At 41.9% G+C, this 172,391-nt stretch carries 157 protein-coding genes, 3 tRNA genes and 2 pseudogenes (1 of these 162 only partly in view); 67 read left to right on the top strand and 95 right to left on the bottom strand.

Features of this window, described 5'->3' with window-relative positions; translation table 11 throughout:
* Positions 1–154: 154 nt before the first annotated feature.
* On the bottom strand, positions 155–976 hold the full coding sequence (locus ACNQO6_RS12020) for a protein kinase domain-containing protein (protein ID WP_440209100.1): 822 nt from the start codon (positions 974–976) through the stop codon (positions 155–157).
* Positions 951–2,459 (bottom strand): DUF3336 domain-containing protein, encoded by a 1,509-nt coding sequence (locus tag ACNQO6_RS12015; protein WP_440209099.1) that lies wholly within the window; start codon positions 2,457–2,459, stop codon positions 951–953. The genes ACNQO6_RS12020 and ACNQO6_RS12015 overlap by 26 nt, the downstream gene beginning before the upstream one ends.
* Before the next feature lie 176 nt (positions 2,460–2,635).
* On the opposite strand from ACNQO6_RS12015, the gene ACNQO6_RS12010 reads away from it, so the two are divergent.
* The 4 genes from ACNQO6_RS12010 (at position 2,636) to ACNQO6_RS11995 (ending at position 6,396) form a co-directional block, all read left to right on the top strand.
* The gene (locus ACNQO6_RS12010) at positions 2,636–3,526 is read left to right on the top strand and encodes an ATP-binding protein (RefSeq protein ID WP_343579086.1); all 891 of its coding nucleotides are present in this window, start codon (positions 2,636–2,638) and stop codon (positions 3,524–3,526) included.
* Positions 3,527–3,627: 101 nt separating this feature from the next.
* Positions 3,628–4,728 carry a DUF6670 family protein gene (locus ACNQO6_RS12005; protein WP_440209098.1) on the top strand — a complete coding sequence of 367 codons (1,101 nt, stop codon included), beginning with the start codon at positions 3,628–3,630 and terminating at the stop codon, positions 4,726–4,728.
* A 181-nt stretch (positions 4,729–4,909) separates the two neighbouring features.
* The gene (locus tag ACNQO6_RS12000) at positions 4,910–5,488 is read left to right on the top strand and encodes a TetR/AcrR family transcriptional regulator (protein WP_440209097.1); all 579 of its coding nucleotides are present in this window, start codon (positions 4,910–4,912) and stop codon (positions 5,486–5,488) included.
* Positions 5,485–6,396 carry a DMT family transporter gene (locus ACNQO6_RS11995; protein WP_440209096.1) on the top strand — a complete coding sequence of 304 codons (912 nt, stop codon included), beginning with the start codon at positions 5,485–5,487 and terminating at the stop codon, positions 6,394–6,396. Before ACNQO6_RS12000 ends, ACNQO6_RS11995 begins: the two co-directional genes overlap by 4 nt.
* 3 nt (positions 6,397–6,399) lie before the next feature.
* Here ACNQO6_RS11995 and ACNQO6_RS11990 read toward each other — a convergent pair whose 3' ends face one another.
* The 3 genes from ACNQO6_RS11990 to tsaD form a co-directional block, all read right to left on the bottom strand.
* Positions 6,400–6,744, bottom strand: a complete 345-nt coding sequence (locus ACNQO6_RS11990) for a hypothetical protein (protein WP_343579082.1) — start codon at positions 6,742–6,744, stop codon at positions 6,400–6,402.
* A gap of 124 nt (positions 6,745–6,868) precedes the next feature.
* Positions 6,869–7,372: a hypothetical protein gene (locus tag ACNQO6_RS11985; protein ID WP_440209095.1), complete on the bottom strand. Its 504-nt coding sequence runs from the start codon at positions 7,370–7,372 to the stop codon at positions 6,869–6,871.
* A gap of 172 nt (positions 7,373–7,544) precedes the next feature.
* A complete protein-coding gene (gene tsaD, locus ACNQO6_RS11980) occupies positions 7,545–8,552 on the bottom strand; it encodes a tRNA (adenosine(37)-N6)-threonylcarbamoyltransferase complex transferase subunit TsaD (protein WP_343579080.1) in 1,008 nt (335 codons plus the stop codon).
* 144 nt (positions 8,553–8,696) lie between these two features.
* Between tsaD and rpsU the strand changes: the two genes are divergently transcribed.
* On the top strand, positions 8,697–8,912 hold the full coding sequence (gene rpsU, locus ACNQO6_RS11975) for a 30S ribosomal protein S21 (RefSeq protein WP_004652785.1): 216 nt from the start codon (positions 8,697–8,699) through the stop codon (positions 8,910–8,912).
* A gap of 27 nt (positions 8,913–8,939) precedes the next feature.
* Positions 8,940–9,386 (top strand): GatB/YqeY domain-containing protein, encoded by a 447-nt coding sequence (locus ACNQO6_RS11970; RefSeq protein WP_004652784.1) that lies wholly within the window; start codon positions 8,940–8,942, stop codon positions 9,384–9,386.
* 79 nt (positions 9,387–9,465) lie between these two features.
* Here the strand turns inward: ACNQO6_RS11970 and ACNQO6_RS11965 are convergent, their stop codons facing one another.
* From ACNQO6_RS11965 to ACNQO6_RS11940, 6 genes are all read right to left on the bottom strand, one after another.
* Positions 9,466–9,825, bottom strand: a complete 360-nt coding sequence (locus ACNQO6_RS11965; protein WP_440209094.1) for a hypothetical protein — start codon at positions 9,823–9,825, stop codon at positions 9,466–9,468.
* Positions 9,826–9,865: 40 nt separating this feature from the next.
* Complete coding sequence (locus ACNQO6_RS11960; RefSeq protein ID WP_343579079.1) at positions 9,866–10,231, bottom strand: GFA family protein; 366 nt, start codon at positions 10,229–10,231, stop codon at positions 9,866–9,868.
* Positions 10,232–10,259: 28 nt separating this feature from the next.
* Entirely contained in the window at positions 10,260–11,672 is a 1,413-nt protein-coding gene (locus ACNQO6_RS11955) for a M48 family metalloprotease (protein ID WP_440209137.1), read from the bottom strand.
* Between the two features lie 155 nt (positions 11,673–11,827).
* Complete coding sequence (locus ACNQO6_RS11950; RefSeq protein ID WP_343579077.1) at positions 11,828–12,415, bottom strand: 1-acyl-sn-glycerol-3-phosphate acyltransferase; 588 nt, start codon at positions 12,413–12,415, stop codon at positions 11,828–11,830.
* A gap of 111 nt (positions 12,416–12,526) precedes the next feature.
* The gene (locus ACNQO6_RS11945; RefSeq protein WP_440209093.1) at positions 12,527–13,492 is read right to left on the bottom strand and encodes a 2-hydroxyacid dehydrogenase; all 966 of its coding nucleotides are present in this window, start codon (positions 13,490–13,492) and stop codon (positions 12,527–12,529) included.
* 16 nt (positions 13,493–13,508) lie between these two features.
* Entirely contained in the window at positions 13,509–14,156 is a 648-nt protein-coding gene (locus tag ACNQO6_RS11940; protein ID WP_440209092.1) for a hypothetical protein, read from the bottom strand.
* A 279-nt stretch (positions 14,157–14,435) separates the two neighbouring features.
* Here ACNQO6_RS11940 and ACNQO6_RS11935 point away from each other — a divergent pair, with 279 nt between their 5' ends.
* A complete protein-coding gene (locus ACNQO6_RS11935) occupies positions 14,436–15,536 on the top strand; it encodes an MBL fold metallo-hydrolase (RefSeq protein WP_440209091.1) in 1,101 nt (366 codons plus the stop codon).
* Between the two features lie 157 nt (positions 15,537–15,693).
* Here the strand turns inward: ACNQO6_RS11935 and ACNQO6_RS11930 are convergent, their stop codons facing one another.
* Positions 15,694–16,290, bottom strand: a complete 597-nt coding sequence (locus ACNQO6_RS11930) for an NAD(P)H-dependent oxidoreductase (RefSeq protein ID WP_440209090.1) — start codon at positions 16,288–16,290, stop codon at positions 15,694–15,696.
* 99 nt (positions 16,291–16,389) lie between these two features.
* Here ACNQO6_RS11930 and ACNQO6_RS11925 point away from each other — a divergent pair, with 99 nt between their 5' ends.
* Positions 16,390–17,283 carry a LysR family transcriptional regulator gene (locus ACNQO6_RS11925; RefSeq protein ID WP_440209089.1) on the top strand — a complete coding sequence of 298 codons (894 nt, stop codon included), beginning with the start codon at positions 16,390–16,392 and terminating at the stop codon, positions 17,281–17,283.
* A gap of 60 nt (positions 17,284–17,343) precedes the next feature.
* Here ACNQO6_RS11925 and ACNQO6_RS11920 read toward each other — a convergent pair.
* From ACNQO6_RS11920 to ACNQO6_RS11910, 3 genes and pseudogenes are all read right to left on the bottom strand, one after another.
* Positions 17,344–17,457 (bottom strand): annotated as a pseudogene (locus ACNQO6_RS11920) (alpha/beta hydrolase); the annotation flags it as partial.
* 98 nt (positions 17,458–17,555) lie between these two features.
* Entirely contained in the window at positions 17,556–18,854 is a 1,299-nt protein-coding gene (locus tag ACNQO6_RS11915; RefSeq protein ID WP_440209088.1) for a Y-family DNA polymerase, read from the bottom strand.
* A 4-nt stretch (positions 18,855–18,858) separates the two neighbouring features.
* A complete protein-coding gene (locus ACNQO6_RS11910) occupies positions 18,859–19,470 on the bottom strand; it encodes a LexA family protein (protein WP_343579070.1) in 612 nt (203 codons plus the stop codon).
* 292 nt (positions 19,471–19,762) lie between these two features.
* Here ACNQO6_RS11910 and ACNQO6_RS11905 point away from each other — a divergent pair, with 292 nt between their 5' ends.
* Complete coding sequence (locus tag ACNQO6_RS11905) at positions 19,763–19,993, top strand: hypothetical protein (RefSeq protein WP_343579069.1); 231 nt, start codon at positions 19,763–19,765, stop codon at positions 19,991–19,993.
* Positions 19,994–20,224: 231 nt separating this feature from the next.
* Here the strand turns inward: ACNQO6_RS11905 and ACNQO6_RS11900 are convergent, their stop codons facing one another.
* Entirely contained in the window at positions 20,225–21,205 is a 981-nt protein-coding gene (locus ACNQO6_RS11900; protein ID WP_440209087.1) for an MBL fold metallo-hydrolase, read from the bottom strand.
* A 118-nt stretch (positions 21,206–21,323) separates the two neighbouring features.
* Here ACNQO6_RS11900 and ACNQO6_RS11895 point away from each other — a divergent pair, with 118 nt between their 5' ends.
* Positions 21,324–22,256 (top strand): LysR family transcriptional regulator, encoded by a 933-nt coding sequence (locus ACNQO6_RS11895; protein ID WP_440209086.1) that lies wholly within the window; start codon positions 21,324–21,326, stop codon positions 22,254–22,256.
* A gap of 158 nt (positions 22,257–22,414) precedes the next feature.
* Here ACNQO6_RS11895 and ACNQO6_RS11890 read toward each other — a convergent pair whose 3' ends face one another.
* The 6 genes from ACNQO6_RS11890 to ACNQO6_RS11865 form a co-directional block, all read right to left on the bottom strand.
* Entirely contained in the window at positions 22,415–22,642 is a 228-nt protein-coding gene (locus tag ACNQO6_RS11890; protein WP_343579102.1) for a hypothetical protein, read from the bottom strand.
* Positions 22,643–22,964: 322 nt separating this feature from the next.
* Positions 22,965–23,297: a hypothetical protein gene (locus ACNQO6_RS11885; RefSeq protein ID WP_440209085.1), complete on the bottom strand. Its 333-nt coding sequence runs from the start codon at positions 23,295–23,297 to the stop codon at positions 22,965–22,967.
* A gap of 315 nt (positions 23,298–23,612) precedes the next feature.
* Positions 23,613–24,065 carry a hypothetical protein gene (locus ACNQO6_RS11880; protein ID WP_440209084.1) on the bottom strand — a complete coding sequence of 151 codons (453 nt, stop codon included), beginning with the start codon at positions 24,063–24,065 and terminating at the stop codon, positions 23,613–23,615.
* A gap of 1,033 nt (positions 24,066–25,098) precedes the next feature.
* Positions 25,099–25,308 (bottom strand): hypothetical protein, encoded by a 210-nt coding sequence (locus tag ACNQO6_RS11875; protein ID WP_004770555.1) that lies wholly within the window; start codon positions 25,306–25,308, stop codon positions 25,099–25,101.
* A gap of 592 nt (positions 25,309–25,900) precedes the next feature.
* Positions 25,901–26,845 carry a DUF4424 family protein gene (locus ACNQO6_RS11870; protein ID WP_440209083.1) on the bottom strand — a complete coding sequence of 315 codons (945 nt, stop codon included), beginning with the start codon at positions 26,843–26,845 and terminating at the stop codon, positions 25,901–25,903.
* A gap of 190 nt (positions 26,846–27,035) precedes the next feature.
* Positions 27,036–27,905, bottom strand: a complete 870-nt coding sequence (locus ACNQO6_RS11865; RefSeq protein ID WP_440209082.1) for a LysR family transcriptional regulator — start codon at positions 27,903–27,905, stop codon at positions 27,036–27,038.
* Positions 27,906–28,101: 196 nt separating this feature from the next.
* Between ACNQO6_RS11865 and ACNQO6_RS11860 the strand changes: the two genes are divergently transcribed.
* A complete protein-coding gene (locus ACNQO6_RS11860; RefSeq protein ID WP_440209081.1) occupies positions 28,102–28,971 on the top strand; it encodes a DMT family transporter in 870 nt (289 codons plus the stop codon).
* 89 nt (positions 28,972–29,060) lie between these two features.
* Here ACNQO6_RS11860 and ACNQO6_RS11855 read toward each other — a convergent pair whose 3' ends face one another.
* Together ACNQO6_RS11855 and ACNQO6_RS11850 are read right to left on the bottom strand one after the other, a co-directional pair.
* Positions 29,061–30,341: an OprD family outer membrane porin gene (locus tag ACNQO6_RS11855; RefSeq protein ID WP_440209080.1), complete on the bottom strand. Its 1,281-nt coding sequence runs from the start codon at positions 30,339–30,341 to the stop codon at positions 29,061–29,063.
* Positions 30,342–30,372: 31 nt separating this feature from the next.
* On the bottom strand, positions 30,373–31,719 hold the full coding sequence (locus ACNQO6_RS11850) for an MFS transporter (protein WP_440209079.1): 1,347 nt from the start codon (positions 31,717–31,719) through the stop codon (positions 30,373–30,375).
* Between the two features lie 517 nt (positions 31,720–32,236).
* Here ACNQO6_RS11850 and ACNQO6_RS11845 point away from each other — a divergent pair.
* Together ACNQO6_RS11845 and ACNQO6_RS11840 are read left to right on the top strand one after the other, a co-directional pair.
* Positions 32,237–33,313, top strand: a complete 1,077-nt coding sequence (locus ACNQO6_RS11845) for an aromatic ring-hydroxylating dioxygenase subunit alpha (RefSeq protein ID WP_440209078.1) — start codon at positions 32,237–32,239, stop codon at positions 33,311–33,313.
* A gap of 12 nt (positions 33,314–33,325) precedes the next feature.
* Complete coding sequence (locus tag ACNQO6_RS11840) at positions 33,326–34,270, top strand: PDR/VanB family oxidoreductase (protein WP_440209077.1); 945 nt, start codon at positions 33,326–33,328, stop codon at positions 34,268–34,270.
* A 41-nt stretch (positions 34,271–34,311) separates the two neighbouring features.
* On the opposite strand, the gene ACNQO6_RS11835 is transcribed toward ACNQO6_RS11840, so the two are convergent.
* From ACNQO6_RS11835 to mhpT, 3 genes are all read right to left on the bottom strand, one after another.
* Positions 34,312–35,004, bottom strand: a complete 693-nt coding sequence (locus ACNQO6_RS11835; RefSeq protein WP_440209076.1) for a GntR family transcriptional regulator — start codon at positions 35,002–35,004, stop codon at positions 34,312–34,314.
* Between the two features lie 123 nt (positions 35,005–35,127).
* On the bottom strand, positions 35,128–35,583 hold the full coding sequence (locus ACNQO6_RS11830) for a MarR family winged helix-turn-helix transcriptional regulator (RefSeq protein WP_262754215.1): 456 nt from the start codon (positions 35,581–35,583) through the stop codon (positions 35,128–35,130).
* 70 nt (positions 35,584–35,653) lie between these two features.
* Positions 35,654–36,886 carry a 3-(3-hydroxy-phenyl)propionate transporter MhpT gene (mhpT, locus tag ACNQO6_RS11825; protein ID WP_440209075.1) on the bottom strand — a complete coding sequence of 411 codons (1,233 nt, stop codon included), beginning with the start codon at positions 36,884–36,886 and terminating at the stop codon, positions 35,654–35,656.
* A 248-nt stretch (positions 36,887–37,134) separates the two neighbouring features.
* Here mhpT and ACNQO6_RS11820 point away from each other — a divergent pair, with 248 nt between their 5' ends.
* From ACNQO6_RS11820 to ACNQO6_RS11780, 9 genes are all read left to right on the top strand, one after another.
* On the top strand, positions 37,135–37,974 hold the full coding sequence (locus ACNQO6_RS11820) for a p-hydroxycinnamoyl CoA hydratase/lyase (protein WP_440209074.1): 840 nt from the start codon (positions 37,135–37,137) through the stop codon (positions 37,972–37,974).
* 37 nt (positions 37,975–38,011) lie between these two features.
* The gene (locus ACNQO6_RS11815; protein ID WP_440209073.1) at positions 38,012–39,463 is read left to right on the top strand and encodes an aldehyde dehydrogenase; all 1,452 of its coding nucleotides are present in this window, start codon (positions 38,012–38,014) and stop codon (positions 39,461–39,463) included.
* A gap of 81 nt (positions 39,464–39,544) precedes the next feature.
* Positions 39,545–41,431: a feruloyl-CoA synthase gene (locus ACNQO6_RS11810; RefSeq protein ID WP_440209072.1), complete on the top strand. Its 1,887-nt coding sequence runs from the start codon at positions 39,545–39,547 to the stop codon at positions 41,429–41,431.
* 74 nt (positions 41,432–41,505) lie between these two features.
* Positions 41,506–42,645 carry an acyl-CoA dehydrogenase family protein gene (locus ACNQO6_RS11805; RefSeq protein WP_440209071.1) on the top strand — a complete coding sequence of 380 codons (1,140 nt, stop codon included), beginning with the start codon at positions 41,506–41,508 and terminating at the stop codon, positions 42,643–42,645.
* A gap of 82 nt (positions 42,646–42,727) precedes the next feature.
* On the top strand, positions 42,728–43,978 hold the full coding sequence (locus tag ACNQO6_RS11800; RefSeq protein ID WP_440209070.1) for an OprD family porin: 1,251 nt from the start codon (positions 42,728–42,730) through the stop codon (positions 43,976–43,978).
* A 57-nt stretch (positions 43,979–44,035) separates the two neighbouring features.
* Positions 44,036–44,572, top strand: a complete 537-nt coding sequence (locus tag ACNQO6_RS11795; RefSeq protein ID WP_440209069.1) for a DUF3237 domain-containing protein — start codon at positions 44,036–44,038, stop codon at positions 44,570–44,572.
* A gap of 40 nt (positions 44,573–44,612) precedes the next feature.
* Positions 44,613–45,002, top strand: a complete 390-nt coding sequence (locus tag ACNQO6_RS11790) for a PaaI family thioesterase (protein ID WP_100191913.1) — start codon at positions 44,613–44,615, stop codon at positions 45,000–45,002.
* A gap of 33 nt (positions 45,003–45,035) precedes the next feature.
* Positions 45,036–46,787: a tannase/feruloyl esterase family alpha/beta hydrolase gene (locus ACNQO6_RS11785; protein WP_440209068.1), complete on the top strand. Its 1,752-nt coding sequence runs from the start codon at positions 45,036–45,038 to the stop codon at positions 46,785–46,787.
* A 156-nt stretch (positions 46,788–46,943) separates the two neighbouring features.
* On the top strand, positions 46,944–47,642 hold the full coding sequence (locus ACNQO6_RS11780; RefSeq protein WP_440209136.1) for a DUF1826 domain-containing protein: 699 nt from the start codon (positions 46,944–46,946) through the stop codon (positions 47,640–47,642).
* A gap of 58 nt (positions 47,643–47,700) precedes the next feature.
* Here the strand turns inward: ACNQO6_RS11780 and cas3f are convergent, their stop codons facing one another.
* The 3 genes from cas3f to ACNQO6_RS11765 all read right to left on the bottom strand — a co-directional run bounded on the left by cas3f (position 47,701) and on the right by ACNQO6_RS11765 (position 52,546).
* Positions 47,701–50,940: a type I-F CRISPR-associated helicase Cas3f gene (gene cas3f / locus ACNQO6_RS11775; protein ID WP_440209067.1), complete on the bottom strand. Its 3,240-nt coding sequence runs from the start codon at positions 50,938–50,940 to the stop codon at positions 47,701–47,703.
* A 112-nt stretch (positions 50,941–51,052) separates the two neighbouring features.
* Positions 51,053–51,412, bottom strand: a complete 360-nt coding sequence (locus ACNQO6_RS11770) for a hypothetical protein (RefSeq protein WP_440209066.1) — start codon at positions 51,410–51,412, stop codon at positions 51,053–51,055.
* Positions 51,413–51,514: 102 nt separating this feature from the next.
* Positions 51,515–52,546, bottom strand: a complete 1,032-nt coding sequence (locus ACNQO6_RS11765; RefSeq protein WP_005287465.1) for a LysR family transcriptional regulator — start codon at positions 52,544–52,546, stop codon at positions 51,515–51,517.
* Between the two features lie 195 nt (positions 52,547–52,741).
* Here ACNQO6_RS11765 and ACNQO6_RS11760 point away from each other — a divergent pair, with 195 nt between their 5' ends.
* From ACNQO6_RS11760 to ACNQO6_RS11750, 3 genes are read left to right on the top strand one after another with little or no spacing between them, the layout of a single operon-like run.
* Entirely contained in the window at positions 52,742–53,965 is a 1,224-nt protein-coding gene (locus tag ACNQO6_RS11760) for an efflux RND transporter periplasmic adaptor subunit (protein WP_440209065.1), read from the top strand.
* Between the two features lie 5 nt (positions 53,966–53,970).
* Positions 53,971–57,150, top strand: a complete 3,180-nt coding sequence (adeG, locus tag ACNQO6_RS11755; protein WP_440209064.1) for a multidrug efflux RND transporter permease subunit AdeG — start codon at positions 53,971–53,973, stop codon at positions 57,148–57,150.
* Positions 57,151–57,160: 10 nt separating this feature from the next.
* Positions 57,161–58,633, top strand: a complete 1,473-nt coding sequence (locus ACNQO6_RS11750) for an efflux transporter outer membrane subunit (protein WP_440209063.1) — start codon at positions 57,161–57,163, stop codon at positions 58,631–58,633.
* Positions 58,634–58,708: 75 nt separating this feature from the next.
* On the opposite strand, the gene ACNQO6_RS11745 is transcribed toward ACNQO6_RS11750, so the two are convergent.
* The 21 genes from ACNQO6_RS11745 to kdpA form a co-directional block, all read right to left on the bottom strand.
* Positions 58,709–59,686, bottom strand: coding sequence for a hypothetical protein (locus ACNQO6_RS11745; RefSeq protein ID WP_440209062.1), 978 nt, complete (start codon positions 59,684–59,686; stop codon positions 58,709–58,711).
* A 74-nt stretch (positions 59,687–59,760) separates the two neighbouring features.
* Positions 59,761–60,447 carry a GAD-like domain-containing protein gene (locus tag ACNQO6_RS11740; protein ID WP_440209061.1) on the bottom strand — a complete coding sequence of 229 codons (687 nt, stop codon included), beginning with the start codon at positions 60,445–60,447 and terminating at the stop codon, positions 59,761–59,763.
* 91 nt (positions 60,448–60,538) lie between these two features.
* Positions 60,539–61,777 (bottom strand): type VI immunity family protein, encoded by a 1,239-nt coding sequence (locus tag ACNQO6_RS11735; protein WP_440209060.1) that lies wholly within the window; start codon positions 61,775–61,777, stop codon positions 60,539–60,541.
* 176 nt (positions 61,778–61,953) lie between these two features.
* Positions 61,954–62,619 carry a hypothetical protein gene (locus ACNQO6_RS11730; RefSeq protein WP_440209059.1) on the bottom strand — a complete coding sequence of 222 codons (666 nt, stop codon included), beginning with the start codon at positions 62,617–62,619 and terminating at the stop codon, positions 61,954–61,956.
* Positions 62,620–62,747: 128 nt separating this feature from the next.
* Complete coding sequence (locus ACNQO6_RS11725; RefSeq protein ID WP_440209058.1) at positions 62,748–63,623, bottom strand: type VI secretion system immunity protein, TaeI family; 876 nt, start codon at positions 63,621–63,623, stop codon at positions 62,748–62,750.
* Between the two features lie 129 nt (positions 63,624–63,752).
* Entirely contained in the window at positions 63,753–64,613 is an 861-nt protein-coding gene (locus ACNQO6_RS11720; protein ID WP_440209057.1) for a type VI secretion system immunity protein, TaeI family, read from the bottom strand.
* Between the two features lie 222 nt (positions 64,614–64,835).
* Positions 64,836–65,819 carry a PoNe immunity protein domain-containing protein gene (locus tag ACNQO6_RS11715; RefSeq protein ID WP_038342527.1) on the bottom strand — a complete coding sequence of 328 codons (984 nt, stop codon included), beginning with the start codon at positions 65,817–65,819 and terminating at the stop codon, positions 64,836–64,838.
* Between the two features lie 11 nt (positions 65,820–65,830).
* Positions 65,831–67,549, bottom strand: coding sequence for a hypothetical protein (locus tag ACNQO6_RS11710; RefSeq protein ID WP_038342526.1), 1,719 nt, complete (start codon positions 67,547–67,549; stop codon positions 65,831–65,833).
* Entirely contained in the window at positions 67,546–70,410 is a 2,865-nt protein-coding gene (locus ACNQO6_RS11705; RefSeq protein WP_440209056.1) for a type VI secretion system Vgr family protein, read from the bottom strand. The genes ACNQO6_RS11710 and ACNQO6_RS11705 overlap by 4 nt, the downstream gene beginning before the upstream one ends.
* 188 nt (positions 70,411–70,598) lie before the next feature.
* Positions 70,599–70,784: a hypothetical protein gene (locus ACNQO6_RS11700; RefSeq protein ID WP_440209055.1), complete on the bottom strand. Its 186-nt coding sequence runs from the start codon at positions 70,782–70,784 to the stop codon at positions 70,599–70,601.
* A 140-nt stretch (positions 70,785–70,924) separates the two neighbouring features.
* On the bottom strand, positions 70,925–71,629 hold the full coding sequence (gene arsH, locus ACNQO6_RS11695) for an arsenical resistance protein ArsH (protein ID WP_343579891.1): 705 nt from the start codon (positions 71,627–71,629) through the stop codon (positions 70,925–70,927).
* Positions 71,630–71,634: 5 nt separating this feature from the next.
* The gene (gene arsB / locus ACNQO6_RS11690) at positions 71,635–72,678 is read right to left on the bottom strand and encodes an ACR3 family arsenite efflux transporter (RefSeq protein WP_440209054.1); all 1,044 of its coding nucleotides are present in this window, start codon (positions 72,676–72,678) and stop codon (positions 71,635–71,637) included.
* 118 nt (positions 72,679–72,796) lie between these two features.
* Entirely contained in the window at positions 72,797–73,117 is a 321-nt protein-coding gene (locus ACNQO6_RS11685; protein WP_343579893.1) for a metalloregulator ArsR/SmtB family transcription factor, read from the bottom strand.
* A gap of 38 nt (positions 73,118–73,155) precedes the next feature.
* Positions 73,156–73,590 carry an arsenate reductase (glutaredoxin) gene (gene arsC, locus ACNQO6_RS11680; RefSeq protein WP_440209053.1) on the bottom strand — a complete coding sequence of 145 codons (435 nt, stop codon included), beginning with the start codon at positions 73,588–73,590 and terminating at the stop codon, positions 73,156–73,158.
* A 168-nt stretch (positions 73,591–73,758) separates the two neighbouring features.
* On the bottom strand, positions 73,759–75,636 hold the full coding sequence (locus tag ACNQO6_RS11675) for a potassium transporter Kup (RefSeq protein WP_440209052.1): 1,878 nt from the start codon (positions 75,634–75,636) through the stop codon (positions 73,759–73,761).
* A 91-nt stretch (positions 75,637–75,727) separates the two neighbouring features.
* Entirely contained in the window at positions 75,728–75,940 is a 213-nt protein-coding gene (locus tag ACNQO6_RS11670) for a hypothetical protein (protein ID WP_343579902.1), read from the bottom strand.
* 211 nt (positions 75,941–76,151) lie between these two features.
* Positions 76,152–76,850: a response regulator gene (locus ACNQO6_RS11665; RefSeq protein WP_440209051.1), complete on the bottom strand. Its 699-nt coding sequence runs from the start codon at positions 76,848–76,850 to the stop codon at positions 76,152–76,154.
* A gap of 11 nt (positions 76,851–76,861) precedes the next feature.
* A complete protein-coding gene (locus tag ACNQO6_RS11660) occupies positions 76,862–79,510 on the bottom strand; it encodes an ATP-binding protein (protein ID WP_440209050.1) in 2,649 nt (882 codons plus the stop codon).
* 13 nt (positions 79,511–79,523) lie between these two features.
* A complete protein-coding gene (gene kdpC / locus ACNQO6_RS11655; RefSeq protein WP_440209049.1) occupies positions 79,524–80,135 on the bottom strand; it encodes a potassium-transporting ATPase subunit KdpC in 612 nt (203 codons plus the stop codon).
* Between the two features lie 9 nt (positions 80,136–80,144).
* Positions 80,145–82,157: a potassium-transporting ATPase subunit KdpB gene (gene kdpB / locus ACNQO6_RS11650; protein ID WP_440209048.1), complete on the bottom strand. Its 2,013-nt coding sequence runs from the start codon at positions 82,155–82,157 to the stop codon at positions 80,145–80,147.
* A 16-nt stretch (positions 82,158–82,173) separates the two neighbouring features.
* Positions 82,174–83,871, bottom strand: coding sequence for a potassium-transporting ATPase subunit KdpA (kdpA, locus tag ACNQO6_RS11645; protein WP_440209047.1), 1,698 nt, complete (start codon positions 83,869–83,871; stop codon positions 82,174–82,176).
* 284 nt (positions 83,872–84,155) lie between these two features.
* Here kdpA and ACNQO6_RS11640 point away from each other — a divergent pair, with 284 nt between their 5' ends.
* The 6 genes from ACNQO6_RS11640 (at position 84,156) to tcuB (ending at position 91,245) form a co-directional block, all read left to right on the top strand.
* Positions 84,156–85,085, top strand: coding sequence for a LysR family transcriptional regulator (locus ACNQO6_RS11640; protein WP_005231507.1), 930 nt, complete (start codon positions 84,156–84,158; stop codon positions 85,083–85,085).
* 278 nt (positions 85,086–85,363) lie between these two features.
* On the top strand, positions 85,364–86,674 hold the full coding sequence (locus ACNQO6_RS11635) for an MFS transporter (RefSeq protein WP_440209046.1): 1,311 nt from the start codon (positions 85,364–85,366) through the stop codon (positions 86,672–86,674).
* 86 nt (positions 86,675–86,760) lie between these two features.
* Positions 86,761–87,555 carry a substrate-binding domain-containing protein gene (locus ACNQO6_RS11630; protein WP_440209045.1) on the top strand — a complete coding sequence of 265 codons (795 nt, stop codon included), beginning with the start codon at positions 86,761–86,763 and terminating at the stop codon, positions 87,553–87,555.
* Between the two features lie 130 nt (positions 87,556–87,685).
* Positions 87,686–88,615, top strand: a complete 930-nt coding sequence (locus ACNQO6_RS11625) for a LysR family transcriptional regulator (RefSeq protein WP_440209044.1) — start codon at positions 87,686–87,688, stop codon at positions 88,613–88,615.
* A gap of 103 nt (positions 88,616–88,718) precedes the next feature.
* The gene (gene tcuA, locus ACNQO6_RS11620) at positions 88,719–90,131 is read left to right on the top strand and encodes an FAD-dependent tricarballylate dehydrogenase TcuA (RefSeq protein WP_440209043.1); all 1,413 of its coding nucleotides are present in this window, start codon (positions 88,719–88,721) and stop codon (positions 90,129–90,131) included.
* Entirely contained in the window at positions 90,115–91,245 is a 1,131-nt protein-coding gene (tcuB, locus tag ACNQO6_RS11615; protein WP_440209042.1) for a tricarballylate utilization 4Fe-4S protein TcuB, read from the top strand. The genes tcuA and tcuB overlap by 17 nt, the downstream gene beginning before the upstream one ends.
* A 135-nt stretch (positions 91,246–91,380) precedes the next feature.
* Here the strand turns inward: tcuB and ACNQO6_RS11610 are convergent, their stop codons facing one another.
* Positions 91,381–91,998: a TetR/AcrR family transcriptional regulator gene (locus ACNQO6_RS11610; protein ID WP_440209041.1), complete on the bottom strand. Its 618-nt coding sequence runs from the start codon at positions 91,996–91,998 to the stop codon at positions 91,381–91,383.
* A 107-nt stretch (positions 91,999–92,105) separates the two neighbouring features.
* On the bottom strand, positions 92,106–93,500 hold the full coding sequence (locus ACNQO6_RS11605) for a hypothetical protein (RefSeq protein ID WP_343580220.1): 1,395 nt from the start codon (positions 93,498–93,500) through the stop codon (positions 92,106–92,108).
* Between the two features lie 621 nt (positions 93,501–94,121).
* Here ACNQO6_RS11605 and mutS point away from each other — a divergent pair.
* From mutS to ACNQO6_RS11580, 5 genes are all read left to right on the top strand, one after another.
* Positions 94,122–96,779 (top strand): DNA mismatch repair protein MutS, encoded by a 2,658-nt coding sequence (gene mutS, locus ACNQO6_RS11600; protein ID WP_440209040.1) that lies wholly within the window; start codon positions 94,122–94,124, stop codon positions 96,777–96,779.
* Positions 96,780–96,918: 139 nt separating this feature from the next.
* Positions 96,919–97,086, top strand: a complete 168-nt coding sequence (locus ACNQO6_RS11595; protein WP_032866431.1) for a hypothetical protein — start codon at positions 96,919–96,921, stop codon at positions 97,084–97,086.
* A 167-nt stretch (positions 97,087–97,253) separates the two neighbouring features.
* Positions 97,254–97,583: a ferredoxin FdxA gene (gene fdxA / locus ACNQO6_RS11590; protein ID WP_004652744.1), complete on the top strand. Its 330-nt coding sequence runs from the start codon at positions 97,254–97,256 to the stop codon at positions 97,581–97,583.
* Positions 97,584–97,709: 126 nt separating this feature from the next.
* Positions 97,710–98,423 (top strand): D-Ala-D-Ala carboxypeptidase family metallohydrolase, encoded by a 714-nt coding sequence (locus tag ACNQO6_RS11585; protein ID WP_005231517.1) that lies wholly within the window; start codon positions 97,710–97,712, stop codon positions 98,421–98,423.
* A 137-nt stretch (positions 98,424–98,560) separates the two neighbouring features.
* The gene (locus tag ACNQO6_RS11580) at positions 98,561–99,229 is read left to right on the top strand and encodes an O-methyltransferase (protein ID WP_005231518.1); all 669 of its coding nucleotides are present in this window, start codon (positions 98,561–98,563) and stop codon (positions 99,227–99,229) included.
* Positions 99,230–99,348: 119 nt separating this feature from the next.
* Here the strand turns inward: ACNQO6_RS11580 and ACNQO6_RS11575 are convergent, their stop codons facing one another.
* The 11 genes from ACNQO6_RS11575 to ACNQO6_RS11525 all read right to left on the bottom strand — a co-directional run bounded on the left by ACNQO6_RS11575 (position 99,349) and on the right by ACNQO6_RS11525 (position 110,171).
* A complete protein-coding gene (locus ACNQO6_RS11575) occupies positions 99,349–100,191 on the bottom strand; it encodes a universal stress protein (RefSeq protein WP_440209039.1) in 843 nt (280 codons plus the stop codon).
* 116 nt (positions 100,192–100,307) lie between these two features.
* The gene (locus ACNQO6_RS11570) at positions 100,308–100,922 is read right to left on the bottom strand and encodes an acyltransferase (protein WP_440209038.1); all 615 of its coding nucleotides are present in this window, start codon (positions 100,920–100,922) and stop codon (positions 100,308–100,310) included.
* A complete protein-coding gene (locus tag ACNQO6_RS11565) occupies positions 100,915–101,514 on the bottom strand; it encodes an IMPACT family protein (RefSeq protein ID WP_005231521.1) in 600 nt (199 codons plus the stop codon). The genes ACNQO6_RS11570 and ACNQO6_RS11565 overlap by 8 nt, the downstream gene beginning before the upstream one ends.
* A 94-nt stretch (positions 101,515–101,608) precedes the next feature.
* Entirely contained in the window at positions 101,609–102,799 is a 1,191-nt protein-coding gene (locus tag ACNQO6_RS11560; RefSeq protein ID WP_343580227.1) for an HlyD family type I secretion periplasmic adaptor subunit, read from the bottom strand.
* A gap of 24 nt (positions 102,800–102,823) precedes the next feature.
* Positions 102,824–104,947 (bottom strand): type I secretion system permease/ATPase, encoded by a 2,124-nt coding sequence (locus ACNQO6_RS11555; RefSeq protein WP_032874433.1) that lies wholly within the window; start codon positions 104,945–104,947, stop codon positions 102,824–102,826.
* Complete coding sequence (locus tag ACNQO6_RS11550; RefSeq protein ID WP_440209037.1) at positions 104,947–106,437, bottom strand: TolC family protein; 1,491 nt, start codon at positions 106,435–106,437, stop codon at positions 104,947–104,949. Before ACNQO6_RS11550 ends, ACNQO6_RS11555 begins: the two co-directional genes overlap by 1 nt.
* A gap of 347 nt (positions 106,438–106,784) precedes the next feature.
* On the bottom strand, positions 106,785–107,531 hold the full coding sequence (gene lptB, locus ACNQO6_RS11545; RefSeq protein WP_343580230.1) for an LPS export ABC transporter ATP-binding protein: 747 nt from the start codon (positions 107,529–107,531) through the stop codon (positions 106,785–106,787).
* On the bottom strand, positions 107,531–108,079 hold the full coding sequence (gene lptA / locus ACNQO6_RS11540; RefSeq protein WP_440209036.1) for a lipopolysaccharide transport periplasmic protein LptA: 549 nt from the start codon (positions 108,077–108,079) through the stop codon (positions 107,531–107,533). Before lptA ends, lptB begins: the two co-directional genes overlap by 1 nt.
* On the bottom strand, positions 108,063–108,611 hold the full coding sequence (gene lptC / locus ACNQO6_RS11535; RefSeq protein ID WP_005231526.1) for an LPS export ABC transporter periplasmic protein LptC: 549 nt from the start codon (positions 108,609–108,611) through the stop codon (positions 108,063–108,065). The genes lptA and lptC overlap by 17 nt, the downstream gene beginning before the upstream one ends.
* Positions 108,612–108,650: 39 nt before the next feature.
* Complete coding sequence (locus ACNQO6_RS11530; protein WP_150951864.1) at positions 108,651–109,190, bottom strand: HAD-IIIA family hydrolase; 540 nt, start codon at positions 109,188–109,190, stop codon at positions 108,651–108,653.
* Between the two features lie 3 nt (positions 109,191–109,193).
* A complete protein-coding gene (locus tag ACNQO6_RS11525) occupies positions 109,194–110,171 on the bottom strand; it encodes a KpsF/GutQ family sugar-phosphate isomerase (protein ID WP_440209035.1) in 978 nt (325 codons plus the stop codon).
* A gap of 374 nt (positions 110,172–110,545) precedes the next feature.
* On the opposite strand from ACNQO6_RS11525, the gene ACNQO6_RS11520 reads away from it, so the two are divergent.
* The 3 genes from ACNQO6_RS11520 (at position 110,546) to ACNQO6_RS11510 (ending at position 113,619) form a co-directional block, all read left to right on the top strand.
* Positions 110,546–111,952 carry a purine-cytosine permease family protein gene (locus ACNQO6_RS11520; protein WP_440209034.1) on the top strand — a complete coding sequence of 469 codons (1,407 nt, stop codon included), beginning with the start codon at positions 110,546–110,548 and terminating at the stop codon, positions 111,950–111,952.
* Between the two features lie 107 nt (positions 111,953–112,059).
* A complete protein-coding gene (gene cysS / locus ACNQO6_RS11515) occupies positions 112,060–113,481 on the top strand; it encodes a cysteine--tRNA ligase (RefSeq protein ID WP_440209033.1) in 1,422 nt (473 codons plus the stop codon).
* A 62-nt stretch (positions 113,482–113,543) separates the two neighbouring features.
* Positions 113,544–113,619: transfer RNA gene (locus ACNQO6_RS11510), tRNA-Gly, on the top strand.
* A 137-nt stretch (positions 113,620–113,756) separates the two neighbouring features.
* On the opposite strand, the gene ACNQO6_RS11505 is transcribed toward ACNQO6_RS11510, so the two are convergent.
* Positions 113,757–115,070, bottom strand: coding sequence for an MFS transporter (locus tag ACNQO6_RS11505; protein ID WP_396513755.1), 1,314 nt, complete (start codon positions 115,068–115,070; stop codon positions 113,757–113,759).
* Between the two features lie 114 nt (positions 115,071–115,184).
* Positions 115,185–116,393, bottom strand: a complete 1,209-nt coding sequence (locus tag ACNQO6_RS11500) for an alpha-hydroxy acid oxidase (RefSeq protein ID WP_440209032.1) — start codon at positions 116,391–116,393, stop codon at positions 115,185–115,187.
* 98 nt (positions 116,394–116,491) lie between these two features.
* Between ACNQO6_RS11500 and ACNQO6_RS11495 the strand changes: the two genes are divergently transcribed.
* The 3 genes from ACNQO6_RS11495 (at position 116,492) to ACNQO6_RS11485 (ending at position 118,383) form a co-directional block, all read left to right on the top strand.
* A complete protein-coding gene (locus ACNQO6_RS11495) occupies positions 116,492–117,406 on the top strand; it encodes a LysR family transcriptional regulator (protein WP_440209031.1) in 915 nt (304 codons plus the stop codon).
* A gap of 263 nt (positions 117,407–117,669) precedes the next feature.
* Complete coding sequence (gene ykgO / locus ACNQO6_RS11490; protein WP_005231541.1) at positions 117,670–117,795, top strand: type B 50S ribosomal protein L36; 126 nt, start codon at positions 117,670–117,672, stop codon at positions 117,793–117,795.
* Between the two features lie 111 nt (positions 117,796–117,906).
* Complete coding sequence (locus ACNQO6_RS11485; protein WP_440209030.1) at positions 117,907–118,383, top strand: copper resistance protein NlpE; 477 nt, start codon at positions 117,907–117,909, stop codon at positions 118,381–118,383.
* Positions 118,384–118,484: 101 nt separating this feature from the next.
* Here the strand turns inward: ACNQO6_RS11485 and tsf are convergent, their stop codons facing one another.
* A complete protein-coding gene (tsf, locus tag ACNQO6_RS11480; protein WP_005231543.1) occupies positions 118,485–119,360 on the bottom strand; it encodes a translation elongation factor Ts in 876 nt (291 codons plus the stop codon).
* 138 nt (positions 119,361–119,498) lie between these two features.
* The gene (rpsB, locus tag ACNQO6_RS11475; RefSeq protein ID WP_004652723.1) at positions 119,499–120,251 is read right to left on the bottom strand and encodes a 30S ribosomal protein S2; all 753 of its coding nucleotides are present in this window, start codon (positions 120,249–120,251) and stop codon (positions 119,499–119,501) included.
* A 213-nt stretch (positions 120,252–120,464) separates the two neighbouring features.
* Between rpsB and map the strand changes: the two genes are divergently transcribed.
* The 3 genes from map (at position 120,465) to ACNQO6_RS11460 (ending at position 123,962) form a co-directional block, all read left to right on the top strand.
* A complete protein-coding gene (gene map, locus ACNQO6_RS11470) occupies positions 120,465–121,289 on the top strand; it encodes a type I methionyl aminopeptidase (RefSeq protein ID WP_440209029.1) in 825 nt (274 codons plus the stop codon).
* A gap of 205 nt (positions 121,290–121,494) precedes the next feature.
* On the top strand, positions 121,495–122,589 hold the full coding sequence (locus ACNQO6_RS11465; protein WP_440209028.1) for an OmpW/AlkL family protein: 1,095 nt from the start codon (positions 121,495–121,497) through the stop codon (positions 122,587–122,589).
* 152 nt (positions 122,590–122,741) lie between these two features.
* Complete coding sequence (locus tag ACNQO6_RS11460; RefSeq protein WP_440209027.1) at positions 122,742–123,962, top strand: MFS transporter; 1,221 nt, start codon at positions 122,742–122,744, stop codon at positions 123,960–123,962.
* 330 nt (positions 123,963–124,292) lie between these two features.
* Here ACNQO6_RS11460 and ACNQO6_RS11455 read toward each other — a convergent pair whose 3' ends face one another.
* Entirely contained in the window at positions 124,293–125,474 is a 1,182-nt protein-coding gene (locus tag ACNQO6_RS11455; RefSeq protein ID WP_343580174.1) for a trypsin-like peptidase domain-containing protein, read from the bottom strand.
* A 188-nt stretch (positions 125,475–125,662) separates the two neighbouring features.
* On the opposite strand from ACNQO6_RS11455, the gene ACNQO6_RS11450 reads away from it, so the two are divergent.
* From ACNQO6_RS11450 to ACNQO6_RS11440, 3 genes are all read left to right on the top strand, one after another.
* Positions 125,663–126,421, top strand: a complete 759-nt coding sequence (locus ACNQO6_RS11450; RefSeq protein ID WP_440209026.1) for a Nif3-like dinuclear metal center hexameric protein — start codon at positions 125,663–125,665, stop codon at positions 126,419–126,421.
* Positions 126,422–126,754: 333 nt separating this feature from the next.
* Positions 126,755–127,378, top strand: coding sequence for a superoxide dismutase (locus tag ACNQO6_RS11445; protein ID WP_440209025.1), 624 nt, complete (start codon positions 126,755–126,757; stop codon positions 127,376–127,378).
* A 227-nt stretch (positions 127,379–127,605) separates the two neighbouring features.
* Positions 127,606–128,232: a superoxide dismutase gene (locus tag ACNQO6_RS11440; protein ID WP_004638474.1), complete on the top strand. Its 627-nt coding sequence runs from the start codon at positions 127,606–127,608 to the stop codon at positions 128,230–128,232.
* A 299-nt stretch (positions 128,233–128,531) separates the two neighbouring features.
* Here ACNQO6_RS11440 and ACNQO6_RS11435 read toward each other — a convergent pair whose 3' ends face one another.
* Positions 128,532–130,136 carry an isocitrate lyase gene (locus ACNQO6_RS11435; RefSeq protein WP_396513749.1) on the bottom strand — a complete coding sequence of 535 codons (1,605 nt, stop codon included), beginning with the start codon at positions 130,134–130,136 and terminating at the stop codon, positions 128,532–128,534.
* 530 nt (positions 130,137–130,666) lie between these two features.
* Between ACNQO6_RS11435 and ACNQO6_RS11430 the strand changes: the two genes are divergently transcribed.
* Together ACNQO6_RS11430 and ACNQO6_RS11425 are read left to right on the top strand one after the other, a co-directional pair.
* Complete coding sequence (locus ACNQO6_RS11430; protein WP_004773639.1) at positions 130,667–131,656, top strand: LysR family transcriptional regulator; 990 nt, start codon at positions 130,667–130,669, stop codon at positions 131,654–131,656.
* A 143-nt stretch (positions 131,657–131,799) separates the two neighbouring features.
* The gene (locus ACNQO6_RS11425; RefSeq protein ID WP_343578826.1) at positions 131,800–133,128 is read left to right on the top strand and encodes a hemolysin family protein; all 1,329 of its coding nucleotides are present in this window, start codon (positions 131,800–131,802) and stop codon (positions 133,126–133,128) included.
* Positions 133,129–133,166: 38 nt separating this feature from the next.
* Here ACNQO6_RS11425 and ACNQO6_RS11420 read toward each other — a convergent pair whose 3' ends face one another.
* Together ACNQO6_RS11420 and ACNQO6_RS11415 are read right to left on the bottom strand one after the other, a co-directional pair.
* Positions 133,167–133,430, bottom strand: coding sequence for a ribosomal protein L7/L12 (locus ACNQO6_RS11420; RefSeq protein ID WP_440209024.1), 264 nt, complete (start codon positions 133,428–133,430; stop codon positions 133,167–133,169).
* Positions 133,431–133,486: 56 nt separating this feature from the next.
* On the bottom strand, positions 133,487–134,002 hold the full coding sequence (locus tag ACNQO6_RS11415) for a hypothetical protein (protein WP_005231554.1): 516 nt from the start codon (positions 134,000–134,002) through the stop codon (positions 133,487–133,489).
* Positions 134,003–134,225: 223 nt separating this feature from the next.
* Here ACNQO6_RS11415 and ACNQO6_RS11410 point away from each other — a divergent pair, with 223 nt between their 5' ends.
* On the top strand, positions 134,226–134,774 hold the full coding sequence (locus tag ACNQO6_RS11410; protein WP_440209023.1) for a DUF2239 family protein: 549 nt from the start codon (positions 134,226–134,228) through the stop codon (positions 134,772–134,774).
* 47 nt (positions 134,775–134,821) lie between these two features.
* On the opposite strand, the gene ACNQO6_RS11405 is transcribed toward ACNQO6_RS11410, so the two are convergent.
* The 4 genes from ACNQO6_RS11405 to ACNQO6_RS11390 form a co-directional block, all read right to left on the bottom strand.
* Entirely contained in the window at positions 134,822–135,103 is a 282-nt protein-coding gene (locus ACNQO6_RS11405) for a hypothetical protein (RefSeq protein ID WP_440209022.1), read from the bottom strand.
* 145 nt (positions 135,104–135,248) lie between these two features.
* A complete protein-coding gene (cysN, locus tag ACNQO6_RS11400; protein ID WP_440209021.1) occupies positions 135,249–136,862 on the bottom strand; it encodes a sulfate adenylyltransferase subunit CysN in 1,614 nt (537 codons plus the stop codon).
* An 83-nt stretch (positions 136,863–136,945) separates the two neighbouring features.
* Positions 136,946–137,854 carry a sulfate adenylyltransferase subunit CysD gene (gene cysD, locus ACNQO6_RS11395; protein WP_005231558.1) on the bottom strand — a complete coding sequence of 303 codons (909 nt, stop codon included), beginning with the start codon at positions 137,852–137,854 and terminating at the stop codon, positions 136,946–136,948.
* A 324-nt stretch (positions 137,855–138,178) separates the two neighbouring features.
* Positions 138,179–139,630, bottom strand: a complete 1,452-nt coding sequence (locus ACNQO6_RS11390) for a capsule assembly Wzi family protein (RefSeq protein ID WP_440209020.1) — start codon at positions 139,628–139,630, stop codon at positions 138,179–138,181.
* A 168-nt stretch (positions 139,631–139,798) separates the two neighbouring features.
* On the opposite strand from ACNQO6_RS11390, the gene ACNQO6_RS11385 reads away from it, so the two are divergent.
* Positions 139,799–140,296, top strand: a complete 498-nt coding sequence (locus ACNQO6_RS11385; protein WP_440209019.1) for a DUF2059 domain-containing protein — start codon at positions 139,799–139,801, stop codon at positions 140,294–140,296.
* A 53-nt stretch (positions 140,297–140,349) separates the two neighbouring features.
* Here ACNQO6_RS11385 and lysS read toward each other — a convergent pair whose 3' ends face one another.
* Positions 140,350–141,876, bottom strand: coding sequence for a lysine--tRNA ligase (lysS, locus tag ACNQO6_RS11380; protein WP_202740691.1), 1,527 nt, complete (start codon positions 141,874–141,876; stop codon positions 140,350–140,352).
* A gap of 158 nt (positions 141,877–142,034) precedes the next feature.
* The gene (locus ACNQO6_RS11375; protein ID WP_440209018.1) at positions 142,035–142,472 is read right to left on the bottom strand and encodes an SRPBCC family protein; all 438 of its coding nucleotides are present in this window, start codon (positions 142,470–142,472) and stop codon (positions 142,035–142,037) included.
* 348 nt (positions 142,473–142,820) lie between these two features.
* On the opposite strand from ACNQO6_RS11375, the gene rubA reads away from it, so the two are divergent.
* The 4 genes from rubA (at position 142,821) to oxyR (ending at position 146,189) form a co-directional block, all read left to right on the top strand.
* Positions 142,821–142,985: a rubredoxin RubA gene (gene rubA / locus ACNQO6_RS11370; protein WP_004678010.1), complete on the top strand. Its 165-nt coding sequence runs from the start codon at positions 142,821–142,823 to the stop codon at positions 142,983–142,985.
* Positions 142,986–143,067: 82 nt separating this feature from the next.
* The gene (rubB, locus tag ACNQO6_RS11365; RefSeq protein ID WP_440209017.1) at positions 143,068–144,249 is read left to right on the top strand and encodes a rubredoxin reductase RubB; all 1,182 of its coding nucleotides are present in this window, start codon (positions 143,068–143,070) and stop codon (positions 144,247–144,249) included.
* An 83-nt stretch (positions 144,250–144,332) separates the two neighbouring features.
* Positions 144,333–145,277, top strand: coding sequence for an esterase EstB (gene estB / locus ACNQO6_RS11360; RefSeq protein ID WP_005231565.1), 945 nt, complete (start codon positions 144,333–144,335; stop codon positions 145,275–145,277).
* Positions 145,278–145,283: 6 nt separating this feature from the next.
* Positions 145,284–146,189, top strand: a complete 906-nt coding sequence (oxyR, locus tag ACNQO6_RS11355) for a LysR family transcriptional regulator OxyR (protein WP_004773664.1) — start codon at positions 145,284–145,286, stop codon at positions 146,187–146,189.
* A 53-nt stretch (positions 146,190–146,242) separates the two neighbouring features.
* Here oxyR and dusB read toward each other — a convergent pair whose 3' ends face one another.
* Positions 146,243–147,268: a tRNA dihydrouridine synthase DusB gene (dusB, locus tag ACNQO6_RS11350; RefSeq protein WP_440209016.1), complete on the bottom strand. Its 1,026-nt coding sequence runs from the start codon at positions 147,266–147,268 to the stop codon at positions 146,243–146,245.
* Between the two features lie 82 nt (positions 147,269–147,350).
* Here dusB and ACNQO6_RS11345 point away from each other — a divergent pair, with 82 nt between their 5' ends.
* Both ACNQO6_RS11345 and ACNQO6_RS11340 read left to right on the top strand, forming a co-directional pair.
* Entirely contained in the window at positions 147,351–148,559 is a 1,209-nt protein-coding gene (locus tag ACNQO6_RS11345; protein WP_440209015.1) for a DUF1615 family protein, read from the top strand.
* Complete coding sequence (locus ACNQO6_RS11340; RefSeq protein ID WP_440209014.1) at positions 148,526–149,200, top strand: HAD-IB family hydrolase; 675 nt, start codon at positions 148,526–148,528, stop codon at positions 149,198–149,200. The genes ACNQO6_RS11345 and ACNQO6_RS11340 overlap by 34 nt, the downstream gene beginning before the upstream one ends.
* 25 nt (positions 149,201–149,225) lie before the next feature.
* Here the strand turns inward: ACNQO6_RS11340 and proB are convergent, their stop codons facing one another.
* The 8 genes from proB to uvrB form a co-directional block, all read right to left on the bottom strand.
* On the bottom strand, positions 149,226–150,359 hold the full coding sequence (gene proB, locus ACNQO6_RS11335) for a glutamate 5-kinase (protein ID WP_440209013.1): 1,134 nt from the start codon (positions 150,357–150,359) through the stop codon (positions 149,226–149,228).
* 15 nt (positions 150,360–150,374) lie between these two features.
* Positions 150,375–151,592: an Obg family GTPase CgtA gene (cgtA, locus tag ACNQO6_RS11330; protein WP_005231635.1), complete on the bottom strand. Its 1,218-nt coding sequence runs from the start codon at positions 151,590–151,592 to the stop codon at positions 150,375–150,377.
* A gap of 194 nt (positions 151,593–151,786) precedes the next feature.
* On the bottom strand, positions 151,787–152,467 hold the full coding sequence (locus tag ACNQO6_RS11325) for a hypothetical protein (protein WP_343578814.1): 681 nt from the start codon (positions 152,465–152,467) through the stop codon (positions 151,787–151,789).
* Entirely contained in the window at positions 152,467–153,210 is a 744-nt protein-coding gene (locus ACNQO6_RS11320; RefSeq protein ID WP_440209012.1) for an MFS transporter, read from the bottom strand. Before ACNQO6_RS11320 ends, ACNQO6_RS11325 begins: the two co-directional genes overlap by 1 nt.
* 136 nt (positions 153,211–153,346) lie before the next feature.
* Positions 153,347–154,804 (bottom strand): glyceraldehyde-3-phosphate dehydrogenase, encoded by a 1,458-nt coding sequence (locus tag ACNQO6_RS11315; RefSeq protein ID WP_005231638.1) that lies wholly within the window; start codon positions 154,802–154,804, stop codon positions 153,347–153,349.
* Between the two features lie 256 nt (positions 154,805–155,060).
* On the bottom strand, positions 155,061–156,005 hold the full coding sequence (gene rarD / locus ACNQO6_RS11310; RefSeq protein ID WP_440209011.1) for an EamA family transporter RarD: 945 nt from the start codon (positions 156,003–156,005) through the stop codon (positions 155,061–155,063).
* A 101-nt stretch (positions 156,006–156,106) separates the two neighbouring features.
* The gene (locus tag ACNQO6_RS11305; RefSeq protein WP_440209010.1) at positions 156,107–156,691 is read right to left on the bottom strand and encodes a lipocalin family protein; all 585 of its coding nucleotides are present in this window, start codon (positions 156,689–156,691) and stop codon (positions 156,107–156,109) included.
* 119 nt (positions 156,692–156,810) lie between these two features.
* Entirely contained in the window at positions 156,811–158,835 is a 2,025-nt protein-coding gene (gene uvrB / locus ACNQO6_RS11300; RefSeq protein WP_440209009.1) for an excinuclease ABC subunit UvrB, read from the bottom strand.
* Between the two features lie 177 nt (positions 158,836–159,012).
* Between uvrB and ACNQO6_RS11295 the strand changes: the two genes are divergently transcribed.
* On the top strand, positions 159,013–159,807 hold the full coding sequence (locus ACNQO6_RS11295; protein ID WP_032874351.1) for an A1S_2505 family phage non-structural protein: 795 nt from the start codon (positions 159,013–159,015) through the stop codon (positions 159,805–159,807).
* Positions 159,808–159,843: 36 nt separating this feature from the next.
* Here ACNQO6_RS11295 and ACNQO6_RS11290 read toward each other — a convergent pair whose 3' ends face one another.
* On the bottom strand, positions 159,844–160,023 hold the full coding sequence (locus ACNQO6_RS11290) for a hypothetical protein (protein WP_005231643.1): 180 nt from the start codon (positions 160,021–160,023) through the stop codon (positions 159,844–159,846).
* Positions 160,024–160,236: 213 nt separating this feature from the next.
* On the opposite strand from ACNQO6_RS11290, the gene ACNQO6_RS11285 reads away from it, so the two are divergent.
* On the top strand, positions 160,237–161,472 hold the full coding sequence (locus ACNQO6_RS11285) for a pyridoxal phosphate-dependent aminotransferase (RefSeq protein ID WP_262763403.1): 1,236 nt from the start codon (positions 160,237–160,239) through the stop codon (positions 161,470–161,472).
* A 76-nt stretch (positions 161,473–161,548) separates the two neighbouring features.
* On the opposite strand, the pseudogene ACNQO6_RS11280 reads toward ACNQO6_RS11285, so the two are convergent.
* Positions 161,549–161,982: pseudogene (locus tag ACNQO6_RS11280) on the bottom strand (GFA family protein).
* A 185-nt stretch (positions 161,983–162,167) separates the two neighbouring features.
* Between ACNQO6_RS11280 and ACNQO6_RS11275 the strand changes: the two are divergent.
* A complete protein-coding gene (locus ACNQO6_RS11275; protein WP_440209008.1) occupies positions 162,168–162,605 on the top strand; it encodes a PaaI family thioesterase in 438 nt (145 codons plus the stop codon).
* A 37-nt stretch (positions 162,606–162,642) separates the two neighbouring features.
* Here the strand turns inward: ACNQO6_RS11275 and ACNQO6_RS11270 are convergent, their stop codons facing one another.
* On the bottom strand, positions 162,643–163,074 hold the full coding sequence (locus ACNQO6_RS11270; RefSeq protein ID WP_343578805.1) for a hypothetical protein: 432 nt from the start codon (positions 163,072–163,074) through the stop codon (positions 162,643–162,645).
* A 236-nt stretch (positions 163,075–163,310) separates the two neighbouring features.
* Here ACNQO6_RS11270 and ACNQO6_RS11265 point away from each other — a divergent pair.
* The 4 genes from ACNQO6_RS11265 (at position 163,311) to ACNQO6_RS11250 (ending at position 164,533) form a co-directional block, all read left to right on the top strand.
* Positions 163,311–163,386: transfer RNA gene (locus ACNQO6_RS11265), tRNA-Asn, on the top strand.
* Between the two features lie 178 nt (positions 163,387–163,564).
* Complete coding sequence (locus tag ACNQO6_RS11260; protein WP_440209007.1) at positions 163,565–163,873, top strand: hypothetical protein; 309 nt, start codon at positions 163,565–163,567, stop codon at positions 163,871–163,873.
* An 85-nt stretch (positions 163,874–163,958) separates the two neighbouring features.
* Positions 163,959–164,034, top strand: a tRNA-Asn gene (locus ACNQO6_RS11255).
* 58 nt (positions 164,035–164,092) lie between these two features.
* Entirely contained in the window at positions 164,093–164,533 is a 441-nt protein-coding gene (locus ACNQO6_RS11250; RefSeq protein ID WP_032883180.1) for a DUF2726 domain-containing protein, read from the top strand.
* A 37-nt stretch (positions 164,534–164,570) separates the two neighbouring features.
* Here the strand turns inward: ACNQO6_RS11250 and ACNQO6_RS11245 are convergent, their stop codons facing one another.
* The 5 genes from ACNQO6_RS11245 to glnA form a co-directional block, all read right to left on the bottom strand.
* Complete coding sequence (locus ACNQO6_RS11245) at positions 164,571–164,759, bottom strand: hypothetical protein (RefSeq protein WP_343578803.1); 189 nt, start codon at positions 164,757–164,759, stop codon at positions 164,571–164,573.
* A 109-nt stretch (positions 164,760–164,868) separates the two neighbouring features.
* Complete coding sequence (locus tag ACNQO6_RS11240) at positions 164,869–166,209, bottom strand: lipase family protein (protein ID WP_440209006.1); 1,341 nt, start codon at positions 166,207–166,209, stop codon at positions 164,869–164,871.
* A gap of 110 nt (positions 166,210–166,319) precedes the next feature.
* On the bottom strand, positions 166,320–167,201 hold the full coding sequence (ubiA, locus tag ACNQO6_RS11235) for a 4-hydroxybenzoate octaprenyltransferase (RefSeq protein WP_440209005.1): 882 nt from the start codon (positions 167,199–167,201) through the stop codon (positions 166,320–166,322).
* Between the two features lie 14 nt (positions 167,202–167,215).
* Positions 167,216–167,707 (bottom strand): chorismate--pyruvate lyase family protein, encoded by a 492-nt coding sequence (locus ACNQO6_RS11230; protein ID WP_202740702.1) that lies wholly within the window; start codon positions 167,705–167,707, stop codon positions 167,216–167,218.
* A gap of 127 nt (positions 167,708–167,834) precedes the next feature.
* A complete protein-coding gene (glnA, locus tag ACNQO6_RS11225) occupies positions 167,835–169,250 on the bottom strand; it encodes a type I glutamate--ammonia ligase (RefSeq protein WP_171067993.1) in 1,416 nt (471 codons plus the stop codon).
* Positions 169,251–169,984: 734 nt separating this feature from the next.
* On the opposite strand from glnA, the gene ACNQO6_RS11220 reads away from it, so the two are divergent.
* Together ACNQO6_RS11220 and ACNQO6_RS11215 are read left to right on the top strand one after the other, a co-directional pair.
* Positions 169,985–171,526 carry a peptide MFS transporter gene (locus ACNQO6_RS11220; RefSeq protein ID WP_440209004.1) on the top strand — a complete coding sequence of 514 codons (1,542 nt, stop codon included), beginning with the start codon at positions 169,985–169,987 and terminating at the stop codon, positions 171,524–171,526.
* Positions 171,523–172,391, top strand: partial view of an aminopeptidase P family protein gene (locus ACNQO6_RS11215; RefSeq protein ID WP_440209003.1) — the start only. Its footprint extends 934 nt past the window's final position; 869 of the gene's 1,803 nt are visible here — the first part of the coding sequence; the start codon lies at positions 171,523–171,525; its stop codon lies beyond the right edge, outside the window. The genes ACNQO6_RS11220 and ACNQO6_RS11215 overlap by 4 nt, the downstream gene beginning before the upstream one ends.

Below are 172,391 nucleotides of genomic sequence, written 5' to 3'. Positions count from 1 at the left end.
GGCGCTGGAACCTAAATCCAGTGCGTCTACCAATTTCGCCACGCCCCCGATGGGTATGCATATTAGAGAGAAACGTTCTTCATGACAAGTCTTTCTTTTAAAAAAACCGTTCAACCGAACATATAATATTCAAATCAAGGTGTTATGTTTACTTTTAAAGCAAATTTATAGCATTTAGACAGCTTTTTGTCGCCTGAGCAGTAGCAAATCGCTGTTCTCTATGTTTTGACAACAAGCCTTTTAACACTGACAAAAAGCACTGCAATGGTTCAGGAAGCTGAATGTGTAGTCGCTGGCAATGCAAGACAGCCCATTCATGATAGCTTTGCGCCTGTAATCTGCTTTGGGTCAACCATTCATAAACAATAATACCCAAGGCATATAAATCACTTTGAATGCTCTTACCTGCCCCCTGAAACAGTTCGGGAGCCATATAATGTGGTGTGGCATCCAGCGTCTCGATGGGCTGCCCTATTCTACATGCCTGTTCAAAGTCGATCAGCGTACAAGCTTTGCCGTGTACGCGAAAATGCTCCGCTTTTAAATCACCATGAATCCAGCCAGCTTGGTGCAGCTCATTCAATACATCTAAAGCCTTTACCATCTTTTGCCGAATCTCTTCGATATTATTCAAATCTTCAATCGGCGTAAAAAACTCTTTTGCTGCAATTGTAACGAGCCCCATTTCACGCTCAATACCATCAAATATATGCGCGAACCGGTTAAGTGCAATCACTTGATGCGGTAATAGCAAGTGTTGTACAGCCTGGCTGTGCTGATAGAAATCCAGCTCGCCTAATAAGGCCTGCTCCAAGCCGCGATGGGTATTCGAATAATGAAATTTCAGCCAGTAGTGCTGCTGATCGATATCAAAAGTATATAAGCGCCGCCCAAAGGCATGGCTTTGAGCTTTCGTGGCTAGCGTTAAGTTTTCAAGTTGAATCTTGGGATCACAAATCCACGTAGTAAAACTCATTCTGTTGCTTTTCTTCCTGCTTTCGCAATGATGTTAAACAATGCTCAATGGTTTTACCAATCCTTGCATGGGTTTCGATGGCCGAGATTTTGGGCCAGGTTGCCCGCTCACCTTCACGTTGCAATACTTTGAACAGTTTTGGCCGTGGATTTTTCAACATATAGCTGTAGTGCCGTAAACCATATTTGGCAATGATATTGACATCACCATAATAACGTTGCCCCAAAATACCATAACCATGATCCAGCGCACGACGAATCGGGAAAAAGCTTCCGGCATAATTACGGGTTAAATCCATCACTTCCAATGCAATCGCTTTTCCTTGCCGACGCACAATCCGTTCAGGCCAGCTTAATACATCCCGACGAAAGCGTTCTGAATCACTTTGCATGAAAGGCACAATATGTGGGTTGACCTGACTGGCGATGGTGTAATTAATATTATACAACCGAGCCATTTTTTCCTGCGGGAAATCACTGCGCATACTGCCATCTACCCATTTGGTGTTGGCGAGATATGGCGTATGTTGTCCATCATAACGTTTGCTGGTCAAATGCACGGGTGGAAATAAAACCGGAACCGCACAAGAGGCCAGCACTGCACTCCACACCAACACATTCGGCGCAGTTAGTGCATTCATGATACGGGGACTTTGTGCCGTGTTATATGGAGCGATCACAATATTAATATGGCGCTTAGACTGCTGATAAGCCTCAGCAAAGGTGACATCTCCGAGATTCTGCATCAGGAATTTTTTCAAATACATGACATCGGCAATACCGCCACGCCCCCGGATCAGTTCACTTATTTTCCTGAACTTGAATGCATCACTAAAAAAATGCTCGCCTTTGAGCAAGTCAGGCACCTGCTCCGATGTGGAAACACCCAACATGCCGGTCATGATGGCTCCGGCACTGGAACCAGACAACACCTGCGGCATTAAATCCTGTTCAAGTAAAGCCTTACAGACACCGGTATGAAATAATCCCAAGGTAGCACCGCCAGAAAACATTAAGGCAGGCTGTCCATAAGCGGTCTGACACTCTTCAAAAAACTGGATTTTTTCTTTCAACTGAAAGGTAATACATTCACTTGAGGCAAGATAGCGAAAGCAGTCACTCATTTCCTCAACATAACTTTCAATCAGCTTTTTTGTGCCAATATAAGTCTCCGCAAATAACATGGGATGACCAATATTGGCAAAATCATAGGACAGTCCTTCTCTTAATACATAGATCAGATCAAGTGTCCGGTGCTGGGTTCGATATTTTTTTAGTAAGTTATAGCGCTTGGATAAGATTTCTGCATCAAAATATGGCGATTCATTGTCATATTTCCATGCTTCATGTCCAGACTCTTCGTCCAGTTTTAGGGCAATGTCCTTCCATTCATCATAAGAACTTGCGTGTCGTAAGTGTTCTCTAAACACATCAACCCTATGCGACTGATATGTATTCTTTTTTTCTTGAACTCGATTGAACATTCGCGATCCTGATTTTCAGCATATTTTTTTGAATTCTTGCACCTATAACAATGCAAAAAGCGGCTGTAACAATCAAGGGTAAAATCGATTTATTTCGATATTTCTGATGATATTTTCTTTATTTTATTAAGAGCAATGTTAGTATCCCTATTCATCACTAAGTTTGGTTTTTAAGTATGGCAATCCTTGATTTACCAGAATCTATCATCCAGTCCTTATCCAATGTTTTAACTCAGCTTCAGCAAGTTCTTCCTGCGCCGAAACAACCCACAGATTTTTCTGCGATCGCGTTTCGATGGGAAAATCAACAATTGGTCGCAATACAACAACCCAAGAAAATGTATCTGGAAGATTTAAAAGGGATTGAACGCCAGAAAGATAAGATTATTCAGAATACACTACAATTCCTGAATGGTTTACCTGCCAATGATGTACTTCTCACCGGATCTCGTGGTACGGGAAAATCCTCGATTGTACGTGCCCTGCTCACTGAATATTCGGCTCAGGGTTTACGTTTGATCGAGATTGAACGTGATGATCTGTCAGACTTGCCTAAAATTCAAAAGCTAATTGAAGGTCGCCCCGAAAAATTTATTGTCTATTGTGATGATCTGGCCTTCAATGCTGAAGATGAAAACTACCGCAGCTTGAAAAGCGTCCTCGATGGCTCACTGCAATCAGGCTCAAGCAATTTTATTATTTACGCCACCAGTAACCGTCGTCATTTACTTCCTGAGTTTATGCACGAAAATACCCCTGTGCGTAAGGTTGATGTACCACAATATACGGAACTTCATCCACAGGAAGCGATTGAAGAGAAAATTTCACTTTCGGATCGGTTTGGCTTGTGGCTGTCTTTCTATCCCATGGATCAGCAACTCTATTTACAGATCGTTGAACACTATATCGTGAAAGCCAATCTGGAATATAACGATCTGGTACGCGGTGAAAGTCTAAAATGGTGTCAGGCACGCGGTCAACGCTCGGGCCGTGCGGCTTATCAGTTTTCAAAACACTGGATTGGCTCACAAAACCTGGAAAAATTATCAAATACAGCTCAGGCATAAATGTCCTGAAAAGCTGTAGCTTTGTCCTTATTTCAGCTTAGCATGGGCAATTGTTTCTCATAATCTAGCTTTCACAGCATGGATTGAGTTTAGGAAACAAGATGAAGAAACAATTGCCACCAACATCCCTGGCCAGCAAAATTTTGGGTAAAGGCTTATTACTTGCCCAAGGCACCTTAGACAAAGCCGTGGAGTATTCAACCCTTCCATTCTCCACACCTGAAATTATTCGACCACGCACACAAGAAAAATTTTATACGTGGACGCATTATGGAATTTTCTTTCCGCTTTTACCTGAACCCCATCGTTATTTAAACATCATGATTTTATTGGGTACACCTGGTGCATTGGCTTTTGACCATGACGATATTACAGTGGGTGATCCAAGAAAAAGTGCAACCTTCTTTTCAAGTACGGCTGCTGTTGATGAACATTTGTTAAAAGCCTATATCATGCCGGAAACTGCCAACATTCAGGAAGATGGTACTCTAATTGAATTAGGTGAAGAGGTTTCAATTCAAGGCACATTACCGAATATTCATCTCAAAGGGGCTTATCATGGCCTCAGCTTTGAATTTGATCTGGATGTTACCGATCAAATTTCATGGTTTATCAAAACCCCGATTTACGATCATTTTAGTTTACTGGCTCGCTTTAAAGGCCAACTTGAATATCGGGGGACCATGACCCCTGCTGAAGGCTTATGTACTTATGAATATGCCCGGGCAACAGGTGCGCATGGCGTAGTGAAAAAACTCCTGCCTGAACCCTATAAATTACCGTTGGATTTCTTTACCTATCAGATCATTAATTTAACCGAGACCACTCAATTACTGCTGACCAAAGCCGATATTCTTGGGCAACCGGCAGCCTATACATTGCATGTTCGCCATACCGACAAGCCAGCTGAAATCTATACCGATGTTGAGTTCAAGGTCACCCGCTATCAACCTGATCGTCATGTTTCACCAAGTGGAAAGAACATGCATCTGCCACAACAATTTAGCTGGTCCGTCCAGGATAATGTCGGTCAAAAGGTACTTGAGATCATTGCTGAAATTGACAGCCCATACCGTTATGGACACGGTGTGGGTTATGCCAGCGCCTACACCTATACAGGTGAATATCTAGATCAGCCAGTTCAGGGCCGTGGTTATATCGAATATGTGGATGTAGAAGACCAGAAAGTATTTCAAAAATAAGGCTACTTATAGGCCAATATAAAGATAAGCCTTTGAAAATATTAGAAGGCTTATCTACTCTCTCATTTCTTTCGCCGCTTCATCGCTGAAAAAATTGCTGTCTGTTTAAGAATTCGTACTTGCAGATAAAATAATTTTCACCTAATATTAGGTAGGTCGGTATACATAAGAAAATTTTACAATGAGTTCGAAATCAGCAAAACAAAAAATTCTGGATGCAGCATCTACTCTGTTCTATAACGATGGCATTAGCAACACAGGCATCAATAGCATTACAGAGAAAGCTAATGTGGCAAAAATGTCTTTGTATAATAACTTTGCCACCAAGTCAGATCTGATCACCTGCTATATCGAAGCACGTCATCAGGAATGGCTGGACTTATACGAAAAACGAAAAGTCCAGATTAAAACACCTTTAGACGGGATCCTGGCGGTATTTGATGCCTATCAGGATCATGCCGAATTTGCCTATGAAAAAGGGTTTCGTGGCTGCGGTCTACTTAATGCAGCAGCCGAGTTTCCCGCCCATAGTCCCGAACGTCTAGCCGTTAAACATCATAAAGATGAAATCGAAGCGATATTAGCGGGATATTTAAATCAACTCACCAGCACGCCTGAACGAGCCAAAGAACTGGCCCTGCTGCTTTCTTTTATTCTGGAAGGATCAATTGCCCGTGCTGGTTTAGAAAGCTCCAGTGACAAAGTATTTGCTGCAAAACAAATGGTTCAGAGCTTATTAGAGCAAGAGGTTTCAAAGTGAGTAGCACCTCTTTTCGCCTCAGTGCTCATTCTGGTTTTATTGCAGTCCTTATTGCCTCTATTTTATGGGGAACCACAGGCACAGCCGCTTCTTATGCTCCAAATCTAAGCCCTTTAGCGATTGGTGCATTTGCCATGGGGGGTGGTGGATTATTACAAGCCTTGCTTGCACATAAAGATATTCGCAGCCACTTACCGCACATCCGCGCTTACTATCCATTATTATTGATCGGTATGGTCTCGGTTGCGATTTATCCATTGGCGTTCTATTCGTCGATGCGTATGGCAGGGATTACCATTGGCACCGTGGTTTCAATCGGTTCAGCCCCTTTATTTACCGCATTACTGGAAAAGTTCTTTGATAAAAAAGCTCTTTCTGGCAAATGGTTTATCAGTTTCGTTTTTGGTCTAGCCGGCGTTTTACTGTTATCCATTGGCGAATCTCATTCTCAAGGATCAACCCATACCATTGCCACAGACCAGAAAAGCATTGGCATTATTCTCGGACTGATCGCCGCCCTGACCTATTCTTTATATTCTTGGGCCGCAAAAAAGATGATTGACCGCGGGGTCGACTCCAAAGCCTCTATGGGCCTGATTTTCGGTTTTGGGGCCTTAATTCTATTACCGACCCTATTTTTTACCGGGACCAACCTGTTTGATGAACCTGTGAATTTGTATGTTGTCGGTTATATGATGCTGATCCCGATGTTTCTTGGTTATCTATTGTTTGGATATGCCTTAAAGACCATTTCGGCTAGCACTGCCACCACACTGACCTTATTTGAACCACTGGTTGCAGCACTATTTGCCGTCTTGCTGGTTGGCGAACAACTGGCACCAATTGGCTGGCTGGGTATGGCTTTGATTTTTGTGTGTCTGGCAGTGTTGTCTAAAGCTGATCGTTAACAGTCAATCACCTAGAAAAATTGCTAAGCCATTAAAATCGATAAATAGTAATAAAGCGCACACAAAGCTAAAGGCGATGATTTTTCCATTAAAGAACAATGCTACTTTGGCTAGTTTTTTAATGGGTTCATCTTTTTTCAATCCAATGATCGAAAAAATGATGCCAATAAAATTACAGATCACTGAAATGATCCATACCAGCAAAAAGAATAAATGAATGGGTGGCATTTCACAGATTCGATCCGTCGTACATGGAATACTGAGAACATAAATTGAAAAAATTGCTGCAGCAGCAACTATAATGATACTTAACCATGCACAGCCATTGGCTGCTTTAATCACCCACATGATTCACTCCTTTTTATTTATATATTATTAAAAAAATACAATATAATTATTTGATAATTAAAATATTAATTATAACAGATGCAGAGCAATAGATTTCCTCTGCATCCAATTCAAGATTTAAATATCAATACTCTCTGGCTAATTTTTCCAATGTGGTGAGCATTTTTCTCACTACACTTCTTTTATGATGCAACATATTCTTAATGTTACTTGGATTAAAACCCGTCAATTTTGCGATACCACGACTGGTCATATACTCGCCTGTTTTGGCAAAGTGCTTTTCACTTAATTCAGTTTTCGCATTGGAGAAACGAACTGCAAGCTTATAATCATTAAACTCAGACCATGCACCTGTCTTATATTCATCTGCATCAAAGTTGCTTTTCTGCTGAGTCGGTTTCTCGCGCAGAATATTACTTAAGCGATTAATGACAATTTTCTCTTCACTTTGTTCAATTAATTGATAAAGTTCAGTTTCTTCAAATGGTCGTCCTAATGCGATATCTTTTCTATATTGTTCAACGACTTTTTCTTTTGATTCGACCTTTTTCTCACCTTGTTGAGTGAGGCAGAGAATCTTAAATAAAGACTCTAATCGGCCACATGTAAAAATATAAGAAATTTTCAACTTTTGTACTCCACAATGAGCTTTTGCTCATCAAAATAAAATTATATCGAATACCTTAATACAATAGCGCTGGCTTGAAGCCAGCGCCATGTATATCAATCAAGAATCTGATAAAGATAAGAATGGACTAAGCTGACCTGCAGCCTAGCAGCTAAAAGAGAGAAACTGTGTTTTAGGTCGGTTTTAACTCGGTCATCGGCCAGCGTGGTGTTGTGGTTACCGCCAAGCCATCATGCTGCCCAGCTTTTAAACGCTGATATCCGGCAAAGGCAATCATGGCACCGTTATCGGTACACAATGCAGGTTCGGCATAATACACCTGCGCTTTGATCTTTTTCAGTGAGGTCTCTAATTGCTCACGCAAACGAACATTGGCACTCACCCCACCCGCAATTACCAAACGCTTCAAACCTGTTTGCTTTAAAGCTTTCACAGATTTTTTTACCAGCGTATCAACGATCGCTTCCTGAAAAGAGGCCGCAACATCAGCATCCCGATTTTCTTCACCCAGCTTTTTCAATTGTACCGAAACTGCAGTTTTCAGACCGCTAAACGAAAAATCCAAACCTTGGTGCAACATTGGACGTGGAAATTCAAAGGCCTGTGCATCCCCCTGTAAAGCCAGTTTTGCAATATTCGGCCCTCCAGGATAAGGAAGCTTCATCATTTTTGCGACTTTATCAAAGGCCTCACCCGCTGCATCGTCAATCGACTCACCGAGCAATTCATATTGACCGATCCCATAGGCTGCCATTAATTGGCTATGCCCACCAGATACCAGTAAAGCCACAAACGGAAATTCCGGTGGAGTTTCCGAAAGTAATGGTGCCAGCATATGACCTTCCATATGGTGCACACCAATGGCTGGCTTATTCAGCGCAAAAGCCAAGGTACGACCAAACAACGCACCCGTCATAAGCGCTCCCATCAGACCTGGGCCACGTGTATATGCAACCGCATCAATCTCTTGCTTGGTGACATCACTTTGCTCAAGCAATTGATTCATCAAGGGAATCATTTTACGAACATGGTCACGCGAAGCCAGCTCTGGCACCACACCACCATATTCGGCATGTAGTTTGATCTGGCTATAGAGAACCTGTCCACGTAAGCCGAGCTCGCTATCATAGAGTGCTAACCCAGTTTCATCACACGAAGTTTCCAAGCCCAAAACAATCATTAAACTGCCTTTACAACGATCAAAAATAATATCCGAGCTATTATAGACTTGTGATCTGAGTTGTAAATGAGTAAAATACTGACCTTCACTTGCGATCTAGTGCATAGTGCGTTAGATCTTATCCATTATCTTAGAGGATTTTACATGCCACAAGTTAAGTTGAAAGAAGGCGAACCAGTAGACGTAGCTATCCGTCGTTTCAAACGTTCATGCGAAAAAGCGGGTGTTTTAGCTGACGTTCGTAAGCGCGAATTCTATGAGAAACCAACTCAAGAACGTAAGCGTAAAAAAGCTGCTGCAGTTAAGCGTTATCAAAAGAAATTGACTCGCGAATCTGTACGTACTACTCGCCTTTACTAATTAATTTGTGATTGACTGCTGAAGACTATGAATACTTTAAAAAACCAGATTACTGACGTGTTAAAAAACTCAATGCGTGCCAAAGATATGGCAACAGTAACGGTGATTCGTGGTGTACAGGCAGCAATTAAGCAAATCGAAGTCGATGAGCGCATAGAGCTTGACGATGCTCAGGTTCTTGCGGTCATTGAAAAGCAAATTAAACAACGTAAAGAATCGATCAAAGCCTTTCAAGGCGCTGGTCGTGATGATTTAGCTAGTAAAGAACAAGCCGAAGTTGAGGTTATTTCTCAATTTCTACCAGAAGCTATGACTGAGGAAGAGCTTGATTCTATCATTGAGCAAACGATTGCTGCTCAAGAAGCTACTAGCATGAAAGATATGGGTAAGGTGATGAATTCTCTACGTCCGATCATAGCCGGGCGTGCCGATCCTGCACAAGTATCTGCTAAAATTAAAGCAAAATTAAGCTAATCTGCTTAATCCCCCCTTTATATAATTTATTCAATTCAAAAATTGGATTCATTGCAACAATGAACCCAAAGCCGCTGTTTTATTTAAAATCACACTGAACATGATATTTTGCGAGCATTTGCATCTCTTTCGATTCTGCAACCTGCTTGATGAGATCGTGTCTGGTCATACTGGCATATTGTGCCGGTAATGATGAGCGATTTTGTTCGATCGCATCCGACATATCCTGAATATAACGCTGATTTATCTGGCAATATTTAGCCTGCTGTTCAGGTGTAAATTGTGACGTTTGGGGATTCAAGCTGCGTAAAAAACTACGGATATTCTGTGCATAGCTACTACGAATTTTATCGACTGCATTTACATATTGCTCAACAGAAGCTGCTGAACTCATCCCCACTGCACTTAATGCACAAATTAAAACTAAAATCTTTTTCATAAATGTTCTAAATGCTCAGCCATTGCTTACGCAGGCCATCTTATCTTAATTCAATAAAATTTGGTTTATGCTCAAGAAAAAATTCTTCCTTCGGTGCAGGGATATCACCTTCCGTCACTGTACCCAGACGTAAACGGATGACATTCGGCAAATCAATACGATAAGAATAAAGCGGACTGGCACAGTTTTGGCAAAATACACGAGCCTTGTTCGGCGTATGAAAATACTCTTTTAGTTGCTCACGTCCGGCAATCAGCTCAAATTTATTTTGCTCAAGCGGACTATTCCAGCCCGCAATAGAACCTTGAGCCTGCTGGCAATGCATGCAATAACATAAGATGCTGTTTTCAATTTCCCCATGATATTGATACTGCACCGCACCGCACAAACATTGCCCTTTAATCATTTTATTTCCTTGATTTTTTAAGTTGTTCCTAGATTTTCATACGCCGCTCATCTTGCATTTGTTTTAGGCGCGAGTCAATTTTAGCCGACATGGCCAGATTTCCTTTTGCCAAGCGCTGGGCATGCAGCATCGATTTAATCGCATTTTCCTCATATCCCGACCAATACTCGGCTTCTGCACGATAGCACAGCACATTAATCGCCTGCAGTGATGAACTCTTATCCAGATTAGTGGCACGCTGCAATAATTGCCAGCCTTCAATATCTCTTTGGTTCTTATGAATAAAACGTTGTACCAAAGCTTGTGCCTGCGCGACCTGTCCTTGACGAATCAACACTTCAGCCAGTTTATAAGACAATGCCCGGTTTTCAGGCATGGTTCTTTGTACTGAAACGATACTGTTACTGGCCTGCTCTATTTTATTTTGCCCCAAATAAATATCCGTCTGGATCAAAGGAATTAACACATGATTTTTTAATCTTGATTTGACCAAATCCAGATTTTCCTGAGCCTGCGTATAATCACCGCGCTCTAAATAGAATTTGCTGAGTGCAAGTTGTGCTGCTGTATTGTTCTGGTTAGCCAGCGCCTGCAACTGGATTTCTGTCGCTTGATTAGACACAACAGAGGTGTACAGTTTTAGGATTTCAAAATCGAGATCGTAAATTTTTGATTTAACTTTCGGCAGTTGATTCGCACGCAACCGCGCTTCGCTCATACGTTCAGTCGTTAAAGGATGAGTAAACCAAAAGTCCGGTAAAAAGCTGACCCGACTGGTCGCACGATGCATGGTTTCAAAATAGTCCGCCATACTTTGCGGATTATAGCCAGCAGCATACATAAACTGCATACCGATACGATCTGCTTCACGCTCCTGGTTACGACTATAACTCAGTTGCTTGTCCATTAATGCGGCTTGGGTTCCCAGCATGACCGCCGAACCGGCATTGCTATCCGCCTGAGATGCAATGGCTGCACCGACAAGAATCCCCGCCAATGCCAGCAAGCCCTGCCCTTTAAATGCCTCTTGTGAACGACTGTAGTGTCGCTGTGCCACATGCGCGATCTCATGCGCCATAACACCCGCAATCTCATCCAGATTTTTTGCAGATGTGATCAACCCTGTATTCAATGCAAATAAGCCACCCGGCACCGCAAAAGCATTAATTTGAGGATCTTTGATAATGACCAAGCCGATCGGCTGTCCCAACTGGGTCTGGCTTAAAATACCCGAGAAAACTTGTAAAAACTGATCTTCCAGCCATGCATCCTGTACGGTTGGCATTTGACGATGTACTTCACGATAAACCTTTTCGCCAATAAATTTTTCTTTTTGCTGGTCGAGTAAACCGATACCGCTGCCAATTTCGGGTACTTCCGTTTGCCCAGCCGTCACCGTGGGTAAAAAGACCTCAGTGTGACTCAGTTGAGTTGTGGCCAGTAAGCCACATGCAAGCAACAACGATCTCAAGGGGTTTCTCTATGATTTTAATAAAGAAATTTAATATAGCATTGAAAAAAGGAGAAATTTGCAACAATGTGTTATAAAAGGCAGAAAAATCCTGCCTTATTTTATGATTTTTGCAAGCAGCCAGATCATTCTGCTGCCATATAACGCTGGTCTACACTGAATTTTTCCGGGAATTTAGCATTAATCTTGGCATAAAAAGCCATGATTTCTGTCATATCCTTTTCATAATCCCCTGTTGGATAAACAATTTTTCCCACACCTGTCTTTTTCTTGGCGTAATCCATATAGGCCAAGGCAATCGGTACACCTGCGGTGGTCGCAACATGATAGAAGCCCGTCTTCCATTGTTCCTGTTTTGCTCGCGTTCCTTCAGGGGTCACCAACATTACCAATTTAGGATGCGTCTTAAACAGATTACTCATGAGCTGAACCATACTCGGGCGCTCCTGACCTTCCTGCTTGACACGACGGTCAATCCCGATTCCCCCCATCGCACGCACAAAAGGGCCAAAGGGTAATTTCATATAACTGTCTTTAATGGTGATACGCACATTGACACCGAGGGCTTTCAAGGCCAGACGTGCATAAAGTGCATCCCAATTACTGGTGTGCGGGGCTGCAATCATGACACATTGATCAATATTCAGATCCCAATGATTGTCTATTTCCCAGCCCATTAACCCTAAACTTTGCTCAGCTAATTTTTCAAACACCAGACACCCCAAGACGAAGTCACAAAGGGCGCAAGTGTAGCAATATCTATCAATTTAGAAAGATCGCCCAGTACAATAATCCAGCGATCAAATGAGAAGCATTGTAAGCAATTATTCGAATTTCGGATTGACCAAATAACGTGGCGTACGGCCTTCTAAGGCCTCAATCAGATTTTGATAAGCAAGATTCACCATCTTTTTACGCGTCTCTGCGGTTGCCGAGCCCAGATGCGGCACAGTCACGGCATTGGGTAAATCGAATAAAGGAGAAGTTTGCAAAGGCTCTTTGGTGTAAACATCCAGACCTGCAGCAAAGATTTTGTTTTGCTGCAAGGCCTCGATCAATGCATTTTCATCGACCACTGAACCACGGGCAATATTAACGAATACCGCATGTTTCTGCATTAAATCGAACTGTTCCGCACCAATCAAGGCTTTAGATTCGGTATTTAAATCAACCGCAACCACAATAAAATCCGACTGTTGTAACAGTTGATCGAGCTCGCGATATTGCGCATTGAAAGCTTGTGCAACTTCAATTTTTTCACGGCGATTATGGTACAGGATATTCATATTGAAGCCATAAAAACCACGACGGGCAATGGCAGCCCCAATATTTCCCAGACCAATAATACCGAGGGTTTTACCAAAAACATCGACTCCAAACTGCTCAGTTGATACAGTCCGTTTCCACTGCCCCTGTTTGGTCCATGCATCCAGATAGGGAATTTGGCGTGCTGCACTCAACAATAAAGTAAAAGCAAGGTCTGCTGTTGTTTCAGTCAATACATGCGGTGTATTCGCCAGCCAGATTTTTTTCTGATTCAGATAATCGACATCGTAGTTGTCATAACCGACCGACACCGTAGAAATCACTTTGAGCTTTTGTGCTGGCGCTAGATTACTTTCATTGAGTAAACGCCCTGCACCAATCATGGCATCGGCATCAGCCACTTCAGTTCGAATTTGTTCATTAATATCACCAAGCTTGGGATTCAGTACCACCACCTGATAATCTTGCTGTAACTGCGTGATAACATCCTGGTCAATCTGGCTAAATACAACGACTTTCTTCATTATTAAATTCCGCTCTTTATTGCATGAGCTGCCACAACCGTCTTTTGAGTAAAGGTTGAGCCAGCATTTCTTCCAAACTCGCTAAATGTAATATATTAGAATGCTGAATAAAGTCTAGTTGACCTAAGCATAATATTTTTTTACTGGTCGCGGTTGCATCCAGAAAGCCTTGAATATATGAAGACAGTCCTCTACTTTCCTGAAAAGCCGCCAGAGGAAATGGCCATTTCAACTCGGCATATTGTCCCAGTTTGGCCTTTTGTATGTTTTGCCATAACTGGCGCTGTGCATCATTGAGCTGACTGCTTTCCAATAAAATGGCACAGTTTTCCAAGACATACATTTGCAATTCAAATGCCTGAATCTGGGCGGTAATAACGATTTGTTCTTTTTCAATAACAGCTTCTTTAACAACAGGTTCTGCAACAACTTTTGTTTGTTGAGGACGTTCAATTTCTGTTATTGAAGTTGTCTGTACAGGTGGGACCGGAATATTCTGAGCAATCGGCGCAGTCTCGAATACAAGACTAGAATCGGGTTGAATATCTTCAACCACTTGATCCCGCCATAGGCTGGGTGCAGTGTTTTTTTGACATACCACTTCCTTAGGAATCCAGACATCTATTCCTAAAGTCGCCAATATGTTTCTCTGCTGCCCGATCATCTTACCTACTCAATGTTTACACTTACAGTCATTTTCGATCCTGTAACATACGATAGTCTAACATAAACCAGCCGCCTCTAAATGGCTTCCTTTTGCTCAATCACGCCGTTACTTACCTAACCCAGTGAATAAATGATGCATCTCATTATTTTAGGCAAAGATTCAATACAGATAGGCAATCTTTCATTCGTCGGCTTTTAGATCATATTTCATCATTTTGTCGCTTTGACTTTTTATTACTGTTGTATCGAATGCTCAAATGAAAGGTTGACTCCATTTATGCTTATTGTTTTTGCGATCGCCGTGATACTGCTTATTGTGAGCAGTTTCATTTATATGCAACAACCCTTATTTGGTAAAGCCCCTTCTGGTCAACGGCTACACGTAGTCGAAAATTCTCCTAATTATCGCCAAGGCCAATTTCGTAATTTAATTGAAAAATCGGGTATGAGTGAAGGTTCCAGTATGGTGGTCGAACTTTACAAGACCTTTATTAAAACCATTCCACATCGCAATCCGGTAGACCCAATCCCTTCGATTAAAACCAATTTAAAAACATTGAATCCTCAACAAGATGTCATGGTCTGGTTTGGACATTCCTCCTTATTCATGCAACTGCATGGTAAAACCTTTTTAATCGATCCTGTCATGAGCGGTAAAGCCTCTCCTTTCCCTTGGGGTACACGTGCCTATAAAGGAACCGATATCTATAGTGTTGAGGATTTACCTGAGATTGATTATTTACTGATTTCACATGATCACTATGATCATCTGGATTATGAAACGGTCCTCAAGCTCAAAGATAAGGTTAAACACGTCATTACCGGTTTAGGAGTCGGAGAACACTTTGAGTATTGGGGCTATCCCAAAGAGAAGCTCATCGAAAGAGATTGGGGTGACCGGATCGAATTTGAGGATGGCATTACGATTATCACTGAAACCACTCATCATGATTCAAGACGTGCATTTGACGGTGGTAAAAATCTCTGGGTTTCTTTCGTGATTCAATCTCCCAGCAAGAATATTTTCTATACAGGTGATGGTGGATATGATGAGCACTTTGCAAAGATTGGCCAGAAATATGGACCATTTGATTGGGCCTTGATGGAAAATGGACAATATGATGCGGCCTGGCGTTCAGTTCATTGTCATCCCGATGAAGTCGCTCAGGCGACAGAAGAACTGAATGCACGCAATATGATTCCTGTGCATCATTCCAAATTTAGCTTAGCCAAACATGCATGGAATGAACCGATTATCCGTATTTCTGAATATTCGAGAACACGCAATTATCGCCTTGCGACGCCGATGATTGGTGAACTGGTTGAACTCGATAATGAGCAGCAAATCTTTCAACAATGGTGGAAAAATATTCGTTAACTAAACCTGTTTTATCCAGCCTCAATTCGATGAGGCTTTTTCATTCAACAAATCTAGCCTTGTGTTTAACAACACCCGGCTTAAGCATAAAAAAATCGGACAATCGTTGGAGTATTGTCCGGTTCCGCCAACAACAGCAGTAAGGGGGCTCAAATATTTACACAGCAACCTGCTGTGCTTGGAGATGTGCATCTTTTAATGCATCTACTCTTAAAGCAGGAATATCCAGACCTTCAGCATATACAAAGCTTACTTCATGAATGCCCATCAAGCCTAAAACCGACTGAAGATAAGGCGTGACTGCATCCGTAACCTGCCCAAGATGAATACCGCCACGACTGCTCATGACAATGGCTTTTACATCTTCGACCAGACCTTGCGGATAAGTTTCGGTATATCTGAAAGTGTGACGGGCACGAGCAACCAGATCAAACCAGTTTTTCAATTGGGTTGGCACATTGAGGTTATACATCGGTGCGCCAATCAACAATAAGTCTGTTGCTTTCAGTTCCGCAATCAACTCATCTGATAACTGAACCACCTGCTGAACCGCTGCACTGACATTTTCGGCGCCACGTAAAGCCTGAAAAATCTCGGCATCCAATACAGGTAAATTTAATGTGGCCAAATCACGAACGATGACCTCATCCTGCACTCCTTTTTCAGCGCGTTCTTTTAAAAATGCATTGATCAAACGGCTGGTCTGTGATTGGTCGCCCATAATGCTTGATTTCAACACCAACACTTTTGCCATGTTTATTCTCCATATCTTTGATGGAGTTATCTTACTATTAGATTCAAATCACCAGTAGTGATAGTATTTCAGTTAATTGGTTCCAAAAATTCTACAATCATGCAAACTGAACTGAGTACGATTTCCATCTTTGTAACGGTGGTCGAGGCAGGAAGCTTTAGTAGCGCCGCTGAACAGCTGCACCTCACCCGTTCAGCGGTAAGCAAAAGCATTGCCCGTCTGGAAGAGCGTTTAAGTGTCTCGCTATTTAAACGCACAACCCGAACCCTGAGCTTAACGGCTGAAGGCACACTTTTTTATGAACATAGTCAGCGTGCTATTGCTGAAATTCATAGTGCAGAAAGTTTGCTAGACCAAGGTAAAATCAATGCAACTGGCTTATTAAGAATTTCTGCTCCAGTCCTGTTTGGACAACTCTATGTTGCCCCGTTAATGGTTGATTTTGCACAACAGCATGCCGATTTACAGATTGAATTGTCATTTAATGACCGAAGAGTTGATTTGGTTGAAGAGGGTTTTGATCTGGTCATCCGGATTGGAAATTTGCCCGATAGTCATCATTTGGTGGCAAGAAAACTAGGTATGCATCGAATGCTACTCTGTGCCACGCCTGAATATCTTCATAAATCAGGCCGCATAAATACGCTAGAGGATTTACAGCAACATAGCACAATCGCCTATTCCTATTCAGGACAGCTGCAAAAATGGCAATTACAGGATGAAGAGCAGCGGCAATACGCGATAAAACCCAGAGCAAAACTCATGATGAATGATATGCAATCGATCAAGGATGCGGTGTTATCCCATTATGGAATTGCCTGGTTACCAGACTGGCTCATCCATACAGAACTGCAAGAGAATAAATTGATTCAGGTCTTGGCAACCTTCTCCAGTATCAATTTCCCCATTCACGTGGTCTGGCCTGCTTTACCCTATATGCCACTTAAAACGCGTTTAGCCATTGACCAGCTTGTGACAACATTCGCTAAATAGTGATAAGCCTGAGATCAGCATAAACCAGATTCCGGTCTGTCTTTCCCGTATCACAACAAGTTAAAGCTGTTCTTGAAAAAATGGGATGACTTTTGCTAATGTCTGAGCAACAGACTGTGGTTGATCGTACAATGCGTAATGCGAGGTATTTTCTAAAACAAGCAGCTCTTTTTTGCTTTGATGCTGCGCCACAGCACTTTACTGAGTCATTAAGCAAACTTAAGCAAAGACATAAATCAGGATAGGACCATAGATTATTCTAAGTAATCCACTTATCCAACTCTTAAAATATCATCCCATCGGGTTAAATAACTTGGAGATTTATGGTTCTGAATCATCCGCCATGCGCGTCCATGTGGCGTAATTAACCGACCCAAAGTCATGGCGTCCCGACCAAATTTTTCATTGATTTCATCAAAGGCCTGTGACAGATGACGTCGGGCAATCAACTCATCGGTATCGTGAAACAGATCGACTGCATGACTACGTTGCGGAATAATATCCAGTAAAATCACTTCGGCTTTTTTATAGCGGTGTCCTGCCTGATAAATCCGCTCTAAACCTTGTTGTACTGCTTTCATAATCTCCAGTCGATCATCACTATAATCAGCCAGATACACCACCGTAAAGGGGCGATAATAATTTTCTTTATGAAAGCGATTAGTACGAATACTGACCCCGACTGCTTTACAAAGTAACTTCTGTTGTCTAAGTCGCTCTACCGCGCGCAAGGTAAATTCAGTTAAAGCGCCACTTAGGCTATTTTTATCTTCAATCGGTTGACCAAAAGAACGGCTACTCAATACTTGCTGACGATCAGCAATCACGTCTTCAATTTCCAGACATGCCATCCCCTGCAATTCTTTTACCGTATTTTCCATGACCACTGAAAAATACTTTCCCATCATTTTCGGATCCGCTTGCAGCAAATCCATGACCGAGTAGATATGCATTTTTTCCAGACGCTGACGGATCTTGCGCCCCACCCCCCATACTTCACCAGCAGGCATATTTCCCAGCAAGCTCTCAATCACACATGGATCTTCAGCCACCATATTACAGACACTATCAAAACAGGCATGCGTTTTGGCTAAGTTATTGGCAAGTTTAGCTTGGGTTTTGGAATAGCCAATGCCGATACAACATGGCAAGCCCAACCAGCTTTTGACGGTATCCAGAATCTGGTGAGCATATTCGGTTAGGTCATAACTATGCTGGTAAGCCGTCAGCTCTAAAAAGCATTCGTCTATCGAATAGATTTCCTGCTCACACGGATCAACAAAGCTTCCCAATATATTCATAAAACGGCGTGACATTTCCGCATACAGGGCATAATTGCTAGAAAAAACCTGAACTTGGTGCTGGCGAATAATGTCCTCAATCTGAAATACGGGTACCGCCATTTTAATACCCAGTTTCTTGGCCTCATAAGAACGGGAAACCACACAGCCGTCGTTATTTGACAGCACCACCACTGGACGATTTTCTAACTTTGGGTTGAACACACGCTCACAACTGACATAACAGTTATTTACATCGATCAAAGCAAAAATACGTTGTGGCAGATTCATCCGCTTATCTCATCGGTTTCAGGTTATAAGTGACAACACCCCAGATCAGGAGTTCTTGGCCTTCGCTAATGTAGATATCCTGATAATCCGGATTCTCGGCTTTTAACCAGACTTTTGGTGGATTGAAGTGGTGATCGATCATTAAACGCTTTACGGTAAAATCATTGTCAATTAACGCAATCACAATATCTCCCGATTTGGCAGACAAACTACGATCCACCACCAGCGGATCATCAATATCAATGCCTGCATCCAGCATTGAAAGCGAGTTTGCCTTAACGATAAAGGTCGAGTTTTCATTACGAATTAAAAACTGATTTAAATCCAGTGCTTGCTCAATATGATCTTGGGCAGGCGATGGAAAACCTGCTGCAACACGTTCCGTGGCAAGCGGAATATGATAAATTCGATCATTATTCGCCTGTACATTTTGTATTTTCAGTGAGGGCGTCAAATCAGAACGTGTCCCTGTTTTGACATTATTCAGTAACCAGTTCTTTATAAAATCGACCTGAGACTCAGGTACACGAATCACTTTTGTTGGCTCACTGAACTGTGCCTTCCGTCCAGCATTGGCTCTGGCACCACCATGTTCAAATTCCGTTTTTTTGGACATACTCCCCCCTTACCCAAGTCTAAAATGCGTTCAAATAATTTAACTTGAAAAAGTTACAAATTCAAGTTGACGTCCAATTAATTTTGCATAACAATAAATCCCATAGATCAGATTTTGGCTTGTTTAGCTTGAACAAGGATGTAGAACAAACCAAATTCATGTTTTAAATGAATAACTTATTGTTTTTTCAATCTATACTCAAAATATTAAGTTATTGATCTGATTCATAAATATATCTGATTTCTTCGCAGTTAGGTTTTATTCAAATATTTTTGATGTGGAGACATGAAAAATGAACAATCAACGTGATGCTATTCTAGGTTATGCAGACGAACAACATGCTTATTTTATTCGTCTGATTGAAAACAACACCGTACTTGGCAATAGCTATGGACTCTTCTGTGAAAATCCGGATAGTGAAAGTGCAGAGAGTATTATGACCACACTTTTCCTGAAGAAATCCTTCTGGTTAAATGGATCAGAATTTAATGATATCGTGAAAGGCCTTAACCCAATTACCTGATCAAGATAAACCTGAGATGATGTTTGATTGAGAAAGAGCTTGGACTCCGCATTTCAACCCGCAAGCTCTTTAAATCAACTTCCGTGCAATACCTGAAATATTGATAAAATAAAAAATAGTTGATGAAGATAGCGATAACTTTTTATGATGCGTAATTACAGAACCCACCTACTTTAAGCGTTGAAGTGGGTTTCCTTATAATAAACAAAATGAAGCTGATTCAGGTAGATCCTACCAAGTACCCCGACGGTGATTAATGACCCAACGATACATGCCCTGAATATTTGGCATTTTCATGATACTAAAACCGATCCAGTTTTGGACCTCAGGACTGAACTTAATATTACGGTAAAGCTGATCCCAAGACTGCCCTGCTCGAACCAAATCCAAAACTTGCTGATGTAAGTCAATAATATAATTACGCAGTGCAAGCTGATCTTCACGAGTTGCTGGGCTATAATGTCCGACATCAATAAAATCAACATCCTGTTGAATTACCCAATTTAGAGTATCAATCCACCCTGTATAATAAAAATCTAAAAAGTCATTGTAAGGCATACTTTTGCTTTCACATACATCGGTACATTGCAATGCTTTATATTTAGGGAAAAGAACCATCACCATACTATCTGAATGGCTTGGTGCAACATAATGCAATAAAACCTCCTCACCGCCCAAGCTAATTTTCATATCCTGGTCAAAAACGCGATCTGGCAATGCGGTTGGCAACTTCTCCCCAACAATAGGTTCAATACTACGCTGATTAGCAACAATGGTTGCACCAGCAGCTTTAAAAACTTGGCCACCACTAATATGATCAGCATGTGCATGGGTATAAACGACATATTTAACTGGCACATTAAAGCGCGTCTTGATTTCATCTTTTAGCCAGGTCGACGTACAGGTCATTGCAGGATCAATTACCAATGCCCCCTCTTTGGTAATCAATACTAAACCGCTATGTACTGCCAGACCTGCACCTGTGGTATGTCGATAAAGATTACCTTTTACCTGCGTTAAACTTCTTGGATTATCAGGACAAGATGCCGCCGTAAAATCATCTAAGACTGCACGATTTTGATAAATAGATTGATCTAGTGGAATACCATTATCTTTGGCAAAAACCGAACTCAACGATAATGACATCCAGAATGCTAAAAAAAACTTCTTCCCTAAAAAGAACCTAATCCATTGATTTTTAATTACACTCACACTTCAAAACTCTGCCGCCTTCCTCGCCATCAATCTAACAAGTTACGCACACCAACAAAACCTGCAAATCCTACAATATACTGTCCTGAAATTAGCAACAATAAAGGGTTGAGGAAGCATGGAAAAACTTGATGATCTTTTATTATTTGCTGAAGTGGTTGAGCATGCCGGCTTTTCCTCAGCAGCACGTCATCTCGGGATACAACGCTCTAAACTCAGCCGACATATTGCCGAACTTGAAAATAGAATAGGTGTTCGTTTATTCCATAGAAACACCAGAAATGTTGTGCTTACACCAGCCGGGGAAGAAGTCTATATTCATGCCAAGGCACTCAAACAATCAGCACAAAATGCCTTTGCGATTGCAACAGACCTTGCGGGCGATCCAAAAGGAACCTTGAGAATCGGGTGCTCCTCCACGTTCGCACAAGAAGCGTTAATCCCGATTCTTCATTTATTTTTGCGCGAATATCCCAAGATCAACATTATCATCAATACATCTGATCAGCATATTGATTTAATCAGTACACAAGTCGATCTTGTTTTTAGAATTTCGTCTAGACAACTGGTTGATTCCAGTTTAGTTATTCGCCCAGTCTGCACTTTACCCATGCGACTTGTTGCAAGTAAAAACTACATGAAGCATAAAGAAAAAATCAAACATCCCGATGAACTCAAGACATTACATTTTATTGCGCTTAGTGTACAACAGGGCCTATTTGCTAAAGACTTTTTTAATAAGGAAGATCATGATGCATGGACATTAAAACTGGAACCCTATATTCGCTGCGGAAATATGTCTGTACTGAAATCGGCTGTTCTACAGGATTTAGGCGTAGCAATTCTCCCACGCTATTTATGTAGCCATGAATTGGCCTCAGGCCAACTGGTAGAGGTCTTTAGTTCTGAGAGTCAATGGCTACTACACGATTCACTTGTGAATGTACTCCTTCCGACCCGACAACATTTATTATTGGCAACCCGACTTTTTTTAGACTTTGCTATCCCCTTACTACGGGAATATTTAAACCCGATACCTCAGGGGGAATAAGACGAATTAAATTTAAAAAAATATTTACAACGCAAAACTACTTCATCAACTCATTTGATAAATATTCATTCATGGCTCCTGCGAACATAAGTCGTGTCCAAATATAGATAGATGCTCAGATTAAGCTCAGCATCTATTTTAAAATCTCACTGAAATTCCTATACAAATCTTTTATCATCTACAGGCGCAACAAGTTTATAAATTTTTCCATCTGCTTCATTTTCAAACAGCCAGTCAATATTGGGATGAATAATATGCCCTTCGACCTCAATATGTTCGACACGTTTAAAAAACGGAATATCCTGATCTTCGAGATCATTTAACTGGGCCACGACAATAGACTCGTTTTCTTCTTGATCTTTTACAATGACTGTAATTTTATCAATCTTATCCATAACAGTTCTCCCAATCATCTTGTTGATAGGACTATGGGAAATTTTCTATAAATTGTCGATCAAATGGTTGTAACAAGAGTTATAAGTATTATAGTTTTATTTTTTACAACGCTAAGCCATTGAAGTTAACGCCAAAATCATAGTTCTTGTTAATATTGGGTTAACCGTCGAGTTACAATCAAAAGAACAAACGTTTCAAAATAATTCTGGGAATCTCTTGGTATTGAGAATGACCTCTGCTGGCTTTCCGGTCTCCTTCTTCACTCTTGCGTACAGTCATTGCTGATAAATTCCTTGGAGATATGCCCCTCAGCTATTTGCTTGCGACTTCCTCAGTAACATTTTTAACTTTGGCTTTTTCTATAAGGGGTTGCTGCTGACTTTGTTCCACCTCTTTTTTTAGCTCAAGATACTCGCGGGCATCGTCTCTACGGTGAATTCCGCCTAATTTTAAAGCTTGCGTGTCTACCTCATCATTGATATTGGCTTTTTTCACAGATTGCTTAAGCAGCGAATCTTTAGTTTTATCACTTGATACAGGCGTATTTGTCACAGGCTCTTGATTCGGCAATTTCGCAAAAGCATCAGCAGCTAAAGTAACTGCTGATGACATAAATATAATCCCCAAACATAACGTCTTTTTCATTCTCAAGCCCCAATGATTTTTAATTTTAGTGATGAATATTATCATGTTATGTTGTATCTATTGGCATAAAATTTAGCTTAATCTTTGCATAAATCTTACCTTCGCCTATCTTCACTCATCAGGTGTGGCAATAACAGCAAAAATAGAAGCATCTCTTTTCACTCGCCTCAGCCCAACAAAAACCCCTCCAGCTTATCAGACATATTTTTATTATTTGCTATCATGATCCAAGCCATTTATTTTTATAATATTTACAGCTAAAAACCAGATGATTCAGTTTAATCAGTTCAAGCGATCTCCTGCTTATGCAGGAAATTAGATATTCTTGATTTCCTCTGCAAAGTCATCGCTTCTAAAGTAGGAGATAATTCTTTCTCCACTATGCTCATTTCGTATATCAAGAACAGCATCCGGATCACTTTGGAACGTAAATTCTGGCGGAATATCTGCATGAAGCGGTGCAAGGCGTTTCACGCCACCTTCAGTAATTTTTTCAATAAAACCCGCCAGCCATAACACAAATTCATCTTTATGCTTGTAGCTTGGGATCAAACTGATATCCAGGGTCATGCGCCGATCCTTGACAGGTTCTTCAAAACCATCAACAAAATCAATATAGTTATAAATTAACTTTAGATCTGTATCGACAAGTTCTTTACGGATCTGTTTAATGATGAAATTTAGACAATCTTGTTTATTATCGGTAAACCTATCATTTTCCATAAATTTCCTGTAAATATTTTCAGAAATTCGCAAATATTGAGGCATTTTTATTTCCTTAACACGCCAGCTGTTAATCTTATTTTGAAATAAAAACTATTTTTTATTTGTAAGGATTGATACCTTAGATGTAATTAATGTGAGTGTTCTGCAACCTCTACATATTTTTTAACATCCTTCTCAACTTGCTCTTCGAATTACTGATTCCCGCGCATCAAGCTAAATACAATGACCATACCACAAGACCTGAGGGTGATTGAAAATAAGCGAGAAAAATTTAAATCGATAAATATAATTCAATATTTGAATTTCAAAGCCATGCCAGCAATATAAATATTTTACATATGATTATAATAAAAATTAAAATCTTGTCATTTATATTTTTTTAATACAACAAGAATTTCACATCACACCCTCCTTTACCCATTCATTTTTTATAATATCTAGTCACTTTTAAAACATCTACACTCACCAAAAATTTTATAAACCAGATACGCTGGAGCATCCAAGGGGTAAACCTGAGAATCTTTAAAATAAAAGATTAAGCCATTATCCAACACTGTCAAGATTTTATTCTTGATTTTCAATATTACACCAACTTTTATTAAGCCATGCAACTTACCCGCAACGACCTCATAGTGATAAAAGGAGACCAGCTGTCCTAATTTCAAGCTATCAGGATTAAACCTTTTATATTTTCTGCATTTCTTACAAATCCATTTAATCATAAAGTACACACTATAAAACAAGAGCCATCATTATATAAAATATGAAATTAAAAAATTAACATTAAAAACAATATCGTTTAACACTTAAGGAATTTAATAAAAATAAATAATCTCTAAAAACAAAAAATATTTTTTATTTAACACTCACTTTACAACAACTTAAAAAATAAAATTTACCAGAAATTAAAACCCAAAATCACGAAATCATCTTTTACTTAAAAAATATAACAACAACGCCATGTAAATTATGAGTCTTTTAAAACCATAAAATTGAACATACAATAAAAAAATCCATGACCTTATAATCATGGATTTTTTATATGATCGAGATGAGGAATATCTCAACAACTTAACTACAGTTCCTCTATGAATCTATAGATACGCCCATCTTTTGGATTCTCATAAAGAAGTTCCATATTGGGCAAAAGAATCTCTCCTTCAATTTCAATGTGTTCTATTCTTTTGAATAAAGGAATTTCCTGATCATTCGCCTTACGAATTAAGGCAACGGCTATGTTTTCAGCCTCGAATTGATCCTTTACTTTGATTTTTATATTGTTCATCAAATAACTCCATTTTTAAAATTGCAAAAAGCGCAATAAATTAGAAAGATGTAATTGCCTAAAAAGCTAAAGGCATTGCAAAAAGTTAAAATAAAACTAGCTGTGCTTTGCAAATTTTGTTGATCCCACCAAGTCATTTATTCGAAATCAATATAGATACAAAAACAATTCATAAAAATGCATTGCACTCATCGGTATCTAAAATATTCCTCGATAATGAAAATAATGATTCAGGATCAACGGCACTAAACATAAAAAATGACGAATCCCAACAACAGTAAATAATGCTTTATCTATTCATTGGATTGTGTGTAAGCAAAATTCTTGCACTCCTCCCTGTGAATAAAATAATACGCCAAGTAGATTCCTTTGTTAGGTTTGCAAGCGAATATCGCAAATAAATATAAAGTTTGTCGATCAAAGGGTTGTAACTAAAAATGTAGATATGTTTTTAAATATTAAAAAACAACAAGTTAAAAATTAAAAATAATAAATTAAAACCTAATGCAACCGAAAAAATATGTGATAAACATCACTATTAAAGAATAAAAAAGGTGTATATTCAAATTCTATTTCATACAATCATAAACACCTATTTCACACTCACAAAGATAATGTCCAGATCATTTTGGGGAATGAAATTATGCTTGATCATCTGGAATCGGATTGGGCTGATCTTCTCCACTTTGCCTTGCCAACAAAAAGACACCAGCTCGTTTTTATCACGTTCAATGGTCAGTTTAAAATTTTCAATCGGCCTGGCCCAGTTTGCGCCTGTGGTCAGGATATAGCTCAAGGCACTGAATGGTGAATGTTCTGCACTGGCTTTTTTCAACCCCTGCTTAAATGCTTTATCCATACAAAATTGCGGGTTATATTCCTCTGGATAGAGCGAGACAGAACCACCCACCAACGGTTTATATTCATGATAGATTTTAGTCAAACTGTTGGTTTTAAAGGTCTGCTTCCAGCTATAGATCACTTGAGATGACCACGGTATTACATCATCTTTGTTGAAGCTCGCCAGAATTTTCTGTATCTGTGGCTGCTTACATTGTCTCAATTTATCTTGATAGTATTCAACATCATCGTTATTTCTAGCCCAAGGGTTGAGCATATCGGTCTGACTAAAGCCACATTGTTGAAATGCCTCTGTGCTATCTATCAGCGGCGACTTATCATCTCTTTGAATAAAGGTACGCACATGCATTTCAGGTTTTATATTTTGACCATCAACAATAATCTTAAAACTTTTTAACAGTGCTTCGGTATGGGCAAAATCCGCTTCAAAGGAATTATCGATACGTGGTAAGGGAAATAATACGGTTTCAGTAATATCGTGCTTACTTAAATTTTTATAAACATAATTAACCTTGATCAGCTTTTTGCTAATAAACAAATCTTCACTTTGCATCGCTATCTGCGCGTTTTTAAGATACTGAATGCCGCCTGTGCCAACATAGCCCGTAGAATCATTGGCTAGACTAAAGGTCGATAATGAAGCTAAACAGACCCAAACCACTGTCATTTTTTTCATTTTAACTGCTCTCACGGAACTTGTTATTATGAGATTTTCATTTATTAGAAATCATAGCGGTTATAACGCCACAATGTGAAATTTTTATTGGGATGGGTGTAAGAAAAGTATTTATTTAGAGCGAGTAATAGCCTTCTCACCGATTAAAGTACTAAAGAAACAGGTCTATTTAAATCCCGATATCCGAATTCTAGATCGATATAGCGTGTCTAAGCGTTTTAACCAAAAGATCATTTAAGTGATCTACAGCTTTTGAGTCACGAGAAGCATGGCTTCGATAAACCGCGACCTCCATTGGCTCTAAAGGGCCCAGCCCATGTTCTGCCCCAAGAATTTCTAAATGCTGTGGAGCACTACATTGAGTAAAAACAGCAATCGCCAAGCCACTTTCAACAGCAGCAATTTGTCCAACCAGACTTGAACTACTGTAAACCACACGATAACGGCGCCCTTGCAAGGCAAGAGAGTTGATTGCACTCTTTTTAGCTGAACTGGTACTTTCATATACTGCAATAGGGACTGGATCTTCACGCCAAAGCTCAAACTGTGGAGACCCTACCCAAACCATTGGTTCATGAAATAATAAATTACCTTGACGCTTGCCATCTCTGGAAATTAAAGCCAGATCAATATCACCACTTTCTATACGAGGAATTAAGGAGGTAGATTGTTCACAAATGAGTTCAATTTCAACACCACTATAACGAGGTGCAAATCGTTTCAATACAGGGGTCAGATATTTCACAGCATAATCATCCGGAACCCCTAAACGTATACGCCCAGTTAATTCTTCCCCATGAAATGCCATCAGAGCTTCATTATGCAAATCTAATATTCGCCGTGCGTATCCTAATAGCATCTGCCCCTGAGGGGTGAGCTCTATCTGTCTATGGGTTCTGATCAATAGCTGACATTGCACAGCCTCTTCTAATTTTTTCAATTGCATGCTGATCGCGGATTGCGATCGATACAGCTCAGGAGCCGCATTTGAGAGTGAACCACTATCAATCACCGTAACAAAACACTTTAACCAGTCTATTTGTAAGTTCTTTAAATTCATGGCAAATCTTCTATTTGATTTTCGAATAGTATATTGAAGAATTATGCGCTTTTCATTATTTCATAATATGACAATACTTACCTTATTCAACAGGCCGTCACATTGATTTGAAGGCTTTTTACGATAATTTTTTATCATCATTTTTTATTTTAAAATTTAATAATTCCTTATAAATTAAATGACTAGGAGTGGTTCCATGCATCTCAATAAAAGTACACTTACTGCACAAAGTGCAACTTCAGGATTTGTTCTATTATGGGGCTGTGCTGCGATCTTTACTCGTTGGGGGCTTGATAACGCATCACCAATCGCTTTATTAATTTTACGATTTTCAACTGCTTTAATAGTCATCTTCTTACTTGCTCTCTATAGAAAAAAATTATTGCCTAGACATGGGAGTCGCAAACAAGTGTTATTCACTGGACTTCTCATTATTGCGGGCTATTCGATCTGTTATTTTCAAGCAATGGCACATGGTGTTACACCAGGTTTAATTGCGACTATTTTAGGAATTCAGCCAATTCTAACGCTATGCATCATGGAGAAAAATATACAAAAAATACGCTTGCTAGGTTTATGTATCTCTTTAGCAGGCCTGACTCTTCTGGTCTGGAAAAGCTTGTCTATGTCTTTGATTGCGCCAATTGGGATTTTATTTGCGCTGGCCGCGCTGCTCTGCATGACTTTTGGTGCCATCATGCAGAAGAAGATTCAACACGCACCTACAGAAGTATTACCCTTACAATATGCAATCAGCCTTGTCGTCTGCTTGATCTTTATTCCATTTGAACATTTTGAAATTCACTGGAACTCACAACTTGTTATCTCTGTTCTTTTTCTTGGAGTTTTGATTTCTGTTGTTGCCCAACTTTTATTGTATAAGCTACTAAGTCAGGGAAATATTGTAAATGTGACAAGCTTGTTCTACTTAGTTCCTGTCGTGACTGCATTACTCGACTTTTTAATTTTAGGCAATAAACTGCCCATAGCAGGTCTTATTGGCATGTTCTCAATTTTATTAGGCTTGTTGTTGGTGTTTAGAAAAGAATATGACATTCAACGTTAAAATGATGACACCTTTTCACCCGACATCTATTTTTATTAATTTTTAAACGGTTTCCCGATTTTTAGAAACCGTTTGAACATATTTACTGTTTAAAACTTAAAGCTATAGTCAATATTCAAGCGTGTTTCATTGGCAGCATGGAAAGTCATATTTGTGGGCATATCGTTGCGATAGTGAGAAAACCGAGCCCGTATTCCCAAGCCTTTTAACTTGCCTTCTGGAATTTTATAGCCCAAATCAAATTCCATCGACTCTTCTTTAAAACGCTGATCGGCATATTGCAATAAATCAATGTCTTCCCCTTTCGCATATCGGGTCATAAAACGTAGCCCATTTAAGGAAACATCGCCTAGTCGCACATTTTTAAAGTCATATTCATAACGTATCGAATAGACTTTTTCGTCTTTATTTGAGTAATCCGAACTCATAAAATCAAGCACGACGGGACTTTCGGTTCCCGATAAAAACGGCAAACCCGTCGAACCAAACGACTGCATGTAGCCCAAAGAAAGCGTATGATTTTGATAGTTCAAACCAAATAAGCCACTAATATGTCGGTTATCGACTTCTCCAATTTTTTTGCTTCCAGTTTCTTCGCTATTAAAAAAACGTACATCACTTAAAAAATTAAGTTGATCATTTAAAGGTTGTTTTCCGTTAAAGCCTAAAAACTGTTGCTGGTAAATATCTTTGAGTTCAGCATGATAAGCACGTAAACGGTAATCCTTTAACTGATAGCTTCCTCCCAACGTATAAAAAGAATCGGTGGTTGCCGCTTTGTCAAAACGATGGTTAATATTGTCTGTTCCAACATCGGTATAACGAATTGAATCACGCTGACGTACTTCGTCGACATAAAAGCCTTCGAGTTGAAGATTTGGAATTTCATTTGAAACAAAGCGGATACCGCGATAAGTCTGAGGGAACAAACGCGCTGGCGATGAAAATAGGGTCGGCAACTGTGGAACTAGATCCCCCACAAAAAGCTCATTTTTTCTAAATTTAGCCTTCCCTGTAATGCCTATTTTTCCATAATAATCATCACGCGAGTTATCGGTATTCACTGGGAGTAAGCCACTACGTGCATGATCATCAGCACGGTTTCCCATCAGGTTAAAACCTGCCATTGCCAATACATCGACACCAAACCCAACTGTCCCTTCGGTATAACCAGACTGTCCTTTAAAAATTAAACCCTGCGCCCAATCTCTGGCTGCTGTATAGGAATATGGGTCTTTTTTATAGTCTCGATCAAAGTAAAAATTGCGTAGTGTCAGCTCAGCTTTACTGTCTGCAATAAACTCGGCATGCACAACTTGACTCAATAACGGGCACAAGCATACCCCCACCCACAATGGTGCCTTTTTCATTTTTTATCTCAACTATTTAATTTTTAATGATTTAGGGTGATGTTTTAAGCGCGTAGTTCTGCTCTTTCTGACTTCGGTAAAAAGCACTACCCAAACTTAAAATCAGGAAAATAGCCAAAATAAACACCACACCGTAATAGGCGTACAGCGTTGCGGGTGCAATTCCTTTATCCAGAAAGATGCCTGCGACCGTTGGCGATAAAATTGCCCCAATTCGTCCAAAGCCAATTGCATAGCCCACGCCACGACTACGAATTTCGGCATCGTAAATTGTTGGAGAAATCGAATATAAACCTGCTACACAGCCATTAATGAGTGTGCCAAGTAATAACCCCACCATGAGTGCAATGCTGACTTGGGACGAGACGGCAACAAAGAGAAAAACACATGCCGAAGTTAGTCCCAAGAACAGGCTTAAGGCATAGAAAATTTTCATACGTGATGCGAGTAAACCAATAATGGCTGCCCCGAAAATCCCACCAATACTAATTAAAATACCCGTACTTACGCCTTGCTCTGGTGACATTCCCATTGAAATTAGAATTTTTGGTGTCCAGCTCATGACAAAGTAAAAGCCAAACATCACTAAAAAGAATGCAAACCACAAACAAAGTGTTTGGAATCCAAGTTGTCCAGCAAATAATTTGCCCAGCTCACTACCATTTTGCGTGCTGATTTTTTCATAACGCGGCATAACAGGTAATTCGTTTAGCCCCATACGATTTACGGTTGCATTAATTCGTTCGAGTGCCTGTTTTGGTCGTTTCGCGAGTAAGTAATCTAAAGATTCAGGTAATAACCATGCGCTGATCAGTAGCATTGCAATGGTGGTTACCCCACCTGCTAAAAAGATTGAGCGCCAACCTAAGTGCTCAATCAATGCCAGTGAGAGTACCCCACCCAGTGTCGCGCCAATTCCATAACCGGTAGACATTAAACTCACTGCCAGACTGCGCCAGCGAGCATTGGCATATTCACTTGCCAGTACATTACTGCTCGCAAGAATCCCACCGACTCCAATTCCGGTAATAAACCGAAGTGCAGCTAACATGCCGTGGCTTTGTACAAAAGCACAACCCAACATGCTCAAACCTGCAATCACAAGACAAACCAGAATGAGTAAACGGCGACCGATTTTATCGGCCAAAGGTGCGAGGAAAATGGAACCGGCAGCCATCCCGAAAAGACCTGAACTGAGCAATAAGCCAATTTGTGCGCCTGAAAGTGACCATTCTGCTGATACGGATGGTGCAGTAAATGCCATCACCATCACGTCAAAGCCATCAATAATATTGAGACAAATACAGATCAAAATGACGAACCATTGGTAGCGGCTCATGCTGTTTTGATTGATCTGATTGAGAACGTCTCTTTCCATTTGTGTATCTCCTAATGCGGATAAGAGACACATACGACATCGCCAATATGAGCAATTGTATGCTTATGCATATCCGTATCCATAGACCTAGAGGAATATTTGTTTTTTGAGCATCCTGCTCTTTTTCTATACTGAATATTTGGATCCAAAAAATCAACAATATTTTAAAAATTTAATTAACAACGGATTAAATAATTGAAAAATATAATTATAATTTATTTATAATTATGAAAACAAAAAATATGGATCCATAAAACATTGCCCATTTTACTTACCACAATTCCCAATATGAGACCCAATTCAGCTTTCAAAGCACACAAAATGGATCCAAATAAAAACCAATAAAATTTTCTCCCAAAAACTCAAAAGAAATAAAAAAAGCCTTTAACAACATTATAATACATACATAAAAACTAAACACATAGATCAATATTTTTAAAAAATATACTGTCTATCAATTGACCAATATTTTTATTTATTATAAATTGGATCCAATAAGTGATAAGGAGTCGTCACAATGTTTATTAAAAATGCTTGGTATGTTGCCTGCCGCCCAGAAGAAATCCAAGACAAACCACTAGGTCGCACCATTTGTGGTGAAAAAATCGTTTTTTATCGTGGCAAAGAAAACCAAGTTGCAGCCGTTGAAGATTTTTGCCCCCATCGTGGTGCCCCACTTTCACTGGGTTATGTCGAAGATGGTAACCTTGTGTGTGGATATCATGGCTTAGTGATGGGCTGTGATGGAAAGACCGTTTCAATGCCAGCGCAACGCGTCAATGGTTTCCCTTGCAATAAATCATATGCAGTTATTGAAAAGTTCGGTTTTATCTGGATATGGCCAGGCGAGAAAGCTTTAGCAGATGAAGCAAAACTGCCAACTTTAGAATGGGCAGATCATCCTGAATGGAGCTATGGCGGAGGCCTGTTTCATATTCAGTGTGACTATCGATTGATGGTCGACAACCTCATGGATTTAACCCATGAGACCTATGTGCACTCCAGCAGCATCGGACAAAAAGAGATTGATGAATCATTACCTGTCACTAAAGTTGACGGCGACCATGTCATTACCGAACGCTACATGGAAAATGTGATTGCTCCTCCATTCTGGCAAATGGCCCTTCGCGGCAATCATTTGGCTGATGATGTACCTGTTGACCGCTGGCAACGTTGTCACTTCTTTGCGCCAAGTAATGTCCACATTGAAGTGGGTGTCGCACACGCGGGACATGGTGGTTACCATGCACCAAGTGACAAAAAAGTTTCCTCAATTGTGGTCGATTTTATTACCCCCGAAACTGAAACATCACATTGGTATTTCTGGGGAATGGCACGCAATTTCCAGCCAGACAATGCTGAACTCACCGATCAAATTCGTGAAGGCCAAGGCAAAATCTTTACTGAAGATTTAGAAATGCTGGAGCAACAGCAGCAAAACATTTTAAACAATCCACATCGCAAGTTACTCATGCTCAACATCGACGCAGGCGGTGTCCAGTCCCGTAAGGTCATTGACCGACTACTTGCCGAAGAAAATAAAATACCTCCTGAAACGTCCACACAGAAGTTTCCAAACATTCGGATTATCTAAAGGAGTATAAACATGGACGTGATCATTGAAAAAATTCACCAGCTCACCCCGACTATTCGTGCGTTTGAATTGGTTGCAGCAAATGGCACAGCGCTACCGAATTTTGAGGCAGGTGCGCATATTGATGTGCACCTGAAAAACGGCCTCACCCGCCAATATTCACTTTCAAACTGCTGCACTGAAAAACATCGTTATGTCATTGGTGTTTTACATGATGCCAATTCACGCGGTGGCTCACGTTGCATCCACACCGAATATTGTGAAGGCGACCATTTAAAGATTGGTGAACCACGCAATTTATTTGAGATTCATCCTCAAACCAAACAGGCAGTTTTATTTGCTGGTGGTATTGGTATTACCCCGATTTTGTCGATGGCGTATCGTCTTAAGTCGGCAAATATTCCTTTCGAATTGCACTACTTTGTTCGTAGTCATGAAATGATTGCCTTCTATGGTAATTTAACCGAGCACTTTGGTGACCAAGTCCATTTTCATATTCAAGATCAGCCGGACACCGAATGTAATATGGCAAAGGTTTTAGCTCAAGCTTCACCAGATAGACACTTATATGTATGTGGACCTACAGGGTTTATGCAGTTTGTCATGAGCTCGGCCGAACAAGCTGGCTGGTACAATGAACAGTTACATCAAGAGCATTTTGTCGCGCAAAAAGTAAATACGTCCAACAATGAAGCTTTTACTATTGAAGTGAAAGGTACGGGCCGCCGAATTGAAGTATTACCAGAGCAGACTGCTACTGAAGCATTAATTGCGAATGGTTTTGATATTCCGGTTTCATGCGAACAAGGCATTTGCGGGACCTGTATTACCCGCGTGGTAGAAGGTATACCTGATCATCGGGATCTATTTATGACCGATGAGGAACATACATTGAATGACCAATTTACGCCCTGCTGTTCTCGCGCAAAAACCAAACATCTTGTGATCGAGCTTTAACTCGAAAGTTCCTTTATTCAAAAATAAAGGAACTTTTCACTTTAAGCGCGGAGAACATTTCTTAAGGTTTCACCTAAAATCACTACACTACTGTGTTCGCGCATTAAGGTTTCAGCACGCCCTGCCTGACGATTTACCAATGCATCGAAAATCGAACAATGCTGTAAATGCGCATAGTGCAAACGGCGATATTCCGATAAAGCTTGGTTCTGGTCATAGGTAATGGCTTGGGCAGATGCCATTGGTAATTGGTTGTTTTTTGCTAAGGCTTGGATGAGCGCGACGTTTTGCGCGCCTTCAATAATCGTGTCATGAAAAATGACATTAAAATGGTGATAACGTTCCAGTTCAGCATCGCCAAACTCGTCTGTTTCATTAAAGAGTTTTTCAGTTTCCTGAATGCAGTGTTGCAGTGTCTTTTTCTGTTCTTCGCTTAAGCCCTGTTCTGCCAAAGTTTTTGCAGCCAAGCCTTCCAGCACACCGCGCACTTCAAGCGCATCATGAATAAGTTGCTCTGAAATTTCACGAACCGTGTAACCACGAGTTGGATTTTTGATGAGGAGACCTTCTTGCTCAAGCAAGCGAAAGGCAATACGAACAGGCTGCCTTGAAACACCAAGTAACTCGGCAGTCGGAATTTCGGCAATTCTGGCGCCGCCTTCAAGTTCCCCTGAAATAATCATTTTTCTTAGTTTAAGTAAAACTTGTTGTCCTGAAGACATTCGCTGCCACACATCACCAAAAACGTCACTTCGATGCTAGCAAGTTCATTTGCAAAATGAAATCAATTTTCTGCTTGAATCAGTGCTTAAGCATTTTTGTAGATTTTAAAAAATTAATTTACAAACCACATTCAATTAAAGATTTTTAAGATTATTGACCATAATATCGAGATTATTACGGATTAAATAAGCCAAGTTAATATCAATGCCTTCAAGCATTTTTTCTTCGACTTTTAAAACCACTTCATTGCATTTATTTAGCTTTTCAACACCGCTTTCAGTCAGGGTAATTAAAATACGGCGACCATGGGTTGGATCCGGTTTTTTTTCAATCCAGCCATTCACCAGTAAATCTTGCAAAATTTTGTTGGCAGATTGCGGCTTTATGAAAGAACGTTCAGCAAGCTTGGCATTGGATAAATTACTTTTTGAAGCTAAAACCGAAAGTGCAGTAAATTGCGGCAAAGTAATTTCAAGTTCTTTTAAATGTTCTGTTAAATGTTTACTAATGATCCGGTCAACACGAGCGATCATGTAACTTAATTTCGGCTCATCTTCTGCTTTTTTTTGAACTAAATTTGAACGTACCATAACATTTCATTCATCATAAGAAAATCTGTAGTGAAAGTATGAGGCTCGAACCCCATACTTTCGTTAAAACTTAGCCAGCACCTGAGCTTTGTATTAAATGTACAGGCTGTTTAGGTTTTTTGACAAGAAGTAATGCAGAGATCGCTGCAATTAAAATCACTGGAATGCTTGAACCAATTACAATGGTCGAACTTTGTCCGAGCGAGAGTAAAAAACCAGCCATTAAAGGTCCTGCAAAAGAACCAATACGCCCAATTGCAACTGCTGCACCAACTCCAGTTCCACGCATTTCGGTTGGATAATACATGGCAGCCAGACCGTATAATGCCGATTGTCCGCCCACAATGAATAAGCCACAACCGACTGCCGAAAGTGCAAGTAAAGCCACGGTCGGAGAAATTGCCAAACAACAAAGCGAAAATAAAATACCGAGATAAATCAGCTTAATCACAAAACTCATGCGTAATTTATCAAGTAAGACACCCATGAGGATTGAACCTAAGATTCCGCCAACGTTGTAACCCATCTGCACATAGTTTGCCTGAAGTTTCGATAAGCCTTGCGCGCCCATCAGTAACGGCAACCAGTTCAACAAGAAATACAGTACAACGAGCGTACAGAAAAAACTGACCCAAAGCTGAATGGTCGACATAAGGCGTTCTTTGGCAAATAAAACTTCCAAGAATGGCGTGGTTTTTTGCGCTTGAACTTTACGTTGCAGATAGTCATTTGACTCAGGTAAAAAGCGCATAATCAGCGGAATCAGCAAAATAGGAGCAATTCCCCCAATATAAAAAATATGACGCCACTCTGCATCACCTGCCAACGACATGGCAACCACCGAAGTGAGTAATCCGCCAAAAGGAATGCCGCTATACATGATGCTGACAGCAGTACCTTTGTGCTGGTCAGGTACAGCTTCAGAGGCAAGTGTAATCATCATGGGAAGTGCCCCACCCATTCCCAAACCCGTACAAAAACGAATGAGTAATAGCAAACTGAAGTTAGCTGCATAAGCCGTTAGCAAAGACATAATTCCAAAAAGTAAAATACTAAAAATCAGAATTTTCTTACGCCCGACAATATCGGCAAACCGACCGCCCAATATGGCACCTGGTAACGTCCCTAAAATTGCAGCACTAAATGCCCACGCCATCTGGGCATTGTCTAACATAAACTCAGCCCGCATTCGTGGAGCGGCTACCCCCATTGATTGAAGATCAAAGCCTTCAAAAATTGCGATGGCAAAGCACAGTAGTAACGTGATTTTTGCCCTTGAAGGCTGTCCTGATATTTTTTCCATTGTGTTGTCCCTTATTGACTAGTCGTTCCATTTAGCCCTTTGTGTATTATTGTTTAAACACAGCAAAAATATCAGTTAAACTTACCAAAAAATCAACATATTTTTATATAAAATCATCAATAAAATTAATTAATATTTAAAATACAATACATTATAAAATATTTATAAAATTTGATAAAAAAGACTTGAATGTAAGTTTAACTGATATTAAATTAAATCCCAGAACAGCTAAAAATCATTCAAGGAGTATGAAGATGAGTTATGAAAACCGCTGGGAAACAGTAGATGTTAAAGTTGAAGATGGAATTGCATGGGTAACACTAAATCGCCCAGAAAAGAAAAATGCCATGAGCCCGACACTCAATCGTGAAATGATTGATGTACTTGAAGCGATAGAACTTGATCAAGATGCACGTGTGCTTGTGTTAACAGGTGCAGGTGATTCTTGGACAGCAGGCATGGACTTGAAGGAATATTTCCGTGAAGTCGATACGCAGCCGGAAATTTATCAAGAACGTATTCGCCGCGACTCATGCCGTTGGCAGTGGCAACTTCTTCGCATGTATTCAAAACCAACCATTGCGATGGTCAACGGCTGGTGCTTTGGAGGCGGTTTCTCACCCTTAGTGGCGTGTGACCTCGCAATTGCAGCAGATGAAGCAACTTTCGGTTTATCTGAAATTAACTGGGGGATCCCACCGGGCAACCTTGTAAGCAAAGCAATGGCAGACTCTGTTGGTCACCGTGCCTCTTTGTACTACATCATGACGGGTAAAACCTTTAGTGGTAAAGAAGCCGAAACTATGGGCCTTGTGAATAAAAGCGTACCCCTTGAACAGTTAAAAGCAGAAGTGACTGAGCTTGCAAACTGTCTACTTGAGAAAAATCCTGTGGTTCTTCGTACCGCTAAAAATGGCTTTAAGCGTTGTCGTGAACTGACTTGGGATCAAAACGAAGATTACTTATATGCCAAACTTGATCAATGTATCCACCGCGATACGGAAAACGGTCGCCAAGAAGGTTTGAAACAATTTTTAGATGAAAAATCAATTAAACCGGGTTTACAGAGCTATAAACGTACTGGTTAACTTTTGATTCACTAATGGCAATGTAAGGACACAACCCATGCAAAATGTACAGTTACTTATTCACGGTCAATCTGTTGATGCATCAAATCAGGCAACGTTTGAGCGTATCAGTCCTATTGATGGATCAGTGGCAACTCAAGCCGCTGCTGCAACATTGGACGATGTTGACCGTGCCATCGAATCGGCACAACAAGCTTTTAAAGTATGGTCGAAACTCTCACCTACCGAACGTCGCTTACGCTTATTAAAAGCAGCCGATTTAATGGACCAAAAAACCGAGCAATTCATTGAAACTGGAATGCAAGAAACAGGTTCAACTGCAACATGGTATGGGTTTAATGTTCACCTTGCTGCCAACATGTTACGTGAAGCCGCAGCCATGACCACACAAATTGACGGAAGCCTGATTCCGTCAGATGTGCCGGGCAATCTTGCAATGGGTGTACGGGTTCCTTGTGGTGTGATTGTAGGGATTGCACCTTGGAACGCTCCTATGATTTTGGCAACACGTGCACTTGCCATGCCTTTGGCTTGTGGTAACACGGTAGTGTTAAAAGCCTCAGAAGCCTGCCCAGCAACACATCGTCTCATTGGTGAAGTGTTACATGAAGCGGGTCTGGGTGAAGGTGTGGTGAATGTAATTACGCATGCCGCCGAAGATGCACCACAAATCGTAGAGCGCTTAGTGTCTCATCCAGCCGTGAAACGCATTAATTTTACCGGCTCAACCAAAGTCGGAAAAATTATTGCCGAGACTGCTGCCAAATATTTAAAACCAGTTTTACTCGAACTCGGTGGGAAAGCCCCTGTTGTGGTTTTAAATGAAGCTGACATTCATGAAGCCGTAAATGCTGTGGCTTTTGGAGCATTCTTTAATCAGGGGCAAATCTGTATGTCGACCGAACGTGTTTTGGTTCAAGACAAAATTGCCGACCAATTTATTGAAAAACTGATTGAAAAAACTCGCTCTATTCGAGCAGGTAATCCAACCTCAAAAGACAATGTACTCGGTGTTTTAGAAAGTCGCCGCGCTGCAAACCGTATTCAGCATTTGTTGGAAGATGCTCAAAACAAAGGTGCTGACTTACCTTTAGGCATCCATATTGAAGACACCACCATGCAACCGACGCTGGTGCTCAATATTAACCCTGACATGCTGCTTTACCGCGAAGAATCATTTGGACCTGTATGCACAGTTCAACGCTTTTCAAGCATTGAAGAAGGCGTAGCACTGGCAAATGACAGCGAGTTCGGCCTTTCTTCGGCAGTATTTAGCCAGAATATTTCGCAAGCACTGGAAGTGGCTCAACAAATTGATTCGGGTATTTGTCATATTAACGGCGCAACCGTACATGACGAAGCTCAAATGCCATTTGGTGGAACAAAATCGAGTGGATACGGACGATTTGGTAGTAAAGTCTCTGTTGCCGAATTTACCGAACTACGCTGGATCACCATTCAGACCCAATCACGTCATTACCCGATTTAGTCAGGCTAATGCGGACAACAACATATTAAATAAAAATTGCATGATGCAAAAAATAAAGCGCAGTGATGCGCTTTCCATGGAGTGAAAGAAATGCAAATGAATGCCACTCAATCACAAGACCGCGAACGGTTCGTAAAATTAGGGCAACATGATATTCATTATCACCATAAAGATGACACGCTCTATATCAGCCCAAAAGAGCAATTAAAACCGTATCCACAAAAACTGACAGATCGTTTAATTCATTTTGCACAAACCAAACCCGACCATATTTTTGCAGCAAAACGTAATGCTCAAGGTGAATGGGTCAAACTGAGTTATGCAGAAGTTTTACAACGTGCATGGCACATTGCTCAGGCTCTACATGAACGTAAGTTAAGCCAAGAAAGGCCTCTGGTTATTTTAAGTGGTAATGATCTCGAACATTTAACACTGTCTATGGCTGCCATGCTGGCAGGTGTGCCTTTTTCAGCAATTTCACCAGCCTACTCTCTGATTTCTCAAGACTTTGGCAAACTTAAACATGTGTTTGAAGTGCTTACACCGGGTATGGTCTATGCCAGCGATGGACAAGCCTTTGCCAAAGCGATTCAGGCATGTATTACGCCTGATATTGAAGTGGTGACCAATAAAGGAATTGTGGGTGATCAGATCTGCACGTCTTTTCAATCGCTATTAGATACGCCTGTTTCAGATGTTCAAGAGTTTTATCAAACCCTTGATGAAAACCAGATTGCCAAATTTCTATTTACGTCAGGTTCAACCAAACTCCCTAAAGCTGTGCCGACCACGCATTTAATGCTGTGTGTGAATCAGCAAATGTTGTTGCAGACTTTCCCTGAGTTTGAAGAAACGCCGCCTGTCCTACTCGACTGGCTATCTTGGCACCACACGTTTGGTGGTAGTCACAATGTCGGTATTGCGCTCTATAACGGCGGTACCATTTACATTGATGACGGCAAACCCGTTGCAGGAAAATTTGACGAAACCATTCGTAATCTCAAAGAAATTTCTCCAACCGTTTATTTAAATGTGCCAAAAGGTTGGGAAGAACTCACCGAAGCTTTAGAAAAAGATGAAGAATTAAGAGACCGCTTTTTTGCCAAAGTTAAAATTTTATTCTTTGCAGGTGCAGCGCTTTCAGAAGCGGGCTGGAACAGACTCGATAAAATTGCTCAGCAACATTGTGGAGAAAAAATTCGCATTATGAGCGGCTTGGGTATGACTGAAACAGCTCCCTCTTGTGCTTTTACCACTGGTCCACGCGTGATGGCTGGCTTTATTGGTTACCCTGCTCCGGGATGCGAAATCAAGCTGGTGCCATGTGGTGACAAACTAGAATTTTGTGTTCGTGGCAAACATGTCATGAAAGGCTATTGGCGTTTAAAGGCAGACCAGCAAAGCACTGTGTTTGACGATGAAGGCTTTTTCCATACGGGTGATGCTGTGCGTTTAGTCGATGTGAATGATCCAACTAAAGGTCTCATGTACGACGGACGAATTGCCGAAGACTTTAAACTCAATACAGGCACTTTTGTGAATGTGGGCACACTACGCAACAAAGTACTGATTCAAGGTAATTTACTCATCCAAGATGTTTGTATTACTGGTTCAAACCTGAATGCGGTTGGTTTTCTGATTTTTCCAAAACTAGATGCTTGTGCTCAACAAGCTGGTCTTAAGCTGGGTGAACATTCTGCAACAGAGATATTACAGCACCCTAAAGTCCAGCAATGGTTCCGCCAATTTTTAACGACCTTTAATAAAGATGCGACTGGTAGTTCAAATACAGTTTCCATGCTTTATTTAATGACCGAGCCACCTCAACTCGATGCAGGCGAAGTCACCGATAAAGGCAACCTCAATCAAGGCAATATTACCAAGCGTCGTGCTGCATTAATTGATCAGCTTTATCAAAAGCAGGCCGAAAACCCACTGATTATTCGGGTACCCACCTTAAAGCAATAAGCAATTGAAATAAAAAAGGAAGCTCAAATTTCAGTTTGGGCCTTAACCTCACTTTTGCCTAAAAAAGGTTCAACATGCCACACGATACAGAATTTGAACTATTTCGGGATAGCTATCGCAGGTTCTTAAAAGAACAGGTTGCTCCGTATTATGAACAGTGGGAACACGATGGCCTTATCCCACGTGAACTATGGCTTCGCCTTGGGGAAAATGGCTTTCTGTGCGTCGATGTGCCCGAGGAATATGGCGGTTACGGCGCTCCTGTTCATTACTCTCTCATGCTGGTTCAAGAAACTGCTCAAGCGGGCTTTGCATCTTTGGCAGTTGCCATTGGCGGGCAAAATGAGCTGGTCTCTCCTTATCTGCAAAATATTGGAACTGAAGAGCAAAAACGTTATTGGCTACCCAAAATGGTGACGGGTGAAGTCGTCACTGCAATTGCCATGACCGAAGCCAATGCAGGTTCAGATCTACAGGCCATACGCACTCAAGCCATTTTAGAAAATGACCACTATCGTGTGAATGGTTCAAAAACGTTTATTTCAAATGGTTTGCATGCCGACCTGATCGTTTTAGTGACGAAAACTGATCCGCAAGCTAAAGCAAAAGGCATTTCGATTTTTCTAGTTGATGCTACTTTAGACGGCGTTAAAAAAGGCCGTTCATTACAAAAAATCGGTCTACATGCTCAAGATACAGCCGAACTATTTTTTGATGATGTTTGTGTGCCTGCAACTCAGCGTTTGGGGGAAGAAGGACAAGGTTTCGCCTATTTAATGCAAGAGTTACCGCGTGAGCGTTTGAGTATTTCCATGATGGCTTTGGGATCGATTTTGGGGGCTATTGAAATCACCAAAGACTATGTATTGGAACGTAAAGCTTTCGGACAACCGTTAAGTCAAATGCAAAACACGCGCTTTGTACTCGCAAACGCACAAATCAAAGCAAAGGCTGCTCAAGCTTTTGTAGACCAATGTGCAGCGCTGTATCAACAACACCTGTTAAGCGTCACTCAAGTTGCCGCACTGAAATGCTTTATCACCGACACTCAATGTGAAGTGATTGATCAGTTACTTCAGCTCTTTGGCGGCTACGGTTACATGCAGGAATATCCGATTTCACACTTTTTTGTGGATGCACGGGTACAGAAAATTTATAGGGGAACCAATGAAATTATGAAAGAAATCGTCGCCCGAGAACTGCTCGGGAAATAGTTCGATTTAAAAACCAAACAAGGCTGACACAACAACTAAGTCTTGTTGAAAACAAAAAAATGTTATTTCAGGAAGAAATGCGATGTCGAAATTATGGATGTACTCTACCCTTATGCTCTCAGGTTCAGTGTGGGCTGGCAATTTTATTGACAACAGTTCAGTAGAACTCACCACACGAAATTTCTATTTTGACCGCGACTACCAAGAGCAATCCGCTTACCCCGCTGCCAAGGACTGGACGCAAGGGTTTATTCTCAAAGCCAACTCAGGTTATACCGAAGGGACGGTCGGTTTTGGTCTGGATATACTGGCAACTGCAGGCTTTAAGCTGGATGCCGATGCCCAACATGCAGGTACCGGCAATTTAATCAGAAATACGGTCACCAATGAACCTGCTGACTCTTATGGCGAAATTGGCGTCACGGCAAAAGCGAAAATGAGTCAGACCGAACTACGCATCGGTACGCTCATGCCGATGAACCCGGTGTTAGTGGCTTCACCTGCCCGTTTGCTTCCTCAAACCTATCGAGGCATTTCACTGACCAGTAAAGATATTAAGGATTTTGATTTACAGGCGGCCTACCTCGATAAAGTGAATCATCGGGATTCGACCAACTATGAAAAAATTAAAATTTCAGGGGTAAATGGACGTTTTAAAAGTGCCGAAACCGATGGGCTCTATTATTTAGGCGGGAATTATCAGCTCAATCCCGCACTCAAGCTCACCGCTTTTTATATGGATGTTGATGATCTGTATCATCAGACGCTGGTCGGTGTATTACATCAATATAAAATTAATGACAGCACCAATCTGAGTTCACAATTACGTTACTACCGCAGCCGAGATGACGGGCAAGCAAAAGCTGGCTTGGTCGATAATGACCTGTATCATGCGCATTTCGAACTCAAACATCAAAACCATAAATTTATTTTTGGGACTTTCCAACATCACGGCGACACTGCTTTTCCGTATTTGACGGGAGGTGAAACCGGACTTCTTATTGATACATGGCCGGGTGAGTTTTTAAACCCAAAAGAAAAGGCCTATAGTTTCCGCTATGAATACGACTTTAAAGATTATGTACCGGGTTTACGTTTTATGACCCGTTACACCACAGGTCACAATATTTATGCACCCAACTTAGGCGGAACCAATTTAAAAGAACGCGAAACAGACTTTGATTTAGGCTACACCGTCCAAAGTGGTTGGTTAAAAAATCTAGGGTTACGCGCGCGCTATGCCATTTATGACAACAACATGCTCGCTACAGCCAACATCAAACCTGTCAACGAAACCCGTATCAACATCGACTACACTTGGAAATTTAAATAATTCAAAACGAGAGGTTCTGTCACAGATAGAACCTCTTTTTATTTCGGGAAATTCATCATGAAGAACGTTGTAGCACTACTCTGCGGCATGAGTCTGATTACCCTGACTCATGCCGAAACACAATATAGTCCACCACCTATTCAGCTTGAGCCTTTAGCAAAATTTAGTGTGGATCTGAACGCGCCTGTTTGGGAATTGGGCACAACCAGTGACGCTGGTAAGCGCCGAATTATTCCTATTACAGGTGGGACATTTGAAGGGAAATCACTTAAGGGCCGCATTTTAAATAATGGCGCAGATTGGCAAATTGTCGACAGTAAAGGACTGGCCATTATTGATACGCGATATTTATTAGAAACCGATGACGGTGCACTCATTTACCTTCAAACCAAAGGTTACCGACATGGCTCGGCAGAAATACTAAAACAGCTTGCTCAAGGCAAAGATGTCGACCCGAAAAACTACTATTTCAAAATTACCATGCAGTTTGAAACCAGCTCACCCAAATATTCATGGCTTAACCAGACCGTTGCGGTAGGGAGTGCAATGCGCTTGGGCAAAGCGGTTATTTATGATGCCTACAGCTTGAAATAATCATTTTTATAACACTGATAAAAAGGATGGAGCCTTGATTATGGATCAAAAAACGTTAGAACACTTACCGCCCATCCATCACCATTTGGGTGGACACAATATCCATTGGAATGACAAAAACACTGAACTCACCATCCACTACACGGCGCTAGAAAGCTTTACCAATCCACGCGGTACCGTTGAAGGTGGCATGATCTGCGCCATGCTTGATGACGTGATGGGACTTTTTGCATTTCTCGCCAATGACCATAAACCCGCTACCACCATCAACTTAACCATGGATTTTTTAAGGCCCTGTGCTGTGGGTGAAGTCATTACAAAATGCCGATTCATTAAACAAGGCAAAACCGTACTGAATCTTGAAAGTGAAGCTTGGCAAAACAACAAAATGATTGCACGAAGCACAGCTAATTTTCTGGTTTTAGATTAATTGCAAACATTCATTTAATAAGGATATGAATAAATGAATTACACTAATAATAAACGAATTTTGACCCACTCCGCTTTAGTGCTTGCCATGCTTGGCGCTTTGACAGGCTGTGGAAGTGATAATGATGAGACAACGGTTCCCTCAACAACCAAACCACCGCAGTTGTCTCCTGCTGTTGGCGTAAAAATGACAGGAAGCTGTTCAGACTTACTTGAATTTCAATACAACAATACAGTCATTAGCTCAGCTACCCTTCAAGAAGCAGGCACATTGACTGTCGCCAACAAACCGATTGGCGCTCATTGTTTAGTCAAAGGTTATATGGACCAACGTGTAAGCCCTGTCGATGGACAAACTTATCAAATTGGTTTTGAAATGCGCTTACCTGTTGATTGGAATGGCCGTTTTCTCTATCAAGGCAATGGTGGAACCGATGGTAATTTAGTCCCTGCAACGGGTCAGGTTGGTAGCGGTGGTCCACTGACCAATGCCCTACATGATGGTTTTGCTATTATTTCTTCCGATGCCGGACATAACGCTTCACAAAATCCAATGTTTGGTTTAGACCCTCAAGCTAGAATTAACTACGGCTACGGTGCGATTACCAAACTTACGCCTATGGCAAAAAATCTAATTAAAACCGCCTATGGTAAATTGCCAGACCGCTCCTATGCAGGCGGCACATCGAACGGCGGGCGTCATGCCATGATTGCTGCAACCCGTTTAGGCGATCAATATGATGGAATTTTAGCAAGCACACCGGGTTTTCACCTACCTCGTGCAGCCGCGGCTCAACTCTACACAGCGCAGCAGCTTCGTCGCGTCGCAACAGATGAAAATGACCTCAGTACAGCCCTTACTCTTTCAGAACGTAAAGTATTAGCAAAAGCGATTTTAGTTCGATGCGATGCACTAGACGGTGTTGCAGATGGCTTGGTTCAAGATGTTGAAGCTTGCCGTACAGCTTTTGATATTCACCAACATGTACCCGTTTGCTCAAGCACAAGAGATGGCACATGTCTAAGCACCGAACAGATTGATGTATTAGCCAACATTTACCGCGGCCCTGTAAACTCTGCTGGACAAGCACTTTATGCAACCCAGCCTTTCGACCCCGGTTTAGTGGGAAGCAACTGGGCAAGCTGGAAATTTGAATCTTCGGTAGGCACAGCACGTGACCCCGTTGCAGTCGGCATTCTTTTTCAAGTTCCACCAGACCCAACCGTGACTCAAAACTCTAGACAATTTGCCTTTAATTTTAACTTCGATACCGACTATCCAAAACTCTCGGCAACTAATGATATCTACACCGAAAGTTCGATGTCATTCATGATGCCACCCGATGAACTCAATCTAGATAAACTCCGTAATCACGGTGGGAAAATGATTGTAGTACAAGGCACAGCAGACGGCGTTTTCTCTGTAGATGACACTCAAAATTGGTACGATCAGCTACTACAACACTATAAAAATGATACAAAAGGTACAGTACCTGAATTTGCACGTTTCTTTAGAGTTCCGGGCATGAACCATACCCGTGACGGCATCGCGACCGATCAATTTGATGCATTAACGGCTTTAGTCAACTGGGTCGAATATGGGCAAGCACCTGACGAAATCATTGCGACCGCACGCGGCGCAGGTAACCCAAGTGGTCAAGTAAATACTGAGCTTCCACAAGACTGGGCACCAGACCGCACCCGTCCACTTTGCCCTTACCCCCTGATTGCTCGTTACAATGGTCAAGGTGATAGAGAAAAAGCTGAAAACTTTAGCTGTAAATAAGTTCGTTGGAACTAAAAGAGAGCTTATTTAAGCTCTTTTTTTATTTCCAAGAATTATGTCCTTGAACAAAGGTTAACTCGCTATGAAAGAGCTAAATTAAAAATCGTCTAAAACTCAGTGTATATTACTGCGGATGGTTTCTTTTTTACTGCTGATATGAACAATACATTTTCTGATCACAAGCAAGTCGGTGTGGTGTCTACTTTCTCTGAACTGATTAACACGCATTTCCAAGGAGAAATGAATGCGCTTTGCTGGCATAGAAATCCGGTTGGAGATTTTAAAGAAATCGTGACTCAGCTTCAGTTAAAAGAAAATGTTACTGAAATTTCGGCAGAAGACCTTTTAGCACTACACCTTTCAGAACAAGGAAACCTAGCGAGAACAATGATCTTGCAGGATATACAGTTATTGACTGATCTTGGCGCCTTACCTACTCTTAATTTAATTGAAAGTTACCAGCGCGATGACGAACTGGATTTCATTTCAACAGATGTCTATTCCTATCATGTCGATCGGTCGCCCATCGCAACGGACACATTTTTATGCACCTATCATGGTGCTGCTAGCGAAATCCTGCCCAATGATCAGGTTGAGCAAAAAATTTTAATCCCGGAAATTAGAGAACAACTCAGAAAATTACATGACGGACCGGAAGCTGAATTTGAGCATTTCTTGCAAGAATACTTTTTTGATTTGCATTATCAGGCCCAGCCTGATGCTCAACCAGTCAATTTAGGAATCGGACATCTTTGGCGCTTGGCTGTAGATCACCCCACCCAACAGGTCTTGCCTTGTGTTCATCGAGCGCCAATTGAAAAAGAAGGCGAATATCGGTTGCTATTGATTTGTTAAGATAAAACTATGTGGTAGTTAATAAATCTATCCTTATGCATAAATGAAAATTTTATATTTAACTTTTTTGCATCACCCCAAAGCCATAATCATAAGACCAAGTCGGCACTTCATCTCTATTGTAAGGTGTTAAAGATATACGGCAGCCTTGCTCAATGGCAATATGGTACTCATCACAATAATCTTGCATGTGTTGTGGATCGAGAGCTAACCATGCTTGTGGTTTAGCAAGAATTTCTTCGAATTCCACTTGATTCCATACCAAACCATATTTTGGATATTTTAAAGTTTTCGTCGCTTTCTCATCTAAACCATACACTTGCTTTTTAACAACTAAGCTATCAGTCCACTCAAACCTATAGCTTTCTTGATAATTACGTTCACGTAAAGGCGTTAAATTATAAATATTCTCTGTCATGATACTGGCATCTACATCCGAACGAGAAAATAACTGCTCCCCTTGATCATTAAAGTAATTTTGGCAAAAACTTCCTATTTGTTGGTCATCATATTTTGCAAACAAACAATTTACTTGATCAAAACGTAGTCGGGCATTAATGACTAATTGAGATTGATGATCCCACGGTAAAAGTTCACTTAAATCTTGAGGTGAATATGTTGATATATCTGATGAACCATACCCTTCATAGCCAGGGTATACAAATACAGGGCGACGCTGCTTACTGTGTTGCTTACGTTTTTCAATGTCTCGTTGTTCACAATAACGATAATTCCACTGTGGAATCATAATATTGGGTTGTTGTACTTTTTCTAAGCGATGACGGTTCACTCGGCCAGCCGTTTGTACAAGGGATTGTACACTTGATGCATCAATAATTGCCCAATCAAAATCATGATCTCGCCCGACCTCTTCCACTGGTGTTGCAATCACAATAAATGGAATATTTAGAGAATTAGATTTCTGAATGAGATCAATCATTTCATCATCTTGCTCAATCTGCTCATTACCCGTTTTTCTTTTCTTACCGTCTTTATGGCGTGTTAAAAGCTGATCTAAACGTTGCTCTTTATAAAATCTTGAAATAAGCCAGTCATTTGCATGATAACAAGCGATGTTTGCCTCAGGTAAATGATCTGATAAAAATTGGGCAAGCCGAATTGCATGTTTAATATTGGCAACCCGTATAAGTCCCAAAGAAATTTTCTTTTCGGCCTTTTTAAAACTCCATGCATGCGCTTGATGAAGTTGCTTTACTGCCTCTAGTACTGACTGTTTCCACGATAAAACGGTCGTTTCAGGTAATGAAAGCAACTGAGCCAATCGATGAGTAGGCTTAGAGAGCAAGTGAACTTGTAAATTATCCAAATGCTTTTGGTAGTTTGTATTAAATTCTGATTTTTGATTTGATCGTTCTAACCAGACCTGTGGTTTAAGCTCATTATCAATAATTGCAATGATTGATTTTTTCTTATTTCCATACAGAGCCGCCCGCATCTGTCTACCTGACTCAAATGCTCGATGAATTGTTTTGGCAACGGTCAGTGATAAGGTTGCCGACGAACAAATCACGTTCCGACCATACAAAGCAGCGAGCTGAACTAAACGCAACACGGCAATGAGTGCTTTAGGTTCATAGCCATCCACTTCATCTAAAATCAGGTCACTACTCATTATTCTAAGTAATGCTTTAACGTGATGTCCTTGTCGATGTGGTTCACCCGCTGCAATCAGATAATCAATGGTTGACACCAGTAATGGTGAAGCAAGAATGGTTGTTTCCTTTTGATCTAAAGCTTTACGTCCATTTTTTTCGACCGTAAATAATGAATGCAACCATTCAGGTAATTCACAGTCCTCGCCCCAAGCATCAAACATAGGCTCAGGATGATTTTCATCTTCATCAACGAATTCAATTTTCTCTTTACTTTGATCGAATAAAGCCTGAGTAACAGTATCACCAATAATCACGGCAATTTCATCTTCCGATAGATTCATCGAGGTTTTAAGTGCATGCCCAGTCTGCAAAGTTAGAGAACGCAAATTAAGCGCAATCGCTAGTCTTGGGTCATCTGGTCGTAAGGTACAGGCGGCGCGCAAATTCATACGGGTTTTACCGCTTCCTGTCCCTGCAATATTAAATACCAGTGCCGGTGTTTCAGGGTGCTTCTGTATATGTTTTTGCAATGCATTTGCTGCGATATTTTGCCATTGGAAACGTGAGTGAGTTGTTGGCTGGCAAATGTATTCAACCGTTTGTTCAGATAGGCCAGATAAACTCAAATCAGTCATCATTTGAACTGCGATTCGTGAAGCCCGATCTCCGACTTGGTGTAAATGCCATTCTAGTGGTTGATCTTGTAATTTGGCTTTCTTGTCTGGGTCTATAGTTTTAAGCTTGGTATTGGCAAATAACGATATATTTTCAGGTTTTTGCAAAGAATATTGCTGGGCCGAGACAATATGATCGGCATGAATCAGCGCTGCTCGTGAATGTAGTGCTAAGGCTTTCCAATACAAAAGCTGGTCTGTTTTTTGTTTTGGTATTAATGCAGTTAAACGCTGCATACGTTTTTGATGGCTTTTAAAAATAGAGTCTGGTAACTCACCGGCACAGCTCATTTGCTCACGACTTGGAACTAATGTACGGACATGATTTTCATAGTGAGGTAATGCGAGTGGATCATTTTTTAAAGCTTCTTCCACGCCTAATAAGCCATGATGTGTCACAATCAAATAATCGACTGCTTCTAATTCATTTTGGATTCCCTGTTCTATTTCTTGCCGTTCACCTAAAGTAAATTTATCTAGCCCCTTATCCAAGTTCTTCCAGGCAAGCTGCCAGTCCCATCCATTTTTTCTGAGTTGTTGCAATAATTTTAGAGACAGCCATTCATGTCGAATATCATCTTTAATTTTTTGCCCTGCCATTTCTGGACTTAATTTGTTCTGAAAATGTTGTGAGGCTTTACCAATATCATGCATGTCCCCTGCTGCACCTGCCAACAAGCTACTTGCTTTGACCCATTCATTTAGCATCAATAACTTTTGTTGTTTTTTGGTCGATGCAACTGGATATGCACCGTCATGGGCAAATTTATGTTTTGCTCCCACAACCCATGCCAGCTTCATTCTTCGTACACCAAAATTAATGTAAGCGGCTACCGCAGTTTGTCGAGTGGCTACTTTTTTTAATGCACTACGAATTTCTTTTAAGCCATCCATTGTCATTGGTGCTTGCCAAGACGAATGTCCTGTACGAATAGCATAGCTATCCAAAATCGCTCTAGTTTTCTTTAAAGCTCTTTTTTCACAAGCCGAGATGAGAATGACATGCATAATTTATTGTTAAAGTTTAAATATCATAAAAATATAATCTTTTGTTTTAAAAAGAGAAAGTTTTTATCAGCTTAACACAACCTTTTAACGACAAAATACGTCGTCTTAAACATTAAATGGAGATTTCTAAATCATCTACACGATGATTTAGAAAAGTCCAGCGCTTAAACCATGCAAGCATGATCAGTTCCTCATCGCGTAGATGATTTAGAAATCTTGAGGAGCACACCACGTACGACAATGATTGTTGCTCATCGCGTAGATGATTTAGAAATGGTGTACTGAGGCAACAAAACCAGTACGGCCGTTGCTCATCGCGTAGATGATTTAGAAACTGAATGATCGCCCAGTAATAGTACTCAGCAAGTTCGTCATCGTGTAGATGATTTAGAAAAGCATGTCCAGCATACGAATTGGGGGTATCTGGTTCGTCATCGTGTAGATGATTTAGAAATGGGGAGATTCGCTCCATGAGTTTATTAATCTGTTCGTCATCGTGTAGATGATTTAGAAATAACTAGGAGCTTCAATATGTCACAAGTTCAAGTTCGTCATCGTGTAGATGATTTAAAAATCAAGTCTTTAAGGCCCTTGCTTCAGCAATATTATGCTGTTCCACCAAAGTACGAATGGTATATTCATGACTGCTTTTCTGATCACAAGCAAATTCACATTTCTGATCCAGCGGCAAAGCACTTCCGCCTAATAATGGACATCCTGCAAACAGCTCCGCCACCCAGTCAACAAAAACCCGAACCTTGTGCGATAAATGTCGACTCTGCAAATACACTACCGAAATCGGCATCGGTGCAGGTGTCCATTGGGGTAACACTTCTTTTAAAGTCCCTGCTTCAAAATGATTGGTCAGCATATAACGTGGTCCTTGAATCAGGCCAAAGCCTTGTAGCGCCAAATCGATATAGGCATCGCCATCATTGACAGACACCTGCCCATTGACACTGACACTCTGGATCAGGTCATCGACCACAAAATCCCAGTCAAAATTACGTCCAGTACGGCTGGAGAAGAAATGAATGGCTTGATGATTTTTTTGTAAATCTTCAAGTGTTTTCGGTTCACCATATTTTTCTAAATAGCAGGCCGATGCCGCTGTTGCACACTGAAACGTACCAATACGGCGGGCAATGAGACTGGAATCCTGCAATTCCCCCACCCGTATTGCACAATCTACCGCCTCACCCACCAAATCGACCGGGCGATCATTCATGCCAATGACCAGATCAATATCCGGATAACGTTGATGAAAATCTCTCAACCTTGGAATCAGAATCAAACGACCAATCGAAACGGGAACATCAATCCGTAATCGTCCCCGCGGCCCTCGCTCCTCATCATGGAAAGATGCTTCAATATCTTCTACGTCCGCCAAAATTCTCAAGCTACGGTCATAATAGACTGCCCCATCGGGGGTTAGGCTCAGTTTACGCGTGGTTCGATTCAGCAGGCGAACCTGTAAATGTTTTTCTAAAGCCTGAATCGTCGTCGTCACCGATGCACGTGGCAGCCCCAGACTATCCGCAGCCAGACTAAAGCTGTTGGTTTCAACCACTTTATTAAAGACTTTCATTGCATGAAATAGATCCATGGGCCACTCCCATTGATGCATTTTTTGGATTTTATGCATCAATTATTATAAAAATACGAATAGTGTTATCAAATTTAGTATATTTATTCGTAATTGACAAACTTTTATGCTCCTTCCATTCCATAAACCTGTTTCTCCCATACAGACCACAACAAAAAGTCTGAAAACAGGGATTCAAATAACCAGGAGCATTCCATGTCACTTTCCCGCAAGCAGCTGACGCTGTCTGCTGTCATTATTGCCGTTTTTGCAACAGGTGGCAGTTTTATTCTCTTCCAAGAAAATGCAGATGCCAAAGCCACTTCAACAGCAAACACACCGCCAGCGGCAACCGTTGATGTAGCCAATGTCGTCAGTCAGACCATTACAGACTGGCAAGAATATTCGGGACGTCTCGAAGCCATCGATCAAGTCGATGTCCGTCCCCAAGTCTCAGGCAAACTGATTGCCGTGCATTTTAAAGATGGCAGTTTAGTAAATAAAGGCGACCTGCTGTTTACCATTGATCCTCGCCCTTTTGAAGCAGAACTGAATCGTGCCAAAGCGCAACTAGCTTCTGCTGAAGCCCAAGTCACCTATACCTCAGCAAATCTAGACCGGAACCAGCGTTTAATTCAAAGTAATGCGATTGCCCATCAAGAACTTGATCAAGCGCAAAACGAAGCCCGTACAGCCAATGCCAATTTACAGGCAGCCAAAGCAGCCGTTGAAACTGCCCGCCTAAATCTCGAATATACCCGTATCACGGCCCCAGTCAGTGGACGCATTTCCCGTGCCGAAGTCACGGTGGGTAATGTGGTTTCCGCAGGTAATGGCGCACAGGTGCTCACCAGCTTGGTATCCGTTTCTCGTCTTTACGCATCTTTCGATGTCGATGAACAAACCTATCTAAAATATATCAGCAATCAACGCAATTCAGCCCAAGTCCCTGTTTATCTTGGTCTTGCCAATGAATCTGGTTTTAGCCGTGAAGGTTATATCAGTTCGATTGACAATAATTTAAATACCACATCAGGTACCATTCGTGTTCGTGCCACCTTTGATAATCCCAAAGGGGTGATGCTTCCCGGACTGTATGCCCGCATTCGTCTGGGTGGAGGACAACCCCGCGCAGCCATTCTGATTAGCCCGACTGCGATTGGTGTTGATCAGGACAAACGCTTTGTGGTCGTTGTCGATGCGAAAAACCAAACTGCTTATCGCGAAGTTAAATTGGGTGCTCAGCAAGATGGCCTACAAATCATCAATAGCGGTCTGCAAGTGGGTGATCGCATTGTCGTAAATGGTTTACAACGCATCCGTCCAGGTGATCGTGTCAAACCTCACCTCATTGCTATGCCGAATCCTCAAATCATCACCGATAACACAGCACAACAACCTCAGCCTTCAGAAAAAACCCCAATTTCGGCAAAAGGTTAACCCTTATGAATATTTCCAAGTTTTTTATTGATCGCCCGATCTTTGCCGGGGTGCTGTCCGTCTTGATTCTACTGGCAGGTCTACTCTCGCTTTTCCAACTGCCGATTTCAGAATATCCAGAGGTGGTACCTCCCTCTGTGGTGGTGCGTGCCCAATATCCGGGTGCCAACCCTAAAGTCATTGCTGAAACTGTTGCTTCTCCACTGGAAGAATCCATCAATGGTGTAGAGAACATGCTGTATATGCAGTCTCAGGCCAACAGCGATGGCAACCTGACCATTACCGTCAATTTCAAGCTCGGGATTGATCCCGACAAAGCCCAGCAACTGGTCCAGAATCGGGTGTCTCAAGCCCTCCCACGTTTACCGGAAGATGTACAACGTCTCGGTGTGACCACGTTAAAAAGTTCACCAACCTTGACCATGGTGGTGCACCTCACTTCTCCTGACAACCGCTATGACATGACTTACTTGCGTAACTATGCCGTGCTCAATGTCAAAGACCGTTTGGCACGCCTGCAAGGTGTAGGTGAAGTCGGCCTGTTTGGTTCAGGCGATTACGCCATGCGCGTGTGGTTAGATCCACAAAAGGTGGCGCAACGCAATCTCACAGCGACTGAAATCGTCAATGCCATTCGTGAACAAAATATTCAGGTTGCCGCAGGTACTATCGGTGCTGCACCAAACAATTCACCTTTACAGCTCTCGGTGAATGCACAAGGCCGTTTAAGCACCGAACAGGAATTTGCCGATATTATTTTAAAAACGGCAGCAGATGGTGCCGTGACGCGATTGGGTGATGTGGCCCGTGTAGAACTGGCCGCTTCACAATATGGTTTACGTTCATTGCTGGACAATAAACAGGCCGTGGCAATTCCGATTTTTCAGGCACCGGGTGCCAATGCCTTACAGGTCTCTGACCAAGTGCGTAGCACCATGGCGGAACTGTCCAAAGATTTTCCAGCCTCAATTAAATACGATATGGTTTACGATCCAACCCAATTTGTGCGCTCAAGTATCAAAGCGGTGATTCATACCCTGCTTGAAGCGATTGCACTGGTGGTTGTGGTGGTGATCCTGTTCTTACAAACATGGCGCGCTTCAATTATTCCGTTACTGGCCGTACCTGTTTCAATCATTGGGACCTTCGCCTTAATGCTGGCCTTTGGTTATTCGATCAATGCCCTGTCCCTATTCGGGATGGTGCTCGCCATCGGGATTGTGGTCGATGATGCCATTGTGGTGGTGGAGAATGTCGAGCGGAATATTGAAGCAGGACTCAGTCCACGAGATGCGACTTACCGTGCCATGCGTGAAGTCAGTGGGCCGATTATTGCCATCGCCTTGACCTTGGTTGCCGTGTTCGTCCCTCTCGCTTTTATGACAGGGTTAACAGGGCAATTCTATAAACAATTCGCCATGACTATTGCCATCTCCACCGTGATTTCGGCTTTCAACTCACTTACCTTGTCTCCTGCTTTGGCCGCCATGTTGCTGAAAGGTCACGATGCCAAACCAGATTTTTTAACCCGCGTGATGAACCGTGTTTTCGGACGCTTCTTTGCCCTGTTTAACCGCGTATTCTCACGTGCCTCTGATCAGTATGGTCGTGGCGTCAGTCGGGTGATTTCGCACAAAGCCTCAGCGATGGGTGTTTATGCAGTACTACTCGGCCTGACCATTGGTATTTCTTATATCGTTCCGGGTGGCTTTGTCCCTGCACAAGATAAGCAATACCTGATCAGCTTTGCCCAATTACCAAATGGCGCCTCACTGGATCGAACCGAAACCGTGATTCGTAAAATGAGTGATGCTGCGCTGAAACAACCCGGCGTAGAAAGTGCGGTGGCTTTCCCTGGCTTATCCATTAATGGTTTTACCAACAGTTCCAGCGCAGGGATTGTGTTTGTGACCTTAAAACCATTTGCTGAACGTAAAGCGGCTGATCTTTCTGCCAATGCCATTGCAGGTGCTTTGAATCAGAAATACGCTGCGATTCAGGATGCTTATATTGCGGTCTTCCCGCCACCACCGGTAATGGGTCTCGGCACCATGGGTGGCTTTAAACTCCAGCTGGAAGATCGCGGTGCTTTAGGCTATGCCGAGTTAAATAACGCAGCCCAATCCTTTATGAAAGCAGCACAATCTGCACCTGAATTGGGGCCGATGTTCTCTAGCTATCAAATCAATGTGCCACAACTGAATGTCGATCTGGATCGGGTCAAAGCCAAGCAACAAGGCGTTGCCGTGACCGATGTATTTAATACCATGCAGATTTACCTCGGATCACAATATGTGAATGACTTTAACCGCTTTGGTCGTGTCTATCAGGTGCGTGCCCAAGCGGATGCGCCATTCCGTGCCAATCCTGAAGATATTTTACAGCTTAAAACCCGTAACAATGCTGGGCAAATGGTACCGCTGTCTTCGCTAGTCAATGTGACCCAAACCTATGGTCCCGAAATGGTGGTGCGTTATAACGGTTATACCGCAGCGGATATTAACGGGGGTCCTGCACCGGGTTATTCATCCAGCCAAGCCGAAGCCGCGGTTGAGCGCATTGCTGCTGAAACCTTGCCACGAGGGGTAAAATTTGAATGGACCGATCTGACCTATCAAAAGATCTTGGCAGGTAATGCCGGATTATGGGTGTTCCCGATCAGTGTGTTATTGGTGTTCTTAGTCTTGGCGGCGCAATATGAAAGCCTGACCTTGCCATTAGCCGTGATTCTGATCGTCCCGATGGGTATCTTGGCGGCACTAACAGGGGTTTGGCTCACAGGCGGAGATAACAACATCTTTACCCAAATCGGCTTGATGGTACTGGTCGGGCTGGCCTGTAAGAATGCCATCTTGATCGTGGAATTTGCCCGAGAATTGGAAATGCAAGGCGCGACTGCATTCAATGCTGCGGTAGAAGCCAGCCGACTACGTTTACGTCCGATCCTGATGACTTCAATCGCCTTCATTATGGGTGTGGTTCCACTGGTCACTTCAACCGGTGCCGGTGCTGAAATGCGTCATGCCATGGGCGTTGCGGTGTTCTTTGGCATGATCGGAGTGACCTTCTTTGGTTTGTTCCTGACACCTGCCTTCTATGTATTGATTCGTACCCTGAACAGCAAACATAAACTGCATTCGGCAGCTGTGCATGAAGCACCACTGCACAGTTCACACGATCACTAAGGAGCAGGATATGACAGGACTAAAGCCCCACTGGATACTCTCCTCACTCATAGGAAGCCTGCTGCTTGCAGGCTGCTCATTGGCACCGGAATATCAGCCAGCCAAGGTGATTATTCCGCTGCAATTTAAAGAAGCGGATACCAGACTGGATGATCCCAACTGGAGCATTGCCCAACCCGCTGATACACAGTCTCGCGGTGAATGGTGGCGTATTTTTAATGATCCACAATTGAATGATCTGGAACATCAGGCCATTGCGGGTAACCAAAATCTAAAAGCGGCAGCAGCCAATATTCAGGCATCACGTGCCTTGAGGTCTGCTGCACAAGCTGAACGCTTACCTAGCATCGGCGCAGGTTTTGGGCCAACCCGCCAAAAACCCTCACCTGCGTCTTTAGGACTTGATTCGGATGCATCTACATCTGCACGTACCTTATGGCGGACACAAGCCAATGTCTCCTATGAACTGGACCTATTTGGACGGATTGCCAGTAGTGTCAATGCAGCGACCGCAGATGTACAGCAACAGGAAGCACTTTATCATTCAGCACTATTAGCACTGCAAGCAGATGTAGCGCAGGCTTACTTTCTGATTCGCCAATTCGATGCTGAGCAAGCCATCTATGCGCAAAACATCAAGTTACTGACTGAGAATCAAAATTTGATCCAAGCACGTTATCGCAATGGCTTGGTCAGTGATCTGGATGTTTCTCGCGCACAAACCGAACTCTCGACCGCCCAAAGCAATGCGCTCAGCATTACACGGAATCGAGCCAGTACCGAACATGCGCTGGCGGTATTACTCGGTAAAGCGCCTGCCGAATTTAGTTTAGCGCTTCAACCCTTGTCTGCTACGGTGATTCGCCTGCCTGCGGGTTTACCTTCGAGCTTGCTGGAACGTCGTCCCGATATCGCTGCTGCAGAACGCGCTATGGCCGCTGATAATGCACGCATCGGTATTGCCCGTGCTGCCTTCTTTCCCAAACTGGATCTCACCGGTGCGCTGGGTTATGAATCAGCAAGTTTAGGAGATTTGGGTAAATGGTCGAGTCGAACTTTTTTACTCGGCCCTGTTGCAGGCACAATTTTATCTTTACCGCTATTTGATGGCGGACAACGTAAGGCGGGCGTTGCTCAGGCACGTGCAGGCTATGAACAAAGTGTCGCCAATTATCGACAGACCGTGCTGAATGCGTTCCGTGAGGTTGAAAATGGTTTGTCTGATCAGCGTATTCTGGATCAGCAGATTCAGGCACAAGGGCAAGCACTTGCATCATCCCGACATGCCAATCAGCTTTCACATTTGCGTTATCGTGAAGGCAACATTAGTTATCTGGATGTGATTGATTCTGACCGGAGTATCTTGCAGCAAGAGCAATTCGCTGCTCAGCTTCATGGCAGTCGAATGATTGCCAGTGTGGATCTCATCCGTGCTTTAGGTGGTGGTTGGCATACAGGACAAGCGGAGTTGGCACGGCAATAACGTACATTTAGAATAGATTAAAGCCCCATCATATATGGGGCTTTTTTAAACTTAAAATTAAATCTTGTTCATTTATTATCTTACATCATTATCTGGATGACTGATTCTATCCCATGTTTTTCCATCAAACCGAATCAAGTGCTTATAGCTAAGTACCCACAGAATCCCATCTTTTTCCTCAACAGAAATGACACCTTGTACATCACTCAATTCAGAAACGATGGAATATTCTGAATTCTTATATCTGTATAACCCGTGTTCTGAAGCTATATATATAGCCTCTTGATAAAAAGCTGCACTATAAAAAGTCGAATTTATACTTCTATTTTTTAGACTTTTAAAACCATCATCTATATTCCCTTCCAGAAGGGTGCCATCTTGCCCAGTAATTAAAATATTTTTCCCATCTGGACATAACGCAATCCCATACAATGCAGAGGTCGCAATTCGTTTAACCTCTATCCAATTATTACCATTAAAGAAGGCCATAAACCCAGCTTCTTTTTGTGTTCCACATACGTATAAGGCATTGTTATTAAATCCATTTATATCATAAAAGCATCGATTAAAATCTAAATCATTTTCATATTCTAAAAAGGATAAATCTTGATTTTTCAATTCAATAGGGTCTTCTTCCAATCCAATTCCAATAGATTTCCATTCATTCTGGTTATTCTTATAAACTTGACTTCCCTCTCCACAAGCATAAAGATCACCATTAATTACACGGACATGATTAAATTGCCCATAAATTTTTTCCTCTAATTTATATCTAATTTCTTGATGTTCATTATTATTTTGTTGAAATATCCCAACATCCCCCTCTTGATCAAGCGATATAATGGAAGGCTCACCCTTTCTACTTTGGTAAGCAACTGAAATAACTTTCCATCCTTCCAAATCCAAACATGACCAGTTTTGCTGTTCTAAATGTTTATAAATTATTGTTTTACTAAAGCAATCCCATGTATCCAATCCATCAACATTTGCTGATAAACAGAAACTATGGGCGCTAATAGCGCTTCCTGAAGTAAATGTAATAGGATTTTTCATATATTTGATCTAATAAATATAACCATATCATTTTTTAAAAATATAAAATGACATAAAAAAAGCCCTTACGTGCTTTAATCATCTTTTCCTAAACCTTGCTCGTCCACAAACTTACCAATATCTAGCATCATTCTTGGCGTATCAAGAGAAGCTAACAATTGTAGATGTGAAATAATTGGTAGCTTGCGTACATTCTCTAGTTTAGCTTCCCCACCTAGAATCAAAGCGGGTTCAAAACCAAACACTTCATTCGGTTTTAGTACGCCATACTTTTTCACAGCCCGATCAAATAAGGGCTTATTCTTATAGTCTTTAAAATCAAATGTCTTCTTCGTCGGGGTTGAAATATAGTTACGTAGTATGAAGTCTTCCTCACCCTGTTCCATTTTTTCCATATTTGGAAAAATTTGCGAAGTGACCGAAGAAATTTTTAAACAGCGACCATGTATCGTCCCCCAGATAATAAGATCACCAAATGCACTACGACCAAAAACAAAATATTCTTCATGTGGAGGTAACTCTATATGCTCTAACCAAGCATCTAATACATCTTGATAGTCATCAGGATTAACTAACCAAAATAAGCCATTCCCCCAACCAGAAAAACCAAAAGCTTTCCAATATTCAAGCAGTTGATTTGGTAGTTTGCCTTGATACTTTTTAAGAGTTTCTTCTGGTACAGACTCTACACAAACTGGCGGTCCAAAACCTTCATCATGATAAAAAATTTCAAAATTTTCATCCATTATAAACTCACTCATTTCTTACACCTTTCCAGTTTTGCATCTATCCAATATAGATAAAGGAAAGCCCTTCTGGGCTTTCCTTTATCTTTTCTTATTTCTCGACTCATCAAAATGGATTAGGTAGTACCACAACACCACCATCATCTCGTGATACTAATTTCCAGACTGCTGGTTTACTTGAAATACGTCCACTTTTTCTTTGATGTTGACCTTCTTCAGGGAACTCTTGGCCTTGAATCAGATGCTGATCTATTCCGACAAAATCAAATGGAGTCCATACCCCACTGTAAGGAACGATCCGATCTTCATTGCCATACTCTCCTAAAATTGGTAATAAATCCTCTTTGATTCCATCAAAGTCAAAGATACCTTTAGAGAAATTTGCGTTATCCCATCTTCGAATCCAATAATAGACCTGTGACAACGAATAACGAGGCCCACGATATGCTGTATGCATAGCATCTGTTGGCATATCTGTACGTACTGCTTTACACAACTGATTAACAACAACATAGCTTAATGGCAATGGTTTACTTTTATTGCCTAAACGAGGCAACTCTCCAGCTTTAATAACCATACAGCCATTTATTTCTGTTAACTCTAGATCAGGAGCATTCTTTAAAGTAGTTTCATAGAAAGGTTGATTAATAAATTTATCTTTTAAGTTTTTTCCAATAAAAGTATACCAATTAATACTACGAGTACCTGTTTCCCAGTCTAAAGTGAAAAAACTAGGACCATCAGGTGTAACTCCCCAATATTGTCTTGTTACTCCATACTCATAAAATTGATAAGGATGGCGATCATGGGGTAATTGAATGCTTAAACCAGCATAGCCATGTAAGACCTCTAGGTTATGAATTAAGTAACTGATCCATGAATAGAACTCTGCTCTTCCATTTTCTTCATATACAAGAGAAATGGGAAAGTTAAACTCCATATATGAGCAACCATAATTATCTCTAGCCGTACCTATACTAAGTACATAGCTCCCAGATACTTGACCAGATTCTGCAGTCGTAAGATGCCATTCTAAAACATTTGTATCTAATGCTTTTTTATAAGCTGATTGATAGCTTTTATCCGTAAATTCAACAAAACCATTACTTTTAAAAGCAGCAAAATGTGACTTCAACGGGTACGTATTCTTAAATTTATCAATGATATTTAGTGCTTTTTTCTTTCCTTCATCATTACCACCATTTAAGTAGTAAAGTTGTATAGTTAAGGACAATTGAGCTAAAGCCTGATCATTCTTGTCTAACATTAACAATTCACGCTCAGCTTCTTTTATTTGTTGAATAAGCTCTTTCTCCGAAGGAAGTTGTTTTTCAACTGAATGCATAATCTTTCCTAATTCTCAATTATTAAAAGGCTGGAGCCACTTGTTTCCCAACACTAGATATAATTTTGAGGAAAATCTAGCTGCTAAAATCTACAAAGAACAATGCTTATCTAAATTAAAATCAATAACATGCCAATAGAATTAGCTCAGGAAATCAGCCCAAATTTTCTCTTAAGTTAATGATATTTACCTATGGAAAAAGCAAATTTATACTTAGAAGAAAGCTTTGCTTCATAAAAATCAACTTGGCTTTCAGTCCATATTTTTGCTAATAATCCTGCTAATTTTGGTGCTTCAGGATTATTAGCTTTCATTAAAATAAAAGCAGCACTCTCACCATTATCTATAGCAATCACATCAAATTTTTCTTTCAGAAGCACATCTATAACATTTTCATAGTATGTTTGATATATATCCTCCAGTGATAGCTCCTCACCCTCTTTTTCTTTTTTCTCAATTTCAGTAAACATGATATTTAGTCTAGGTTGAACACCTAAATTCGTACCATTCACTATGAGAAGATGATTCAATGATTTTTCTATATGCCACCCCCAATCTTTATATTCTGATCTAGCAATATACTTTGAAGAAATATCATAATCGGCTTGCCAGCTCATTAACCAGCTATCTACTGACTCATCACTATTTATTGGCGGAAAATCAGATAATTTAAGTTCTGGGAAAGCTTTAATAAATTGTGTCATTAATTCTTCTGGCGTTGGTAATGTTGTTTCAGCAATAGCCACGCGGGTGTCATTTGTATCTGTGATGGCTTTACTTTGGTTCAAGAAATATGCTGAAATCCCAATCAATAAAAAAAGACATAAGGCTATTTTTAACATAACAATTCGAGGTTCCTAAAGAGCTTATTTCACTGGATATTTTTCCAATAAATCAGCATTATCGTTCCTATCCCAAAGCTCTAATCTGGATTGATCATAAAAAAATGGCAAAGCTGCTAAGATATTTTCTATTCCCCATCCCAATACCAATACACTTCTCCCCAATCCAGCTCGGCAAGAGTTGGAAGAATCTCACCCTGCTCAAAATATTGTCGTGAATCTGGTTGAGCTGGTGTTTTCCAATAGCCAGTTTGTGGACATTGTTGTCCACCTTGCACACTAATTTTAAGCTGTTTTCTTTCCTGTTGATCAACCTGTTCAATAGCTTTACTAAATGATGCATTCTCTCCATATAACATCTTCCCTAAGTCCTCCAGATCTGTTTTATAGACTTGGTTAAACTCTTTGAGTATCGACATATGAACATGAATATCAAGTTTTTTTAGATTTTTTAATGAAGCACTACCACCAAGTATTAAGGCAGGTTCAAAGCCCAATACTTCATTACTGGCGAGAGGACCATATTTTTTTACAGCACGTTCAAATAGAGGTTTGAGATTGTCATCTTTTTTGTCAAATTCATCTACATCAGAAAAAGCAAAGAAGTTTCTAACAATTTCATTACTTGTATGTTTTTTATCATTAAAGCCAACGCTATTCTGAAATACTTGACCATTTGAAATATTTAAATCATATTTTTGCCAATTTTTTTCTCCCCATAAATAAAGCTCTCCAAATGCTGATCTAGCAATCACATGCCAAACATCCTCATCTAAAATATCAGTACTTTCTAACCAGTGATAAATGTCCTCTGCATAATCTTCTGGATTGGTAATCCAAAATAATCCTTCTTTAAAGCAACAAAAGCCAACTTCTTTCCAATATTCTAATAATTGGTCAGGAAGTTTCCCTTTATATTTCTTTAGAATATCTTCAGTTACTGCAATTGCTTGCTGAGGTTGCCCAAATTTTTCTAAAAAATATTCAAAGTCTTCATCACTCATTTTCCCTCCGAATTAGCGCAATGTTTTAACTAAAAATCTATCAAATTTTTCCATACACGCTTATAGACCTTTGCTTTACCTAACTTTTATAAATATGAGCAAAACAAAAATGCCCTTTGGGGCATTTAATTAGTTCTCACCATCCCAAGACCAATACACTTCTCCCCAATCTAATTCAGTAAGGATTGGAAAAATGTCATTTTGTTTGAAGTATTGTCGTGAATCTGGTTGTGCGGGTGTTTTCCAATAGCCAGTTCTCGGACAAATTTCCCCAGCTTTAACTGAATGATTATATTGTGACTCGGCATCTTGCCCACTTGTTAAATCTTCCACATTATACGATGTACCATATAGAGCCGCTGTAAGATCCTCAAAGCTTCTCATTCTTAGTGGAGTTACCTGCTTTAATAGTTTCATGTGGACTGGTAAATTAACTTTTGCTAAATGGCTTAACGACTCTTCACCACCTAAAGCAAGTGCAGGCTCAAATGCATACATTTCATCTGTCTTTAAAACACCAAGTTTTTTCACCGCACGATCAAATAGCTTTTTACCGTTTTTATCGGTGTAATCCATATAAGTTTTTTTAGCAAGAAAGAAAAAGTCACTGCCATAAAATTCAGCGCTTTCTAACTGTTCTCCATTGTCATGTAGAATGCCTTCCATTGTTTTAATATAATATCTACCATAATTACGCTCACCCCAAATTAACAGCTCACCAAATGCGGTACGCGCTAAAACATGATAAACATCATCATCAGGCAATAGTGTCTCTTCCAGCCAGTCATAAATTAATTCAGCGTAATCATCTGGATTGGTAATCCAGTACAAACCATTTAGATAGCCTGCAAAACCAAACAATCGCCATTGCTCTAAAATACTTTCAGGCAATTTACCCCGATATTTTTTTATTATGCTCTCTGTAGCTTCGACTTTATCAATTGGCTGACCATATTTTTCGTAAAAGTAATCAATATCTTCTTGGTTCATCTTACTACTCTCCATTACTTACAACGCTTCAATTCAACATCCATCGCATCTTTCCCCATCCCCTTAGCCTGAGCCTGAGCTGCCGCTTTATCCATACCAGCTAGACGCTCCTTTGCTGCCATTTGAAAACCAATTGAACTGTTTAACCTTTATTTAATTTTTAAAGCTTTACTAAATGTAAAAAACCATCCAAATGAGGATGGTTATTCTAGAATTATTTAATCAAATATCATTCTCTAAATACCAAATCGTCAATCCCCACGGATTGTTTTTAATCTCAGGCATTATTTCGCCTTGCTTGAAATGACGCTTTTCCATATTATTTGCTGGGCTATACCAATCGCCTGTTTTTGGACAATTTTGACCAGCTTCACATCTAAATTGATTTCCTTTTTTATTACTAACATCATTTTTTGGTGGTACAAAAGTCTTCACAAATTGAACTAAATCTTTCGGATAATATAAATATTGATAAAGACTGCTATCGTCTTCAATTTCCAATAAGTAGACTGCTGCACCTGCTTCAAAAGCCCAGTACCCGAAATATCCATCATCACTTAAATGACTATCGTGCCAAGGAGCTGCTGATAAATCTTTGTACCATTTCTTTAGAAACTCATTAATCTTATGTAATGACTTATTTTTATCGTGTGTACAGAAAGCTTTAAATAAGAGACTATAAGGCTTAACTCCTAAAATAGTATCAGTTTCATACCTTTCTAAACTATCATCATAGGCAAGCATTTCTTCAATTAAAACATCTTCTCCTGCATTTTCCTCATCTTCACCATCCACTAAACGAGCAACTCTTGGTAATAAATCCTGTCGATGCAATAAATAACATAGACTTATTAACCATATATAAGGGCAATAACCATCAAATGACCGAATCGGAAATGCCATTTCATCAGTATCACCACTACTTTGTACTAATGCCTTTAAGTAATTTTCATAAGCAACAACTACATTTTCTAAGGCATAACGTAGATTCTCAAGTGGCTCACCAGCAGTATATGACAATATAAAATTATTAAATGTGCCTTCAGCAATACCAAACCACATTGATAGATGCCATCCAACATCACTACCTTCTGGTTTACTCAAATTCTCTTTTTGTCTTTGCATTACACGTAAAGTTAAATCTCTAGTGCCATGAAAATTTACTTCAGTTAAAAACTGTTGTCTTCTTTCAGTTAAAAAACTCATAAAAAGTACCTTTATCTAGTTCTTTTATCACGTGATTTATCAAAAACTTTTGCCTTATTGTCTGCCTCTTTTGCTATGGCAGCATCACCCCATTCCCTTGTAACTTCATGTGCAATGTGTATTTCATGATTAATCTTTTCTCCTGAAGCTTTTTGTGAAAGGGCTGTTAAATGATTGGCTATTTGTGGAATTGAGAAAAATAATACACAACGACTATAAACTTTATTTGTGTCAGATAATAAATCTTCTTTGGCAAAAAGATCATTTAGCACCAGTCGAGTGGATCTTAGTCTTGTTTGAATCCAGTTATGACTCATTTGCATAACTTTACCATTATCTTTTCTACTTCGTTCTCCACCAACATCTACGCTCCCACCTTTTGAGTTTGTATTAGTGTTCTTATTTTTTTTCTTTTTTTTCTTTTTTGTTCCTTTCATTTCTTCTATGCCAGAAGTCATATCTGCGCCATTTTTATCTTTAGCATCATTTAATAGTTCACCAAGACTTTTAATAGGACTCTCACTAAGTTTTGCCTCAATAATTGCGTACGGTTTACCACTATTAGTTTTCCACACACCATCAATTCCACGACCACGAGATTTTATTTCCAGTAATTGAACCATTTTCCCGCCATCATTTAACTTATGCGAGTTAATCGCATTAGCATCATCATGCTTCGCTGTATCCTTTCCCCATCCTTTAATTTGCTGACAATGATAATCAGCCATATGTTCACCAAGAATTCCTTTTAACTTATTTGTAAAATCTCCAATTTTATCAATAGTATGTTGAGTTGCATTAACCCTATTTCCCGATCCTTTTTCAACAGTCTGACGCTCGTTACCATTGACTTTATCGTGATCAGCACGTTTCTCACCGCCTACTTTCTTTTTATCTACTTCTTGCTTTTTCGCATCAACTTTCTTGCCCGCTACTGCACTACCCGTAGCTTTATTATCTACTTTCTTACTGGCTGTAGAACCACCATTTACTTTTTTCTGAGTATTATTTCCAACTAGTTTAACTTTAGATTTCTCATGTGAACTCTTTGTTTTATTACCTGTAGAAAGTGCTATCGTTGCAGCTGCATTAACGACTTTATATCCTTCCTCCCCAATCATATCGATTACAAAGTCTTGCATCGCTTTAAAGCCCATATCAAATCCTTTTTTAATCGGATCACGGACCTGCTTCACTTTCGGACGCATTCTTCTTGCCAATAGCTCAAGGTTATCAGGTATCCACCAACGTGGAATAGACAAATATGCTAGTAATTGATCTAAAGAATTAAATGCAATGTTCAACTGCTGTAAAGCCTGAGCTTTACGTTGAGCCCAAGGAAAAGTTTTTAAATACTTGATTGAGCTACCCTTACTCATACCAAGCATACGATCAATAGAACTCCAGGTCTTTGCATCAATTTTTTTAACGACTTTACGTGATTTCCATAATGGTTTAAACACACCTTTAAATAGGCTTCCAACTTCTGGTATACACCCAATAGCCGCGAATGATAGATCTACCCAATCATCAATTGTACAATTTGCTGGTCCTTTGTTCGTAATTCGGCAAACCATGCCAGCAACATCTCGGACATCTAAAACCTGATCTGCAATTGGAATCAAACCAATAACCGCATTGGCAATAATAGACATATTTGAGGGATTCTCTTTAAAATCCCCCATAATTAAATCTTCTAAAAATTCAATTGCATCATCTACAACACTCATTCAAAACCACCGTTCTTATAGTATTCTTGTTCTAGTTTTTTCAATTCTGCCTGCATTTTCTCTTTTTCAGCATCATTCGGTTTAATATTTTCTAATGGTGGTGGAACCCACTCGATAGGGTCTTCGCCAAATTCAACCATATATTTTTTATCCATTGGTACACCCTCAACTTTGGCATAACCTTTATCATCTAGAACACCACTTAAAATAGAGCCATCTTCTAAAATGACTTTATATGCAGCCCCTTTAATCGGAGTCAAATCATCATAGTGATAATTAAGTTCTATAAATCGATTGTTATCCATAATGGGTAGAGCTGGAAATTCGGCCATTGCACTCGCCCCACCCATAAACAAATGCTGCCCCGCTTTCACCTCAAACTTGCCACCTGTGGTCGGAAAAATCCCTGAACCATTCAGCTTGAGTTGCGAACCTTGCGCAGTAAATACAATTTCTTTTGGACTGGTAATTTCAATACGGTCTTCGGTGGAAATAATCTGAATCCCTTGCTTGGCAAGCAAGTCCATGCCATCCGATTGAGCATGTACTTCAAATTTACCTTTGGCAGCGACCTGCTTGATGCCATTTTGCGCTGCAAACAGGCTAATTCTATTCTGGACATGCGCAACCAGATTCTTTTGCGTACTCAGGTTAATACTATCGCCCGCAATCTGATTGATCTGTCCATCCGCAGAAAGATGAATATCTTCATTGCTACTCAGACCAATCCCCGCAGGTGAGTTCAATAGCAATAACGCTTTTTCAAATTTGGCGATCTTGTCCTGAATCTGATCAGCAAAGTCTTTTAACTGATCAAGTGATTCAATTTCATCCGTTTGCTGGTTCTTGGCAACTTCGCTTAAGGCTTTGGCATTGCTTTGATTGCCTTCGATCTGTTGCTTGGCTGGCTGCGCATCCAGATGCTCGCCTTGCGCCTGATCCTGTTTCTGCGTACTCAGCAACAAACCTTGCCCTGCACGTACCGCACCCCACTGATCAGTCCGCAGCTCAAAACCTTCACCTCGGTCTTCACTTTCAGCCTTGTCTTTGGGATGGCTGAGCTTACCGAGGTTCAGTTGGCTGGCAGCATGGCTACTTTGTAGTTGCGCGCTGATCTGCCCCGTGGTGTCATCAAAACGCAGTTGGTTAAAGCCTTCGCCTTGATATTCTTTAGATTTAATCCCTGCCAATTTCTTGGTATCCGGCAGCTTGCCGACATTGTCAAACTTGGTCGGACTACGTTGTGCTTCATGAATCCGCCCCACCACATAAGGACGGTCAATATTACCGTCAAAGAAATCAATCACCACGATCTCACCAATTCTTGGCAAGAAACGTGCGCCGTAGCCTTCACCTGCCCACGGCGTCAGCACATCGATCCAGGCTGAATCGGTATCATTGTCATTGGCACCTGCGCCACCATCATGGCTATGGTCTTCTGCACGGGTAAACAGGAATCTGACTTTAATACGTCCCCATTCATCGACATGGATTTCCTCACCACTTGGCCCGACCACTTTGGCGCGTTGCGGATACGCTTCGGGACGATGCTGCTGAGGATTATATGCCGGCACTATCTTGATCTGACGGCGTTGTAAGGTAAGTTGATTGGCTTGGCGTTCTTGGGTATTGCCTGTATTGAACTGATTAGGTTGCCACTGACTCTGTGCCAATAACTGATCAATTTGCTGATGTAAATCTTTAGGCAGATTGTTTTGATTATAGAAATGCTTGGCTGTAATCAGGAATTCCTTGTCTGCCCCATCATGCTGATCAATTTCAGGATGGTCATGCAACTCAAACCAGTAACCCACTTGTGCGTCACGTAGAGTCGACTGGGCAATAAACTGCTTGGCCTGTGCATTATGGTAATGACTGAGATTTTGATTAAAACGTTCAACCTGTTGATTACCTGAAGGTGTTGCGCCATCTTCCTTGTTCAGGTCTTGCATCCATGCAGGCGTAAAGTGCCATGCATCTTCCAGCGCCAAGCGGGTTGCATCATGCTGTTCTGAATGTTGCTGCGTGGTAAGGACCGAACCTGTGCCTTCATCCATGTCTAAGGCATCAGGCTGCCAACGATTCACATACACCGAAGTCGGTTGTAAGGAACGGTTGCCAATAAAACTGGTAATCGAGTCAAATTGTTCCGTTGCACTGCTACGATGGTACTGCACCTTGCGGCGATCCAGCGCCTGATACTGGGCATTGTCATCAATCAGTCTTAATCGCTGCGGCTGAATGCTGCTATTTGAATTCGGTACTGTCAGTTGCGCTTCATCAATCAGCCAGTTGATCCCTTCACTACGCATCAGGCGGGTCAGAAAATCATAATCACTTTCATTCTGTGACATGATAAATGGGCGAATATCGTAGTCTTGACTCAGCCCGCTTAAATCTAATGTCAGACTGGCGGCAAAGAGCGGGCTTTTCTGTTGCCACTCCTTAAACACCACTTCAACAACGTCCCGCACACTTTTATTCATGAATACACGGGAGTTGCGGCGTTTATGCCACAGTGCGGTCGGATCTTGCAAAGTCAGCTTATAGACCGTCAGGCTACCATCCGATTGTCCTTGCAATGCTTGAGTAATAATGCCGGTGGTACGGAATAGTTGGCCTGTATCTGTGACCTGATCAACGGCAACCTGACTGCCAATAAATTGTTTGAGTGGAATGGTCGCATTGGTCGACAGACAGATGAGTTCAGCTTCAACCCCGGCATTGATTTGGTGCTGCCCATCAATACGCTGCAAAAAGACTTGCGTATTTAAATCCTGATTTGAGAATAAAATATGTAAGGCACGTTTTTGTGCAGTAAGCCCTAAGCTGTCTAAGGCTTGAAATATATTGTTCAACATCTTGTTATAGGCTTACGCTTAAATTTAGTGCATTTTACAAAGTATCGCGTTGCTCTGTCTATACGGTTCTGTCTATTTGTGACAATTTACGTCACTGAATTTATTCTGCCTGAGTCGCTCCAATCAAGATTAAACTTAAAAATAAAAAAGCCCATCATGAGATGAGCTTATTCATCCGATAAAATAAATTAACAGTTGCCCTTTTTGGCTTGTCCTGGAGGACAGAAACGCCCTTTTCCATGCCCGTCATAATAACGGCCATCATTGAGTCGCCCATCCGGATCCACCACAATACTTCCTTCACGGGTATGTACAGCACAGGCAGTCAGTCCCACGCTGCCCAACAAAGTCACGACTAATAAAAAATATTTCATAATCCCCTCCCTTTTTAATAAAAAAATAAAATTATTTTACAGGTTGTTCAATCTATATTTTGTTATCCGTTTCCGCTTAAAAACCTGATCAGAACATACCCTTCCCGTTAAGCGGGTGTGAAGCCCGTTCATTGCTTCATTTACAGATTACGTTGATTCACACGTTTTGATAATTCCTCAGCAGACTCTTTGCGCTCAGAATATCGATCGCTTAGATACTGGCTTTGTCCACGGGTAAGCAAGGTAAATTTATAAAGCTCCTCCATCACATCTACAATACGGTCATAATAAGAGGAGGCTTTCATACGACCATCCTCTTCAAATTCCAAAAATGCTTTAGGAATTGAAGATTGGTTTGGAATCGTAATCATCCGCATCCAGCGCCCCAAAATACGCATCTGATTCACGCTATTAAACGATTGCGATCCCCCACTGACTTGCATCAATGCCAACGTTTTACCTTGAGTCGCACGAATTGCCCCGCCAGCAAGCGGAATCCAGTCGATTTGCGATTTAAAGATTGAGCTCATGGAACCATGGCGTTCAGGTGAACACCACACCATGCCTTCAGACCAGGCCAACAGTTGGTGCAGTTCTTTTACTTTGACATGTTCAGTATCGGCATCCTCTGGTAGCGGAAGACCTTTGGGATGAAAGATTTTTACCTCGGCACCGAATTGCTCCAGAATGCGTCCGGCTTCCATCACTGCCAACCGGCTATATGAACGTTCGCGGTTAGAACCATACAGCAGCAAAATACGCGGTGGATGATCAAGTTGTTTAGCTTGTACTTTTTCTAAAGTAGGTTGATCCAGAAGATTCATCGCTACATTGGGGAGATTCATGGAAATTACACCTCTTCTTTAAAAAACTTTTTCCTCAGCGACAAGGACACACTGACTAATGCAATCAATACGGGCACTTCCACCAGGGGGCCAATCACGGTCGTAAATGCCACAGGTGAAGCCAGTCCAAAGGTGGCAATCGCTACAGCCAGCGCCAGCTCAAAATTATTGCCTGCCGCGGTAAACGAAATTGCAGTAGTTTTAGGATAGTCATTCCCCATCCACCTACTCATAAAAAAGCTGATAAAGAACATCAGGATAAAGTAAATTGTTAATGGAATGGCAATACGTAGCACGTCAAAAGGCAGGCTGATCACATCCCCTCCTTTAAGACTGAACATCGCTACAATCGTGAATAATAAAGCCAACAAACTCAGCGGGCTGATCTTGGGTAAGAAGACTTGTTGATACCAATCCAGACCTCTTGCTTTCACCAGAGTGAATCGCGTAACAAAGCCAAGGAAAAATGGAATGCCCAGATACACCAATACCGCATGGGTAATGGTCCAGAAATCGACATCAATTACTTGCCCTGCCACACCAAAGTATGGCGGTAAAAAAGTCAGGAACAACCATGCATAGCTACTAAAAAAAACAATCTGGAAAATACTATTGAAAGCGACCAGAGCTGCGACATATTGATTATCACCACAGGCCAATCTATTCCAGACCAAGACCATGGCAATACAGCGGGCCAACCCAATCAGAATCAGTCCTGTCATGTATTCCGGATAGCTATGCAAAAAAATGATGGCTAATGCAAACATCAGAACCGGCGCAATCACCCAGTTCTGGACTAAAGACAACGTTAAGGTTTTTTTGTCTTTAAACACGTGTGGTAATGCCGCATAGTCCACTTTGGCTAATGGTGGATACATCATCAAAATCAAACCCATCGCAATAGGAATATTGACGGAATCCACACTCATTTTATCCAAAGCGATGGAGGCTTGCGGAAAGAACACACCTATTACAATCCCCAAGGCCATGGCGATAAAAATCCATAGCGTGAGATTAAGATCTAGAAAGGATAATCTTTGCTGGGCCATAACATGCTTACTCAACAGTTGAGATGTGATGGATTGCAGCAATCCATTCAGAACGAAACAGATGCATCATATACAGTGCAGATAAAACATCTAAATGACGAAGGAAGCTCATTCCCCATTACTCACAACAACTCTTTATCCGGGAGTCGAATATACCTTTGCTCAGCAAAGACGGATCACTCACCACGATCTTCAGAATGTCATGACACCAGATCGGCAACTGCGGATTGATACTGTAATATACCCATTGGCCTTGCCGCCGGTCTTGCAGGAGACCTGAAGAGCGTAATAAGGCTAAATGTCTGGAAATCTTGGGCTGACTCAGTTGCAATTTTTCGGTCAAATCACACACACATAATTCTTTATTCAAGGCAACTAAAGTCACGATATTGAGTCGGGTGTCATCTGATAAGCATTTGAAAAAATTAACCTGCTCCATGCTTCCTCTCATTTATCTATCTGGAAAATCATATAAACTTATTTGATCCGTTGCCCATTTTCATCAATCACTTTTTCACCATCTTCTTTCGTAAATGCCCCCTGTTGCGGGAATGGTAAGATTTCCAATACAACTTCCGATGGACGGCTTAAACGGGTACCTAATTCAGTAACCACAAATGGGCGGTTGATCAGGATCGGATGCTCAAGCATAAAAGCAAGCAGTTGTTCATCACTCCAGTCAGGACGGTCAAGTGCTAAATCCCGATAAGGATCAACATTCTGGCGAATCGCTTCTCTTACTGTTAATTTTGCATCCTGAATTAATTTCACCAACTCGTCATAAGCAGGCGGTGTAATAAGATATTCAATTACCGTGGGCTCAATTCCAGCATTACGGATCAAAGCCAGCGTATTTCTGGATGTGCCACAGGCCGGGTTATGATAAATCGTTACATGTGTTGAAGATGACATCGGATCAAGCCCTGCTAATCGTTTCCAATACTTTATATATGAATATCCATATATATGCAAATCCATATATTAAAAATCTTTCACTTCGTATTGAACAAACAGTCCCTAATCGCTGACAAAAAAAACTGCACCATAAATGATGCAGTCCCATGAATCTTAAATCTTGAATTAAATTTCAATCTGGCTTCCCAACTCGACCACACGGTTGGTTGGAATCTGATAAAAGTCACTGACAGGACTGGTATTACGTTGCATCGAAATAAATAAACGCTCACGCCAAGGTGACATCCCATCCCCAACACTATGCACAATACGGTCACGTGAAATAAAGAAGCTAATTTGCATCACATCATATTCAAACTCTAATTGTGCATAGGCCTGAACCAAAGCTTGCGGGACATCCGGCTCATCTTTAAAACCATAGAAAATCTTGATGCGATAAAAATGCTCATCCAGAGTTTCAACGCTAATCCGTTGCTGTTGAGCAACGAAAGGAACATCTTCAACCACGACGGTCACAAGAATGTTGCGTTCATGCAACACTTTATTATGTTTTAGATTATGCAGCATGGAATGCGGAACCACATTGGGCGTTCCGGTCAGAAAGACCGCATCACCCGGTACACGAAGTACACTATTACCGATACTTTTCACAAATAAATCCAGTGATAAGGTATCGTGCTCAAGCTTGCTAAATGTCAGCTCCCGACCTCGCTTCCAGGTCATGAGAAGGATCATTGCGACAGCACCGATTAATAAGGGTACCCATCCTCCTGAAAATAATTTTAAAGACGCTGCAGCAACCAGTACCGACTCAAGAATGAAAAACGGGATAATCAGCAGAAATACCTTTGCTAAGTTCCATTTCCAGCCGTAGTAAATAAAGACTGCCACCAAAATGGTGTCACACAACATGGTCAGGGTTACCGCAAGACCGTAGGCGCTGGCCAGATTTGAACTGGTTTCAAAAATCAGTATCAGCACTACAATTGCCACTAAGAGCAACCAGTTGAGAAAAGGTACGTAAATCTGGCCCGCCTCCTGATCAGAAGTGTGCTTGATACTTAGCCGAGGTAAATAACCTAACTGAATTGCCTGACGTGCTAAAGAAAATACGCCGGAAATTACCGCCTGTGAAGCAATCACAGCCGCCATGGTCGCGAGTATGATCATGGGATACAAGGCCCAGCCCGGAACCAGCAAATAAAAAGGATTTTCAATTGCAGCAGGATTACGCAACAACAATGCCCCTTGTCCTGCATAGTTTAAAACCAGACATGGAAGAACCACACTAAACCATCCCATACGAATCGGTTGAGGGCCAAAGTGTCCCATATCTGCATAGAGCGCCTCGCCCCCTGTCACCGTTAAGACCACCGCCCCCATAATGAAAAAAGACTGTACCGGATGGGTAAAGATAAACTGTATCGCCCAGTGCGGACTAATCATCCCAAGGACCAAGGGCGTCTGTATGACACTGGCAATCCCGAGAATACCCAGCGAAACAAACCACAGCAGCGTAATTGGACCAAAGAACTTACCCACAAAAGCAGTGCCCTGTTTCTGCATTAAAAATAATGTAATGACAATTACGAGGGCAATCGGAACAATAAAAGGATCCAGCACATTCGTGGCAATGGATAAGCCTTCAACGGCCGAAAGTACGGAGATGGCAGGAGTAATGATCCCGTCGCCAAAAAATAAAGAGGCGCCGATAAAACCAATCGCAATCAGATAAATCTTTTTATGATCAGATATTTTGGCCTTGCGAAGGTTCAAGGCCAGCAACGCCATGATGCCACCCTCGCCATTGTTGTCAGCGCGCATCACGATGGCAATATATTTAATGCTGATAATCAGCATTAAGCACCAGAAAATAATCGAAAGGATCCCCAATACATTTCCTGGCTGAATCGCCAGACCATGCGCAGCATGAAAGGACTCTTTTAAAGCATATAAAGGACTGGTCCCAATATCACCAAAAACCACGCCTAATGCTGCTAATGCAGTGGCAGGCAATGCCGTTTTTTTTACATTACTTTGCATAATCAATGTTCTATATCAGGTTAGGGCGGGCAACATTTTTAACAATGCGTGATTTAACCAAGCTCGGTGTTGTTCTAGAGATGCTGCAACGTTAAGCTCTTTGTAACTTAAGCATCTGCTGTATTTCGATCGAGCTATAGCCTCTTTCTTTTAAAATCTGAACAATTATTTTTTGTATTTCAACGGGCTTTACCGGATATTTTTCAACCAGAACTTCAGTTCTATAACCGGTAAAAACACTTTTTTGATTTAGAAGCATGTTATGGAAATGATTACTTTGACTGTCGGTATTAAAGAAACCCATTAACCTACCCATAGGAACAATTTTCAAAATTACATTTTAGTAATCTGGAAAAATGAGCGGCGTAAATTTTGCGTAAATTTTTCACCATCTTCCCTTGTTGGAATAAGTCCAGTTCTCCCTTATACCCCTCCGCTTGCCCGATACATCTTTGTCGGGTTCATCTCTTGTTCGACCTCCAGCCCTACCTACAAGTTACACGATGCTTAAAAACTCAGCCCAAAAAACGTAAACCAACCCCTGCGATCGTGTAAATATATTTGGGACTGAGGGCAGAATCGCCAATTTTTGTTCTGAGTTTTTTCACCAAAATCCTCAGATAATGGGTGTCTTCTTCATGGCTAATGCCCCATAACTCGGTCATGATCTGTTTTTGCGTCACAATCTTGCCTTGGTGACGAATCAACAGCGCCAAGAGCTGAAATTCTTTTTTGGTCAAGGTAATTTCCTGACCTGCCAATTGCGCCGTATGCTCGGCGACATCGACCCAAAGCTGGCCATCGTTAAAGACAATATTTTGTTCTAAATGCTGCGGTTTATTGCGGAACATCACCCGGATACGGGCACACAATTCCTGAATACTAAAAGGTTTGGTCACATAATCATTGGCACCGGCATCCAGTAACCTGATTTTTTGATTTTCATCCGGCCGCGCAGATAAGACGATCACGGGAATATCCGACCATTGCCGTAATTCCATCAACACTTCTTGTCCTTCCATATCGGGTAAACCCAGATCAAGAATCAGCAGATCTGCACCGCGGGTTGCCAGACTCTCCAGTCCCTTGACCCCATTCTCAGCGACATGGACCGAATAGCCTTGCGCGCGTAAGGCAATATCCAGAAATTTTCGAATTTGCGGCTCATCATCGATGATGAGAATAGAGGCATGCTGGTTGAATGTGTGTGGCATAAAGAATGATTTTAATCCTGATGAAGTGGTAAGCGTATTCTAATTAAAGTCCCTTGCGCATGAACTCCCGCTAAAGCTTCTATGCTGCCCATATGCGCCCCGATAATCGCTTTTACAATGGCAAGCCCTAAACCTGTTCCTGTTTTACCACGATCTCCACGTTGCATGGTATAGAACATATCAAAGATTTGTTCGCGCTCTTCTTCAGGAATGCCCATCCCTTGATCCATAATATCAATCTGAAGCGCGTTTTCCTCCTGCCGAATCCGTATTTCCACTGGCACATGATCTGGTGAAAACTTGGCTGCATTTTCGAGCACATTAAAAATCGCCTGTTCAATCAAGGCAGGATGCACATACAGTTGCGGCAAGTCTTCCGGAATCTGAACATCAATACTGACATGAGGTTGGTAGCGTTTCAGTCGCTCAGTCGCTGAACCAATCAGTTCTTCCACCGCAATCCAGTCGCGACTCAAGCTTAATCCCTGATGACCGAGCCGGGTCATATCCAGCAGGTTCTGAATATAGCGGTCCAGTCGTTCCCCTTCGACATGAATGGTGTCCAGTAAACTTTCACGATCTTCTGCGGACATCTGCCCGGCATAGTATTTCAGGCTATCCGCCGAACCGATCATCGCCGCCAAGGGTGAACGTAAATCATGGGAAACCGACGACAATAATGCCGAACGCAATTTTTCAGTTTCGGCGACAATGCGGGAGTTTTCCAACTGCAAAGACAACTGCACCCGCGACGTGGTTTGGGCAATATCATCGATCATCAGTTCAGCCAGCCGCTGCTGCTCAAAACTGATGGTGTCTGTGTTTTGACTAAACCGCAGTGCAATCACACCATAACCGCCGACCAGATTCAGCGGATTAAACCACCAGTCCGATTGGGTTAAGGTATTGGTAAACCGTCCACAGGCTTTGGCATTTTTCTGGGTCCAGTTTGCTGCAATCTGGTCTTTTTCATTTAATACACTGCTATCGCCTAATTCCTGCTCTCCGATTCTGAGCCAGACCGTGGCTGTTAAACAGCTCTCCAAATGTTGCTTGGCAACATTCATCACTTGCTCAATATCAACACAGCTAGACAGTTTTCGTTCCAATTCTTGGATTTGTAAGGAAACCGAATTTGCTGCACGTAAACTCAACACCTGCGCACGTAATTGATTGGCCAAACGCCCAACCAGCAAGGCCGAAATAATGAAGATGATGATGGTCATGACCCCACGCTCGGCACTAATTCGAAGCGTAAACCGGGGTTCAATAAATAAATAGTTATATAACAAGAAGCAAATCAGTACACTCAGAATGGTGATGAACATTCTGGCGCGCATCGCCACGATCAGCACGGTGACCACAAAGATTAAAGCCAGCTCGCTATAACCGATAAAATGATCACTCACGGTTGCCGCAATCAAGCCAAGTAAAACAATCAAAATGCTTTCGATCATCTCGCGCGGATTGAAAGCCAAGCCCTGTTCAAACCAGGATGAGCGGACATGATCGCCCTGTGACCTGGCCTGATGATTTTGAGTTTTTAACGGTTGAACAAAGGTAATCTCAAAAGGATGCTGCTTTTCTAACAGTTGATCGGCAATATGGTCAGAAAACAGACGTTGCCAGAGCGACTTGCTTGGACTTTTCCCCAATAAAATATTGGATGCACCATAATCATAGGCTGCCTGTAAAATGGTCGATGCAATATGATTGCTATACAGCAAATAGGTATCGGCCCCCAGTTTTCTGGCTAAATTAAAGGCTTTAGTCACGGCAAAGGCTTGGGTATTCGCGTTTTGGCTCTTTTGGATCGAGATTACGCTCCAGCTTGCATTGCGTCGTTCTGCAATACGATGCGTGCGTCGCACCAAATCTTCGGAAAATTCTGAACCGTCAATCGCCAACATGACATGATTTTGAATCGGGATGATCTGTCCCTGCGCAACAAACTTTTCCCGATAATCAATCTCAACCTGCCCTGCAACAGTCTGAATCGCCAAATCACGTAATGCGGTTAAATGGGCAGGCTTAAAAAACCCCTGTAATGCATGGGGAGCAACATCGGCTAAATAAATCTTGCCATGGTTCATCCGCTCTAATAGCTCAGGTACCGGCAGATCGACCAGACGAATGTCTTTCAATCGCTTGAATAATGCGTCGGGAACGGTCTCAGCCACCCGAATACCCGTAATCTGGTACACCACATCATTCAGGCTTTCCAGATGCTGAATGTTTAAAGTGCTATAAACATCAATTCCTGCATCCAACAGTTCATTAACATCTTGCCACCGAAATTCATGCCGGCTGTTCGGTACATTGCGATGTGCGAGCTCATCTACCAGCACGATTTCAGGCTTTATTTTAAGGATCTGGTCAAGATCCATCTCTTCCAATAGGCGACCTTGATATTCTAGCGCCTTTCTTGGAATTACATTGAGACCTTGAATCAGGCGCTCGGTATCAGACCGACCGTGGGTTTCAACCACGCCCACCACCACCTGCTGCCCTTGTTGCATCAGTTCATGGGCGCGGGTCAGCATGGCATAGGTTTTACCTACACCTGGTGCAGCTCCCAGGAAAATGGTCAAACGTCCAGACTGTTCACGTTGACTATGCGCCAACCATGCATCTGCTTTGTTATTGCGGTCAATCTGCATAAATGTGACTCTATCAACGAGATGTAGATGACAATTGATCTAAGGCCAGATTGAGCTGTAGCACATTGACCCGCGCTTGCCCATAGACACCGAACTGGGGCGGCTGAATCTGTTGTTGCACCAAATCCCGCAATTGTTGCTCTGCCAAATGGCGTTGCCCTGCTACGCGTTTCACCTGTAACAAGGCACTTTCAGGTGAAATGTCCGGATCAATCCCGCTGCCTGATGCAGTGATCATCTCATTTGGCACCTGTTGCTCTGAAATATGATGACGATGAGCAAATTGCACTGTTCTTTCCCTAATCTGTTTTTGCAACTCTGGATTGGAAGTTGCCAAATTACTGCCTGCCATTGCATCGACATTGTAACTTACTGCACTCGGCCGGCCATGAAAATATTGTTCACTGCTAAAAGGTTGTCCAACTAAACGCGAACCTACAATTGTTCCATTTAACTCAATCAAACTGCCATTGGCCTGTTTAGGAAAAATCAGTTGCGCGATAGAAACACTGGCCGTAGTGTACAAAAGTCCAGCCATTAAAAAGCCCACCAAAACAAGCCCCATACCCGGACGTAACATTGATTGAGCTTCGGTTGATAAGGGCAGATTTTCTAATGTATTCATTTTCATCTCCTAAATCCACAATGACACAACAAGGTCAATCAACTTGATCGCAATAAACGGAAAGATCACGCCGCCTACGCCATAAATCAGCATATTACGGCGCAACAGTTGCAAGGCACTGGCAGGTTTAAACTGTACCCCTCTTAATGCCAAAGGGATCAACATCGGAATAATCAAGGCATTAAAAATCAAGGCTGAAATCACCGCACTGCTCGGACTGCCAAGTTGCAGAATATTCAGCACCGCAAGTTGTGGAATGGCTACCGCAAACAAGGCAGGCAGGATCACAAAGTACTTGGAAACATCATTGGCCAAAGAAAAGGTGGTTAAGGCACCCCGGGTAATCAATTGCTGCTTGCCAATTTCCACCACATCAAGCAGTTTGGTCGGATCGGAATCCAGATCCACCATATTGCCCGCCTCTTTCGCGGCCTGCGTGCCAGAGTTCATGGCAAGACCAATATCCGCCTGCGCCAAGGCAGGTGCGTCATTGGTCCCATCACCCACCATCGCCACCAGTTTACCCGCTGCCTGTTGTTTACGGATACATGCCAGTTTATCTTCAGGTTTGGCCTCTGCAATATAGTCATCCACGCCCGCTTCTGCTGCAATCGCCGCGGCAGTCAACGGATTATCACCTGTCACCATGATGGTTTTGATACCCATCTCACGTAACAGTGCGAAGCGTTGTTTAATCCCTGATTTAATCACATCCGAGAGCTCAATCACGCCCAGAATGCTATGATTTGAAGCCACCACAAGCGGTGTCGCCCCTTTAGAAGCCACTTGTTCGACACGGGTTTTAAGCTCGATGTTGTCTTTGATCTGTTGATGGGTAAAGTTCAGAATGGCGTCGACAGCACCCTTTCGAATCTTTTGCCCATTGGCCAAGTCCACCCCAGATAAACGCGTCGAGGCACTAAACTGGATAAATTCTGCATCTTTTGGCTCCTGAATGCTTTCACCCAGTTCTTTCCCTAGACTGATGACCGATTTGCCTTCAGGGGTGGGATCCGCAAAAGAAGTCAGCATGGCTGCTTGACGCAACTCGGTGGCTGTCACGCCCGCCAATGGATAAAAGGCGGTAGCCTGACGGTCTCCATAGGTGATCGTTCCCGTTTTATCCAGCAACAGCACATCAATATCACCCGCAACCTCAACGGCTTTCCCTGACTTGGCCAAGACATTGGCTTTTAAAGCGCGGTTCATTCCTGCAATCCCGATTGCAGGCAATAAGCCCCCAATCGTGGTTGGAATCAGACATACCAGTAATGCGATCAGCAATACCATGCTGATTTTAATCCCGACCATAGACCCAATAAAAGGTAAGGTGATGACCACCACAATAAAGGTGATGGTCATGATGTTGAGCAAGATACTCAGTGCAATCTCATTCGGTGTTTTCTGGCGATTGGCCCCTTCAACCAAGGCAATCATACGATCCAGAAAGCTATGACCAGCTTCATTGCTGATACGAATAATAATCTCATCGGACAGAACCTTGGTGCCGCCAATTACCCCTGAACGATCGGTATGGGCTTCACGCAATACCGGTGCAGACTCACCGGTAACAGCCGATTCATTGATGGTGGCAAAACCCTGAATAATCTCACCATCCGCAGGAACAATTTCACCGGCTTTCACGATAACGAGATCATCTTTTTTGAGCAGATTGGCAGCTATGGTATTCGGTACCGCATTTAAATCGAGGATACGATTTGCGGTTAAGTTTTCACGGGCTTGACGCAATGATGCTGCTTGTCCGCGGCCTTTGGCTTCTGCAACCGCTTCTGCATAATTGGCAAATAACACCGTGACCAGTAAAATCAGACTGAGGATCAAGCCAAAACCAAGGCCGGCATGACCCAGCAAAGTCGCACCAATCGTTAGAATTGTTCCTACCCAGACACAGGCCATCACCGGGTTTTTAAAAGCATATTGTGGCAACAACTTATGAAAGGTCTGTTGAATAATTTCTTTATTCAAAATATCCATTTGTTGTGTCGCATTAGAATGTTTCATTGTGCTTGCTCCACACTTAAACTTTTAGGGATAAATAATCTGCAATTGGCCCGATCACCAACACGGGCATGAATTGCAATACGGTCAGAATCAGCACGATCCCGATTAAAGTTAAAGCGAAGGTTGGGGATTCGATCTGTAAAGAACCTTTACTTTCAGCAGCTTGCACTTTAGTTGCCAAACTGACTGCTATCAGTACAGGAATAATCAGTACGCTATAACGACCTGCCAATAACGCTACACTGGCACTCAGATTCCACCACAGCGTGTTATCGCCCAAGCCTTCAAAACCTGAACCGTTATTGGCATAGGCCGAGACATATTCATAGAACACTTGGCTAATGCCGTGGAAAGCTGGATTTGAATTCCCTGTCAGGGATGGAAAGGCAATCGCGATTGCGGTCAAGCCCAGGATCACCACAGGCTGTAACAAGATCACAAAAGCCAAAAGCTTGATTTCAGTGACTTCAATCTTGCGACCAAATAATTCAGGGGTACGCCCTGTCATCAAGCCTGCGATAAATACTGCAAGAAACAGATAAATAAAGAACTGTAATAGACCACAGCCGATCCCGCCCCAAATGGCATTGATCAGCATATTGCACAGTTCTACCAGTCCGGTCAGTGGTGAAGCCGAGTCATGCATCATATTGACTGAGCCATTATTCACTTGCGTGGTCAAACTTCCCCACAATGCCGATGCTTCGGCCCCGAAACGGACTTCCTTGCCTTCCATTAAGGCAGTATCTGGAATTAAGGAAGATTTTTCAGTCCACAGCGTCAACAAGGTTGAGGCCAGCGACATCAGTAACATGCTGCCAAAAATCATCCACATTAATTTCTTACGCTGGATAAAGCGCCCAAGCATGAACACCACGGACAATGGAATCAGTAAAATCGCAATCATCTCGATCACATTGGACAACGGCGTTGGATTTTCTAATGGCGCGCTGCTGTTCGGTCCATACCATCCCCCACCATTACTGCCTAACTGCTTAATTGCCACCATTGGAGCAACGGGTCCCAGTGGAAGATGCTGGGTTTTAACGTCTGCCGTTTGTTCCAGAACCTGTGCGGTTGGACCAGCAGATAAAGTTGCTGGAACGCCCTGGAATGTCAGCAACAAAGAAAAAATCAAGCCGAGTGGAATAAAGAACCGAAATAACGGGCGGATGAGATCCATCCAGTAATTTCCTAGATTGATCGTCTGCCAGTCTTTTTTATGTGCTCCGTCCTTAAGCCCCGATTGCAGAAACAAAGCCCTCAACATGGCGACCAGTAAGGCCAGTCCCATAATGGGCGACAAATACTGCAATCCCACAATCACGGTCATTTGCGATAGGTAAGACAGTTGCGCCTGCCCTGAATAATGTTGCTGGTTAGTATTGGTCAGGAATGAAATGGTGGTATGTAAAGCCAGATCCCAATTCATATTCGGAATATGATCCGGATTTAGCGGTAACCATGCTTGAGTCATCAAGATGGCGAGACTGGCTCCTAACAGTAAAGCATTACTGAGCATAAAAGCACCCAGATATTGTCGCCAGTTCATGCCGTTACGCTTGACACCGAGCACAGCATAAATCGGCTGTTCAATCCAGTTAAACAGCGCATCACTTTTCATTGGCTTGGCCTGCATCACATCGGCAAGATAAGTCCCGAGCGGATAAGCCAGCAGTAATGAAAGGACAAATACAGAGATAAATTCCCACATAGCAGATGCCATTTAATAATAGGTCAGCTTTAGTATGGAAATTGAAGGCGTAAATTCTCTATATTGAAAAAAGCCGAACTCGTAAATTTTGCGTAAATAAAAACCTATCCTGATTGATGAAAGAGGATCATCCTGTTTGTCTTTATTCTGCTATGAGCTCAAGGCAGGTATTGCTATATACTTGTCATACAACAGCGTAAACTCATCCTATTGATAATGCCCATCATATTGATTAAATTGCTTCACTGGATAACCGGACGCCCACATATAAAAGAATATATTTCATGGAAATCAAACAAATAAAGTATTTTTTAACGGTGGTTGAGGCAGGCAGCATCGGTAAAGCTGCGCAAAAACTCGATGTCGGTGCTTCTGCAATCAGCCAGCAGATTAGTAAGCTCGAACAAGAGTTAAGCATTCGCTTATTACAGCGGAATGCTTTTGGCGTCACTCCAACCCCCGCAGGTCTGGCCTTTTTAAAACACTCGCAACTCATTTTGCGTCAAGTAAACTTTGCGGTCGATGCTGCACATTCGGCACGACTTTCAGGCCATGTCAGCCTTGGTTTTCCACCGACCATTACTGCATTAATTGGCATCCCTTTAATGAAACTGATGTCTGAACGCTATCCAGATATACGTCTAGAAATTGTGGAAACGCTGTCAGGCAACCTGATTCAGTCGATTAACTCGCGTCAGCTTGATATCGCCATTATTTTTACCAATGAAATTGATAAGCAGTGGTCGATCCAGCCCTTGGTACGCGAGCAAATGTATTTGATGGCACGTAAGGAAGTGCTCGAGAAATATGGTCTTTCCGAATGTATTAAAAGCGGAATGATTCAGTCGCAGCAAATTGGCGATATTCCTCTGGTGCTGCCGCGGCAGCGTCATAGCTTAAGAAAGCTGCTTGAACATAAGATCGGACAACTGAATGTGGTCTATGAAATTGATGGGCTACACTTACTTATGGACAGCCTGATTCATCTTGAACTTGCCAGTGTTCGCCCCGGAAGTGCCTGCTTGCAAGAATATAAACACAAAATCCAATTACTAAAACTGATTGACCCTGAAGTGGAGCGGATCAATTATCTGGTCAGCCTTGCCGAAGAAGAGCTATCACCTGCTGCACTTGCTGCAAAATCAGCAATTAAAGCCTGTGTCAAAGAGCTGATTCAAAACCAGATTTGGCCGTGTTCTGAAATTATTTTATAAATAGTCATTAATTTTATTAAATACCTCATTAATTGTGCCCTCTCACTCCCTCCCGCTGTTTGAGATTACATTTTCATCTGAATGATAAGTGAATTTCTGTTTATCGACTTATAGATGTGTAGTTTGAACTGGAAACAAGGCATCACATTTCTACCAAGGATACCTTTAAATCTCATCTCTAACCCATTTCCTATTTGGGTTTATTGAATGAGTTAATTTTAAAGGTCTCAATTGAAAATCGTGAATGTTTCCATTTTGTCAGGCCAAGGAGGTCTCCAATGGATGTCGTGAATAACCGTAGGGCTACTTTTAAAAAAATATTAAATGTAACGAGTGGCAACTTTTTAGAACAGTACGATTTTTTTCTTTTTGGTTTCTATGCCACTTATATCGCAGCAAAATTTTTCCACTCTGAAAATGAATATGTCTCTTTGATGATGACCTTTACCGTATTTGCTGCGGGTTTTCTGATGCGGCCTCTAGGCGCTATTTTCTTGGGCGCTTATGTCGACAGAGTGGGTCGACGTAAAGGTCTCATTGTGACTTTAAGCCTGATGGCCATCGGGACCATCTTAATTACTTTCGTACCAGGTTATGAAACCATTGGTATTATTGCGCCAATTCTGGTGGTGATTGGACGTCTATTACAAGGCTTCTCGGCCGGTGTGGAATCAGGCGGTGTATCAATTTATCTGGCTGAAATCGCAACCGATAAAAACCGCGGATTTATTACCAGCTGGCAATCTGGCAGCCAACAAATTGCGGTTGTTTTTGCCGCATTACTGGGCTATTGGCTTAATACCATCCTAACCACGGCTCAAGTGGGTGAATGGGGCTGGCGTATTCCGTTCTTAATTGGTTGCTTGATTATTCCGTTAATCTTCTTGTTCCGTCGTACTTTAGAGGAAACTGAAGACTTTAAAGCGCAAAAAACGCATCCATCGACCAAAGAAATTTTCAGCACGCTTGCGAGTAACTGGCGCATTGTACTGGCAGGCATGATGATGAGTGCGATGACCACAACGACTTTCTACTTTATTACGGTTTACACCACAGTGTATGCAAAACGTACTTTAGAAATGTCGGTAACCGACAGTCTTTTAGCCACCGTATTTGTGGGTTTATCCAATTTCTTCTGGTTACCAATGGGTGGCTTGCTATCAGACAAAATTGGTCGCCGTCCAGTGTTAGTTGGTATTACGACTCTTGCGATCTTTACCACGTATCCGGTTTTAAGCTGGTTGGTCAGTGACATCAGTTTCTCAAACCTACTGATTACGCTTGCTTACTTCTCGTTCTTCTTTGGTATGTACAACGGCACCATGGTCGCAACGCTTGCAGAAGTAATGCCGAAACGTGTACGTACCGTTGGCTTCTCTTTAGCGTTCAGCCTTGCAGCCGCGATTTTTGGTGGTATGACGCCAATGGCTTGTACCTTCCTTGTTGAAAATACCGGTAATGCCAGTACCCCGGCGTTCTGGCTGATGCTTGCTGCGGTTTGTAGCCTCATCTCAAGCTTGTATCTATGTCGCGGTTCTCAACAGAAAAATACTGACGCGATTGCTGAGCCTGTCAAGGCGAGCGCTTAAAACAACAACTTCACCTGAAATTTTAATGAACAGTACGGCAGATCTTAGGTCTCCGTACTGCACGCTCCTGACATTAGTGAGATCCTATGAAAACGTCCCCTCTCTTCATGACCCTTTGCCTAACTGGTGCAGGCTTAGGCTCAACGCTTGCTTACGCAGATACACTCGAAGTGATTAGTTCAGGCGGTTTTTATTCATCTATGGAAAAACTCATTCCAATATTTGAAAAGCAAACTGGTCACACGGTTCATCTTTCATCTGGTTCATCCATGGGTGCATCACCAACGGCTATTCCAAACCGCCTTGACCGTGGTGAACGTTTTGATGTGGTGGTGTTGGCGGCGCCTGAACTGAACAAGCTTGCAGAAAAGGGTTATGTAGACCCAAGTTCACAACGTGCTTTAGTCAATTCAAGTATTGGTATGGCTGTACCTAAAGGTGCACCAAAACCGGATATTAGCTCTGCGGCAAAGTTTGAAAAAGTTTTACTCAATGCCAAGCACATCGGCTATTCCGCAAGTGCGAGCGGCACGCATCTTGAAAAAGATGTTTTCCCAAGTTTCCCACCTGTCGAATACAAAGTGATTGCTGATAAAGCAGAAAAAGTAGTCGGTGACCGCGTGGCAAAACGTATTGCCGAAGGTCAGTTTGATATCGGTTTTCAGCAAATCAGTGAAATCAAACCGTTTACTGGCCAATATGGTCAAGTTGATTTAGTCGGTCCAATTCCTGCGCCATATCAAAAAGTCACTGTATTTGCAGCGGGCATTAGTAAAAACTCGGAACATGCAAAAGTCGCAAAAGAACTTATTCAATTTGTGAAATCGCCTCAAGCCACACAAATTATTGAACAACAGGGGCTTGAGCAGGTTAAACAATAAAAGCGTTAACAGGCAACATCTTGAGGTGATGTTGCCTGTTAACTTTGGACGTTTTACTGAGACGATAGAACAGAATCTATGTGACAAAGCAGTGTAGAATTTATCCATAAAGGACAATGTAGTATTTGCCGTGGAACTCAAACAACTCAAGTATTTTATTGCAGTGATCGAGACAGGAAGCTTGGGTAAAGCTGCAAAAAATCTCGATATTGGAACTTCTGCATTAAGTCAGCAAATCTCAAAATTAGAAAGTGAGCTTTCTATTCGCCTTTTACAACGTACTGCTCTGGGTACGGTTCCCACCCCTGCGGGTTTAGCTTTTTTTCAACAAGTTCAACTGGCGCTTAGGCACTTAGACCATGCCGTAGATTCTGCACACTCTTCACGTTTAAGTGGTCATGTCACCGTCGGTTTTTCGCCAAGTGTTGCGTCGGTTATTGGCACCCACTTTTTGAAACTCATGCGAAACCGTTATCCCGACATTAAAGTCCGTTTAATTGAAGGCTTATCGGGTGACCTCAAAGCCTTGGTCAATGCCAGGCAGCTCGATGTTGCGATCATCTTTAGTGACGATGTCGACCCACAGTGGGCCATACAGCCCTTAGTCAAAGAACAGATGTTTTTAATCTCACCTAAAGATGTGCTGAGCCAGTACCAGCTTGAAAGCTGTATAGACACTCAAACCATTACCCATTCACAGCTTAAACAGCTTCCCCTAATTTTACCGAGCCAACGACATGGACTGCGCTTGTTGCTCGAACAGAAAATTCATCAGCTTAAAGTGGCCTATGAAATTGATGGACTGCATTTGTTAATGGAAAGCATTAGCCAACTCGAAATGGCAACCATCCAACCTGCGGGTGCCTCATTAAACTCACGGCAAGACCTGTGTTTGCTACGCGTTGTAGAACCTGCCATTGAGCGTATTAACTATTTAATTAGCCTGTCTGAAGAAGAGCTCTCGCCTGCTACTTTAGCTACGAAAGTAGTGATTCGTGCTTGTGTGACCAACCTGATGAATGAAAAACGCTGGCCTGGTGCTGAGCTTATAAACACTTAAGCCATTAGTGTTTATTTTTACTAAACACCTATTCAAGCTTAGCCTCTCACTTCACCGTCCCTTTTAAAGCTACATTAGCCCGAGCTGAGAAAGGGAGAAATCCATGCATGATGTGATTGTAATTGGGGGTGGGAATGCCGCACTGTGTGCCGCGCTCACGGCAAAAGAAAGTGGTGCGTCTGTGATTGTCATAGAAGCAGCACCTAAAGAATGGCGTGGTGGTAACTCACAACACACGCGTAACCTTCGCTGCATGCATGATGCGCCTCAAGATGTATTAGTCGATGCCTACCCAGAAGAAGAATATTGGCAAGACCTGCTTAAAGTCACTGCGGGCAAAACCAATGAGCACTTAGCCCGTCTGGTCATTCGTAGCACGGCGACCTGTCGTGACTGGATGCGTAAACATGGCGTCAATTTTCAGCCGCCACTATCGGGTGCTTTACATGTTGCGCGTACCAATGCCTTTTTTATGGGTGGCGGTAAAGCCCTCATGAATGCGTATTACCGAAGTGCCCAAGAACTTGGTATTGAGATTTTATACAACACAAAAATTAAAGACCTCAAGTTAAACCAAGGACATTTTGAAGCTGCAATTGCGGAAGATGGTCGTGTATTTAAAGCGAAAAGCTGTGTATTAGCCGCAGGTGGTTTTGAGTCAAATCTGGAATGGTTAAGAGAAGCATGGGGACAAAATGAAAACGGTGAATGGCCTGCCGATAATTTCATTATTCGCGGAACCCGCTTTAATCAGGGCAACTTACTCAAATTTATGATCGATCAAGGTGCCGATATTATTGGTGACCCATCACAATCACATTGTGTCGCTGTAGATGCACGCGCACCGTTATATGATGGCGGCATCTGCACCCGTATTGACTGCGTTTCACTGGGAATTGTGGTCAATAACAAAGCCGAACGTTTTTACGATGAAGGCGAAGACTTCTGGCCAAAACGTTATGCGATTTGGGGCCGCCTTGTTGCCAAACAACCGCAGCAAATTGCCTATTCGATTATTGATTCAAAAGCCATTGGGCGCTTTATGCCACCTGTGTTTGCGGGTGTAAAAGCAAATAGCATTCAAGAACTGGCCGAAAAAATCGGGCTAGATACAAAAACCTTCTGTCACACCGTAGCAGAATTTAACCAAGCCTGTGTGCAAGGCAGCTTTAACCATACGGTTTTAGATGATTGCAGCACCGAAAATATTGTTCCCAACAAGACCCATTGGGCCGTTCCGCTTGATCGCCCACCCTTCTATGCCTATGCACTTAAACCCGGCATTACCTTTACCTATTTAGGCTTAAAAGTCGAAGACGATGCTGCGGTACGTTTTAAAAATAAAGCCAGCCGCAACCTGTTTGTTGCAGGTGAAATGATGGCAGGTAACGTACTCGGTCAGGGTTATACCGCAGGAGTCGGCATGTCGATCGGCACAACCTTTGGACGCATTGCCGGAAAAAATGCAGCCCACTATGCACTTTCACAAGGAGTTGAACATGAATGCTCATACTAAAGCCCTAATTCCAGTTGTTCAGCTCTCTGACCATGAGCAGGAAGTTCAAAGAGCCCTACAGATTTGTAATGCTTGTCGTTACTGTGAGTCATTTTGTGCTGTATTTGCGGCCATGACCAAGCGCCTTGAGTTTAATCACGCCGATATTCATTACCTCGCAAACCTGTGCCATAACTGTGGTGCATGTTTACATGCTTGCCAATATGCCCCGCCGCATGAGTTTGGTGTCAATATTCCAAAAGCGATGGCGCAAGTACGTTTAGAAACTTATCAAGAATTTGCGACGCCTCAACCTCTAGGCCGACTGTATAAGTCTGTGGGTATTCCTTTTGTCTCGGCGTTATCACTTATTTTCTTTTTGTGCATGTTCGCTGTTGTGTGGTACAGAGGCACTGACCTGTTTGCAGGCTATCAAGGTCATTTCTATGCGATTTTCCCGCATAACTTTTTAGCACTATTGTTTGGAGCGACCTTTACAGTTGCAATTGTTTTACTCGGCATTGGAATTAGCAAATTCTGGCGACAGACGTCTAAAGTTATTCACGGCAAAGTTGAGAAACCCGACCTAGTTCAAGCCACCCAGAATGTTTTAACGCTTAAATATTTAGATGGTGGACATGGCAAAGGCTGTAATGAGCAAGATGACCGTTATACACAAATCCGCCGCGTGTTCCATCACCTGACCTTTTATGGCTTTATGCTCTGCTTTGCAGCCACAGGCGTAGCGACTTTATATCACTATTTCCTTGACCTACATGCACCTTATGCTTTCTTTAGCTTGCCTGTTATTCTAGGTACGTTGGGTGGGTTCGGCTTAGTGATTGGGCCATCGGGCTTGCTTTATTTAAACCTTAAACGTCATCCATTACATGGTGACCATGAGCAAAAACCTGTAGATCGAGGCTTTATTTTCCTTCTACTTATCGTTAGCGCTTCAGGGCTAGCACTCATGGCATTTCGTAATACCCCTTATATGGCACTTTTACTGATTTTTCATTTAGCCACGGTCATGACGTTTTTTATTACCATGCCCTTTGGAAAGTTCGCACATGGTTTTTACCGTAGTGCAGCTTTACTCAAATTTGCCATTGAAAATAGGCTAACAAAACAATAAATCTGTATATGAATATAGGGCATGCATAACACATGTCTTATATTCAGCCATTCAGCGCCAGACCGAGAAGACTGTAGAATTGATTAGCAAGTGCTTAAATTAGCTCAAGTAAACGCAAACTGGCAGATAGACCTATCACTTATAAATTTCATTTATTTTAAAATTAATACCGCCTTCAATATAATCTTTTAAGTATTTACCCAGCAAACGATGATCCTTGACCTTAGTCGGCCAGAAATGTTCCAGACCAATATCACTGATTACATTTAGAATGATATTAAATGTAAAAAGGACTTTAAGCGAAACTGCATCGGGTTCGGCATCAGGTAAAGCCCGCTGTAATAACTGCACTGCTTTATTCGAAATCGGGACAAGCGTGTTGGCAACGATCCGTCGCCCTTCATCTCCTGCACTGATCGTTTTTGAAAAAAACTTGATGTAATGTATTCCGTTCTCCTGTAAAAGAATTTTGACCATGGGTTTCATCAAAGCATCGACAACATCAGCAACTTGTACCTGATCTGGATGAATGCTATTTAACAAGGCCAAACTTTCTGTCACATAAGGTTGCATGACATGATCCAATGCAGCTTCGACCAGCCCCCATTTCGATTTAAAGTGATAATAAAGCGCTGATTTGTTTGCAACACCTGCTGTTTCATTAATCTTCTGCACCGATAGGGTTTCAATATTATTCTGTGAAAAAAGAACTATCGCTGCTTCTATCAGTTTTTCTTTAGTTTGCTTACTCATTCAATTCTTCACGCAACCGTCCAAACCTATCCGGAGAAATATCGGGCCAGTCCAAAAATAAACCAATCTATTCCAGATTGGTTTATTGTTCCATGCTGGCTTATGCCCTAAGAACAGCCTTTAGTTTCAAAAGCTTCCTTGGAAGTATAGTTTATATCGGGTAGATAATCACCCATCACCGCCTTTTCCTCTCCCCACGCTTTTACATTCTGTACAGCCTGTTTAAATTCTGGATTCGGTAACAGATTACGCATGATGAAAATACCAAAATCAGCATGACCAAATGCCTTACCGTCTTCTGCCATATAGCCTGAACCACGTGGGCTTAATTCAAGGAAATATACTCCGCATTCTTCTCGCGCATTGGCTGGACGGTCTTCTGCCAATGAAGCAACAATGGTATAGAAACCATCTTTATCAACTTTCTGGATGTTCTCATCATATAAACAATAATTAGTTGCCGTACTGATGATTTCATTGGTACAGATCGACCAATACCGCACATCAGTTTTTTGCACAAATTGATCATTATTAAAGGTTTTTTCTGTATTCGGAACTTTACCCCGAAGCTCAATCACTTTACCTAGACGTCGGCTAGTGGTTGCAAAAACATATTCATTGTCAGGCGTGGCCCAATAGTTCAGCTTAGGTGTTACGCTTAGCCCTTCACATTTATCCAGCGGCTGTTTAGTGACCGGATCAAATTTATAGGTACATTTAAAATTATCCAGCCCACTAAATGCCTTATACCATTTTGGTTCTAACTGAGCGGGAAAACCGGTATATCTATTTTGGTTAAAAGCAGCCAGAGTGGCGGCCAATGGCAGGCTTGTTGTACGGTCTATCGGACCTTTTTTCACCTGTAAAATATTGCACACCTCTTGCCCGTGTTTAACTTCACCACTTGCAAGCTGTACTTTAAACCGGGGAAAACTGACATTACCTTTTTCATTCATATTTTTATTAGGTACATAGACCCGATATAGAATTGCAACCTTATTGTCAGCAGTTTTAGGTGCATAAAGGGTATTTGTAGCAGGCCTTTCTGGTAAGTCTGCCAATTGTAATTGTGTTGCGTAAGCACGCTCGTTACCTAACCGATTATTTCCCACAACAAAAGGATTTGTGGATCCTGCGTTTGGTACAATCGCCCGATCCAGCAATGAATTAACACGTTCACCTTGCGCAGTATAACTCACCAAAGAAAAATGACGTGAATATGGGTAATCTCCATCAATCATCACTTTAGCGCCTTCTGGAACGGTGAACTCTGATGACCAATAGCTTACATTTGAGTCAGGAAAAGCAAAGTTCAACGGGTCTTCCCCAGTATGGGTTTTACTGGTCACTGAATTTTGCCACATACAATCTGTTAATACTGAATCCGTATCAGATGGGGTACTTACCCGATTAGTATCATCACTCTCGTTACACGCGCTCAGGCTTACTGAACCGAGAACCACCAGTAATACGCCAACGTTTATTTTTTTTGATCTTTGCATCAGACATCATCCTTTTAAGCCTAATTATCAAACAGTTTTTTCATCATTGTTGTTATAGACCTTGCACAATCCCGACAAGGACTAATCTACATGGATTAAATAATAATCCACATAGATTAAATTGCAAGCATCTTTTAAAAATTCATGATTCACTTCATGTCAGCGTTTACGTGCTGCAGCACAATATCGATAGGATTTGAATCGTTCTAAACTGGGAAAGCATAAAAAGCATATAATAAGAAAGAGAATCAAAACTCTTTTATCTTTAGACCTACTTGGTTTTTGTCCAGAATATTTAAAGCTGAGTATTTATAAGCATGGCTAATCGCTGGAGCGCTCAACCTATTCTGATCGATAGCGTAAACAGACCCACCCATTTCCTTTTGTTGCTTATTTCTTCATTCCGCTTGGCAATCCTTTTTGTGAATTTCCATGGATTTGTTAAGATGAACGACGTGCACATTAAATCTCACTCCCATGCGCTTAACGCCATGTGACATAAAAAAGCTATACTTTTTTAACTAATTCGGTCAGATTTGCACAGAATGATGAGGATGAGTTAGATCACTCATCTTCCAGATCAGATTTATCTAACGATTAAGTTTCAAGGATTTAATACGAATGAACAGCGCTGAAATCATGGCTGACTTATCTTCCCATACCCCTATGATGCAGCAGTACCTTAAAGTCAAAACCGACTATCAGCATGCTTTACTGTTCTATCGTATGGGAGATTTTTACGAGCTTTTCTTTGAAGATGCTCACTTAGCAGCCAAATTACTGGGCATTACACTGACACATCGTGGTAAGGCCAGCGGACAACCGATTCCGATGGCGGGTGTTCCTTACCACTCAGCGGAAGGTTATCTCGCGCGTCTGGTTAAGGCTGGCCGTACGGTTGCGATCTGTGAGCAAGTCGGCGAGGTCACAGGCAAAGGCCCGGTGGAACGTAAAGTCGTTCGTATTTTGACGCCTGGAACCTTGACCGATGATGCCCTGCTGGGCAGCTATCAATCTTCAAATCTGGTGGCGCTATGTATTCAACAAAATCAGATTGGTCTGGCCTTACTTGATCTAAGTGCTGGTATTTTTAAAGTCCAGCAGCAGGACTATAAGCCAGAACAACTGGCGATTGAACTGGCACGTTTGATGCCGAGTGAAATCCTGATTGATGAAGATCTGATTGATAAAAACATTATTGAGCAAATCAAGAAAAATCTGGACTGCCCGATCACCAAGCGTCCAAATGTCGACTTTAACTTAAATAATGCGCATAAGACGTTATGTGACCAATTTTCAGTATCGACATTATCTGGATTTGGACTTGACCCATTCCCGCTTGCCAGAGCTGCCGCTGCTGCGCTGATTCATTACGCAAAAGAAACCCAAAAAACCGCGTTACCGCATATCCGTTCCATCCAGATTGAGCAAAGTACTGACTTTATTGCACTTGATCCGATTACGCGCCGCAATCTGGAGATCATTGAGCCTTTATTTGAACATGGCACTTCACTTTTTCAGCTCATCAATGATTGCCAAACCGCGATGGGTGGACGTTTGCTGAGCCGAACGCTGATGCAACCGATCCGTGACACAGCCATTCTCGATGCACGTCTTGATGCGACTGAACAGTTGTTAAAAGGTTTCCATGAAGCGCCTGTTCGTTTGGTATTAAAAGAAATTGGTGATATTGAACGTGTGCTCAGCCGTGTTGCTTTAGGCAGTGCCCGTCCCCGTGATCTGGTACAACTCCGTCATGCCTGTGCACAGATTCCGTTCTTGCGTCATGCCTTGGCGCCTGTATTAAAAACCCAGCAATCTAAATTACTTACACAGCTTGACCAAGAGCTGGGTGATTTTAAGAGCCTACATCAGCACTTAATGGCTGCGATTGTTGAAAATCCACCAGTGCTATTACGTGACGGTAATGTCATTGCTGAAGGCTATGATGATGAACTGGATGAACTCCGTAAAATTCGTGATCATGCAGGTCAGTTCCTGATTGATTTAGAAATTAAAGAGCGTGAACGTACCGGCATCAACACCCTGAAAATTGGTTATAACCGGGTCAGTGGCTATTATATCGAATTGACACGTGCGCAAGCTGAACAGGCCCCTGCCGATTATATTCGTCGTCAAACCCTGAAAAATGCGGAACGTTACATCACACCAGAATTGAAAGGCTTTGAAGATAAAGTGCTTTCAAGTGAGTCGCGCGCCCTCGCCCGTGAAAAGCTTTTATTTGAATCCTTGCTCGATGAATTACGTCAGAATATTGCGCATTTGCAAATGATGAGTGCCGCGATTGCACATATCGATGTATTGGCAAACTTTGCCCATCAAGCGCGATTAAACAGTTGGGCAAGACCAGAATTTACCGCTGAAACCTGCATCAAGATTCAAGCTGGTCGCCATCCTGTGGTCGAAGCATTAAATAAAGCCCCGTTTACGCCGAATGATACTTTCCTTGATCCACAGCATCGTATGGCGATCATTACCGGTCCAAACATGGGCGGTAAATCGACCTTTATGCGTCAGACGGCCTTGATTAGCCTGCTTGCTTACTGTGGCAGCTTTGTCCCGGCCAAAGCTGCAAAGCTGGGTTCAATTGACCGTATCTTTACCCGTATCGGTTCAGCGGATGATTTATCGACAGGTAAATCGACCTTTATGGTTGAAATGACCGAAACCTCACAGATCCTTCATCATGCCACCAGCCAGTCTTTGGTGCTGATGGATGAAGTCGGTCGTGGAACCAGTACCTATGATGGCCTTTCTCTGGCTTGGGCCTGTGTGGTTGACTTAACCAAACGGGTTAAATGCTTATGCCTATTTGCCACTCACTATTTTGAGTTGACTGAGCTGGGCGGTGAAGCTGGTATTGACAATTATCATGTCACTGCACAGGAACTGAATGGCAATCTGATTTTGCTACATAAAGTTCAGCATGGCCCAGCCAGCCAAAGTCATGGTTTACAGGTTGCGAAACTGGCCGGGATTCCTGCAAGCGTAATCAAGGAAGCCCAAAAGCGTTTAAAAATTCTGGAAAAGCAACAGCATCAGCATTTGCCTAGTAGCGTTCAGAATGACTTGTTCAGTTCTGTTGAACATGAAATCGAAACGCAGGTGATTGAGAAAATTGTTGAGGTTGAAGCAAAATCACCAGCCTTAGAGTTGTTACAAAATATTGATGTCGATGACCTGACACCACGTCAGGCATTGGAACAGCTTTATCAACTCAAAGCTTTATTCAAGACCAGTCAGACACTTGAAAGTTAACTGTACCCCCAATCAGCTCTGGTGTTTATGCTAGAGCTGATTTACACAGATACAGTTTAAACAAACAATCTCTCACCCATGAGTTGATTTGATCATGCTATTTCTAGATCAAATCTATCAGTCTATGGAGGAACATGTCATGTCTCGTGGCGATAAAACGGCTTATACCGCAAAACAGAAACGACAAGCCAAACATATTGAAGAAAGCGAGCTAGACCAAGGCCGCTCTCAGGAAGAAGCTGAACGGATTGCTTGGGCAACAGTGAATAAGCAAGATGGTGGTGGTCTCAAGAAAAAGCATAAATAAGCGAATTACGGCTGTAGTTGAGACTTATTATCAACAAAAGTCATATAAATAAGTCCATTTCATTGATACGAATAATAAATATCAATAAAAGGAATTGTTTCTATCGGTATTTTTTGCCTAAAATACGCTATTCAAAATGAAAACCATATTTTTAGGTAGCTGCCGCCATGACCTTTGTTGTCACCGAAAATTGTATTAAATGTAAATATCAAGATTGTGTGGAAGTTTGTCCAGTCGACTGCTTCTACGAAGGTCCAAACTTCCTGGTGATCAATCCCGATGAATGTATTGACTGTGCACTCTGTGAACCTGAATGTCCGGCAAATGCAATTTTCTCGGAAGATGAGTTACCAGAAGGCCAAGAAGTCTTTATCGAACTCAATGCTGAATTGTCTGAAAAATGGGCAGGTAATAACATCACTCAAATTGGTGAGCAACCTGCTGACCGTGAAGAGTGGAATGGCAAGCCAGACAAGCTGCAATATTTAGAAAAATAATGAAGAAAGGCCAGTTTTACTGGTCTTTTTTATACTTTAATCACACATTTCTTTGCAATTACCTCATTATTCATGCGCCATTTTGCATTAAAATAATACGCCAATCGATTATGAACTGCGCTTTTTATGATTCGAAATAAATTACAGGGTCTATTATCATTATTTGTCATCCCTGTGATGATGGTGGGTTGCTCAAGCTCAACCCCGAAGGTCAATCAAAACCAAGGTAAAAGAATTTATATTCCTCAAGAACAAGTCACTTTTACCCGCCCTGTTCCCAATAAAGTCGAACCTGCCTCCTATCGCCAATGGCTCGGTCAAGGCGACAATTATGCACGTGTCCGCGAATATGAACAGTTTTTAGCGCGTAATAATGTTGCGCATATTGTGCCAAGTTTTGAATTGTTACGTACGGCACGCGACTGGCAGAAATGTGGCCGTTCTGAATATATGGTGCCAAACCGTGAGTTATGGGGAAATGCCCTGCCAACCTTACGCGTTTTTAAATATCTGGTCGCAGCAAAAGTCTTAACCGATTTTGAAGTCACCTCGGTTTACCGCGATTTGCCATTGAACCAGTGTGCAGGCGGTGCAGGTTCATCCAAACATCTGTTTAACTCGGCTATTGATTTCCGCATCGGGCCTGAATATCCACAGCCTCAAGACTATGCCTTTATTGAACAGACCAAATTCAAGTTATGCCAGTTCTGGGCACAGCATGGACAAAGTCTGGACATCGGCGTTGGTTTATATAGTTCCGGACAGATTCATATTGATACACAAGGCTATCGTACCTGGGGCCCTGACTTGACCCGTAATAGCTCGATGTGTAATTTCTAACACATCTATATCCACTTAAAAAGAGATCAAACTGATCTCTTTTTTGTTTCATTGCACCAGATTAATTGAGCAATCAAATTGCACTCTGGTCATAAACGTTTAAAATGCAGCTAACAGATTCATAGGTAAACTTGATTATGCAACAGATGTGGACCGAGATTGATGACTATATCAATTCACATTTAATTCCCACAGACCCAAGACTTCAACATGCATTAGACAATACCGATACACAGGGTTTTTCTAATCATTTGGCTGTTGCACCGAATCAAGGCATGTTTTTGCAGATGCTGATCCAGATGAACCAATGCAAACGTGTACTGGAACTGGGCACCTTTGGCGCTTACAGTACCATTTGGCTCGCCAAGGCATTGCCGGAAGATGGTTATCTGCTTACCGTGGAAGGGCGCGATACCCATGTCGTTATCGCACAGGAAAATATTGATTTTGCCAATATGCCCACCACCATCGAGCTAAAAAAAGGCCGTGGTGCAGATATCATGAATCAGTTGATTGCTGAAGGTAGCCAACCGTTTGACTTGATTTTTATTGATGCGGACAAGCAAAGTTATCCTGAGTATTTTGAGCTAAGTTTAAAACTGGCTCATTCAGGCACCATTATCGTGCTGGATAACGTGATTCGTGCCGGGGATATTCTAGATCCGAATAACAAGAAGCCGAGTATTGAAGGGATTCGTGAAGCATTCACGGCGTTGAAAGACCATCCTCAACTATTATCTTGCACTGCATTACAAACGGTCGGCTCAAAAGGTCATGATGGCTTTGCAATTGCCATCGTAAAATAAAGATTAAAAAACAACCTATTTAATTTAGTTGTGTAATATCAACAAATTATATTTATCTCTTATGCTTTTCCATACAGTTATCCACAGGAATTGCGGATAACTATATGGAAAGAAATGAATCACTTAGCGACAAGTAAAGGCACATTGGCATTCCGGAAGATCGTGGTGGTAATACTTCCCAGGAAGAACTGATGAATTTTACTGTGGCTAAATGCCCCGAGTACAATCAGCTGAATATCGTGTTCCTTTTGATATTCAAGAATATTTTGGGCTACATCACCATAACGGTACACGGATACCACCTCTAAACCGGCATCGGTTAAGTACTTCTCAGGCTCTGCCAGCATCTCCGGATGATCACCGACATAAAGCAGATGACATTGCAACAGTTTCAACAGATCACTTTTTGCAATCCGTTGCAACATTTTCTGGCAAGTTGGGGAATATTCATAGGCAAAGATAAAACGTTTTGGTGGCTGAAAATGCTCGCCTACCGTAATCACGGTACAGTTTGCACCACGGATAAAGTTTTCAACATTGCTCCCAATCGGTTTGTTTTTCTCAGCCGCACGCTCACCCACCCGTCCAATAATGACGATATCGTTTTCATTAAGCAGGTTAAAACTTTGTTCAAGAAAATCGCCTTTTTCCTGAATCTCGGTGCTGGTCAGGCCGTACTGTTTTTCAATTAATTCAGAGATATGCTTCAGCAAGTTATTACTATAATCCAGTGCAAGCTCACTTTGCTTCTGTTCTAGCTCTGCCAGCTCTTTCAGCAACATGGCATTACTTTCAAAACCAATCACTCCGCTGATTTCACCTAAATGATAGCTCGCTGGGTAATAGTCCAGAATTTGCAACAGTACCAATTCTCTTTGTGTCTGTTTGGCTACCCATACAGCCGCCTCAGCCACAGCATCAATGCAGGGTGAAGAATCGATACATGCAATTACACGGTTCATTTTCGCCTCTCTTTAGGTACATACCTTAGGTCTTCTACTTGTTTTTAACTTAACATAGATAAAAGTGAGGAAGGTTAAATTTATGTATCGAATCTCAGATGCTTTTTAATAAATTTTTACTTATTGCGATAACGGATTATTTTTGCTGGATTCCCTGCCACAATTGCGTAATCGTCTACATTTTTAGTGACCATACTGTTCATGCCGACTACCGCATGATCTCCGATTTTAATCCCGTCCTTAATCCCCACATGTGCGCCGAGCCAGACATCACGTCCAACTTCAATTCCTTTAGAGCTAACAGGCTGTTGGTAAATGGCACGATCCATTTCCATACCATGATCAAAGGCATATAAATGACTATAGGCTGCGATTCTAACCTGATCATGTAATCTAATCCCTGCACGTCCCCCATCCAGAATACAGTGATGGTTAATGGCGACTTCATTGCCGATCTCTAATGGGCCATGCAAGGTACAATCCGCAGCGATAAAAGTATTATCTCCAATCGAAATCTTGCGACCACGTTCAGCAAAAATATGTGCCAATGGAGAAATGAAGCAGTTCTTACCGATTTCCACCGTCTCCATCTCCATGAGATAGGCCTGATATTCAGCTTGCCATGCTTCTGCCCATTCACGATGTTTCGGCTTGAGTGTCCAATACAGCCACGGCATATAATTAAGGCGCTGTTTATGCTGCTCTCGGTATTTTAATAAAGGATCATTCATTGTCTTGCTCCTCAACCAATACCAATTGCTCTCGACCTCTAGTGACATCTTGGAGTTTTAACCTTAATGGCTCAAGCTGATGCACTTGCAGTCGAGCCTGAACCGTAACACCGGTATCGGTATAAGCTTCCTGATACTCAATCTGTTGCTGCATCAATTCGTACTGCATAATGGCCCATTCATTGAACAGACATGCAAAACGTATTTCTTTCTTTTCAATCAGTTCAATTTTTTCTGCCAATAATAAGCACTGGCCTGCGCAACCACCATAGGCGCGTACCAAGCCCCCCGTCCCCAGTTTTATACCGCCATACCAGCGATTGACCAGCACAATCACATTGGTCAGTTCATTACCTTCAATGGTTGCAAGTATTGGGCGACCTGCCGTACCCGAAGGCTCGCCATCATCATTAAAACGGACATGATGCCCAATTTTCCATGCCCAGCATTGATGTGTGGTTGAAGTATCTTTGTACTGTTCCAGAAAATCTTTAACCTGCTGTTCATTTTCAACAACAGCCGCAATCGCCTGGAAACGACTTTTTTTAATGTCTTCTTCAAAAGTTACCGTACTGGCAATGGTAAATGGCATAAAAAACAAGATAAAAACTGAAAAACAGATTATAGCCGCTTCACTGGCAAATAAAAAACCTCGCCTGAAGCGAGGTTTTCTCAATCCGCATCACTTAGCGTTCGCGTAATGCTTCCTTGGCTTTATTAAACGGTTTGAGCAGGTAATCCATAATGGTTTTTTGACCGGTACGAATATCGACTGTCGCCACCATCCCCGGGGTAATACTGAAGGCTTTGCCCGCCTTGTTATAGAGTCGATCCGAATCGGTCCGGATATAGACACGATAATAGAACTGATCCTGTTTCACTTCATCACGAATGGTATCTGGAGAAATGATGGTAACTTTCCCATCCAGACCACCGTAAATAGAGTAATCATAAGCCGTAATCTTGACCAGAGCCTCTTGTCCTGGACGAATGAAAGCAATATCTCGCGGTGAAATACGAGCTTCGATCAGCAATTTATCTTCCAGTGGGACAATCGTCATCAATTTACCATTTTGCGGAATCACCCCGCCTAAAGTAGTGACATCAATTTCTTTGACCACACCCCGTACTGGCGCTTTGAATACCGCACGTTGCAAGCTGTCAGCACGTCCATTCACCACCTGTTGTTGGGTCTGAATGTCAGTATTGGCCTTGGAAAGTTCTTCTCGCGCTTTGACATAGTATTCGTTACGGGTGTCATTGATCTTATTATTCAGATCATTGGCTTCACGTTTTAAGCGCAACACTTCAACTTCACTGGCTGCACCTTTGGCCACTAATGGTTCGGTCATGGCCAGTTCTTGTCGTACCAGCTTGGCCGCCTGTTCATAACCTGCGATGGATTGCTCCAGATTTTCACGGCGTGAATAATAAAGTGCAGTTTCCTCTTGAACCAGCTTAGGACTTTTCTTGACTTCCTCAGGAAAGGTCAGTGGCGTACCATTCACTTCGGCACGTAAACGTGCTGCGGTTGCCTGTGCCGAAATCAGTAATGACTGCGACTCCCCCACATTCGACGCCAACCGTGTCGGATCAAGTTGAGCAAGAATCTGCCCCTTTTCAACCACATCCCCTTCATTCACATCAAGCTTGGTTAAAATCCCACCTTCAAGTGACTGAATGATCTGTTCTTTTGAAGATGGAATGACTTTGCCTGTCCCCGTAGAAACTTCTTCTAAATTAAACAACCAGGCCCAGATCAAGAGTACAAGTAAACCTATCCCAATCATCCAAACAACGAGTGTCGAACGAGGTAACTTAGGTTCCTTGTAAGTTACATTCATCGGACGGCTACTCGTTTTTTGTTCTTCACTCATAAATTTGCCTCTATGCTCTAAGTATTAAACTATTTTTTGTTTTATTGCTGATTGTTGTAAGACTTGTTCCACCGGTCCATCCATCACGATTTTGCCTTCATTCATGACAATAATCCGGTCAACCAGTTCCAGAACGGCACGACGATGAGTCGCCACCACTAGAGTTCGATAACCGAGCCAGTTTCTTAAATGGTCAATAAGCTGCTTCTCGGCGACATCATCAATGGCTGCCGTTGGCTCATCCAGCAACAAGATATTCGGTTGACGGATCAATAGACGTGCCAACAATAACGCTTGTCGTTGTCCCCCGGAAAAACCGACGCCACCTTCTAACACCAGATGATCGAGTCCTTCTTTTTTCTCATGCACAAAGCTCAATGCACCAGTTACTTTCAGTGCTTTTAAAATGTCTTCATCGCGTGCCAGTGGTGCGCCTAACGTCAGGTTTTCACGGATCGTGCCATAGAATAAGTGTGCATTCTGATTGAGTAAGCCCATGTCACGACGGACATCGGACGGATCAATCAGGCTAATATCCAGATCATCTAGATGAACCGAACCTGCATTCGGAAATTGCATGGCAGATAAAATCTGGAGCAGTGTCGATTTGCCTGCACCATTACGCCCGAGAATGGCAATACGCTCACCCGCCCGGATCTTCAAATGTGGAATAGACAGACTTGGTCGTGGATCATCTTCGGAATACTGGAATACGACTTTCTTCAGCTCGTAGTCGCCGTGTAGCACTTCTTTATGTACCAGATGAGCCTGATCTGCCTGATCCACTGGCTTTTTCATTAACTCATCCAGACCTTTTTTAGCCACTTTGGCTTGTTGTAAACGTCCCAGAATCCCTGTGATTTGCGAAATCGGTGCCAGCATACGAGAAGACAAAATCGAACAGGCCACCAATGCACCTGTTGTCATATCACCTTTCATCACCGCAAAACAGCCCACCAGAATTACTGCTGCATAGGTCAAGCCCTGAATCTTTTGTGTCCATGCCGTGAGTACACCGACAATTTTACGTTGCTGCATACTAATATCGGCAGACACCTCATTCATGTGATTCCACTGGTTCTGGAAACGCGACTCCGCACGTAATAGCTTGATATCTTCAATACCTTGCACGGCTTCAACCAGAATCGCATTACGAATGGAGGATTCGCGCATCCCTTCTTGTGCCAGTTGCGCCAGTTTCTTTTGTGCCAAGATCGCAGGCAAAATCATTAAAGGCACGACCAGTAGCATGACCCAAAATAAATTTCCGCCAATCAGCGCAAAAATAACCAGGAATAAGAAGAAAAATGGTAAATCTGCAATTGCGCCCATTGTGGTCGAAGTGACCAGCTCACGCACACCTTCCAGTTCCCGAATCTGGGAAATAAAAGTACCGGTAGATTTAGAACGTTCACTATTTTTGATACGCAATGCATGACCGAATACGCGGTCAGAGACCCTTAAATCAGCACGTTTTCCAATAATATCCGAGATGTAAATACGTGAAAGACGTAGCACAAACTCGAAAATTGCGGCGATGAGTACGCCAGCTGCCAGCACCCATAGCGTCGGAATGGATTGTGAAGGGACCACCCGATCATAGACCTGCATGGAGAAAATAATGGTCGCCAATGCCAGAATATTGGCAATCATTGAGGCCAGCATGATATCGATATAGCGCTTCCAGTCTTGCAAGGCAATCGACCAGAACCAGCTCGGTTGATAAGGCTTGATATATTCATCAACACGCGCATCAGGAACCGACTGCTCAGGGCGCAGCACATAGACATTTTTAATGATGTGTCTCAATGCGCCAACCGCAAATTTTTGCGAAAGGCCCTGATCACCACTCAGCTGAATACTGACATGACCGGTACCATCAGCCTTATCAATCACACCGACCTGTCCATCGGCCAATTCGACCAGTACAGGTAAACGCCAAGGGTTAATCACTTCATTGGTAAAAGCAACTTTGCGCAAGTTCAGGCCAATCTGGCGGCTGATCAGCACCAGAACCTCATCCAGATTCTGGTTTTGATTCCAGTCCAGTTGTAAGCGAATCCGTTCTTCAGATGGTTCAATCCGGTAATGCTTGGCGATGGTTAATATTGCTTGTAACCAGGGCTGATAATTTATTTTTGTAGTAATCATGGTTGTACCTCAAACCCTTGTATATTTAAATTATTGAGGTCATAGGCCTGACGAGAACGTCCTGTCGCAGCAATATATTGTGCAATGCTACTGTAAATATCATAACGTGCTGTTTCAGCCTCTGAGTTCGCACTATGAATCGCTTGTTCTGCATTTAACAAATCGACTAAAGTTCGTGTTCCCAACTTATATTGTTCTTGATAAAGCTCTCTTGTACGTATTGTTGTTGCTTGTTGTCCTGCCAAGACCTGCATCTGGCGTTGTTTATTTTCAATTTGTTCACGACTGGTCCGAATCTGGTCCAGCACTTTGAGATAGACCGCATTGACCTGTGCTCTCGCTGCCTCTTCAGCATAACTGGCGGCCTTGGTTCTTGAGGAGGTTGCTCCCCCTTGGTAGAACTGACTGCTGGCTTCGAGCATGATGGCACTATCAAAACCACCCTCTTTATCATTACCCGGGTTGCGTCCGTGTAAAGCCTGACTCAGTTCTCCTTTTACCGATAGTGTCGGATAATTACTCACCTGTGTCTGTAATTTTTGATTACGCGCCACTTCAATGCCTGCCTGTGCAGCGATCATTTGCGGAATGGTGTTGAACTGTGGCGTAGCATATAAATCTGATTGTTTTACAAAATCGTCAGGAATTGCCCACTGCACATTGCGGGTATCAAAACCGAGCAAAGTATAAAGATGTTGCTGATACTGACTGAGTAAAGATTGCTGAGCAATCATCGCCGACTGTGCAGATTGTAAATAAGACTGGGCCTGAATCGGGTCAGCCTGACTACTGATCCCGGCATTGGCACGCAGATTCGCCATTTCCTGAATCCGCTTAATCCCTGCGATCTGCTGATTCGCAATCCGGATAAGGGTTTGATAACGCTGAATATTGATAATTGTTTGTGCAACATCCAAAGAGATATCGTCAATTTTCACCAGCACATTGGCTTGCCCAACCACAACCTTGGCCTTTTCTACATTGACGCCCGATTTAACCTTGCCGAAATCATAAAGCATCTGGGTTGCACTCAAGGTGAGTAATTGCTGTCCCCGTGTACTTTTTTTACCTAAGTCTCCCGTACTGACGCCACCACCGATCTGCGGATAATAGCCCGATTTTGCCACATCGATATTGGCATTCTGGGACGCCAATGCTGCGACCCCTTGTGCAATATCCGGATTACGCTGTACCGCAACCTGAACAGCATCTTTCAATACTTTCCGTTGATTCTGCCAAAATGCACTTGCAACTGCTGTCTCTTGTGGACGTCCTGATCCGACAACAGGTAAATCACTACCCAGTGAAGAATCGACAGAGAAGTTACTCAATTTTTGCATTTGCGCAACTTTAAACTCATCACTACTTTGCGGAACAAACAGCCGGGACAGATTGTTCTTTAAAGTGTGATACTGTTCACTAGGTGTGGTTGCATGTGTCATTGGTACAGATAGCGTTGCTGCATATAGTAACCACTTAAAACTCATACTTCTTTTCCATGATCCATTATTCACTTTTATATCGTTCTTTAAGTTCATATTTTTTCGTATTGTTATCATTTCAGCATTTTCATTTTAATCATTTTTTTACATAAAACACTATGTTCTAAACACGTTTTCACACATTTATAAGTGTTTATTTTTGTAAAACAGTTCTCATTTTTATAAAATATGCCAAACTAATTAAAAAAATAAAATAAATATTTATCAGCCAATTAGAACAAAACCTTGCTTATTCCCAACCAAGAAAGTAGGGATTTATCAATTTCAATGATATAGGCACATAAAAAAAAGAACCTTCCGGTTCTTTCTTCATCTACAGCTTTCGTTCAGTTTTAAACCACGAAATCATCACCTAAATAGACTTTACGTACCTGTTCATTATCCAGAATCTCTTGTGGCGTCCCCTCTGCAATTACAGCCCCTTCACTGACGATATAGGCTTTTTCACAAATCGCCAGCGTTTCGCGGACGTTATGATCAGTAATGAGTACGCCAATCCCACGATCCTTCAGCGTCTGGATAATATCTTTAATATCACCCACTGAAATCGGGTCGACCCCTGCAAAAGGCTCATCCAGCAACATAAACTTCGGATCAGCAGCGAGTGCACGCGCAATTTCAGCACGGCGGCGTTCACCACCAGAAACACTCATACCCAGTGAGTCTTTAATATGGGTAATTTTAAAATCACTTAACAATTCGTTCAGACGTTGCTGGCGTTGCTGTTTGTTCAAATCTTTACGCGTTTCTAAAATCGCCATAATATTTTCAGAAATGGTTAATTTCCTGAAAATGGAGGCTTCTTGCGGTAAATAGCCGATGCCTTTACGTGCACGCTCATGCATCGCAAGATCAGACATGTCGAGATCATCTAAATGAATCTCACCTTTATCCATACGTACAAGCCCAACAACCATATAGAAGCTGGTGGTCTTCCCTGCACCATTTGGGCCAAGCAGACCAACAATCTGTCCACTCTGCATGGTAAAAGACACATCCTTTACCACCCAACGTTTACTATAATTTTTCGCTAAATGTTTGATACATAAAGTCTGTGGTTGCTGCACTGCCTGTTCCATTAATCACGTGCCCCTGGGAAGCTTTTAGAGCTTGATGGTGGAATAATGATTTGCACACGGTTACTTGATGAACCTTGAGCCTCGACATCGCCTTTGTTCATACTATATTTCAGGCTATTACCACGAATACTTGATCCATCCTGATAGAGGTAAGCATTTCCCGTTAGGGTGATAATCCCGGTATCAGCGTTATATACGATGTTTTGGGCTTCGCCACGTGCCAGACCTTTGTTGGCATCCATTTGTTGCTGGAACTTTGCAGGTCGTCCCTTTGCCGTAATGGTTTGAATCTCTTTACGGCTATTCAGATTTGCAACCAGTGAATCTGCCTGCAATTTCATGGTGCCCTGCTCGATCACGACATTACCAGTATAGGTGGTTACACCAGACTTATCGTTATAGGTTGCGCGATCCGCAACCAGTGAAAGCTGTTGATTGCGGTCTGACGGCAAGGCAAAGCTTGTGCTTGCAGATAATGCAACCACAGCCACACAGCCGACTTGTTTCAGGAAAGTGAGACGAGATTTAGAATTAAGAGCTTGGCGCATACTTTCCTCGAATTTTGTAAAATTCATATTGACCATTATTCATATTAGCCTTGAGACCTTGACTCACAAACTCAGCCGTTGGTGATTGAACGGTGACCTGATGTTGTGTTTCGAGTTCTCTTGTTTTCGGGTAACCTGTGAGCTCATCGGTATGAAACTCCATTTTACCCTGATCGGACAATTTCGTCGCAACGACATTACCAAGCAAGACAACTTTAGTGTTGTCATCATAGCCATTTGCCTGTTTTGCGTAAAAGGTTGCGTCTGCTTTGCCCTGTTTGTACATCACTGCATTCAGTTGATCCAGCTGAGAGGTTTTAAGTTGCATATTTTGCTGCAACTGCTTCACTTCAGCACGAATATATAAATTACCCTGCTCATCAGTTTGTGTTAAGTGAACACCCTGTGCGGAATAAGTCATATTCTTGGCTGAATCAACATCCAGCTTTTTTGCCTTGCCACTGTAATAATAATAGCCGCCGCTCACCGCAGCGACTGCAACAGCAACAACATATAAAACTTTGGTATCCATAAACTGGGTTACCTAACCTTTGAGCAAATCAACACTATATTAATGTGGTACAGCAAGATATTTTTCAAGCAGTTCTTGGTAAACACCTTTTGCCATCAACAACATATCACAGACTTCCCGGACAGCCCCACGACCACCCATCGCCTGCGTCACCAGATTGGCACGACGACGCACTTCTTCATGACCATTTGGAACTGTGACTTTCATTCCGGCAATTGCAAATGCAGATAAATCCGGCCAGTCATCCCCCATATAGATACAGTCTTCAGGTAATAAGCCTAACTGGGTACATGCTTCACGCAAAGCAGTTCCCTTATCTTCACGCCCCTGATACACCAGATCGACACCAAGATCAGACATGCGTTTTTCAACGATATGGCTTTTCCGGCCCGTGATAATAATCACTTTCATACCCGCTTGCTGGACCAGTTTCATGCCCAGACCATCACGAATATCAAATGATTTAATTTCATCACCCGAGTTAGTTAAGGTCACAAAGCCATCGCTTAAGATTCCATCCACATCAAGCACAAGTGCCTGTAAATGACGTGCTTGTTCTTGTAAAGCATAAGATGCCATGGCTTAATTTACTCCCGCCTGAATAAGGTCATGCATACTGATCACACCAATCACTTTTTTTGCGTCATCCACCACCACAAACTGGTTAATTTTTCTCTCATGCATTTTTTCCAATGCTTCCACCGCACGGGCTTCCTGAGAAATGGTGAACGGATTTTTAGTCATCACTTCAGAAACCGCAAGATTGACATCAAAACCTTGTTGCTGGTCAATCATGCGACGCAAGTCACCATCAGTGAAAATACCCAATAAGGTGTCATGCTCATCAACAATAGTAGTTAAACCAAGACGCTTATCCGAGATTTCATAGAGCACTTTATTCATCGGTGTATCTGGACGTACTTTTGGTAATTCTGTACCGGTATGCATGAGATGCTTCACATGCAACAGCAAACGTTTCCCCAATGCGCCTGCCGGATGCGAACGCGCAAAGTCATCTGCGGTAAAGCCACGTGCTTCCAGTAGCGCAACCGCCAAAGCATCACCGAGTACCAATGTGGCAGTTGTACTTGAGGTTGGTGCCAATCCTAGAGGGCACGCTTCATCAGCAGCGCCCAGTGTTAATGCAACATCTGCATTTTGTGGCATTGGCCCTTTATCATCACGGCTAATCGTGATTAGTGGCACGCCTAAATGCTTGATCAGTGGCATCAACATCATGATTTCATCACTCTTGCCCGAATTTGAAATCGCAATAAGTACATCGCCACGCACCAGCATGCCCAGATCGCCATGCCCCGCTTCACCTGGGTGCATAAAAAATGAAGGTGTACCTGTCGATGCAAAGGTTGCCGCCATTTTACGACCGATATGACCCGATTTCCCCATCCCCGTGATGACCACACGACCTTGGCATTGCAATAATATTTCACATGCACGATCAAAATGTTGATTAATCTGGGTGGCGAGCACTTCAATCGCTTGCTGCTCAATACGCAAGGTTTCTATTGCGCTTTTCTGGAAATTTATGGCGTGTGACATATGAGCTTGACTCAAAATAATACTCAATCTACCAATCGGCAGATGATTTTAATCAAAAGAATGAAGGCGATTCTAACATAACTGTGAATTCTGCACGTTTCTAAATGTATAAGTTTTCATGAAAAATGGAGAGACTTCTGGCAGCGCTCTTCCCTTGCCTCGTGCTATTCAATTTAAAACTTCAGCCTTATGCATCTATATAGAAACCTTGGCTAAATCAAAAATCTGGGAATTACCTTTTTTAACACAAATAAAATTGCTCACATATAACTCAAGTTGTATATACATATTCATATCATTATATACATGCATGTATTTTAATACCGCATGTATTTTTAGCGACAAGCAGTGCTCCAAGGATAAGGCGTATAACAATGAGCTCATTGGATGAGAGAGAAAAACATCAATTTATTGAAAATCGCAGTATTGATTTCATTCCCGAACAAGAAAGACATGGCAGTGTTTTTGGGCAATTTACTTTATGGTTCGGCGCCAATTTACAAATCACGGCAATCGTTACCGGTGCTTTGGCTGTGGTCCTTGGTGGAGATGTTTTCTGGTCGATTATTGGTTTATTGATTGGACAGTGCTTCGGTGCCATCGTGATGGCATTGCATGCAGCTCAAGGCCCTAAACTCGGCCTTCCACAAATGATCTCAAGCCGTGTTCAATTTGGTGTATATGGTGCCTGTATTCCAATTTTCTTGGTTTGCCTCATGTATATCGGTTTTACAGCCACGGGGGAAGTCCTTGCAGGTAAAGCGATTGCGCAACTTATTCACGTCAGCAATAGCACTGGAATTTTAATCTATGCCGCGTTTATTGTGATCTTTACCACCATTGGCTATCGTTTAATTCACTGGGTTGGAAAGGTTGCAAGTATTATCGGGCTGATTGCCTTTGTCATCATTTTGACTCAAATTTTAACTCATTCAAACATTTCAGAGTTAATTGCTGTTCAAAAATTTAGCTGGTCCTCATTTTTACTCGCGATTTCCCTTTCTGCTTCATGGCAAATCTCATTCGGTCCTTATGTTGCTGATTATTCAAGATATCTACCATCAAACACCTCCTCCAGCCGTGTCTTTCTCGCTGTTGGCCTAGGTTCGCTGCTCAGTTCACAAATCTCCATGACCTTAGGTGTATTGATTGCACAAATCTCACAAGGTGGCTTTGTTGGAAATGAAGTGCAATATGTTGTGGGAATGAATGCAGCTGCACTGATCATCACTTTCCTCTATTTCAGTATTGCCTTTGGTAAAGTAACCCTGTCCACCCTGAATGCCTATGGTTGTTTTATGTGTATTGCAACCATTTGGAATAGTTTCAAACCTGAATATCACATTTCAAGAATGACTCGTTTAGGTGTGGTACTGGCTATGGTTGCCATTTCCACCATCATCGCAATTCTGGGTGAACATACTTTTTTAAATACCTTTAAAGCATTCATTCTGTTCTTGCTCACCTTCTTCATTCCCTGGAGCGCAATCAACCTTGTAGACTACTATTTTATCTCTAAAGAACAATGTGATGTCGCGGCACTCTACGACCCGGATGGAAAATATGGTCGCTGGAATCGAATCGGCATTGGTTGTTATGTCATGGGCGTGTTATTACAACTTCCCTTTATTCATAGCAAGGTTTATACAGGTCACATCGCGACCATGCTAGGTAATGTGGATATCTCCTGGCTGGTGGGTATCTTGGCAACTGCTATGATCTACTATTATTTTGCCAAAAAAGCCCAACTTCGAACGATCCGTCAAATCCGCTTTGAATAAAGAAAATATTGCAAACTAAAGCCATCTTTTTTCTGCCGATAACTTTATGAAATATGGTGCATACGTTATGATGAATAACGATTTTTGTAGAGTGTTTGAAAACCCTTATGCAACCTTTTGTTCTATATAACTCTGAGCAACGTAAAAAAGTTGAATTTGTCCCCCGCAAAGAAGGTCAAATCGATATGTATGTCTGTGGTATGACGGTTTACGATTACTGTCATATCGGGCACGCTCGGGTTATGGTTGCATTTGACTACATCATTCGTTTCTTACGTAGCCAAGGCTGGAAAGTTCGCTATATTCGCAACATTACCGACATTGATGACAAGATCATTGCGCGTGCCAACGAAAATGGTGAAAGCATTCAGCAGCTCACAGCACGTTTTATCGATGCCATGAATGAAGATGCAGCCAACCTAGGCTGTGCGGCACCAGATGAAGCACCCAAAGCAACTGAATATATTGATCAGATGCAAAGCATGATTAACACCTTGGTTGATAAAGGTGCTGCTTACCCTTCCAGCAATGGCGATGTTTATTTTGAAGTCAGCAAATTCGACAAATACGGTCGTCTATCTGGCCGTAAACTGGAAGACATGCAAGCGGGTGCATCTGAACGTGTGGATGTCGAAGTTGAAAAGAAACATCCCTTTGACTTTGTGCTGTGGAAACATGCCAAGGAAAATGAACCTGCGTGGGCTTCGCCTTGGGGCAATGGCCGTCCAGGCTGGCATATTGAATGTTCTGCGATGTCGACTTGCTGCCTGGGCAATCATTTCGATATTCATGGTGGGGGTTCAGATCTCATGTTCCCGCATCATGAAAACGAAATCGCACAAAGTGAAGCCTCAACTGGCGAACAATATGTGAATTACTGGATGCATGTCGGTTTCATCAATGTCGATGGTGAGAAAATGTCTAAGTCTTTAGGCAACTTCTTTACCATTCGTGATGTGATGGAGAAGTTTCATCCAGAAGTGATTCGCTACTTCATTGTGTCGTCGCATTATCGCAGTCCAGTTAACTTCTCTGATGTGGCCTTAAAAGAAGCAAAAACAGCACTTAGCCGTTTCTATCATTCTTTCAAAGCCTATCAGCAAGTCTATGGTCAAAAAACGATTGAGACTTTAGAACAGAACTTTGTTGAACGCTTTAACAATGCAATGTGCGATGATTTCAATACTGCTGAAGCAATGGCGGTCCTGTTTGAACTCAACAAAGAACTCAACCGTGCGGTGAAAGAAGAGCAAGCGGAGCAGGCAACGGCTCTTTACTCTACCCTGCGTCATTTAACTGATATTCTGGGTCTGGTTCAGCATAATGTAGATGAGTTCCTGAAATCGGATATTGGTCAGGAAGCCTTAAGCCTCTCTGATGCTGATATTGAAGACTTCATTCAACAACGTGTTGACGCGAAAAAAGCCAAGGATTTTGCGAAAGCTGATGGCATCCGCCAGTCTTTACTTGATCAGGGTGTAGTTTTGGAAGATACACGCCAAGGCACAATCTGGCGACGTGCTGATTAATTCAACACTTAGCATTATAGAGAGTTGACAGTTGAATGAAACTCTCTATAATGCGTCCTATTGCGGGAATAGCTCAGTTGGTAGAGCATAACCTTGCCAAGGTTGGGGTCGCGAGTTCGAGTCTCGTTTCCCGCTCCAAATTCAAAAAAGCCCTTATCGAAAGATAAGGGCTTTTTTATTGATATATTTAAATGCCCAACCCCATAACAAACACTGTTTAAAACTTTTTACTTCACCGTCCTTATTCAGGTTTCAACAGAGCTTTGGGCCAGAAATTAATTTTTATGTTTAGAGAACCGGTAACCCTGATCACATAACGCAGCAACCACAACAAAGACTGCTGCAGTAATTAAAATCATGATGACACTGGCTGTTGAATGTGTTGGCGATGCTGCAACCATGCTCAACGCACCTAATGGAGCCAAACCACCCGCAATAGCCGTACCAATTTCTCGGCTAGAACTCACGCCAGTAGAGCGATTCTCCACTGAAAATTGTCGGCATAAAAATGAGCTCTGCGAAGCAAACATCATGGGTGCCAAAATACCGGTTCCTATCGCAATTGCCACATAGATAAAGATATCCTGACCTGTCTCCAGTAATTTCATAAATGGATATGCAAATAATAGTGATAAAAGCCCTCCTAAGATCAGAACTTTTTTACTACTCCAGTAATCGCATAGCCACCCAAACAATGGCACAGTGACAATGGCAACCAAACTGGCAATGGTAATCGACAAGGAAGTAACATGAGCTGTTACCCCTTTAAACTGTGTCAAATAAGCCAATGAGAAGGTTTTAAAAATATAGCTGAGCGCGTTATATCCAATTGCGACAATCAAAACCACCAAGATGCCTTTTAGATTCGCCTTCAGTAAACTTTTAAAAGGATTTTCAGTTCTAATTTCTGAATCATCATTAATTTTTTGCTCAAAATCTGGCGTTTCAGGTAAATTTTTTCTGACCCAAATTCCGACAAGCACTAATACAAAGCTGAGTAAAAATGGAATACGCCAACCGCCATTTAATAAAAACTCATCCCCGTTTAAAGTGAGTAGGAAAATAGTGAGTGAGGATAATAATAAGCCTAAATTCAGACCCAATGCTGGCCAGGCGCCCTGACGACCACGTTTTTCATCTGATGCATGCTCATAGGAGGTAATTGCCGCTCCGGCAAACTCAGCTCCTGCACCAAGCCCTTGAATAATCCGGAAAAAAACTAACAAGATCGGCGCCCAAATCCCAATCGTGTCATAACCAGGAATTAAGCCGATAAAAACGGTACATAAGCCCATAAGCAAAAAGGTAATATAAAGCATTTTCTTACGACCATAACGATCGCCAAAAAAACCAAAAAATATACCGCCAAATGGTCGGGCAATAAATCCGATTGCAAAGGTTGCAAAGGCCGCAATCGCCGCTGTACTCGGATCAGATTTATCAAAAAAAACTTTACTAAAAACAATAGAGGCCATCGTGGCATACAAGTAGAAGTCGTACCATTCCAACATTGAACCCACAATGGTCGCTGTTGCCACTTTCTTTAGGCGTTTGGCTTTTTCTTGTTCTGTCTCATAAACATTTTGCATATTGATAATCCTTTATTTAAGGCACATGACCCCTATCGCCTATAGTTTCCATCTATAAGACAGGTCATCATTCAAGCGGATAATTAAAAGTAAAAAGACGGGCTAATCTGGAGATCAACAATGGATAAGCATATCGGGATTCAGCTCATCACAACGATTAACACCTAACATTGCCATATTGCGATCGACTTCATCACGTAACAAGTTAATCGCATGCTCAACCCCTGCATCCCCTGCCACAGCGGCTGCATAATTAAAAGGTCGTCCAACGAAGACCATCTTTGCTCCTAATGCGATGGCTTTGAGCACATCTGAACCCCGTCTAAAACCACTATCAATCATGACCGGATAATCTGAACCTAATGCCTGAACCACATCTGGTAAAATTCGCATCGGTGAAGTGGCACCATCCAGCTGACGACCACCGTGATTAGATAAAATGATGCCATCTGCCCCCATGTCTTTTGCAAGACGGGCATCTTTAACACTGAGCACGCCTTTAATCACCAAATTTCCTTGCCAATACTCGCGGATCTGCTTGAAATGTTCCCAGTTCAAATGATCTCTGGCAGAAAAATCACGAAGCACATTTGCAGATAAGATCGGCGCACCTCTTGTTGCAAAGGAATTTTCAAAATGAGGCATTCCGTGCTGCATCAATGTCCGGCAGAAAGTCCCAAATAACCAGGAAAGGCGGGTCAGCCCATCCCAAGCCAACCGTAAACTTGGACGCAGGGGCGTCGAAAAACCTGTACGCACATTATTTTCACGATTGGCAGAAACAGGGATATCTACCGTGATCACCAAGGTCTGAAAACCCGCATGCTTTACCCGCTCCAGCAAGGCCAAAATACGTGCGGTATCCCCAGGAAGATAAGCTTGAAACCATGTATCTGGTGCAGCTTTTGCTACAGTTTCCAATGGAATCAAGGATGAACCACTCATAATTGAAACAATATTGGCAGCCTGTGCAGCCCGTGCTAACACCACATCTCCCCGATAAGTTGACAATGCATTTAAGCCCATGGGTGCGATGCCAAACGGAGCGTGATAGGTCTTTCCAAACAGTTCTACTTTTTGATCTCGCCGAGAAACATCTGTCAAGACCTGCGTGATAAAACGATAATCTTTAAAAACTGTACGATTATCCTGCAGGCTCGTATTATCTTCTGCCGCGCCAGCAATATAACCAAAGATCGGTCGAGGGAGTTTTCGACGTGCTTTTGCCTCAAAATCTTGTAAACATAAAATATCGTCCAGAATTTTAGGCTGGTGCTTAGAATGCATCGCTCCTGCCTGAATATTTTGCTTATTTACGTCCATACATCGCTCATCCATATTCCACTATCTACTTTATAGTGATAGAGCAACATAAAGAAAAGCGATATTATTTAAACAAGGTTATTCGGAAAAATCGAACAATGTCATCTCCGACCATCAAGCAATTGGAAGCTTTTTACTGGGCTGCGACATGTGATAATTTTGCAATCGCAGCACAACGCCTGCATATCTCTGTTTCATCGTTATCACAAAGGATTCATGAGTTAGAATGTATTTTAGATCATCAACTTTTTGATCGGCGTGGGCATCGTGCCGTTTTAACCGAGGACGGAGAGCGTCTTTTAAGCATGGCCAGCAATGTGCTTGAAGCCGTCATCACCCTACAAACCACCTTTACGAACCAACAGAAAGGCTTGAATGGAAGACTAAAGTTTGGTGTGGGTGAATTATCCGCACTGACCTGGTTACCTAAATTTATTGCCATTGCCCAGAAACAGCATCCCCTATTACATCTAGAACCCTATGTAGATGTAGGTGCAGTGCTTGAACAGAAACTGGATGCAGGCGAGCTCGATTTTGCCATCATGGCGGGCCGGTCTTCTAAAAGCAGTATTCTCTCTCAGTCCATTACCAAAGCTGATTTTGTATGGATGATCGCCGAGCCTTTACTCGCTCAGGACTCACCCCAAGATTTAATCAGTCTATTAACTCAACATACACTGGTTACCCTACCCGCTGGTGCGGGAACAACCCGTATTCTGGATGACTGGCTATTAAGCCAGAATATTCATGAAATTAAACGTATTACCTGTAATAACTGGAGTGCTGTTGCCGGCATGATTCGAGAAGGTGTTGGGATTGGTTTTTTACCCAAAGGCTGGATGGAAAATGGTGCAGATTCCACACTGATTCAACTTGAAAGTCATCCTCCACTCCCTTCACTGCATTATGCTTTTCAGTGGAGACGTGGCGATATTCGAAATATTATTCCAACCATGCAAATATTAGTACGTGAACACATCAATTTTTCGCTAAGACCAAATGATATTTTATAACACCTGTTATCGTCTCCAAATTAAGGATAAGAATTCAATATAGATGTTCTCAATTTATCTATAGCAATTTAAAAACAGCTAGTCCCCTTGCCAAACTTGGAGACGCGAGTTCATGCCTTGCTCTAAATTCAAAAAGCCCGTATTAAACGATAAGGGCTTTTTATTTCTAACGTCCCGTCATTTAGGCTTTCAACCATAAGACAAACTTTACAACATAAACTTAATGCAATATTATAACATTACATTAAATCTAGAGAACCACAATGAAAGTCTGTTCATCCCTTAAAAGTGCAAAACGCCGTAGTGCTGATTGTCAGATTGTAAAGCGTCGTGGCAAGCTATTTGTAATCTGCAAATCAAATCCACGCTTCAAGGCAAGACAAGGTTAAGCTTGTCTTGCTTTACCAAAGGTTAAACAACCCTTACATTCCCTTACTTCCATTTCTTTTTAAAATCTAATAACTTGGGTATCAATACTTTCGAATAAGGTTATATCCAAGATGAAAAAATCAATTATTGCCATTTCTCTAGCATCGGTTTTCCTTGTAGCCTGTAACAAGGCAGAAACACCAAAAACTGATGAACAAACCCCACCAGCAGCAACCACAACAGAAACAACGCATGAAGCTGTTGACAGTGCACACACAGCTGAAAACTCACTCGACTGGGATGGTACCTATAAGGGTGTCCTTCCATGCGCTGACTGTGAAGGTATTGAGACTGAGCTTGAACTGAATCAAGACAAGACCTATGAATTGAAAGAAAAATATTTAGGCAAAGGTGATGGTAAAGCCTTCGAAACCAAAGGTAGCTTCGCCTTTGATAGCAAAAATACCTCAGTCATCACATTGGATAAAGCCGGTGATGGCCGTAAATATTTCGTTGCTGAAGGTTACCTGAAAGCTTTAGATACCGAAGGTAAAGAAATTACAGGTGAATTGGCAAGCAAATACGAGCTTAAAAAAGAAGCTGAATAAGCCTTAAATGATATAAAAAAGTCCATTTGCTGAAGTGGGCTTTTTAATAGACAATAAAAAAAACCCAGTCAAAATGACCGGGTTTTTTTAGAAGATACGAATTACTTCGCAGCAGCTTGAGCAGCAGCAACTTCTTCTGCAAAGCTCATTTCAGCTTTCTTCTCAATACCTTCACCCACTTCGAAACGAACGAATTGAGCGACAACAGTACCAGTCGCTTTCAATACATCAGCAACTTTCTTGTCATTGTCAATAACATACATTTGACGATCAAGAGCAACTTCGTTCAAGTATTTTTCAACTGAACCAGTTACCATTTTCTCAACGATGTTCGCTGGTTTACCAGATTCTAATGCTTTCGCTTCAGCAATTTCTTTCTCTTTAGCGATCAAGTCAGCTGGAACAGCTTCTGCATTTACCGCAACTGGGTTGAATGCAGCAACGTGCATTGCAATACCTTTACCAGTATCAGCATCACCTGTGTAAGAAACAACAACACCGATTTTTAAACCGTGCTTGTAAACAGCCAAGTTTTCGCCTTCAACGATTTGAGCACGACGAACCTGGATGTTTTCACCGATTTTTTGAACAAGTGCAACACGCGCTTCTTCTACAGTTGAACCGTCTTCAAGTTTAAGTTCAGCAATTTTCGCAGCATCAGTTTCATTTGCAGCAAGTGCAGCAGCAGCAACTTTGTCAGAGAAGTTTTTGAAGTTTTCGTCTTTTGCAACGAAGTCAGTTTGACAGTTAACTTCAACAAGAATTGCTTTGTTACCGTCTTGGAGGATCGTGATCGCGCCATCAGCAGCAATGTTACCTGCTTTTTTAGCAGCTTTTGCTTGACCTGATTTACGAAGGTTATCAATCGCAAGTTCGACGTCACCACCAGCTTCTGTTAATGCTTTTTTGCATTCCATCATTGCAAGACCAGTACGGTCACGTAATTCTTTTACCATGCTTGCAGTAATTGCAGTCATGTTGTTCTCCTAAAATCGGTAGAAAATAAATCTGTTCAACAAAAACGGCCCAAAGAATCTCTGGGCCGTTTGCAATCTCGACGCTTTAATTTGCCACCATTACATGTCGCAAAAATGACAAGCTTGCGTCAAAACGCATTAAGCCTCAGAAGCGTCTTTAGCAGCGTCGTCGCCTTTTGCTTGTGCATTTGCTTGTGATTGAGCATATTCTTTACCAGCAAGAATCGCATCAGCCATAGCAGAAGCATACAAAGTTACTGCACGGATCGCATCGTCGTTACCCGGAATAACGTAATCAACGTTGTCTGGGTTAGAGTTTGTATCAACGATACCGATTACAGGAATACCTAAGTTTTTCGCTTCTTTGATTGCAATCGCTTCGTGATCAACGTCGATTACAAATAATGCGTCAGGTAAACCACCCATGTTTTTAACGCCGCCTAAAGCACGTTCAAGTTTTTCCATCTCACGAGTACGCTCTAAAGCTTCACGTTTAGTAAGCTTAGCAAAAGTACCGTCTTGAGATTGAGTTTGAAGATCTTTTAAACGGTTGATAGATTGGCGAAGTGTTTTCCAGTTCGTCAACATACCACCTAACCAACGGTGATCTACATATGGTTGACCAGCGCGTTGAGCTTGTTCACGGATGATGTTAGAAGCAGCTCGTTTTGTACCAACGAATAATACTTTGTTCTTTTTGCTCGCTAGGTTGTTAACGAAGTTCAAAGCATCATTTAACGCAGGAACAGTATGTTCAAGGTTGATGATGTGAATTTTGTTACGCGCGCCAAAAATGTATTGACGCATTTTTGGGTTCCAGAAACGAGTTTGGTGACCAAAGTGTGCGCCTGCTTGAAGAAGGTCGCGCATGCTTACGTTGTAATCTGCCATTTTCTTTACCTTAAAGTTTGGGTTAGGCCTCCATATATCCGCATTCTCCACCTATTGCTAGGCACCCAGAGTAATGTGTCGATATATGTGCGGATTTTTTACGACTATTATCATCAGAGAATTTCGTAAAATATATTCACGAAAAGCATTTGATAAAATAGGCGGCTATTTATACCATAGACGCTTGCAAATTACCAAAAGTTTTTAGAGATCATGAATACAACTTATACAGCCCCTCGTCGATTAATCAAAACACCTGAAGAAATTGAAAAGATGCGTGTTGCTGGCAAATTGGCGGCTGAAGTTCTAGACATGATTAAACCGCATATTAAAGCGGGCGTGAGCACACTAGAACTAGATACCATCTGTCGCAATCACATTGAAAATGTTCAGCAAGCAATTCCGGCCTGTGTCGGCTACGGCGCAGCACCAGGTCGCCCTGCTTTCCAGCATTCTATTTGTACTTCGGTCAACCATGTGGTTTGTCACGGTATTCCGTCTGAAAATAAAATCTTAAAGAACGGCGATATTCTTAATATCGATGTAACAGTCATTAAAGAGGGCTATCATGGCGATACCAACATGATGTATATCGTGGGCGGTGAAACCTCTATTCTTGCAAACCGCTTGTGTTCAGTGGCTCAGGAAGCCATGTATCGTGGCATGGCTACGGTAAAAGACGGTTCATATCTGGGTGATGTCGGCTATGCTATTCAGCAATATGTGGAATCTGAACGTTTTAGTGTCGTCCGTGAATATTGTGGTCATGGTATCGGCAATGTGTTCCATGATGAACCACAAGTTTTGCATTATGGGCAAAAAGGTACAGGTATGCGTCTGGAAGCAGGCATGACCTTTACCATTGAACCAATGGTCAACGCAGGTGTTTGGCAAACCAAGCTTTTAGGTGATAAGTGGACCGTTGTCACAAAAGATCACAAATTATCGGCCCAATATGAACATACGATTTTGGTAACCAAAACAGGTATTGAAGTATTAACCGCGCGTCCTGAAGAGGATTTATCTCGTTTTATGTAACTTATTTTGTTTAATTTTTTTATAAAAAAGTCACTTCGGTGGCTTTTTTTGTATCTTCACAATTTCTTCATCAATTTATCTAAATCAAACAAATTTTTTCATAAGCATAACAATTATAAATTTTAACTAAACAAAGGATGTCTCAAAAAGAGTTATCGTGGGCGCAAGAAAAATCCTTACAAACTTTAGGACATGGAGTCCCAAGATGATGAAGAAGTCATTTGCTTGCCTGCTTACAGGCTTATGTGCCCTACCAACAATTACTTTTGCAGACTCACCTTATTTCAGTCTGAAAGATGGTGATGGGTTTAAACGCTTTTCGGTTTCAGTCGGTGCTCTATATGTAAAACCAACGGGTAAAGCTCAACCAATTAAAGTGAACACAGCAGTTAATGAAGGCGAACAAGCCAAAGTTGGCGATGTTTCAATAAAAACCGTTAAAGATAGTATCTCCAAAGATATGGACCCCAATCTATCAACAGTTTTCATTAATTTTTTAGATGGTTTGGGAAAAGAGACGTTGCCCGGCTCATTAAGTGGTAATGCTGAAATCTATGGTTTAGATGAATGGAACAATCCTGGTACGGGACTGGAAGCAGATGATGTAATGACTTTGGGCATTATGACCAACTATTTTTTCACAGATAATGTTTCATTTGAAGTAAAAGCAGGCATTCCACCAAAAGTTGACATCCAAGGTAAAGGGCAAATTTATGCGCCATTAACAGCAAAGGCTCACCCATCTATTGATCTTCCAATTATTGGAGGTATCGACCTCCCTTCAATCGACTTAGAAAAGCAAATTTTTATTACTGACCTTGAATCGCATGGTACAGCAGCAACAGCTCGCGCATGGACTCCAGCTTTTGAATTCCAATACCATTTCGGTAAAACAGGCGTTAATAAATTCCGACCTTATGTGGGGCTAGGATTAATGTATGCTTATTTCAATGATCTCAAGATTAATTCTGAAATTGAGCGCGATTTAATCAACGCTGGACATATGATTGTCAATATCAAAGACGGTAAAGCTGGCGCTGCTTTGGACCAGAAAACCAGTTCAGGAGATCCAAAAGTCAAATTAGAAGCTTCGGATGCATTTGCACCGATTGCCACAGCAGGTTTTACATATGACTTTAATGATCGTTGGTTTGCGGTTGGTTCTGTTTCTTATGCCCACCTGACTGGTGAAGCAACTATCACTGTTAACGATAATAAATATGGTGAACTTATTCGTGCAAAAACTGATATCGAGATTAACCCTATTTTAGGTTATGCAGGTGTCGGCTATCGTTTCTAAGCATCTTAGCTTATAAAAAAAGCAGCGAAGGCTGCTTTTTTATTTCCTGATATTTCTAATAGTAAACAATTTACTCAAACAAATAGAACGCTAATCATTTTTTAGAATCGAAATATAAATAGAAGTATTTTAAAATACTTTTCACTTATTCCATGATCATAACAACAATGTCAAATCCACAATTCTCGAAACAATTGATTTATATGCTGATAGGAAGTGCACTTATTCTTGCACTTTCCCTCGGCGTACGTCACGGCTTTGGCTTATACCTTGTCCCAATGAGTGATGCATTTGGCTGGGGACATCATATTTTTAGTTTTGCCATCGCCTTACAAAACCTGATTTGGGGTGCAGCTCAGCCCTTCACAGGTGCAATTGCCGATAAATATGGCACCAAGAAAGTGGTTGCAGCAGGCGGCGCACTCTATGCAATTGGCTTGGTGATGATGGCATTCAGTTCGACGGGAGTTCTGCTCAATCTCAGTTTGGGGCTTGTGATTGGATTAGCCTTATCGGCAACTTCATTTACCGTGCTGCTTTCAGCCGTTGGTCGTGCAGCCCCGCCAGAAAAACGCAGTATGGTGATGGGGATTGCCAGTGCAGCAGGATCATTTGGTCAATTTATCATGTTGCCATCCACCCTACTATTACTCAAAAGTATTGGCTGGTCCTCCGCACTCCTAGTCAGTGCATTCGCTATAGCCTTGATTGTACCTTTGGCATGGTTATTAAAATCTCCTAGCCCTACAGCACCGAAGGCACTGAATCAACCTAGTCTCGGCTTTAAACAGGTCCTCCATATTGCCGGTAAGCACAAACCTTTCTGGTGGTTATCCTTAGGTTTTCTGGTCTGCGGCTTTCAGGTGGTATTTTTAGGTGTGCATTTACCGGGTTACTTAATCGATCATGGCTTTGATGCCACCACAGGCACCGTATTTTTAGCGCTAGTAGGCCTGTTCAATATTGTAGGAACCTACGGTGCTGGCTGGTTAGGTGACCGTTATTCAAAACCGAAACTGCTAATGTTGTTGTACGGCTTACGCGGCGTCGCAATCATCGCCTTCCTGTTATTACCACTCAATGTATTTACGGTTTATAGTTTTGGGATCATTATGGGATTACTCTGGCTTTCAACGGTACCTTTAACCAATGGTATTGTTGCCAATATGTTTGGCGTAAAATATTTATCGATGTTGAGTGGCATTGTGTTTTTTACTCACCAAATCGGTTCATTTTTTGGAGGCTGGTTAGGGGGTATCAACCACGACATGACCGGTAACTACAATATGATCTGGCTTGCCTGCTTACTTTTAAGTGCTTTTGGTGTGGTCATTCATCTTTTCGTCAATGAAGAGGCTATTATTCATGACTAATCTTGAACGAAATTTCAAAATTATACTGATAGGCTTTATTCTTTGTTTAATCAGTATTTCGATCTTGATCTGGTTTCAAACACCTGATCTGTTTGAATATTTTAATCAAGCGTTCTGTGCGCACTAAATACTTATTGCAGCGTTTTACACTTGTCATCTAATGATCAAAAAATTGTCATAAAACGATAAAATTTAGATGGTCTAATGAAAAATAAAAAACCTATAAAACGCAAAAAGCTTGTTGACCTACTGTCAGCAAGCTTTTTTTATTGCAGCCATAAAAAGGGCCGCTTTAAGCGACCCTTTTTTAGATAAAGCGCATCAACTTTATTATTGATGTTTCGGCAACGGAATATATTGAGATTGCGCATTTTGCTGTACTTTACGCTCACCCACTTTCACTTGCAAGGTTTGCTGCTTACCGTCACGCTCGACAATCACATCAATCAGGCTGCCTGGATCTTGCAAAGCCACATAATTGATTAAATGTGAAGCGGAAGAAATCTGCTCGTTATTGACTTGAATAATCTTGTCACCACGCTTAATTCCAGCTACGTCTGAAGGCCCGTCACGCAATACATCGGCAACGGTAACCCCTATCGGTTTAGCAGCCAATACATCTTCATCCAGATTATTTGGAATTAAGCTAATGCCTAACCAGCCACGCACGACACGACCATCTTTCAGGATTGAATTAAGCACTTGCTGACAAACCTTGGCAGGAATCGCAAAACCAATCCCCAATGAACCGCCAGATTGAGAGAAAATTGCAGTATTGACACCAATCAGGTTGCCCGCAACATCAATCAATGCACCACCCGAATTACCCGGATTAATTGCCGCATCGGTTTGAATAAAGTCTTCATAGGTATTGATCCCCAAGTCAGAACGGCCCGTCGCTGAGATGATCCCTTGGGTTACGGTTTGGCCGACACCAAATGGATTACCAATCGCGAGCACGACATCACCGACTTCGTTACCACTCAATTTGAATGGCAAGACTGGCAATTTATCTAACTCGATCTTGATCACAGCCAGATCCGTATCAGGATCTGTACCAATCACTTTTGCTTCAGCACGGCGACCATCATGCAGTGCCACTACAATATGTTCAGCCTGAGCAATCACATGATTATTGGTCAGGATATAACCATCTGCACGAACAATCACCCCAGAACCCAGACTATTTTCATTTTGAGGCTGTTGCGGCACCTGATTGCCAAAGAACTCGCGAAATACAGGATCATTCAATAATGGATGATTCATCTGTTTTACTTTCTGCGTGGTAAAAATATTTACCACAGCAGGCGCAGCCACTTTGACCGCAGCACTATAGGAAACCACCCCACCGGCACGTGATGTATCAATGAGAGGCTCAACCTTTTCTGCCGGCATTTTTACCCCATCAGCCGCAACAGTCGGTTTCGGTTGATGTGATTTCTGCCAAGCCAGAAAACTAAATATAACAAGAATGAGTAATACCCAAGGTAACCATGTAAATGCACGGCGCACGTCTATTATCCTCTAGGCGAAATTATGTGATGTACGTAATTTATTGAAGAACTGGAAGTTTCCACTATTGTAAAGTAAATTGCTTAAAATCAATGCAAAAGTTAAAAAAGTTTTGTCTAGCTTTAGTTACATTTAAAAATATGTTTTTATTGACGTCTATACAAGCTGTTAATCATTTGAGGAATCGCATGGCAAATTTGCGTGATATTGTGCACTGGTGTAATCAAACTTTAAAAGCAAACGAGTTTAAAGACTATGCACCAAATGGCTTACAAATTGAAGGCAAAGCCGAGGTCAATAAAATTTTATGCGCCGTGACCGCTTCTGAAGATGCGATAGATACCGCAATTGCTCAACAGGCGGACGCCTTACTGGTGCATCATGGCTACTTCTGGAAAGGCGAACCCTATCCGATTACCGGTATGCGTGGCAATCGCATTAAAAAACTGATCCAGAATAATATTTCCCTGATTGCCTATCACCTGCCACTAGATGCACATCCAAGCTTGGGCAATAACGTCGCTATTGCCGATTTGTTGAAGCTAAACGATCTGGAAGCATTAGATCCAAGTGAAAAGCATCCTATCGGTAATATTGGCTATTTAGACCATGCACTGAATCCTGAGCAATTTAAAGCGAAGTTACAAGCTGTCTTTGATTTTAATGTGATTCATTTACCGAGCGATAAAACTGCAATCAAAAAGATTGGCTTCTGTACAGGCGGCGCACAAGACTTTATTGCCAAAGCTGCTCAAGCAGATTGCGATGCTTATATTTCAGGTGAAGTCAGTGAACGTACTTTCTATGAAGCCAAAGAGTTAGGGGTTCACTATTTTGCTTGTGGTCATCATGCCACTGAACGTTATGGTGTACAGCGCTTGGCGCAAGCCATTGCAACTCAGTTTGCCATTGAATCTGAGTATTTTGAGCTCAACAATCCAATTTAAGCCAATGCACAGATAAAGGAGTGAAATTCATTTCATTCCTTTATCTGCTTTTTATTTTCCAATTTTCTGCCACCCATCGATTCATTTTTGGTCGCTTAATGATGTAGCGTCCTGATTGCATAGTGGCTCATCTCTATAATCATAATTTTAAATACATCCCCACACCTCTGCTCCTCTCTCAATTGACTGATAAATAAAATTTATTTTTTAACTCATATCACATAGATAAAAGCAAATTAAAAGATATTGATTCTCATTTGCTTTTGTATCAATAATGAAAGCGCTTAATTTCATCCTCATAAAACTACATTGATTAGAAAAGGAATCAAACACATGGCTTATTCTTTACCTGCGCTGCCTTATGCCTATGATGCACTTGAACCCAATATCGATACCAGGACCATGGAAATTCATCATACTAAGCATCATCAAACCTATATCAATAATATTAATGCAGCAATTGAAGGCACGGTATGGGAAAAATTTCCTGTAGAGGAGCTGGTTGCCAAAGTGAATGAGGTGCCAGCCGAGCTTAAACCTATGGTGATCAATAATGCTGGTGGACATGCCAACCATTCACTGTTCTGGACCGTTATGAGCCCCCACGGTGGTGGTGAACCCACAGGTGATATTGCAAAAGCTATTGACCAGCAACTCGGTGGTTTTGATGCATTTAAAGAAGCATTTACCAAAGCAGCCATTAGCCGTTTCGGAAGTGGATGGGCGTGGCTGAGTGTCACACCTGAAGGTAAAATTGTGGTGGAAAGCAGTGCCAATCAGGACTCGCCCCTGATGCATGGTCATATCCCTATTTTAGGACTGGATGTATGGGAACATGCCTATTATCTAAAATATCAAAACCGTCGACCTGAATATATTGCGGCTTTTTATAATGTGGTGGACTGGGATGAGGTCAATCGCCGCTACCATGCGGCTTTAACAGCAATAAAAAATTGATTTTAAATAATAAAGTTAAAAACTTCTGCTTGATCAATGTAGATTAGAGCCAGCTCAAAGATAAACCAAAATCATCATTGGCTCTAATTCTATCTTGTGTATGGTATATGTCTCAGATGGAAATTTTTTGCATATTTTGTGTATTAAAAGACTGCCCTATTGCATGCAGAATCATTTACAATAAAAACACTTAATGTAAAACCCAGCAAATTTGCAAGGAATGAAACATGACAACCATTACTTTACCTGCACTTCCATATGGCTATGATGATCTAGCACCACACATCACTCGCGAAACTTTAGAATACCATCACGACAAACACCACAATACTTATGTTGTTAACTTAAACAACTTAATCAAGGGTACTGATCTTGAAGGTAAAACTTTAGAAGAAATCATCAAGGCTTCTGCTGGTGATGCATCTAAAGCAGGTATCTTCAACAATGCTGCTCAAGTATGGAACCACACATTCTACTGGAACAGCATGAAGCCAAATGGTGGTGGTAAACCTACAGGCGCGATTGCAGCGAAAATTGACGAAGCATTTGGTAGCTACGAAAAGTTTGCAGAAGAATTCACTGCTGCTGCAACAACTCAATTCGGTTCAGGTTGGGCTTGGTTAGTTGCTGACGAAGTAAACGGTAAATTATCGATTACTAAAACTGCCAATGCAGATACACCACTTGCACACGGTCAAATCGCTGTATTGACGATCGACGTTTGGGAACACGCTTACTACATCGACTTCCGTAACTTACGTCCAAAATACATCGCGACTTTCTTAGAAAGCCTAGTTAACTGGGACTATGCAAATGCAAAACTTGCAGGTCAACCAGCAGGTGTTGAGAAATAATTTATTATTTCTGCAATAAAAAAACTGCCCTATAAGGGCAGTTTTTTTATATCTCTTGATTGAATGACCGGTCTGCTGAACAGTTGATTTCAAAGGGTTCTATCTGAGACTTGGGTCTACTTAACAGAGGTTAATCAACCATGCAAATAATAGAAATGTTTAAATAGATACTACTCAATATAATTAAAAATAGAACAATTTATTTTTTACAGAGCCGAACATTTATCTGGCCTTAAGCAATGATTTAAACAATAAAAAACCCTGCTTTCGCAGGGTTTCTTTTTGAATCAGTTCAGTGCTTAGTGAGCAGCGAATTGGTTCATTGTGTTTTTAGCATCATCATGTGCTTTAAGCGCATTGTCACCAGAGAAGATTTCTTTGTGATCATCACCGATGTCAGAACCCGCCATTGCTTGGTGTTTAACACAAGCGATACCACCACGGATTTCTTTACGTTGTACGCCAGCAACATAAGCCAACATACCTTCAGAACCGAAGTAACCTTGTGCAAGCTCATGCGTAGAAAGAGCAGCAGTGTGGTAAGTCGGAAGTGTGATCAAGTGATGGAACACACCTGCTTCACGAGAAGCATCTGCCTGGAATGTACGGATCTTAGCATCAGCATCAGCAGCTAATTCACTGTCATCATACTCAGCACTCATTAATTTAGCGCGGTCGTATGCAGAAACGTCCTTACCTTCAGCAACCCAACGGTCATAAGCTTGTTGACGGAAGTTTAAAGTCCAGTTGAATGATGGGCTGTTGTTATAAACAAGCTTCGCATTTGGAACAACTTCTTTAACACGGTTAACCATGTGAGCGATTTCTTCTACGTTTGGAGTCGCAGTTTCGATCCAAAGAAGGTCAGCACCATTTTGAAGGCTAGATACACAGTCAAGTACCACACGGTCAATTTGAGTGTCAGGACGGAACTGATATAAACCAGAAGCTAAACGCTTAGGACGGTGTAATTTACCATCACGCTTGATCAGGATTTCATCTTCTTGAGCATCAGCGATGTCAATTTCAGTTGTATCCAAGTAGCTGATGTATTGAGAAGCGATGTCGCCTGGCTCTTTAACCACTGGGATTTTTTGAGTCAAGTCAGCGCCTTCAGAGTCAGTACGTGCAACGATGATACCGTCATCAAGACCCATTTCTAAGAATGCATAACGTAATGCATGGATTTTAGCGATGAAGTCTTCATGTGGAACAGTTACTTTACCCGCTTGGTGACCACATTGTTTTGCGTCAGATACTTGGTTTTCGATTTGAAGTGCACACGCACCCGCTTCGATCATTTTCTTCGCAAGTAAGTAAGTCGCTTCTTCGTTACCGAAACCAGCATCGATGTCCGCAATGATTGGCACAACATGAGTTTCAAAGTTATCGATTTGAGCAGTGATTTCAGCTGCTTTAGCAGTATCACCTGCTTCTTGTGCTTTTTTAAGTGCACGGAATAAATCGTTTAGTTCTTTTGCGTCAGCTTGACGTAAGAAAGTGTAGATTTCTTCGATCAAAGCAGGAACAGAAGTTTTTTCATGCATTGATTGGTCAGGAAGTGGACCAAATTCTGAACGAAGTGCAGCAACCATCCAACCAGAAAGGTAGATATAGCGACGTTCAGTTGTACCGAAGTATTTTTTGTTCGCAATCATTTTTTGTTGTGCGATAAAACCGTGCCAGCAACCTAATGATTGAGTATATTTGCTAGAATCTGCATCATAAGCAGCCATATCACGACGCATAATCGCAGCTGTGTATTTAGCAATGTCCAAACCGGTTTTGAAACGGTTTTGTAGTTGCATACGAGCAGCATCTTCAGGACTAATATCTGCCCAAGTATTGCCAAATTTTGCTTTTAATTCGCGGATTGCATCAATCGCTGTTTGATATGTAGTCATGATCTATTCCTTTGAGGATTGGCATCGAACGGGGGCTAAAAATCCTGATTTTATTTAGTCTAGATTTCAAGCGCCTCATCAACATGTCTCAAAGCTTAGTCTTTGGCAAGCGATTTATCCAATATTCTAGCTTAATCTTCGGTATTTTCTTAAAAAATATATGTATAGACGTTTTTCAAAATACGCAAAAATCAAATATAAGACATTGTTTTTATTTTATTTTTAAAATACACAAAAATACTTAAAAACCAGATTTTAGGCGGTTTTTCTAGACTGACCAGTTCAAAAAATGCAGAAAAACAGACATTCAAAGCGTAAAAAAATATAAATTTTTATCCTATTTCAACCCCGTATCAGAAAAAGAATCGCGCAAAATTTCAGCTGCCTTAATTCAATGGATTGCCTCAATGCGGCAAACTTTCCCGGATGCCTTATCGCTGTTGCTTTTATGTAGGATTAAGTTACACAAAAGGCTTTAGATATGTCATAATTCAACACAATTTAAGGATTTTATTTTCGGTATTTTTTTTATGAATCTGGAGCGGGTCGATCTTAATTTATTAATTTATCTTGACGTACTTCTTCGTGAAAAAAATGTCACACGCGCCGCAGAGCAACTCGGTGTTACCCAGCCTGCGATGAGTAATATTTTACGTCGTTTACGTAATCTGTTTAATGATCCCCTCCTGATTCGCTCTTCTGAAGGCATGACGCCGACTGAGCGTGCATTAGAATTACAACCGCGCATTCGCGATGCGCTGTCAGATCTTTCCATGATTCTGGAGCCACGTACCGAATTCCGTCCTTATACCAGTACGCGCGTGTTCCGTATCATGACCTCGGATTATGCCGAAGCTACCTTAGTCCCTCGCCTGGTCAAGGCATTGCGTTCGGAAGCACCCAATGTGGTACTGGATTTCTTGACGCCGAGTGATGTGTCTTATCGGGACATGGAGCAAGGTAAAGTAGATCTTGCCATTAACCGCTTCAATGAAATCCCACAAAGTTTCCATCAGGTTCTGGTTTGGCGCGATAGTTTTAGCTGCATTTTAAATGACAAACACCCTGCTGTGACCCACTTAAACCTGAAAAGCTATTTAGATGCTCAGCATATCTGGGTATCAAAAACGGGCATGGGTGTTGGTTTCGGTGTCAATCCGGATAAACAGGCAGGTCTTGGCTGGATTGATCAGGCTTTAGAACGTATTGGTCAGCGCCGTAAAATTTCAGTGTTTACCCGACATTATCAGATGCCGGCATTGTTAGCACAAAATGTAGATTTGATTGCCACCCTGCCGACACGTATGGCGCGTTTGCAAACCCAAAATCCAAAACTGGTTATAAAGGATCCTCCATTTTATATTCCCGAGTTTGAATTAAAAATGGCATGGTGTCCTTTACTCCATCATCATCCAGCCCACCGCTGGTTAAGACAGCTTATTCTGTTTGTGGCACGCCAGATGATTGAGGAAGAGAATCGTGAATTTCTCTTAAATAACTCACAATTTTCACAATACTAAAATATTGCTCTATAATAATATTTAATTCCCTATGGATATGCTTGTTTCTTAAGCGAAATTGTTATAACGAGGTAATGATTTGATTACCTCTGTTCTTTTTTGTGTTACAACATATTCATAATAATATGCAACACAGGTGATGTGTGAGTCTCTTCCAGAATATTATTGTTATCGCCCTGCTGATTTCAGCAGCAGGCTTTTTATCACTCACAGAAATTGCTCTCGCTGGCGCTAGAAAAGTTAAATTAAAAATTTTGGCCGAATCTGGCGAAACCCGCGCTCAAAAAGTTTTAGATCTACAAGAACAATCGGCTGACTTCTTCGCAGCCTCGCAAATCGGTTTAAATGCCGTTGCAATCCTGGGTGGTATTCTCGGTGAAGCAGCCTTCCGGCCGTTCTTCGTTGACCTGATTGTCCGGGTTTATTCCGGTCCTTGGCTAGAAACCATTGGTTTTGCTCTTTCCTTTACCATGGTCACGTCCTTGTTCATTCTGTTTGCCGACCTGATGCCAAAACGACTGGCGATGATTGCGCCAGAAAAAATTGCCATCAGTGTGATTGAGCCGATTCAGATTTTTATTAAAATCTGCAAACCTCTGGCTTGGGGCATCAATGCAATTGCCAATCTGTTATTCCGCTTATTCAAGGTCAACACCATTCGTGATGACAATATTACTTTTGACGATATTTCAGCCGTCATGGATGCAGGTGCACAAGCGGGAGTACTACAAAAGCAGGAACACCATTTCATTGAAAACGTATTTGAACTGGAGGAACGTACCGTTCCTTCAAGTATGACCACCCGTGAAAATGTGGTGTTTTTCACCCTCACAGAACCTGAAGACAGTATTCGTCAAAAACTGGGTGAATACCCTTATTCAAAATTTCTGGTCTGTAATGAACATATTGATCAGGTGATTGGCTATGTCGACGCCAAAGATATTCTGGTGCGTATTCTGAATAAACAGTCATTCACACAACTGAATGAATCGACCATTCGTAATGTGTTAATGATTCCAGATACCCTGACCCTGTCAGAATTGCTCGACCGCTTCCGTTCGACCAAAGAGAAATTTGCAGTCGTGATTAATGAATATGCACTGGTAGTCGGGGTGATTACACTAAGTGACATCATGATCACCGTCATGGGCGATTGGGTAACGCCAATGGATGAAGAACAGCAGATCATTAAGCGGGACAATCATTCCTGGCTCATTGATGGGGGCACACCGATTGAAGACGTCAAGCATGTTCTGGAAATTGAAGAATTTCCTGAAAATGAGAATTATGAAACCATTGCCGGCTTTATCATGTATCGCCTACGCAAGATCCCGCGTCCTGCGGATGCCGTAGAATATGCGGGCTTCAAGTTTGAAGTGGTCGATATTGACCATTATAAAATTGACCAGTTATTGGTAACGCAAGTTTTACCAAGTCAGGAAAATGACACGATTATTCAGTCTGAAGACTAAGTAAAAGTCAAAAAAAAAGCCCGTTTAACGGGCTTTCTTTATTTCATAACAAACCAAATCAGAATGGTCAGTAACACCACAATAAAGACCACAACCTTTACGCCACCACGGCTACGCTGTGCCACCTGCTCCTGCACACGTGCCTGCTCTTGAGGATGAGCTTGCAAATACTGATCGATTAAATCCTTTGATTCTTTTAACCCCAACCCGGTTTGCTCACGGGTAATCTTGATGGCCTCGATCAGTTGTCCTTCACGTAATACATCTAATGCTTCAGGTGGAATATGAGGTAATGAACTCATAAACTAACATTCCTTGTTATGTTTGATTAATGAGTAGAACTGGCGATTATCCGCGCTTAGTTTCCACCAAGTTGTGCCAATAAGGTATCCAATGTCGCCTGATAATGGATGCTAATATCTTCGGCTAGAATTTTGTATGCATTGTCGAATTGAACCATTGGCCAGCCCTCTTTCCAGAATGGAAAAATATTGTGCAAGTCATGGGTTACTGTTGCATCTTCACGACCAATAGCCTGTGCAACTTGAGCCAATACCTGTGCGGTTTCTGCACCGTCAATCGCTAAATAATCAATGCCACGGGCTTTTAAAATACGGATACGGTCTTTTTTATAACGAATTTTTTTAGCCTGACCTGAATTCAGACCCAATGCCAAAGTTACAGCTTCGACAAACTTGTCCTCAAAGCTGGTATTCAGTGCAACCAAAGCCTGTTTATGTGCTTCTTGACGCCCAGCTTTCCCCCCATTACGGATGATCTCATTTGCTTCCGTATCCAGCTTATCTTTTTTCATAGACTGTAAAATGTCTAAAATTTCGATATCGCTTAAAGATTCAGGAGATTGCTCAATCATGGGAGTCCTAATACACAAAAATAAAAAAACATTGTCTCATAAAAGCGCGATCAACGCAGAATAAAAATGAAAATTGGCATTCTATCTGCATTATTTTTTAGATCGGTTTTCCAGAATTTAGCCTAACCAGATCAAATCACTCTGAGAAAATGGATCGATGTGATTGCTAATTTATTTTTACCCTGGTAATATTATTTTACCCGTATAAAAATATGTGAATAAAATGAATACTCAACCGACCTATACTGCTTTTTCCGGCTATACGCTGATTGCTCAAGCGCAACTTGCTGACATTGCATTAAAGCTCAAACAACTTGGTGAAACTGCCGAGACGATCCTGATTTTCAACGATCAAACAGGTCGACAGATCGACCTTGACCTTTCAGGTGCTGAGCAAGAGATTCAGCAGCGCTACAGCGAACCTGAACCGGAAAAGAAAGTTGGTCGTCCAAAACTCGGTGTGATCTCTCGTGAAATTACCTTACAGAAAAAACACTGGGACTGGTTAGATCAACAGAGTGCCAGTGCATCAGCAGTGATTCGCAAACTGATTGATAAGGAGCTGAATGATCCAGCCTCTGAAAGTAATATCATGCTGGCTAAACAAGCCACTGATCGCGTTATGTCGGCAATGTTAGGTAATATGCCCAACTACGAAGAAGCAACCCGCGCGTTATATCAAGGTGATCAGGCGGTTTTCTTAAAGTTAATTAAAGACTATCCTTTAGATCCGCAGCAATATATTCGTAGATTATCCCTCCATGCCTTTTAACAAAGCAGTTTTGATGCATTAAGAAGCCCCTATTGCAGGGGCTTTTTTTAAACTAGGTTTTTCTTTTCTTTATATGCTTTTACCTTTCGATCACTGACATCTTCTGGATAACAATAAGGTGTGTATCCACCGGCACGATTATAAGCACTACGTTTTCCACAGCGACTACCATTACGCGCAGTGTTATAGGGGCACGGACAATTACCTGGATAGCTCTCAATAGATTCTTGAATAATTTTTCGCTTAATTGCCGCTGTACTATTCTCTACCTGTTTGGCCTCGACATTAAAAGCTAGACATAACCCCATTAAAAATAATATTTTTTTCATACACACCTCTCTAAGGAAGGCATTGTATAAGGAAATATTTTATGTGAAATATCACATATATTTTAAATGCTTCATTATTATGCGATTAATCCCATAAGCATAAAAAAACCCGCTTACGCGGGTTTTTTAACATCAATTCAGACGATTAAAGACGAACCAATTCCACAACTTTCTCAGCCGCTTCTTCAACCGTGTCAGCAGTGATTTCAGTATCCGTACCTTCATCAGTTGTGGTAATAATTACCACACCTGTTTCACGTAACAATGCAATTTGCTCAGCCGTTAAATTGGCTTTCGCAATCGCAACCACACCTTGCTGAATCAATAGACTCTCTAAAGCTTGAGCTTTCTCAATCAACGACGCAGACACACCAATCACCGCAGGCTTTTGACCTAACCGCGCCGCACGATCTTCCGCAGTCACAGGATTGCTATGCGCAGTCCATTCAACTGCCGCTTCAACCATACCTGCACCAACCGTGACGTTGCTTAAACGGTCAATAAAGATGAATGAACCTGTGTAACGGCTGTCTTGATATTGGTCAAAGACCACGGGCGCATCAAACTCAACCACAACATCTGCAATGGCATTCAGCTCAAGTTCTTCAACTTGCGTATGTTCCAAGGTATTGACATTGACACGGAAGTTAATCGCTGTAACTTTAGCAGGAACCGTCTGAGTGCCAATTTTGACGTTGTACAGCTTGCCTTTCACCAGTGGATGTTCATTCATCCACACCACTGACGCACGTACACTACGTGAAATCAAAGGTTGTTCGCCCGCACGGACTAAAACGTTACCACGAGAAATATCAATTTCATCATTTAAGGTTAAAGTCACGGCCTGGCCTGCAACAGCCTGCTCAAGATTGCCATCAAAAGTGACAATCTCTTTCACTGTTGATTTTTTGCCTGATGGCAATGCAACAATCTCATCCCCCACATTAATTGCACCTAATGCAATCGTTCCGGCAAAACCGCGGAAATCGAGGTTTGGACGGTTTACATACTGAACCGGGAAACGGAATTCATGTTTATTTGATTCACGTTTGATTTCCACAGACTCAAGAATGCTCATCAAGGTTTCACCCTTGTACCATGGCGTACTTGCAGATGGATTCACCACGTTATCGCCATTCAATGCCGAGATTGGCACGAACAGAATATTTTCAGGACGTCGATCACCGAGTTGGCTGACGAAAGCATCATATTCAACCTGAATTTCGTTGAAACGCGCTTCCGAAAATTCAACCAGATCCATTTTGTTGATCGCAACAACGATGTTTTTAATCCCGAGCAAGCTTGCAATAAATGAATGACGGCGAGTTTGGGTTTGCACACCATAACGTGCATCAATCAGGATAATCGCAAGATCGGCAGTGGATGCACCTGTTGCCATGTTACGCGTGTATTGTTCATGTCCAGGTGTATCGGCAATGATGAACTTGCGCTTTTCTGTCGAGAAATAACGATAAGCCACATCAATGGTAATCCCCTGCTCACGTTCAGCCTGTAGACCATCAACCAGCAAAGCAAGGTCAGGTGCATCACCTGTCGTTCCGACTTTCTTACTGTCACGGGTAACAGCTTGCAACTGATCTTCATAAATCAGTTTTGAATCGTAAAGTAAACGACCAATTAAGGTACTTTTACCATCATCGACGTTACCGCACGTCAAAAAACGCAATAAGTCTTTTTGTTCATGTTGTTTTAAATAACCCAAGATATCTTGGCTAATAAGATCTGATTGATGAGACATTGCTCAAAACTCCACATATTCTTTAGAAATCGCTTTTAATCTCCCTAAATCCCTCTTTAAAAAGAGGGACTTGCTTAAGGAAATTAGAAATAACCTTCTTGCTTTTTCTTTTCCATCGAGCCCGCTTCATCGTGATCGATCATACGACCCTGACGCTCAGAACTGGTCGCTAAAAGCATTTCCTGAATAATTTCAGGCAAGGTATCTGCTTCAGACTCAACTGCACCTGTTAACGGATAACAGCCCAGCGTACGGAAACGTACCGATTTCATTTGTGGAACTTCGCCCTCTTTTAAGCGCATACGTTCATCATCCACCATGATCAACGTACCACTGCGTTCAACCACAGGACGAACTGCAGAGAAATAAAGAGGAACAATCTGGATATTTTCCAGATAGATATATTGCCAGATATCCAGCTCGGTCCAGTTCGATAAAGGGAAGACACGAATACTTTCGCCTTTGTTCACTTTACCGTTATAAAGGTTCCAAAGTTCTGGACGCTGGTTCTTAGGATCCCAACGATGCTTACTATCACGGAACGAATAGACACGTTCCTTGGCACGTGATTTTTCTTCATCACGGCGCGCACCACCAAAAGCGGCATCAAACTGGTATTTATCCAAAGCCTGTTTTAGACCTTGGGTTTTCATGATGTCGGTATATTTTGAACTACCGTGGTCAAACGGATTAATCCCCGCATCACGGCCCTCTACATTTTGATGCACGATCAAATCGAAGCCGTGGGTTTTTGCCATGTTGTCACGGAACGCAATCATGTCTTTAAACTTCCAGCCAGTATCGACATGCAATAGCGGAAATGGAAGTTTTGCCGGATAGAATGCCTTAAGTGCCAGATGCAGCATCACGGCTGAGTCTTTACCAATCGAGTAAAGCATCACCGGATTTTCAAACTCAGCTGCAACTTCACGAATAATATGAATACTTTCTGCCTCAAGTTGCTTGAGGTGCGTTAATCTATTTTCAGTCATGTACAATTTCCCCCTTATCCATGCTATCCATAAAATCTATAAGTGGTATCAAACCACCACTTTGAAGACTGTGTGGAGGAACGAGTGCCATAACAACTCCAATTTTTCATGATATCGAGATTCTTACTCGTGTTACTTTTCACGATCGAGTAAAGGATATTCATTATAATAATTTAGATGCAGTTCTTTAGCTTGTTTTTTCATATTGATATGCAAAATTATGATATGAAAATAACAATCTGGAATATCAAAACAATCCATTTCACATGAATAAATAAAAAAAGAAGCCCATCAGGACTTCTTTTTTTAATAGCTCAGCTTTGTTTAGAAGCGGAACATTTTGGTTTCCAATGGAATTTCAACGCCTACAGAAACACCACCATCACGTCCATCACGATCTGAGTCGCTGACCCAGCCATTTACTTTTAATGGAATGGTTGGTTTTAGGTAGTGGGTCCAAGTTACATCTAACCCTTTGATGGTATCGGCTTCAGGGAATGCAGCATTATTGTCTTGAACACGTTGGGTCTGGCTCACTTTAGCGTAGATCACGCGCCCACCTAGGCGATTCATCACATCAAAACGAATATCACCACCTACCGAATACATCTGACCATCACCGCCCATGGCATGTCCTAGCGGGAATCCATGCTGGTAGTAACCATCTTTATATGTGGTATGGCTATATGAAATGCCTTTTGCTTCGCCGTTGGTACGGGTATCTGCCCATTCTGCATAGAGTTGGTACGGCATATTGTTATAGCTTGATGAGAAATCAGCACCAGCAAGGTACATATATTTTGCAGGTAGACCACCCGCTTCATCTTCACCTACAAATTGCGTATACAAACTGACAGGCACATTAAATAAGGGTTGTAAGAACAAGCGACCATCAAAGCCTGCAATCTGGTTAGATGGGTCTTCTTTACCTGTACCGCCATTATCCTTCGTCCCAGTCCAGGCATCCCATAAAGAGCTTAAGCTTTCAGGACGTCCTTCGCCACCCCACTGAATAGCACGTGAAGCACCAAGTTCTAAAGCCGGGAATGGTCGTGCTGTTAAACGCAAACCAATCAATTTGGTGTCCGGAACGGCTTTGTAGTCATTTAACTGTCCAGCAAAAGCCTGATACTGCCACGGCCCGATCCAAGAGAGCCATTTGCTCTCAAATGCATTTTGTACTGCACGTTGCACGGTCACGCCATACACGGGACGACTGGCATCACCACGAATCAAGCTACCATCATGTCCAGGGCCCCAATAGGTTGGAATTTGACCGGCAATCACCCATTGGTTCCACAGTTTACCTGCGATATATGAACCTTCGACATTGGCATCATGACCATTATCAATCAATGGATCTTTCTCACCATTGACACGTAATTTGGCATCCCAGTTCTCGCCACCGGCATTAAATTCAGCAGCGATTTGATATTGGGATTTCTGATTATCACCAAACGCTTGAGGAACCGTTTTAAGATCAGTACCTGCATGCAAGCCGACTTTGACGGTAGCATTATCTGCCTGTAATGCATTCAATACAGAATTAATCACTTTCTGCTGCGTGTTATTGCTTACTTTTGCTTGGGATAATGCACGTTGAATCTCGTCACCGCTCATTGGCCAAGTCGATGTGCTGATTTGAATGACACCTTGCTGGTTCAACCAGTTTAAATCTGTTCTTAAATTTTCATCGTTGAGCACAAGACCCTGAGCATATACCGGGGAAGAAAGAGCAGCAAATAATGCGATACAAAGCGATTTTTTTAAAAACATGTCCAGACTGTTCTCAAATTTATTTATGCAGACATGATCGTTGGTTTAAGAGTACATTTCAATCGCCAAACGAAACAATTACATTTTTTAACATGCATGATCAAATTGACAATAATGATGAGCGATCAGTACCATTCATTTTACTTATAACATCAACGAAATTAAATCATGAAAAAATTGTTTATAACCCTTATTCTAGGCACCATAATTTCTATCCCCGCGTTTGCTCAACCTGCCTCAAAAGGCTCGGTAAAGGAATTATTAAAAATCACCAAGTCAGAACAGTTTCTGGGCCAAATGAGTCCACAGATCAACAACATGATGCATTCAAGTATCGAAAAGCTCACTCGAGGTAAAAAACTAACAACAAAACAAGAGCTTGCTCTAGTTAATTACTCACAGGAACTTGGCAAAATTATGCAAGAGGAGTTGACGTGGGCAAAACTGGAACCAGAAATGATCAAAATCTATGCCGAAGAATTTACCCAAGAAGAAGTTGACGGCATGATCCAATTCTATAAAACGCCTGTAGGACAATCGACCATTGATAAAATGCCCATCGTGATGCAAAAAAGCATGCAAGTGGGCTATAAACAAATGGATGCGATTACGCCTAAAATTATGCAAGCCGCAGAAAAATTTGCAAAAGAAATGCAAGCTGAATAACACATTCAAGCATAAAAAAAGCCACGCTAAACGTGGCTTTTTTAGAAAGAGGATTAGTCTTTACGGCGCATATGCGGGAATAACAATACATCACGGATACTTGGCGCATTCGCAAATAACATCACCAAACGGTCAATACCGATACCCTGACCTGCTGTCGGTGGCAAGCCATATTCCAAGGCTTCGATAAAGTCGGCATCGTAATGCATGGCTTCATCATCACCTGCATCTTTTTCAGCAACCTGTGCCTGGAAACGTTCCGCCTGATCAATCGGGTCATTTAACTCCGAGAAGCCATTGGCTAACTCACGACCACCGATAAAGAATTCGAAACGATCGGTAATGTGTGGATTGTCATCATTACGGCGCGCAAGTGGTGAGGTTTCAGCTGGATATTCAGTAATGAATGTTGGTTGGCGTAACTTGGTTTCTACCGTTTCTTCAAATACGATCGTTTGCAACTTGCCTAAACCGAAACCTGGTTTCACCTGTTCTTTTAACACGTCCTGAGTGAATTTCGCCAAGAACTCACGGTCATTGACATTTTCAGGCGTGAAGTCTGGGTTATGTTCAAGAATTGCATCAAACATTGAGATTTTCTTGAATGGGCCTTTGAAGCTATACACTTCATCACCATACGGCACATCAGTAGTACCTAAAATATCAATTGCCAGCTTTTCAAGCATGTTCTCAGTCAATACCATCAAGTCTTTATAGTCGGCATAAGCTTGATAGAATTCGATCATGGTGAATTCTGGGTTATGACGTGTTGAAACACCTTCGTTACGGAAGTTACGGTTAATTTCAAACACACGCTCGAAACCACCCACAACCAGACGCTTTAAATAAAGCTCAGGTGCGATACGCAGGTAAAGCTCCATATCCAATGCATTATGATGGGTTACGAATGGTTTTGCTGATGCACCACCTGGAATCACATGCATCATTGGCGTTTCAACTTCCATGAAACGTTCATTGGTTAAGAATGCACGGATACCCGCGACTACTTTGGCACGAATTTCAAAGGTCTTACGGGTTTCTTCGTTGACAATCAGGTCGAGATAACGCTTACGATATTTCGCTTCAGTATCGGTTAAACCATGGAATTTGTCTGGCAGTGGACGTAGTGATTTAGTCAGCAATTCAAAGCCTTCAAGGTGTACATATAAGTCACCTTTACCAGAACGACCGATATAACCTTCAGCCGCAATAATATCGCCAAGATCCAGACTCTTGATCGTTTCTAAAACGTCTGTTGCTAAACCTTTACGGTCAACATACAGCTGGATACGCCCTGTCATGTCCTGAATCACAATAAATGATCCACGGTTCAACATCACACGACCCGCAACCTTGACATAAACTTTTTCAGCACCTTCGATTTGTGCTTTATCTTGATCTTTAAATTGTTCTTGCAAATCAGCTGTATAGTGTTCACGTTTAAACGTGTTTGGCCACGGGCTCTTACCCGTTTGTTTTGCAGTCTCTTGGATTTGCTTTAACTTGGCATGACGCTGTGCGATTAAATCGTTTTCGGAAAGTGTTTGTTCAGAAGTCGATTGAGCGTTTTGTTGCGTCATCTCTGCCTCGATTAAGTAAAAAATGAAGTGACATAGAATAGCAGATCACAACCCATTTTCGTATTATTTCAATCAGACAATTCAAAAAAATCAAGATTTATCAATTTTGAATCGAGATTACGCAACAGTTGACCTTGTTAAATCAACCTCCTCAGGGCTTATTTTTCAGCCAGATGCTTGACCATTGCCAATCCCTGATCAAAGCCTTTATTCATGAATTCGGTATGCTCTGGCTGAATATCCACTTCAACGTGTAACTGGGTTTCGCCATTAAAATCAAACAGCATATATTTTTCCAAGGCACCCGCCCAAGTCTTTATCTCTTCACTTTCCAGATCTTCCTGACCATTCTGGATCATTCCCAGATGCTTAAACACAACTTCTTTCGGTTCATCCAGACTTTCAATGGTAGAGACCATGCCATTGCCCTTGCCATCACCAAAATAGGTTTTACCCCCCACTTTCCAGTCGCTTTGCATAGTAGAGTCGCAGGCAAAAAATTTGGTCCATTCCGGATAGCTTTCAGGGGACCAAAGAACCTGCCAGACTTTTTCAGGGGTCGCATAAATTTTAATATTATAAGATAAGGTTTCCATGCGTTATTCTCCTTCTATCATTGTTTTCTTCATCATAACTTGATTTTGAATGTTTGTTTTTTATACATACTATTTTTATACGATTGGCTTTTTTGATGAGATAAGTCCTGAACTTTTGATAAAAAATTAGAGCAATTGCTCAAATAACAAGACTTTCAGATAGAATTGCCATATCGCTTTTTGAATAAATGATTAAACTCTTGCATTTACTTTACTTAAATGTCGTTCTGCGTAAAAATCTAATTCCCGATTAACATAAGTTAGTTCCTTTTGCAGCGATCATAGCGACATTACGGAATAGTTTTACTGAAAGGCAACTTGAGCATACCGATCAGTTTGGAGAGTCACATGAAAAAATATCAATGTATCGTTTGTGGTTGGATTTACGACGAAGCAGAAGGTTGGCCACAAGACGGCATTGCAGCAGGGACCAAATGGGAAGATATCCCAGATGACTGGACCTGCCCAGATTGCGGCGTTTCAAAAGCTGATTTTGAAATGGTTGAAATCTAAAGATTAAAGAAAAAAGACTATGAAAATCATGGTCTTTTTTTCTGAGCATTCATTTTTAAATAAGAAAATACTGGAGAATATAATGCACCCAATCGTCATCATCGGATCAGGTATGGCTGGATATACCGTTGCGCGAGAGTTTCGTAAATTAAGCCCAGAGCAAGAGCTGGTCATGATCTGTGCGGACGATGCGGTAAATTATGCAAAACCAACATTATCAAATGCCTTTGCAGGTAAAAAAGCACCTGAACAGATTGCGCTTGGTGATGCTGCAAAAATGGCCACCCAATTGAATATGCGTATTGAAGCGGAAACCTGGGTTAAAGAAATCCATGCCGAAAAACATGAAATTATTTTAGAAAAAAATGGCGAAAGCATTGCCCAGCCTTATTCAAAATTAGTCCTCGCAGTCGGTGCCAATCCTATCCGTTTAGCCATCGCTGGTGATGGTAGCGAAGACATTCATGTGGTTAACTCACTGATTGACTATCGTACTTTCCGTGAAAATCTGTCGAAACGTAAAGACAAACGTGTGGTGATTCTGGGCGCAGGTCTGATTGGCTGTGAATTTGCCAATGACTTACTGCATAGTGATTATGAAGTTACGGTGATTGACCTTGCACCACAGCCTTTAGGTCGCTTACTCCCTAATCATGTCGCAGATGCATTCAGAACCAATCTGGAACAGGCAGGGATTAAATTTGCACTCTCAACAACTGTTGAAAAAGTCACGAAAATTAATGATGGCGAAGACTATGCAGTCACGTTAGCCAATGGTCAAACCTTAGTTGCAGATATTGTCCTTTCTGCAATTGGTTTACAACCAAATATTGCTTTAGCGAAAGCAGCAGATATCCAGACCAGTCGTGGCATCATTACCAACACCTTATTAGAAACCAGTCAGACGGATATTTATGCCGTGGGTGACTGCGCTGAAGTGAATGGTACTTTGCTTCCATTCGTTATGCCGATCATGCAACAAGCCCGTGCCTTAGCAAAAACCCTGAGTGGTCAAACGACTGCCGTTCACTACCCTGCCATGCCAGTCGCAGTGAAAACCCCTGCTGCACCATTAACCGTATTACCAGCGCCACTGGATGTTGAAGTGAACTGGGAAACTGAAGAATTTGAAGATGGGATGCTCGCGAAAGCAGCGGATGGCGAAGGTACCTTAAGAGGATTTGTCCTGTTAGGTGCAACTGCGGGTAAACAGCGTTTGACCTTGACCAAACTGGTTCCGGACTTGATTCCAGCACAGGTTTAGGGTTTAAATACGAGGACTTGCTGAGAAAAGAATGTCCGGCAAGCCCTTAAGTTATAAAAAGAATTCAATTCGGAACGAAGATCATGAACAGTGCCCTCCAGTTTAATGTGTCACCTTATGCTTCCTTTATGCAAGAAACCAAAGTTACTTTGGGCAATGGCATTGAATTGCATGTTGAAATTGGCGGCAACCCTGAACACCCAACAATTCTGCTGGTCATGGGCTTAGGTGCTCAAATGTTATTCTGGCCTGACTTTTTCTGTAAGGCACTGATTGATCAAGGCTTCCGAGTCATCCGTTTTGATAACCGTGACATCGGCTTATCTTCTAAAATTCGCAATAAAGGCAAACGGCTCAATACCATGAAATTGATGAGTCGCTTTATGTTTGGTCTGGGGAATGAAGGTGCACCCTACACGCTTTATGATATGGCGGATGATGTCGCGATGCTAATGGATCAGCTTGGCCTAGAGAAGACTTATATTCTGGGTGCCTCTATGGGCGGTATGATTTCACAAATTGTTGCAGCAAAATATCCCGAAAAAGTGGAAAAGGTTGGCTTATTATTTACCAGCAATAATCAACCGCTTTTGCCACCACCCTATCCAAAACAACTTTTCAGCCTGCTCGGCAAGCCAGCCGCACACGATGAAGAAACCATTATCAATCACAGCCTGAATGTTTTCCGTATTATTGGCTCACCGGGTTATGTCAATCCGGTTGAATCAATTCAAACCATTCGCAAATTATATCGTCGTAGTTTTTATCCAGCGGGTGTACTTCAACAGTTTTTAGCAATATTATGTACGGGTTCTCTGTTACCATTGAACAAAACGATGACTCAGCCGACGCTGGTTGTACACGGATCAAAAGATCGACTGTTACCGCCAAGTCACGGGAAAGCTGTTGCAAAAGCAATTTCTGGTGCTAAGTTTGAATTAATCCAAGGAATGGGGCATGATATTCCTGCACATTTCATTCCGCAACTTAGTGGTTTGTTTGCTCACCACTTTAGATCATCACACTAGGACTCTATGGCTGCATTACCCTCATTAAGACAGCTATCATATTTAGTTACGTTGTCAGAAACTTTACATTTTACTGAAGCAGCGCGTCGTTCCTTTGTCACCCAGTCGACGCTGTCTGGCGGCATCATGGAATTAGAGCGCTTATTAGGTGGCGTCTTAGTTGAGCGTGATCGTCAAAACGTCCGTTTAACACCGTTAGGTGAACAGGTGGTAGCGCGTGCGCGTGTACTGCTTGCCGATGCTCAGGATTTGATGCGCTTAAGTCGTGAAATGAGCGAACCGCTCACAGGTGATTTGCATCTTGGTATTATCCCAACCATTGCACCCTTTATCCTGACGCAGCTATTGGAAGAAGTACACCAGCAACTACCTAAAATTCAGCTGCATTTGCATGAAGCGCAAAGTGAGAAGATTGTAGAAAAGCTGGAACATGGCAATCTGGACATGATTGTACTGGCGCTTCCTTTCGATACACGCAGCCTTAAAGTTGCCGAAATCGCGAAAGAACATTTGTTCCTGGTGTACAACAAAAAAGATACCAATGCGGCAAATGCAAACTCTCTCGATGACCTGGATTTATCGCGCCTGATGTTGCTTGAAGAAGGCCACTGTTTACGTGATCATGCTTTAAGTGCCTGCCCGGTCGGTGAGCGTAAAAATGATCATCGCTTAAAAGCAAGCTCATTGCCAACACTGGTTGAAATGGTATCGTCGGATCTTGGCTTTACCCTTTTACCTGAGATTGCCTTGAAAAACAGCATGATTCACTTTAATGAAGACATTGATGTGAAATCAATCGAAGCTGCACCAAGCCGCACATTAGCTTTAGTGACTCGTAAAAGTACGCCGTTACAAAGTGAATTTGATGTGATTCTGCAAATTCTGCAAAAAATTACGGCTCACTTAGAATAATCCAATAAAAAGCCTGTAATTGAATTACAGGCTTTTTATATCAACAAGAATAATTATTTGATATCCAGTAAATTGACCTGTTCAACCTGCACATCACTCATTCGCTGCCCCTGATCCAGTAATTGATCAAAGTAGCTCTCAACGACTTTTGCCTGATCCGCAGTATTTTCCACTTTGTACATATTCTGGCGGAACTCGTTACTTGAACGTAATCCTTTGGTGTACCAGGCAATATGCTTACGCGCGATACGACAACCCGAATATTCACCATAGAACGCATACAGTTCAGCCAGATGTCCCAATAACACTGCTTTGACTTCTGCAATATCTGGTGCAGCCAGATGCTCGCCTGATTTTAAATAGTGAGCAATTTCCCGAAAAATCCACGGTCGGCCTTGAGCAGCACGTCCAATCATGATGGCATCTGCGCCGGTGTAATCCAGCACATATTTGGCTTTTTCAGGACTATCAATATCACCATTGGCAATCAATGGAATATCAATCAGTTCTTTCACCTGCTTGATCAGTTCATAACGTGCCGTATTTAAATACATATCCTCACGGGTACGGCCGTGTAAGGCCAAGGCGGCAATGCCTGATTCTTCGGCACGTTTCGCCACACGTAAAATATTTTCATGACCATTTAAAAAGCCCAAACGGGTTTTCAGGGTGACAGGCACATCAACGGCTGCCACCACCGCATCCAGAATACGGGCAACCAGATCTTCATCTTGTAATAAGGCCGAACCCGCCAGTTTATTGCAGACTTTTTTGGCCGGACAACCCATATTGATATCAACAATCTGCGCCCCATTTGCCACCTGATAACGTGCTGCTTCAGCCAGTTGCTCAGGATCAGAACCTGCAATTTGTGCAGAGATTGGCGCAAGCTCACCGTCGAAATTGGCCCGATACAGGCTCTTCTTGCTCATGCGCAAGGTCTTGTCTGCGGTCATCATTTCACTGACTGCATGACCTGCACCAAAGTACTTACAGAGTGTCCGGAAGGGCCTGTCGGTGACGCCGGCCATTGGGGCAACAATCAAATTATTTGACAGTTGATATGAACCAATATACATATATTTTCTTACAATTTCTGATCAACATAGTATACTTCATTCGCCCGTTCGGCTCATCTTTTTGTGCGGTGTTGTCTTCATTATGAACAAATCGGTTTCGACTCGTCCTTTACTCAAAACATTTAGCCTGCTGGCAATCAGCATAAGTTTAAGCGCTTGTGGCGATAGTTCATGGTGGTCAAATAGTAAAGAGCCTGAAATGAAGGTAGAACAGATTAAAAAAGTTCTTCCACCACGGGTAAATAACCGGGAATCCTGGTCGCAAGATATTTTTGATATCATGCAACAATTGAGTATTCCGAAATCCAAGCAAAATGTGTGCAGCATTGTGGCGGTCGTTGATCAGGAATCGAACTTTGTCGCCGATCCTGCTGTACCGGGCCTAGGCGAAAAAGCAGTTCAGGAAATCAATACCCGACTCAAGGAAAAATTTGAAGCCAAATTAGGTGAAACCATTGGCGGTACGGTCGCAGGTTATTTTGAAGATGTGTTGAAAAATCAGCCCTCTCCTGACAACAACTATATGAGCCAGATGCGTAAAGTCAAAACCGAACGCGAGCTGGATTTGCTCTATCGTGAAATTTTTGACTATATGTCCAAGCATTATCATGTCAGCGCCTTGACAGGTGCTGCAAAATTAATCGGCCAGGACATTGGCGAAAAAATGAATCCAATCACCACATTGGGTTCAATGCAGGTCCATATTAACTATGCCAAAGAGCATAAGCGTCAAAGTGGCAATATTGCAGAATTACGTGATGACCTGTATACCCAATACGGCGGCTTATATTATGGCATTCATCGCCTGATGGAATATTCGGCGGATTATGACAAAGCCATTTACCGCTTTGCAGATTATAATTCGGGAATGTATTCAAGCCGTAATGCTGCTTTTCAGAAGATGCTTGAAGTGATACAAGATAAAGATCTTGATTTAGATGGTGACTTATTACTTTATAACAAAGATGGTAATCCGCAATCCGCCCTGAGCCAGTCAGAAAAAGAAATTATTGCTGCATTTACCAGCAATCGGGTGCTGGTCACGCCACGTCAGATCCGTGCGGATTTAAAGAAAGAAAAAGAGAGAAAATTTGAAGATACACAGACTTACTTAGCGGTTCAAAAACTTTATCAAGCGAAAACCAATAAAGAACCAATTTATGCAATTATGCCTGAGGTGGTTATTTCAGGGCCTAAACTCAGCCGTGATTACAATACCAATTGGTTCGCAAGTCGTGTAAATGGACGATATGAAGCATGCATGCAAAGAGCGAAACGTATAAAACTATAAATCTTGCCTTATTTGATTTTGATGGAACACTTTATCCCAAAGACAGTTTCACCGGATTTATTTTCTTTGCGTTATCAAAACGTCATATTGTGAAACGAGGCCTGAAAATCCTGCCGTGGATTCAGGCCTACTATTTACGTCTCTACCCTGCGCATGCCATGCGGCCACGCCTATTCCAAACCATGTTTAAAGATACGCCGGTCGATGTTGTGGAAAAATTAGCGCAGGAATATACTCAAAAATTATTCAAAAAATTAGATCCTGATTTACTTAATCAGCTTCGGCAGCATCAACAACGTGGTGATCATGTGGTACTGGTCTCTGCCTCGGTTGACCTGTATCTGGTCCCAATCTGTGATGTACTCAAGATTGATTTAATCTGTAGCCAGACCGAAACAAAAGATGGTCTGTTAACAGGAAAATATCGCTCTGAAGACTGTAGCTGCGAACAGAAGAAAATCCGTATTTTAGAAAAGTATGATTTAGATGATTATCACGCCGTTTACGCCTATGGCAACAGTGAAGAAGATGTAGAGATGCTTTCACTGGCAGACTACCCTTATATGATGGGTGAACAAAAAGGACTACCTGTCTTGGACGTCAAATACTTAAAATCAGTTGATATAAAAAAGCCCGCCTAAAGCGAGCTTTTTTATCGATGGTCATTTAATAAATGGCCATATGGTCCCGATGAATCATTTCTAGCGAACGTGCTTCACCTAACACCTGATAGACTTTTTCTGATGATAAACCTTTAATCATTTCTGCCGAACGTGAACTAAAATTGACACGTCCAACCGCAATACGACCACCGTTTTTATCGACGCATTCCACCACATCGCCACGATCAAAATGTCCTTCAATCGCTTTTACGCCAACCGGTAATAAACTGCGATGCTTACGCTTGATCGCTTCAACCGCACCATCATCAATCACTAAACGTCCAGCCGTTTGCAAATGCGCGGCCAGCCATTGCTGATGTGCCGTGACACGGTCATTGTCTGTGGTAAATAAAGTGCCCAACATCTCGCCCGCCATTAAGCGTGCTAGTACATTGTCACTTTCACCACTGGCAATCAGTGTCGGACAACCTGATCTCGCTGCGAGACGTGCGGCACGGACCTTGGTGACCATACCGCCACGACCCAGCACACCACCGCCGCCTGCCATTTCGAACAGGCTATCATCAAGCGCCCGAACAGCTGAAAACAGTTTCGCATTCGGGTTACTACGTGGATCGGAATCAAACATCCCCTGCTGATCTGTCAGGATAATCAGTAATTCTGCATGCACCTGACCCGCAACCATGGCCGCTAAAGTATCATTATCCCCAAAACGGATTTCATCCGTAGAGACGGTGTCATTTTCATTAATCACCGGAATCACATGCCAGTCAATCAGGTTCTGCAAAGCGTCACATGAGTTGAGGTAACGACGACGATCGGCAAGGTCATCATGCGTGAGTAAAACCTGTGCGGTCTGGATACCATGTTGATCAAGGACACTTGACCAAGTATGGATCAGGCCCATTTGGCCAATCGCAGCACAAGCTTGCAAACTGGGTAGATCAGTGGGTCGACTCGCAAGTTTCATGCGTACCATCCCTTCTGCAACTGCACCTGAAGACACCAGAATAATCTCATGTCCGGCATTGTGTAGATCTGCAATTTGTTTCGCCCAGTGCGAAATTGCATTTAAATCTAAACCTTGCCCATTTGCAGTGAGTAAAGATGATCCGATTTTAACAACGATTCGTTTACACGCATTGAGCTGACGTTGCCCATCGACCACTTCTATCATTTTTCCCTCGGTTCACTAGTCACGAATGTAGATACTTTCTACATCGCCTTCATCCTCATCGTCATCAAAGTCTTCGTCATCGTCCAGACCAGCTTCACGCTGAGCTTTACGCATGGCACGATAGGCTTCTTTAGCTGCGATGGTTTGTTCACGTGTTTCAGCTTCAAGCTGCTCACGGAATGCTTTAACTTCTGCTGCGTACTCTGGATCTTCAACTTCACGTTCACGTTGTTGTTCGATCTGATCCATTAAATAGTACACGACCTCTTTGGTGCCTTCAGACATCAAACCAGAGGTTTTAAATACAGGGCCTTGCCATTGCAATTCATCCAGAATGTGCTGACACCACTCTTCTTTAGATTCTTCTGGAAGTTGGTCAAGTTTGTTTAGAACCAGTACCACTGGAAGTTTCGCCAAGGTTGGTGAGAACTTCACCAATTCACCCAGAATCGCTTTGGCATTATGGGCAGGATCCGAACCATCAATTGGTTGAACATCAACGATATGCAACAGGATACGGGTACGTGCCAAATGCTTAAGGAAGCGAATCCCTAGACCTGCACCTTCTGCCGCGCCTTCGATCAGTCCTGGAATATCCGCCATCACAAATGAACGGTGACGGTCGGCATCGACCACACCTAAGTTGGGTACCATTGTGGTAAACGGATAATCGGCAACTTTTGGTTTTGCCGCACTGACTGCACGGATAAATGTCGATTTACCTGCATTCGGCATACCCAATAAGCCAACGTCTGCAAGTACTTTTAACTCTAGACGGACTTCGCGGTACTCACCTTTAATCCCGTGTGTACATTTACGCGGGGAACGGTTGGTTGACGATTTAAAGTGAGTATTCCCTAAACCACCATCACCGCCTTGGGCAACTTTGACACGTTGACCATCAGCGACCAGGTCACCAATAATGTCGCCAGACTCAGTATCAACAATGGTTGTACCGACTGGTACTTTTAAAATAACGTCTTCACCGCCACGGCCTGAACAGTTTGCACCCGAACCATTTTTACCGCGTTCTGCGCGATAACGACGGGTATAACGATAATCAACAAGTGTGCTGGTATCATCATCCGCCTGGATGTAAATACTTCCGCCACGTCCCCCATCACCACCATCCGGGCCACCAAAAGGGACAAATTTTTCACGGCGAAAACTGGCTACGCCATTGCCACCGTCGCCAGCCTCTACGGTAATGACTGCTTCATCAACAAAGCGCATGTGCCAATCCTCTGAATTCTTTAAAACGGAGTATTTTGCCACATTTTAAGAAAATTCTCGAATAGAAAAATCAGCAAATTGATTTTTTTGGTTTTATTCTTGCTTCAACAATCAAATTGAACAATTTATCATCGTAAAAGATCCTTTTTGACAGAATATTTATCGACTGATTTTTAACCACTGGAAAACCTCGCTTACGGTTTTACATTTTTTAAGGGTAAGGCCATTTGCATATCCAGATTGGCTTTGGTCTGCTGTACCGAGTTATACATGATGGCATCAAAAGACGAGATTTTGCTCATATTAATCGCATCATTCATATAGAAGCTGGGTTTAAACTGATGTTTTACAGGCAGATTAATCGATTCATCAAAGGCAAAATGTACCGGACCATCAAATACAATTTTTACCGGTACGGTATAGGTGCGTTTCAATTGAAACGGGATGTCCAGCTTTACCGGAATATTCAGGCTCAAAGGGAATTTCGGCAATAATTTGTTTTGATAGATCAGATCGGTATTGGTCTCAATCGGTACCACATCATCGACTTTCAGGACGGTTTCATAATCAATATCCACCGTAATCGGGGTTTCAACCTCAAAGCTGAGATCGGCCAGATATTTACCTTTTAAAGGCAAGTTCAAACTGCGATCAATATCCAGCACAGTATCTAGTTGCCCTTGAGACTTGGCCGTTAAATGATCTCCAACCTGAATTTTGGTCGCTAATGATTCAGGCAAGCGAATATCGGCCTGCTGTGCAGACACAATTAATGAAGCCTGAATATTTAGATAAAACCAGAATAAGATCGCCACCAAGGTGGTCACGATCACAAAACTGATCAGCATACTTTTTACTGACTTGGTGATATCCATCACTCCCCCACCTTGATATCGGCTGGTGTCGCTGGCTCATCCACGGTCTGTGTTTTTACACGTCCCAGATACATACTAGATAGAGGAATCTTGAGTTCGCCCTGTGCAATTTTGACAGGCAAGGTATTTTTTACATCCACAGAAGCATTCAGTTCCGAGGTAATCGGTACATTTAAATTGCCTTGAATGGGAATATTGGCATTCAACTGTGCCTTTAAAGGAATATTTAAATTTTCCTTGAGGACCGTACGCACTGGCGCATCAAACTTCAAATGTACTTTTTGTTGTAATGGCACCTGAATATCAATCGGTACATCCAGTTGCAATGGAATCGATCCTTTTAAAGGCAGCGTCACATCCTTGCCTAAAATTTTAACCTGTACCTTGGTATCAATCGGGAGGCTTTGATTGACCTTAATAGTTTCTTTGACAGGAATGGTTGTACTGATCGGAACCTGACTATCAAAGTACACCCGCGGCGTCAGGGTTTGGGTCAGCGGTACATTCAATTGCTCATTGATGGGAATCTTGGCATCAACACGCCCATTGACATCGACATTTAAGGCATCTTTCACTTTTACCCGCACCTGCAGCGGCTCTTGCAGATCAATCGCAACATCCTGATTTTTCAATGGGATATAAATATTAAAATGCTTAAATACCCACATTGCGATATATACGCCACATAAGTTGGCCACAACAATTAAAGCAAATACCACGAATAAACGTCTGAACTGCAACAATGCTCTATCCCTTATTTAATTATGTCCCTTTTCCTGTATTCTCATCGATTTTTATGTTTTATTCAGCATATATTCTGTACAGTCATTAAAAAAGCCCAGTTTAAAACCGGGCTTTTTTTATTGCGATGCAAACAAATTATGCATTTGTTTCAGCAGGAACTTTGGTATAGCTTACGCCACACATTTGTTCAGCAATACGTAATACCTGACAGCTATAGCCCACTTCGTTATCGTACCAAACATACGCCGTTAAACGTGTACCAGAAGCGATGGTTGCTTGCGCATCAAACACACCTGCTGTACGTGAACCGATAAAGTCACTTGATACCACTTCAGTTGAGTTGGTATAACCGATTTGACCTTGTAACTTAGAATTGATCGAGATTTGACGAATGTATTCGTTCACTTCTTCACGATCAATTTCTTTCTCTAAGTTTAAGTTCAAGATTGCAAGCGAAACGTTTGGTGTTGGAACGCGAACAGAGTTACCTGTTAACTTACCTTTTAAGCCAGGTAACGCTTTCGCAACCGCTTTCGCAGCACCGGTCTCGGTGATGACCATGTTCAACGTTGCAGCACGACCACGACGGTCAGCTTTATGATAGTTATCAATTAGGTTCTGGTCGTTTGTGAAAGAGTGAACAGTTTCAACGTGACCATTCAATACTTTGTATTTGTCGTCTAAAACTTTTAATACAGGGGTAATTGCGTTGGTTGTACAGCTTGCAGCAGAGATGATTTTGTCTTCATCCAGGATATCGCCGTTGTTCACACCAAATACAACGTTCTTCATTTCGCCTTTACTTGGTGCTGTTAATACAACACGTGCAACGCCTGCACATTGCAAGTGTTGGCTCAGGCCTTCAGCATCACGCCATTTACCTGTATTGTCGATCAAAAGTGCATTTTCAATACCGTACGCAGTGTAGTCCACTTCGCTTGGGCTTGATGCATAAATCACTTTAATGAACTGACCATTGGCAATGATTGCTTCGTTTTCTTCATCTACAGAAATCGTACCGTCAAAAGTACCGTGAATAGAGTCACGACGTAATAATGAAGCACGTTTCGCCAAGTCACCATCAGATGATTTACGGACCACGATGGCCTTAAGGCTTAAACCACGCCCTAAACCAGACTGGCTAATGATTAAACGAGCCAAGATACGACCGATACGACCAAAACCGTAAAGTACAACATCTTTAGGCGCGCCAGCAGTTGGGTTACCTTGAATTGAAGCAACAGCGTTAGCAACAAAAGCGTCTACATCACCGCCTGCATTTTTATATTCAACCGCAAGTTTACCGATATCCACTTCAGCAGAACCGATGTTTTCAACTTTCATTAACGCTTCCAGAATCGGGAAGGTATTTACCACAGAAAGTTCAACATCAAGCATACGTGTACGACGATGCGTTTTTAAAATCTGGATCACTGAACGGTTAATTAAAGAACGGCCGTAAACAGAAACAACAATATTTTTCTCACGGTATAATTGACCGATTAAGGTAATCATACGTTCCGCGATTTCTTCACGGTTTTTCCAACGACCTTGGTGTTCTGCGTGTAGGGCAATGATAGTGTCTTTGCTCACTGTTACGTCCTCTAATTTATATATACTGGGCGTGAATTTTTAAAACGCCATAATTGTAATAGAATTATCATCAAGATTGAATCAAAAGCTGCTCAACGAGCTAAGATTTTGTCCTAATTGATTATAAATTCATAAAATACCTATAATTATTTTTGTGAATTTAGGTAAAAATCTTTTTCTTTCATCATAATAGCTGTGATTTACATCACAACCATAGCAGTTTTACTGATAATTCCTGTCGTATTCGCAGATTTTTCTAGCTCTTATCGTTTAAATCGACGCGTTTAGAATACTGCTGCAGATTGAACGCCAAGTGTTTTTTACGCTGGTTTTGCTGATAAAGATGCATTGCTCCCTCAATCACCAATACCACTACTGCTAACCAGATGGGAATATAAGTCAGCCACTCTTCTGCGCCAATTTTCTCCCCCATGAGCAATGATGCCAGTGCCAGCAGCACCGGTTCCAGATAGCCCAGCAAACCAAAAATAATCAGCGGCAAATAACGGCTGGCCAGAATATAACTGCCTAAACCAATCGCACTTAATAATCCCAGACCAATCACCACAAGAATCAGACTCGGATGTTCGAGAAACTTGAGAAAAGGCATGTCGCCCGTTTGTGTAAAGAAAATGGCGACAGGAAGAATAATCAACAGATCCCACCAAAAACCACCCAGATTATCGGTCTGGATTTTTTTACGTAGAATAAAATAGGCTGCATAGCCCAGCGCAACAAAAGCCGTTTCCCAGGCCATACTGCCTAAACGCCAGATTTCATGCCCTACTCCAAAGACCGCAAGCAGTACAGCAAGACATTGGAATTTTGAGAGTTTTTCTCCATAAAGAATGCTTCCAGCAAGGACCAACACCAGCGGCAAAAGAAAATAACCTAATGACACCTGTAAACCGCGTCCATGCATGGGGGCCCACAGGAACAGCCATAACTGCGCTGAGGTCAGGACCGAAGTGGTCATTAGAAAAAGTAATAAAAGCGGCTTTGCTAAAATTCTTTTAAAGATGGTTTTGATATGGATCAAATCGCCACTCATCCACATAAACAGGGTTATAACTGGCAATGTCGCAATAATCCGCCAGCCAAAGGTCTGCTCACTGTCCAGTGCGCCCAGCAGCTGAGTATAAAAATATAAAACCCCAAATGTAATAGAAGCCAAAACTGAATAAGCGATACCTTTAACCACTTTGAACCTCTACATGGGGAAATAAAAAAATACGTGATTTATCCACTATCTAAAAATAAAAAAACCATGCATGCATGGTTTTTAAACAAGTCTATCTTATTTTAACGATGTTCAGGATAAATCACATCACTAATATTATAGCCCAGTGATTTTGCATAATTTAAATATTCATGAATGGTTTCTTTATGCGGATGGGGTGTTCGAGACAATACCCATAAATATTTACGGCGCGGCTCTCCTACCAGTACGGTCTGATAATCATTATCCAGCTTCAAAATCCAGTAATCACCACGTGCCATAGGCACCCAGCGCACCACCTCAGGCAAAAAACTGACCCGCAATTTGGTATTAAATGGTGCATTGGCAACAAAGGCTTCACCCACGCTTTGCTGTAGATTTCCTTCACTGTCATAGCATTTGTTATCAACTACAATATTGCCATTCTCATTGACAGTATAAGTGGCAGTGATGTTATAGGCACACTTACGCTCGAAGAACATCGGTTTTCGGGCGACTTCATACCAGACGCCCAGATATTTATCCAGTTCTACTTTTTCTACAGTCGGTAAAGGCTTTGCCTGAGCATAAGCAATGGTTCCAACAGCCAATCCAGTTAAAACCACCCCACCCACTGCTATCTTTGCTAAACGCCAACTGGCTTTCGGGAAATTCTTAATCAATGGCATGAGAAATCCTCAAAACAAAATTTGTTATCAATAGTCATATACTTAGCACTTCAAAATAGCCTATTTAATAAACAAAAACTGTTGCGATATGTATCACTTTTGAGGGTTTCTCTGCGCAATTAAGATTGCAACATGTGTGCTTTTAAACGCACAATTTCATCACGCAATCGTGCTGCCTGCTCAAACTGTAGTTCTTTCGAGGCTTTCAGCATTTCCTTTTCCAGTTTGCTGATATGTTTTGCAAACAGTTTTGGATCAGATAAAAGGTGCTGTTCGTCTGCACTGATGCTTGGTGCCTGTTCAAGCACGTTTTCATCAATTTCATCATCGTTCAGCACTTCACCGGTATCAATTTCCTTAATCGCCTGACGGACTGCACTACGCGGGGTAATGCCATGTGCTTCATTAAACTCGATCTGTTTATTGCGACGGCGCTCGGTTTCATCCATGGCCTTACGCATAGAGTCGGTAATCCGATCCGCATATAAAATCGCTTTACCCTTCACATTACGTGCAGCACGCCCAATGGTCTGGATCAAGGAGCGTTCTGAACGCAGGAAACCTTCTTTATCGGCATCCAGAATCGCCACCAGAGAAACTTCGGGCATATCCAGACCTTCACGCAACAAGTTAATCCCGACCAGTACATCATGCACGCCGGTACGTAATTCATGGATAATCTTGACCCGTTCCACCGTATCAATATCCGAATGCAGATAAGCGACTTTAATCCCATACTCTTTGAGATAGGAGGTTAAATCTTCCGCCATACGCTTGGTTAAGGTGGTCACAAGCACACGTTCATTCAGCTGTTTACGAATATTGATCTCGGACAAGACATCATCGACCTGTGTCAACACCGGACGTACTTCAATCTCGGGATCAATCAGCCCCGTCGGACGAACCACCTGCTCCACAATTTGCTCAGATTTTTCCAGTTCATAATGCGCTGGCGTAGCACTTACAAAAACCGTAGTCGGAACGATCCGCTCCCACTCTTCAAATTTCATTGGGCGGTTATCTAAAGCACTTGGTAAACGGAAACCATAATTGACCAGATTTTCTTTCCGTGAACGGTCACCTTTATACATTGCACCAATCTGAGGGACCGTCACATGCGACTCATCAATAATCAGCAAGGCATCTTCAGGCACATAATCAAATAAAGTTGGCGGCGCCTCACCTGCGGTACGACCAGACAAATGGCGTGAATAGTTCTCGATCCCGTTGGTATAACCGAGCTGTTGCATCATTTCCAGATCATAACGGGTTCGCTGCTCAATACGTTGCGCTTCCAGTAATTTGTCATGATCCTTGAAAAATTTGAGTTGGTCTTTCAATTCATCTTTGATGGTATCAATGGCACGGGTTAAATGGTCTTTTGGCGTAACATAGTGACTTTTTGGATAAATCGTTACTCGCGGAACTTTACGTACCAGTTTTCCGGTCAATGGATCAAACCAGCGAATCGAATCAACTTCGTCATCAAACAATTCAACACGAATTGCATCCTTATCCGATTCCGCAGGGAAAATATCAATAATTTCCCCCCTAATACGATAAGTACCGCGCAAGAATTCCAGCTCATTACGGGTGTATTGCATTTCTACCAGACGGCGAATAATGTCATCGCGGCTAACCCGATCCCCTTGCACGATATGCAACAGCATTTGCATATAGGCATTTGGATCACCCAGACCATAAATCGCAGAAACCGAAGCCACGATAATCGCATCACGACGCTCTAATAAAGCACGTGTCGCAGACAAGCGCATCTGGTCAATGTGATCATTGATCGCCGAATCTTTTTCAATAAAGGTATCTGAAGATGGCACATACGCTTCAGGCTGGTAGTAATCGTAGTAACTGACGAAATACTCTACCGCATTGTTCGGAAAGAAGGCCTTGAACTCACCATACAGCTGAGCTGCAAGGGTTTTGTTGTGTGCCATCACAATGGTTGGACGTTGGGTTTGAGCAATCACATTGGCCATGGTATAGGTTTTACCTGAACCGGTTACCCCAAGCAGCAACTGATTACGAAAACCCTGGTTAATACCACTGACCAACTTCTCAATGGCCTGAGGTTGATCGCCCGCAGGTTGATAATTGGTGACTAACTCAAAAGGCTGGTTTTCGCTCACAAGCTCATTCCTACACTAAAACTTAATCTCTATTTATGGGGGAAAATGTTATTGATTTAAAGTGTTGCATCGATGATTTTGTGAAATCTTTTGTGCCATGCAATTTGGTAGATTTTACTTGACCATCTGCCCAATCAACTGCAACATGAAGTTATACTCGATTTCAATGGTAAAAATATGTCTTACCAATACCACGATGAAACAATTGTAACGGAACTCCCAGAAGATACAGTCTTTGTTTTTGGCAGCAATCTGGCAGGTATACACGACAGCGGCGCTGCCCGCGTCGCAGCACAACATTTTGCAGCAGTCACAGGAGTTGGTCGTGGTTGGGCTGGACAAAGCTTTGCAATACCCACCCTGAATGAACATTTACAACAAATGCCACTCGCCCAGATCGAGCATTATGTGGATGATTTCAAAATCTACGCCAAGAACCATGCAAAAATGAAATACTTTTTGACGGCTCTAGGTTGTGGTATCGCTGGTTATAAAGTCTCTGAAATCGCGCCATTATTTAAAGGCATTCATTCCAATGTGATTTTTCCCGAATCATTCCGCCCTTATATTGAAGAGGATGCGGTTTCCCAATTTCCCAATTTAACTGCAGCCACAGTGCAGGCCTTTATCAATGATGAAGTAATTTTCTACTTCAATCATGGTTATGAATCTTTTGAAGAAGCACTGGATAAAACTACTTTAACGGCCGCCGAAAAAGCCATTGCACTGGTGGTTTTAAATGAAGAGCTTTATCCACGTGACCGCTATGGTCGTGGACGTGAACATGAAATCAGCGATATTCTCGGCAAGCTCAACGGCAAGATTTTTAATTTCCATGACAAGTCGGAAGGCGCAATGATTTTTGTCAGTGTGATTATTGCCTTGATGGAGCTTTACGATATTGATGAATATGATTTTATCAAACTGTGGCGTGGTGAACTAGAAATACAACATCCATTAAATCGCCATTAAAAACAAAAAAGCCAATCAGATTGATTGGCTTTTCTCTTAACGCTTCCCCATCGAACGGCGTGTGCCGCGTGGTGGCATCCAGGTACGATCTGCGTATTGCTCAGGTTTTGGACGAACCTGATTATGCGCCGCATCCTCAGAATCATCCTGAGCAGATGGCATCGGGAAGGGTAATTTCACTAAAGCTTTTTTTGCTTTAGGTTGCTGGGTACTCATTGAAATTCTCTCGAAATCTAGATTTCTAGCCGCTATTGTAATGGATTTTTATGCATTTGATAAAAATAAAATATGTAAAAAAATAGAAAGCCTGCAAGAACTAAATTTTGGTAACTTTTTATACGATTAAGGCAAGTTTCGGCCACAATGAAGCCTAATTAGGCTAAGATAAGCTGCTTTTTATTTTTTAATCCCATAAGAAGGAATAATGCCGTGGACGTACGTCTCTCTGATCGTGTCAATGCTATCAAACCGTCCCCTACACTTGCAGTAACCAACAAGGCTGCTGAGTTAAAAGCTGCAGGTAAAAACGTGATTGGTTTAGGCGCAGGCGAACCAGACTTCGATACACCTCAACACATCAAAGATGCTGCCATTGAAGCCATTAATAAAGGCTTTACTAAATATACAGCGGTAGACGGTACTCCAAGCTTAAAAAAAGCAATTATTGCAAAACTTAAACGCGATAATAATCTCGATTATCAGGCCAACCAGATTCTGGTGTCTTGTGGTGGTAAACAAAGTTTCTTTAACCTTGCACTGGCTTTGTTAAACAAAGGCGATGAAGTGATTATTCCGGCGCCGTTCTGGGTCAGCTATCCAGATATGGTAATCATTGCGGAAGGGACGCCTGTCATCGTGAAATGTGGTGAAGAACAACGTTTCAAAATCACCCCAGAACAACTGGAAGCGGCAATTACTCCAAATACACGTTTAGTGGTCTTAAACAGCCCATCGAACCCGACTGGCATGATCTACACCAAAGCTGAACTCGAAGCTTTGGCTGAAGTATTACGTCGTCACCCACAAGTATTCGTTGCATCTGATGACATGTACGAACCAATCCGCTGGGACGATGAGTTCTACAACATCGCAACGGTTGCACCAGACTTATATGACCGCACCATCGTTTTAAACGGTGTGTCTAAAGCTTATGCAATGACAGGCTGGCGTATTGGTTACGCAGCGGGCCCTGCGAAAATCATTGGCGCAATGAAAAAAATCCAGTCTCAATCAACGTCTAACCCAACTTCAATTTCGCAAGTTGCGGCTGAAGCGGCATTGAATGGCCCACAAGATGTCTTACAGCCGATGATTGAAGCATTCAAACGCCGTCATGACTTAGTCGTAAATGGCCTAAATGACATCAAAGGTATTTCTTGCTTACCCGCTGATGGTGCTTTCTATGCCTACGCCAACATCCGTCCATTGATTCGTGCCAAAGGTCTAAAATCTTGCACAGAATTCTCTGAATGGTTACTTGAAGAAACTGGTGTTGCCGTAGTTCCTGGCGATGCATTCGGTTTAGGCGGTTTTATGCGTATCTCTTATGCAACTGCAGATGAAGTGCTGGTTGATGCTTTAGCACGTATCAAAAAAGCAGCTGATTCAATTGACGGCGTAGACGCTGCCATTGCATCAATCGAAGCGGAAAAAGCTGCAAAATAAGTTCTGCTATAAAAAAAAGCTTCCAGACGGAAGCTTTTTTTCTATGTGATTCTTTTATCCAGATATTCCGCCCAAGCTATTTTTGGGGCTCTTCATTAAAGAGTGCAATGACCTCTGCCTCTGTCATCTTCTTGGTCGGATTCTGAAACGTATAAAAATCGGGTTTGCAATCAATATAAATTTCCAGATCCAAATTTAGATCTTCAGGTGGTTCATTCAGAGAAAATGCATTGATATTGCAATAGTTCTGATCTTTAGTGCGCCAGAATAAAGTTGTTCCACACGCATTACAAAAACCACGCTCTCCCCATGCCGATGAGTTATAGATAGAGAGATGGTCTTGTTTTAAAAATTTTAAACTGCCCTGTTCGATATCAAGCGTCATAATCACGCCACTGGTCTGTCTACGACAGATAGAACATGAGACGTATACGTCGCAAGGGCATGTACATCATGATTACTTAATTCAACTTCAAAAGTGGTTTCGCCACATACACATTGTCCGTTCATTATAAATTTACCTTTTATTCAAAATTGTTATAAAGACATTTATAACCATCATAGAACAAAGCATTTCGCGAGTAACTTAGAATTTACAACATACTCAGCGAATAGATGCGCAATATTGACAGACTGATCTCTCAAGGCTATGTTATCAACAAGTTCTATTTTAGAACTATAAAAGGAAATATAAGATGAAACATCCAAAAGAAATGAATGGACTTGAATTTTTAACCGCCATGTGTGAAGGGAAAATTCCACCCGCCAGTATTAGCGAGACCATTCCCATGCAACCTATTGAAGTTGCGGAAGGTTATATCAAATTTGAAGTACAAGCCGATGAACGACACCTGAATCCTCTCGGAGGTGTACATGGAGGTTTTGCTGCAACAGTACTGGACTCGGTAACAGGTTGTGCTGTGCATACCCTTTTAGAAGCTGGTGTAGGCTACGGCACCATTGATCTCAATATTAAAATGTGCCGCCCTGTTCCAAGAAATCAGAAGCTCATTGCCACTGGAAATATAGTTAATATCAGTAAAAATTTAGGCATTTCCGAAGGCAAAATTGTTGATGCAGAAGGCAAGCTATACGCTCATGCGACTGCGACCTGCATGATTATTCGCCCATAAACCGAAATGAAAGCCAATGGGCTATTTCATCATAGCCCTATGCAATGGCTTTATTTTGTTTGAACAGCTTTGGTCGAATGCACAAATGGCTAAACACTGCGTATTGCCAGATACTTTTAACCTGTACTGTGACCACCTTCTGCTCTGCAACAGACCATGCCAATGCAGTATTTGCGCCTAAAAAGAGTTCTCCACCCAATTGAAATAAATACAGGGCGGAATCCTGATCGAGTGTTAAGGTATTTTTTTGTATTAACAGGTTATTAGCATTCTGAATTTTCCATTTATTTCCAAACCATAATTGCAATAAATCACCCAAATACAAGGCTTGTTGCTTAAAAGGAAAGGTATTTAAGAATGCATGTTCGACTGGCGTATAATATTGCGCCGGATCCTGAATGATTTCGAGATAATGGTCTTGATAAAAAGAAAAGTTTGAAAAAATAGATTGAATATTAAGAATAGTCATTTCGACCTCCGGTTTAGCCATTTTAGTGCTGGCAAGTAGGGTTAAATCCACACTGTTTAGATGAATATCTAAACGTTCTTTCTAATTCGAATCTAGCAACAGCATGATTAAAGTTCAAGTTATTTTTCCTACTTTCGCGTAATTGTGCAAATAAAAAGCATACGACACAAAAATGAAGGAAACATGACATTTTTAGCTTGACCGATTTTAAAAGCTGCCTATAATGGCACTCAGATTCTCCCATAGCTCAGTCGGTAGAGCGACGGACTGTTAATCCGCAGGTCCCTGGTTCGAGCCCAGGTGGGAGAGCCAAGATTCTAAAAGCTCAGATCATTGATCTGGGCTTTTTATTTTTACGCCTAAAAAAATAATGCTTCATTTGAATTACGATGAATCTGTTCATTTCATGTTGAATATCGTACAAATTTAAACCATAGCTCTTTTTATCATCTAAAATAAAATTTCATTATTATATTAGGGATAGCAAATAATGAAAAAAATCCTGGTGTGCGCAATATTTTTCTGTAGCCCTGCGATGGCAGCTCAAACCACCTGGTATGCTGGTTCCAGCTACAAAGGCACTGTGACTGTTTCGATTGAGAATGGCCCCAATGTGGTCTGGAAGTGCAATGGAAAGGTATGTAGCATGTCTGGCCCTTGGGGCAATGCCTTATCGGTAGATTCTTGCCAAAGCCTTGTGCTGCGTATTGGCAAGATTAGTTATTATAAAAACTCGGCAGGCGCCAGCTGGGATGCACGCTCTCCTGAACTGGCACAATGTAATCAGGTTGCCCGCTAATCCACAATATTTTTGTTAAGCGATTATTATTCATACTCATTTTACTTGACGGACCTGCATTTAAGCCCTAGAATTCGTTCCAGATTCTCCCATAGCTCAGTCGGTAGAGCGACGGACTGTTAATCCGCAGGTCCCTGGTTCGAGCCCAGGTGGGAGAGCCAAGATTCTAAAAAACCCACTCTTATCGAGTGGGTTTTTTCTTTGTACGCTATTAAATCTATGTTTCAATCGAATCATCTCCTGTTCCTGACTATTGGCTTGATCAGTACAGCTTGGCTGCTTTATAGCTGCCTACGCCCCTTCTTTCCCAAACAGAAATTTTTTGCACGTCCTGTCATTACAAATTTTGAATCACGGATGTTTATTCGTCTGCAACAAGCCTTTCCACAGCATCACGTACTTGCTCAAGTGGCCTTTAGTGCCCTGATTACCAGCGATCATTATAAAATTCGCAGTAAGTTCAATCGTAAGGTCACCGACTTTGTGGTTTTAGATCAGGATATGAAAGTACTGGCGATTATTGAACTGGATGACCCGAGTCATATAGGAAAGGAATCCGAAGATAAAAAACGTGATCAGATGTTACAAGAGGCGGGTTATCAGGTTCAACGTTATACCCAGATTCCATCTGTAAAACAGTTACAGATGGATATTCGATAACAAGAGATCTGGAAAGAGATTATTCAGCTTTTTGCGTTTACTCAGCACTTTTCTGCTGTTCAAACTTTTTGGCGATTTCCGCATGTTGCTGATCATATTTCTTCTTGGTCTGCGCATCACTTTTTGCTGCCAGGAAAGCCATACCTACAATAAAAATAGGGATCAATAATCCTAGCCCCATCAATAACCAAGGGACTGATTTTTTTTCAACAGGTTGCTGGCTCATAGCTGCTTTAAACTCAAACGACATCAATTTTAAGAATGCAACAATATAACAAAAAAGAGCCTCGATAAAGAGACTCTTTTAATTAACTCAACAGATCAATTTCAAAGAATTATGGTTTAATCCCTGTACATTGTTCATCTTTACTGGCATCAATCTTCGCAGGATCTATCACAATATTCGTATTTGCCGGCATCTGTGCTTGAACAAAGTTATACACCTGAAGATTTCGGCATACAATGGCTTGTGTATGCTTTGCATTTGCCACAGGATCAAGCGTGACACTTGCTGATCCTAGAGCCTTTAAATTCTCAACTAATGCTTTGGTTACTGGGAACGGCACATTGGTATCCGCAGTTCCCTGAACAATGTACACAGGTTTATCTAGTCGTTTAGTTCCAGGTTGATTATCTAACAAGAATTTTTGAACCGTTTGATTATTCTTGAAGTTATTCGTATCTAATCCCGGATAATCCATAACCTTCTTATCTGGATTAGCAGTCATAAATTGGATAATATCCGTTTTAAACTTTTCAATCAGACTTAAACTTGGATCACTTCCATCATCCAAACATAGTCCATTTTCACCTGTTGTTCCTTCTGCAAATTCGGCAAGCGATTTAGCTCTTTCTTGGAAAATATCACGATAATTAAATCGTGGTTCATAGGCTTTGATCCCCACTCCTGTCAATGCAGCATAAGCCAATAGGGTTGCATAGGAGTCAACCGATATACGGTTTGCTAAAGGTACTCCTGCCGCTATTTCTTGGGATTCAATATTTGCTAAAGCTGCTGGTGCAACTTCTAAAATAATTTTACCTAAGCTGGATGCAGGCGCACCAGCAACGGCTCCTTTATAACTTGCATCAGCGTTTGCATATTCTGCAGTGCCCAAAGAAGCTTGGCCACCTTGTGATTGACCAATCGACATCCATTGCCCATTAAGCTTTGTTCCATAATGATCTTTGGCTGCTTTTACCGCTGCAATGGCAGACTTAGCTTCACTGCCTAAATTCAGATAAGGATGAATACCTGGGGTGCCTAAACCCTCATAATCAGGCGCAATGACAACATAACCTGCTGCCAGTAAACTATCCGCAAGGATTTTAAAACGTGGATTCACACTATTGTTACTTGGTGCACAGCTATCACCTACCCCAACCGTACCATGTTCCCACACCACCACACGATAACCGTCAGCAGGCTGAGCAACTTTAGGCATCATCACCAGTGCGGTTGCTTTAGCAGTCCGACCTTGGACATTGACCATGTTATAAGTCATGATTTTGATTGATGAGGCATTATCCACTTTATCCTTGGAATAAGTGGTTTCCGATAAATATGTTTTGTTTGAATCCCCGCCCGTATAACTATCATTATCGTCATTACATGCGGTTAAAAATAATGCAGAAATTGAGAACGTCATCGCCAATGCAATCTTCGACCGTTTCATAAAATATCCTTTTAGTGTTCGTGTTATTTTTGTGCATGAAACTACATGCCAGTTTATTAAGGCATAAAAAAAGTGCCCTGCATAGGACACTTTTCAACTATACAGTCAGATTAAGCTACTAATTCTAAAAAAATTCCAATAAATATAATCAACCCGACCCAACGATTGTGACGGAATGCCCAAAAACAGATGTGTGGATCCCGATCTTTGGTTTTCATCGCCTGATAAATAAAATCAACGGCAACAATACCCAAGGCAATCAAGCCAAAAGGCAACAAAAGATTTTCGAGATATAAGGCACTGCCAATCAAGATCAAACTCATCAACTGAAGCAAACCGATAATCTGGATATCATAGCGACCAAATAAAATAGCCGTCGATTTCACCCCAATCTTTAAGTCATATTCACGATCGGTAATCGCATATTGGGTATCGTAGGCCACTGTCCAGGCCAGATTACCAAAATAAAGTAACCAGCAGGTTAAATCAGGCGTTTGCCCAACAGCCGTATACGCCATTGGAATTGACCACGAGAATGCTGCACCTAAAAATACTTGCGGTAAATTGGTATAGCGCTTCATAAAAGGATAGATAAACGCCAGGAATAAAGCCCCAAAAGACCAATAAAATGATTCAATCGGCAGAAAAAATAACAAGGCAGCACTTGCCAGCACCAAAGTTAGAAAAACAAAGACAGCCTCTCTAGCACGGATCACTCCTGTTGCTAAAGGACGTGTTTTGGTCCGCTCAACATGTGCATCTACCTTACGATCAGCAAAATCATTAATGGCACAGCCTGCTGCACGCATAAAAATGACACCTAAAATCATCACAAACAGGATTTTAAGATCAGGGATTCCTTTGGATGCAATCCATAACGCCCACATGGTTGGCCAAAATACCAGCTCTGTGCCAATCGGCTTATCAAAACGACAAAGGTAGTAATAAGCCTCTAAACGTTGTCGCCAAGTCGTGTGCTGCACTGTTTCCATGATAATCCTTAGCGTCAATGCTGTTGAATAAACTGTTCAAATGCGGGTAAAAACGTTTCCTGCACGATAAATTTACAACCATGCCAAGTATAACAACTCTGACGTGTCCATCCTTCTTCCAGATAAATGACCCGTCTCTCACAAGCTGGACTGGTTCTGTGAAACAGAAACCAGCCAATCGGTTTGTTACCAATATGCTGAAATAATCTCGCCTTTTTTTGCAGGCTTAAGATTGGAAAAATACTTTTTGCTTTTACCCAGGCCTGCTCTTCGCTGCCATAAAGATGGGTTTCTCGCACCCATGCCACATGCTGGGGCGGCATTTTCATCCACTGACTATCATTCAAAGTCATTCGCTGATAATGCTCTTTGATACGTTCAACATGAAATTGACCTTGCCCTAAATCGGTCAATTGTTGGGTCAGTGATCCCGATGCATACAACCATTTTTTTAATACTGCAGGAAGCTCTTTTCCTTTTATTCTGTTTGGTCGTAAATTTCGCATGCTTGGCTCACTAAAAACAACGCGATTAGTTTACATTAATTTCTCACGAAAAAGAGTACGACTTTCAACCGAACCAAAAACATAAAAAAAGCTCGCCGAAGCGAGCTTTTTTTGAATCAGTGATGTATTACAGGCTGTAGTACATATCAAATTCAACTGGGTGAGTCGTCGTGTTAAGACGACGTACATCTTCAGTTTTAAGTTCGATATATGCATCAAGCATTTCTTTAGTGAACACACCACCTTTCAACAGGAACTCATGGTCATTTTGAAGTGCTTCAAGTGCCATATCCAAGCTGTGAGCAACGGTTGGGATTTTTGCTTCTTCTTCAGGAGGAAGATCATATAAGTTCTTATCAGCAGCTTCACCTGGGTGAATCTTGTTTTGGATACCGTCAAGACCAGCCATCAACAACGCCGCGAAACCTAAGTACGGGTTCATCATTGGATCTGGGAAACGTGCTTCAATACGCTTGCCTTTCGGGCTAGAAACGTAAGGAATACGGATCGAAGCAGAACGGTTACGTGCTGAGTAAGCAAGCATAATTGGTGCTTCAAAATGTGGAACCAAACGCTTATACGAGTTTGTAGAAGGATTTGTAATTGCATTCAATGCACGAGCGTGCTTGATTACACCACCGATAAAGAACAATGCCATTTCTGATAAACCGGCATATTCATCACCAGCAAACAGGTTCTTGCCATCTTTAGAGATTGACATATGCACGTGCATACCAGAACCGTTATCGCCTACCATTGGTTTAGGCATAAAGGTTGCTGTTTTTGCATATTGATGTGCAACGTTCCAAACAGCATATTTGAACTGTTGAACTTCGTCAGCTTTACGAACAAGAGTATTGAAGCTCACACCAATTTCTAACTGGCAAGATGCAACTTCGTGGTGATGTACTTCTACACGACCTGGGCCCATGATGTCTTCAATTTTTGCACACATGTCAGCACGCATGTCTTGTGAAGAATCAACAGGAGGAACTGGGAAGTAACCACCTTTCACACGTGGACGGTGGCCTGAGTTACCTGCTTCATAATCTTTACCAGTCGACCAAGCCGCTTCTTCAGCGATCAATGTGTGGCGCGCGCCAGACATGTCGATATCCCATTTCACTTCGTCAAAAACGAAGAATTCTGGTTCTGGACCAAAGAATGCAGTATCACCAATTCCTGTAGATTTCAAATATTCTTCAGCGCGACGAGCAATTGAACGTGGGTCACGCTCGTAACCTTGACCAGTTGATGGCTCGATAACGTCACAAGTCACCACAACAGTCGGTTCAGCAAAGAACGGGTCAAGGAAACCGGTTTCAGCATCTGGACGTAAGATCATGTCAGAAGCTTCAATGCCTTTCCAGCCAGCAATTGAAGAACCATCAAACATTTTACCATCTTCAAAGGTATCTTCATCAATGGTATCAGCTGGGTAAGTTACGTGCTGCTCTTTACCCTTGGTATCAGTAAAGCGAAAATCGACCCATTTTGCGCCACTTTCTTTGATGAGTTGAAGGACCTTGTTCGCCATGCTCATTTGCTCCAATGAAATTTTTATGCACTTGTTAAGTGCGTGTTAGGTGTTGATGTATAATTAGCAATTATCATACCAACAATTTTAAAGCATACCTAAAACATTGAATTACTTATAAGTAATCGTGATTTAGATTCCTTGTCTTGAACGCATTATACTGTTTGCTTGTGTAAATGCACCATATTCACACATTTTCAAATTATGGCATATTTAAATAGCTCATTATTGCCCTTATTTGGTGCAAAATTGTTGCACTGTTATAATCCACTGCATCAATTTCAAACAGCTGTTCAAGATCATAATACTTTCTTATATAGAATGCTGAGATTCTTATCGGATAACCCGAAAAATAATCACATCTTTTATAACCGCTTGTTCAATGCATTTTTTGAGTTTATTTCAAGAACTTAAATTTTTTTATTCGCTTATTCATTCATGAGCGGCATTCTTAATTAAAAGTCTAATCACTATTTTTCATTTTTATGGATTTTTGTTATGAGGTACGCGATTTAATCGCTGTTTGACCAGCGTCTCAAACCTGTTAGCTTAGGCTTGTCGTTACTGAACCGAAAGCAAATTTTACTATTCATGTTCTTTTTCATTCACTTTTTTTATACAGGCCAAACTTGCTTTTACAATTAGAAAAAACTAAAAATCGTATACATAAATTTTTATTATTAATAAACAAACTCAAAGTTATGTTTATAAAAACTTAAAATCATTCAAGGATTTGATTAATGAAATATGACTTTGAACGAGCGGATAAAGCTTTTTTTGGACATCCCAAACCTTTACAAACGCTTTTTTTCACAGAACTTTGGGAAAGGTTTTCCTATTATGGTATCCGACCTTTACTGATCCTTTATATGATTGCCATGGTCAATGATGGTGGTCTGGGCCTTGATCGACCCACTGCCGCAGCGATTGTCGGATTGTTTGCAGGTTCCATGTATTTAATGACCGTTTTTGGTGGATGGATTGCAGATAACTGGTTAGGTCAAGCACGTGCTGTCTGGTATGGTTCTATTATTATTGCCTTGGGTCATCTTTCGATTGCCCTTAGCCCTGTATTTGATCAGTCTTTCTTTTATTTAGGTTTAGTACTGATTGTTTTAGGTTCCGGCCTGTTTAAAACATGTATTTCGGTGATTGTTGGAACCTTATATAAAGCCCAGGATGCAAGACGTGATGCAGGCTTTTCCATTTTCTATATGGGCATTAATATGGGGTCATTTATTGCCCCGCTGATTATAGGGCTTTTGGTCAAAGATCATGGCTGGCATTTAGGCTTTGGTATCGGTGGCCTCGGGATGCTGATTGCCTTATTCATTTTCCGTTTTAGGGCAATTCCCCAGCTCGAAACTTTTAACGCGCTACGTCAGGAAAACAATAGCTGTAGCAAACCGGTGGTAGAAAATAAAAATGCAGCTAAAATTGTATTTGGCTTTTTATTCACAGTTGCAGTCGTTATTGTTCTAACATTCTTGGGCATCATTCACATCAACCCTGTCGCTGTCGCGACCTATTTAACTGTAGGGATTGGTATAGGAATTATTGCCTATTTTGCTTATTTGCTGCTTTTCCTTAATTTAGACCAAAACGACAAATTTAAAATTATGATTTGTTTTGTGCTCTTGATCACGTCTGCCCTTTTTTGGTCCGCTTTTGAGCAAAAGCCAACTTCATTTAATTTATTTGCTCAGGATTATACCAATCGCAATATTTTAGGTTTTGAGATTCCAACCGTATGGTTCCAGTCGATTAATGCCCTCTTTATTATTATTTTTGCGCCAATTGCTGCATGGCTGTGGGCAAGACTGGGCAAATCGAACAAAGACCCAAGTTATATTTCAAAATTTATTATTGCACTTTTACTGGCAGCAAGCGGCTTTTTACTGATGTCACTGGCGAGTCATTTTGCCATTAGCGATGGTCTGGTCTCACCATTTTGGTTAGTGGGTGCTGTATTGCTGCTGACTTTGGGAGAACTTTGCCTCAGCCCGATCGGTTTATCGACCATGACCAAACTTGCACCCAATGTTATTCGTGGACAAATTATGGGCCTATGGTTCACCGGTTCTGCTTTAGGCAACCTCATGGCAGGCTTGATTGGTGGACAGGTCGCCGCAGATGCTATCGAAAATTTACCCACCCTGTTTATGCGCTGCGTATTGGCCTTGGTTATTGGTGCAATCGTGTTATTTTTATTAAAGAAACCAATGAACAAATTAATGGGCAAAAGTACCAGCAAAGTTCAACCTGATTTGGAAACCATATGAACAACTTAACTGTGCCAGAAAAACTGGTTCAACTTCGTAAACTCATGAACAATCAACATGTTGATGCTTTGGTTGTCATGAGTGCAGATCCGCATATGTCAGAATATTTACCTGACTACTGGAAAGCAAGGCAGTGGTTAAGCGGTTTTAGTGGTTCTGTCGGCACTTTAGTTGTGACCCAAAACTTTGCAGGACTCTGGGCTGATGGGCGTTATTGGGTACAAGCCGAACAACAACTCGCTGGAACCGGCTTCCAATTACAAAAACTGACCAGTGATGAATCTTCGACACATCTTGCCTGGATGGAGAAAAATCTACAGCCTGGTTCGGTCATTTCAGTGAATGGACAAACGCTTTCAATTCAGCAGTTTAAGGCATTGCAAAATACGTCAAAACAACGCGACTTTAAACTTGAAACACAGCAAGATTTAATTGGCTTAATCTGGTCTAATCGTCCAGAACTGCCCTCAGAAAAAATCCATTTAATGCCTGCAGGCTTAAATGCTCTATCCCGTAACGAAAAAATCCAGGCAATACGGGAAACTTTAGACACTAAGGCGATTGAAGGACATTTCATTTCATCTCTAGATGATATTGCCTGGGTCTTAAATGCACGTGGTCAAGATGTAGAGTACAACCCGGTATTCCTTTCACACCTATATATCAGTGCTCAACAGGCTGTTGTATTTGTTGATCGCAATAAGGTAGATCTAAGCACACAAGAGGCATTCAAAGCTGATGGTATTGAAATTCGGAACTACCAGGACACAGCTCGGTTTTTAGCCAATATTTCTGATGCATCTGTCCTGTTAGATCCAGCCAAAGTATCGATTCACCATGAACAAGCGATCGCAAAGGATATTCA

The organism is Acinetobacter calcoaceticus, assembly GCF_051947995.1.
In the GTDB taxonomy this organism is placed as follows: domain Bacteria; phylum Pseudomonadota; class Gammaproteobacteria; order Pseudomonadales; family Moraxellaceae; genus Acinetobacter.
The sequence above is the reverse complement of the archived record's forward strand: the minus strand, read 5'-3'. Positions and strand labels throughout refer to the sequence as shown.

Coding starts and splice junctions, on each gene's coding strand:
- rpsB (WP_004652723.1), bottom strand. CDS start 120,251: ATGGCAGATTACAACGTAAGCATGCGCGACCTTCTTCAAGCAGGCGCA.
- ACNQO6_RS11325 (WP_343578814.1), bottom strand. CDS start 152,467: ATGGATATCACCAAGTCAGTAAAAAGTATGCTGATCAGTTTTGTGATC.
- ACNQO6_RS11700 (WP_440209055.1), bottom strand. CDS start 70,784: ATGAAATATTTTTTATTAGTCGTGACTTTGTTGGGCAGCGTGGGACTG.
- proB (WP_440209013.1), bottom strand. CDS start 150,359: ATGATAGAAGTGGTCGATGGGCAACGTCAGCTCAATGCGTGTAAACGA.
- ACNQO6_RS11520 (WP_440209034.1), top strand. CDS start 110,546: ATGAGCTCATTGGATGAGAGAGAAAAACATCAATTTATTGAAAATCGC.
- ACNQO6_RS11790 (WP_100191913.1), top strand. CDS start 44,613: ATGGATCAAAAAACGTTAGAACACTTACCGCCCATCCATCACCATTTG.
- ACNQO6_RS11665 (WP_440209051.1), bottom strand. CDS start 76,850: ATGCCACACACATTCAACCAGCATGCCTCTATTCTCATCATCGATGAT.
- ACNQO6_RS11935 (WP_440209091.1), top strand. CDS start 14,436: ATGCTTATTGTTTTTGCGATCGCCGTGATACTGCTTATTGTGAGCAGT.
- ACNQO6_RS11610 (WP_440209041.1), bottom strand. CDS start 91,998: ATGAGTAAGCAAACTAAAGAAAAACTGATAGAAGCAGCGATAGTTCTT.
- ACNQO6_RS11630 (WP_440209045.1), top strand. CDS start 86,761: ATGAAAACGTCCCCTCTCTTCATGACCCTTTGCCTAACTGGTGCAGGC.
- ACNQO6_RS11580 (WP_005231518.1), top strand. CDS start 98,561: ATGCAACAGATGTGGACCGAGATTGATGACTATATCAATTCACATTTA.
- ACNQO6_RS11820 (WP_440209074.1), top strand. CDS start 37,135: ATGAAGATGAGTTATGAAAACCGCTGGGAAACAGTAGATGTTAAAGTT.
- kdpA (WP_440209047.1), bottom strand. CDS start 83,871: ATGTGGGAATTTATCTCTGTATTTGTCCTTTCATTACTGCTGGCTTAT.
- ACNQO6_RS11735 (WP_440209060.1), bottom strand. CDS start 61,777: ATGCATTCAGTTGAAAAACAACTTCCTTCGGAGAAAGAGCTTATTCAA.
- ACNQO6_RS11805 (WP_440209071.1), top strand. CDS start 41,506: ATGCCACACGATACAGAATTTGAACTATTTCGGGATAGCTATCGCAGG.
- ACNQO6_RS11745 (WP_440209062.1), bottom strand. CDS start 59,686: ATGAAAAATCCTATTACATTTACTTCAGGAAGCGCTATTAGCGCCCAT.
- ACNQO6_RS11485 (WP_440209030.1), top strand. CDS start 117,907: ATGAAAAAATCAATTATTGCCATTTCTCTAGCATCGGTTTTCCTTGTA.
- ACNQO6_RS11560 (WP_343580227.1), bottom strand. CDS start 102,799: ATGAGTGAAGAACAAAAAACGAGTAGCCGTCCGATGAATGTAACTTAC.
- ACNQO6_RS11450 (WP_440209026.1), top strand. CDS start 125,663: ATGGCAAATTTGCGTGATATTGTGCACTGGTGTAATCAAACTTTAAAA.
- ACNQO6_RS11550 (WP_440209037.1), bottom strand. CDS start 106,437: ATGAGTTTTAAGTGGTTACTATATGCAGCAACGCTATCTGTACCAATG.
- ACNQO6_RS11240 (WP_440209006.1), bottom strand. CDS start 166,209: ATGAAACGGTCGAAGATTGCATTGGCGATGACGTTCTCAATTTCTGCA.
- ACNQO6_RS11565 (WP_005231521.1), bottom strand. CDS start 101,514: ATGCCATTTACCATTGCCAGTACGGTAACTTTTGAAGAAGACATTAAA.
- ACNQO6_RS11895 (WP_440209086.1), top strand. CDS start 21,324: ATGGAAAAACTTGATGATCTTTTATTATTTGCTGAAGTGGTTGAGCAT.
- ACNQO6_RS11910 (WP_343579070.1), bottom strand. CDS start 19,470: ATGTCCAAAAAAACGGAATTTGAACATGGTGGTGCCAGAGCCAATGCT.
- ACNQO6_RS11410 (WP_440209023.1), top strand. CDS start 134,226: ATGAATACTCAACCGACCTATACTGCTTTTTCCGGCTATACGCTGATT.
- ACNQO6_RS11880 (WP_440209084.1), bottom strand. CDS start 24,065: ATGCCTCAATATTTGCGAATTTCTGAAAATATTTACAGGAAATTTATG.
- ACNQO6_RS11840 (WP_440209077.1), top strand. CDS start 33,326: ATGGACGTGATCATTGAAAAAATTCACCAGCTCACCCCGACTATTCGT.
- ACNQO6_RS11800 (WP_440209070.1), top strand. CDS start 42,728: ATGTCGAAATTATGGATGTACTCTACCCTTATGCTCTCAGGTTCAGTG.
- ACNQO6_RS12020 (WP_440209100.1), bottom strand. CDS start 976: ATGAGTTTTACTACGTGGATTTGTGATCCCAAGATTCAACTTGAAAAC.
- ACNQO6_RS11415 (WP_005231554.1), bottom strand. CDS start 134,002: ATGATTGAGCAATCTCCTGAATCTTTAAGCGATATCGAAATTTTAGAC.
- ACNQO6_RS11430 (WP_004773639.1), top strand. CDS start 130,667: ATGAATCTGGAGCGGGTCGATCTTAATTTATTAATTTATCTTGACGTA.
- map (WP_440209029.1), top strand. CDS start 120,465: ATGAATACAACTTATACAGCCCCTCGTCGATTAATCAAAACACCTGAA.
- ACNQO6_RS11445 (WP_440209025.1), top strand. CDS start 126,755: ATGGCTTATTCTTTACCTGCGCTGCCTTATGCCTATGATGCACTTGAA.
- ACNQO6_RS11725 (WP_440209058.1), bottom strand. CDS start 63,623: ATGAGTGATGAAGACTTTGAATATTTTTTAGAAAAATTTGGGCAACCT.
- ACNQO6_RS11220 (WP_440209004.1), top strand. CDS start 169,985: ATGAAATATGACTTTGAACGAGCGGATAAAGCTTTTTTTGGACATCCC.
- ubiA (WP_440209005.1), bottom strand. CDS start 167,201: ATGGAAACAGTGCAGCACACGACTTGGCGACAACGTTTAGAGGCTTAT.
- rpsU (WP_004652785.1), top strand. CDS start 8,697: ATGCCACAAGTTAAGTTGAAAGAAGGCGAACCAGTAGACGTAGCTATC.
- ACNQO6_RS11595 (WP_032866431.1), top strand. CDS start 96,919: ATGTCTCGTGGCGATAAAACGGCTTATACCGCAAAACAGAAACGACAA.
- glnA (WP_171067993.1), bottom strand. CDS start 169,250: ATGAGCATGGCGAACAAGGTCCTTCAACTCATCAAAGAAAGTGGCGCA.
- ACNQO6_RS11710 (WP_038342526.1), bottom strand. CDS start 67,549: ATGAGTGTTGTAGATGATGCAATTGAATTTTTAGAAGATTTAATTATG.
- ACNQO6_RS11290 (WP_005231643.1), bottom strand. CDS start 160,023: ATGAGTACCCAGCAACCTAAAGCAAAAAAAGCTTTAGTGAAATTACCC.
- ACNQO6_RS11770 (WP_440209066.1), bottom strand. CDS start 51,412: ATGGAGCGAATCTCCCCATTTCTAAATCATCTACACGATGACGAACCA.
- mutS (WP_440209040.1), top strand. CDS start 94,122: ATGAACAGCGCTGAAATCATGGCTGACTTATCTTCCCATACCCCTATG.
- ACNQO6_RS11860 (WP_440209081.1), top strand. CDS start 28,102: ATGCATCTCAATAAAAGTACACTTACTGCACAAAGTGCAACTTCAGGA.
- lptA (WP_440209036.1), bottom strand. CDS start 108,079: ATGCGCCAAGCTCTTAATTCTAAATCTCGTCTCACTTTCCTGAAACAA.
- cysD (WP_005231558.1), bottom strand. CDS start 137,854: ATGACTGAAAATAGATTAACGCACCTCAAGCAACTTGAGGCAGAAAGT.
- ACNQO6_RS11675 (WP_440209052.1), bottom strand. CDS start 75,636: ATGCAAAGTAATGTAAAAAAAACGGCATTGCCTGCCACTGCATTAGCA.
- ACNQO6_RS11905 (WP_343579069.1), top strand. CDS start 19,763: ATGAACAATCAACGTGATGCTATTCTAGGTTATGCAGACGAACAACAT.
- rubB (WP_440209017.1), top strand. CDS start 143,068: ATGCACCCAATCGTCATCATCGGATCAGGTATGGCTGGATATACCGTT.
- dusB (WP_440209016.1), bottom strand. CDS start 147,268: ATGTATATTGGTTCATATCAACTGTCAAATAATTTGATTGTTGCCCCA.
- cas3f (WP_440209067.1), bottom strand. CDS start 50,940: ATGCATGTCATTCTCATCTCGGCTTGTGAAAAAAGAGCTTTAAAGAAA.
- ACNQO6_RS11845 (WP_440209078.1), top strand. CDS start 32,237: ATGTTTATTAAAAATGCTTGGTATGTTGCCTGCCGCCCAGAAGAAATC.
- ACNQO6_RS11850 (WP_440209079.1), bottom strand. CDS start 31,719: ATGGAAAGAGACGTTCTCAATCAGATCAATCAAAACAGCATGAGCCGC.
- ACNQO6_RS11375 (WP_440209018.1), bottom strand. CDS start 142,472: ATGGAAACCTTATCTTATAATATTAAAATTTATGCGACCCCTGAAAAA.
- fdxA (WP_004652744.1), top strand. CDS start 97,254: ATGACCTTTGTTGTCACCGAAAATTGTATTAAATGTAAATATCAAGAT.
- ykgO (WP_005231541.1), top strand. CDS start 117,670: ATGAAAGTCTGTTCATCCCTTAAAAGTGCAAAACGCCGTAGTGCTGAT.
- ACNQO6_RS11815 (WP_440209073.1), top strand. CDS start 38,012: ATGCAAAATGTACAGTTACTTATTCACGGTCAATCTGTTGATGCATCA.
- ACNQO6_RS11875 (WP_004770555.1), bottom strand. CDS start 25,308: ATGAACAATATAAAAATCAAAGTAAAGGATCAATTCGAGGCTGAAAAC.
- ACNQO6_RS11585 (WP_005231517.1), top strand. CDS start 97,710: ATGATTCGAAATAAATTACAGGGTCTATTATCATTATTTGTCATCCCT.
- tcuA (WP_440209043.1), top strand. CDS start 88,719: ATGCATGATGTGATTGTAATTGGGGGTGGGAATGCCGCACTGTGTGCC.
- ACNQO6_RS11230 (WP_202740702.1), bottom strand. CDS start 167,707: ATGCGAAATTTACGACCAAACAGAATAAAAGGAAAAGAGCTTCCTGCA.
- ACNQO6_RS11750 (WP_440209063.1), top strand. CDS start 57,161: ATGACAGGACTAAAGCCCCACTGGATACTCTCCTCACTCATAGGAAGC.
- kdpC (WP_440209049.1), bottom strand. CDS start 80,135: ATGAATACATTAGAAAATCTGCCCTTATCAACCGAAGCTCAATCAATG.
- ACNQO6_RS11685 (WP_343579893.1), bottom strand. CDS start 73,117: ATGGAGCAGGTTAATTTTTTCAAATGCTTATCAGATGACACCCGACTC.
- ACNQO6_RS11390 (WP_440209020.1), bottom strand. CDS start 139,630: ATGTTTTTAAAAAAATCGCTTTGTATCGCATTATTTGCTGCTCTTTCT.
- ACNQO6_RS12010 (WP_343579086.1), top strand. CDS start 2,636: ATGGCAATCCTTGATTTACCAGAATCTATCATCCAGTCCTTATCCAAT.
- ACNQO6_RS11295 (WP_032874351.1), top strand. CDS start 159,013: ATGTCTTACCAATACCACGATGAAACAATTGTAACGGAACTCCCAGAA.
- ACNQO6_RS11830 (WP_262754215.1), bottom strand. CDS start 35,583: ATGGTACGTTCAAATTTAGTTCAAAAAAAAGCAGAAGATGAGCCGAAA.
- tsaD (WP_343579080.1), bottom strand. CDS start 8,552: ATGATTGTTTTGGGCTTGGAAACTTCGTGTGATGAAACTGGGTTAGCA.
- ACNQO6_RS11870 (WP_440209083.1), bottom strand. CDS start 26,845: ATGAAAAAAATGACAGTGGTTTGGGTCTGTTTAGCTTCATTATCGACC.
- ACNQO6_RS11465 (WP_440209028.1), top strand. CDS start 121,495: ATGATGAAGAAGTCATTTGCTTGCCTGCTTACAGGCTTATGTGCCCTA.
- tcuB (WP_440209042.1), top strand. CDS start 90,115: ATGAATGCTCATACTAAAGCCCTAATTCCAGTTGTTCAGCTCTCTGAC.
- ACNQO6_RS11705 (WP_440209056.1), bottom strand. CDS start 70,410: ATGTTGAACAATATATTTCAAGCCTTAGACAGCTTAGGGCTTACTGCA.
- oxyR (WP_004773664.1), top strand. CDS start 145,284: ATGGCTGCATTACCCTCATTAAGACAGCTATCATATTTAGTTACGTTG.
- ACNQO6_RS11385 (WP_440209019.1), top strand. CDS start 139,799: ATGAAAAAATTGTTTATAACCCTTATTCTAGGCACCATAATTTCTATC.
- ACNQO6_RS11945 (WP_440209093.1), bottom strand. CDS start 13,492: ATGAAGAAAGTCGTTGTATTTAGCCAGATTGACCAGGATGTTATCACG.
- ACNQO6_RS11250 (WP_032883180.1), top strand. CDS start 164,093: ATGTTTCAATCGAATCATCTCCTGTTCCTGACTATTGGCTTGATCAGT.
- ACNQO6_RS11495 (WP_440209031.1), top strand. CDS start 116,492: ATGTCATCTCCGACCATCAAGCAATTGGAAGCTTTTTACTGGGCTGCG.
- ACNQO6_RS11795 (WP_440209069.1), top strand. CDS start 44,036: ATGAAGAACGTTGTAGCACTACTCTGCGGCATGAGTCTGATTACCCTG.
- ACNQO6_RS11420 (WP_440209024.1), bottom strand. CDS start 133,430: ATGAGTTCATTACCTCATATTCCACCTGAAGCATTAGATGTATTACGT.
- ACNQO6_RS11440 (WP_004638474.1), top strand. CDS start 127,606: ATGACAACCATTACTTTACCTGCACTTCCATATGGCTATGATGATCTA.
- ACNQO6_RS11720 (WP_440209057.1), bottom strand. CDS start 64,613: ATGAACCAAGAAGATATTGATTACTTTTACGAAAAATATGGTCAGCCA.
- ACNQO6_RS11525 (WP_440209035.1), bottom strand. CDS start 110,171: ATGTCACACGCCATAAATTTCCAGAAAAGCGCAATAGAAACCTTGCGT.
- ACNQO6_RS11575 (WP_440209039.1), bottom strand. CDS start 100,191: ATGAACCGTGTAATTGCATGTATCGATTCTTCACCCTGCATTGATGCT.
- ACNQO6_RS11715 (WP_038342527.1), bottom strand. CDS start 65,819: ATGAGTTTTTTAACTGAAAGAAGACAACAGTTTTTAACTGAAGTAAAT.
- ACNQO6_RS11730 (WP_440209059.1), bottom strand. CDS start 62,619: ATGTTAAAAATAGCCTTATGTCTTTTTTTATTGATTGGGATTTCAGCA.
- ACNQO6_RS11965 (WP_440209094.1), bottom strand. CDS start 9,825: ATGAAAAAGATTTTAGTTTTAATTTGTGCATTAAGTGCAGTGGGGATG.
- ACNQO6_RS11865 (WP_440209082.1), bottom strand. CDS start 27,905: ATGAATTTAAAGAACTTACAAATAGACTGGTTAAAGTGTTTTGTTACG.
- ACNQO6_RS11765 (WP_005287465.1), bottom strand. CDS start 52,546: ATGGATCTATTTCATGCAATGAAAGTCTTTAATAAAGTGGTTGAAACC.
- ACNQO6_RS11925 (WP_440209089.1), top strand. CDS start 16,390: ATGCAAACTGAACTGAGTACGATTTCCATCTTTGTAACGGTGGTCGAG.
- ACNQO6_RS11740 (WP_440209061.1), bottom strand. CDS start 60,447: ATGAGTGAGTTTATAATGGATGAAAATTTTGAAATTTTTTATCATGAT.
- ACNQO6_RS11990 (WP_343579082.1), bottom strand. CDS start 6,744: ATGTGGGTGATTAAAGCAGCCAATGGCTGTGCATGGTTAAGTATCATT.
- adeG (WP_440209064.1), top strand. CDS start 53,971: ATGAATATTTCCAAGTTTTTTATTGATCGCCCGATCTTTGCCGGGGTG.
- kdpB (WP_440209048.1), bottom strand. CDS start 82,157: ATGAAACATTCTAATGCGACACAACAAATGGATATTTTGAATAAAGAA.
- ACNQO6_RS11345 (WP_440209015.1), top strand. CDS start 147,351: ATGAACAAATCGGTTTCGACTCGTCCTTTACTCAAAACATTTAGCCTG.
- mhpT (WP_440209075.1), bottom strand. CDS start 36,886: ATGGAAAAAATATCAGGACAGCCTTCAAGGGCAAAAATCACGTTACTA.
- ACNQO6_RS11530 (WP_150951864.1), bottom strand. CDS start 109,190: ATGGCATCTTATGCTTTACAAGAACAAGCACGTCATTTACAGGCACTT.
- tsf (WP_005231543.1), bottom strand. CDS start 119,360: ATGACTGCAATTACTGCAAGCATGGTAAAAGAATTACGTGACCGTACT.
- ACNQO6_RS11460 (WP_440209027.1), top strand. CDS start 122,742: ATGATCATAACAACAATGTCAAATCCACAATTCTCGAAACAATTGATT.
- ACNQO6_RS11915 (WP_440209088.1), bottom strand. CDS start 18,854: ATGAATCTGCCACAACGTATTTTTGCTTTGATCGATGTAAATAACTGT.
- ACNQO6_RS12000 (WP_440209097.1), top strand. CDS start 4,910: ATGAGTTCGAAATCAGCAAAACAAAAAATTCTGGATGCAGCATCTACT.
- ACNQO6_RS11940 (WP_440209092.1), bottom strand. CDS start 14,156: ATGATCGGGCAGCAGAGAAACATATTGGCGACTTTAGGAATAGATGTC.
- ACNQO6_RS11405 (WP_440209022.1), bottom strand. CDS start 135,103: ATGAAAAAAATATTATTTTTAATGGGGTTATGTCTAGCTTTTAATGTC.
- ACNQO6_RS11785 (WP_440209068.1), top strand. CDS start 45,036: ATGAATTACACTAATAATAAACGAATTTTGACCCACTCCGCTTTAGTG.
- ACNQO6_RS11340 (WP_440209014.1), top strand. CDS start 148,526: ATGCATGCAAAGAGCGAAACGTATAAAACTATAAATCTTGCCTTATTT.
- ACNQO6_RS11635 (WP_440209046.1), top strand. CDS start 85,364: ATGGATGTCGTGAATAACCGTAGGGCTACTTTTAAAAAAATATTAAAT.
- ACNQO6_RS11270 (WP_343578805.1), bottom strand. CDS start 163,074: ATGACTATTCTTAATATTCAATCTATTTTTTCAAACTTTTCTTTTTAT.
- ACNQO6_RS11670 (WP_343579902.1), bottom strand. CDS start 75,940: ATGGGTTTCTTTAATACCGACAGTCAAAGTAATCATTTCCATAACATG.
- ACNQO6_RS11960 (WP_343579079.1), bottom strand. CDS start 10,231: ATGATTAAAGGGCAATGTTTGTGCGGTGCGGTGCAGTATCAATATCAT.
- ACNQO6_RS11605 (WP_343580220.1), bottom strand. CDS start 93,500: ATGCAAAGATCAAAAAAAATAAACGTTGGCGTATTACTGGTGGTTCTC.
- ACNQO6_RS11305 (WP_440209010.1), bottom strand. CDS start 156,691: ATGCCATTGATTAAGAATTTCCCGAAAGCCAGTTGGCGTTTAGCAAAG.
- ACNQO6_RS11970 (WP_004652784.1), top strand. CDS start 8,940: ATGAATACTTTAAAAAACCAGATTACTGACGTGTTAAAAAACTCAATG.
- ACNQO6_RS11435 (WP_396513749.1), bottom strand. CDS start 130,136: ATGACTACATATCAAACAGCGATTGATGCAATCCGCGAATTAAAAGCA.
- ACNQO6_RS12005 (WP_440209098.1), top strand. CDS start 3,628: ATGAAGAAACAATTGCCACCAACATCCCTGGCCAGCAAAATTTTGGGT.
- arsH (WP_343579891.1), bottom strand. CDS start 71,629: ATGAATCTCCCCAATGTAGCGATGAATCTTCTGGATCAACCTACTTTA.
- arsC (WP_440209053.1), bottom strand. CDS start 73,590: ATGTCATCTTCAACACATGTAACGATTTATCATAACCCGGCCTGTGGC.
- ACNQO6_RS12015 (WP_440209099.1), bottom strand. CDS start 2,459: ATGTTCAATCGAGTTCAAGAAAAAAAGAATACATATCAGTCGCATAGG.
- ACNQO6_RS11500 (WP_440209032.1), bottom strand. CDS start 116,393: ATGGACGTAAATAAGCAAAATATTCAGGCAGGAGCGATGCATTCTAAG.
- lptB (WP_343580230.1), bottom strand. CDS start 107,531: ATGGAACAGGCAGTGCAGCAACCACAGACTTTATGTATCAAACATTTA.
- cgtA (WP_005231635.1), bottom strand. CDS start 151,592: ATGCGCTTTGTTGATGAAGCAGTCATTACCGTAGAGGCTGGCGACGGT.
- ACNQO6_RS11855 (WP_440209080.1), bottom strand. CDS start 30,341: ATGAAAAAGGCACCATTGTGGGTGGGGGTATGCTTGTGCCCGTTATTG.
- cysS (WP_440209033.1), top strand. CDS start 112,060: ATGCAACCTTTTGTTCTATATAACTCTGAGCAACGTAAAAAAGTTGAA.
- ACNQO6_RS11930 (WP_440209090.1), bottom strand. CDS start 16,290: ATGGCAAAAGTGTTGGTGTTGAAATCAAGCATTATGGGCGACCAATCA.
- ACNQO6_RS11760 (WP_440209065.1), top strand. CDS start 52,742: ATGTCACTTTCCCGCAAGCAGCTGACGCTGTCTGCTGTCATTATTGCC.
- estB (WP_005231565.1), top strand. CDS start 144,333: ATGAACAGTGCCCTCCAGTTTAATGTGTCACCTTATGCTTCCTTTATG.
- lysS (WP_202740691.1), bottom strand. CDS start 141,876: ATGACGCAACAAAACGCTCAATCGACTTCTGAACAAACACTTTCCGAA.
- rubA (WP_004678010.1), top strand. CDS start 142,821: ATGAAAAAATATCAATGTATCGTTTGTGGTTGGATTTACGACGAAGCA.
- arsB (WP_440209054.1), bottom strand. CDS start 72,678: ATGGCCCAGCAAAGATTATCCTTTCTAGATCTTAATCTCACGCTATGG.
- lptC (WP_005231526.1), bottom strand. CDS start 108,611: ATGGATACCAAAGTTTTATATGTTGTTGCTGTTGCAGTCGCTGCGGTG.
- ACNQO6_RS11640 (WP_005231507.1), top strand. CDS start 84,156: ATGGAAATCAAACAAATAAAGTATTTTTTAACGGTGGTTGAGGCAGGC.
- ACNQO6_RS11505 (WP_396513755.1), bottom strand. CDS start 115,070: ATGCAAAATGTTTATGAGACAGAACAAGAAAAAGCCAAACGCCTAAAG.
- ACNQO6_RS11660 (WP_440209050.1), bottom strand. CDS start 79,510: ATGCAGATTGACCGCAATAACAAAGCAGATGCATGGTTGGCGCATAGT.
- ACNQO6_RS11570 (WP_440209038.1), bottom strand. CDS start 100,922: ATGAATGATCCTTTATTAAAATACCGAGAGCAGCATAAACAGCGCCTT.
- ACNQO6_RS11260 (WP_440209007.1), top strand. CDS start 163,565: ATGAAAAAAATCCTGGTGTGCGCAATATTTTTCTGTAGCCCTGCGATG.
- cysN (WP_440209021.1), bottom strand. CDS start 136,862: ATGTCTCATCAATCAGATCTTATTAGCCAAGATATCTTGGGTTATTTA.
- ACNQO6_RS11245 (WP_343578803.1), bottom strand. CDS start 164,759: ATGAGCCAGCAACCTGTTGAAAAAAAATCAGTCCCTTGGTTATTGATG.
- ACNQO6_RS11275 (WP_440209008.1), top strand. CDS start 162,168: ATGAAACATCCAAAAGAAATGAATGGACTTGAATTTTTAACCGCCATG.
- ACNQO6_RS11885 (WP_440209085.1), bottom strand. CDS start 23,297: ATGAAAAAGACGTTATGTTTGGGGATTATATTTATGTCATCAGCAGTT.
- ACNQO6_RS11780 (WP_440209136.1), top strand. CDS start 46,944: ATGAACAATACATTTTCTGATCACAAGCAAGTCGGTGTGGTGTCTACT.